The following is a 223,875-nucleotide window of genomic DNA, read 5'->3' as shown; positions in this document are numbered from 1 at the left end:
ACTCGACTGCGAAGACGGGTTCGAAGCGCTCGGACTGGACGAACCCCAGGGTCATGCCCCCGCAGCCAGCAAACAGGTCGATGACCTCGAATCTCCGCACCGTCCGAACTGTAGATCCGGGTCCGGCGGATCCAGGCCAGCGGCGATATGGCGCGGCCGGCTGTGGGGGAAGAGGCGTCTTCGAGTAGACGAGACAGTCAAGTAGCGGGACGTGGTGTACCTCGATGACCACGTCACGCTACTTGACTAACAATGTCTGCGAACTGCGTGGCCCGAACGCCGGCCCTGATGTAGCGCGTCGCGCGCAGTTCCCGACAATGTTGTGGTCGAACGGTCTAGGAGTTTCGGCCGGCCCGGCCGGCCGCTACCGCAGACGAGACTGGCCTCGTGCCCTCGACAAGCGTGAGGAACGCGGAGAGCTCGGCCACCCCTTCCGGCCGCGCCGGCAGGTGGTCGGCCAGCCCCGGCGAGTGGACGAGCCACGACGCCCACGTCGCGCGCGAGATCGCGACGTTCAGGCGGTTGCGCAGGATGAGGAACGACAGCCCGCGCGGGACCTCCGCGGCGGAGGACGCGGCGAGCGTCACGATCGAGACGGCCGCCTCCTGCCCCTGGAACGCATCGACCGTCCCGACGCGGACCCCTTCGATGCCGACGGCAGTTAGCGCCTCGAGGACCGTCACCCGCTGGGCGTTGTACGGGGTGATGACGATGACGTCCTTCGGCGCCAGCGGGCGGATCTCCTCGCCGCACTCCCAGGTCCGGCCCAGCAGGTCACCGACGAGGTCCGTGACCGCGGTCGCTTCCTCAGGGGAGTGCTGCGCATAGCCGTGGTGCTCGACCGGGAGCACGTGCAGGCCCGGGTCGACGCCGTGCAGGCGACGGTGCTGCTGCTGCGGGTGGGCCAGCAGCGCGCCGCCGTAGGAGAGCCGCGAGACCGGTGCGGTGAGCTCCGGCGGCATGCGCCAGGTCCGGTCGAGGAAGTAGCCGAACTCGGCTGGCAGGACGTCGGAGCCGTCGGCGATCCACGCGAGGGCCGAGCGGTCGACGGGCGCCGGGTGCGTCACCTGGCTGACCTGCGGCAGCTGCTGGGGGTCACCGAGCAGCAGCAGGTTCCGCGCCGCGACGGAGGAGGCCATCGTCGCGGCGAGCGAGAACTGGCCGGCCTCGTCGATCACGAGCAGGTCGAGCTCTGCGCGCTCCACGCGCTTGGGGTTCGCGAACGTCCACGCCGTGCCGCCGAGGACGAAACCGGTCGCCCGGTGCCGCTGCGCGAACTCCGGCTGCTTGCCGCTCGCCAGCGCTGTGAAGGCGACCGGTGCCGCCTCCGCGTCCTGCTTGCGTTCCTTCCCGACGAGCGCCGCCGGCAAGCCGGCGTCCGTGACGAGCTTCGTCAAGAGGTTCTCGACCACCGCGTGGGACTGCGCGACGACGCCGACCTTCCAGCCGTGGTCACGGACCAGGCGGGCGATCACGTGCGCGCCGACGTACGTCTTGCCCGACCCGGGCGGGCCCTGGACGGCGACGTAGGACTCGTCGAGGTCGAGCAACGAGCCGGTCAGCGCGTCGATGAAGTCACCGTCGACGACCGCGCGCAGCGATCCGCTGCGCGTCCGGGGCGGCCGGCGCCGCAGGACGTCCGTCGCCGCGTCGTCCGGCCAGCCCGGCACCGCGTCGAGGAAGCGGTTCGCCCACTCGCCGATCGCGCCGGGCAGCTCCCCGGGCTTCGGGGGCCTCGCGGGGGTCAGCGCCACCGGGAGAATCGCGTACGGGTCTCCGGGAGCGATCTCCTCGACGAGCACGGCACCGTCCCCGTCGACCTCGAGGACCTTGACCGCCAGCTCGGCCCGGTCGGTCGGGGCGCTGCTGATCGCGGGCACTGGTGCGGGCTGGTCGTAGAGGACGTACGGGCCGGTCCGGCTCGTCGGGGCCGGGCGGCTCCCCGGCGCCCACGTCCCGCGCAGGCGTACGTGCCGGCGCAGCTTGCGCTGGCGGCCCTCCTTGTGCCAGTCGCGCACGACCTCGCTCGCCGCGGGGTCGACGATCAGGACGTCGCGGGTGTCCGCCCAGTCGTCGATCGGCGCGCTGACGCGCCGGAAGTGCTCCCACCAGAAGGCCTTGGCCTCGCGCCGGTGGAAGTCGAGGGCGGCCGCCCCGAGCGCGGCGACCCGTTGCTGCTCGTCCGCCGGCACCGGCTGCGCGTCAGCGTCGGCGAGGCCGGCAACCTGGCGCAGTTCCGCGACAAGGGGCGCCGGAGCGTCGTCCTTCCCGGGTTCCGGATCGTCCGCGTCGACCACCGGCGCCTCGACCGGCACGCCGCTCCGGCCCGCCTGATCCAGGAGCCAGTCGCGCAGGTGCCGCGTGGAGCGGCAGTCGTAGCGGTTGTAGTCCTCGAGCTCGGCGAGCTTGCGGCGCCAGCCCTCGAGGTCGCCGTCGTCGCGCAGCAGGCGCGCGTTGGCGTACTCCTCGACGGAGTCGGCGGCGGTCGTCACGCCCTCGCCGTCGCGAGCCTCCGTCATGTAGAGCGGCTCGAGCTTCTTGATCGAGTACGACGGCGAACCGACGCGCAGCGCCTTGCGGACGACGCTGTAGAGGTCGACGAGGACGTGCGAGCGCAGCAGGTCGTCGACCTCGTCCTCCCCCACGCCGTGGCGCGCGGCGAGCGACGCCAGGTGCGTCTGCTCGTACGCGGCGTAGTGGTAGATCCGCAGGTCCGGGTGGCGGGCGCGGCACTCGGCGACGAAGTCGAGGAAGGCACGCAGCGCCTGACGCTCCTCACCGAGGTCGTGGGCCCACCAGGCGCGGAACTCGTCTTCGGTGTCGCTGACGCCGAAGAGGTAGTCGATCCCCCACGTCGTCCCGTCGCCGGCCTCGTAGAGCGGATCGCCCTCGAAGTCGAAGAACAGGTCGCCGGGGCTCGGCGCCGGCAGCGCGGCGAGCGCCTGCGGGTCGACGATCTCGAACGGCGGCGGGGCCTCGGCGGAGGCGGCGACCTGGAGTCGGGCCTGTCGGCGCAGGTTCTCCAGCGTCCGCGCACCGATCCCCTCGACTGGACCGGTGGACGCCGCGAGCTGATCGATCGTCTCGATCTCGGCGTCCGCGAGCCGGTCGCGCTGCGTCGTGCGCAGGCCGGCCACGAGGACCACGTCGCGATTGACCGCTGCCTCCGCCGCGCAGCGATCGCACCGTCCGCACGCGCGCAGGTCCTGATCCCGCCACGCCGTCGCGGTCTCCCGCGCGAGGACGAGGTCGCCGATCTCGCGCAGCCGCGCCCAGCGGCGTCGGAAGACCGGTCGGATGTCGTCGATGTGGTGCCGGCTGACCTCGCCGTTGCCGAGCAGCAGCTCGACGGTGTCGGAGACGGGGATCCCGAGCAGGTCGAGCTGGTCCACGTACGCCGCGAGCTGCAGCAGGGCGGAGACCTTCGCGCTGCGCGCGAGCTTCGAGTCCTGCACCACCCAGCGTTCGTCGTCGCCACGGACGAGGAAGTCCGCGAAGCCGAGGAACGGCTCGGCCGGCGGCGCGGGGGCGAACGTCGCCTGGAAGACGACCTGCGTCGCCGGATTCGTCAGTGCGGCGACCGTGCTGCGCACCGCCGCCGCCAGCTCCTCCTCGCCCTGCACGAACGGCGAGGGGATCTCGACCACCCCCGCGCCGAACCGCTCGCGGTAGCGCTCGAGGATCCGGTGCTCGTGAACGTCGCCGAGCTCGCCCGCCCGCCGACCCATCGCGTCCGTCTCGGTGCCGAACGCGTCGATCCGCTCGAGCCGCTCGTCGATGCGGCGCGCGTAGCTCCATTCACAGGCGGAGGCTGCCGCCAGGTCGGTGGGGCTGGTGATCAGGCGCTGCCCGAGAAGGAACATCGGTCAGCGCTGCGACGAGGAGGACATGACCGGGCCTGAGTCGCTTCGCGTGTCCTTGATCTGACACCTCAAGCCACACGGCAGCCCAAGGCGTCTCGGGACCTTGGATATGCGCGACGTGGCGAATAGCACCGCGCCACGCTCCCACATCCCTGGCATCCCTTCCGAACGATCGACCGGATGTCGAGTCCGGCGCAAGCCCTGCTGATCTGCCGCGGCAGCGCCTCGCCGGCGCGCCCCGCGACCCGACGAGCAGCTCGGCCGGGCTCCGAGCAGCGTCGCGATGTCGAGCAACAGCGCCGGCCGCGTCACCGCGGTCGGCCGCAGGTCGGTCTGGGAGAGCGGTCTCACACCACACCTGCTCCTCGCCGGGAGGGGCCGAGCCAGCCGCTCGGGACGAAGCCGCCGAATCCGCACGACCACTGCCGACGATCCGTGCCGGTCCAGAGCCGTGTTCGGACGTGTCGTCCTTGGGGCGGACTCCGCGTCATCAACCGCCTCCTTGCCACGAGAGACCCATCTCGTCAGGATCGTCCCCGATGTCGGTCCGCCTGGCAGCGAACGACCACTCGGGTGCGTGATGCCGCGCTCCCGGCGTGTCGCGCGGGCCGAAGCGCTCGCGAAGCGCACGGCGCTCCGCGCGCACATGGCCGTCGAAAGCGACGGCCCCGAGCCCTCGTCGGGCCCGCGCACGGGGTTGCCGAAAGCCGCCAAGGCGGGGAATGCAAGAGGGGCGCTCCCGAGCCGGAAGAAGGGCGGTGCCCGTGCAAAGAAGGCGCCGACGCATCCTCGAGACGACCCGCGCGCTGCCGGCAGGCGTGCGGCGAGCAGCGCTCGGAAGGCCGTGCTTCGCGGCCCTGCACGGAGTCCCGCTCCCGGTGAAGAAACACCCGAGCCGACGATCGCGACGGACTCCTCCCCCGTCCCCGTTGTTCGGCCCGGCGACGTCGTGACCCACGCGTCGGCAGAAGGTCCGCGACAGGGGATCGTCGTGCGCGTTACGCCCGAGGCGGTGCACGTCGTCTCCATCGAATCGGGGGGCAAGCAGGAGCGCCACCTCGAGCCTGGTGCGATCTCGGACATCGTCCTGCCCGTCGTCGCTTCGCCACGATGCCCCCGGCCGTATCCAGGTGCAGCGGCCGAATCACGGTGTGAACGGGCCGTCGGGCACGTGCACTACCTCGCCGATGGTCTCGTCGCCTTGGAGGATCGCCGCGGCCGCCGAGTTCGAGTCCCACTCGACGGCGTCCGCGCGATCGATGCGCGGCATGCACTGCGGCCGCCCCCGGAACGTCTCTCGGCCCCGAGCCCCGGACGAAAGTCGCGAACGAGAGCAGGTGCCGCCAACCGGGGCCCCGCCGGCTCCACAGCCCCCTCCCGAGCGACACCTGAGGATTCTTCACGCCGGGGTGGAGAGCCGAGCGGCGCCGGCGCGAAACGCGAAGGCGGGGCCGTGTCGAAGACCGGAAAGAGGGCCAAGCGCCGGAAAGCGCGCAAGACCCGGTCGTCGGTCACCGCACCGGCGTCCGCCTACGAACCGCAACCCCGTTCCCCTGCCACATCTCCCGTGCGTCACGTCCCTGCCTCAGCCAACGCTGAGTTCGAGGTCGATGCACGTGTCACCGTCGCACCGAACGGCCAGCGCGGAACCGTTCGACGCGCCGTCACACGCGGGAGTTACAGCGTTGAGGTCGACACGCTGGAGGGACCGGTCGTTCGCATCGTCCCCGCGCACCGGCTGTCGCGCAGCGACGGTCCGTGACGTCGGCCGCAGCCCGCGCGGCTGCGGCCGGTCGGCCGCAGGTCGAGCGCACGGAACTCGCGTCGCCTTCCCGTCACGCTCGGACCGCCGACCCGGCAGGACGACGAGCCCACCCGGGCCCGACGAACCGCCCGACTCGTGCTTCTTCGTCCGCGGCGCTCGCGAGGGACTGAGCAACAGCTCGGGCCCGGCTGCGGAGACGTCAATCTCACGAGTTCCCTCTGCCGCGAGCCGCGCCACCGGCAGCAGCAGGCGCCGCTCGACGACGCGCTCCAGCTCGCGCACCCGCGGTTCGGGTCGTGGCCCGCCCGGGCGATGACCGGCCGGGCCTCGTCGGCGATCCGCACCCGTAGGTCGGCTGAGCCGCGAGCCAGCGCGGGACGATCGAGTCGCGGACGATCCGCTCGGCGTCCTCCCGCCCGAGCCGGCGGGAGGCGCAGACCGCGTCCATCCGGGCCACGAGCTCCGGGGCGAACACGCCCCGCAGCGCCTTTACAACGCGTCGATGAGCTCCGGCTCCGGAACGCGGATCAGGAACGCCCGGAGCACCTGCTCGGGAGCAAGCGGCATGGGGCAGATCGGTCCGGCCAGCGTCTCGAACCGCGCGGGTACCCGCAGCGGCCGCGGCGTGGGGACGTCGATCTCGTGCCTGTTCCTCGGATCCGCCAAGATCTCGTCGCTCCACCAGGATCGCCAACCTGCGTGCGATCCCGAGTCGGTCATCTCGGTCACGATGCCCCCGCGCGCCCATTGCGACGCGGTAGCGGCGATGACGCATGCGCCGCCCGCGACGACGCCGTGGCGTACCGCCAGAGCGAGCTTCATCACGTCGAAGACGGAATGGCGTATGTCCGTCACCTTCGTCTCGATGGCGATCCGCCGGTCGCCGAAACGCCATTCGATGTCGAACCCGCCCGGGGACCGGTCGAAGTCTTGGATCGCCTGGGTTCCCCCTCCGGTGCGCCGTGCCTCCCCCGGCAGCTCCGCGATGAGCGCTGCTTCGAGAACGCTCTCGAGGAACGCGCCGTCCGACTCTCGCTCCTCCACGACCGTCGCGGTCGCCCGGACGGCGGTCCGCAGCGCGGCCATCACCGGCTCCATACGCCGACGCTACTGCGCGGTCAGGACGCGCCGAGGTACGGCCGACGCGCCGGTCCACCTGAGCATCGCCGGCGCCTTCAAGCCGCTTCGCGCGTCCCCAGTTGTTCCCGCAGCAGCCGCAGCTCCGCGAACCGCGAGCGCAGCGCGGAGGACAGGCGACGGTAGAGCGGGTGGTCGTCGAGCTCGGCGGCGATGAGGTCCGCCAGGCGGAGGTAGTGGTCGAGCTTCGGCAGCACCCGGTCGGCGCCGAAGATCGTCGCGAGGTACGCGACGCCGCGTTCCTCGGCGTCGAGGACGAAGTCCGTCCCGTTGACCGGCAGGTCAGCGCCCTTGAGCGCGACCCCGTCGGGGCCGCCCGTCCGCGCGAGCTCGAGGACCTTCGGCGCCTGCTCCTCGAGCGGGGCCGCCGAGATCTCCAGCGTCTTCGTGACCGCCGCGACGAGCTCCGCGACCTGACCACCGAACTTCTCGCGGATCTCGTTGAGCGTCACGTCGGTGTCGTCGACGACGTCGTGCAGGCAGGCGGCGCACACGACGTGCCGGTCGGCGCCGAGGCCGGCGAGGACCTCCGCGACCTGGACCGGGTGCAGGAGGTACGGGAAGTCGGTGCCCTTGCGCCGGACGCCGCGGTGCGCCTCCTCCGCCAGCCGCAGGGCTGAGCGGTTCTTGCCGGAGACGATCCGGATCAGATCGATCTGCTCCGTCATCGGGTCACCGTAGCCCCGGGGCGGGCAGCCGTCGTCCGTCCGCGGCCGTCACGGCTGCTCCGCGATCCACGCCGCCTCGCGTGCCCGGTCGAGCGGGCCGAGCATCGGGTAGAGCTCCGAACCCACGCTCGCCATGCCCCGCAAGGACGAGCGGCCGTCACCGAGGTCGTTGCGCACGCGGTGGCCGTGGCCGATGCCCCACCACTCACCGTCGGCACCGGCGTTGTCGAGGAGGTCGATGACCTCGCCGAGCGTCGGGATCTCGTCGAACCGGGCGATGTGCGGCTCGAGACCGAGGTCGTCGAAGTCGGTGATCGCGACCGCGAAACCGCCCTCGGGCAGAGGGAACGCCCACAGGTGCTGCGCGCCGCTTCCGCCGACGAAGTCCGCCGACCAGTCGACCCAGGCGAGGGCGTACGCCGGCACCTCGAGGTCCTCCAGGTCATCGGGATCGACCCGCGGGATCCAGGACGGCCACGGTCGGTCCCTTCGCACGAACGGGTACGCCTCCACCGCCTCTGGAGGACCGAGGGTCGGCCGCCACCCCAGCTGCCGCTCGGTCGGCGGCCACGTCACATCCTCGAACGGTTCCTGGTCGTCCGTCATCGTCCTGTTCCTCTCGTCCACACGCCAGGAAGGTCGGGTCCCGACGGTCGATCCTGACAGCGCCGTTGGCGCCCGCCGCCGTGCGCTGCGACCGCGCCCTCCGCCAGCGTGGCGGTCGGGCTGGGCCGCGTCTCGCGGAAGGCGTCGATGGCGGTGAAGCAGAACAGTCCGCCAGACTCCGACCGTGGACGTCGCCGCGATCGACTGGTCCGGGCGCCGGCACGGTGCCGCCCCCTACATCTGGACGGCAGAGGCCCGGGGCGGGCGGCTCGCGCGGCTGTGCAACGGACGCGGACGCGAAGCGGCGATCGACACGGTGGTCGACCGCGCCTCCGACGGCCGGGAGCTGCTCGTCGGGCTCGACTTCTCGTTCCCGTTCCCCGCATGGTGGTGTGCCCAGAACGGCTGGAACGACGGCCCTGAGCCGTGCTGGGTTTGACGGACAGCTGAGTGCGTGGCGCGCGGAGCGCGCCAGCAGGAAGGATGTCCAGCAATGGGACGAGGACGGCAGTACCCGCCGGAGTTGAAGGACCGCTCGATCCGGCTCTGCTTGGAGAGCGAGCGGCCGATCGCGCAGATCGCCGACGAGCTCGGGATCAACAAGGAGACCTTGCGGTCGTGGGTCCGCCAGGCTGAGACGGACGCTCGGGGCAGCAGCCCGGGCGGCCCGGTGACGAGCTCCGAGCGCGAGGAGCTGGCCCGCCTGCGACGCGAGAACAAGGATCTCAAGCGCTCGAACGAGATTTGAAGGCCGCGTCGGTGTTTTTCGCCAAGGAGCTCGACCAGCCCCGCAGGAAGTGACCCGGTTCATCGATGAGCGCCGGGACCGCTTCGGGGTCGAGCCGATCTGTCGAGAGCTCTCGGCATCGCGGGCCGCGTACTACCGCCGGGCGACGGGAGAACGCTCCAAGCGCGCGATCGAGGACGAGGCGCTGCTGGAACGGATCGGGGCGGTGCACGCCGAGAACTACGCCGCGTACGGGTCCCGGCGGATCTGGAAGGCGTTGTCGCGCGACGGGGTGATCGTCGGCCGGGACCGGGTGCGCAGGCTGATGCGTCAGGCCGGCCTGCAGGGCGCGAAGCGGCGCGGGAAGCCGTGGCGCACGACGGTGCCCGATCCGGCCGCGGAGCGGGCGCCGGACCGGGTCGATCGACAGTTCGTCGCGGACGCGCCGGATCGGTTGTGGGTCGCGGACTTCACGTATCTGCGGTGCAGGCAAGGGGCCGGTGTTCTTCAGCTTCGTCCTCGACGTCTACAGCCGCCGGATCGTCGGCTGGCAGTTCGCCGGGCACATGCGCACCGACCTCGTGCTCGATGCGCTGCGGATGGCGCTCGCTGGTCGACAGCACGGTGCGGACGTCGATCTCATTCATCACTCGGACGCCGGATCGCAGTACATGTCCTGGTACTTCACGCAGGAGCTGCAGGACCACCGGGTGCTCGCGTCGATCGGGACGGTCGGCGACGCCTACGACAACGCGATGGCGGAGTCATTCGTCGACACGTTCAAGACCGAGCTGATCGCTGATCGGGTCTGGCAGACGCGCTCGCAGCTCGAGCTCGCGATCGTCGAATGGGTCGGCTGGTACAACCACCGCCGCCTCCACGGAGAGCTCGGCGACGTGCCCCCGGCCGAGTACGAAGCCGCGCGTCTTGGGGCGCTGAGCTCGCCCTCCGGGCTCGCTCAGCGCCCCAAGACGACGACCCCGATCAGCGCAGATTAGATTCACCCAAACCAGACCAAACGCTGTCTCCCAAACCCAGCACGGCTCAACCGTGGGCACAACAACTAGCCCGCGTAACGGCCGACGGCCGTCCGGGGGGCGTTGTGCCCGACGGGGAGCGCGTTCCGACGAGCGGACGTCCCCGGCCCGGCCGTTGGATGCGACCATCGAGGTGTGTCGGCGCCGACCGCTCGTCCCTCGTCGCCCCACGCGACGAGCACGATGAAGGCGAACCGCGGCCGGGACACCGGTCCTGAGCTCGCGATTCGCCGACGCCTGCACGCCGCGGGTCTGCGTTACAGGGTCTCGCCCGCGCTGCGTGTCGGTCCGGGGCGCCCGCTCCGACCCGATGTGGTGTTCGGGCCCGCCCGGGTCGCCGTCTTCGTCGACGGATGCTTCTGGCACGGCTGCCCGATCCACGCCAGTTGGCCAGCGCGGAACGGCGAGTTCTGGCGTCGAAAGATCGAGGACAACCGCAGGCGGGACGCCGAGCAGACCGCTCGCCTAACCGACGCCGGGTGGTCGGTCATCCGCGTGTGGGAGCACGAGGACCCCGACGTCGCCGCCGCAAGGATCTCGTCGGCCGTCGAGGCTCGTCGAGCGAACGTGCGTTCGGCATCCGTCCGGACGGAGAAGTAGCCTCGCGCGGGATGACGTTCCGGGTGGTCGATCTGTTCGCGGGCTGTGGCGGGATGACCCTGGGGTTCGAGGCGACGGGGCGCTTCCGGTCGATCTTCGCCGTCGAGTTCGAGCGCCCCGCCGCCGCGACGTACGCCCGGAACTTCGGCGAGCACGTCGCGGCGAAGCCGATCGAGCTCGTGGAGGAGTTCCCGGCGACCGACGTCCTCATCGGCGGGCCTCCGTGCCAGGGGTTCTCGCCCCTCAACATGCGGGGCGTCGGGCTCGAGCGCCGAGACCTGTGGCGCGAGTATCTTCGAGCACTCGACCAGTCCGCGCCGTCGGTGTTCGTCATGGAGAATGTCCCGGAGCTGCTGCGGTCGGCGGAGTACCTGGCCTTCCGAGAAGCAGCCACGGAGCTGGGCTACCAGGTCGACGGCCGGATCCTGAACGCCGCCGACTACGGGGTCCCGCAGCGGCGTCGGCGGGCCATCGTGATCGGTTCGCGCGTCGGCGACGTCGTCTGGCCCGCCCCGACCCATTCACAGTCCGGAGAGGACGGATCGCCGCGGTGGCGCACGTTCCGCGACGCGGTGGCCGGTCTGCCGCTGGAGCCGGACGGCCACAACTGGCATCGGTCGCGCAACCCCCGCCCGATCAGCATCGAGCGGTACAAGACGATTCCCGGAGAGGGAGAAGGCCGGTTCGATCTGGCGCAACGGCGCCCGGACATCACCCCGGCGTGCTGGCTCCGGAAGCCGACCGGATCGACCGACGTGTTCGGTCGGCTGTGGTGGGACCGGCCAGCGTTCACGATCCGCACCGAGTTCTACAAGCCCGAGAAGGGACGCTACCTCCACCCGAGCGAGCACCGGCCGATCACGCTTCGCGAGGCCGCCCGATGCATGACCTTCCCAGACGAGTTCGCATTCCCGGAGGATCAGGGGATGACGGCCGTCGCCAAGCAGATCGGCAACGCCGTCCCCCCACGCCTCGCCGAACACCTGGCGCAGGCGATCGCCGCGATGCTGGACGCCGGTGACGAGGTCGCGCGCCAAGAGGATCGACAGCTCTCACTGGTCGCCGCCTGAGCCTCCCGCCGGCGTGATTGGCTTCGCGACATGTCGCGACTCGCCGATCTTCGCCGAGACTTTCACCGGGCTCTGCTCGGCGGAATCCTCCATCCGAGAGCGGATTCGAGGCACCGCGACAGCCTCCATGTCTGGACGAACGCGGACAGCTCCAGCTCGCTGAGCGTCGCGCTGGCGGGCGGGGCCGGAGATCGGATCGCCCGAGCGGTGGGTGTCTCCCCCGTCCACCTCGCTGGCCGTGGCGGTTCGTCCGTCGGATCCGAGTTCGAACGCGCAACCCGCGCGTTTCTCGCCGACGCACTCGCCGAGCTTCGGCATCTTCAGGGACGCACGCTCCGCGTCCAGTCGGCGAAGCCGATCTCCGCGTTCGCGCAATACGCCCACCTCGAGGCGGTCCGAGCGATCGTCAAGCAGCACGAGGAGCTCCGCGTCTCGATCGGCGGGGAGTACATCGTCAGGCCGGACATCGTCGTCGCCGTCGAGCCGATCGACGACGACCTGATCAACGAGAAGGCGACCTTCGTCTCCGACGACGTCGGATACCTAAGCCTGCAACGCCGTGGATCGCGTCGGCCCCAGCCGGGACTATCGCTCCATGCCTCGATCTCCTGCAAGTGGACCATGCGCAGCGATCGCGCGCAGAACACCCGCACGGAGGCCCTCAACCTGATCCGGTCCCGCAAGTCCCGTCTGCCGCATATCGTCGCCGTGACGATGGAACCGTTGCCATCGCGTTTGGCGTCTATCGCCCACGGGACCGGTGACGTGGACTGCGTGTACCACGGGGCGCTCTACGAGCTCCTGGACACGGCCCGAGAGGTCGGCGGCTTCAGCGAGCTTCTCACCATGGTCGACGGGGGCCGGCTCCGAGACATCTCGGACCTTCCGCTCGATCTACTCGCCTGACTCGCGCGACGGCCCGCCAGATCGTCGAGCGCAGGGGTCCGTGCCCAGCACGCTTCTCGGCGGCGCCCGCCCGCTTGATACGAGCGTCTGCGCGGCGCACTCCCGCCGAGCGACCGGCGGCCCCCTCCGAGGCATTCATCCAGGACTAGGCGGTCCGGCCCACCGCTCTAGAAGACGACCCTTCGCGTCAGAACCTCTTGCGGCTCGTCAGCTAGGGCCGACCAGCGCTCGGCTGAACCTGAACTGGAACCGGCTTTCCGGCGGTCACGGGAATGGGATCCGGCTTGGGAGGCTGGCTGAACCCGATTGCGAGCAGACCATCGAGACCGAGAACAACCTCGCAGAGGCAAAGGGCGGGCCTCCGCAAACCAACCAGACGGTCGCCCGTGAGGGCGGCGCTCGAATGCCGTCCTCTAGACCTTGTCGGGCCGTTGCTTCCCGACTCGGCCGACGCGCGCTCACCGCGCGTGGCGTACTGCCCCATCGTCGCCTCAGCGCTCAAACCACGACCTTCCGCTGCACGACCCGGCACCGCTCCGATCCAGGACGACGATCAGCGTCCGGGGCGGCCGGCCCGCGTCGTCGGGGTGCTTCGGCGCCTCGATCTCCAGCAGGACGGAGACCTCGTCGTCGGACTCCACGGCGACGCAGTCGACGTCGAGCAGCGCGTTGAACTTCATGGCGGACCTCCCGGTCATGAGCGGGGCCGATCCCCGCCGCACGTGAGGGGAGCCGCGCGCCGCGCCGTGGATCTGACACGGCGCGGCCCGCTTCGTGCCTCAGCGGGACGTGACCGCAGCGCGGAGCGCCCGCTGGTCCGCCTCGAACGCGTCGCCGGCCCCGCGCGTCACGGCACGGGTTTGGCCCTTGGCCGGGGCGCAGATCGCCTGGACCCGGATGTTCTCGAGGACGATGCTCCGATCGTTGATGACCGCCCCACCGACGAACGTGCCGTAGCGGTTGACGAACGCGACCCTTCCGATGCTCGCGCTGAAGCCGGTCCCGACCACGGTGTGGCCGGCCGGGCAGTGGGCGCGGAGGTCGGAGGTGATGTCCCCGGGCGCGATCGCCTGCGGCGGGGACTCGACGACCGTCACCCCTTCCAGGGCTCCCGCGGGGCTGGCAGGGCCCGCGGGTCCTGCCGGGCCGGCGGGACCTGACGGACCACGATCGCCGCGCAGACCACGCGCCGACGGCCGGAGGTCCTCCCGGCCGATCGAGCCGTTGCGGATGTCCTGTCCGGTGACCGTGCCGTTCTTGATCTGCTTGCCCGTGATCATCGCCGCCGCGGTCGCCGTGCCGCCGCCGACGGCGACGACGAGCGCCAGCACGCTGAGCACCATCGCCGGGGTGTTCCTGAAGCGCTGCATCCCATCCTCCGTTCGGCACCGGAAGGACCACCCCGCCGGTGCGCGACCCGAGTCGTCGCGAGCGGTTCGAACCTGACGCGGCCCGCTGCCGAATCGCGACGAGAACCGGGACGGCGGGGCGACGCGTCAGACTGCGACGCCGCGTGTTCGCCGTCCTCCAGAACCCCAAGGTCGCCGTCAGCGTCACGTTCGTCGCGGCGATGTTCATGTCGATCCTCGATACGACGATCGTCAACACGGCGCTGCCGACGATCGCGCGCGAGCTCGACGCGTCGCTGTCCACGACCGGCGTCGTGGCGACGGGCTACCTCGTCGCGGTGGCGGTCGTCATCCCGGCGTCGGGGTGGCTCGGGGACCGGTTCGGGGACCGGCGGGTGTTCCTCATCGCGCTCGCGCTGTTCGCGGGGGCCTCGGCGCTCTGCGGGATCGCCTCGACGCTCGGGCAGCTCGTCGTCTTCCGGGTGCTGCAGGGCATCGGGGGCGGGATGCTCGTGCCCGTCGGCATGACCCTGATGTTCCGGACCTTCCCGCAGGCCGAGCGCGTGCGGGTCAGCCGGCTGATCATGATCCCGACGGCGATGGCGCCCGCCCTCGGGCCGGTGCTCGGCGGGCTCATCACCGACCACCTCGCGTGGGAGTGGGTCTTCCTCGTCAACGTGCCGATCGGGCTGGCCGCGCTGCTCTTCGGGCTGCGCTTCCTGCCGCGGGACGCCCCCGTCGACGCGGGACGCTTCGACGCGCCCGGGCTCGTGCTCGCCGGCGTCGGGCTCGGCGCGCTCATGTACGCGGTGAGCGAGGGGCCGTCGCGCGGGTGGGGCTCGCCCGAGATCGTCGGCTTCGGCAGCGCCGGCCTCGTGCTGCTCGCGGCGTTCGTGGCGTGGGAGCTGCGATCCCCGCACCCGATGCTCGACCTGCGGCTGCTGCGCACGCCGATCTTCCGCCGGTCGATCCTCGTCATGGTGCCCGCGACGGCGGGGTTCCTCGGCCTGCTCTACGCGTTCCCGCAGCTCCAGCAGGAGGCCCTCGGCCGCACCCCGACGACGAGCGGCCTGCTGACCTTCCCCGAGGCGATCGGCGTGATGCTCGGCTCGCAGGTCGTCGCGCGGCTCTACCCCATCGTCGGGCCGCGACGCGTGATGCTCGTGGGAGCCAGCGGTGTCGGGGCGATGGCGCTCGCGCTGACCCTCGTCGATGCCGGCACGTCGGACGTCCAGGTCGTCGCGACGATGCTCGTCTTCGGCTTCTCGATGTCGGCGGTCTTCCTGCCGGTCCAGTCGGCGGGGTTCGCCCAGACGAGCGCGGCGGAGACGGGGCAGGCCTCCGCGCTCTTCAACGCGCTGCGCCAGGCGTCGGCCGCCGCGGGCGTGGCGACGCTGGCCACCGTCATCGCCGTCGTCGGACCGGGCGTGCCGACCGGCGCGCCCGGCGGCACCGGCGACCTGGACCCGTACCACGCGGCGTTCGTCGCGACCGCCGTCCTGATGGCCCTCGCGGCGGTCCTCTCGTTCTGGATCCGGGACGAGGACGCCGCGTCGACGATGGTCCGCGACCGGCACTGACGCGGGCCGACGCCGACCCCGGCCGCCGCGGGTGAGCAGCTCGACGGCCGAGCACCTGCTCCTCGACGCCTCCGCCCTCGTCGAGCTCGTGGTGGCCGGCCGCCACCGGGACGCCGCCGAGCGGCTGCTGCGCCGGATCGCGCGCGACCCGCACCTCGTGCTCATCACGGCCGCGCACGGGCTCGTCGAAGCCACCAACGCGCTCCGTGGGCTCGTCCGGGACCGCCACCTGAGCAGCGAGCAGGGACGGGCGGCGGTCGGCTGGCTCCGCGATCTCGACCTCGTGCTCGACCCGTCGGGCCCACGGCTACCGCGCATGTAGGAGCTCCGCGACCGGATGAACGCCTACGCCGCGAGCGCCGAGGCGCTCGGCCCGCCGCTCACCACGACCGACGAGCGGCTGCTCCGTGCCTGTGCGGACGCCGGCATCGAGGCGGTCGCGCTGCCCGCTCGCGCATGACCGCGCAAGGCGTCCCGTCGGCGTCCATGGCGCCCGGACGGACCGCTCCAGGACGCGGCGACCGGTCGCGCGACGCGCAGGCACCTCAGAACGAGGACTTGCTCTCGAGCTCGCCGGTGGTGACGTCGAAGCAGAACTGGTAGGCGGGCAGCAGCTCGCCCTTGCGCCCGTAGTAGACGCAGGTCGAGCCCACCGGCTCGTCGAGGCCGTCGATCTCGGTCGACCACTCGTCGGCGCTCGCCGGCTCGCCGAGGGCGGCCTCGACCTCGGACCGCGTCGCTCCTCGGCGGATCTCGCGGTACTGCTGCTGCGTGATCGCGGTGCGGTCGCTCTCCTCCTGCACGTCGTCGGCGGCGCTGCCGATGAGCGCGGCACAGCCGACGATCAGCACGGTGCACCCGAGCACGATGCTCAGGGCGATCTTCACGACGGTCTTCACGGGATGGTCCTCCGGACCCGGCGCGCCGGCCGGGCGCGAGGCGGGCGGGGGCGCGCTCCGGCTCCCGCACCGGCGAGGTCGTCGGGCGTCGCGCGGTTCTGACGCGGTCCTCCCGCGACGCGCCGGGACGGCGTCTACGCTGAGCGCGATGGGCGGGCCGATCACCGACGTTCCGGACGCGATCGACGCGGCGCTCGAGGTCCGCGCCCGCGCCGGCATCCCGCCCGAGGACCCGCTGCCGTGCGTGCTGCGCCTCGCGGAGGAGGAGCTCGGCGTCCACGTCGTCGTCGCGAAGGACCTGCCGCCCGGGACGTCCGGCTTCTACCTGCCGCGCCCCGACGCCCGGCCGCTCGTCGCGGTGAACGGCGCCCACCACGTCGTGCGGCAGCGGTTCACGGTCGCGCACGAGGTCGGCCACCACGTGCTGCGCCACGGCGCCGCGCCCCGCGTCGTCCGCGCCCCGGTGCCGATCGGACCGGCGACGCTCGACCCCGGAAGCTCCGGCGCGACCTCCTCCGTCCCGACGCCCGTCCCGGGGACACCCGCCGCGACGCGCCCCGCCGACACGGCCGCGGCCGGGGGGACGGCGGAGGTGCTCGTCCCCTACCGCCCCCCGCGCAGCACGGACCCCCGCGAGCGCGCCGCGAACGCCTTCGCCGCCGAGCTGCTCTGCCCCGCCGCCGGGGCCCGCGCGGCCGCCGTCGCCCACGCGGCGCAGCCCGGGGTCGTCGACTTCGACCTCGTGGTGCGGATCTCCGCCGTGTTCGGCCTCTCGGCCGCCTCGGTCCTCGCGCGGCTCGAGACGGCCGAGGTGCTGACCGATCCGCTGCCCCGCGCCGCGTTGCAGGAGCGCGTCGTGCGCAGCGAGCACGTGCCGCGCTACGGCGAGCTGGGACTGGGCGTGCTGGAGGACGAGCTCGAGGCGATCCGTCGCGCCGGGGTCCTGCCGCGCCTGCCCGAGGGCGTCGACGGCGACCTGCTCCTGACGGTCACGGCGCCGTCGAGCCCGACGATCGCCGTCGACCCCACGGTCCGCCGGTTGCGCGAGCTCCTCGGCCTGCCGGCCTGACGCCGGAGCGGGCCGCCGGTCAGCCGCCGAGGAGGAGGTCGTCGAGCTCGTCCCGCTCGCCGGAGCGCTCCGGCGGCGCGGCCGGCGCGGGCGCCCGGGACGCCGCGAAGTCGGCCAGGACGTCGGCGAGCTCGTCCGCCGAACCGGGGTCGGCACGGAACAGCGCGGCGGGCGCGCTCGCCGCGGGGGCCGGAGGTGCCAGGGCGGCCGCGGCGGTGCCGAGCAGCTCGGCCAGTCGCGTGGTCGCGCGGAGCGAGACGCCGGACGCGGGCCGCTCGCCGCGCTCCAGGTCGTCGAGCAGGCGCGCAGCGCGCTCCTCGCGGCCGTGGAGGCCGAACGACGCCGCGAAGCGCGCGCCGAGCTCGGTGATCGAGACCTCCGCGCGCTCGCGCGCCGCGCGCAGGCGAACGCCCCACGCCTCCGGCGACGGCGGGCCGAGCGCGTCGACGAGCGCAGCGGCCCGGGCGAACGCGGGATCGTCGTCGAGCTCCGCCCGGCGCGCGTCGCTCGGCGCCACGGCGGGCGCCGCGAGCGCGAACGTCTCGAGCATGTCGGCGAGCTCGTCGCGCTCGGCCGAGTCCGCACGCGCGAGGAACGCGACGGCGTCGGGCGCCCCGCCGGCGTGCCACGCCTGCACGTACTCCTCGTAGAGCTCGTCGATCCGGGCCGTCATCGCAGCTGGTCCTCCAGCAAGCCTTGCAGCTGGACCAGGCCGCGGCGGTTGCGCTGGTAGACGTTCGCGACGGAGATGCCGAGCCGCTGCGCGATCTCCGCCGCGGGCTCGCCACCGGCCATCGCGAGGAAGACCTCGCGCTTGTCCTCGTCCATCGCGGCGAACGCCTCGTCCAGGACCGCGCGGTCGACCACCCGGTCGAGGGTGTCGACGACGAGCGCCGAGGCCTCCGCGTCGAGCCGGCCGCCGACCCCGGGGGTCTCGTCGTCGCCCCGGTCGTCGAAGGACCCGGCGCGGCGCCGGTCCTCGTCGATGTGCGCCCGCAGGTGGTCGAGGAACGCGTACTTCGTCGCCTGCAGCAGGAACGCGCGCAGCTCGCCGATCGACTCGCCCTCGAAGTGGAGCTTGTCGATGAGCCGGACGACGACGGCCTGGGCGAGCTCGTCGACCTCCTCCGGCGTCAGGTGGCCGTTCGGCAGGGCCGGGCTGCGGCGCGCGGCGGCGAACGCCCGGATGCGGGACCACTCCGACGCCAGCAGGTCGCGCCAGGTGCTGCGCATCAGCGCCTCGTCCCCGCGGCGCCGGGCCCGCACGAACGCGCGGAGCTCCGGGGAGCTCGCGTCGCGCGCGACGGGATCGGTCGATGGTCGAGCCATGCGGGGACGGGATCCGGCGCGCGGGCCGCGCCGGAGAGGCGGAGCCTAGCGCGCCATCCGGGCGGCTCGACGTCGATGCGGGAAGGGTGGTCGACCATGGTCTCCAGCGACAGCGACGGTCGCCGTCGGACTCCGGTCGCTGCGCGCAGCCCCGATCTGACGACCGGATCGGCGCGGCCCGCCTCTCGGCGCGCGACGCGATCGGTCCAACGATTCGGCACCGCGCCGGCACGCTCCGGGGGTGGATCCGTCACCGGCACGGCGGGGACGCTCGCCGGACCGATGGACGGCCCCGAGCACCGGAACTACGATGAACCGCACGATGTCGGCCCCGATCGCGGCGCGCTTCACGCGCGACGAGTACCTGCGCCTGCCGGAGTCGCCGCCGGGCGTCCGGTACGAGCTGCTCGACGGTGAGCTGGTCACGATGAACGACCCGCTGCCGGTGCATCAGCTCGCCGTCCAGCAGCTCCTGCTCGCGCTCGCCTCGTGGTGCCGGAGCCCCCGCGGCCACGGACTGGTCCTGCTGCCGATCGACACCGAGGTCGGCGAGACCTCGATCCTGGGCCCCGACCTGCAGTGGTACGACGGTGCGCGGGAGCTGCCGTCGCGGGCCGAGCGGCCGTGGCCGGTGGGCGATCTCGTCGTCGAGGTCGCCTCGCCGTCGACGGCCCGCTACGACGCTGAGGTGAAGCTCTCGCGCTATCTCGCCGCCGGCGCCCGCGAGGTCTGGCTCGTGCGCACCGACCCACCGGGGGCGCGGCTCGTGCGCGGCGGCGGCGCGTCGTCGGAGGACGTCGGGTCCGACGGGACGCTGCGCTCGCCGCTGCTGCCCGGCTTCGAGCTGCCGCTCGCCGACGTGCTGCGGTGATCCGGGGCCGCGACCGCGGGACCGCCCGCCGATCCCCATGCGGAGCGCCTCGCCCCCGGCGCGCTAGGTTCGGCGGGCGGCGTCCGTCAGACCGGCGGGCCCGCGAACGACCGCTGACCCGTGCTGCTGCTGCACCGCTCCCATCACGCCGCCGCGCTGGCCGAGGCGCTGGCCGGCGTGCTCGCGGTGCCGCAGGCGGATCCGTTCGCGCGGGACGTCGTCGGGGTGCCGACGCGCGGGGTCGAGCGGTGGCTGACGCAGACGCTCGCCGCCCGGCTCGGGGCGCGGCCGGGGCGGGCCGACGGGATCCTCGCCGCGGTCGAGTTCCCGACGCCGCGCCAGCTCGTCGACGCCGCCCTGGTCGCGACCGGCGGCCGGGCGCGCCGGGGCGACCCGTGGAGCGCCGACCGGCTGCGCTGGCCGCTGCTGGAGGTCGTCGACGCGCACCTCGACGCCCCGTGGCTGGCGATCCTCGCCCGGCACCTGCGCGCGACCGGCGAGACCTCCGCGCCCGCGCGCGCGGGAACGCCCGCCGCGGCGGGCGCCGCTCCGCCGCACCGCCGGCTGCTCGCGGTCCAGCACCTCGCGCGGCTCTTCGACCGCTACGCGCTGCACCGGCCGGCGATGCTCCGCGCCTGGGCGGCCGGGAACGACGTCGACGCCGAGGGCGAGCCCCTGCCCGATGCCGTCGCGTGGCAGGCCCCCCTCTGGCGCGCGCTGCGCGAGCGGCTCGGCGTGCCGAGCCCCGCCGAGCGGCTGCCGGAGGTCCTCGCCGCGCTGCGCGACGACCCGACGCTCGTCGACCTGCCGCCCCGCCTGTCGCTCTTCGGCCTGACGCGCCTGCCCGCCGCGCAGGTCGCCGTCCTGCGCGCGCTCGCCGTGCACCGCGACGTCCACCTGCTCCTGCTGCACCCCTCGCCCGCGCTCTGGGACGCCGTCGCGGGGAGGCTCGCCGAGACGGGCGTCGTCACGGACCCGGCATCCGCGCTCGACGCCGGCACCGCGACGGCTCCCATCGGCGACACGGGGCTCCTGCGCCGGGACGACCCGACCGCGCCGCTCCCCGCGCACCCGCTGCTCGCCTCGTGGGGCCGCGACGTGCGCGAGCTCCAGCTCGTCGCGACGCCGGCCGACGGGGACGCCCTGCACGGCAGCGCGCCGCAGGGCGCGTCTCGCACCGACGCGGGCTCCTCGCCCGCGGACGTCCCGACCGCGCCGGGCGGCGCCCCGCACGCGCAGCCCCCCACGGTCCTGCGCCGCCTCCAGGCCGCGATCCACGCCGACGAAGCGCCGCCCGGCGTCCCGATCGGGCGGGCACCGGACGCCCGACCGGTCCTCGACCCCGGCGACCGGTCGATCGAGGTCCACGCCTGCCACGGCCGCGCGCGGCAGGTCGAGGTGCTGCGCGACGCGCTGCTGCACCGGCTCGCCGCCGATCCGACGCTCGAGCCGCGCGACATCGTCGTGCTCTGCCCCGACATCGAGGCGTTCGCGCCGCTCGTGAAGGCGACCTTCGACGCGGGGCCGGCGACCGGGTTCGCGGACGACGGCGCCGAGGCGGACGGGCTGCCGCGGCTGCGGGTGCGGCTCGCCGACCGCGCCGTCCGGCAGACGAACCCGCTGCTCGGGACGATCGAGCGGCTGCTCGAGCTCGGCGACGAGCGGCTCACCGCGTCGCAGGTGCTCGACCTCGCCGACCGCGGCCCGGTCCGGCGGCGGTTCGGGTTCGACGACGACGCGCTCTCGCGGATCGAGGGCTGGATCCGCGAGTCCGAGGTCCGCTGGGGCCTCGACCGGCCGCACCGCGCGCGGTTCGGGCTCGGGTCGATCGACGTCGCCACCTGGCGGCGCGGCCTCGACCGGCTGCTCACGGGCGTGGCGCTGACGGAGGACGCCCGCACGCTCGTCGGCGGTCCCGGTGGGGCGCTGCCCGTCGACGACGTCGGCTCGACCGACATCGACCTCGCCGGCCGGCTCGCCGAGCTGCTGGACCGGCTCGAGGCGATCGTCGAGGACCTCGCCCGTCCGCAGACGATCGCCGGCTGGACCCGCACGATCGCCGACGCCGCCGACGCGCTCTGCGCCACGAGCGACGACGACGCCTGGCAGCGCGCCGAGCTCGACCTGCTGCTCGACGACCGGGTCCAGGAGGCGGCGAGCGACCCGCACCCCGGCGACAGCGCCGGCGTGTCGGACGCGGTCGGGCCGGCGAGCTCCGCCCGACACGCGATGGACGGCTCGTCCGCCCCGGCGGCACGGACCGTCACGAGCGACGCGTCCCCGGGCGGCCACGACGCGCTCCTGACGCTCGCCGAGGTCCGGGCCCTCATCGCCGAGCACCTCCAGGGGCGCCCGACCCGGGCGAGCTTCCGGACCGGGCACCTCACCTTCTGCACGCTGCAGCCGATGCGGTCGGTCCCGCACCGCGTCATCTGCCTGCTCGGCCTGGACGACGCCGCGTTCCCGCGCGAGGCGCCGCGCGACGGCGACGACCTCGTCCGCGCGACCCCGCACGTCGGCGACCACGACGGGCGCTCCGAGGACCGCCAGATGCTGCTCGACGCGCTGATGGCCGCCGACGACGCGCTCATCGTCACGTACACCGGTCGCGACGAGCGCACGAACGTCGTCCGGCCGCCCGCGGTCCCCGTCGGCGAGCTGCTCGACGCGATCGACGCGACCGTCCGGCCCGCCGCCGCCGACGACGACGCCGGCGGTCCGGCCCCGGCCGCGCCGCGGCTCCTCGCGCGCGCCCGCGAGCAGCTCGTCGTCGACCACCCGCTCCAGTCGTTCGACCCGCGGAACTTCCAGCGCGGGGCCGACGGGCGACCGCCGCTGGGCTTCGACCGGATCGCGCTCGAGGGCGCCCAGAGCCTCGCCGGGCTGCGCGCCGGGCGGCACCGCCTCGTCGGGATCGGCGGGTCCGGCGACGACCGTGGGCTCGACGAGCCGCTGCCCGCGGTGCCGGAGCCGGTGATCGCGCTCGACGACCTCGTCCGCTTCTTCGAGCACCCATCGCGCGCGTTCCTGCGCCAGCGGCTCGGCGTCGTCCTCCCGCGCGAGGACGAGGAGGAGAGCGACGAGCTGCCGACCGAGCTCGACGGGCTCGGCGGCTGGGCGGTCGGCGAGCGGCTGCTGCAGGCGGTGCGCTCCGGGACGCCGGGCCACCTGGCGCTCGAGGCCGAGCGCGCCCGCGGCGCCCTCCCCCCGGCCGAGCTCGGCGAGCACGCGCTGACGCGGATCCAGAAGGAGGCCCAGACGCTGTCGGGCTGGGCGAACGAGCTGCTCGGCCCGCCCGGTCCACGCAGCTCGCTCGACGTGCGCGTGGAGCTGCCCGGCGGGCGGCGGATCGGCGGCACGGTCGCCGGGCTCGACGGCGACGTCCTGCAGGCCGTCTCCTACTCGCGGGTGGCGCCGAAGCACCGGCTCGCCGCCTGGGTGCGGCTGCTCGCGCTCACCGCGTCGCACCCCGACCGCGAGCTGCGCGCGATCACGCTCGGCCGCAGCCGCCGTGGCGCCCCGCGACGCGCCACCGCGACGATCGCCCGGATCCCGGTGCTCGGCGTCGACCCCGAGGAGCGGCGGGCGGCGGCGCTCACGGCGCTCGCGGTCCTCGTGGACCTGCGCGACCGCGGCCTGCGCGAGCCGCCGCCGCTCTACTGCCAGACCTCGGCCGCGTACGCCGCGGCGGCCGTCGAGGGGCTGGACCCGGCCGTCGAGGCGAAGCCGGTCTGGGAGAGCGGCTGGGGCCGGTTCGGCCGGATCGAGCGCGAGGACGCCGATCGCGAGCACCAGCGGCTGCTGCGCGGCGCGGTGCCGTTCGGGACCGTCGCGGCCGCGCCCGCACGCGCCGACGAGTCCGGCGACGGCTGGGACGAGCGCCACCCGTCCCGCCTCGGTCGCTGGGCGCTGCGCACCTGGAGCGGCCTGCTCGCCGTCGAGGAGCTGGAGGACGCGTGAGCGAGCCCGAGCAGCCCTCGCTCTTCGACGCGCTCGGCGAGCCCGAGCCGCCGGCCGCGCCCACGAAGGCCGCCCGGAGGACGCCGGCCCGGCCGGCCGCCGACGTCCCGGAGCAGCCGACGCTCGGCGAGGCCCCGCCGTCGTCCGACGACCCGGCGCCGTCCGCCCCCGGCCCCGCCGCGGCCGAGACGGCCGAGGAGGCTCGCGACGCCCCCGGAGGCGGGCAGGTGCCGGTACGGGAGACGATCGAGGCCTCCGGCGCCCCCGACCCCCGAGCATCGGCGGACGACGCCGCCGGCCACCCCCCCGCAACGCCCGCAGGGGTGACCGACGTCGTCGCGGCCCCGCCGGCGACCGATGCTCCGTTCTCCGACGGACCGCCCCCGTTGGACCCGGGCGACATGGGCGAGGCGGTCCTCTCGTTCGACGCGGCGCCCGACGCCGCGTCCGCTTCGGCACCGCCCCCGACACCACCGCGTTCCGCGCGCCCGAAGCCGTCCGCGGCGCCGTCGCGCCAGGAGGAGCTCGGCGCCGCGGTCTTCGGCATCGACCAGCCGCTGCCGCGCGGCGTCGCGGTGCTCGAGGCGAGCGCGGGCACCGGCAAGACGTTCACGATCGCCGGCCTCGCCGCGCGGTACGTCGCCGAGGGGCTGCCGCTGGAGCAGCTGCTCGTCGTGACGTTCACCCGGATGGCGACGAGCGAGCTGCGCGATCGCGTGCGCGACCGGCTCGTGCGCAGCGAGCGGGTGCTCGCCGCGTGGCTCGCGTCCACCGCGGGCGCAGACGACCGCGCCGACGCACCGGTCGCCGACCTGGCGCGCCGGCGCACCGACGACGCGATACCCGACGACGACGACGCTCCCGCCGGCCTCGTCCTCGACGACGTCGAGCGGGTGCTCGTCGACGCGCCACGCGCGACGGTCGAGGACCGTCGCCGACGGCTCGCCCGGGCGGTGGCCGACTTCGACGCGGCGACGCTCACGACGATCCACAGCTTCTGCCAGGAGGCGCTCGACAGCCTCGGCTTCCTCGGCGACGTCGAGCGCGGGTTCACGCTCGTCGAGGACCCGAGCGATCTCGTCGAGCAGGTCGTCGGCGACCTCTACCTGCGCCGCTTTCACGTCCGCCGCGCCGCCGACCCGTCCGGGAGCTGGCCGCCGCTGGACCGCGATGAGGCGCGCCGGATCGTGCGCGCCGCCGTCGAGCACCCCGCCGCGGTCATCGTCCCCGGGCCGGACTCCCCCGACCCGCGGGCGGCGATGCGCGCCCGCCTGGCCCAGGCGGCGCGCGACGAGCTCGACCGGCGCAAGCGCGAGGCGTCGATCCTCACCTACGACGACCTGCTCACGCGCCTGCGCGACGCGCTGCGCGGTCCTGGCGGCGAGGACGTCGCGGGCCGTCTGCGCGCGCGCCATCGCGTCGTGCTCGTCGACGAGTTCCAGGACACCGACCCGATCCAGTGGGAGATCATGCGGCGCGCGTTCGCCGACGAGGACGGGCCGTCGGACGTCGCCGGATCGCCGGCCGCCGCACGGGATCCCTCGCGCACGTCCGTCGAGGTCGAGGCCGCCCGCGAGTCGTCGCACGGCTCGCAGATCGCGCGGGCGCTCGTGCTGATCGGCGATCCGAAGCAGGCGATCTACGCCTTCCGCGGGGCCGACGTCTACGCGTACCTCGACGCGGCCCGGATCGCCGAGCGCCGCACGCTGCGCACGAACCACCGCAGCGACGGGCCGCTCCTGCGCGCGCTCGAGCGGCTGTTCCGCGCCGCGCGGCTCGGGCACGAGGAGATCGTCTTCCGGCCGGTCGACCCGGCGCCGCACCACGACCGCGCCCGGCTGCGGGGCGCCGGCAGCTCGCCGCTGCAGGTGCGCGTGCTGGACCGCGAGACGGTCGAGCGGACCCGGACGGGCTTCGCCGGGGCGCCGGCGTCGCGCGAAGCCGTCGCGAAGGACCTCGCCGCCGACGTCGTCGCGCTGCTGGAGTCCGGCGCGACGCTCGAGGAGCAGGACGGCGCCGAGCGGCCGGTCCGGCCGGGCGACGTCGCGGTCCTCGTGCGGACGAACCTCGACGCCGAGCGGATCCGCGCGGCGCTCCAGGCGGTCGACGTGCCCGCGGTCATCGCGGGCGCCGGCTCGGTCTTCGCGACGCCCGCCGGCCGCGACTGGCTCACGCTCCTCGAGGCGCTGGAGCGCCCGAACGCCCCGACCCGCGCCCGCGCGGTCGCGCTGACCCCGTTCCTCGGCTGGTCGCTGCAGCAGGTCGCGCTCGCGACCGACGCCGAGTGGGAGCGCGTCCACGAGCGGCTGCACCGCTGGGCGGCGACGCTGCGCGACGCCGGGGTCGCCGCGCTCCTGCAGCAGCTGACCGTCGGCGAGCGGCTGCCCGGGCGCGTCCTCGGCCAGGACGACGGCGAGCGGACGCTCACCGACCTGCGCCACATCGGCCAGCAGCTCCACGCCGCGGCGACCGACGACCACCTGGGGATCGCGGCCCTCGTCGTCTGGCTGCGCCGGCGGATCGCCGAGGCCGGTCGCGAGGGCGACGAGGAGCGCACGCGGCGGCTGGAGTCCGACGCCGCCGCCGTCCAGGTCCTGACGATCCACCGCAGCAAGGGCCTCGAGTTCCCCGTCGTCTACTGCCCGACGCTCTGGGAGTCGGGCCGCGTCGACGAGCGTCCCCACCCGATCCTCTTCCACGATCCCGACCAGGGCTGGCGCTACACGCTCGACGTCTCGATGCAGAGCGGCGCCGATCAGACGCCGCCCGGGCGGCGCGAGGCGATCGAGCTCCGCGGCGAGGAGCTGCGCCTGGCCTACGTCGCCCTCACACGCGCGCGGCACCGCGCCGTGACCTGGTGGTGCGGGGCGTTCCCGGCGCGCGACGCGCCGCTCTCGCGGCTGGCGTTCGACCAGGCGCCCGACGGCGACGTGCCGACGACCGGCCGGCGCACCCCGACCGACAGCGACGCCCGCAGCCGGTTCGCCGCCCTCGCGCCGCGCGGCGAGGACGGCGCGCCGCCGCTGATCGAGGTCGTCCCCGTCCGGGCGCCCGACCTGCCGCGCCGCTGGCAGGCCGGCGCGGAGCACCACGACGCGCTCGAGGCGGCCCGCTTCGACCGAACCCTCGACGACGCGTGGGGCCGCAGCTCCTACAGCTCGATCGTGGCCGCCGCCCACGACGCGCCGCAGGTCGGCAGCGAGCCGGAGCTCGGGCTCATGGACGACGAGGGCGTCGTGCCGGCCGAGGACGCCGCCGAGCTGCTCGTCGACGACGGACCGCCCTCCGATGGTGCCGTGCCGCCCGTCGGCGACGCCGCCTCGTCCGGCACGGACCAGCCCGGCCACGACGGCCCGCAGCCCGACGGTGCGGCACCGACCGTGGACCCACGGGAGGTCGTCTCGCCGATGGCCGACCTGCCCGGCGGGCGCCACGTCGGCACGCTCGTCCACGACGTGCTCGAGGCCGCCGACTTCGCGGCGCCGGACCTCGAGGCCGAGCTCGCCGAGCACGTCGGTCGCGCGATCGACCGGCGCCGTGTCGACGTCGGCGACCCGGACGCGCTCGTCGCCTCGCTCGCCGGCGTCCTGCGGACGCCGCTCGGCCCGCTGGTGGACGACCGCTCGCTGTCGACCCTGCGGCGCGGCGACCGGCTCGACGAGCTGACCTTCGAGCTGCCGCTCGTCGGCGGCGAGGATCCGACGGGCGCCCTGCGCCCCGCGGCCATCGCGGCGCTCCTGCGCGAGCACGTCCCGCCGGGCGACCCGCTCGAGGGCTACGCCGACCGGCTCGACGACCCGCTGCTGGCGACGACCCTGCGCGGCCACCTGACCGGCTCGATCGACCTCGCGCTCCGCCTCGCGACCGACCTCTCGGGGCCCGTGGAGGACCATGCCGGCGCCGGACGGCCGCGGTACGCGATCGTCGACTACAAGACGAACCGCCTCGGCGAGCCGGACCGGCCGCCGACGGCGTGGGACCACCGCCCCGCCGTGCTGCGCGCCGAGATGCACCGGACGCACTACGCGCTGCAGGGCCTGCTCTACAGCGCCGCGCTGCACCGCTTCCTGCGCTGGCGCGACCCGGGATACGACCCCGACCGCGACCTCGCGGGCGTGCTCTACCTCTTCGTCCGCGGGATGTCGGGGCCCGACACGCCGCGGGTCGACGGCGTGCCGTGCGGCGTCTGGTCCTGGCGCCCGCCGGCGGGCCTCGTGCCGGCCCTCAGCGACCTGCTCGACGAGGCGGCGGCATGAGCATCACCTCCCGTCCGGCCCCCGACACCGCAGGCGACCCGGTGAACCCCGCCGTCCTCGCCCGCGCGACCACATGAGCGACCTGGACCCCGCTGCCCCGACGGCGGCCCGCGACGCGACGGCGGGTGCTCCCGTCGTCCCGGCCGGCGGACTGGCCGAGGTGCTCGCGCGCGACGACCCGCGCCGCGCCCGCCGCGCGACCGGGCTCCTCGGCACGTTCAACGCCGCCGGAGTGCTCATCGCCGCCGACGTCCACGTCGCGCGACGGCTCGGCGCGCTCGTCGACGAGACGCGCGAGACCGTCCTGCTGGCCTGCGCGCTCGCGGTCCGTGCGCCGCGCGTCGGGCACGTCTTCAGCGACCTGCGGACCGTCGCGGGGACGACGATCGTCGAGAGCGAGCAGACCGTCGACCTCTCGACGCTCCCGTGGCCCGATCCGGACGCGTGGCTGCCCGAGGTCGCCGACAGCCCGCTCTGCGCCCGCGGCGAGGACGCGCCGGAGCGCCGGCCGCTGCGGCTCGTCGGCGACCGGCTCTACCTCGACCGCTACTGGGCCGAGGAGCGTCAGGTCGCCGAGGACCTGCGCGCGCTCGACGTCGACGCCGCTGGCGTGGACCCGGCCGTGCTCGCCGACGGCGTCGCCCGGCTCTTCGCTCCGGCGACGCGGGCCGCAGGCAGCGCCCGGGAGACCCGAGACCCGACCGGGGGCGCGACGCCCCCGGACGACGTCGCGCCCGGCGCCGAGCCGCCGGCCGCGACCGCGATCGAGCGCGACGACCTGCAGGCGCGGGCGGCGGCGACCGCCGTGCGCCGGCGCCTCGCCGTCGTCGCCGGCGGTCCGGGCACGGGCAAGACGACGACCGTCGGGCGGCTCGTGGCCCTGCTGCTCGAGCAGGCCGAGGCCCGCGGCGACCAGCCGCCGCTGATCGCGCTCGCGGCCCCGACCGGCAAGGCCGCCGCGCGCCTGCAGGAGGCGCTGCGCGAGGCCGCGGCGCACCTCGACGTCGACCCGGCGGTGCGGACCCGGATCGCCGAGCTCTCCGCCTCGACGGTCCATCGGCTGCTCGGCTGGCGGCCCGGGTCGCAGAGCCGCTTCCGCCACCACCGGGCCAACCGGCTGCCGCACGACGTCGTGATCGTCGACGAGAGCTCGATGGTGTCGCTGTCGCTCATGGCGCGCCTGGCCGAGGCGGTCCGCCCGGACGCGCGACTCGTGCTCGTGGGCGACCCCGGCCAGCTCACGTCCGTCGAGGCCGGCGCGGTGCTCGGCGACGTCGTCGCCAGCGGGCTGACCGGCACCGTCGAGCTGCAGCGCGTGCACCGCTACGGCGGCCGGATCGGGCGGCTCGCCGACGCGATCCGTCGCGGGGACGGCGACGCGACGATCGCCGCCCTGCGCGAGGACGGCGACGAGGTCCGCTGGCTGCCGGTCGACGTCGAGGTCGCCGCGCCCGCGGCGCTCGCCGAGGTCCGGGACGCCGCGGTCGCCGCCGGCGGGGCGGTGCTCGGCCGGGCCCGCGCGGGCGACGGCGCCGGCGCGCTGCGGGCCCTCGGCGGCTTCCGCCTGCTCTGCGCCCACCGTCGCGGACCGCACGGCCAGCGCGCCTGGCGCGGTCGCGTCGAGCGGTGGCTCCGCGAGGGCCTCGCGTCGTTCGATCCGACCGGCGAGTGGTACGTCGGGCGCCCCCTGCTCGTGACGGAGAACGACGAGGCGCTGCGGCTCTACAACGGCGACACCGGCATCGTCGTCGCCGGGGCCGACGGCGGGGTGGCCGCGGCGTTCGAGCGCGGCGGGGGCGTCGTGACGCTCGGCCCGGGACGCCTCGGCGCCGTCGAGACGGTCCACGCGATGACGATCCACAAGAGCCAGGGCTCCCAGTTCGCGACGGTCGCGGTCGTCGTCCCGCCGGCGAGCTCGCCGATCCTCACCCGCGAGCTGCTCTACACCGCGGTCACGCGCGCGTCCGAGCGGGTGCTCGTCGTCGGTCCCGAGGACGCCGTGCGCGCCGCCGTCGCCCGCCCCGCGGCCCGCGCGTCGGCGCTGCGCGAGCGACTCACGGCCGACGGCTGACGCCCCCCGTCCCGACGACGCGAGTCACCCAGGACCCGAATCCCGGTCCCGAACGACTCGAGTCACCCAGGACCCGAAACCCGGTCCCGAACGACTCGAGTCACCCAGGACGCGAAACCCGGTCCCGAACGACTCGAGTCACCCAGGACGGTGCGGCGGGCGGACCCCGGCGAGCCACGCGATCGCCGGCGCGGACGTGGCAGGATCGACTCGTGGCCTCCCCGTCCGATCCGGTGCGCATCGATCGCTGGCTCTGGGCCGCGCGGTTCTTCAAGACCCGGCCGCTCGCGGTCGACGCGATCAACGCCGGGCACGTGCGACGCGACGGGCAGCCGGTGAAGCCGTCGCGGCTCGTGGCGCCGGGCGACCAGCTGTCGATCGTCGTCGGGCAGCAGCGCTTCCACGTCGAGGTCCGCGCGACGGCGCAGCGTCGTGGACCCGCGTCCGAGGCCCGGACCCTCTACGTCGAGCACGAGGCGAGCCGCGCCGAGCGCGAGCGGCTCGCCGAGCAGCGGCGGCTCTCGGCCCCGATCGGGCACGACCTCGGCCGCCGGCCGACGAAGCGGGACCGTCGCCGGCTCGAGCAGGCCCGACGCGAGCCGCCGTCCTTCGGCGACGAGCCCCGGGACGGCTGACCGCCGCGCGTGACTCAGCCGCTGAACGGCGAGGAGCAGAGCGAGCTCGCGCCGCTCCACCGGTACCAGCGGCCGTAGCGGCCGCCCGGCTTCTGCACCGCCCGGAACTTCAGGCTCCGGTACGCCAGCCGGGTCGACCCGGGGCAGCGCCCGAGGCGGTAGGCCTTGAGCTGCACCCGGCCGAGCGTGCGGTAGTAGCCGCCGGCCGGCCGGTAGATCGGCATCTTGCCGGTGCCCCGCGCGAGGCTCCCGCCCCAGCCGGTCCACCGGATCTGCCGGACGGAGCCCGACGGGGCACCGCCGTTGAAGATCTCGCGCGGCTTGACGGTCCCCCAGCCCTCCCCGCCGTTCGGGGCGAACGCCGCCGAGCCGAGAACGGGCGCGTCGGCGGCGCCGGCGCCGGCCGGAACGAGGAGGCCGGCCGCGACGCACGCGACCGCGAGACGCGGGAAGGCGGGAGGACGCATGCTCCGACCGTACCCACGGCGTCCCGGCTGGACACCGACCTCTCACGGACGGTTCACGGCCCGCGCGGCGACGCGCCAGGACCGCCGCGTCGTCCCCGGGGGCGTGGGGGCCGGCAGCGCCGGGACCCCGCCGGGACGTCGCGTCCCGGCGGACGGGTGCGGACCGGATCGGCGATGCCGTCGGGACGGCTCCGACGACCGACTAGTGTCGCGGCGACGGGCGCGACCCCGCCCCGGTGCTCTCACACGACAAGGAGGAAGGCCATGCCCGCGAAGGGACACGCCGAGTGGAACGGCGACCTGAAGTCCGGATCCGGGACGTTCACGGCCGGCGACTCGATCGACGGCGCGTTCTCGTTCAAGTCGCGGTTCGAGGAGGGTCCGGGAGCGAATCCCGAGCAGCTCATCGGCGCCGCGCACGCCGCGTGCTTCTCGATGGCGTTCTCCAACGCGCTCTCCGAGGCCGGGCACGTGCCGGACTCCGTCGTCACCGACGCCGTCGTGACGCTGCGGCTGCTCGACGACGGCCCCACGATCACGAAGATCGCGCTCACGACGACCGGCAAGGTCCCGGGCATCGAGGACGCGCAGTTCCAGGAGATCGCCGCCGCTGCGAAGGCCGGCTGCCCGGTCTCCAAGGCGCTGGCCGGCGTCGGCGAGATCACGCTCGAGGCGACGCTCGCCTCCTGAGCCACGCCGGGGGCCGGGCGTCCGACCCGGGACGTCCGGCCCGGTCCCGGTCGCCGTCGCGATCGCGTGCTCCGGCACGTGGTCGTCCTCGCCACCGTCGCGGTGGCCGACGCGACGAGCCGGAACGCGGCCGGTCGTGCTCCGCGACGGTCCGGCGGGGGCCCGGTCAGCCGGCGAGCGCCTCGCGCACGAGCGCGGAGACGCGCTTGCCGTCGGCCTGATCGCCGACGGCGGCCATGACGACCTTCATCACCGCGCCCATGTCCTTCGGCGAGGAGGCGCCCGTCTCGGCGATCGCCGCGGTGACGTGCCCCCGCAGCGCGTCGTCGTCGAGCTCCGCCGGGAGGTAGCCGGCGATGAGCTCCGCCTCGGCGCGCTCCGGCGCCTCGAGCTCCGGGCGGCCGGCGTCCGCGTAGGTCTGCGCCGACTCCAGGCGCCGCTTGCGCTCGCGGCGCAGCACCGCGACCTCGTCGCCCTTGCCCTCCTTCGCGTCCTTCTGGAGCTCGGAGAGCAGCAGGCGCAGCGCGGTCACGCGCTCCTTCTCGCCGGCCTTCATCGCGGCCGTCAGGTCCTGCTTCACCTGCTCGCTGATCATGCGTCGAGCCTACGCCAGCGGCCCCCGGGGCCCGGTGCGTGGTCCGTGCCGCCCGGGCGGTTCGTGCCTTCGGCGGCGCGTCGGCGCCCGTCGCCGACGCGCCGATCCGCCGGCTCGGGCACCGCGGCGCCCGCGTGCAACGCGGCGACCTCCCGATGCGGGAACCTTGGGGGAGTGACCCCGCCGCGCCCCCGCTTGTACCTCAGCCACGACGTCGACTTCGACTGGCTCCGCGCCGTCGAGTTCGGTCGCGTGACCGAGGACCAGCCGGACGACTGCTGGGAGCCGCTGTCCGAGCAGTTCGCGTTCCTGCGCGAGGAGCCGGACGGGCGGATGGTCGGCTTCGTCATCAACGACTTCCCGTCGTTCGACGAGGACGCCGACGAGGTCTCCCCGATCTGGGGCGCGCCGCGGTTCGACGTGCCGGTGCTCGGCCTGATCGACGCGACCGCGGGCGAGATCGTCCTCGCCGCCCGCAAGCACTTCGACGGGCACGACTCGCTGAACCGCTCGATCTTCGGCATGGCGACCGAGGTCGAGGGCGAGGAAGCCGTCGAGCGCTGGCGCCACTGCCTGGAGTGCGGCGACTCGATGGCGCACTTCGCGCTCGGCTACACCCTCTTCGAGCTCGGCCGGCACGCCGAGGCCTACCGCCACCTGCGCCACTACACCGAGATCGCCCCGATGGGCGCCTGGAACTGGTGCTGGTACGGACGGGCCGCCGAGGCGATCGGCGAGCTCAGCGAGGCGCGCGGCGCCTACCGTCGCGCGATCGAGCTCGAGGAGGACGGCGGCGACGAGACCGACGCCGCCGACCGCCTCGCCGCGCTCGACCGCCGCTGAGCGCCCGGCCGACGCGCCGCCCGGTCGCTGCGCATCGGTGGTCCGCCCCTCGTCGGCCGCGGGGTCCCGCGTGCCGTCGGACACTCCCGGGCGTCGATGACGGTCCTCGGTCGACGGAAGGCCGATCCGTCGCTCAACGGACGTTGGAACCTGCGCCTGGACGCGGCGCCTCGCGCGCGATCCGGCCGCTCTCCGGGGCATGCGCTCCCCCCGCCCCCCGGTGCGGCGCAGCTCCCCCCGCACCCCCCTGCCCACCAACGACCCCACCCGCGAGCGACCCGCCGGCGTCGCCCGCCGCGACGGCCGGCCGACCCACGGCCGTCGACGCGCTCGTCCCTGGGCGGCGGTCCTGCTCGCCCCCGTGCTCGCGGCGCTCCTGCTCGGCCCGCCCGCGACCGCCGGGGCCGCGACGGCCTGCCCGGGAGCCGACCAGACCGTGACGCAGATCGGCGCCGACGCGGCGCTGCGCGCGCTCCTCTGCCTGACGAACCACGAGCGCACCGCGGTGGGCCTGCCGGCGCTGCGCACCGACGCGCGCCTGGCCCTCGCCGCCCAGCGCCACGCCGCCGACATGACGAACCGCGGGTTCTTCGCGCACGACGCGCCGCTGCCGGCGCCGTTCGGCGTCGAGCCCGCCGCCCGCGCGCTCGCCGCCGGCTACGCCTGGGGCGCGCTGGCCGAGAACCTGGCCGTCGCCCAGCAGACGCCGCGGTGGGCGATCCGGGACTGGCTCGCGAGCGCCGGGCACTGCCGCAACCTCCTCTGGCCGGAGGTGACCGACGTCGGCCTCGGGGTCTCGAACGCCCCGCTGGGCGGGTATCCGGCCCCGACCTGGGTCCAGGAGCTCGGCCGTCCGCTGGTCGCCGCGGCGCCGAAGGCCGTCGCCGCGCCGTCCTGCCCGCGCGCCCCCGCGGTGCCGGCGCCCGCCGACGCCCCGGCGCCGGCGGACGAGATCGTCGCCGCCGACGCCCTGGCGCGACCCGTGACGGCCGTCCCGACGGTGGCCTCCACGCCCGACGCCGACGCGGAGGCGGACACGCCCGCCACGGACGCCGCGACCACCGGCCGTCCGTCGCGCCTCTCCGTGCGCGCGACCCGCCGAGGCCGCCAGCTGACCTTGCAGTTGCGCAACGTCCGGCGGGGAGGCGCGCGGCTGCCCGTCGTCATCCGCCAGGGGCCGCTGCGTCGCCGCCTGCGCGTGCCGGCGACGGCAGGGACGCGCCGCCTCCGCCTGCCCGTCGCGCGCGGCGGGACCGTCGTGGTCGGCAGCGGCAGCGCCCGGCGAGCGATCCGGTTCCGGTGATCGCCGTGCTCCCCGCATCGCACCCCCACCGCCCGGCGCGCCCCCGGGGCCACGCCCCCGTCCCGTCGCCGCGACCGTCGCGGCTCAGGGGGTCCGCTCGAAGCCCCGCATCCGTCGCACCTCCGCGATGGCCTCCTCGCGGGAATGCACGCCGAGCTTGCGATAGGCCCGCTTGAGGTGGTTGCGGACGGTCCCGACCGAGATGTCGAGGCCGTCCGCGATCGCGGTCGTGTCGCGCCCCGCCACGAGCGCGTCGAGCACCTGCCACTCGCGCGAGGTGAGCGCCGAGTCGACCGGCCGGACGCCCGAGCCGTCATCCGGCATCCGGCGGAACTCCGCCAGCAGCTGCTCGATCATCGTCGGCTCGACGATCGACATCCCCTGGGCCAGCTGGTGGACGACCTCCGCCAACCGGGGGAGCGACGTCTTGTTCAGGAACCCGCTGGCGCCGAGCCACAGCGCGCGCTTCACCGCGTCGTTCGGCGCCGCCCCGGTGAGCAGCAGGATCCGGACCTCCGGCGCCCGCGCCGCGACCGCCTCGGTCACGCCGACCCCGTCGATGCCGGGCATCATGAGGTCCACGACGAGGACGTCCGGGCGGTAGTGCACGGCGAGCTCGATGCCCTCGCGCCCGTCGGAGGCCGTGCCCACGACCTGGATCCCGCCGCGCCGCAGCGCGTCGGCGACCGCGCGGCGCAGGAGCTCGTCGTCGTCGACGACCAGCGCGCGCGGAGTCCCTTCCGGACGGACGGTCACGGCGGGAACCCTAGCCCGCGCCGCGGCGCCGCTGCCGGCGACGTCCCCGCTGCCGCCCGCGGCGGCCTTCGGCACGCCTGCGCATCGACCGTTCGTCCAGTCAGACGGCCGTGGGACACGTATCTGTCCCACGGACGGCCGTCCGGTCGCCCACGATGGCCGGGCCATGGACCACGTGACCGCCCACGACGCACGCCCCACCGCCTTCGTCATCGAGAGCGACGACCACGTCCGCGGGCTCCTCGTGGCCGCCGCGCGCGCCGCCGGCTGCGCCGTCGTCGGCCAGTCGGACGTCGGCGAGATCGGGCTGCTCCACGCCCACGCCCGTCGTGCGGACCTCGTCATCACCGGCCTCGACCTGCCCGGCATCGACGGCCTGCGCGTCGTGCGCAGCCTCCGCTCGAGCCTGCCCGACGCCCGCGCGATCGTCGTCGCCGGCGGCGACGCGGGCCGCCGCGTCATCGACGTCCTCGAGGCCGGCGCCAACGGGCTCGTCGCCCGCGACAGCGAGCCCGCGGTCATCGCCGACGCCATCCGCCAGGTCGTCGCGGGCAGCGTCGTGCTGCTGCCGGCCACCCGCGGCCGCACCGCCGACGCCCCGGACGAGGCCTTGGCCGTCGCGGCCTGACCCACCTGCTCCCACCACGGGAGCGGATCGGGCAGCTTCCCGATCCGCTCCGGCCGGCCGCTCCGGGGGGCGCGGTCGGCCGTCGCGCGCCCCGTCGGACCGGCGGGGCGCTCGCCGTCTCGGCGGAGGCCGCGCGCGTGCACGGCCCGGACCACCGGTCGGCGGGATCCCCGGCCGCCAGTAGCGTCGCGGCCATGACTCCGTCCCTGCTCCTCTCCGGACTCCGCGTCGCCGTCGGCGCCGGCGCCTGGGCCTCCCCGACCCTCGCGGGCCGCGCCTTCGGCCTCGACACCGACGCCAACCCGCAGGCGACGTACCTCTCCCGCCTCTTCGGGATCCGGGACGTCGTCCTCGCCGCCGGCACGCTCGGCACCCCGGCGGGTCCGACCCGCGACCTGTGGTGGAAGCTCGGCATCGTCGCCGACGCGGCCGACGTCGGCGCCGCCGTGCTCGGCATCCGGGAGGGGCGCATCCCGGCGAGGACCGGCGTCCTCGCCGGCCTGACCGCGGCCGGCGCCGTCGTCCTCGGCGTCCTGGCGCTCCAGGCCGAGGAGGACTGAGGAGGCGGGCCCCGGCCTGCGCGTCGGCCGTCACCACGATCGATGCGCGCGCCGGTCCGAGCCGTGATCGAATCGGGGAGACTGGGGGCGATGCTCGCCGCGCCGTACCGCGGACCGCTCGGCGCCCCGGGGCGCCCGTCCGGCGTCCCGCTGCCTCCCGACCGCCTGCCGCTGCTGCGCGCCGGGCGCCTGCGCAAGCGGTGGCGCTACGTCGGCGTGTACGGGGCCGACGCGATGCTCTGCGTCGGGCTCGTGCGGATCGGGCCGGCGCTGCAGGCGTTCTGGGCGATCTGGGACCGACGGGCCGGCACGCTCCACGAGCGGACGGTCCTGCGGCCCGGGGTCGTCGCCCTCGCTCCCGGGCAGGCTCGAGTGCGCGACGGCACGACGACGATCGAGCTCGCCTTCGACGAGGAGGGTGGCACCCCCGTCGAGACGGTCACCCCGTACGGCCGCGGCCACGCGTGGACGGTCAAGCGCGGCGCGCTGCCCGTCCGCGGCCGCTGGCGGATCGGGGACGACGAGCGAGCGATCGACGGGCTCGCGATCGTCGACGACTCGGCGGGCTACCCGCCGCGGCGCACGAGCTGGCGCTGGTCGGCCGGCGTCGGCCACGACGCGGCCGGGCGCCCGGTCGCGTGGAACCTCGTCGACGGCATCCACGACGACCCGGACGCGAGCGAGCGCACCCTCTGGGTGGCCGGCGAGGGCCGGCACCTGCCGCCGGCGCGCTTCGCGGACGACCTCTCGTCCGTCTCGGCCGGGGATCTGGACCTGCGCTTCGACGAGGAGGCGGTCCGCCGTCGCCGGGAGAACCTGCTCGTCGTGCGGTCGGACTACGAGCAGCCCTTCGGGACCTTCCACGGTCGCTTGGCGGACGGCGTCGAGCTCGCGGAGGGCTTCGGCGTGATGGAGCGCCACGCCGCGGTGTGGTGACGGGGCGCGCACGCGACCGCTGGTCCCCGGCCCCCGGTCCGCCGGCGTCCGGATCCGCTCGGGCGGCCGCCGGGATGGCGCGCGGGACCAGGCCGTCCCGGGGTGGTCGCACGCGCGCCGACGCCGCCCGCCGGCGGGATAGCGTACGGCGCATGCGCCCATCCTCCGTGCTCACCGGCGGCCTGGTCGCCGCCCTCGCGGTCGCCGTGCCGGCCGCCGACGCGAAGACCGTCCGGTACCACAACGTCGTCTCGCCGAGCGGGAAGATCGCCTGCTACCAGATGAAGTACGGCGGCCCCGCCGTCGAGTGCTCGGTCCCCGGCCTGCCGCGGGTCACCGACTTCGGCGATCCGATCATCCACCTGAGCGCCCGCGGGCACGCGAAGATCGGCGCCCGCAGCGACTTCCCGGGCTACCCGGGCACGCAGCGCAAGCTCGCCTACGGCGACCGCTGGTACACCGGCAAGGGCGGGAAGATCCGCTGCACGATGCGGACGTCCGGCCTGACCTGCGTGAACCGCGACGGCCACGGCTTCCGCGCCGCGGCCAACGCCACGAAGCGCTTCTGAGCGGGACGCGGCCGTCCGGGTGGGAGGCGACCGTCCGGCCGGGCGAGCCCGTCGCCCTGGCCGGGCGCATCCGCTCGCCGACCGCGAGCGGCGTTCAGCGGCCCTGGTAGACGGTCCCGTGCTTCGGCCCGCGCTCCAGGAAGCCCGCGACCGCGGCCCGCAGGTCCTCGGTCTCGAACAGCGCGCCCGAGACCTCCGGGACGATCTCGTCGGCCAGGCCCACGCCGCCGTCGCACCACGCGCGGACGATCTGCTTCGTCGCGTCGTGGGCGCGCGTCGGACCGGCGGCCAGCGACGCCGCGAGCGCGCGGGCCTTCGCATCGACCTCGTCGTCCTCCCAGACCCGGTTGACGACGTTCCAGCGCTCGAGCGTCTCGGCGTCGAAGAGCTCGGCCGTCATCACGAGCTCGCGGGCCCGGCCGGACCCGGCGCGCTCGGCGAGCCGCTGCGGGCCGCCCATCGACGGCGTCAGGCCGACGACCGTCTCGACGAGACCGAACCGCGCGCCCCGGCCGGCGACGATGAGGTCGCAGCCGAGCGCCCACTCGAACGCGGCGGTGAGCGTCAGCGCGTGCGCGGCGAAGACCGTCGGGCAGGACAGGCGCTCGAAGCGGTGGATGATGTCCAGCAGCTCCCGCCAGAGCGCGGCGCCCTGCTCGGCGGAGCGGCCGTGGAAGACCTCGACGTCGACCCCGCCGGAGACGACGCGTCCCTCGGCCCGCACGAGCACCGCCCGCGGCGGCTCGGCCACGAGGGCGTCGACGACGCCGCGCAGCGCGTCGAGCATCGCCTGGTCGAAGAGGTTCAGCGGTGGGCTGTCGATCGTGACGACGGCGACGTCGCCCTCGCGCTCCAGGCGCATCGGCTGCTCGGACATGCGGGCTCTCCCCTGCGACGGCGGACTCGGTGCCCGCGGGCGGCGGGCCGGACCGGGGCCGGCCGTCGCGCCGCGGCCCCGGCCGTCGAGTCTAGGGCGACGACGGGTCGCGGCCGGGCGGCACCCGCCGCGTCAGGCGTCGAAGGCCGGCACGTCGAGCGGCTCGCCGTCCTCGAAGAACCCGGGGTGCTCGGCGCGCAGCGGCTGCAGGCCGGAGAGGACCATCCGCAGGTGGTGGCGCAGCACCGCCTCGGCGCGGTCCGGGTCGTGCGCGGCGACGGCGTCCAGGACGTCCTCGTGCTCGCTGATCATCTCGCCGACGTAGGAGGGGACCGGCAGGCTCAGGCGGCGCACGCGGTTGAGGTGCCCGTCCGCGCGCTGGACGAGGCGCCACGCGATCGCGTGACCCGAGCTCGCGCAGAGCGTCGCGTGGAAGGCGTCGTCGTGCCGGTAGAAGCCGTCGAGATCGCGCGCCGCCTCGGCCGCCTTCTGCCGCTCGATCGTCGCGCGCAGGTCCGCGACCTCGGCGTCGGTGATCCGCTGGGCCGCGAGCCGGATCGCCGCGCACTCCAGCGCCTCGCGCGCGAACTGCGCGTCGGCGACGGCGACGATCGAGATCTTCGTCACGAACGTGCCGAGCTGCGGCACGATCTCCACGAGGCGGTCGTCGCGCAGGCGCTGCAGCGCCTCGCGCACCGGCGTGCGGCTCACGCCGAGCCACTCCGCCAGCTCGTTCTCCGACAGCCGGCGCCCGGGCTCGAGGCGCCCCGCGGTGATCGCGTCGCGCAGGGTGGCGTACGCGCGGCCGCGGGTGCCGCCCCGTGCGCGCTCCGCCCGGTCGATCCTGAGGTCCGACGGCACCGCTTGCATACTACGCCCGGCTCCCGCGGCGGCACGCGCCCCCGGTCGCGCGCGACCTGGGAAGATCGCCGCCGATGACGCGCCCGTGGGAGGACCTCGACCGGCTCGTGTCCACCGTCGAGGCGGCCGCCACGCACCTGCGGTCGTCGATCCACGGCCCGAGCCACTGGCGGGCCGTCGCCGCCACGGCCGCCGAGCTCGCCGACGCGACGGGGCCGGCCGCCGACCGCGAGCTCCTGCTCCTCTTCGCCCTGCTGCACGACGCCAAGCGCGAGGACGACGGCTACGACCCCGACCACGGGCCGCGCGCCGCGATCCTGCTCGACGAGCTGCGCGCCGAGGGCCGCGTGACGCTCGACGACGAGCGCGCCGAGCGGCTCGCCGAGGCGCTGCGCGACCACACGCGCGGGACGACCCACGCGGACGTGACGATCGGCGTCTGCTGGGACGCCGACCGCCTGTTGATCGGGCGCGTCGGGCTCGTGCCGGACGCCCGCTACTGCTCGACGCCGGACGGTCGGCGGCGCGCGACCGCCGGCGACCTGCCGGCCCTCGACGGCCCGCCGTCCTGGCACGACGTGGCGCTGCGCCTCGGCGTCGCCTGATCCTGGATCCGGCGATGCTCGGGTCGCCGCGCCCGATCATCGCGATGGTTCCAGGCGGAGGCCGGCCGCGGACCTCCGACGGTCCGGTCGCCCTCAGGGCGACGGCGTCGACGCCGCCCGCAGGCCGACGAAGAACGCCGTGAGCATCGTGCCGTTGAGCTCCGGGGAGACCGATCCCGGATCGATGAGGTTCTCCAGCGCCACGCCGTTGGCCATCGCGAACGTCAGCCGCGCGGCCTCCTCGGTGGAGATCGGCGGCGTCCAGTCCAGGCCCTCCAGCCGCTCCTCCAGCCGGGTCGCGATCCGGTGGCGCAGGGCGCGCACGCGGGTCGTGAACTCGGCGCGGAACTCCTCGTCGCGCGACGCGTGGACGGCGAACTCGAAGAACAACCGGCCCCACTCCTGCTCGCCCTGGATCGCCCGGACGAAGTCCATGCCCGCGTTCTGGGCCTGGTCCTCGACCGAGGCGTCCGTGTCCATGACGCGGTCCAGCTCGGCCAGCCGCGCGGCGAAGCGCTCGTCGAGCATCGCGAGGAAGAGCTCCTCCTTGCTCTTGAAGTTCGCGTAGAACGCGCCCTTCGTGAACCCGGCGTCCTGGGCGATCTCGTCGATCGACGCGCGGTGCATCCCGCGCCGCGTCAGGACCCGCGTGGCGGAGTGCAGCAGGCAGGACCGGGTATGGGCCTGCTGCTGCTTGCGGGTCAGGCGCCCGGTGCCCGGCGCGTCGCCGGCGGCCTCGCCGGCGCTCACGCCGGCACCGCCACCGGCTCCTGGACCGGCCGCCGATCGTGGCGGGCGGCGACGGTGATCCGCGCGCCGTGCTGCGGCGTCTGCGTGATCGCGCGGCGGCGGACCTGCTCGCCGTCGCGGGCCGCCGGGGCGAGGTCGACCTGCCCGAGGATCCCGGCGAGCACCCGCTTGGCCTCGAAGAGCGCGAAGCTCGCGCCGAGGCAGCGACGCACGCCGCCGCCGAACGGCAGCCAGCTGTAGGTGCCGGGCTGCTGGTCGAGCCAGCGCTCCGGCCGGAACGCGTCCGGGTCGGGGTAGACGTCGGGGCGCCGGTGCGCGAGCTGGATGCACGGCACGACCCGCGTCCCCGCCGGCAGGCGGTAGCCGGCGACCTCGGCGTCCTCCTGGAGCTGGCGCACGACGACCGAGAGCACCGGGCGCAGGCGCAGCGTCTCCTTCACCACGCCGTCGAGGAACGGGCCGTCGGCGCCCTGCTCGCGGACCTCGGCGGTCGCGCGGGCGAGCGCGTCGGGGTGGCGCGTGAGCCGCTCGACCGCCCAGCCGAGCGTCGTCGCCGTCGTCTCGTGTCCGGCGACGAGCAGCGTCATGAGCTCGTCGCGCAGCTCCTCGTCGCTCATCGGCCGGCCGTCCTCGTGGCGCGCCTGCAGGAGCAGCGAGAGGATGTCCTGCCGGTCCTCGAGGTCGGGCGCGGCGCGACGCTCGCGGATCACGGGGTAGATCTCGGCGTCGGCCCGCGCGAGCTCGCGCTTCACGATCGCCAGCTCGCGGAACCGGTGCGGCCCGATCGCGGAGAGGACCGCCATCGTCGTGGGGCGCATGACCTCGTCCAGCAGCCGGTTCAGCGCGGTCCGCACGCGGTCCAGCTGCGGGCCCTGCTCGACCCCGAAGACGGCGCGCATGATGACCTCGAGCGTGATGTGCTGCATGCGCGGCCAGGACGCGAAGTCCTCGCCGACGGGCCACCGCGCGACCTCCTCCGCGGTGATCTCGTCCATGAGCTCGCCGTAGGCGGTCATCCGCTGCCCGTGGAACGGCGGCAGCAGCAGGCGGCGCTGGCGCAGGTGCTCCGGCCCGTCGAGCAGCAGGACGGAGTGGTCGCCCAGCAGCGGCAGCAGGACCTGGTTGCCCTTGCCCGCGTGGAAGACGTCCGGCGAGCCGGTGAAGACCTGCTTGATGTGCGCCGGGTCGGCGAGGATGACCCAGCGGCCCTCGCCGGTGATGCGCATCGTGAAGACGTCGCCGTGCTCCGCCTGGAGCTTCTTCAGGTACGACGGGCCGCGGAGGATGAAGCCCGCGGTCTGCAGCGCGCGCGGCAGCGACGGCCCGGGCGGCAGGCCCTCGATCGGCGTGGCGGTGGTCGTGCTCACGGGACGTTCCTCCTTGGGGGTCAGCCGAGTCGGCCGAGCAGGGACGGGACGGCGGCGCGCAGGCACGCGCGCTCCTGGTCGAGGCGGGCGCGCGCCCGGGCGCCCAGCGCCGGACCGCGGCGCGCCGGCGTGCGGCGGGTGGCGCCGGCGGCGGGCCGGACCCGGCCGGCGCTCGGCCGGCCCGCGACGCGCACCGGCTCCGGGCGCCACGCGGGGGCGCTCGCGGCCACGCCGGCCAGCCCGGTCGACGCCGGGGCGACCACCGCGGCGGTCGCGGCGATCGCCTCGGGGGCGACGGCCACCTCGGGGACGAGCTCGACCTCGTGGGCGGCGACGGGCTCGATGACGTTCTTCAGCCAGTGCAGGCGGGCGTCGCCGAAGACGAGGTCGTCGGCGACGGCGGCCTCGCGCGTCGTCGCGCTCACGAGCACCTCGCCGTCGCCGGCGGCGGCGCACAGGCGCGCCGCGACGTTCACCGCCATCCCGAACCAGTCGCCGTCGCGGGCGATCGCGGGGCCGGTGTGGACGCCCACGCGGACGGGGACCGAGCCGAACCCCTCGAGGCCCTCGTCGAGCCGCGCGACGATCGCGGTCCCGAGCCGGACCGCGCGCTCGGGGTCGTCCGTGCGCAGCATGAGGCCGTCGCCGAGGGTCTTGACCTCCTCGGCGCCGTCGGCCTCCGGGAGCGCGCGGACGGCGGCGAAGAACCGCATCGCGACGTCGGCGGCGCGCTCGTCGCCCTCGAGCGCGGTCAGCGTCGTGAAGCCGACGAGGTCGGCGAACAGGAAGCTGTGGACCGTCCCCTCGTTCACGTACCGGACAGTATCCGGATACCGCCCGGTACGCAAGTGGCGGGCGCGGGTCGCGCCGTTCCCGTCGATCCGCGTGCCCCCGGTGGCGCGTCACCGATCGACGGCGCGCGGAGCGCCGCGATCAGGCCACGGCGGGCACCCGACCGCGGACGAGGTCCGCGGCGCGCTCGGCGACCATGTAGGTCGGCGCGTTCGTGTTGCCGCCCGGGATCACCGGGAAGACCGAGGCGTCGACGACGCGCAGGCCCTCGATGCCCCGGACCCGCAGCTCCGGGTCGACGACCGCCTGGTCGTCGTCCGCCGCACCGATCCGGCACGTGCCGACGGGGTGGTAGATGAGCTCGATCCGCTCGCGGACCGCAGCGTCGATCTCCTCGTCGCTCTGCGCGGAGGGGCCGGGCAGCAGCTCGCGGTCGACGTGCGGTGCGAGCGGACCGCTGGCCGCCACCCGCCGGGCGAGCTTCACCGCCGCGACGAGCGCCGCGGCGTCCTCGTCGTCGACGAGCGCGTTCGTGAGGATCGCCGGCGCCGCCAGCGGGTCGGGGGAGCGCAGGGTCACGCGCCCCTTGCTGCGGGGCGCGACGAGCACCGGCACGATCACCATCGCCGGCCCATCGTGCTCGGCGGCGCCGTGCTGCTCGTAGTACAGGCCACCGCAGTGGAACTGGATGTCCGCGGCCGGCAGACCGGAACGGCTGCGCCAGAACACGACCGACTCGGCGGCCGTCGAGGTCAGCGGGCCGCGCCGGGTGGCGAGCCACTTCAGGAGCTGCGCGGGCTTGTCCGCGCCGTAGAGCGTGCCGGCCGCGCCCTCCCCGCGGATCGCGTAGTTCATGGTGAACATCGGGTGGTCCTGCAGGTTCTCGCCGACGCCCGGGAGGTCCTGGACGACGGGGATGCCCTGCTGCTGCAGCTGCGCCCCCGGGCCGATGCCCGAGAGCATGAGGATCTGCGGGGAGTTGATCGCGCCGGCGCTCAGCAGGACCTCGCGGTCGGCGTGCGCGACGTGCTCGGCGCCCCGCTTGTCGCGGTAGCGGACGCCGACGACCTTCGTGCCCTCGAGCTCCAGCCGCAGGACCTGCGCGTGGGTCACGACCTGGACGTTGGGGCGCTTCATCGCCGGGCGCAGGAACGCGTCGGCGGCGCTCCAACGGCGCCCGCCCTTCTGCGTCACCTGGAACATCGTCGCCCCGTCCTGCTCGGGCGTGTTGTAGTCGTCGATCCGCCGGATGCCCTCGGCCTCGAAGCCCGCGAGGATCGGCTCGTTGATCGCGCGGGCCTCGCGCTGCTCCTCGACGCGCAGCTCGCCGCCGGCGCCGTGGTGCTCGCTCGCGCCGCGGGCGTTGTCCTCCGACCGCAGGAAGTACGGCTGGACGTCCTTCCAGCCCCAGCCGGTCGCGCCCTGCTCCTCCCACAGGTCGTAGTCCAGCGGCCGGCCGCGGACGTAGAGCATGGCGTTCATCGCGCTGCAGCCGCCGAGCTGCTTGCCGCGGGGCATGTAGAGCCGGCGGTTCGCGGCACCGGGCTCGGGCTCGGTCGAGTAGTCCCAGTCGCGCTTGCCGTGGAACTGGTTGGAGAACGCCAGCGGGATCATGACGTTCAGGTCGCGGTCGCTGCCGCCGGCCTCGAGCACGAGCACCCGCGTCGAGGGGTCCTCCGAGAGGCGGTTGGCCAGGACGCAGCCGGCCGAGCCGGCGCCGACGATCACGTAGTGCGCGGAGGGCATGGCGCGAGCCTCGCCGATCCGCCGCGGCCCGCGAGGGGGCTCCGACCACAATCGGCCGGCGTCCGGGCGTGCTGCGGCGCCACGCCGAGCCGGGGTCGCGCCGCGAGCCACCGCGAGGTGCGCGGCGACCTCCGTCACCTGGCGCGACCCCGCTCGGTTACGCTCCTGCAACCTTGGACTCCGGAGCCGCCACGATCCTCCTGCCGGTCGCCCTGGGCATCGTCATGCTCGGGCTCGGCCTGGCGCTGACGGTCGCCGACTTCCGGCGCGTCGCGCAGGAGCCACGGGCGGTCCTCGTCGCGCTCGCCTGCCAGCTGCTCCTGCTGCCCCCGGCCTGCCTCGGCCTCGTCCTCGCGTTCGACCTCTCGGCCGAGCTCGCGGTCGGCATGCTCCTGCTCGCGGCGTCCCCGGGCGGCACGACCGCGAACCTCTTCAGCCACCTCTTCCGCGGCGACGTGGCGCTGAACATCACCCTCACCGCGGTGAACTCCGTGCTGGCGATCGTGTCGCTGCCGCTCGTCGTCGGGCTGGCGATCGGGCACTTCGACCCGGTCGGCACCGACGGCGACATCGGCCTGCAGTTCGGCAAGGTGCTCCAGGTCTTCGCGATCGTCCTCGTCCCGGTGACGATCGGGATGCTCGTGCGCGCGCGGCGGCCCGCGTTCGCGATCGCCGCCGACCGACCCGTCCGGCGGTTCTCCGTCGCCGTGCTCGTGATCGCGATCATCGGCACCGCGATCGCCGAGCACGACCGGGTCCTCGACGAGCTGCCCGCGGTCGGCCCGGTGGCGCTGCTCTTCTGCGCGATCAGCCTCGCCGTCGGCTACGGCGTCCCGCGGCTGGCGGGCGTCGGCGACCGCCAGGCGGTGGCCTGCGCGATGGAGATCGGCATGCACAACGCGACGATCGCGATCGCGGTGGCCACGAGCGTCCTGGGCAGCAGCGAGCTGGCGATCCCGGCGGCGGTGTACGCGATCGCGATGTACCCGTGCGCGGCGATCGCGGGCTGGCTCGTCACCCGGGGTCGCGCCGAGCCGCCCGCGCCCGCCGCGCCCGCGTGAGCGCGGGCGGGCACCGGCCGGGGCGATGCGCTCAGTCGCGCGGGTCGGGGATCGCCACGTAGCGGTACTGCAGGTACTCGTCGAAGCCCTCCGGGCCGCCCTCGCGGCCGAAGCCGGAGTCCTTCACGCCGCCGAACGGGGAGCTCGGGTTCGACACGAGGCCGACGTTCACGCCGACCATCCCGACCTCGAGCTGGCGCGACACGCGCAGCGTCCGGGCGAGATCCTCGGTGTAGAAGTAGGCGACGAGGCCGTACTCCGTGTCGTTGGCGAGGCGCAGCGCCTCCTCCTCGCTGGAGAAGGTGATGATCGGCGCGACCGGCCCGAAGACCTCCTCGTGGAGGATCCGCGCGTCGGCCGGCACGCCGCCGAGGACCGTCGCGGGGAAGTAGCGCCCGTCGGCCTTGTCGCAGCCGCCGGCGAGCACCGTGGCGCCGCGCTCCGTCGCGTCGTCGACGAGCTCGCGGACCTTCTCGACCGCGTCGTCGTCGACGAGCGGGCCGAGGGTCGTGTCCGGGTCGGTGCCCGGGCCGAGCTTCAGGCCGTCGGCGATCTCGGCGAGGCCCTGCGAGAACCGCTCCGCGACGGCCTCGTGGACGAGGAACCGGTTCGCGGCGGTGCAGGCCTGGCCGCCGTTGCGGAACTTCGCGATCTTCGCGCCCTCGAGCGCCGCGTCGACGTCCGCGTCCTCGAAGACCACGAACGGCGCGTTGCCGCCGAGCTCCATCGACATCCGCAGCAGCTGCTTGCCGCCCTGCTCGGCGAGGTTGCGCCCGACCGGCGTCGAGCCGGTGAAGGAGAGCTTCGCCGTCCGGGGGTGCTCGATGAGCTTCGACGTCACGCCCTTGGAGTCGGTCGTCGTGACGACCTGGATCGCCTTCGGGTGCACCCCGGCCTCGAGGAGGATGCCGCCGAGCGCGAGCATCGTCAGCGGCGTGAGCTGCGGGGGCTTGACGACGACGGAGCAGCCGGCGGCGAGCGCCGGGGCGATCTTCCGCGTCCCCATCGCGAGCGGGAAGTTCCACGGGGTGACGAAGACGCACGGCCCGACCGGGTCGCGCTGGGTGAGGATCCGCCCGCCGGTGCCCTCGTGGAAGGCGTTGCGGCCCTCGATCCGCGTGGCGCGCTCGGCGTACTCGCGCAGGAACCCGTTGCCGTAGGCCACCTCGCCGCGGGAATCCGGCAGCGCCTTGCCCATCTCCAGCGACATGAGCGTGGCGAGCTCCTCGCTGCGCTCCTCGACGAGCTCGAAGGCCCGCCGCAGGACCTCGGCGCGCTCGCGCGCGGGCGTGTCGCGCCAGGCGAGGAAGCCCTCCCACGCGGCCTCCATGACGGCGTCGACGTCGTCGGGCGTCGCGTCGGGCAGGTGGGCGATCTCGCGCCCGTCGGCCTTGTCGGTCACGGCGAACGTCTCGCCGCCGAGCGACGTCCAGTCGCCGTCGACGAGCGCCTTGTGGGGAACGCGCAGCGGCAGGTCCGTCGGGGTGCTCGTGTCAGCCATCTCGGTGCCTCGTCTCTCGTCGCTTCGGCGCGGATCGGTCCCGCTCCCGTACGTCTACCCGATCGTCGCGCGCCGCCCGCGCGGACGGACTGTCGCGCCTTCGCGCCCACCGCCGTGCCGCGTGCTCCTCGCGCGTCCTGCCGCGGGGGCGTCCGGCGCTTCTGACGGCCATCACGGATCGCACTTGGACGCCCGCGCCGTGCCACGGGACCCTCGGTCCATGACGACGACCACGCCGCTGACCCACACGACCACCGACCGCTGGACGGCCGACGTGCTCGAGGCCGAGACCCCGGTGCTCGTCGAGCTCGGCGCCGCCTGGTGCCCGCCGTGCCGCGCGATCCAGCCGGTGCTCCAGCGCCTCGACGAGGAGCACTCGGGGCTCCGGGTCCTGACCCTCGACACCGACGCCGAGACGGAGATCGCGTCCCGCTACGGGGTCCTGTCGCTGCCGACGCTGCTCGGGTTCCGCGACGGGGTCGAGGTGCTGCGGCTCGTCGGCGCGCGTCCGTACGGCCGGCTGGCGTCGGAGATCGAGCCGCTGGTCGGCGCCTGATCGCGACCCGGGAGACGGCCGGACGCCGGGACGACCATCGGCGGGGTCGGTCGGTCGGGCCCGTCGTTCGGTCGGGTCGGACGCGGCCGACCGACCGGTCCGCGGACCGGACACGGCGGCCGGGCGAGCCGGCACCCGCGGCCGGGCAAGCGCCGACGGTCGGCCGCGCGACGTCCACGGCGAAGACCGCTACGCCGGCCCGCCGAGCGCGGCGACGAGCCAGTCGGCCAGACGGGCGGCCGCCGGGCTCACCGGGGCGGCGCGCACGAGCCGGACCGCGAACGTCGCCGGTGCCGGGACGACCGTCCGCAGGACGACGCCCGCCGTCGCCGGCGGGACCGCGGGGACGAGCGCGACGGCGAGGCCCGCCGCGACGAGCCGCTCGACCGCCGTCGGATCGCCCGCGACGAACCGCGGGAGCGGGCCGAAGCCGGCGGCCTCGCACGTCGCGAGCGCGGCGGCCCGACGGCCCGATCCCTCCTCGGCGAGCACGAACGGCCGGCCGGCGAGCGCCGCGACCTCCACCCCCGCCGCGTCGGCGGCGAGCGGATCGTTGGAGGCCACGAGCAGCCCCAGGGGTATCTCGCGCAGCGTCGTCGCGTCCGCCGGCGACGGCTCGTCGGCCGAGCCGCCGCGCACCGCCAGGTCGACCGCCCCGCGGCGCAGCGCGTCGTCGAGCTCGACCGTCCGCAGCGCCGACGCGGTCAGCCGGACGCCGGGATGCGCGGTCGCGAACGCCGCGAGCGCGTCCGCCAGCCCGTCGTCGTCGCCCGCCGTCCACGCGACCCGCACGAGGCCGCGCAGCGCGGCGGCGTGGCCGTCCATCGCCCCGCGCAGCTCGCGCTCGCCGGCGAGCAGTCCGCGGGCGTGCGCGACGAGCTCGACGCCCGCCGGCGTCGGCTCGACCCCGGCGGGGGTCCGGCGCAGCAGCACGACGCCGAGCTGCGCCTCCAGCCGGCGGACGTGCTGGGAGAGCGCCGGCTGCGTGAGGTGCTGGGCGAGCGCCGCGCGGGTGATGCTCCCGTGGTCCACGACGGCCACGAAGTGCTCCAGCGCCCGCAGGTCCATCGTGCGATCGTCGCAGTCGCGGGCGCCGGACCCTGCCGCCGCGGGGGTCCGCACCGCTGCGGTAGAAGGACCCATGGCCTCCCCCGCCCTGCGCGCCGACCTCGGCCGGATCGTCGGCGACGAGCACGTCCTCGACCCGGTGCCGCGGGAGCTCCTGCAGGACGCGACGGAGTCCCGCGGGCTCACCGGCCGCGCCCTGGCCGCCGTGCGCCCCGCCGACGCCGAGGAGGTGGCGGCCGTCGTGCGCTGGGCGGCGCGGACCGGCACGGCGCTCGTCCCCCGCGGCGGCGGCACCGGGTTCTCCGGCGGCGCGGTGCCGGGCGCCGCGCCGGACGACCCGGACGCGGTGGTCCTCGCGACCGACCGGCTGACGCGGGGCGCGACGATCCGCCCCGAGGACTGGTCGGCGACCTTCCCGGCGGGCACCGTCACCGCCGACCTCCAGCGGCGCTGCCTCGAAGCGGGCCTGTTCTTCGCCCCGAACCCCGGCTCGGCGGAGTCCTCGCTCCTCGGCGGCAACGTCGCCACGAACGCCGGCGGTCCGCGCTCGTTCAAGCACGGACCGGTGCGGGCGTGGGTCTCCGGCGTCGAGGCGGTGCTCGGGGACGGCGAGCGGGTGCGGCTCGGCGGCGCGGTGCGCAAGAACGTCGAGACGCTCGACCTCCTCGGCCTGCTCTGCGGCTCGGAGGGCACGCTCGGCGTCCTGACCGAGGTGACCCTGAAACTCCAGCCCGCGCCGGAGGTCGCGCTGCCGACGATCGCGCTCTACGCCGATCGCGAGGCCGGCCTCGCGGCGATCGCCGCGGTCCTCGCGTGCGGCGTCGTGCCGACGGCGCTCGAGTTCCTCGACGGCACGACGCTCGCGGCCTCGGCCGGGGCGTTCCCCGGCGGCCTGCCCGAGGGCGCGGGCTTCGCCGTGCTCGTCGAGGCGCTCGGTCCGGCGGCGGTCGCGCCGCTGGAGGCGCGCGAGCTCGCGACCGCCCTGGCCCCCGACGCGCTCGCGGTCCGCGCGCCGACCGAGCGGGCCGCGGTCGACGCGCTGTGGCGCTGGCGCGACGGCGTGTCGATCGCGGTGACGGCCGCCCGCGGCGGGAAGCTCTCGGAGGACCTCGTCGTGCCGGCGAGCCGCCTCGGCGACGCGCTGGCCGCGGTCGAGGAGGTCGGCGCGCGCCACGGCGTGCCGGTCACCTCGTGGGGCCACGCCGGCGACGGCAACCTGCACGCGACGGTCCTCGTCGACCGCGACGACGCGGCGGAACTCGCCCGCGCCGAGCAGGCGGCGCACGCGATGCTCGAGATCGCCCACCGGCTCGGCGGTGCGCTGACCGGCGAGCACGGGATCGGCCTCGTCAAGCGCGAGGCCGCCGCGGCGCTCGACCCGACCCTGCGACGCGCGCAGCGGGCGGTGAAGGACGTCCTCGACCCGGCGGGGATCATGAACCCGGGCCGCAAGCTCTGACGCGTCCGGCGTCGGACGCCGGGCGCCGGCTTCTCGGACGGGTCGCGGCGGATCAGCGCAACTCGCGGGCCATCGCCGGCAGGCGGCGGAGGAACCGCGGCAGGTCGCCGCGGCTGCGCGCGAGCGCCTCGTGGAGCGCCGCACGGGCGGTCGGTCCGTGCAGCGGCGCGCCGTGGCCGCCGAGGACGTGCTCGGGGTCCAGGCCGCGCAGGCCCGCCGGCGGGCGCAGCCGCAGCATCGGGTGGACGCCGAGCGACCGACCGAGCCCGTAGTACGTCGCGGTCGCCACCGCCTCGGGCACGATCAGCGCCCGCTCCGCCGGCCACCAGAGGGCGACCTCCCGCCACCACGGCCGATCGACGAGCCGCCGCAGCTCGAAGGGCGCCTCGGGCAGCGCCCGCGGCAGCGGGCGCAGCGGGACGCCGAAGCGCGACGCGACGGCGGCCCCGTCGCGCGCGTGGCGGTCCAGGAGCTGCAGCACGCCCGCGACCTCGCCGAGCCCGCGGGCGGCCTCGAGCGCCGGCTCCCACGCGACGGGGTCCACGAGCCAGATCCGACCGTCGACGCGCAGCGCGTGGCTGGCCCGCTCCATCGGCTCGTCGACGACCCAGGTGAGGCCGAGCGCGTGCTCGTGGAGCGTGACGTCCATGCCCGGCACGCTACGGGACCGGGCGCGGACGCCGACGCCGCCCAGGCCCGCGCCGGGTCGGCGGGGCCGGCGCTACTTCCGGCGCTTGCGGCGGTTGCCGCTGCTCTTCGGCGTCGGCGCCGGCTCGTCGCCGTCCTGCGCCGGCGAGGTCTGGTTCTTCTTCGCCGCGGCGGCGCGCTCGAGCGCCTCCATCTGCTCGGCGCGGGTCGGCCACGGGTGCGGCCGGCCGTCGTCCCAGGCCACGGGCCGCCCGCCGGGCCAGCGGTTCAGCAGCAGGAAGCCGATCGCGATGAGCCAGAAGGAGCGCAGGAAGCCCTGCTGGTCGACGATCGGGATCACGACGAGGACCGCGAGGATCACGCCGATGATGCCCATCGCGCGGGTGATGAGCCCGACGTTCATCGCGCTGAGGCCCGCGGCGCCGATGGAGACCGCGAAGAGCATCTGGGCCACGCCGCTGATGGCCAGCAGCGGGCCGAGGTCGTCACCGGCCGACTGGAACGCGTCGCTGGCCGCGTGGTTCGTCTGCTCGGCGAGCGGCAGCCCGGCGAAGTCCGACATGTGGATCGCGCGGTACGAGAGCCCGAGCGAGGAGCCGATCGCGAAGATCGTGACCCCGATGAACGGCAGCCAGAGGAACCACTTCGGGAACGACGGCCGACGACGGAAGGCGCCGCGCAGCAGGCCGTGGAGCACCGGCGCGGCGAGCAGCAGCCCGATCGCCGTGGCGATCGAGGAGGCGACGATGAGCCCGGCCTTGTCGCCATAGGCGGCGACCTGCTCGGCCTGGAAGCCGTGGAGCCCGCCGCCCTGGCTGCCGGACGCGTAGCTCGTCAGCGCGTCGGGCACGGAGACGACCGTCTTCGGGTCGCGCGGCAGGTCCCGCGTGGCGAGGATCTGCAGGACGTTCGCGATCACCGGCAGGACGCCGGCGAGGATCGCCATGATCGCGAGCCGCGGTCGCCACGGCCGCTCGATGCGCAGCGTCTCCTCGGGATCCAGCGGATCGGGGATCGGCTTGGGCGATCGCGCTTGGCGCTGGGTGCTCATGCCGGTCCTCCGGGACGGACGCGCGAGCGCGACGCTCGCTGACGAGAGAGGGCCCGTCCGGCGGTCCGGCCGGCGCGGTCGATCCGCTCGGCGGAGCCGACGACGAGGTCGAGCGCGGGCGCGGCGACGCGCAGCACCGTCTCCAACCGGCCGCGCCAGGCGCGCTGTCGGGGACTCAGTCGGGCCACGGCGGGGCATTCTACGGACGGCGGTACCGTTGCCGCGTGCCCGTCTCCGGCTCCGCGACCGATCCCGAGCCCGAGGCGACCCGACCGGCGACCTGCCCGGCCTGCGACGGACCCCTGGCGCGTTGGCGCTCCGTCGCGACGAGCGACCCCTCGCTCCCCGGGACGTTCGCGCTGCGCCGCTGCGCCCGTTGCGGCACCGCGGTGACCGCCGGCCCCGCGCCGACGTTCGAGGAGGCGCACGACGGCGGCAGCTACGCGACGCGACGCCCCCGCGGCTCGGGCCTCGCCGCACCGCTGCTGCGGGCGTTCGACCGCCAGCGCCTGCGTCTCGTGGCGCGGCACGCGCCGCGGTCCCCGGCGTCGACGGCCGCGGATGCGCCCCGCCTGCTGGACGCCGGCGCCGGCCGCGGGCGGTTCGTCGCCGCGGCGCGCGAGGCCGGCTGGGACGCCGCCGGCTTCGAGCCGGCCGCCCGCGGCGTCGAGGCCGCGGCCGCGGCCTACGGCGTCACGCTCGAGCGCGCCGGCATCGACGACGCCGCCGTGGCCGACGGGTCGCAGGACGCCGTGACGCTCTGGCACGTCCTCGAGCACCTCGACGAGCCGCGCGCCGCGGTGCAGCGGCTCGGCGGCTGGCTGCGGCCCGGCGGGGTGCTGCTGATCGGCGTGCCGAACCTCGGGTCCCTGCAGGCCCGGATCGGGGGCGCGCGCTGGTTCCACCTCGACGTGCCGCGGCACCGCACGCACTTCACGCCCGCGGGGCTGCGCCGGATCGCGGAGGGGGCCGGCCTCGAGGTCGTCGCCGTCCACCAGGTCCTGCTGGAGCACAACCCGTTCGGGTTCTGGCAGTCGCTCGTGAACCGCCTGAGCGGGACGACGTCCTACCTCTACTACCTCCTGAAGCGCACGGAGCGGCCGCGGCCGCGGCCGCTCGCGGTGACGCTGCTGGCCCTCCCGCTGATCCCGGCCGCCGCCGCCGTCGAGGCGCTGGCCGGCGCGCTGGGGCGCGGGGGCACGATGGCGCTCGTCGCGCGGCGACCCGTGGGGCCTCGCGACCCGACGGCGCGCTGACCGCGCGCCGGCCGAGGACCGGCAGCGCACGGGCGGCCGACGAGGCCGGGCGTCCCGCGGCGAGGAACGACGCAGCGCCGGGCGTCCCGTGGCGCGGAGCCGCTCAGCGCCGCGCGAGCCCCGTGCTCGTGAGCTTCACCTTCGCGAGGTCCACGCCGTAGATCTCGCGCGTGAAGCGCCGCACGTCCTCGCGCGCGGTGCGCGTGGCCGCCGCGTCGCCGCGCTGCCGGGAGTCCTCGAGGCTCGACGCGAGGAACACCGTGCGCAGCTGCAGCATCTCCGCCGCCTGCTGCTTGTCGGCGTCGGGCAGCCGGCGCACGCCCGCGCTCAGCGCCAGATCGGTGCGCACCTGCGTGCGGAGCGCCGCGACGACCGAGGCCTTCAGGCGGCTCTGGCCGCGGTAGAGGCGGTTGAGCTGGAGGAAGGTGAACGCCGACGCGTCGCCCAGATCCCGGGCCGACCACCTCACCGTCTTCGTGAGGACGCGCTCCCAGTCGGCCTTCACCCCGTCCAGGAGCGGGACGATCTCGGCCGCCGGGCGACCCGTCCGCGCGACGAGCAGCTCGTGGATGCGGGCGGTGACCTCGGGCCGTGGGACGAAGCGCAGGGTCCGCAGCTGCCGCGCGGTGGCGCGCTTGGGCTTCGGCTTCGGCCGCGGCTTGGCGCGGGTCGTGCGCGACCGGGTCCCGCGCGAGGACGAGCCGCTCGCGGCGTACGCGTTGCTCAGCGCGTTCTGGCCGATGAGGCCGCTCACGTAGTCCGGCACCGGGAAGGCGTACGCGGGACCGTCGTAGTACGCGCCCGCCGACGAGACGGGAACGAGCGTCGCGGCGAGGACCGAGGTGGCGAGGAGCGCGCGCCGGGCGGCGCGGAACCGCGGGCGGGGAGCGGAGGTCGCGTGCATCGGGGGAAGCGGCGCGGGATCGGGGCCGGCTCGCCCGAGGCGGGGCGAGCGGGACGCGCCACGGCGAACGTACCAGCGCGTGGACGGGCCCCGTGCCGTTTCGAGCGCGGGCGCCGCACGCTTCTCGCGGGCGACCGCCCAGCGCCCGGCGCCCCCGGGGCCGCGGTGCGACCGGGCTGGCCGCCGCCGCGTCGCGTCGCGTCGCGTCGCGGGATCGTCAGCGCGCCGGGACGCGGAGGACCCGATCGTCGCCGGCGCGGACGTCGCCGCGACCGTCGCGGTTCGACGTGGCGATCCAGAGCGCGCCGTCCGGCGCCGCGGCGACGGCGCGCAGCCGGCCGTAGCGACCGCGGAGCGTCGCGCGGGGCGCCCCGGTCCGCGTCCCGCGCAGCGGGACGGTCCACAGCCGCTCCCCCTTGAGCGCCGCGACGTGCAGCCGCGAGCCGACGATCGCCGCGCCGGACGGGGACGCGTCGTCGGTCCGCCACGTCACGAGCGGGTTCACGTAGCGGCCCCCGGCCGTGTCGCCGCGGCCCTCTCGGCGCGGCCAGCCGTAGTTGCGGCCGGGGCGGATGAGGTTCACCTCGTCGAAGGCGTCCTGCCCGAACTCGCTGGCCCACAGCCGGCCGGCGCGGTCGAAGGCGAGGCCCTGCGGGTTGCGATGCCCCAGCGAGAGCACGCGCGAGCCCCGGAACGGGTTGTCGGCCGGGACCGAGCCGTCGGGGTTCATCCGCAGGATCTTCCCGTTCTGCGACGAGCGGTCCTGGGCGAGGGCGGGGTCGCCCGCGTCGCCGACGCCCGCGTAGAGCTTCCCGTCGGGACCGAACGCGATCCGGCCGCCGTTGTGGACCGCGGCGCTGCGCAGGCCGCGCACGACGACCCGGGGCCGGATCGCGCGCGTGCTCGCGGTGAGCCGGAAGCGGACGATCCGGTTGTCGGCGCGCGTCGTGAGGTACGCGTAGACGAGCCGATCGCGCTCGTAGGTCGGCGAGACCGCGAGCCCGAGCAGGCCGCCCTCGCCGAGCTCCTGGACGCCCGGGACCCGCGCGAGCGCGCGAGCGCCGCGCCCGCCCTTCGCGATCCGCCGGACCGTGCCGCCGCGCTCGCTGACCAGCGCGTCGCCGGACGGCAGGAACGCGATCTCCCACGGCGTGTCGAGCCCGGTGGCGATCGTGGTGGGCGCGGCGTGCGCGGTGCCGCCGTCGGTCGTCGTGGCGCGACCGGACGCCGCGCTCCCCGGAGCGGTCCCGCCGGGGGCCGCCCCGGCCGCGCCCGGGGGCGCCGGGGACGCGACGCCCGGAGCCGCGCGATCGCCCTCCTCGTCGGCCGACGAGGACCCGCAGGCGGCGAGCGCCAGGACGCCCGTCGCGATGGCCAGCATCCGGACGGTCCGCATCCGCGCATCCTGGCGGATCGCCGCCCGTGCGTGCGCAGACTGCGTCCGGCCCGACCACGGAGCAGCGGGCGCTACGATCGACCGATGGAAGGCTTCGGAGGACTGTTCGGCGATCCCGAGGATCTGCAGCGGCGGATGATGGAGTTCGCCGAGCAGATGCAGGGGCAGCAGAAGCTCGCGTGGGCCGACAACGCGATCGGGCTGGCGGTCCAGATGACCGTCGCCGCGATCAGCCGCGTGAACGTCCAGGGCAACGCGGAGGAGCAGGCGCAGCAGATCCGCGCGCTCATGGCGACCGTCTTCCCCGAGGCGGTCACCCTGGTGCGCGAGGCGCGCCAGGGCCTCGGCTGAGCTGCGCGTCCTGTCGCGCCCGCGTGCGCGGTCGCACGGCCGATCGCGCGCCCGGCGCGTAGCCTGGGGCGGGCCGTGTCACGCCCCGACGACCCGAACGCCGCCGACGCCCTGGTGCTCGGCGCGGGCGGCGTGGCGGGCATCGCCTGGCAGCTCGGGCTGCTCGCCGGCCTGGCCGCCGGCGGTCACGACCTGACGCGTGCCGACCTCGTGATCGGGACCTCGGCCGGCGCGACCGTCGCCGCCCAGATCACCGCCGGCGTGCCGCTCGAGGAGCTCGTGGCGCGCCAGGTCGACCCTGCCCTGCGGGGTCCCGAGCTGCCACCGGGGGTGCCCGCCGCCACCCGGCGCGTCACGATCGCGGCGCTCGTCGCCGACGCGACGTCACCGGCCGAGCGGCGCCGTCGCATCGCCGCCGCGGCGCTCCGCGCCGACACGGTCGCCCCCGCGGCCCGCCGCGCGGTCATCGCCGCGCGGCTGCCGCGCCACGCCTGGCCGGACGCCGACCTGCGGATCGTCGTCGTCGACGCCACGACCGGCGCGCGTCGCGTGCTCACCCGCGCCGACGGCCTGCCCCTCGTCGACGCGGTCGCGGCGAGCTGCGCGGTCCCGCTGACCTGGCCGCCCGTCGTGCTCGACGGCCGGCCGCACGTCGACGGCGGGCTCTGGTCGGGCGAGAACGCCGACCTGGCCGCCGGGGCCCGTCGCGTGGTGGTGCTCGCGCCGTCCCTCGGGGCGAGCCTCGCCGCCGGCGGCGGCCTCGCCGAGCAGGTCGCGGCGCTGCGCCACGACGGCACCGCGGTCACCGTGCTGCGCCCGGACGACCCCGCCCGAGCGGCGATCGGCGACGACCCGCTCGACCCGGAGGCACGCGCCCCGGCGGCCCTCGCCGGCCGGGAGCAGGGCCGGGCGCTCGCCGCCGCGCGGTCGTCGGTCGCGGCCTGACCGGCGTCGTGCTCAGCCCACGGGGCCGCCGGCCTGCTCGGCCGCTCGGTGCTCCTTGCCCGCCGCGATGACCTCCTTGAACGAGCGGAACCCGAAGATCCGCACGAGGGCGAGGAAGCCGATGCCCAGGCAGGCGACCGCGATCGCGATCTGCTGGCCGACGGAGTACGCCGCGACGGTCGCGCCGGTCGCCGAGGCGGCGAACACCTTGACCATGAACGCCTGCTGGACGCCGGCGCCGCCCGGCGTGAACGGCATGAGCGCCGCGACGGCGTTGATCCCGTGGACGAGCAGGACGTTGCGGACCGAGCCGCCGACCCGGAAGGCCTCCAGCAGCATCCAGAACGCGGTGAGGCGGAAGAGGTAGCCCCCGAAGCAGACGAGCCAGACCTCGCGGAAGAAGCGCTGGCGGTCGCCGAGGATCACGAGCCCCTGCTTCACGCGCGACCAGAACCGCCGGGCACGCTCGGACAGGACGGCGTAGAGGACGAGCAGGCCGACCGCGAGGAAGGTCAGGACGAAGAGCGTCAGCCGCGGGTTCGCGGCGATGAACGAGAGGTCGAAGGCGCCGAGGTCGGCGAACTCCGGCGGCTTCGGGAAGACGCCCTGCGTGAAGGCGAAGATGAGGATCGGGATGGCGATCGTGAGGTCGAAGACCGCCTCGACCATCATCGCCGCGGTCACCGCCGGGTACGTCGAGCGCGGGACCGACGTCTTGACGAGGAAGACCTTGATGACGTCGCCGCCGCGCGCGGGGATGACGTTGTTGAAGCCGTAGGCGGCGATGTAGGCGCCCCAGATCCGCCGCCACTGGAACGTCTCGGTCGGGTACGCCGCGCGCAGGACGTTGAAGAACGCCCGCGAGCGCAGGGACAGGTAGACGATGAAGCAGACGAGGCCGAGCAGCAGCGGCAGGAGCCGGACCTCGGCGATCGACTCGAAGAAGCTGCCGATGGAGTCGGCGACCTCGCTGATCCCGGCGAGGGGCGTCACCACCGGGGACGTCGCTCCGTCGACCACCGGGCAAGCCTACGAGACCCTCGCCGCGGGGCGCCCCCACGGGCCGTCCGCACGTGGCGGGCGGCCGCGAACCTGGCGCGAATGCGCCACGTCCGCCCGGTGGGCCGCTACTCTCGGTGCAGCAGCACCGCCCATGGCTCGCACCGGCCGCCCGAGGGGCCGCCGCCGGGCCGCACCCGACCCACAGACGCCATGCCGGAGACGTACTCCACCTACTCCCATCCCGCGGGCGCGCAGCGCCTGTCCTTCAGCGCCCTCCTGGCGCAGACGATGTTCCTCGTCGCCGTCGCGATCGGGTTCCTCGTCCTGGGCTCCTACGTCGGCGGTGGTCCCGGGGACGCCGCGCCGCTGAGCCAGGGCGCGGCGATCGCGTGCACCGTCGGCGCGATGGTCCTGCTGATCGCGTCGAACTTCATCGCCTCGCTCCGCTCCGGTGGCGGCGGCATGGCGGTGCTCTTCATCGCCGCGCTGCTCCTCGGCCTCGGCCTCGGCCCGGTCCTCAACGTCTACCTCGAGGTCCAGCCCGACGCCGTGACGAAGGCCGCCGGCACCACGGCGCTCGTCGTCGTCATGGCCGGCGCCGGCGGCGCACTGACGGCGAAGGACCTGCGCAGCTGGATGCGGCCGATCTTCTTCGGCCTGCTCATCGCGGTCGCGATCAGCTGGGGCATGCTCATGTTCGGCGGCGGCGGCGGGATCGCCGGCGACCTCGTGAGCCTCGCCATCGGCGCCTTCTCGGCGGTGGCGATCGTCATCTACTTCAACATCCTGCGCCAGAACGCCACGGAGGACGACGTCGTCTGGCTGGCGACCGGCATCTTCCTCGGCATCTACAACATCTTCGTCTCGCTGCTGAGCCTCTTCGGCGGCGACTGACGCCGGCACCGCGCCACGCGCGCGGACGCCGAGAGGTCCCGACGGGGCGGCCGGTGGCCGCCCCGTCGCCGTTCTCCGGCGCGGGACGCCCGACGTCGGACGGAGCCGGTCCGGCCGGCCGGACCTCAGCCGATCCGCGGATCGCCTCGACGCCGCGGCTCAGCGCCGAGTGGACCGAGGGGTCAGCGGGGCGCCGCCAGCCCGAGCAGCGCCCAGACCGCCGGGTCGGCGAGCGACGGGTGCACGTGGTCGGCGTCGTGCAGCACGATCCCGGGGTGGGTCGCGACGCCGATCACGGTCATGCCGGCGGCGCGGGCGGCCGCGACCCCCGTCGGGCTGTCCTCGACCGCCCAGCACGCCGCCGGCTCGACGCCCAGGTCCTCCGCCGCGGCGAGGTAGAGGTCGGGCGCGGGCTTCGCCGCCCCGACGTCCTCGACCGTCTTGAGGACCGGGAAGATGCCGGCGTTGCCGGAGCGCAGAAGCGCCTTCTCGGCGAACCCGCGCGCGGCGTTCGTGGCCATCGCGACCGGGATCCCGTCCGCCTTCAGCGCGGTGACGAGCTCGACGGCCCCCGGCATCGGCGGCACCTCGCCGTCGAGCTCGGCGTACACGAGCTCGATGAGCTCGGCCATGAGCGCCGCGCCGCCGCCGGGCCGATCGAGGAACTCCTCGAGGTACTGCGCGGCGAGGTCGAAGCTCGACCCCAGGAGCCGGCGCTTGTGCTCCGGCAGGAAGGCGACGTTGCGGCGGGCGAAGAGCGTCTCCTCCGCCCGCGACCAGACCGCCTCCGTCGCGAGGAACGTCCCGTCGTTGTCGAAGATGACGGCCGCCGGCCGGGGAGCCGGGCCCTGTCGGCCCGCCCCTGCTTCGGCCGTCACCCGCGCTCAGCTCCCGCGGACGAGCGCCTCGGCGCCGCCGGTGATGCGCCAGGGCGTCTCCGGCTCGTAGAGGTTGCCGAGGCCGTCGTCGTGCTTCAGCGTGAACGTCAGCTCGCGCCCGTTCGCGTCGACCTTGACGGTCGCCTCGTGGCCCTCGGTCGTCGTCTCGTAGGAGAGGCCGTTGACCTCGCCCGTGTTGACGATCGCCTCGCCGTCGTCGACGAGCTCGGCCTTCTCCATCGCCTCGCGACATGCGGAGCCGACGGGCCCGGTGGCGGCGATCGCCGTCTGCGCGTCCTGCGTGAGGTAGTCGCACGCCCGCTGGCCGTTCTGCTGCACGAGGGCCTCGCCGAGGAAGTCCCGTACGGCGGTCTGTGGCTCGTCCTTGCGGAAGTCTCCGCCGCAGCCGGTCATGCCGAGGGCGAGCAGTGCCGCGGCGAGAGGGAACACGCGGGTCGTACGCATCGGTCGGTGATTCTGACGGCTGCGCCGACTCCCTGCATCCCCGTCGCCCCGATGCGGCGGCCGGGGCGGCCTGGGACGATGCGCCGATGGCCGGTCCGGACTCCCCCGAGGCGCGACTGCCGCCGGTGCCGTCGGCGCCGCGCGTGCCCGAGCGACTGGCCCCGATCGCGCTCGACGGGACCGCGATCGAGGACGACGCGACGTGGTCCGGGGCGCTCGTGTCGGGGGCGGACGGCACCGGCGCACGCGGGCTGACGCTGCGGGAGGCGCGGGCCGAGCAGCTCGACCTGACCGGCGCGGCGCTCCCCCGCGTCCACCTGCTCGACGCCGAGCTCGTCGGCGGGAGCCTCGCCAACGCGCGGCTCGCCGAGGCCACCGCCCGGCGCGCGGTGCTGCGTCGCGTCCGCCTGACCGGGCTGCAGTGGACCGCCGGCACGCTCGACGACGTCCGCTTCGACGGCAGCCGGATCGACCTGGCGACGTTCGCCGGCTGCCGGATGCGCCGCGTGACGTTCGAGGACTGCCTGCTCACCGGCGCGGACCTGCAGGACGTCGTTGCCGACGAGGTCCGCTTCGACGGCTGCGACCTGCGCGAGGTCGACCTCTCCGGCGCGCGGTTCCGGCGCTGCGCCATGACGCGCTGCGACCTCGAGGGGGCGCGCGCGCTGGACCGCCTCTCGGGCGTGGCGATGCCGTGGGCGGACATCGTGGCGTCGGCGGGGACGTTCGCGGCCGCGCTCGGCGTGCGCGTGCTCGGCGACTGACCGGGGACCGGACGCCTGCGGGAGTCGCGCTGGACGCCTGGTGGAGGCTCCTGGCGCCGGTCGCGGGATCTCCGCCCTCCCCCGGTCGCGGCGGGCGCCCGCCGGCTCTTCGACGACCGGGGACGGCGCCGTTGCGCCCGCCACGGACCGGCGCCGATCGCGGGGGCGTGGGCGACCGCCGGGACGCAGCGGAGCTGGAGGCGGGCGAGGCCCGGGACCGCGCGCGGCTCCGCTGCGCCGGGCTCGCCGCGGCGGCGCTCGCGGGTGTCCTCGGGACCGTCGGGCTCGGCGCGTCGATCGCGGGGCTCGACGCGCTCCAGCGGCCGTTCCCGGGCGCGCCGCCGATGGCCGGCCAGACCGGGCTGATCCTCGCCCTCGTCGCGATCGCGCAGCTCGCCGGGCTGTCGGGGTCGCGGGGGCTGCGCCGGCTGGGCGTCGCCGCGGGCGCGACCGGGCTCGTGCTCGCGCTGGTCGCGCTCGCCCGCAGCGCGGCGTCGCTCACGCCCCTGCCGCGCGGCACCCTGACGATCGTCGGCACGGGACGGCCGCTCGAGCAGCCGTCGGCGCACGCGGCGCTCGCGCTGACCTTCGTCGCGATCGCCGTCCTGCTCGCGGGTCGTCGCGGTCGGATCCGCTCGGCCCTCGTCGTCTCGGGCGCCTCGGGGGCCGCCGCCGTCGTCGCCCTCGCGGCGGTCGGCTTCGCCGGCCAGGTCGGGGGACGGGTCGGCCTGTCGGCCTGGATCGCGATGGCGCCCCAGACCGCCCTCGCCGTGGCGCTGCTCGTCTCGAGCACGTTCGCGGCCCGGCCCTGGGCCGCGCCCGGCCTCTGGTTCGCCTCCCGTGGCTCCGCGGAGCTCGCGGCCCGCCAGGCGCAGCGCTACGCGCTCCCGGCGCCGCTGGCGGCAGCGGCGCTCGCGCACCTCGGGGTGCGCTGGCGGTGGTGGGACGACAGCCTGGCGGTGTCGATCACGACCCTCGCCGCGCTCGTCACCGCCCAGGTCCTCATCGCGCGGATGGTGAGGACCGTGCGCGCCCACGACGCCGACCGCCGACGGCTGGAGCGCGAGCGCCGCGCGGCCGAGGAGGTGCTGCGCCTGTCGTTCGAGAACGCGCCGATCGGGAAGGCGCTCGTGTCCCCCACCGGGACGTTCCTGCGGGTGAACCGCGCGCTCGCCGAGATGACCGGCTACGCCCCCGACGAGCTGCTGGGCCGCTCGTTCCAGGACATCACCGACGCGGACGACCTCGAGGCCGACCTCGACCTGCTGGAGGGGATGCTCGCGGGCGAGCGCCACCGCTACGAGATCGAGAAGCGCTACGTCCGGGCGGACGGCCGGCGGATCTGGATCCTCCTCTCGGCGTCGCTCGTGCGCGACGAGGACGGGGCGCCCCGGTACGTCATCGCGCAGATGCAGGACATCACCGAGCGCAAGCAGGCCGAGCGCGAGCTGCGCCACCTCTCCGATCACGACGGGCTCACGGGCCTGGCGAACCGCCGGCGGCTCGAGGCCGAGCTCGGCCGGCGACTCGCGGACCACCAGCGCCACCGGCGCGACTTCAGCGTCGTGCTGCTGGACCTCGACCGCTTCAAGGAGGTCAACGACGGCCTCGGGCACGCCGCCGGCGACCGGGTCCTGCGGGCCGTCGCCGACACCCTGCGCGAGCGCCTGCGCGCGACCGACCTCGTCGCGCGGCTCGGCGGGGACGAGTTCGCGTGCCTCCTCGCCGAGAGCGCCGGGCAGGAGGCGCGCGACGTCGCCGCCGAGCTGCTGGCGCGGATCCGCGACGTGCGCGTCGTCCACGGCGACGTCGTCCTGCGGGTGGGGGCCTCGGCCGGCGTGGCCGACACCACCGAGCTGGCGCATCCGACCGCCGAGGCGCTGCTCGTCGCCGCCGACGCCGCGATGTACGCGGTCAAGCGGCGCGGCCGCGGCGCGGCCGCCGACCCGGCCTCGGAGCCGACGGCGCTCGTCGCGCGGAGCGCGCCCGTCGCGGCGCGGGGCAGGACGCTCCGGCGCGACTGAGCGCGCGGCGCCGAGCGGGCCACGCACCGAGCGGCGCGAGACCCGCCCGCGACATGGGAGCGCGTCGGCGCCGGATCGGGCCTCAGCGCCGGACGCGCAGCGAGCCCGTCGCCTTCGCCTTGCCGGACGTGGCGGTCACGCGGAGCGTCTTGCCCCGCAGGCGGCTCAGGCGGCGCTTGCCGGTCTTCGTCAGCCGCAGCGTCACCGACACGGCGCCGGCCTTCTTCACCTTCGCGGTGCCGCGCGCCACCGTCGTGCTGCCGGACCGCGCGACCACGGTGACGGTCCCCTTCGCCGGCGCGGTGAGCCGGAGGCGCAGGCCACGGCGCAGCGTGCTCGTCGCGACCTTCGCCGTCGGCAGCCGCAGGACGAGCCTCGGCGTCGTCGCGCCCGGCGTCGTGCCGCTGCCGCTCCCGCCGGTGCCGGGGGCCGTCGAGGTGCCGGTGCCGCCGCCCGCGGGGACCGGCGGACGGAGGACGTCGACCACGGCGCCGCCGATCGACGGCATCTGGCCGGTCGCGGAGATGAGGACCGGTGGGCGGCTCAGGGCGCAGACGCCGTCCGGCCCCGGGCCGGTCGGCGCGCCGGCGACCTTCACGCCGCCGTCGTCCTTCCAGGCGATCGAGCCGCCGTCCTGGGACAGCGACGCGTCCTGCGCGATGCCCTGGGCCGGCAGCTCGCAGAGGCTGGCGCCGTCGGGGGTGCGCTCGGCGAGCGGGCCGCTCCCGACCAGCCGCACGACGACGATCCCGCCGTCCTCGCGCGTCCCGCCGTTCCACTTCAGCGTCTCGATCGCGGCGACCGCGCCGTTCGCCGCCACGTCGGTGCGTCGCACCTCGTACCCGGGCTGGAGCCCGGCCGACAGCCACGGCTGGAACGCGGTGCCGAAGGGCGCCGTGGCGGGCGCCTGCACGAAGACCCCGTCGTCGTCGCCGTGCGACCGCGCGACGAGCTGGTTGCCGAAGACGCTCGGGCTCTCGAGGTCGCCGATCGCGATCGGCTCGACGCCCGCGGCGGCGCTCGCCACCGACGTGACGTAGCTGCCGAAGAAGAAGCTGCCGACCGGATAGGCGGGGGTCGTCGCCGAGACGCCGTAGGCGACGAACGCGCCGTCGGCGCTGAGGTCCAGCGTCACGGGGTACGCGTAGGAGAGGTAGCCGTTGCGCTTGGGCAGCGAGCCGTGCGGACCCTCGGCGCCGTTCGGCTCGACCGTCTGGAACCAGTTGAGCTGGCTCACCTTCCCGTCCTGGCGGCGGACCGCGAGGATCCGGCCGCTGTCGGCAGCGGCGACCTCGCGGAACGCTCCGGCGTCGGCCGGCACGCTGTCGGGCCCGGCCAGCTGGACCTTGCGGGACCCGTCGAGCGTCGACGCCCAGAGGGCGCCCCCGTCGAGGTACGCCACCGAGGTGGCCGACGCCGACGGCGCCGTGACGGCGCCGAGGGTGGCCGCGGCGCCGAGCGCCAGCGCGGCCCCCGCCGGGAGTCGTCGGCGGGCGGATGAGCGGGGGAGTCGCACGGGCATCCGCGTGGGAATACCGCCGATCGACGAGGACCGCATCCGTGGAACCACGGGACCTCGCGCCACGTCCCCCGCCGCCCCCGGCGCCTCCTCCGGTGGCGGTCCTGCCGCCGACGCGGCCCGCCGGCCGGACCGATCGCCGGGCGCGGCGCCCGCGACGGACCGCCCTCAGGCGGTCGTGAGGACCGTGGCGCCGCGGCGGCCGACGACGACCGTGCGCTCGACGTGCGCCGAGAGCGAGCCGTCGGCGGTCGCCATCGTCCAGCCGTCGTCGCGCGTCACGAGCTCGGAGCCGCCGAGGCCGACGATCGGCTCGATCGCGAGCACGAGCCCGTCGTGCAGCCGGCCGCGCAGGCGCGGCACGTCGACGTTGGGGACCGACGGCGGCTCGTGCATCGAGCGCCCGACGCCGTGCCCGCCGAGCTCCGGGTACACGGTCACGCCCGCGGCGCGGCCGATCCGCTCCGTCGTCGCGCCGATGTCGCGCAGCGGCCGGCCGGTGCGGGCGGCGCCGATCGCGCCGTGCAGGCACCGTTGCGCCGCGGCGAGCAGGCGCGCCGCGTCCGGCGAGGGCCGGCCGACCGGCACCGTGACGGCCGCGTCGGCGCAGTAGCCGTCGAGGATCGGGGTGACGTCGAGCGTCACGAGGTCGCCCGCGCGCACGACGCGCGCGCCGGGGACCCCGTGGACGACCTCCTCGTTCACGCAGATGCAGACGCTCGCCGGGAAGTCGACGAGCGTCATCGGGGCCGAGACCGCGCCGGCGCGGCGCAGCTCGCGGGCCGCGAGCGCGTCGAGCGCGCCCGTCGTGATGCCCGGCCGCAGCGCGTCGCGCAGCACGCCGATGGTGCGGGACACGAGGCGCCCGACGCGCTGCATCCCCGCGAGCTCCTCCGCGTGCTCGATCGTCATCGGGCTCAGACCTCGCGCAGGCGGTCCAGCGCCTTGAGGACCTTCGCGTCGTGGTCCTTCGGCGAGATCTTCGGGAAGACCTCCGCGACCACGCCCTCCGGGTCGACGATGACCGTCGTCCGCGAGGCGCCCCAGTACGTCCGGCCGTACATCGACTTCTCCACCCAGGTCCCCCACGCCTCGCAGACGGCGTGGTCCTCGTCGGCGAGCAGCGTGAAGTCCAGCGATTCCTTCTCGACGAACCGCGCGACCTTGTCCACCGGGTCCGGCGAGACCCCGACGACCCGCGCGTGCCGCCGCGCGTACTCGGCGCGGTGGTCGCGGATCGAGCAGGCCTGCGTCGTGCAGCCCGGCGTCGAGGCCTTGGGGTAGAAGTAGACGACGACCCAGGTCCCGCGGAGCTCCGACAGGGTGACGGTGCTGCCGTCGGCGGCGGGCAGGGTGAAGTCGGGGGCCGGCTGGCCGACCTCGGGCAGGGGCATGGGGATCCTTCGCGGTGGCGGGACGGCGGGCACGCCGGATCCTCGCAAACGCGCTGCCCTGGGGCCGCACCGCGCGCAGGCGTATCTTCCGCGCGATGTCCCCGCACCTGCGACCGCGCTCGGCGTCCTCCCCGCCGCCCGAGCGCTCGACCTGGGCGCCCTCGCTCGCCGCCCCGGTCCGGTCGTTCCTGCGCGCCGAGACCGGGGGCGCCGTCGCGCTCGCCGTGGCCGCCGTCCTCGCGCTGCTGTGGGCGAACGTCCCGTGGCCCGGGCACTACGAGGAGGTCTGGCACACGGAGCTCTCCCTGAGCCTCGGCGGCCACGAGCTGGGAACGGACCTCCGGCACTGGGTCAACGAGGGGCTGATGACGCTCTTCTTCCTCGTCGTCGGCCTGGAGGCCAAGCGCGAGCTCGACCAGGGCGAGCTGCGCGAGCGCGCGCGGCTCGTCGTCCCCGCCGTCGCGGCGCTCGGCGGCATGACCGCGGCGGTCGGGGCGTACCTGGCGCTGAACGCCGGTGGCCCGGGCGCCGACGGGTGGGCCGCGGCGATGTCGACCGACACGGCGCTCGCCCTCGGCGCGCTGGCGCTCGTGACGCCGGCGGCCGCGGTGCGCGTCCGGGTGTTCCTGCTGACGATGGTCGTCGCGGACGACCTGCTGGCGCTCGCGGTGATCGCGGTGTTCTTCTCCGAGGACGTCTCGTTCGTCGCGCTCGCGGTGGCCGTCGCGCTGTTCGCCGTCCTCGTGCTCCTGCGCTTCCTGCCGTCGGGGCGCGGGCCGGCGGCGGTGATCGTCGGCGTCGGGATGTGGCTGGCGATGTTCGAGTCGGGCGTCGACCCGGTGATCTCCGGCCTGCTGATCGGGCTCGTGGCCACGTCCTACCCGCCCTCGCGCGACGACCTCGAGCGGGCGACGGAGCTCACCCGCCACTTCCGGGAGCAGCCGACGCCGGAGCTCGCGACGGCCGCCCAGCGGAGCCTCGCGGCGGCGATCTCCCCGAACGACCGGCTCCAGCACGGCCTGCACCCCTGGACGACGTACGTCATCGTGCCGCTCTTCGCCCTCGCCAACGCGGGGATCGCGATCGACGGCCAGCTGCTGCGCGACGCGGCGAGCTCGACGGTGACCCTCGGCATCCTGCTGGGCTACGTCGTCGGCAAGCCCGTCGGCATCGTCGCCGGCGCGTTCCTCGCAAGCCGTCCGCGGTTCGGCGGCTACCGGCCGTCGGTCACCTGGCCGATCATCGGCGGGGCCGGTGGGGCGGCCGGCGTCGGCTTCACCGTGTCGCTGCTGATCGCGAACCTCGCGCTCGAGGGCTCCCTCCTGGACGAGGCGAAGGTCGGCATCCTCGCCGCAGCGATCCTCTCGCCGATCGTCGCGTGGACGATGTTCGCCCTCTACCGGCGGATCCCCGAGGAGCGGCTGGCGCCGCAGCTCGGGCGCGTGGCGGAGTCGCTCGTCGACCTGACCGCGGACGTCGACCCCGAGCTCGACCACGTCCGTGGCGACCCGGACGCCGAGGTGACCGTCGTCGAGTACGCCGATTTCGAGTGCCCCTTCTGCGGACGGGCGGAGCCCGCGATCCGCGCGCTGCTGGAGGCCGAGGCGGGCGAGGGCCTGCGCTACGTCTTCCGGCACCTGCCGCTGCCCGACGTCCACCCGCGGGCGCAGCTCGCCGCCGAGGCCGCGGAGGCCGCCGGTGCGCAGGGCGCGTTCTGGGAGATGCACGACCGGCTCTACGAGCACCAGGACGAGCTCGCCCCGAAGGAGCTGCGCCGTCACGCCGAGGCGCTGGGGCTCGACGGCGAGCGGTTCCTCGAGGACCTCCGGTCCGGCCGGTTCCGCGCGCGGGTGCGCCGCGACGTCGACAGCGCCGACGAGTCCGGGGTGTCCGGCACGCCGACGTTCTTCATCAACGGCCGGCGGCACCACGGCGTCTACGACGCGGCGAGCCTCGAGCAGGCGGTCCGCAGCGCCCGGATGCGCGCGCGGTCCCGGCGGCTCGTCGAGGGGGACTGAGCCCGAACGGGTCCGGGCGCCGTCCTGAGACCCCGTCGGCGGCGGCCGTCCTCGCGCCTCGCCGCTCCTCGGCCCGTCGCGACGGAGGACGGGCCCGCTCCGCCGCCGCTCCGCGACGGTGAGCGGCGGAGCGCCCGTACCATCGGTCGCGGTGTCCGACGATCCGCCGCCGTCCCCCGTCGCGACGCGCGCAATCCGCGTGCGGATGACGCCGCTCACGCCGCGCGAGCACCGCGTGCGGGAGGGGCGCCGGCGCGCGCTCGGCGATCCCGAGGCGGCCGCCGAGCGGGTCGTCGTCGGGACGAGCGAGGAGGGCGCGACGGTCGCCGTGCTCGGCACGAGCGAGCGCCGGGCCACGCTCTCGGTGGCCTCCGACGCGGTCGTCCCCCTACCGGACGGCCTCGCACCGGCGGTCGCCGCCGCAACGCTCGATCCGCTGCTCGAGGCGCTCGCCGTCGTCGGCGCCCTCGGGCGACTGCGCCGCTCGACGGTCCTCGTGACCGACGGGGCGACCGCGCTGGGGCGGCTGCTCGTCGCCTGCGCGGCGCGCGGGGGCGCCCGCGTGACCGCCGTGCTGCCCGCGGCCTCCCCCGGTCCCGCGACCGCGGCCGCGCTGCGCGAGGCGGGCGCCGAGGAGATCGTCGACGCCCGGCACACGCCCTACGCCGTGCTCCCGCAGTTCGACGTCGTCCTCACCGAGGTCGACGAGCCCGGGCCGCTGCACGAGCATCACCCGCTGCACCAGGCGCTGGCCGCCACGCGTCGCCGGGGGACGCTCGTGCCGCTCGGGGCGCCGGCCCCGGAGGATGCCGCCGCCAAGCGCGTCCGCGTGCTCCCGACGCCGCCGGCGCCGACGGCCGCCGACCTCCGCCGGGCGGTCGACGCGCTCGCCGCGGGCCTCGTCGACCCGCTGCCGCCGCGGGTGTTCCCCGTCGCGGACCGCACCGCCGCCCACGCGGCGCTCGCGGCCGACGGCGAGCGCCGCGGCGCGGTCGTCCTCGCGTGGGCCTGATCGCCGGCGCACCCGGCGACGACGCTGCGCACGAACGCCACGACGAGCTCCCCCGCGACGACGTCCCACGGGATCGCGCGCGCCCCGGCGCGGTGACCGGCGCCTGACCGGCGGCGGGTGGCGAACCTCCTCCGCGCGTGGCGCGCCGCGAGCGCGGGGGACGTTCCGCTCCGCAGCGGAGGGGAACCTCCTCTGCGTGGCGAGACGAGCGACGTCGAGGCGGTTCGGTGCGCTCGCTCGTGCCGCCGGGACCGGCGCACCGCGCCCGACGTGCGCCGTTCGCGGGCGCGGCGCTGGCCGGCTGGCGGCGTCGACGGGGCGCGGCGAGCCGGCGCCACGGCCCTCGCCCACGGAACCACGGCGCGGGCCCGTCATGATCGACCGCATGCGCACCGCTTCGATGGCCGCCGTCGTCGCCCCCGAGCCGGGGCCGCCCGAGGTGCTCGAGCTGCGCGAGGTGCCACGGCCGGTGCCCGGACCGGGCGAGGTGCTCATCCGAACGACCGCGATCGGGGTCAACCCGGTCGACGCGAAGACGCGGGCCGGCGGGGGCGCGGCGGGCCTGCTCGACGGGGCGCCGCACCCCGGCCACCCGGACGCCGACGGCGCCGACGCGTTCCCGTGGATCCCGGGCTGGGACGTGGCGGGCGTCGTCGAGGAGGCCGGGTGGGGCGTCGTGCGGTTCGCGCCCGGCGACCGGGTCTTCGGGATGGTCGGGTTCCCGCGCCGCGCCGACGGCTACGCGGAGTACGTCGTCGCGCCGCAGAGCCAGCTCAGCCGGTCGCCGCGCTCGCTCTCCGACGAGGAGACCGTCGCGTTGGCGCTGCCCGGCCTGACGGCCTGGCAGGCGCTCGTGGACGCCGGTGGGCTGGAGGTGAACCAGCGGCTGCTCGTGCTCGCCGCCGCCGGTGGCGTCGGGCACCTCGCGGTGCAAATCGGCGTCGACCTCGGTGCCGAGGTCATCGCCGTCGGCTCGCCCGGCAACCTCGAGTTCCTCCGCGACCTCGGCGCGAGCGAGGTGCTCGACCGCACCGCGATCGACGACCTCGCCTCGGCCACCGCCCCGGTCGACCTCGTGCTCGACGGCGTCGGCGGCGACGCCCGCGCGCAGGCCTTCGCGGTCGCGAAGCCCGGCGGCGTCGTGGCGACGCTGCCCTCGAACAGCTGGGCCGGTCCCGCGCCGCGCGACGACGTCCGCGCGCCGCAGGTCTTCGTCGTCCCCGACGGCCTCGAGCTGCAGCTCCTCACCGGCACGGTCGAGCGCGGGATGCTCAAGCCCCACGTCGCCGACGTGCTCCCGCTCGCCGAGGCCGCCGAGGCGCACCGCCGGATCGCGTCCGGGACGGTCCGGGGCAAGCTCGTCCTGCGCCCCTGACGGGGGCCGCCGCTCCCGCCCGCGCCACCGTGGCGGCCCCGCACCGCGGAGTGCGACGCCGCCCTCCGCCGCGGCCCGTCGCGCCGGCGTTCCGACGCGCGAGCCGCCGGGCGGCCCGGCGGCGGACACCCGGCCGGCCCGGGCGGAGGGGCGACTCAGGCGCGGGTCGCCTGCTCCTTGAAGGCCCCGCGCGGCGTCTCCGCGTCGGGCATCGGCTCGGGGTGCGCGGTGGCGGTCTGGCCGGCGATCGGCACCGTGCCGATCGGGACGACCCCGTCGGCCTCGGGCTTCGTCGGGATCTTCGAGATCGCCCGCTCGCTCATCGCGGTGATCGTCAGCGACGGGTTGACGCCGACGTTCGCCGGGATCGCCGCGCCGTCGCAGACGAGGAGGTTCTCGTAGCCGAAGACGCGGTGGTCCTTGTCGATCACGCCGGTCGAGGCGTCGCCGCCGATCGACGCGCCGCCGAGGATGTGCGCGGTCGAGGGCACGTTGAAGAGCGCCTCGTTCGTCGAGGAGCCCGGGACGCCGCCGGTGCGCTTCGCCAGCCAGGCGGTGAACGCGTTGGCCTCGGGGATGAACGTCGGGTTCGGGTTGTCGGGGTCCTGCTGCGTCTGCAGCTTCACCCGCCCGTTGCGCTTGAGCTTCGACGTCAGCCGCATCGAGTTGTCGAGCGTCTGCATGACGAGGACGACGATCAGGCGCTCGGAGCCGTTGCGGGAGAAGAGGATCTCCCACAGCCAGCGCGGGTGCCGCAGCACCTGGCCGAGCCACTTCAGCGGCCGGGTCACGCGGTTGCCGTTGCCGGTCAGGACGGTGAAGAGCCCGCGGATCGCGCCGCCGCCCTTGCCGTACGTGACCGTCTCGATGTGGGTGTGCGGGTCGGGGTAGATCGACGAGGTGATCGCGACCCGCTTGGAGACCGCCTCGGCACGGCCCTTCGGGACCATGACGCCGAGGATCGCCTCGCTGTTCGTGCGGATGAGGTAGCCGAGCCGGTCGGAGAGCTTCGGCAGGTCGCCCTGGAGCTTGCAGCGGGCCAGCAGCTCGTTCGTCCCGAGCGCGCCGCCGGAGATCACGACGCCGCGGGCGCGGATCGTGCGACGGTCCTTGCGCAGGCGGGCGCCCGTCGTCTCGTGGACGATCTCCCAGCCGTCGGCGCCGTCGGTGCCGTTCAGCGGCTTGAGCGACACGACCTCGCGCCGCGCGTCGACCCGCGCGCCGTGCTTGTGCTCGGCGAACCACAGGTAGTTCTTCGTCGTCGAGTTCTTCGACCCCTGCGGGCAGCCGAGCATGCAGCGGCCGATCCGCGAGCAGCCGACGCGCCGGGGGCCCTCGCCGCCGAAGTACGGGTCGTCGACCTCCTCGCCGGGGGTGTCGAGGTACGTGCCCACGCGCGCCTTGCGGTACGTGTGGCCGACGCCGCGCTGCTCGCCGTACTCCTTCAGCCACCCGTCGGCGGGATCGTCCTCGGTGACGTCGGTGACGCCGAGCATCCGCTGCGCGGTCTCGTAGTGCGGGCGCAGCTCGTCGCGCCAGTCGGCCAGCTCGCCCCACTGGCGGTCCTCGAAGAACGCCTTCGGCGGGACGTAGAGCGTCATCGCGTAGACGAGGCTGCCGCCGCCGACGCCGGCGCCGCTCATGATCATCACGTCCTTGAAGGGCGTGAGCTTGAACAGCCCGCGCAGGCCGAGCGCCGGCGCGTAGAAGTAGCGGCGCAGGTCCCAGGAGCTCTTCGGCATCTGCTCGTCGCGGTCGAACCGCTCGCCGCGCTCGAGGACCTGGACGCGGTAGCCCTTCTCGGCGAGCCGGAGCGCGCTGACGCTGCCGCCGAAGCCCGAGCCGATGACGACCCAGTCGGTGTCGAAGTGCTGCCCTGCCGCCATGCCCTGCTCCCTCGTCGTTCCCACTCCCGGCGCCAAACATGACGCAGGCGTCACCTTACTGCACCGTAGGCCCTCCGGGGGAGGTCGACGGCGCCGTCCGGGAGCGACGCGGCGGCGCGGCGTCAGTCCTTCAGCAGGCGCGAGAGGCGGCGGTCCTTGTACGGCTTGCCCCCGGTCTGGCAGGTGGGGCAGTACGTCATCTCGTCGTCCTCGTAGTGCACGGCGAGCAGCGTCGTCCCGTCGCGGGGGCACGGGTCGCCGGTGCGGCGGTGGACCTGCAGCGGCAGCGGCAGCTTGTCGGGCAGCGGCAGGGCGAGCGGCGTGCGCCGCTTGCCGTCAGGCCCCGTCCCGCCGTGCAGGTAGAGGTCCAGCGCGCCGCCGAGCTTCTCGACCATCGCCGTGCGCAGCCGCTCCCGCTCGGCGTGGTCGAGGTCGCCGCAGCGACGCAGCGGCGCGAGCTGCGCCTGCCAGAGGATCTCGTCGGACCACGTGCGGCCGATGCCGGCGAGCACGCGCTGGTCGCGGATCGCCCCGCGCAGCGTCCGCCGCGGGGGCAGGTCGGAGAGGTCGGGCGGGTCGGGCCACGCCTCGGGACCGAGCGTGGAGAGCGTGTCGTCGTCGGCGAGCTCCGCGTCGGGCAGGAGCTTGCCCCAGGCGGCCTGCTTCGTGCCGAACTCGCGCAGGCGGAGCTCGCGCAACGGCGCCTCCGTCCCCGGGACGGCGATGGCCGGCGCGCCGAGAGCATCCGGCGCTTCCGGACCGGCATCGCCCCCCGGTCCCGTCGTCGCCTCGGCCGGGGACGCGGCTCCTCCCCCGCGGATCCGGAGCAGGACGCGCGAGGTGCGGTCGCGCGGTCCGGCGAGCTTCTCGTACAGCTGCAGGCGCCCGGCGCTCATGAGGTGCAGGACGAGCGTCGAGGGCCCCGGCAGCCCGCCGCCCTCCGCGTGGACGAGCAGGAGCTTGCCGCGCCGGTCGATCCCGGTGAGCGTCGCGCCCTTCAGCGCGTCCAGCGGCGGCGAGAACGTCCGCATCGTCGCCAGTCCGGGGGCCATGGCGCTCTCGATCGTCCCACCGCGGACGGCCGCGTCGAGCAGGCGGACGGTGGCCTCGATCTCGGGCAACTCGGGCACGACGCGGAGTCTCGCACGCCCTCGGCACGGGCTCGCACGCGTGGGGCCGGCGGCTGCGGCCGCGCGACGGCCGCCTCCGGCGCGCCGCCGGCGGCGCGCGACGCGCGCGAACGGGTCCCGGGATCCCGGCGTCCCCGCGTCTCGGGGTCCTGGCGTCCCGGGATCCCGGCGTCCCGGGGTCCCGGCGTCTCGGGATCTCGGCGTCCCGGGGTCCCGGCGTCTCGGCATCTCGGGATCTCGGCGTCCTGGCGTCTCGGGGTCTCGGCGTCCCGGCGTCCCAGATTCGTCGATGCGAGCGTCGATCGTGTGCGGGCACCCAGGTCGAGGGCGGGGAGCGGCGCGGTCCTCCTGCACCCGTAGCGGTCGAAGAACGGGCGCCACCGAGATCGACGAACGCCATGCGCCGCGCGCACGCCGTCGAGCTCGCGAGGGCCCTGGCACCGAGACCGACGAACAGCATGCCCGCGTGCATGCCGTCGAGATCGCGGAACGGGCGAAACCGAGACCGACGAACGACACGCCCCGCGTGCACGCCGTCGAGATCGGGGAACGGGCGAAACCGAGACCGACGAACGACACGCCCCGCCTGCATGCCGTCGAGATCGGGGAACGGGCCCCACCGAGACCGACGAACGACATGCTCCGCGCGCACCCGTCGAAGTCGGGGAACCGACGCCACCGAGACCGACGAACGGCACGCCCCGCCTGCACGTCGTTGAGCCCGCCGGCCTCCCCGCACCGCGATCAGCGAACGACACCGCCCGCGTGCACCCCGCCGCCGATCTCGCGAACCCCACCGGATCAAGATCGACGAACGCCGCCCACGCCGTCTCGGTCCTCCTGGCGAGGTCGCCGGAGGGGCGAGCCGCTCGCGTCCCCGACGCGCGGACGGCGGCGATCCGGGAACCGGTCAGGCCGCGGCGGCGATCGCGCGCAGCTCCGCGGGGCGCAGCAGCGCCTGCAGCTCCCCACCGCCGCCGGCGAGCTCGAGCACCGCGAGGCCGCCCTTGCGCATCCGGCAGCGCGCCCCGGTGAGGTCGTGGACGACCTGCGAGAGGTCCGGCTCGTGCCCGACCAGCAGGACGCGGGGGCCGAGGGCGGCGGCGAGCAACGCCTCGTCGCGGTCCAGCGCGAGGAGCGCGTCGTGTCGCACCGGCGCGCGGTCCAGCGCCTCCCCGGCGAGCTCGGCGGTCCGCCAGGCCCGGACCTTCGGCGACGCGAGGACGACGTCCGGCACGAGCCCGAGGATCGCGAGCGCGCGGCCCGCGTCGCGTGCTTGCCCCTCGCCGCGCGCGACGAGGTCGCGCTCGGCGTCGGGCCGGACGCCGTGGTCCTCGGCCGCACCGTGCCGCAGGAGCAGCAGCTCGCTCACCGTGGTCCTCGCACGCCGGCGAAGGTCCGCCCGAGGCGCCGCAGCACGAGCGCGCGAACGCCCACCGCCGCCGTCCCCGCGAGCAGGGCGGCGAGGAGCCGAGGGCGGGGACCGGTGCTCACGCGGTCGATCCTACGCGCCCCGAACGCCGCTGCCGCGGGGTGTGCACGATCCGCGCAGCTCCCGAACCCGGTCCCAGGCGACTCGAGTCACCCACCACCGAATCCCGGTCCCAGACGACTCGAGTCACCCAGCACGCGAATCCCGGTCCCAGACGACTCGAGTCACCCAGCACGCGAATCCCGGTCCCGGACGACGCGAGTCACCCAGCACCGGGTCCGGGGCGGGATGACTCGCGTCCACGCGACACCGGGTCGCGGCGGCCTCAGTCGCGGCGGCCGCGGCCGTAGAGGAACTTGTTCAGCGCGCCGACGAGCTTGTAGCCCGTGCCGGTGTACGGGTACTCGTACGGCTCGCGCTTGAGGTTCATCCGCGACGACACGACGATCGACTGGGTCTTCGTGTACTTCCGAATGCCACCGACCCCGTGGCGCGCGCCGACGCCGGAGGTCTTCCAGCCGCCCATCGGCAGCTCGAGCGACAGGTAGCCCATGAGCACCGCGTTCACGTGGACCATGCCCGCCTCGAGGCGGCGCGCCACGGCCTCGCCCTTCTCGGCGTCCTTCGTGAAGACCGACGCCATCAGGCCGTAGGGCGAGTCGTTGGCCATCTTGATGGCCTCCTCGACGTCGGCGACCTTCATGATCGGCAGCGTCGGACCGAAGGTCTCCTCGGTCATCGCCTCCATCGAGTGGTCGACGTTCGTGAGCACCGTCGGCGGGTAGAACAGGCCGGGCCCCTCGGGCGGGTTGCCGCCGACGGCGATCGTCGCCCCGGCCTCGCGGGCCTGGTCGACGTGCCGGCGCACGGTCTCCAGCTGCGGCGGGAACGTCAGCGCGCCGACGTCGGTGGCGCCCGGACCGCTCGGCTCGACGCCGCTGCGCAGCGTGCGGGCCTTCTCGACGACCTTCGCCACGAACGCGTCGTAGACCGGCGCCTCGACGTACACGCGCTCGACCGAGACGCACGTCTGGCCGGCGTTGAACATCGAGTAGAAGACGGCCTGGTTCGCGGCGCGGTCGAGGTCGGCGTCCGCGAGGACGACCATCGCGTCCTTGCCGCCGAGCTCCAGCGAGCACGGGATCAGCGCCTCGGCCGCGGCCTTCGCGACGAGCTTGCCGGTCCGCGTGGAGCCGGTGAACATGATCATGTCGACGACGTCGATGAGCGCCGCGCCGGTCTGCCCGCGACCGGTGACGACCTGGAAGACGCCCTCCGGCATGCCGCACTCCAGGAGCGCGCGCTCCATGAGCAGCGAGGTGAGCGGCGTCTCCTCCGACGGCTTCAGCAGGACGCTGTTGCCGGCGGCCAGCGCGGGGATCGCGTCGCCGACGGAGTTCGCCAGCGGGTAGTTCCACGGGCCGATCACGCCGACGAGCCCGAGCGGCTCGTAGCGGATGAGGAGCTTCTTGCCCTTCGACATCGGCGAGGCGCTCTTCACGCGCTCCTCGGCGAGGTACTTCTCGGCGTTGTCGGCCCAGAAGCCGAACGCCGCGGCGCCGTAGCCGTAGTCGGCCAGCTGCGCGTCCTCCCAGACCTTGCCCGTCTCGGAGACGACCGTGCGGATGATCTCCTCGCGGTGGTCCACGACCCACTTCTGGGCGCGACGGAGGATCCGCGCGCGGCCCTCGAAGCCGAGCGCGGCCCAGGCGGGCTGCACGGCGCGGCCACGCTCGGCGGCGCGGCGGACGGCCTCGGCGTCGAGGTCCGGGACGTGCTGGATGACCCGCCCGCTCGCGGGATCGACGACCGCGATCTGCGGCGCGTCGGGCGCCTCGGGCGCGGCGCTGGTGGTCGGGGCCTCGGTCTCCTGGGTGCTCATCGCGTCTCCTCCTGACGGCGGTCCGGGGTCGGCTGCGGGCGGTCCCCCAGGACCCTTCGACCGAGCATAGCGGCGAAGGTGACGCGGCCGTCATGGTTTCCCGCCCGCGGCCGAGCCCCGCGGGATGGGACGAGACCACCGCCGGACGGCCCATCCGACGGACGCCGCGCCCGGACCGGAGCGCGGTCGCCCGGTTCCGGCACGCCGCCCGCCCGGCTGGCGCCGACGCGCTGCCCTCCCGCACCGCCGCCGGCTCGACGTCCCCCGACGCGGCCCGGACCGTCGGGGCCGACCGGAGGCCAGGCTCGGACGCGCCGACCGGGCGGCCGCCGCCGCTCAGTCGCGCGCGCCGCGGCCGTACACGAGCTTCGCCACGCGGCCGAGCAGCCGGTAGATCCGGCCGTCGTACGGGTAGACCTGCGGATCCCGCTTGAGGTGCAGGCGGGAGACGACGAGCGTCTGGGTCTGGGCGTACTTGCGGATGCCGGCGGCGCCGTGACGGGTGCCGAGCCCCGAGTCCTTCCACCCGCCCATCGGCGCCTCGAGCGCCGTGTAGCCGACGAGCGCGTCGTTCACGTGCACCGTACCGGCCTGCAGGCGCCGGGCGATCTGCTCGCCCTTCGTCACGTCCTTCGTGAAGACGGACGCCATCAGCCCGTACGGCGAGTCGTTCGCCAGCCGGATCGCCTCCTCGGCGTCGGCGACCTTCATGATCGGCAGCGTCGGGCCGAAGGTCTCCTCCGTCATGCACTCCATCGAGTGGTCGACGTCGACGAGCACCGTCGGCGGGTACCACCAGCCGTCCTCGTGCCGCGTCGTGCCCGCCTCCTCCCCACCGACGGCGATCCGGGCGCCCTTGCGGCGGGCGTCCTCGACGTGCTCGCGCACCGTGTCCACCTGCGAGGCGATGGTCAGCGCGCCGACGTCGGTGGCGCCCGGGCCGGTCGGCTGCTCGTTGCGCAGCGCGCGGGCCTTCTCGACGACCTTCGCGACGAACTCGTCGTGCACCGCCGCCTCGACGTAGACGCGCTCGACCGAGATGCAGGTCTGCCCGCCGTTGAACATCGAGTAGTAGACGGCGTGGCTCGCGGCGCGCTCGAGGTCCGCGTCGGCGCAGACGATGAACGGGTCCTTGCCGCCGAGCTCCAGCGAGCACGGGATGAGCCGCTCGCCGGCGCGGCGGCCGATCTGGCGGCCGACGGCGGTCGAGCCGGTGAACATGATCATGTCGACGACGTCGAGGATCGCCTCGCCCAGCACCGAGCCGCGACCCGTCAGCACCTGCAGGACGCCGTCGGGCATGCCGCACTCCTGCAGCCCGCGCAGGAGCAGCAGCGAGGTCAGCGGCGTCTTCTCCGCGGGCTTCAGCAGGACGCTGTTGCCGGCCATGAGCGCCGGGACGCAGTCGCCGAAGCCGTTCGTGAAGGGGTAGTTCCACGGCGCGATGACGCCGACGAGGCCGAGCGGCGCGTGCCGCACGACGATCCGCTTGCCCTTCAGGAGCGGGTTGGCCGTCTTGACCTTCTCGTCGGCCAGGAGGGCCTCCGCGTGCTCGGCCCAGTGCCCGAAGGCGGCGGCGGCGTAGAGGACCTCCGCGATGAAGGCGTCCTCCCAGGCCTTGCCCGTCTCCGCGACGATCGTGCGGACGATCTCGTCGCTGTTCTCGGTGACCCACTTCTGCATCCGGCGCATGACGCGGGCGCGCCCGCCGAAGCCGAGGGCCTCCCAGGCCGGCTGCACCGCCCGGCCGCGAGCGGCGGCGGGCGCGGCGGCGTCGGCGCCGAGGTCGTCGACCCACGCGATCGTCTCGCCGGTGGCCGGGGCGATGACGGGCTTCTGGCCGGGGTGCTCCCCGCCGGCCGGGGGGGCGTCGGGAACCTGCTCCTGGGTGCTCATGCGGGACCTCGGGTCGGGGACGGCACCCACCACCCTACCGACCCGTAGCCCAAAGCTGACGCGGGCGTCATCTTCGGACCGGGGGCGCGCCGCCGGCGTCGGCCGGCGGCGACCGGACCTACTCGGAGATCGCGACCTTCGTGATCTCGATCGGGGTGACGGGGCGATCCTGCGGGCCGGTCGGCGTCGTGCCGATCCGCTGGACGACGTCCTCGCCCTCGACGACCCGGCCGAAGTTCGTGTGCTTGCCGTCGAGCCACGGCGTCGACTCGGCGGTGACGATGAAGAACTGGGAGCCGTTCGTGTTCGGCCCGGCGTTCGCCATCGCGAGCGAGCCCTTGACGATCTTGTGCTCGTTGATCTCGTCCTCGAACGAGTAGCCCGGGCCACCGGTGCCCGTGCCGTTCGGGCAGCCGCCCTGGATCATGAAGTCCGCGATCACGCGGTGGAAGATGAGCCCGTCGTAGAAGCCGTCGGTGGCGAGCTTCTTGAAGTTCGCCACCGTCTTCGGGGCGTCGGCGTCGAACAGCTCGATGACGATGTCGCCCTCGCTCGTGCTCATGGTCGCGGTGCTCACGGGTGCTCTCCTGATCGGTTGAGACGAAGCGCGCGCCGGAGCACGCGGTCGGCCGACCATAACGGCCGGGCGCGAGCCGTCGCCGCGCGACCGCGGGGGCCCCGCGCGGCGGCGCGCGGGCGGCGGCGTCCCCGCCGCCCTACTCGTACGCGACGAGCTCGTTGATCTGCGCGCCGGCCGGGGTGCCGGGCGCCGTGGTCACGAGCACGAGGACGTGCTTGTAGGCGCGCTTGCGGCCACCGACCTCCTTCAGGGCGATGCCCTTGCCGCCGGCGGCGCCCTTGAGCGTCGTCTCGGTCGACAGCGCGTCCCAGCCGCTGTCCAGCGCGTCGGGCGGCAGGTCGGTCTTCGTGGTGCCGAGGATCTTCACCACGAGGCCGTCCGTCGGGCTGTAGATCCGCAGCCGTCGCACGGCCGTCGCGCGGTCGAAGTCCAGGACGTAGCCGTAGCCCCCGGTCTGCCCCGCGTTGAGGGACACGGTCCAGGCCGTGCGCTTGCTGCCGTCGATCGCCGCGCCCTCGTCGCCGCGGTCGGCGACCACGCCGTCCGGGTCGTAGAGCGAGCCCTGCCCCTTCGCGAACGTCAGCGCCTGGAGCGGGCCGGCGCCCGACGAGGAGGAGCCGCCGCCGGAGGACGAACCGCCCCCCGAGGAGCTGCCGCCCGTCGATCCCGATCCGGAGGAGCCCGACCCGGACGAGCCGGACCCGGACGAGCCCGATCCCGAGGAGGTCGAGCCGGATCCCGACGAGCTCGAGGAGCCCGTGGACGCGTCGCCGGACTCGGGCTTCGCGGGCGGCGGGGCGGGCGTGCTCGTCGCGGGCGGCGGCGTGGCCGGCTGCGCGGCCGACGGCGGAACCGGGTCGGTGACCGTCGCGGGCGCCTGCGCCACGGGCGTGCCGGAGGCGGAGGCGGGCGCGTTGGCGGCGTCGCGGGCGTCGCCGCGCAGCGCCGCGTAGGAGGCGGCCGCGGCCCCGCCGGCGAGCAGCACGCCGACGACGATCGCCATGCCGGCGGTGCGGATGCCGGGGAGCTTCTCGCTCGACGGCGCCAGGCGCACGCCACAGCTCAGGCACCACTCCTGGTCGGCGGCGCACGGCGCGCCGCAGCGCTCGCACGCGCGCTCGGCGCCGGCGGCCTGCGGCGTCGGGGAGGGATCCGTCGGGGCGGACGTCACGCGGCCATGGTACCGCCGTCCCCCGCCGTGGCGCGCCACCCGGGCGCCCCTCGCGCGCCTACGGCAGCAGCAGCTCGGCGCCGAGCTCGACCGGCCCGGCGCGGTGCCCGTCGACGGCCTCCACCGCCGCGGCCGCGTCGGCGGCGGGCACGGTCGCCAGGACGAACCGGTCCAGCACGCGCACCTCCCGGATCGCCTCGCCGTCGAGGCCGGTCGCCTCGGTCAGCGCCTCGACGACGTCCCGGACGCTCAGGCCGTCGACGGCACCGGGGACGAGCAGGATCCGCGTGCCGGCCTCGTCGGCGGCGTGGTGCAGCTGCGGCTTGCGGCCCCGTCGGCCGCGGACGCGGCGCGGCGTCGGGCGCTCCTCGTCCTCGCCGCCCTCGGCCGCGACGTCGGCGGGCTCGGACGGCGGCGTGGGCTCGGCCGCCTTCGCGGCCTTCGTCGTGGCGCCGGGGGCCCACGGCGTCATCGTCATGCCGATGTGCTCCTCGATCGCCTCGCGCTCGCGCTGCTGCTTCGGCTCGACGAAGGTGATCGCGCGGCCGGAGGCGCCGGCGCGGCCGGTGCGGCCGATCCGGTGGACGTACGTGTCGGGCGAGCGCGGCACGTCGTAGTTGACGACGTGCGTGACCGTCGAGATGTCGAGGCCGCGCGCGGCGACGTCCGTGGCGACGAGCAGCGGGACGCGGCCGCCCTTGAAGGCCAGCATCACGCCGTCCCGCTGCCCCTGCGAGAGGTCGCCGTGCAGCGCGCGGACGTTGTTGCCCCGGTCCTTGAGCAGGCGGAAGAGCCGGTCGGTGCCGATCTTCGTGCGGCAGAAGACGATCGCCTGGCGCGGACGCTCGGCCTCGATGACCTCCGCGAGCTTCGCCGGCTTGTCCTTCGCCGAGACCTCGACGCGGAACTGCTCGACGGTGTCGACCGTCAGCGTGTCGGCCTTCACCTTCACGTGGACGGGGTCGTAGAGGAAGTTGTCGGCGAGCTTGCGGATCGGCGGCGCCATCGTCGCCGAGAAGAGCGCGGTCTGGCGGCCGTTGGGCGTGCGCCGGAGGATCTTCTCGACGTCCTCGAGGAACCCGAGGTCGAGCATCTCGTCGGCCTCGTCGAGCACGACGAACCGGCACGAGCCGAGCTGGAGCGCCCCGCGGTCGATGAGGTCGAGCACGCGACCGACGGTGCCGACGACGACGTGGGCGTCCTTGCGCAGCCGCGAGATCTGGTCGCGGATCGGCGCGCCGCCGAACGTCGCGACGACCTCGACGTCCTTCTTCACGCCGAACGAGCGGATCGCCTGCGTGACCTGGATGCAGAGCTCGCGCGTCGGGGTCAGGACGAGCGCCTGCGTGTCGGGGTCCGACGGATCGACGTACTCGCAGATCGGGACGCCGAACGCGCAGGTCTTGCCGGAGCCGGTCTGGGCCTGCCCGATGACGTCGCGCCCCTCGAGCATCGGAGGGATGCCCTGCTCCTGGATCGGCGAGGGCTTCTCGTACCCGATGTCGCGCAGGGCCTCCAGGACGGGAGCGGACAGGCCGAGGTCGGCGAACGCGGTCATCCCGGTCGATCCTATGCGCCCGGACCGTCCCCCGCGCGGCGGCGGGCCGATCCGCGCGATGAGACGCGGATGAGAGCGGCCCCGGGGCGCGCCCGCGCCGTCGTAGGCTCGGACGATGCTCCCCCTGCTGGACCGTTCCCCCCGCGGTCGGCGTCGGCACGCGGCCCTCGTGCCGCTCGCGGCCATCGCCGCGACCGCCGGCGTGGCGACCGCTCCCGCGCCCGCCGGTGCCGCGAAGGCGCCGGCCGGCCAGCGCGCCGCCGCGCCGCACCGCCTGAGCTTCCAGGCCGAGAGCGCCCGCGTGCTGCGCCGGATCGACCGGCGCCTGCCGAAGGTCTCCGTCGGCGGGGTCCTGCGCGACGCGAACCGCGCGACGCGGCCGGGCGTGGGCGCGCTGCGGCCGGTCCCGCGCGGGATCAAGGCCGCGTTCTCGTTCGACGGCGGCGACTCCAGCACCGACAAGTGGTACCCGCAGGGCATCACGGGCACGGGCGACGCGACCGCCTCGGGGCTCGTCGACGGGCGCCGCGCCCTCGCCGTCAGCTGGTACGCGAAGAACCCGAGCGACAGCGGCCCCGGCACGATCCATCCCGGGGTCCGGATCTCGTTCATCACCGCCGAGGACCTCTCCCAGGCCCGGTACCGCCACGTGCTGCTCGTCGTGCCGCGCGCCGGGCGCCGGCTCTACACCCACACGAGCAGCCACGCCGGCGGCATCGCCTGGGTCGGCCCGCTGCTCTACGTCGCGGAGACCGGGACGGGGCTGAGCGTGTACGACACGCGGCGGATCTACCGGGTGCGCACCGGCAGCAAGCGGGCGATGGGCTGCTCCGGCTCGGCCTGCCAGGCGGCGGACTACAAGTACGTCATGCCCCGGGTGGGCGTCTACCAGCAGCGCGGGGCCGAGCGGACGTTCTCCTCGGTGGCCGTCGACCGCTCGACGAGCAGCCTCGTGACCGGCGAGTACCGCGCCGACGCGACCGGCGGGATCGCCTCGCGCTACCCGCTCGGGGGCGACTCGCGCCTGGCCGCCAACGCCGCGGGCGGGGCGACCGCGCCGACCGGCAGCTGGGCGGTGCCCGTGCCGCGGGTCCAGGGGATCGTCACCCGCGGCACCCGCGCGTACCTCTCCACGAGCGGCTCGGACGCGCACCTCTACACGGGCGCCTGGGGCGCGTCCTCGCTGACGGCGACCGATTGGCCGCACGGTCCCGAGGACCTGACCTATGCGCCGGGCAGCAACCGGATCTACTCCGTGACCGAGCACCCGAGCGCCCGCGCGGTGTTCGCCGTCGACGCCGGCTGACGGCCGCGCACCGACGCCGTCGCGCCGCGCCGCGCCCGTCCGGGTCCGCGGTGCGCCGGCCGTCGGGGCCGCCGCCGCGCGACCCGGACGTCAGGCGGTGACGTCGAGCAGGAGCTTGCCGGTCGTGCGCCGGCCGGTGAGCGCGCGGTGCGCCTCGGCGGCCTGCGCCAGCGGCCAGCGGCCGCCGATGTGCACGGCGACCTCGCCCCGCGCGGCGCGGGCGAAGAGGTCCTCCAGCGGCGTGCGGTAGCGCCGCTCGGGGTCCTCGAGGCAGTGGAAGAGCCAGAACCCGACGACCGCCCGCGAGTGACGCAGCAGGTGGCCGGTGCGGAGCTCGTTCTGCTCCTTCGTCGAGATCCCGCAGACGACGATCCGGCCGAACGGCGCGAGCGCCCGCAGCGATGCGTCGAAGCCCGGGCCGCCGGCCATGTCGACCACGACGTCGACGGGGCGTCCGCCGTTGGCCTCGATCAGCCGCTCGGTCAGCCCCTCCGGATCCGGGTCGACGGCGACGTCGGCCCCGAGCGCGAGCGCCGCCTCGCGGCGCTCGGGGCTGCCGGCGGTCGCGATGACGCGCGCGGCGCCCAGCGGCTTGGCGAGCTGCGCGGTGAGCGACCCCGTGCCGCCGGCGGCGCTGTGCACGACGACCGTCTCGCCGCCCTCGAGCCGCGCCGCGGTGCGGTGCAGGTGCCAGGCGGTGAGGCCCTGGACGAGGAGGCCGAGCGCCTGGTCGTCGGCGAGGTCGTCGGGCACCGGCACGCACCGCTCCTGCGGCACGACGACCTCCTCCGCGTAGGCGCCGCCGCCCTGCGTCAGCGCGACGACGCGCTCGCCGGTGTCCTCGCGGACGCCGAGGACCTCCTGTCCCGGCACGAGCGGCAGGTGCGCCTTCTGGACGTAGGCGTTCTCCCGCGCGTGGGTGTCGGCGAAGTTCACGCCGGCCAGCCGGACCCGCAGGCGGACCTCGCCCGGACCGGGCTCCGGCCGGGGCACCGGCTCGTGGCGCAGGACCTCGGGGCCCCCGAACTCGTGCTGGCGGACCGCGTGGATCGTCTCGGGCACGGCGACGAGGCTAGATGATCGATCGACCGGCGTCGGGCCCGGAGCGGCGCCCCGCGGCGGGCGGCACCAGCGCGGACGGCGCGGGGCGCGGGTACCGTCGAGCGCCGATGTCTCCCCGCTCGCTCGCCGTCGTCCTCGCCGCCCTCGCCGCGCTCCTGCCGGCCGTCGCCCCGTCACCGGCCGCGGCGATGCTCAAGGGCCTGCAGGACGACGAGCTGCTCGCCTCGCCCGAGCCGGCCGTCCGCGCGACGTTCTGGCGCGACGCCGAGCGCGCGGGCGTGCGGCGGGTGCGGACGCTCGTGCGCTGGACGCCGCAGTGGCGCGTGCCGGACCCCGCCGACGTCGTGCGGGTCCTCCAGGCCGGCGAGCAGGCGCGGGCGATCGGCGCGCGCCTGCTCGTCGGCGTGTACGCGCCGATCGCCCGGGGGCGGCCGTCATTCCGCGTCACGCCCGCGATGATCGACCGCTACGGCCGCTTCATGGCGGCGCTCGCGGAAGCGCTGCGGGACGCCCCCGTCGCCGCGTACCTGACGTACAACGAGCCGAACTTCCGCTCGATGTGGCCGCAGCGCCAGGCGGCGAGCTGGGTGAAGCTCTCCAACGCGGGCTACGACGCGGTCAAGGAGGTCGACCCGCGGATCGACGTGCTCGTCGGCGAGACCTCCTCGCAGGCGGCCGCCGGCGGCGGCTCGACGAACCCCGGCGCCTTCCTGCGCAAGGCGCTCTGCCTCGACGCGCGCTGGCGGCGGATCCCGCGCGACACCGCCGCGTGCGACCGGATGCTGCTCGCCGACGGCGTCGCGATCCACACCTACGACATCCGGCGCCCGAACCCGCTGGCGCCCGGGTCGCACCCCGACGAGTGGACCGCGGGCAACCTCGCCTCCGTCCGGCGGCAGCTGCGGGCCCTCGCCCGGGCCGGCAAGCTGCCCGCCCGCGCCGCCCGCAACATCCACGTCACGGAGTACGCCCTGCGCACGACGGGGCCGCGCGCGGTCCCCCGCCGGACGGCCGCGACCTACCTGCGCCGCGCGTGGACGCTGGCCCGGCGCCACGGCGTCCGGTCGTTCACGTGGTACGGCCTGCGCGACCCGCGCGACACCGCCCACGCCTGGCAGTCCGGCCTGCGCGGCCGCGGCGGCACCCCGCGGCCGGTGTTCAGCACCTTCCGACGCCTGCGCTGAGGGCGCGGCGAGGCGCCTGGTCGAGGTCCCGGTCGGGGTCTCGGCGACCGGCCCACGCGCACGGCCGGGACGCGGGGCCTCGGCACCCGCGGCTCCCGCAGGCGCGGAAGCGCGGGCCCTCCGGCCCCACGGGGGCCCGCCGCGCCCGCGACCCCCAGTAGGGTCGCCGGCCATGACCGTCACCGTCGTCGGGTCGATCGCCTTCGATGCCGTCTCGACCCCCTTCGACAGCCGCGACCGGATCCACGGTGGCGCGGCGTTCCACTTCGCGCAGGCCGCGTCGTTCTTCACCGACGTCCGCGTCGTCGGCCCGGTCGGCGACGACTACACCGACGAGGACGTCGCGCTGCTGGCGACCCGCGGGACGAACGTCGACGACGTCGAGCGCGTGGCCGGGGGCAAGACCTTCTTCTGGAAGGGCCACTACCACGAGGACCTGAACACCCGCGACACGATCACGACCGAGCTCGGCGTGTTCGAGACGTTCGAGCCGAAGCTGTCCGCCGCGAGCGCCGAGGCCGACGTGCTCTTCCTCGCGAACATCGTGCCGGCGATCCAGCGCGCCGTCCGCGCGCAGGCGCCCGCGGCGAAGTGGGTGGCGCTGGACTCGATGAACCTCTGGATCGACATCGCTCGCGACGACCTCGTCGCCGCGATCAGCGAGGTCGACTGCCTCATCCTCAACGACGAGGAGCTCGCGCAGCTCACCGGCGCACGCACCTCGTACGCCGCCGCGCAGGCGATCTTCGGCTGGCCGATCCCGGAGGGCTCGCGCGGGCTGTCCTCGATCATCTGCAAGCAGGGCAGCTACGGCGCCCAGCTGTTCACGAAGGACGGCGGCGGGTTCACCGCGCCGGTCTTCCCGCTCGAGTCGGTCGTCGACCCGACGGGCGCGGGCGACACGTTCGCCGGCGGCGTCGTCGGCTACGTCGCCGCGCGCCTCGCCGCCGACCCGTCGCTGCCGGTCGACCGCGACGTGCTCGCCACCGCGCTGGTCTACGGCACGGCCACGGCGTCGCACAACGTCGAGGGCTTCGGCGGCGAGCGGCTCTTCGAGCTCTCCGGTGACGCCCTGCGCGAGCGCGTCGGCCGCCTGGAGTCGCTGATCAACTTCCGCGACGTCCCGGTCGAGCTCCGGGCGTAGGGCCCCGCGGTCCCGGGCGTCGCCCGGGGCCCGCTCCCGCCGCCGGGCCCCGTTCCGGGCTCAGCGCTGCGGGTTCGTCGTGCCGACGTTCGAGAGGTCCGGCGAGACCGGCAGCACGTGCGGGAACTGCTGCGTCGTGCCGTTCGCCTGGGTCAGCGGACCCTGCTGCCGGCACGGCACGTTCCCGGCGCTGCCGAGCAGCGCGCTCAGGAGGCCACCGGGGTTGCCGGTGTTCTCGCAGGAGAACGAGTCCGAGCGTCCGGTCCCGTACTGGTCCAGCGTGCCCGGCAGCGGGTACGCGTTGGCGCGGTTCGTCGGCAGGCGCTTCTTCGCGCCCATGAGCAGCTCGTCGTTCAGGACGATCGGCTGACGCAGGACCTTGCGCTCCGTGCCGGTGGCGTCCGGCACGCCGAACTGCGTGGCGGCGGCGGCGTTCGCGAACGTCACCGGGATCTCGCGGCGGTACTGGTAGAGGTACTGCAGCGCCGGCAGCAGGTCTCGCGTGACGGGCGCGAGGCTGTCCATGAACGGCCCCGAGCTGTCGAGGATCCGCCGCAGGGCCGGCAGCCCCGACTCGACCTTCGGCAGCACCGGGCCGAGCTGGACGAGGGTGCGCTCGAGCTGCGGCGCGAGGACGGCGAGGTCCTGCAGGGCCGGGCGGATGAGCGGCGCGACCGGGCGCAGCGCCGCGAGCGTCGGTGCCGCGTCGGCGGAGGCCGCGCGGGCGACGCGCAGCGTGCTGCGGGTCTCGTCGAGGAAGGTCGGCAGGATCCGCGTCGTCTGGCGCAGCGCCGGGGTGATCGCCGACGTCGTGTCCACGACCTGGCGGCCGGAGCGGATGAGCTCCTGCAGCGCTCCGGCGCGCGAGCCCACCGCGGCGAAGGTCGTCCCGAGGTCGCGGGTGCCCGAGCGGACGGCCGCCGACTGGCGATCGAGCACGCGCAGCAGCCCATCGGCCGCCCGGACCGTGGGACCGAAGTCCCCGACGGAGGAGTTCAGGTCCTCCCCGCGACCGTCGAGCGAGCCGGCGACGGAGGTGAAGAACCGGCGCAGGTCCTGGCGGGTCCGGTCGTCGAAGGCGTCGAGGATCTGGTCGAGCTCGGCCGTCGGGCGAACCTGCTTGGACGCGATCGCGCCGCCGTCCTGGATGAACGAGCCGGGCACGCGCTGCGCGGCCGCCCGCCGGGAGCCGAACGACAGCTCGACGAACGTCTCGCCGAGCAGCGTCTTCGTGCGCAGCGTCGCCCGCGTGTCGGTCGGCAGCGGCGCGTACTTCGGCTCGATGTTCATCGTGACCTTGGCGGTCCGCTGCAGCTTCTCGATCTTCACGACCTTGCCGACCGTCACGCCGCTGACGCGGACGTCGGCGTAGGAGGCCAGCTGCGAACCGGCGCGGAACTGCGTCGTCACCTCGTAGGGCTTCGCGCGCAGCGGCACCGGGCCGCCGAAGGCGGACCAGAGGAAGAGCAGCAGGCCGAAGCACGACAGCGCGAAGGCGACCATCATGACCAGCTGACCGATGCTCGGTCCCTGCTTGTTCACGAGCCGCACGCCCCCAGTCCGTTGAGCAGCTGGATGAGCGGCAGCAGCGGCGTGCCGCCGGCCGAGTCGCAGCTGAAGATGAGCTGGCCGCGCCAGCCCACGCCGTGGGCGTCCTGGGTCGAGAAGACCGAGTTGCCGTTGTGGGCGAACCACGCCAGGTAGTACGAGTAGCCCTTCGCGTCGCCGGGCGGGTCGTAGCCGAGGACGTTCACGACGTACTGGAGGACCTTCGCCGACGACGTGAGGTCACCGAGCAGCGGGCTCAGGGTGTCGACGCTCTTGCGCAGGTTGCGCACCGCGGGCAGGCCCTGGCGGGCGAGCGTTCCGAGGGGGCGCAGATCGGCGGGCAGCTCGCGCAGCAGCGGATCGATGCCCGGCAGCGCCTTCGTCGTGTCGCGCAGCGCCGGGCGCAGTGCGCGGGACGCCGGGCCGAGCTCGCCGGCGAACCGTCCCGCGTCGTCGAGCGTGTCGCCCGCGAGCCGCAGCGTGCTCGGCAGCAGCGCGAGGGAGCGGCGCAGGTCCTGATCGCGCCCGGCGAACGTCGCGAGCGTCGTCGCCGCCCGGTCGAGCGTGTCGCCGACGGCCTGGTCGTGGTCCACCAGCGCCGTGGAGAGGCGACGCAGACGGGTGATGACGCCCTGCAGCGCGTCGCGCCGCTGGGCGATGACCTCGAGCACCTCGTGCGTCTGGCGCGCCGTCGGCGTGCCGGCCCGGAGGATCTGGCGGATCGCCGCGTCGTTGTTCTCGAACCCGCGGGCGGAGGCCGCCAGCAGCTGCTGGAAGTACGCGCGGGAGTCGGCGTCCAGCGCCGCGAGGACCTCGTCGAGCTGGACCTGCGACGTGGCCTTCGAGGCGTCGAGCCGCTGGCCGGCGCGGAGCGTCGGCGCCGAGCGCGATCCCGGATCGAGCTCGATCGTCATGTCCTGCAGGCCGGTGCGCGGGCGCAGCATGACCGTCGCGTCGCGATGCACCGCGTCGAGCTTCGGGCGGTCGATCCGCATCGTGACGATCGCCCGGCCGTTCTCGATCGCGACCTTCGAGATCTCGCCGACGGTCACGCCGGCCACCGCCACGGCCTGGCCCTGGCCCGGCGTGACCGCCTGGCCGGAGGCGAAGCTCGCCTGGACCTCGTACGTGTCGTCCCACGGCCACGGCAGGCGCTGCTTGTCCAGCAGGTAGACCGTGACGACGAGCGAGACCGCCATCGCGGCGAGGATCACGAGGACCGCCCACCAGTACTGGCGGAGCGCCATCTTGATGGTCTTCATCGACCCACCCCCGCGCTCGCGGCGGCGGCCGCGGCGTCGCGGTCGCCCGCGGCCGGCGTCGTGCTCGTGCCCGGCGCCCCGTCCGTCGCCGCGTCACCGGACAGTAGCTGCTCGAGCCGGTCCTGCAGCTGCGTCAGCCCGCGCTGGTCGAGGCCCTGGATCGCCTTCAGGCCCTTCTCGGCGGTGCGGCGGAACGCCTGCTTGTCGATCGGGTCGGTGCGCTGCTCGCCGACGTAGGCGTGCGGCTTGGAGCGCAGCTCGGGCACCGCCTGCGTCTCGCACGGGACGTCCGGGCGGAACGGCGGCTCGGTCGTCGGCTGCGGGCTGGACCCGATCACCGGCTGGTCGGCGCGCGCGGCCATCGTCCGCTGGCCGCCGCCGAACGACAGCGCCTGGTTGCCGAAGCCGACGAGGTAGCGGATCCAGGGGCCGTTGGCGTCGAAGTTCTGCGACGCGGAGTTCAGGCCGACGAACGCCGAGAGCAGCTCCTGGTAGACCGGGATGTTCGTCGAGAGCGCACCGTCCTGGACCTTGCCGGTGAGGACCGGCAGCGCGTTCTTCCAGAGGCAGGTCGCCACCGGGCGCAGCGCGCCGGTGCTCTCGCCCAGCGGGCCGGCGGCGGCGTCGAGCGACGCGAGCGTCGGTCGCAGCTCGCCGAGGAGCTTCTGCAGGCTGCCGGAGCGCGCGAGCCGCAGCGCTGACCCGAGCGCCGGGTTGGCGAGGTCGAGCGTCGTGGGCAGGCGCCGCACGAGCGGGCGGGCGTCGCGGACGAGCGCCCGGGCCTCGGGCACCACGGCGTTCAGGCGGGCGAGCGCCGGCATCGCGCGCTGCGTCGTGCGGTCGAGCTCGGAGAAGGTCGAGCGCAGGTCGGCCTGGCTGTCGGCGAAGGCCTGGAACGTCCGGCGGCCGTCGACGAGGATGCCGCGCAGGCTGTCCTCGTGGCGGTCCAGCAGCGTCACGAGATCGCTCGTGGAGCGCACGAGCCGCCGCAGGTCGCCCGGTCGGGCGCCCTGCGCGGCGTGGCTGACGACGGCGAGCGAGCCGAGCGCCGGCGGGGTCGCCCGGATCAGCGTGTTGAACGCCTGCGCGCCGCCGTCCTCGAGTCCCTCGCCGAAGCCCTTCAGCGTCCGCTGGAAGTCGCGGCGCGAGTTCGAGTCCAACGCGGTGAAGATCTCGTCGAAGGCGACGTGGATCGTCGTGGCCGACGGCGGGATCGCGTGGTCGCCGAGCGGCTCGGCGTTCGGCGATCCCGGGTTGACGTCGAGGAAGAAGTTGCCCTCGAGGAACAGGCGCGGGCGGATCTTCACCGTCGCGTCGCGCCGCAGCGTCGGTGCGTCGCCCTTGAGCTTCACCGTGATCTTCGAGAGCCCCCCACCGACCGGTTCGATGCCGGTGACGTTGCCGATGTCGACGCCCGCGACGCGGACCTTCGTCGCGGCTCCGACGCGCAGCATCCCCCCGTCGTTCGTGATGACGGTCAGCTCGCGGCTGCTCTTGAACGGGATCGGGCCGCCGAAGATGAGGTAGACGACGACGAGCGTGAAGAGGACGACCCCGAAGCCCCAACGGACGTTCGAGCGCACGACGTCCCGGACGGACCGGTTCAGGCTCCTGCTGCCGCGGCTCATCGCGGACCCTCCGGCGTCCCGGCCGGGGCCGTGGTCTTGAGGTTCGTCGTCGGGCCGCCGCCGACCGGGCCGAGCCGGCGACCGGGCAGATAGCGCTCGTTGCCGATCTCGCAGGTGCCCTTGTCGGCGTCCGGGTAGACGTTGTAGTGCAGGTTCGGATCCGGCTGCGACTGCTTGCCGAGCGTCTGGTTCGTCGACAGCAGGAGGATCAGGCGGAACCAGTTGCCGTTGCGGTCGCCCGTGCTCGTCACCGAGCTCGCGTTGCGCGCGAAGAGGCTCACGTAGTTGCAGCGGATCTGCGCCGGGGCGACGACCTTCAGCGTCGGCAGCAGCACGTCGGAGATCGGCTTCAGCAGCGTCAGCGTCGTCGTGGTCGAGTCGCGCTGGAGGTTGCGGTCGGTCGCGCGCAGCGTCGCCTCGAGCTGGCGGCCGAGGACCGGCGCGCGCTTCAGGACCGGGATCCCGCGGACCGCGACGCGGTGCAGCGCCGCGACGGTCTCCGGCAGCTGGTCGGTGCCCGGGCGCAGCTCGCGGGCGAGGGCGGCCGCGTCGCGCAGGACGGGCGTCAGCGCCGCGGACGCCGCGCGGGCCTCAGCGAGCGTGGCGGGGCTGCGCTGCAGGACCTGCGCGAGCGCCGGCGACTCGTCGGCCAGCGCACCGAACGTCACGCGCACGCCGCGCAGCAGCGGGCCGAGGTCGCCGAGGGTCGGCAGCAGCGCCTGGGTCGCCGCGTCGGCGCCCCGGATGAGGCCCGCGAGGTTCGTCCGCGGGTCGGAGACGTTCTGCAGCACCGTCGCGGTCCGGTCCAGGACGTCCGGCAGGACGGCGAGCGCCGCGTTGAGGTCCGCGCCGCGCCCGGCGAAGCCGTCGGAGGCCTCGGCCACGACCGTGCGGACCGACCGGCGGAGGTTCGCGTCGAAGAGCCCGGTCACCTGGTCGAGATCGACCGACGCGCTCGTGGCGGACTCGCGGATCGTCCCGCCCGCGGGGATCGTCTCGCGGCTCGTCCCGGGGCTCAGCTCGATGTACTTCGCGCCGATGACGGACTTCGGGCGGATCCGCAGGGTCGTGTCCCGAGGCAGCTCGGCGACCGTCTGGTCGAGCTTCAGCGTCAGGCGCGAGTAGTAGCGCCCGTCACGGCCCTTCTCGGGCGCGATGCCGTTGACCTGGCCGACGCGCTTGCCGCCGATCCGGACGTCGACGCCGGTGGTGAGCTTCTTCGCGTCGGCGACGTTCGCGCTGATGTCGTACGTCTGGATGAACGGCAGGCCCGAGTTCGCGTTGTAGCTCAGGATGACCGCGACGAGGATGATGAGGATCGTCGCGGCGCCGACGAGGACCGGGCTGCCGGCCAGGGACGAGCGGCGCCTCATCGTCCGCCTCCGAGGGCCGCGGCGCTGCGCGCGGCCGCACCGGCGTCGCCGGTGGCCGGGGCCGGCGTGGTCGCGGTCGGGCGGGACGGCGGGGTCGTCGCGGAGCGGGCGGCCGACCGGGCGGCGGGCGCGTCGTCCTGCGCGTCGCGGCCGACGCCCGGTCGCTGCGCGAGGCGGGCGGTGCTCGTCGGCGCGCTCGTCCGGCCGCCGCGCTCGTCGAGGAACTTCGCCGAGCAGTGCGAGTCGTACGTCTCGGTGACGAAGAGGCAGGAGGAGAAGTTCACGTGCGCCGGCAGGATGTGCGACACGCCGTCGAAGCGCGCGGTCGACATCGCGACCGTGAAGAGGAACCGGGACAGGAACTCCGGCGCGCCGGTGTCGCGCAGGCTCTGGTTCAGCTCGGTGAGGATCGGGACGTTCGGGGCCAGCGCCTGCAGGGCCGTCGAGAGCCGCTGCAGCTGCGGGGCGGCGCGGCGCAGGATCGGAGCGCCGACGCGCGAGGCGCGGGCGAGCCGGGTCAGCGCCGGGCGCGCGGCGTCGGAGAGCGGCTTCAGGTCGCCCGCCAGCTGGCGCAGCGACGGCGACGCCCGGCGCAGGGACGCGAGCGTCGGCGTCGCGTCGCGCGTCAGGTCGCGCAGCGCCTGGAGGGCCGGGCGCAGGCTCTGGAGCGTCGGCGGCAGCTCCCGGATCGTGCGGTCCAGCTGCGCGCGGTAGTCAGCGGAGATCTTCAGGAACCGCGCGCTCTCGTCGAACGTGCCGGTGAGCTGGTCCTGCTGCCGGTCGAGCTCGCCGAGGATCTCGTCGGTGGCGGTGAGGACGCGCTGCAGCGCCGCCTTGTCGCTGCCGACGACGTCGAGCGTCCGGCGGATGTACGTCAGCGCCGGGTTCGCGCGGCGGATGGCCTCCGACAGCTGCGGCCCGCGGCTGGCGAGCCCGGCGCCGAACTCGTTCGTCAGCAGCTGGAAGCGGACGTTCGTCGGCTGGCCGAGCATCGCCACGACGAGGTCGAGGTCCACCGGGCTGGAGGTGTTCCGCAGCGAGAGCGTCGGGGCGGGCTGGCCGCCCGTGCGCCGCAGGGCCGGGGCGCTGGGCGTGCCCGGATCGCATTCGACGAACTTCTCGCCGATGAGCGACTGCGGCAGGATCGTGCAGCTCGCGTCGGCCCGGAACGGCGTGAAGCGCTCCTGGACCTCGAGCGTGAGGCGGGCCTTGCGGTCGCGCGTCAGCTGCACGTCGGAGACGGTCCCGACCTTCGCGCCGGCCACGCGGACGTCCTGCCCGTTGCTGACGAAGGACGCGTTGTCGAAGATCGCGTCGATCCGGGTGGTGGCGCCGGAGCCGCCCTCGCCGCTGCCGCTGCCGCAGCCCGCGAGCGCGAGGCCGGCCGTGGCGGCCACGCCGGCCAGCAGGCCGAGCCGGCGGCGGCTCACTTCGCGCTCCGCGTGACGGTGGTGGAGCCCCCGGGCGGGACCTGGTTCACGGCGCAGCCGCCGAGGTGGCCGCCGGTGAACGGGTTGGAGCGGTCGCTGGCCGACTGCGTCGCGCTGCCGGGGCAGCGGTTCGTGACGTGCTGCTGCGGCGCCGCGAGGCCGGAGCCCAGCAGCGGCGAGATGACGTCGACGAGGTTGCCGACCACCGGGCGCAGGAGCTCCGGCAGCGAGTCGCCGCTGAGCTCGACCCCGATGCGGGCGTAGTGGCCGTTGGCGTCGTAGTAGGCGCCGGCCTTGCCGCCGAACGCCGTCGAGACGCCGTGGAGGATGTCGGGCACGTAGGCCCGGACGTCGGAGATGATGTCCTTCGCCCCGGCGAAGACCTTCGTCGTCTCGGTCAGCGACGGCACGACCTGCTCGGCGAGGCCCGGCGTCTTGTCCAGCACGGAGGAGAGCGCCGGCAGCGTCGCTCGCACGTCCCGCAGCAGCGGCACGGTGGCCGCGTTCAGCGGGGCGACGATCCGGAGGGTCCGGGCGAGCCGCGGGGCGACGGGACGCGTCTCGCGCAGCAGCGGCCGCGCGTCCTCCAGGAGTCGGCGCGAGCTGACGAGCGTGGAGTTCGCGCGGCGCAGGAACGCGGGGCCGCGCTCGATCGTCCGGCGCAGCGCCTCGCGCTCGTCGGCGGTGGCGCGCAGCGTCGTGGCCGTCGCCTGGATGCCCTGCTGGAGGTCGTCCGAGCGCTCGGCGAACGTCGAGGAGACCGCGGCGGAGTTCGCGATCAGTCGCTGGAAGGCGGGCTCGTCGCTCACGAGCTCCTCGAGCGTCTGCCGCGTCTGGCCGAGGGCCGGCGAGAGGCGCTCGAGCAGGCGCTGATTGGACTCCTCGGCGCCGGAGAACGCGACCGCGCCGCCGCGCACGAGGGTCTGGAGGTACTGGCGGCCCTTGACGTCGATCGCGTTGAGGACCTGATCGATGTCGGTCGCCGAGCGCGTGTCGGCGGCGGTGATCGTCCCGCCGTCGTCGATCTTCGGCGCGCTGTTCGGCCCCGGCTCGAGCACGAGCACGCGGTTGGCGACGCTCGAGAGCGAGGAGTTGCGCAGGACCACGCGGGTGCCCTCGTGGAGCGGCTTGAGGTCGTCGTCGGTGATCTTGATCCCGATCTCGGCCTCGCCGTCGTCGGCGAGCTCGATCGAGTCGACGGTGCCGACGTTCGCGCCGCCGACCTTCACGAGGTTGCCCTTCACGAGCTGCCCGGCGTCCTGGAAGCGGGCCGTGACGGCGTAGCTCGACCCGCCGCCGACGAGCACGACGACGACCACGACCACCACGACGGTGACCGCGGCGGCGGCGAGAGCGCGAATGGCGGTGGTTCCCACGAACCGTCCGACGGACCCCCAGGGCAGGGGCCTCCTCCTCGGCGCGGCATCCTACGGTCGGTAGGACGCGGGTGGCAAGGCACCGACGGGCGCGACGGGCCCCCTCCGGACCGCGGAAGCGCCCGAACGCGCCGAAACCCCCCGTCCTCACGGGCGCTTTGGGCTTCGTTGAGGTTTCGTTATGTGTTGGCCGTCACGCAACGAACGGTCCAGCGACGACGCCGCGCGCGGCGGACGTGCGTCCAGGCGCCCGGTCGCGCCGCCCGCCATCTAGGCTTGCGCGTCATGCCCGTGCTGTCCGACGCCTCGATCCGTCAGGCCATCGCCGACGGCCGCCTGCGGGTCGACCCGTGGAACGACGGGATGGTCCAGCCGGCGTCCGTCGACCTGACGCTCGGACGGTCCTTCCGCGTCTTCCACAACCATCGGGTCACCTCGATCGATCTCGCCGACCCGCCGTCGAACCTCACCGAGCAGGTCGTCGTCGAGGGCGACGAGCCGTTCGTCATCCATCCCGGCGAGTTCTGCCTCGGCCGGACGGAGGAGTGGGTCGAGCTCGCCGACGACCTCGTCGCCCGGATCGAGGGCAAGAGCTCGCTCGGGCGCCTCGGGCTCATCGTGCACGCGACGGCCGGCTTCTGCGACCCGGGCTGGAAGGGCACGCTGACGCTCGAGCTGGCGAACCTCACGCGCGTGCCGATCCTCCTGCGCCCCGGCCTGCCGATCGCGCAGCTCTCGGTGATGACGCTCGACCGTCCGGCCGAGCGGCCCTACGGGCACCCGGACCTCGGCTCGCACTACCACGGGCAGGTCGAGGCGACGGAGAGCCGCTACGAGGGCGGCCCGGCGCGCACCGACGGCGCCGGCACCCGTCAGGGCTGAACGCGGGTCCACGCGCCGGATCGGGGTGCGCCCCGTCGCGACGGCGGGCGCGCGACGCCCGGGTCTCCCCTCCGCGGGCGTCGCGTCGCTGCGCCACGCGCCGCACCGGCGGCGCGCTCGCGGCCGACCGCAGGGGCCGGCCGCAGGTCTGGGTCCGGATCAGGCCAGCGCGGTCGCGCCGGCGGGCAGCCGCTCGGCGATGTCCGCGATCCGCCAGGGGCCCTCGGTCTCGATCGTCCGCGCGACGTCCCAGCCGGACAGCTCCTGGATCGCGCCGCCCTGGACCGCGAGCACCTTGCCGGTGAGCGGGCAGTCGGCCGCCGCGAGGTACGCGACGAGCGGGGAGATGTTCGACGGGTCGAACAGGTCGTGCCCGGTCGCGTCCTCCACCCCCGCCGCGAAGACCGCGCCCATCCCCGGCGTGGCGAGCGTCAGGCGGGTGCGGGCGATCGGCGCGATGGCGTTGACCCGCACGCCGTAGCGCTCGAGCTCCGCGGCGGCGACGAGCGTCATCGCCGCGATCCCGGCCTTCGCCGCACCGTAGTTCGCCTGGCCGGCGTTCGGCACGGTCACGCCCGACGCCGACGCGGTGTTGATCACCGCGGCGCTCGGCCGCCGGCCGGCCTTCGCCTCCGCCTTCCAGTGCTCCGCCGCGTGGCGCAGGACCGCGAAGTGGCCCTTCAGGTGGACGTGGATCACCGCGTCCCACGACGCCTCGTCGAGCGACGCGACGAAGCCGTCGCGCAGGATCCCGGCGTTGTTCACCACGACGTCGAGCCGCCCGAGCTCGTCGACGGCCTGGGCGACGAGCCGCCGTGCGCCGTCCCAGCTGGCGACGTCGTCGGCGTTGGCCACCGCCGTCCCGCCCGCCGCGCGGATCTCGTCGACGACCTCCTGCGCGGGACCGGCGTCCGCGCCGCTGCCGTCGTTCGCGCCGCCGAGGTCGTTGACGACCACGGCCGCGCCCTCGCGCGCGAAGAGCAGCGCGTGCTCGCGGCCGATGCCGCGCCCCGCGCCGGTGATGACCGCGACGCGGCCCTCGAGGGTTCCCATGTCCTGCTCCTCGTCAGTCGCTGATCTCGGCGAGGCCGTCGCGGATGACCGCGACCTCGCCGACCGTCGTCTCGTACGCGTAGGTCGTCGTCGCCGGCCCGTCGGACGCGGGCGCGTGGCGCGCGCGCCACGCGCGCGTGCGGACGTCCTGCCCCGGCAGGACGGGCTTGGAGAACCGCACCGCGAGCCGGCGCAGGCGCGCCACGTCGCCACCGGCGAGCCCCTGGACGATCGCCCAGGCGGTGAACGCCTGGGTGCAGAGGCCGTGGGCGATGATCCCGGGCAGCCCGGCGTCCCGCGCAACCTCCTCGTCGAGGTGGATCGGCATCGGGTCGCCCGCGGCCGGCCCGTAGCGGAACGTCTGGTCCTCGTCGACGTGGGCGGTGCGATCGAGCACCGGCTCGTGGGCGCGCAGGGCCTCGTCGAAGCGGTGCTCGGGCCCGAGCGTGCCGACCGCCTCCCCCGTGTCGAAGCCCCGGACGAAGAGCGTCACGTGCTGCTCGTTGACGAGCTCGCCGCTGCCGGCGTCGCGGCACTCGAGGTAGACCGTCCCGCGGGTCCCGTTGGGCAGCCCCTCGAACCCGGTCATCTTCGCCCGCGACTCCAGGACGTCCCCGGGCCGGATCGGTCGGTGGAACCGGAAGTCCTGCTCGCCGTGGACGACCCGGCCGAAGAGCCCGAGCGGCACGACGTCGAGCGCCGGGGCCATCAGGGCCTCGAAGACGGGCACGATCGCGAACACCGGGTTGGCGACGTCGCCGGCCCGGTGCGCCGGGATCGGGTCGTTCGTCGCCTCGGCGTAGGCGATGAGCCGCTCGCGCTGCACCTCGAACCGCGTGGTCTCGGTCCAGCGGTCGAGGCCGGAGGCGTCGAACCGCTCGGTCTGCTGCGTGGACATCGTGCGCTCCGGCGCCTAGCCGACGAGCGCCGAGAGCTTCGCCAGCGAGTCGTCGAGCTGCTTCTTCGCGTCGCGCTCGACGGCCGCGCCGAGCGCGCCGGTGATCATCTGCCCCGAGAACTCGGCGTCGATCGTCGCCGTCGAGCCGCCGTTCCCGTCCCCGCTGACGCCGAGGGCGAAGGTCGTTCGCACGCCGGCCATCCCCGTGCCGGAGATCCGCAGGCGGCTCGGCGCGTCGACCTCCTCGACCGTCCAGGTGATCGTGTTCGGCATGCCGAGCATCGTCACGACCTCGGCCGCGGTCGCGCCCTGGGTGAACGTCGCCGGCGGCTCGTCCTTCCACTTCGTGTGGATGGTGAGCCACTGCTCGAAGGAGCGCGGGTCGGAGAACTTCGCCCACACGTCCTCGGGGGCGGCGGGGATCTGCACGGTGGCGTTGAGGCTTCCCATGGTGGTGCTCCTGTGGTGGGTGGTCAGCGCTCGGCGCGCTGGTAGGCGGTGACGACGGCCGAGCCGCCGAGGCCGATGTTGTGCTGCAGGCAGGCGTCGACCCCGTCGACCTGGCGCGCGTCGGCGTCGCCGCGCAGCTGCCAGGTGAGCTCGGCGCACTGCGCGAGGCCGGTCGCCCCGAGCGGATGGCCCTTCGAGATCAGGCCGCCGGAGGGGTTGACGACCCAGCGGCCGCCGTAGGTCGTCTGCCCGTCGTCGACGAGCTGCGGGCCCTCGCCCTCCGCCGCGAGCCCGAGCGCCTCGTACAGCAGCAGCTCGTTGGCGGAGAAGCAGTCGTGCAGCTCGATGACCTGGAAGTCCTCCGGACCCAGGCCCGACTGCTCGTAGACCTGGCGCGCGGCCTGGACGTTCATGTCGTAGCCGATGACGTCGCGAGCGCGACGGGTCGAGAACGAGCTGTCGAAGTCGGTGGTCAGCGCCTGGCCCACGATCTCGACCGCCCGCCCGGCGAGGCCGTGGCGGTCGACGAAGTCCTCGCTCGCGAGGACCGCCGCGCCCGAGCCGTCGGAGGTCGGCGAGCACTGGAGCTTCGTCAGCGGCGCGTAGATCTCCGGCGCCGCCAGGATGTCGTCGAGCGAGTACTCGTCCTGGAACTGCGCGTAGGGGTTGTTCACCGAGTGCCGGTGGTTCTTCTCGCCGATCTTCGCGAAGTGGACCGGCTCGGAGCCGTGCTTTTGCATGTGCTCGCGGCCCGCCGCGCCGAACATCCACGGGGCCGGCGGGAAGCGGACCTCGGAGATCTGCGCGAGCAGCTCCATGTGGCGCTGCATCGGCTGCTCGCGATCGTCGAAGGTCGACCCGAGCGAGCCCGGCTGCATCTTCTCGAAGCCCAGCGCGAGCGTGCAGTCGGCCAGGCCGCCGCGGATCGCCTGCGCGGCGAGGAAGAGCGCGCTGGACCCGGTCGAGCAGTTCGAGTTGACGTTGAAGACCGGGATGCCGGTGAGGCCGAGCTCGTAGACGGCGCGGTGGCCGGCGGTCGACTCGCCGTAGACGTAGCCCACGTAGGCCTGCTCGATCGCCTCGTAGGCGACGCCGGCGTCCTCCAGCGCCTTCGTGCCGGACTCCCGTGCCATCTGGGGGTAGTCCCACCCCTCGCGACGCCCGGGCTTCTCGAACTTCGTCATGCCGACGCCGACGACGTAGACCCGCTTGCCCGTCACTGACCGCTCCCTCGCTCGCTCGTCCCGTCTCCCGCCGGCGAGCCCGAGGGCGCGTTCCGGCGACGGCAAGAAAGATACAGACCCGTCGGTCTTTTTCAACGTCGCGCGACGACGCCGGTCGTCCCCGGGCGCCCATGGGTCGGCCCGGTCGCCCCGCGAGCGGCGCGGGGGCGGTCAGGGACGGATCGGCCCGATGAGGTCCTCGAGCAGCGGCCGGTACACGGCCCAGCGCTCGATCCGGGAGGGCGCCTCCCGCGGCTCGAAGGCCTCGGCGAGGGCGAGCCCGCGCAGCGTGCTGATGCAGAGGTCGATCTTCGCCATCAGGCGCGCGTCGTCGGCGTGCTCGCCGGCGATGTCGGCGATCGCCGTGCGGACCACGCGGCGCACCCGGCCCTCGACCGGCAGCAGCCGCTCGCGCAGCTCGGCGTCGTCGGCGGCGGCGATCCAGATCTTCGTGCCGGCCTCGAAGAGGTCGCTCGAGAAGTCGGCCCAGACGACGTCGAGCAGCGATCCGATGCCCCGGCCCTCCTCGCGCATCGCGGCCACGACGCTGCCCATCGCTCGCACCCGCTCGTTGGCGAGGTGCTCGTAGGCCTCGGCGATGAGGTCGAGGCGATGGGGGAAGTGGTGCGTCTGCGCGCCGCGCGACACACCCGCGAGCTCGGCCACGCGGCGGCTCGTCGTGGCGGCGTAGCCGACCTCGACGAGGCTGCGGATCGTCGCGTCCAGGAGCTTGCCGCGCGTCTCGGCGCGCCGCTCCTCCTGCGTGCGACGGCCGCCCGCGGGCGGCCCGCCGCCGACGACCTGGCGCACGACGCGCTGCGCGGCGCGGCCCGACGTCGTGGCGGCCTTGCCGGCCTGGCTGGAGAGCGAGCGCGTCATGGGTCGACGCCCGGCGGGGCGTCCGGCCACCCTAGCCGCCCCGACGACCGCGCGGGATCGCGGCCAGACGGTCGTGGGAGCAGCCGGCGCCGGCCCGCCCCGCCGTAGAAAGAAACCAGCAGGTTGGTATCTTCCCCGGCATGAGCTCGACCCTCGCGCCCGGTAGCGGTCCGACGATCCCCCACGACAGCAGCGCCTGGAAGCTCGTCGGCGGGGAGATGGCGCGCCCGGTCTTCGACGACGACCACCAGGCGTTCCGCGAGTCGGTCCGCCGCTTCCTCGAGCGGGAGATCGCCCCGCACGAGCCGCAGTGGGAGCGCGACCGCGACGTGCCGCGCGAGGCGCTGCTGAAGGCCGGTGCGGCGGGCTTCCTCGGGATGGCGGTGCCGGAGGAGCACGGCGGCGCCGGGATCGACGACTTCCGCTTCAACGCCGTCATCGGCGAGGAGGTCGTGCGGGCCGACTGCCGCGGCCTCGGCGCCGCGCTCATGCTGCACAACGACGTCGCGCTGCCCTACCTCCTGTCCTTCGCGAACGCCGAGCAGCAGGCGCGCTGGCTGCCGGGCTGCGCCAGCGGGGAGATCCTCCTGGCGATCGCGATGACCGAGCCCGGGACGGGCTCGGACCTGCAGTCGATCGCGACGACGGCCGTCCGCGACGGCGACCACTACGTCGTCAACGGCGCGAAGACATTCATCACGAACGGCATCAACAGCGACCTCGTCATCACCGCGGTGAAGACCGACGCCGGACTGAGCCTCCTGGGCATCGAGCGCGGCACGCCCGGGTTCGAGCGCGGGCGCAAGCTCGAGAAGCTCGGCATGCACAGCAACGACACCGCGGAGCTCTTCTTCCACGACGCGCGCGTGCCGGTGGAGAACCTCATCGGCGAGGAGGGGATGGGCTTCATGTACCTCATCCAGAAGCTCGCCCAGGAGCGCCTGACCCTCACGCTGAACGCCACGGCCGGCGCGGAGGCGGCGCTCGGCATGACGATCGACTACGTCCGCGAGCGCAAGGCCTTCGGGCGCTCGATCGGCCAGTTCCAGAACACGCGCTTCACGCTCGCCGAGCTGAAGACGGAGTGCGTGAAGGCCCGGCTCTTCGCCGACTGGCAGCTCGCCCAGCACGTCGAGGGCCAGCTCTCGATCGAGCACGCCGCGATGGGCAAGTACTCCTCGACCGACCTGCTGTGCCGCGTCGTCGACGAGGGCGTCCAGCTCCACGGCGGCTACGGCTACATGACGGAGTACCCGATCGCCCGCGCGTACGTCGACGCCCGCATCACGAAGATCTTCGCCGGGACGAACGAGATCATGAAGGAGATCATCGGCCGCGGGATGGACCTCGGCTGACGCGCCGGGCGGTGCCCCGCGGCCGCGCTACCGCTCGTCGCGGGGACGACCGAGGCCCGGCCGCACGTGGCGGTCGGCGAGCCGCGCCGCCGGCGCCGGACGGCCCGACCGGGCACGGCGCAGCGCGGCGCCGACGGCGCGCCGCAGCGGCCGGGCACCGTCCCCCGCTCGGCGCCGCAGGCGCTCCTCCCCCCGGCGCAGCCGCCGCTCGACGGCCGTCGGCGGGAAGCGCGCGTCGACGAGCTCGCGCAGCTCGGCGTGCAGCGTCTCGCCGATGAGCAGCTGCTCGTGCGCGGGCAGCTCGCCGGACCAGAAGAGGCCCTGGAGGTACTCGTCGACCGCGAGCTCCGCGCGGCGCGACGGGGAGACGCGCAGCGCCGGGTCGGCGTGGATCGAGTGCTGCTTGTGGACGAAGGTCATCGCCGGGCGCTCGACGTCCGGCGGACGCTCGCCGTCCCGGAGGTCCAGCACGCCGCCCCGCTCCCCGAGCCCGCCGCGCCCGGACGGCGGCGGCAGGTGGCCGGCGGCCGCCGCGCCGCTGCCCGCACCGTCCTCGGGCACGCGCGCGAGCGTCCGCGCCGGGTCGACGCCGGCTGCGGTGATCCGGCAGAGCCAGTGGTGGTGGCGGTTGCCGAGGTAGGCCCCCTCCCCCGGCAGCTCCCAGACGAGCTCGCCGAGCATCGTCGGGACCTCGAGGTAGCCCGCCTTGGCGACGCGGGACATCTCCTGCAGGACCCAGATCGGGTCGCGCAGGTCCTCGAGCGTCGTGACGCACATCGCGAGGTCGAACTGCCCGTCGTCGAACGGCCACGGCTCCCGGGCGCACACGTCGCGCACGACCCACGTGTCGGCCGCGAACCGCTCGCGCTCGCCCCCGTAGGAGAAGCCCATGGCCCCGCGCGTGGCGAAGGGCATGGCGTCGATCACCCAGTCGGCCCGGTTGAACGGCGCGGCCCAGCCGCCCACGTCGAGCACGAGGGCCTCGTCGGGCAGCGCCAGGATCCGGTCGGTCGCCGCGGGCAGCACGGCGGGGACTATCGCGCACCACCCTCCCCGAGGGCGGTCAGCAGACGGCGGTCGTTCGCGCAAGCCGCCCGATCGGCGGGCTCGCCAACGGCCGAACGCCCGGTCGTGCGGCATCGCGGGCGCGGTTCCATAGACTGGCCACGCACGCGGAAGGAACGAACGAGGAGCCCCATGAGCGAGACCCAGGAGACCGGTGGCGCAGGAGCGGTCGCGACCGCGCAGGAGTCGCTGACCGTCGTCGACAACCGCACGGGGAAGACCTACGAGATCCCGATCACGGACGGCACCGTCCGCGCGATGGATCTGCGCCAGATCAAGGTCGAGGACGACGACTTCGGCCTCATGACCTACGACCCGGCGTACACGAACACCGCCTCGTGTCGTTCCGCCATCACGTACATCGACGGCGACAAGGGCATCCTCGAGTACCGGGGCTACCCGATCGAGCAGCTCGCCGAGCAGGCGACGTTCCTCGAGGTCGCCTACCTGCTGATCTTCGGCGAGCTGCCCACGAAGGACGAGCTCGACGAGTGGACGCACGCGATCACGACGCACACGTTCGTGCACGAGAACGTGAAGAGCTTCGTGGAGGGCTTCCGCTACGACGCCCACCCGATGGGCATGCTGCAGGCGTCCGTCGCGGCGCTCTCGACCTTCTACCCGGAGGCGAAGAAGATCGACGACGAGCAGGTCCGCTACGAGCAGATCGTCCGCCTGATCGCGAAGGTCCCGACGCTCGCCGCGTTCGCGTACCGCCACGCGAAGGGCATGCCGTACGTCTATCCGGACAACGACCTGAACTACGCCGAGAACTTCCTCGGCATGCTGTTCAAGATCGCCGAGCTGAAGTACGACGCCGACCCGCGGATCGCGAAGGCGCTCGACGTCCTGCTCATCCTCCACGCCGACCACGAGCAGAACTGCTCGACGTCGGCCGTGCGCTCGGTCGGCTCCTCGCAGGTCGACCCGTACTCCGCCGTCGCCGCCGGCGTCGGCGCGCTCTACGGCCCGCTCCACGGCGGCGCGAACCAGAGCGTGCTGGAGATGCTCCAGCGGATCGAGTCGGTCGAGAACGTCCCCGGCTTCATCGACGGCGTCAAGAACGGCAACGAGCGCCTGATGGGCTTCGGCCATCGGGTCTACAAGAACTTCGACCCGCGGGCGAAGATCATCAAGAAGGCCGTCGACGACGTGTTCGAGGCGACGGGCACGACGAACCCGCTGCTCGACGTCGCGCAGGAGCTCGAGCGGATCGCGCTCGAGGACGACTACTTCGTCAAGCGCAAGCTCTACCCGAACGTCGACTTCTACTCGGGCCTCATCTACGAGGCGCTCGGCCTGCCGGTCGAGATGTTCACCGTGCTCTTCGCCATCGGCCGGACGCCGGGCTGGGTCGCCCAGTGGCTGGAGATGGTGGACGACAAGGAGCAGAAGATCGCCCGTCCGCGGCAGATCTACACCGGTGCCCGCGGCCGCGACTACGTGCCGCTGGACCAGCGCGGCTGAGCCGCACCGCGGGGGCTCCACCCCGCGCCTCCGACGTGCCGAGCGCCCGTCGCGGTCCACCGCGGCGGGCGCTCGTCGTCTCGGGGCGGTGGACGGGCGACCCCTGCGCCCGCTCCGGTCCGAGGCCCGATCAGCCGGCGGCGAGCCAGAGCCGCAGGCCGGGCCCGTGCTCGCGCAGCCACGCCGACGGGGCGCGCCAGTCCGGCCGGTGCTCCTCGAGCAGGGCCCAGAACGCCGGGCCGTGGTGGGCGTGGACGAGGTGGCAGGCCTCGTGCCAGGCCACGTAGTCCAGGCAGTCGGGCGGAGCGAGCAGGAGCCGCCACGACAGGCTGATCGTCCCGGTCGAGGAGCAGGAGCCCCAGCGGCTGCGGGTGTCGGTGATCCGCAGCCGCCCGCGACGGACGCCGAGCGTCGCCACCGCGTCGTCGAGGATCGGCGTGGCGGCCTCGCGCGCGCGAGCGCGCAGCCACGCCTCGATCGCGCGCGCCCGCTCGCCGGCGTCGCCCGCCGGCACGAGCAGCTCCCCGCCGCGCCGATGCGCGCGCCGCCGGCCGGCCTCCCCCACGATGCGCAGCTCCTCCCCGAGCATCGGCAGCCGGTCGCCGGCCTGCGCGGCGAACGCCGCCCGCCGCGCCTGCTGCTGGGCCAAGCGCGGCCGGATCCACGCCGCGAGCTCGTCGACGACGCGATCCGCCTCGCGCGTCGCGGCCCGCTGGGGCAGCGTCACGACGAGGCCGCGATCGGGCTCGATCCGCACCGACGCCCGCCGGGCGCGACGCGAGCGGCGCAGGAGGTAGGTCGGGCGGTCGTCGGGCATCGGGGTCGGCGTCGCTCGGGCGCGACGGCTCGGGGACGGTAGCGGGAGCGGGGGACGACGGCCGGCGCTCGCCCCCGCCGGTCGCCGACCGGGACGACGTGATCAACGATCTTATTGACAACAATCTGGTTGATCAATACAGTCGTTGACGACAACGTCCCCCGCCGCCCCGATGACCGACGACGACCAGCTCGACCGCGCCTTCCTCGCCCTCGCCGACCCGGTGCGGCGGGCGATCGTGGCGCGGCTCAGCCGCGGGCCGGCGACGGTCAACGAGCTCGCCGAGCGGTTCCCGATCACGAAGCAGGCGGTCTCCCGCCACGTGGGGGTGCTCGAGGCCGCCGGCCTCGTGTCCCGCACGCGGGAGGCGCAGCGGCGCCCGGCCCATCTGGAGCCCGCGGCGCTCGAGGCCATGACCGCCTGGATCGACCGCTATCGGCTCCGCCACGAGGAGCGCTTCCGCGCCCTCGACGAGGTGCTCGACGAGCTGCGCGAGGACGTCCCGTCGTCCCGTCCCACCCCATCCCAGGAGCAGTCCCCATGATGACCACGAACCCCCTCACCATCACCGCCCCCGAGGGCCAGCCGCTGATCGAGATCGTCCGCGAGTTCGACGCCCCGCCGGCGCTCGTCTACCGGGCGCACGAGGACCCGGCGCTCGTCGCGCGCTGGCTCGGGCCGCACGGCTACGAGATGCGCACCGAGGCGTGGGATCTGCGCCCCGGTGGGCGCTACCGCTACGAGCACCTCGACGGCCAGGGCAACGCCTACGCCTTCAACGGCGTCTTCCACGACGCCGTCCCGGGCGAGCGGATCACGCAGACGTTCGAGTTCGAGGGCGCGCCCGGCGTCGTCTCGCTCGAGACGATGACGTTCGAGGCGCTCGACGGCGACCGCTGCCGGCTCGTCGGCCGCAGCGTCTGGCCGAGCGTCGAGAGCCGCGACGCGATGATCGCCAACGGCATGGAGCGGGGCGTGCGCGAGGGCTTCGAGCGGCTCGACGCGCTCGTGCGCGACGCCGGCTGAGTCGTCGCTCCCGGCCGTCCGCCGTCCCGGGCGGACGGCCGGAGGGTCTCGGCGCCGCTCGCTCGGCGCGAGGGCTCCGGTCCGTGCGGGATCAGGCGGGCGTCGCGGCGCGATCCCACGGGCGCTGCAGGCGCAGCGTCGAGAGGATCGCCCGCGTCGCCGGGCTGCGGTTCATCGTGATGAAGTGGATGCCCGGGGCGCCGGCGGCGAGCAGCTCGGCGGCCTGGAGCGTCGCGTACGAGATGCCGAGGCTGCGCAGCGCGTCCGGGTCGTCCTCGCGCGCGTCGAGCTCGCGGCGGTACGCGTCGGGGATCTTCGCCCCGATCTTCGCGAGGAAGCCGCGGGACTGGCCGATCGCCGTGATCGGCATGAGGCCCGGGATCACCGGCACGTCGATCCCCTCGTCGCGCAGGCGCTGCACGAACGAGAAGTAGTCGGCGTTGTCGTAGAAGATCTGGGTGATGAGGAACCGGGCGCCGGCCTGCACCTTCGCCTTGGCCGTCTGCACGTCGTCGTCCTCGTGCCGGCTGTCGGGGTGCGGCTCGGGGTAGGCCGCGCCGCCCACGCAGAACGGGAACTCCTCCGCCAGCAGGGCGGTGAGCTCGGGCGAGGACGCGAAGCCGCCGGGCGTCGGGGAGAACTTCTCCTCGCCCCCGGGCGGGTCGCCGCGCAGCGCCAGGACGTTGTCGATCCCGGCCTCGCGCATCTGGCCCAGGACCGCCCGGATCTCGTCCTTCGTCGCGCCGACGCAGGTCAGGTGGGCCATCGCCTCGAGGCCGTGCTCGACCCGCAGGTTGCGCACGACGTTGATCGTGCGGTCCCGCGAGCTGCCGCCCGCCCCGTAGGTCACCGAGACGAACGCCGGCGTCATCGCCGTCAGGTCGTCGAGGGCCGCGTGGAGGTGCGCCTCGGCCTCGTCGGTCTTCGGCGGGAAGAACTCGAACGAGAACGTCGGCTCGGGGGACGCGGCGATGATCTCGTCGATGCGCATCGCGCGGAATGGTACGGCCCGCGCGCCGACGGGGCCCTGACTGGGGCGCGACGGGCCCGCGGCTCAGGCGAGCCGGAAGCGGTCGGGCTCGCGGTCGACCTTCTCGATCCGCCCGACGCGGCGGGCGTGGATCAGCAGCGCGAGCGTCTCGCTGAGCAGCCAGCTGCCGTTCTGCTGGGTCAGCGGCGTCTCGAACACGTCGGGGGCGAGCTCGAAGGCGGTGCGCGGCTCCGTCGTGCCCTCGAGCGCCTGCTCGAGCCGGTCCAGGCGCCGCCGGATCTCCTGACGGGTCGCGCGCACGTGGCCCTCGACGTCGGTGAACGTCCGGCCGTGGCCGGCGAGCACGAGGCGCGCGTCGAGCGCCTCCACGCGATCCAGGGACGCGAGGAACTCGCCGACGGGGTCGGGGCTGAAGCCGACCTCGAAGTACGGGGAGACGCGGCCGAGCAGGTGGTCGCCGGAGACGAGCATCCGGTGCTCGGCGTTGTAGAGGCAGACGTGCGAGGGGGCGTGCCCCGGGGTCTCGATGACGGTGAAGTCGCCGAGGTCGGTCGGCACCGTCACGCCCTCCGTGAGCTCGCGGTCGACGTGGATCGCCCCCGCGATGCCCGTGTCGGCCTTCCGGCGCCGCGCGGAGGCCTCGAGCGCGGCCTCCTCCGGCACGCCGGACTGCAGCGCGACCTCGAGGCGCCGGTTCCACATCGCCTCGGCGTCCTCGAGGAACGCCGTGAGGTGGCGGTGGTCGGGGTGCATCCAGACCTCGGCGCCCGAGCGCGAGACGATCGGCGCCGCCTGGCCGCAGTGATCGACGTGCGCGTGGGTCAGCACGACGTGGCGCACGAGCTCGGGGCGCAGGTGGACCATCCCCATCGCGCGCTCGAGGTGGGCCATCGAGCCCGGCTGGTGCATCCCGGTGTCGACGAGGACGATCCCGTCGCCGGCGGCGATCGCCCAGGCGTTGCAGTGCGGCACGCCCGGCCACGGCAGGGGCAGGCGCAGCCGCCAGACCCCGGGCACGACGCGCTCTCCGCGACCGAGCTCGCGCGCGGCGCGACCGCTGGTCACCGGGCCTCCGGCGGGGTCGGGCGACGGTCCATGCCCCGAACCGTATTCGACGCGCGCGGCGCGTCCGTGCGCTGCGGCACCCGGGCCCCGTGCCCGGGGGGACCGCCGCTCCTCGCGCCGGGCGAGCGGACGGGCGTCGACCGCCCGCGCCGTAGACTGGTCCGCGCGCCGTCCCGCGCCGCGACGATGCCCCGCAACCGCAAGGACCAGCCGCCGAAGCTCCCGACCGTCACGCGCACGAGCGACGACGGCCGGTTCGCGCTCGAGCTGCGCTGCGCGATGACCGCCAAGACGCGCACGGTCTACGCCCAGACGTTCAAGGGCGAGCTGAGCCAGGCCGCGCGCACCCGCGAGGACACCTGGCAGCGCGCCGTCGAGTTCCTCTTCGAGCGGCTCGTCGTCGGCTGGACGATCGACGACGTCCCCACCACCGGTCAGAAGCAGCTGCTGCTGCGGTTCCGGATGGCGTCGGCCGACGAGCGCGCCTGGATCCGGACCGCGCTGCGCGAGCACCTGGCGGAGTGGTTCCCCGAGATGCAGGCCCCGTGAGATGGCGTCCCCCGAACCGCCCGAGGACCCGATGACCGACGCCGATCCCGTGCCCTCCGCGGACGCCGACCTCCCCGCCGACGCCGAGCAGCCGCTCGCGGCGGCCGCCGCCGAGGAGGCCGCCGCCACCGAGGACGTCCCGGACGACGAGCTGACCGACGAGGAGCTCGTCGTCGCCGAGCTCGACCCGGCGCGGTTCGCCGACCTCATCGTCGGCTACTGCCTGGAGAGCGACCCGGGCGACCAGGTGCTCGTCCGCTCGACGGGCCTCGCCGCGCCGCTGCTGCTCGAGCTGCAGCGCGCGCTGCTGGAGGCCAACGCCTGGCCGCTGCTGCGCGTCGAGCTGCCCGGCCAGAGCGAGGGCTTCTACCGCCACGCCCGGGACCGCCACCTCGACGGCGTCTCCCCGCTGCAGCTCGAGGAGGCCCGCCAGGCCGACGCGAGCCTCTCGATCCAGGCGCCCGACGACACCCGGGCGCTGACGGCGATCGACCCGGAGCGCCTGGCCCGCGCGGCCCGCGGCCGCCACGACGCGCGCGAGCTGACGCTCCAGCGCCGCTGGTCGACGACCCTCTGGCCGACCCAGGCGCTCGCCGACCAGGCGGGGATGTCGCTGCGCGACCTCGCGGCGTTCGTGCGCCGCGCGACGTTCCTGGACCAGCGCGACCCGGTCCGCGCGTGGACGGCGCTGCGCGACTTCCAGCAGCGGCTGATCGAGCGGCTCGAGGGCGTCCGCGAGCTGCGGATCGAGGCGCCGGACACCGACCTGACGCTCGAGGTCGCCGGTCGCACCTGGGCCAACAGCGACGGCCGGCGCAACATGCCCTCGGGCGAGGTCTTCACGGGACCGCTCGAGTCGAGCGCCAGCGGCACGATCCGCTACTCCGTGCCCTCCTCGCCCGCCGGCGTCGAGGTCCGCGACGTGCGCCTGACCTTCCAGGACGGCGAGGTCGTCGACTTCCGCGCCGCCGTCGGCGAGGACTACCTCGGCCGCGCGCTGCGCACCGACGAGGGCGCGCGCCGGCTCGGCGAGGTCGGCATCGGCACGAACTTCGGCATCGACCGCGCGATCGGCGTGATCCTCTTCGACGAGAAGATCGGCGGCACGGTCCACACGGCACTCGGGCGCTCCTACCCCGAGACCGGCGGCGTCAACGTCTCGGCGCTGCACTGGGACCTCATCTGCGACCTGCGGCAGGGCGGCCGGCTCTGGGCCGACGGCGAGCTGCTGCAGGAGAGCGGCCGCTTCGTCGGCTTCTGAGCCCGGCCCCCGGCGGGCGGCGCGGGCCCGGCGGCGGGCGGCCGTCAGCGCCCCGCGTCGGCGAAGGCCGCGATCGCGGCGGCGAACCGCGCGGGATCCTCGACCTGCGGGTAGTGCCCGAGGTCCTCGAGCGTCGTGACCTCGGCGCCGGGCCGCAGCTCCCGCAGCGCGTCGAGCACCGCCGTCGTGGCGACCGGGTCGCGGAGGCCCCAGACGAGCGCGAGCCGTCCGGGCCACGCCTTCAGCGCGCCGTGCCAGCGGGCGGCGTGCGCGACCCGCTGCTCGTTGTAGCTCGCGAGCCGGTGCATCGTGCGCTGCCCCGCGTCGTGGGCGACGAGCGACCACATCGCGTCGGCCTCCTCGCGCCGCAGCGGATGCCCCGACGCGAACAGCGCCCCCAGCTGCCGCCGGAACGTCCGCCGGTTCGAGAGCCGCGCGACGAGCGGCCCGAGCGGCGAGCGGAGGAGCTGCTGGATCGGTCGCAGGCTCGCGCGCTCGACGACCATCGAGCCGTTGCTCAGCACGACCCCGGCGAGCGGGAAGGACAGCCGCCCCTCCAGATCGCGCGCCAGCAGCTCGTTGGCGACGGTCGTGCCCATGTCGTGGGCGACGACGATCGGCGCCTCGAGGCCCTCGGCGGCGACGACCGCCTCGACGAGATCGGCCTGGCGGAAGAGGTCGTTGTCCTCGCCGCGCGGCTTCTCCGAGAGCCCGAAGCCGAGGAGGTCGAGGGCCAGGACGTCGCGTCCCGGGAGCTGCTCGATCGTCGCGCGCCAGTCGTAGGACGACGTCGGGAAGCCGTGCAGGAGCAGCAGCGGCGGGGCGCCGGGCCGCGAGCCGTCCGCCGGGCGCCGCACGACGAAGAGGCGGCGGCCCCCGACGGCGACGACCCGTCCCGCGCCGCGCCAGGCGGCCGCCTCCGGGGTCAGCGCGGTCGGCATGAGCGGCAGCCTCGCAGGTCGCCGCGATGCCCCGGACCGGTCAGTGGCCGAGGTCGCGGCGGGGATCGACGTCGCCGGTCCGGCCCTCGGACTCGCGTCCGGCCTCCTCGAGCCGGTCGGAGAGCTCGTCGACGAGCAGGAGGTCCCCGCGCACGCGGTTCGTCCGGTAGGCGGCGCGCCCGACCATGTGGGCGGCGGTCGGTGCGGTGATGAGCTGGAAGATCGCCACGAGCACGAGCGTCGTGACGTCGATCCCGGTCCGCAGCCGCAGCCCGACGCCGACGAGGATGAGCAGCAGCCCGAGCACCTGCGGCTTCGACGCCGCGTGCATCCGGCTGAGGACGTCGGGGAAGCCCAGCACGCCGATGCCCGCCGCGAGCGACAGCGCGGCCCCCGAGAGGAGGCAGACGGCCGAGAGGACGTCCGCGATCTCGCCCCAGCTCACCGCGGCCTCCCGTCCACGCCGCCGTCGCTGTCGTGCTCGCCGGCGGCGAACCGGGCCACCGCGACGCTCCCGACGAAGCCCAGCAGCGCGAGCACCGCGAGGACGGGCAGCGTCGAGCCGTGCTCGTTGGCGGCCGCCTCCAGGCCGAGGCCGCCGATGAGGCACGAGAGCAGGACGTCGAGCCCGACCATCCGGTCCAGCGGCCCCGGTCCGCGCACGATCCGCACCAGCGCCAGAGCGGCGGCCACCGCGAGCATCGCCGCGACGACCCAGACGACGACGGTCATGCGCGGCCCTCCCGGACGGCGACGTGGGTCGGATCCTCGGCGGCGAGCGCCGCGCGGTCCTCGTCGGAGCCGAACGCGCGGATGACGCGGGCCTCGAGCGCGCGCGCCCGCTCGCGCTCCCGCTCGACCGCGGCGTGGTCATCGACGCCGATCAGGTGGACGTAGAGGATCCCCGACGTCCGGTCGATCTCCACCACGATGCTCCCCGGGACGAGCCCGAGGATCTCGGCCACGGCCGTCAGCAGCAGCTCCGAGCGCGTCCGCAGCGGCACCGCGATCACCGCCATCCCCGGCGGATCGCCGCCCCCGGCGGCCCGCACGGCCAGCCACGCCACCTGGACGCTCGCGACCACGACGTCCCAGGCGAAGCGGGCCCAGAGGCGCAACGCGGCCAGCGGCCGGATCCGGCCCTCCACGGGGATCGGCTGCAGCGGGAACAGCCGGACGACCACGAGCGCCACGACGATGCCCGAGAGCGCCAGCCCCGTCGAGAACCGCCCCCAGAGGAGCAGCCAGAGGACCACGAGCCAGACGGCGGTGACGGGCTGCAGGAGCCAGGCGCCGGCGACCCGGCGGCGGAGGCGGCGGATCGGCGTGGGCATCAGGGGTTCCCTGCCCCCGCGCGCTCGACGGGACGGACCATCTCCGGATCGACCGCCTGGACGTAGGCCTGGCGATCGCGGAGCTCCCCCGCCGCGCGGTCGGAGTAGCGCATGAGCGGTCCGGCGGCCGCCGTGTAGGCCAGCCCGAGGACGACCATCGCCACCGTGGCGCCCGTCATCGTCACGGGCATCGCCGTCGAGGTCGTGATCGTCCGGCCGCCGATCGTCGCGCCCACGACCTCGTCCTGCCCCTCGCGCCCGCGCGGGCCGTCGGCGGTCGGCAGCGCGACGCGCGGCGCGCGCCAGAACACCCGGCTCCAGACCTTGCCGACCGCGTAGAGCGTCAGGAGGCTCGTCACCACGCTGCCCGCGACGAGCACCCAGGCGAGCGCCGTCCCGTCGACGACGCCGGCCTGGATCAGCGCGACCTTGCCGAGGAAGCCCGAGAACGGCGGGATCCCGGCGAGGTTCATCGCGGGCAGGAAGAACAGCACCGCCACGAGGGGCGCCGTGCGGGCCAGGCCGCCGACCCGCTCGCTCGAGGTGCTGCCCGCGCGTCGCTCGATCATCCCCGCGGTGAGGAAGAGCGTCGTCTGGACCGTGATGTGGTGCACGACGTAGAAGACGGCGCCGGCGAGGCCGAGGCGGTTGCCGAGCGCGACCCCGAAGACCATGTAGCCGATGTGGCTCACGAGCGTGAACGACAGCATCCGCTTGACGTCGGTCTGGGCGACCGCGCCGAGGATGCCGACGACCATCGTCAGCAGCGAGAGGACGAGCAGGACGTCCTCGACGCTCGTGTCCGGGAAGAGCAGCGTCTCGGTGCGGATCATCGCGTAGACGCCGACCTTCGTCAGCAGGCCGGCGAAGACGGCCGTCACCGGCGCCGGCGCGGTCGGGTAGCTGTCGGGGAGCCACGCCGAGAGCGGGAAGACCGCCGCCTTGATCGCGAACGCGCTGAGCAGCGCGACCTCGAGGACCAGCGCGATGCCGCCGTCGAGGCGGTCGATCCGTCCCGCGAGGTCGGCGAGGTTCAGCGATCCGGCGGCGCCGTAGACGAGCCCGATCGCGCCGAGGAAGAGCAGCGAGGAGAGGATCGACACGACGACGTACGTCGTCCCCGAGCGGATCCGCGACGACGTGCCCCCGAGCGTCAGCAGCACGTAGCTCGAGACGAGGAGGATCTCGAAGCCGACGTAGAGGTTGAACAGGTCGCCCGCGAGGAAGGCGTTCGACACCCCGGCGCAGAGCACGAGGAAGGTCGGGTGGAAGACCGCGAGCGGCAGCGACTCCTCCCCGTCGGCGGCGCCCTGGCCGTAGGAGTAGACGAGGACGCAGAGCGTCACCGCCGAGGAGACGACGATCATGAGCGCCGACAGGCGGTCGGCGACGAGCGCGATCCCGAGCGGCGGCTGCCAGCCCCCGATCGCCGCCACCTGCGGGCCGTCCTGGTCGGCGAGCACGAGCAGCGCGATGCCGACGCCGAGCACGAGCGCGAGCGTCCCGACGGAGATCACGCGGTGCACGTAGGGCAGCCGCGGGCCGATCGTGAGCTTGATGCCGGCCGCGAGCAGCGGCAGGACGACCGGCAGCGGGACGAGGAGGCTCGTGGACCAGCTCACGAGCGACCTCGCTCCGGGCCGGGCTCGCCGTCGACGAGCCGCAGCTCGCCGCTCTCGCCGGCCGCCGCGGCGGCCTCGGCCTCGGCCTCCGCCTCGGCGTCCGCGCCGGTGTCCTGCGGCTCGGCCGACGCGCGACGGGCGGCGACGAGGCGATCGTCGACGTCGTCCTGCACCTCGTCGTGGCCGTGCAGCTGCCAGCTGCGGTAGGCCATCGCGAGCAGGAAGGCCGTGAGGGCGAAGGTGATGACGATCGCCGTGAGGATCATCACCTGGGGCAGCGGGTCGCTCATCGCGCGCTCGTCGCGTCCGTCGCCGCCGAGCAGCGGCGCCCGGCCGCTCTTGCCCGCCATCGCGATGATCAGGACGTTCAGGCCGTTGCCGAGCAGCGCCGCGCCGATCATCACCCGCGTGAGGCTCCGCTCGAGCAGCAGGACCACCCCGCTGGCGCAGAGGACGCCGACGACGACCGCGAGGACGACGGACGCGCTCGAGCTCACGTGGCCTCCTCCTCCCCCTCGACCGGGCGCGGCGCGACGGTCGGGACGGGGCGGTGCTGCTCCTCGTCGATCTGGCGGTCGATCTCCGAGCCGAAGCTCCGCAGGACGTCGAGCACGACGCCGACGACCACGAGCCACACGCCGACGTCGAAGAGCGTCGAGGAGTAGAGCTTCAGCGGCGCGACGCCCGGCAGGTCGAGGGTGACCTTCCCGCTCTGCAGCACGGCGTCGCCGAGGACGCCGCCGCCGATCGCGGTCCCGGTCGCGATGACGAGGCCCGCGCCGATCAGCACGCCGGCCGAGACCGGGGCGGTCTCGCCCAGCTCGTAGCGCCCGCCGGCGAGGTAGCGGACGGTGAGCGCGAGGCCCGCGACGATGCCGGCCGCGAAGCCCCCGCCCGGGTAGTCGTGGCCCGCCCAGAGCAGGTAGATGCTCAGGACCATCACCGTGTGGAAGATGAGCCGGACGATGACCTCGAGCACCACGGAGCGGCGCTCGGGGGCGAGCGTGCCCTCGGCCAGGAGCCACGCGCGGGCGCGCCGGGCGGTGCCCTCGCCGCCGGCCTGGTGGACGCTGACGCGCAGCGGGCTCGCCGGCGCCGGTCCGGCGCCGGGGACGCTCCAGACGGCGACGTCGTCGTCGGCGTCGTCCAGCCGCGGGAGCGCGCGCGAGCGGCGGCGCAGGAAGGTGAGGCTCGTGACGCCGGTCGCCGCGACGACGACGACGGCGAGCTCGCCCATCGTGTCCCAGGCGCGGAGGTCCACCAGCGTGACGTTCACGATGTTCTTGCCGCCCGCGAGCTCGCTGGCCGCGGCCATGAGCTCGGACGCCGGGGCGTCGACGCGCGCGCCGAGCGCCAGGAGCGTGAGGAGCGCCATGAGGACGCCGAACGCGATCCCGATGAGCAGGTGCGCGCTGCGGCGCCCGCGCCGCGTGACCGTGCCCGTGAAGTGCGTCGGCAGGCGGCGCAGCACGAGCACGATGACCACGAGCGTCACCGTCTCGACGAGGAACTGCGTCAGCGCGAGGTCCGGCGCGCCCTGCAGCGCGAAGAGCGTGGCGACGCCGTAGCCGACGACGCCCGAGAGCATCACCGCCTTCATCCGCCGGCGGGCCCGCAGCGTGAGGATCGCGCCGGCGACGATGAGGACCCCGACGACGAGCTGCGCCGGCGAGTCCCAGGCCCGGGCGTCGATCGTCCACGGCGCGCCGGTCGCGAGCACGGCGACCTGGGCGGCGATCACGACGACGAGGATCGTCATGAGGTACACGGGCAGCGAGCCGGACTGCGTCCCGCGCGCCGCGGCGATCGCCGCGGTCTCCGTCGCCCGGACGAGGCCCTGGTAGCAGGCGCGCGCGTCGCGGGGATGGCCGTGCAGCAGCTCGCGCAGCCGCTGCGCGCGCGCCCGACCGGCCGTCCAGATCGGCGCGCGGGCCGACACCGCCGGGAGCAGGCCGCCGGCGACGAGCGCGATCGCGGTGAGCACGAGCGGGAGCCCGACGCCGTGCCAGGCGGCGAGGTGCTGGGCGCCCGAGGCGGCCTCCGGGAAGTCGTGGGCGTAGCGCCCGAGCAGCTCGTCGAGCCGGGAGATGCCGAGCCCGAGGACGAGGCCCGCCGCGGCGAGCACCGCGGGCGCCGCGGCGAACGGCCGCCCGAGCGCGGCGCAGCGGCGATCCGGGACTCCCGGCTTGGTGGCGAAGGCGCCCCACGCGAAGCGCGCGGCGTAGCCGGCGGTGAGGATCGCGCCCGCGACGAGCACGGCGAGGATCAGCGAGTCCCAGACGTCGCCCTCCACGTACGCGTAGAAGATCGACTCCTTCGCCGCGAACCCGGCGAGCAGCGGGACGCCGGCCATCGAGGCGGCGGCCAGCACCCCGGTGGCGGCGAGCCAGGGGTGGCGCCAGCCGAGGCCCGACAGCACGCGCACGTCGCGCGTGCCGGTGAGCTTGTCGACGATCCCGACGACGAGGAAGAGCGACGCCTTGTAGAGCGCGTGGGCCACGAGCATCGCCATGCCGGCGATCGCCGCGGCCTGGGTGCCGGTGCCGAGCACCGCGATGAGCAGCCCGAGCTGGCTCACCGTGCCGAAGGCGAGGAGGAGCTTCAGGTCGTGCTGACGCAGGGCGCGGACGCCGCCGACGATCATCGTGGTCAGGCCGAGCCCGAGGACGAGGATCTGCCAGCTGAGCAGGTGGTGGAACGCCGGCGCGAGGCGGGCGACGAGGTAGACGCCCGCCTTCACCATCGCCGCGGCGTGGAGGTACGCGCTGACCGGCGTCGGGGCGGCCATCGCCGCGGGCAACCAGAAGTGGAACGGCACGAGGGCGGACTTCGAGACCGCGCCGACGAGCAGCAGCGCGACGCCGATCTCGACCTCGACGCCACCCGGCGGGCTGGCGACGATCTCGGAGATCCGGTACGTCCCGGCCGCCTCGCCGACCATCACCGCGCCGACGAGCATCGCGAGGCCGCCGACCGTCGTGACGATCAGCGCGTCGAGCGCGGCGCGGCGGGCGCCGTCCTTGTCGCTCGCGTGCCCGATGAGCAGGAACGACAGGACGGTCGTGAGCTCCCAGAAGACGTAGAGCAGCAGCAGGTCGTCGGCGAGGACGAGGCCGAGCATCGCGCCGGCGAACCCCGTGAGGACGGCCGCGAAGCGCCCGAGGCCCTGCTCGCCGGCGTCGAAGTAGCTGCGGCAGTAGACCAGGACGAGCGCGCCGATCGCCGTGGCCACGAGGGCGAGCACGAGCGAGAGCGGGTCGAGCCGGAACGCGAGCTCGAGGTGGAGCGTCGAGACCCACGGATGGACCTCCTCGTGGACCGTCCCGCCGGCGACGCCCGAGGCGCGGGCCGCGAGCCAGACGGCGGCCGCGGCGGGCGCGAGCGCGAGCACCCAGAACGCCCGCGGCCCGAGCCGGGAGACGAGCGGTGGCGCCGCGAGCGCCGCAGCGCCGAGCACGATGAGCAGGAGCATCACCGGGGCGGACCATCGTACGGTCCCGGTCGCCGGCCCGCGAAGGGCGCGCGAGTCCGCCAGAATACGTCGGCGGACCACCTGGTCGGGACGTGTCACCCCGGACGGCGCGCCGTCCGGGCCCGAGACCCGGTATCCCGCGTCCCGCGACCCGTACGCTGGTGGCATGAGGGCGGTCGGCACGGTCGCGGAGCTCTGGCGCTATCCGGTGAAGTCGATGGGCGGCGAGCCGCTGCGCCGCGCCTGGGTGGGGCCCGCGGGCGTGGCCGGCGACCGAGCCTGGGCCCTGCTGGACGGCGAGGACCGCTGGGCGTCGGCGAAGACGAACCGCGGACGGTGGCGGCTCTTCGACGGCCTGCTCGACCTGCCGGTCCGCACGGTCGCGGAGCCCGGCGAGAGCATCCCCGTGCGCGGGGCCTCCGTCCCGCTGGAGCCGGGTGCGCGCGAGGTCGTCGCCATCGCCCTACCCGAGGGCGACGAGGTGACCGCGGGGACCCCGGAGGCCGACGAGCGGCTCTCGGCGCTGCTCGGCGAGGCGCTGCGGCTCGACCACGGCGACGGGGGACGGCGGTGGGGCCGCCACCACGACTCCGTCCAGCTGCACGTCGTCACGAGCGCGACGCTCGCGGCGCTGGCCGGGGCCGACGGCGCGCCGCTGGACGCCCGTCGCCTGCGGCCGAACGTCGTCCTGGCGCTCGACGGCGACGGCTTCCCCGAGAACGACTGGCCGGGCCGCCGACTGCGGGTCGGCGACGCGCTGCTGGAGGTCCAGGAGCGCACGGTCCGCTGCGTCATGACGACCCGCGAGCAGGCGGAGCTGCCGCGCGAGACCGACGTCCTGCCGCGGATCGGGCGCCGCAACCACGCGTCCGCCGGGGTCGGCCTCCGGGTGCTGGAGCCGGGCGCGATCGCCCTGGGCGACGCCGCCGAGCTGGTCGACTGAGCCGGGCTCAGGCCCGTCCGCGGGCGGCGAGCCACGCGGATTCCTGCCGCCCGAGCTCGCCCTGCGGCTCGTCGCCGAAGAGCCACTCCCGCACGATCCGGTGGTAGTTCAGCGAGGCGTCGAGCTGGCTGCAGACCGCGATCGCCATCCCCGCCAGGCGGATGCTCATGAGGTACTCCGGCGGGATCGTCGCCCGCCGGGTCTTGCTCCAGTACTCCGAGCGCGGATCGGTCGCCTCGAAGACCATCCGCGCGACGTGATCCTGGCTCAGCTGCTCCTCGCGATCCTCGATCGCGAACCACACCAGCTGCTCGGCGAGGCCCTGAGCGTCCTCCGGCGTGAAGCCGGCGGACTCCGGGACCCAGCGGATCGCCTTGAGGTGCTCGAGCAGGCCCTCACCGTCGCGCTGCAGCGCCAAGCGGACCGACTGCGCCTGGTTGTCGACGAGCTCGCGGCTGATCTGGTGGAAGAGGCCGAAGTCGAAGAACGCGACGCGGCCGTCGGCCAGGAGGATCGAGTTGCCGGGGTGGGGGTCGGCGGAGAACTGCCCGTCGCGCCAGACGCCGCCGTAGTAGAAGCGGAAGACGATCTCGGCGAGGCGGTCGCGCGTCGCCTGGCCCTTCGTCTTCCAGTCCTCGAAGCCCTCGCCGGAGACGAACTCCGTGACGATCACGTGCTTGCCGCAGAGCTCGGTCGCCACGCCCGGGACGACGACGAACGGGTGCCCGCGGTGCAGGCGCGCCATCCGGCGGTGGTTCGCCGCCTCGAGCTCGTAGTCGAGCTCCTCCTCGGTCCGCTCCCGGATCTCGTCGCCGACGGCCTGGACGTCGAGGCCCGGGGCGAGCGTCTTGGCGAGGCGCAGGATGATCCCGAGGTTCTGCAGGTCGGCCCGGACGGCGGCGTCGATGCCCGGGTACTGGACCTTCACGGCGCACTCGTCCGTCTCCCAGCCCGCCGGCTTCTCGTGCAGGCGGGCGCGGTAGACCTGCCCGATCGAGGCGGCCCCGATCGGCGTCTCGTCGAAGTCGGCGAACGTCTCGGAGAGCTTCGCCCCCGTGTCGCGCTCGATGACCCTGCGCATGTCCTTGAACGCGACGTTCGGCGCCATGTCGCGGAGCTTCGCGAGCTTGGACTGGAACTCCTCGCGGTGCTCCGGCGGGACGAGGCCGACGTCCATGAAGCTCAGGACCTGGCCGACCTTCATCGCCGCGCCCTTCATCGTCCCGAGCACGTCGACCATCTGCTCGGCCGTCTTGAGCTGCTGCTTGGAGAGGTACGCGTTGCGCTCCTCGTCGCTGCGCCCGACGGTCGCCACGCGGGCGCGCCCCTCGCGGGCGGCGGCGCTCGCGGCGAGCTTGCCGATCGAGGCCGCGCGCCGCACGCGCGACGTGGGGATCGCCTCGTCGTCGCGCTTCTTCCGGCGGGGCGTCGGCATACGACGGATCCTACTTCGCGCGCGTCGCGGTCCCCTGCGCCGCGGGACACCTGGCGCTTCGGCGTCCCACGCGGCCGGCGACCGCGGCGGCTCAGGCCCCCCAGGCGAGGATCGCCGGGTTGCGGCGGCGCTCGCGGCCGATCGTCGAGGGCTCTCCGTGCCCCGGCCGCAGCTGCGTCTCGTCGGGCAGCTCGAGCAGGACGTCGAGGACCGACACGCGCAGGTCGTCCTCGTCCGTCGCGCCCGGCCCCTCGAGCCCGCCCACGGCGTCGCGGTAGAGCGTGTCCCCGCTGAACACCTGGCCGTGGCCGTGGAAGCTCAGCGAGCCGGCGGTGTGCCCGGGCGTGCCGAGCGCGCGCAGCTCCAGGTCGCCGACCCGCACGAGGTCGCCGGGGTCGACGACGTCCGTGATCCCCGCCACGAGCGCCGCGGCCGGCTCGCGCTCGGCCGGGTGCAGCAGCACGTCGATCCGCCCGACGCGGTCCAGCAGGTCCTCCAGGCCAGCGACGTGGTCCCAGTGGTGGTGCGTGATGAGGACCGCCGCGGGCTCCATCCCGTGGCGGGCGGCGGCGGCCGTCGTCTCGCGCGCGTCCGCGCCCGGGTCGATCACGACGCACGGCCCGCCCGGCTCCCCGAGGAGGTACGCGTTGCTCTGCTCCCAGCGCCCGACGATCCGCTCGACGACGACGTCCATGGCCGGATCGTCGCATTCCGGGCACGGACGCAACGGCGCACGACGCCGTTCAGCAGCGCGGAGTCGCGCCGCGACGCAGGTCGACGCTCCGCACGCCGACGTCGACCGTCAGGTACGGCTCACCTGCGAAGTCCCCCGCCTTGACGGAGAAGCTGTCCGGCGCTCGTCGGGGCCAGACCGCAACGTCACCGGTCCAGCCGATCGGCGGGAACGCCCGGCCGGCCCGGGAGAGGCGGCGTCCGCGGCCGCTCCTGCGATCCATGAGCCAGAGGCCGCTGCAGCCCCGTTCGCGCAGATCGGTGAGCGCGACGAGCCCGCGACCCCGTCGAGACGCGCCGCCGGCCGCGTACGCGTGGCGGGTCGGCACCCCCAGGCGGAGGATGCGTCCGCGAGGGTCGACGGCGATCGGCCGGACGCCGCCGCCCGGGGCCGCCCCGCGCCGGTTCGGCCTCCGTGCGGCAACGACGGCGAGCGACCCGTCGTCGAACAACCGGGGGAGGGCCACCTGAGCGTCCCGCAGTCCCGGGGCAGCGACGCTGACCAGCCGACGAGCCGTCACGGCGTACCGGAAGCGTCCCGTGGCGAGGTCGAGGACCTTCGCGACCCGCCACGAGGAGGCATCGGCGTGGAGGCCGTCCTCGTTCCACAGCCGTTCGGCGGTGGCAGAACGCTCCGAGCGACCCCCGAGCTGCAGCAGGAATCGGCCCGCGACCTGGTCAGGCCGGACGAGCCCTCCGGGGAGCCGAGAGCCGGCCAACGCCCGAAACTCCCGTGGCCGCCACGCCCCGGTCGCCGGCGTCAGGGCGACCATCGTGGAGCCCGGCACGAGCCGGGCCGCTCGGTCGGTCTCCTGAGCGACGTCCAAGCGCGTCCCGGTACGGGTGTCGAAGGCCGCGACGAACGACGGCTCGACCAGTCGGTCGCCGAACCCGGGATCTTGCACGCCGACGAATCGCGCCTGCACGAGCGCCACGCCACGCACGACACTGAGGCCGTACCCCAAGGGCTCCGCGCCGAACGTCGTCCACGCCTCCGGCGCGCCGGCCAACGGCGTCGGGACGTCGAGTGCCACGGCGCGGAGACCGCCACCGTCGGAGCCACGGGAGCGCAACTGGAGCGAACCCGCTTCGGCGCTCACCCACCACACGCGTCCTTCGGCGAGCACCGGCTGCCCCGCAGAGGGATCGGACCCGTACGCCACCCGCCACGTCGAGCTCTCGGCGCCCGCCGGTGCCGGACCGGCGGCCACGACGATCGCCACGACGCCGAGGGACAGGACGCCGAGGGCGCCGAGCCCGATGCGGCGGTCGGCGTCCGACGATCGCCGGAAGACCTCAAGGAGCAGCACGCGCAGAGCCTCCCAAAGGGCGGCACCCGATTCCACCCGGGAGCCGGTCCCAGCCGCGGCGTGGACTAGCGTGGTCGACGATGGCCAGCCTGCTGCACACCTGCTACCGGATCGGGGACATCGATCGCTCCGTCGCCTTCTACGAGGCGCTCGGCTTCGAGGAGCTCCGGCGGATGCCGATCCGCGACGAGGCGATCAACGTCTTCATGGGCCTGCCCGGCGACGGGCCGCGCCTGGAGCTCACGTACAACCACGGCGTCACGGAGTACGAGCTCGGCACCGGCTACGGGCACATCGCCGTGTCCGTCCCCGACATGGAGGCCGCGCTGCGCGAGCTCGCCACGCAGGGCATCGAGCCCGAGAAGCCGCCCTACCGCGTGCGCGAGGGCGGGTCGCTGCTGTGCTTCGTGCGCGACCCCGACGGCTACCGGATCGAGCTGATCGAGAAGGCGGGGCGGTGAGGCCCCGCCGGGCCGTCGTCGACCTCGGCTCGAACACCTTCCGCATGGTCGTCTTCGCCGTCGACGAGACGGTGGCGACGGCGCGGCTGCCCGGCGGCACCTGGCGGCAGACGGCCGAGCTCTACGAGCCGGTCCGGATCGGCGCCGAGCTCGGCCCGGAGGGCGAGCTGCAGCCACGGGCACTGCGGCGCGCGCTGATCGCGCTGCAGCTCTTCGACCACTTCTGCCGCTCGCACGACCTGCCGACCGCGCGGATCGACGCCGTGGCCACGAGCGCGATCCGCGAGGCGCCCAACCAGGACGCGCTGCTGGACCGCACCCGCGAGAGCACCGTCCTGCGCCCGCGGGTCCTGAGCCGCGAGCAGGAGGCCGGCTACGGCTACCTCGCGGCGGTGAACTCGACGACCCTCGCCGACGGCGGCGTCCTCGATATCGGCGGCGGCTCGCTGCAGCTCGTGCGCACCCGCGACCGCCTCCCGCGCGACGCGCGCTCGTGGAAGCTCGGCGCCGTGCGCACGACGGAGCGGTTCCTCGACGAGGACGGGCCCGCGTCGCGCGGGGCGCTGCGCGCGCTGCGTCGCCACGTCGAGTCCGAGCTCGCCGACGCGCCTTGGGTCGCCGACCTCGGCGATCGGCTCGTCGGCGTCGGCGGGGCGGTGCGCAACCTCGCGGCCGCCGTCCAGCACCGCGACGGCACGACGGACCTCGGCGTCCAGGGGGTGCGCGTGACGCGCGAGGCGCTCGGCGAGCTCGTCGAGGAGCTCGCCGCGCTCCCCCCGGCCGAGCGCCGGCAGGTCGGGGGCATCAAGCCCTCGCGCGCCGACGTCATCCTCGCGGCCGCCGTCACGATCGAGACGGTCCTGCGCGTCACCGGCGTCGACGCGGTCGAGGCGACGGAGTTCGGCCTGCGCGAGGGCGTCTTCCTTGCGCGCCACCTCACGGAGGCCGCGACCGGCGCCGACGCGACGACCCCCGGCGACGGTCACGATCCGCTCGAGCTCGGCACGACCGCCCTCTACCCCGACGTCCGCGACGCGGCGGTGCGCAACCTCGCGGGCCGCTACGACGACGATCGCGCCCACAGCGCCCACGTCGAGCGGCTCGCGCTCGAGCTCTTCGACGGGCTCACCGCGCTCGGGATCCACGAGGGCGACCCGGTGGAGCGGTCGCTCGTCTCGGCCTCCGCCGCGCTGCACGACATCGGGATGGCCGTCGGCTACGACGACCACCACAAACACGGTCGCTACCTCGTCGTGACGAACGGCCTGCCCGGCTTCTCGCCCGCCGAGACCGCGCTCGTCGGCCAGGCGATCCGCTACCACCGCAAGGGCGGCCCGACGATGAAGCCGTTCCGGGCACTCGCCCGCGAGGACGACGACCAGCGCCTCGTCCGGATCGCGGCGCTCCTGCGGCTCGCCGAGGGCATGGAGCGCGGCCACGACCAGGCCGTGCGCCGGGTCGAGCTGCGCCGCGACGGCGAGGTCCTGCGCCTGCACATGCGCTGCGGCGCGGGCGGCGCCCCCGTCGCCCGCTGGGCCGCCGAGGGCCAGGCCGGGCTCGTCAAGCGGGCCTTCGGCGTGGAGCTCGAGGTCACCGAGGGCGCAGCCTGAGCGCAAGCCGCGGGCCGGATCCCCTCCGGGTGTCCTGCGCCGCGGCTGCCCGGACGCCGTCGCCCCGGCCGCGACGAGAAGCAGGGCGGGACCCGGTCCCCTCACCCCAGCCGGAGCGCCTTCGTCGTGACGGTCCGCGCCCGGGTGCCGCTGCGGGTCACGCGCAGCCGCACCCGGTAGCGCCCCGCGGGCAGGGCGCGGCGCAGCCGCACCGTCGCCCGCCCGGCGCGGCGGACCGTCACCGTCGCGGTGCGCACGGTCTTCCAGCGCCGCCCCACGCGACGCTCGACGGTCGTGCGGACGCGCGCGGCCCCCGCGAGGCGCGCGCTGACGCGACGGCGGGTCAGGCGCACCGCGGTCGCGCGCGGGGCGCGCGGGCGCGTGGCCGGAGCCGGCGCCCCGGCCGGCACGGCGGCGCGGACGATCGGTCCCTGCGCGGCCGCCGGGACGACCGGCAGGCGCAGGGTGGAGGGCGACCGCGGGTCGATCCGGATCGACAGCGGGGTCGGCAGGACCGAGCCGCGGTAGTTCACGTCGCCGCCGGCGACGACGAGCCGCAGCCGGTGCCCGGCGCGGAAGCGGTGCACGATGCCCGGCAGGCTCACGCGCACGGAGCGCCCGTCGACGGGGACCTTCACCGCCGAGACCTGGTTGCCGGGCAGCGTCGATCCGCCGCCGGGCGCGACGTCGTCGAGTCGGACGTAGACCGTCGACTGACCGGGATCGCCGACGAGCGGCCCGGTCAGGGCGCCGAGCCCGGGGTCGATCCGCAGGTCGACCGTCGGGACGCCGACGACGTCGCGATCGGCCGGCAGCGGGTCGCCGGTGAACGACACGAAGGTCCCGGGGATGTTCGAGTTCGAGCTCTCCTCCTGGACGAGGTCGACCGACGTCGTGCCGGTCGGCAGGCCCAGGAGCGTCGTCATGAGCGTCGGGGCGCCGGCGGTCACGCGGGCCGGATCGGCGGTCAGCCGGCCGTCGCCGGAGAGCTGGACGTCCTCCGTCGCGGGGGCCGCGGGGTAGGCCTCCGAGCGGGCGTAGGCCGGCGACGCGTCGCCGCCGTAGGGGACCCAGTCGCGGAAGTACGTGAAGTCCAGCGACGGCGCCTTGGGGTCGTCCTTGAGGTAGTGGTCGAACCACTCGAGGAACGCCGTGCCCTCGTAGGTCGGGCTGCGGTACGCCTCGTCCCACTCGCCCGGACGCGCGCGCCCGTGGTTGTGTCCCCAGCTGTGCCAGATGAGCTTCACCGGGGTGCCCTGGCGGCGCAGCGCCCGGTACGTCGCGAGCGACTCGTTGAGGTTGAAGAGGTTGTCGGCCTGCCCCTGCCCGAGCAGCACCGGAACGCGGATCCGGTCGATGTAGCTCGACACGGAGGAGCGCTGGAGCGTCTCGGCCAGGCCGCTCGTCACCGAGCCCTGGGCGACGGTCAGCACGGCGCCGGCGCAGATCGCCTCGACGAAGCCCGGGCAGACGAGCGTGCGGCCGAGCAGGTCGACGGGGATCCCCTGCGCGCCGTTGACGAGGCCGAGGGCGAAGAACCCGACCGACCAGAGCGTCTTGAGCGAGCCGGCGCTGCGCGGCGTGACGCCGTCGCCGAGGTCGCCGTTGTCCGGCGAGAGCGAGTAGCGCAGGTCGTTCCAGGTGATGAGCGGGACGAGCGTGTCGATCCGCGGATCGTCCTTCGCCGCCGCGAACTGGAAGCCGCCGCCGTAGGAGCCGCCGAACGTCCCGACGCGCGGATCGTGCGCGTACGCGACGCCGTCGTGGCCCTTCGCGTCGCGCCGGACCCAGTCGATCGGGGTCGCCTGCCCGGGCGTGCGCGCGCCGCCGAGGTAGCTCACGAGCTGCCGCGCGGCGAGGCCGTCGCGGTCCGGGTCGTCGAGGGCGATCTTGCAGCCCGACCGGCCCCAGCCGAGGCCGCTGTAGTTCAGCACCGCGTACCCGCGGTCGGCGAACGAGCGGGCGAACTTCCGCTGCCCGGCGACGTTGCCGCCGAAGCCGTTCGTCGTGATGATCGCGGGCACGGGCGCGGCCGCGGTCGCGCCGGCCGGGCGGTAGAGCTCCGCCTCGACCGGGCAGGTCAGGCCGTTGGGCCCGCCGCGGACGGTGAACGTCAGTGGCTGCACCGAGTGGCGCCCCGCCGGGCTCGCCTTCCCGGCGACGACCCGCAGCGGCGCCGGTGGCTCCGCAGCCCGGGCGGCGCTCGCGCCGGCCGAGCCGGCGACGGCGATGGTGACGAGCGCCGCGGTGCGGCGCACGACGGAACGTGCCTGCATCGATCTCCTCCCCGGTCCGCTCCCCGGTACCGAACCGTGACCCCCGTCACGGTTACAAGGTCGTAACCTACCACGGGTCGCGAGTGGCGGGGCGCCCGCTCCGACGGCGCTTCGGTGCCGCACCGGCCGGCGCTCGCCGCGGCCGCCGTCGCCCGCCACGAGCGCGCCGTGCGGCGGACGGGACGTAGACTCGGAACGACGATGCGCCCGGCACCGACCTTCCTCGCGCGCGGGCCGTGGGCCCCGGAGGACGTCAGCTTCGACTGGCGCGCGGAGCCCTACGCCCCCGGCGCCGAGCAGACCGCGGCCGCCGACGCCGCGATCACCGCCCTGCGCGAGCGGTCCAGCCCGAGCCACGACGGGCTCGCCACGCGCCTCGTCGAGCACCGCGTCGACGCGGACGGCCGGCTGCACCTCGAGCTCCAGGCGATCCGCTGGGCGCTGCGCCTGCTGCCGGGCGGGGCCGCCCGGTCGATGACGGGTCAGTGCGTCGTGCGCAGCGCCGACGGCCGGTGGCTCGCCGGCCGTCGCGCGGCATGGGTCGCGACGTGGGCGAACCGCTGGACGCTCGGCGCCGGCGGTGCCGTCGATCCGGGCGAGTCGCCGATGACGACGCTCGAGCGCGAGCTGCAGGAGGAGTGGGGCGTCACCGCCGAGCGCCTGCGCGGCGACGCGCTCCTGCTCCTGCCCAACGACGTGGTGATGTTCGTCGGCACCGCCTGGCTGCCGGAGGGCGCCGAGGTCGTGCGCGACCACGAGCACGACGAGCACGACTGGTGGCCCGCCGACATCGAGCGCTGGCCGGCCGACGCCGACCCGGCGCTGCGCGCGCTGGCCGAGATGGTCTCGACCCCGCGGTGAGCACCCTCGGCCGGATCCCCGAGCGCCGCGCCGCTCCCCGCTGGGCGCCGCCGTTCGGGCTCATGAAGTGGCTCTCGTTCGCGCACTCCGCGGTCTACCTCGGGCTGCTCGCGTGCTGGATCGGCGGGGTCGACGGCGGCCTGAAGACCGCCCTGGGCTGGGGACACGGCTGGGGCTGGATCATCATGTGCGTGCTCACCGTCCTCGCGCTCCGGGGACGGGTGCTGCCGCTGTGGCTCGCGGTCTGCGTCGCGGTCGTCGGCGCCGTCGGGCCGTTCGTCGGCTCGGCGGGGTTCGTCGTCGAGCAGCGCCGGCGCGAGCGCGCGACGTCCTGAGCGACCGCCGCGCGCCGGTCACCCGGGTGAGCGCGCGCCGCCCGCGGGCGGCCCCTGCACACCGCGCTGCAGGAGCCGTCCCAGCGTGTCGCCGATCACGCTGTCGGATCCCGGCCGGAACGCCCGTCCGAGCGGCGTTCTCCGCCGCTCGTGGGTGCCTCCGGACCGGTCACCGGCTCCGAGCGCCGCCGCGCGAACGGAGTGCTAGGTTCGAACTCTCATGGCAACAGGCACGACGGTCCCGGTCACCCTCCCGCAGATGGGCGAGTCGGTCGCCGAGGGCACGGTCCTCGAGTGGCTGAAGCAGCCGGGCGACTCCGTGGAGGAGGGCGAGGACCTCGTCGTCATCTCCACGGACAAGGTCGACGCCGAGATCCCGGCGCCCGCGTCCGGCATCCTGTCGGCCGTTCACGCCCAAGAGGGCGACACGGTCCAGTCCGGGTCCGTGGTCGGCGAGATCGACCCGAGCGGCGACGCCTCCTCCGGCGGCGACGACGCGCCCGCCGCCTCCTCGGACGACGGCGCCGCCGACGCGGGCGCGGGCGAGCTCGTCGACGTCATCGCGCCGTCCGGCGGCGAGTCCGTGACCGAGGCGACGCTCCTGGAGTGGCTCGTGCAGCCCGGCGATGCCGTCGAGGAGGGCCAGGACCTCGTCGTCATCTCGACCGACAAGGTCGACATGGAGCTCCCGGCGCCGACGGCGGGCGTGCTCGAGGAGCAGCTCTTCGCCGACGGCGACACGATCCACCCGCTCGACGTCATCGGCCGCGTGCGTGCCGGTGCCCCGTCCGGCGGCGCGTCGAACGGCTCCGCCGCCCCGCCGGCCGCGGAGGAGGCGCCCGCCGCGTCCGCGAACGGCAACGGCAACGGCGCCGTCCCCGCGGGCGTGTCGGCGTCCCCCGTCGCGGCGCGCGTCGCGTCCGCCGAGGGCGTCGACCTCGCGAACGTCACCGGCTCGGGCCCGCGCGGCCGGATCCTCAAGGACGACGTCCTCGGCGCGAAGGCCAACGGCGGCCGCTCGGCTCGCCAGGCCAGCCGCACGACGCTGCGCGGCGGCGCCAACGCGCTGGCCAGCGGGATGGAGGAGTCGCTCTCCACGCCGACGGCGACGTCGTTCCGCACGATCACGATCACGACGCTCGACGGCCGCCGCAAGCAGCTGAAGGGCGCCGGCAAGAAGGTCTCCTTCACGCACCTCATCGGCTACGCGATCGCCCGCGCGGCGACCGAGGTCATGCCGGTCATGGCCCACACCTTCGAGCGCGACGACGAGGGCAACGCCGTCCTCGTCGACCACGGCCAGGTGAACCTCGGCATCGCCGTCGACGTCGAGCGCCGCGGCAAGCGCACGCTCATGGTCCCGGTGATCAAGGACGCCGGCCGGCTCGGGTTCGACGGCTTCCTCGACGCGTTCAACGACCTGATCGCCCGCGCGCGCGACAACAAGCTCACGCCCGAGGACCTGCAGGGCGCGAACGTCCAGCTGACGAACCCGGGCGGCATCGGGACCGTCGCATCCGTGCCGCGGCTTATGACCGGCAACGGCACGATCGTGGCCACCGGCTCGATCGCCTACCCGGTCGGCCTCGGCGAGGTCGGCGAGCTCATCGGGGCCGAGAAGGTCATGACGATGACCTCGACGTACGACCACCGGATCATCCAGGGCGCCCAGTCCGGCGAGTTCCTGAAGGTCGTCGAGGAGTTCCTCCAGGGCGAGCACGAGTTCTACGAGCAGGCCTTCGCGGACCTCGGCGCGGACCTCGGCCCGGCGATCGAGAAGCCGCAGCCGAAGCTCTCGGCCTTCGGCGCCGGCGCGGGCGCCGCGGCGACCACCGCGGGACTCGATCCCACCCGCTCCGCCCCGTCGCTCGAGCTGCTGCAGGCGGTCCAGGCCGCGACGTCGCTCGTCCGCGCGATCCGCAGCCACGGGCACCTCGTCGCGAAGCTCGACCCGCTGAACCCGGAGGACGACGGCGACCCGATCGAGGTCGCCCGGCGGATCGGCATCGACACCGAGAAGCTCGGCCTCACGAAGGAGCTGCTGGGCCAGGTCCCGGCGAAGATCCTGCGCACGTTCGTCGAGGGCGAGACGCTCGCCGACGTCCTCCCCGCGCTGCGCGACACGTACTCGGGCACGGTGGCCTACGAGGTCGAGCACATCACCGACAACGAGCAGCGCGTCTGGCTGCGCGAGGCGATCGAGTCCGGCGAGTACCGCAAGCCGCTCTCCCCGGAGAGCAAGAAGCAGCTCCTGAACCGGCTGATCCAGGTCGACCAGTTCGAGCGCTTCATGCAGAAGGCCTACCTCGGCCAGAAGCGCTTCTCGATCGAGGGCCTCGACGTCACCGTCCCGGTCATCGACGAGCTGATCCAGCTCGCCGGCAGCCGCGCCGGCGCGCAGGAGGTCGTCATCGGCATGGCTCACCGCGGCCGGCTGAACGTCCTGGCCCACAACCTCGGGCGGCCGTACGACGCGCTCTTCACCGAGTTCGAGGGCGGCTCGGTGATCGCCGCCGCGAAGACCGTCACGCAGGAGCTGCAGGGCGGCACCGGCGACGTGAAGTACCACCACGGCGCCTCGGGCCGCTACGACCTGCCCGACGGCAAGTCGGTCGGCGTCGTGCTCGAGAGCAACCCGTCGCACCTCGAGTTCGTCAACCCGGTCGTCGCCGGCGCCGCGCGCGCCGCGCAGACCGACCGCGGCCAGCCGTCGGGCCCGCGCGACGAGGACGTCGCGCTGCCGATCATCCTCCACGGCGACGCGGCCTTCCCGGGCCAGGGCGTCGTGGCCGAGACGCTGAACCTCCAGGCGCTCGAGGGCTACAAGGTCGGCGGCACCGTCCACCTGATCCTCAACAACCAGGTCGGCTTCACCACCGAGCCGTCCGACAGCCGCTCGACGCAGTGGTCCTCGGACCTCGCGAAGGGCTTCGACGTCCCGATCATCCACGTCAACGCCGACGACGTCGAGGCGTGCATCACCGCCGCCCGGCTCGCGTTCGCCTTCCGCCAGAAGTTCGGCCACGACGTCCTGATCGACCTCATCGGCTACCGCCGCTACGGGCACAACGAGTCCGACGAGCCGGCGTACACGCAGCCGCTGATGGCCGAGACGATCAAGGGCCACCCGCGCGTCTCCGAGCTCTACGCCAAGCGGCTGGACGAGGAGGGCGTGCTCCCGCAGGCCGAGGCCGACGCGGCGCGCAAGGCGTTCAACGACCACCTCGTGGAGCTCCACGGCGAGGTCAAGCGCAAGGTCAAGGAGTGGCAGGAGGCCGGCGGGTCGATCGACACCTCCGCCACCGGGACGTACCTCATGGACCGCTCCCGGTCCGAGGAGCCGGTGACGAAGGTCGCCGCCGACGACCTGCGGGAGCTCAACGAGCAGCTGCTGCGCACGCCGGAGACGTTCACCGTCAACGCGAAGCTCGCCCGCCAGCTCGAGAAGCGCCGCGACGCGCTCGGCGAGGCCGGCGGCATCGAGTGGGCGCACGCCGAGGCGCTCGCCTACGCGTCGCTGGTCACGGAAGGCATCCCCGTCCGCCTGACGGGCCAGGACGCCGAGCGCGGCACGTTCTCGCAGCGCCACCTCGTCCTGCACGACAGCAAGGACGGGTCGACGTTCACGCCGATCCAGCACCTCGACGCCGCACAGGCGCCGATGGAGCTCTACAACTCGCCGCTCTCCGAGGTCGCGTGCCTCGGCTTCGAGTACGGCTACTCGCAGGAGGCGCCGGAGGCGCTCGTCCTCTGGGAGGCGCAGTTCGGCGACTTCGTCAACGGCGCGCAGGTCATCGTCGACCAGTTCATCGTCTCCGGCCTGGCGAAGTGGGGCCAGACCTCGCGGCTGACGATGCTCCTGCCGCACGGCTACGAGGGCGCCGGCCCGGAGCACTCCTCCGGCCGCGTCGAGCGGTTCCTGCAGCTCGCCGCCGAGGGCAACATCCGCGTCGCGAACCTCACGACGCCGGCGCAGTACTTCCACCTGCTTCGCCGCCAGGCGCTGATCGAGAAGGCGCGCCCGCTGATCGTCATGACGCCGAAGTCGCTCCTGCGCCTGCCGCAGGCGCGCAACCGGATCGAGCACCTGTCGGAGACGAAGTTCTTCCCGGTGCTCGGCGAGCCCGGCGTCGACCCCGCCGCGGTCACCCGCCTGATCCTCTGCACCGGCAAGGTCTTCTACGACCTGAAGGGGCACGAGCTGCGCGAGGACAATCCGCAGGTCGCGATCGGCCGCGTCGAGCTGCTGTACCCGTTCCCGGAGGAGCACCTCCGCGACCTCATCAACGCGTACCCGAACCTCCGCGAGGTCGTCTGGGTCCAGGAGGAGCCCCGCAACATGGGCGCCCGCGCCTACATGTCGCCGCGCCTGCAGCAGATCCTCCCCGACCACCTGGCGCTCGGCTACGTCGGCCGCCCGGAGCGCGCGAGCCCGGGCGAGGGCTACCCGGCCGCGCACACGATCGAGCAGAACCGGATCGTGAAGACGGCGCTCGACGTCTCCGTGCCGGTCTCGCAGTTCCCGAAGCGCTCGCCCGGCAACCGCTGAGGCCGAGCCGGCGCGTCCGGCTCCCGCTGCTCCCGACGCCCGGCCCCGTGCCGGGCGTCGGTCGTTCCGGCACCGATCGTCGGCGTGGGCGACGGGGCGGTCGGGCGGGTCGAGGGGTCGGCAGGCCGCCGGTCGGCCGGTCGACGGGTCGGCGGACAACGGGTCGGCGCATCGGCGGGTCGGCGGGTCGAGGGGTCGGCAGGTCGCCGGTCGGCCGGTCGACGGGTCGGCGCATCGGCGGGTCGGCGGGTCGGCGGCCCATGATCGACGGACCGGCGCCCGGCGACGGCCGCGCGACAGGGCGGCGGCTGCTCAGGCGGGCGGCGGCGCCAGCGTCAGCGCCATCCGGACGTTCTCCAGCACCTCGTCCCCGCGCGTCACCCGCTGCCGGCGGACCGCGACGAACCCCTGCCGGGCGAAGACGGGCTCCGCGACGAGGCTCGCGTCGGTGGTCACGCGGGCGTGGCCGTCGTCGCGGGCGCGCGCGACCGCAACGTCGAGCAGCGCGCGGGCGACGCCGCGGCGACCGTGATCGGGGTCGACGAAGAGGAGGTCGACGTGCCCCTCCGCGTCGAGTCCCACGAATCCCGCGAGGGCGGCGCCGTCCTCGGCCACCCAGGCGGCGAGCGCGGCGAGGCGGGACGACCACCCCGCGTCCGCGCCTCCGGTCCCGACCCACGCGCGCACCTGAGCGGGCGTGTACCGCGCCGTCCCGGTGATGGCGATCGCCCGCTCGAGCACGATGCGCATCGCGGCGTGGTCCGCCTCGGTCGCGGGACGGACCACGACGTCCGTCGGGGAGGCGGAGGGCTCGTCGGCGGGCGGCACGTCCGGGGACCCTAGGCGCAACGCGGCGGCACGGCCTCGTCGGGCCTGGTGGCCGGGCGGCCTGTTCGGGCCGGGGGGCCTCGTCGGGCTTGGCGGCTTGGCGGCGGGGCGGTCGCGTCCGGCCGGGCACCGAGATGCGATCCGACGAACCGACCGGGATGGCGTTCCGGCGGGTTCGACGTTCGGGCTGCATGGGTGACCGGACGCGGCCGACGGTGGCGCGTGCGAGCATCGGACGATGGCGTGGATCCAGCGCGAGATCGCCCTGCGGCCGCGGCCCCGGGGCTTCCACCTCGTCACGGAGGAGGTGCTCGACGCGCTGCCGGAGCTCCGTGGCCTCGAGGTCGGGCTCCTGCACGTGTTCTGCCGCCACACCTCCGCGGCGCTGACCCTGAACGAGAACGCGAGCCCCGACGTCCGCGTCGATCTCCGGCGCTGGTTCGACGATCACGTCCCCGAGGACGGGCCCTGGACCCACACCCTCGAGGGGCCGGACGACATGCCCGCCCACGTGAAGTCCTCGCTGCTCGGCCCCGAGCTCACCATCCCGGTGCGCGACGGCGCCCTCGCGCTCGGCACCTGGCAGGGCATCACGCTCTGCGAGCACCGCGACCACGGGGGTTCCCGCCACCTCGTGCTCACGCTCCACGGCGAGTAGCCGCGCGGCCCCGGACGTCGGGCCGGGTCCGGTGCTCTCGGACCGCGGAGGACGTCCGTCCCGCGCGTCGTGCCGACCCCTCCTCGCCGAGGAGCCGCGCGGCCCGGACGTCGGGCCGGGTCCGGTGCTCTAGGACCGCGGACGTCCCGCCCGTCGTCGCGCGAACGTCCTCCCCGTCGCCCGGGAGGGCGACGCCGAGGACGAACCTCATGCGCCGCGACCCGAACCTCCCCCGCCTCGACCGGGGTCCCACGCCGAGGACCTTCCCGGCCCGCCACCCCGGAATCGACCTGCGGAGCATGCGCCCTCGCCCCCGCGGGAATCCGCTGCGCGGCCGCGGGCGCGTGGAGGTCGACCGCGTCCTCCCGCGAGCGCCGCGGGAAGACGCTGCACGGTCGGACCGGGTCGGCACGGGGCCGCGCGTCCCCGCGGCGGGCACCCGCAGTCCGCCGTCCGGGGGCGCCGCCGGCGTCGGACCCGCCCCGCGGGCGGGCGCCGAGCGCTGAGATCGGGCGCCAGCACGGGGTTCCGACCCCGGGTCGCGAACGCGCGCGCCGTGGGTACCGCGTAGCATCCCGGTCGCCATGGCTCCTTCTGCATCGACGACGACCGCCACCGTGGTCCGCGTGACCGCCGCCCAGGTGCGCCTGCGGCTGGAGGACGGCCGCGAGGTCGCCAAGCGCGTCGCGGTCCCCGAGAACCAGCGCGCCTCCCTCGAGGGCGCCTCCGTGCCGGTGACCGTCGGCGGCACCGCCGCCAAGCCGACCGTCACCCTCGCCGACGGCTGGCTCGAGGCCGCCGCGCCCGGCGCGCCCGCCGCTGCCGCCGCGCCGGCGAAGACCCCGGCCAAGAAGCCGGCGGCGAAGAAGCCGGCCGCCGCCGCGAAGACCGCCGCCGCGAAGAAGCCGGCGGCGAAGAAGCCCGCCGCGAAGAAGCCGGCTGCCGCGAAGTCCACCGCCGCCGCGTCGACGGCGACGAAGGCCACCGCGTCGAAGGCGGCCGCCGCGAAGAAGCCGGCGGCGAAGAAGCCCGCCGCGAAGAAGCCGGCCGCCGCGAAGGCCGCCCCCGCTCCGAAGGCCGCCGCAACCGAGGCCGCGAAGGTCGAGGCCCCGACCACCGCGGCGCCGAAGACCGACGCTCCGAAGGCCGAGGCTCCGAAGGCTGCCGCGCCGAAGGCCGAGGCGCCCAAGACGCAGGCCCCCAAGAGCGGGGGCCGCAAGTCGCGGGGCCCGGCCCTGCCGAAGGTCGACGCGGACCTCGTCCGCAACCAGATCGCCAACGCGGTCGATCTCGTCCGCAAGGCGCGCAAGCGCATCGGCAAGTAGCCCGGCGCGCCGCACGACCGCCCGATGTCCTGACCACGGGGCCCCGACCGGGGCCCCGTGCTCGTGCTCCGCGCCGCACCCGCGGCAGCTCGCCCGACCGATGACCGCGGGTGCCCATCGGGTGAGGGGACGCACGATCAGGGCCGCCACCGCGCCGGGCGCGTCCCGGCGACCGTCCCCCGCGCAGCCCGTGTCGCGGGCGTGCCCCGGCGACCGTCCCCCGCGCAGCCCACCCCGCGGGCGCGTCCCGGCGACCGTCTCTGCGCAGCCACGCCGCTGGCGCGTCCCGCGGCCAGCCCGCGTCGCCGGTGTGTCCCGGCGGCCGTCCCCGCGCGCAGCCCATCCCGCGGGCGCGTCCCGCGTCGCGGGCGCGTCCCCCGCGCTCAGCCCACGCCGCGGGTGCGCATCCGGCGGCGGGTCGCGCGGTCGCGCATCCGCCGCACCGCGCGGAGCTCGTCGCGGACGTCGGTCGGCGCCAGCGCCTCGCCCGTGCGGCGCTCCGCGACGTCCTCGACGAGGTCGATCGTGACCGGCTCGAGCCGCCGCACCGGCAGCTCCGTCTCGCGAACCGTGCCGTCGGCCAGGCGCTCGACCCGTCGCGCGCCGGCGTCGGGGCGCGAGGCGACGGCCTCCTCGAGCCGTCCGTCGACGAACAGCAGCCCGCAGTAGTCGTCGGCGTTCCAGCCGTCGGGCAGGCGCCCGGCGGCGATCGCTGCGCGCTGGACCTCGCCCCGCTCGGGGACCTGCCGGGCGTGGACGCTGAACGAGCCCTCGAGCAGGCCGAGGCCGTCGATCGGCTCCGGCGAGCCGGTCGACGACGACACGCCGCCCTGGAACCAGCACATCGCGCCGGCCGAGAGCCCCGCGAGGACGGTCCCGCGGCGATGCGCCTCGAGCAGGAGATCGGCCACGCCGTGCGCGCGCCAGAGCGCGAGGAGGTTGCGCATCGAGCCGCCGCCGACGTACACGACGTCCTGCCCGAGGATCAGCGCCTCGAGCGTCTCCTCGAGCTCGTCGAGGTGGAAGAGCGACAGCACGCGCGGGCGACAGGGCAGCGTCCCGAAGAGCCGCGAGAACCGCTCGACCTGCTCCTTCGGATCCCCGCTGGCCGTCGGCAGGAACAGCACCCGGGGGCGGTGCACGGGCGCGAGCGCCAGGATGTACGCGTCCAGCGCGGTGCGGCCCGGCTCCATCGTGAAGCCGCCGCCGCCCATGCAGAAGACGGGAGCGCCGCTCACGCGGCCACTGCCGATTCGACCCCGGCGTCCCCGGCCAGCGGGTGGCCGACCGTCCCGCGCACGCCGGCGTCGCCGCCGTCGGCGTCCTCCGCGAGCGCGAGCGCCGGAGCGGCGGCGGCCGCCGATCCGGCGACCGCGAGCCCCTCCGCCGGCGGCGCGGCCGTCGCGGGATCGTCGGCTCCGAGGTACCGCGCGGTCAGCCGGTGCTCGTGCGCCGCGCCGTCCTCGCCGACCCGGACCGCGTAGGCGGTGGCGTCGCGCCGGGACGTGACGACCTCCTGCAGCTCGGTGCCCTCGAACACGAGGGCCGCGCCGTCCTCGACGCCGTACCCCGGGCGCAGCCCCCCGGCGACCAGCTCGCGGAACGCCGCGCGCCGCTCGGGCTCGCCGTCGTAGTGCACGCAGTTGCTGTGCGGCAGCAGGCCGAGCCCGCGGACGCGCTCGCTCGGGCCGTGGAACGCGGTCACCGCGTCGGCGAACCAGCAGAGCGAGCCGGCGGAGAGGCCGCAGAGCAGCACCCCGCGCTCCCAGGCCCGGCGCAGCGTCCGGTCCAGCCCGTGGGCGCGCCACGTGCCCAGGAGGCTCAGCAGCGAGCCGCCGCCGACGTAGATGACGTCCTGGGACAGGAGGTGTTCCTCGAGGTTGCCCTCGACCGCGCCGGCGCTGCGGTCGCGCCGGAAGAGCGAGACGTGGGACGGGTCGGCGCGCCCGGCGCCGAAGCGGCGGTAGAAGCGCACGACGTAGTGGTCGGCGTCGCCGGAGGCGGTCGGCAGGAAGCAGATCCTCGGCTGCTCCGCGCCGCTGAGCTCCAGCACGAAGTCATCCATCAGGGGGTTCCGGGGCTCCATGGAGAACCCGCCCCCGCCGAGGGCGACGATGCGTGGGGGTCGATCGGTCACACGCCGAGCATGGCGGCCGCTCGAGGGGCGCGTGGCCTCCGGTTGGAGCAAGATCGCGTCGCTGTCGTTCGCCCCCAGGGCGATCGTTGCGCGCTCCTTGATCCGGCGATCGGCCACCCGACGCCCCTGCACCTGGCGGGATTCCTCCGCGCCGACGCGCGCGTGCGCCGCGGGACGCCACCCCCGTCCTGGGCCGCCGCGACCACGAGGACCCGCGGGCCCGGCGCCCGCGGGTCGACCGTCGACGCCGACGGGGCTCAGGCGCTGCCGCGGTCCCGCTTGGCCAGGCGCCGCTGGAGCAGGACGTTCACGAGCATGAGCAGCAGGACGGTGAGCAGCAGGATCGTCGAGAGGACGTTCACCGTCGGCGGCACGCCCTGGCGCGCGGCGCCGAAGATGTAGAGCGGCAGCGTCGTCGTCTGGCCGTTGTTGAAGCTCGTCACCGCGTAGTCGTCGATCGACAGCGCGAAGGCGAGCACCGCGGCCGACAGGACGCCCGGCAGGATCATCGGCAGCGTCACGCGCAGGAACGTCGTGACCTCCCCCGCGCCGAGATCGCGCGAGGCCTCCTCGATGTGCGGGTCCATCCCCTGTAGCCGCGACCGCACGGTCACGACGACGTACGAGATCGAGAACATGATGTGCGCGATGAGGATCGTGCCGTAGCCGGTGTTGATCCCGATCACGAGGAACATCGCCAGCAGCGACGCGCCCATCACGACCTCGGGGGTCGCCATCGGCAGGAAGACGAACAGCTCGGTGGCCGTCTTGCCCCGGAACCGGTACCGCCCGAGGGCGAGCGCGAGGAACGTCCCGAGCGTCGTGGCGCCGATCGTCGAGAGGACGGCGATCGTCAGCGAGTTCTTCAGCGCGTTCGTGAGGTCGCCGTTGTCGAAGGCGTCGCCCCAGTGCTTCAGCGTGAAGCCCTGCCAGTCGACGTTGAAGCGCCCCTGGTTGTCGTTGAAGCCGAAGACGACCATGAACGCGATCGGCGCCAGCAGGAAGAGGACCGCGAGGGTCGACCAGAGGCCGAGCGCCCACGCGCGCGCCGCCCCGGGCTCGCGCGGGCCCTTCGCCGGCGGTCCGGGGTCGGCGGCCGAGGTCACGGTGCTCGTCGCGGTCGCCACGTCAGCTCGCCGCCTCGGTCAGGGTCCTCGTCCCGAGCACGCGCCCGAAGATCGCGATGAGGATGAGGATCGCGCCCATGAGCAGGAACGAGAGCGCGGCCGCGGTCGGATAGTCGAGCACCGTGAGGAACTTCGATTGCACGACGTTGCCGATCATGAGGTTGTTCGGGCTGCCGAGGATCGCGGCGTTGATGAAGTCGCCCGTCGCGGGGATGAAGACGAGCAGCGAGCCGGCGAACACGCCCGGCAGCGCGAGCGGCAGCGTCACCTTGCGGAACGCCGTCAGCCGGCTGGCGTGGAGGTCGGTCGCCGCCTCGATCAGGCGCCGGTCGATGCGCTCGAGGGCCGCGTAGAGCGGCAGCACCATGAACGGCAGGAAGTTGTAGGAGATGCCGAGGATCACCGCGCCCGCGGTGGCGTCGAGCCGGCCGTCGGCGCCGAGGACCCCGATGCCGCGCAGCGCGTCCACGAGCGGGCCCGAGTCGTTGATCATGAGCTTCCAGGACGCCGTGCGCATGACCTGCGACACGAAGAACGGCATGACGACCATGAGCAGCCAGAACGGCCGCCAGCGGCCGGCCTTGTAGGCGATGAAGTACGCCAGCGGGAAGGCGATGACGAGGTCGATGATCGTCGCGGCGCCGGCGTAGAGCACCGAGCGCACGAACTGGTCGCCGTAGGTGGAGATCGCGTCGCCGTAGACCGAGAACGACCACGTCAGGTCGTAGCCGACCTCCGAGTTGCCGGTCATGAGCGAGACCGACAGCTGGTTGATCAGCGGGATCGCGAAGAACAGCAGCAGCCAGGCCAGCGCGGGACCGGCGAGCCACCAGGGCAGGAGTCGCTGGCGCCAGGTCATCTCAGGCCCCCGTGACCTCGGCCATGCGCTCGTACATCGCCTGCTCCTCGGCGACGGTCAGCGACGGGTACGAGTAGAGCTTCTCGCGGACGTCGTCCGGCGGGAAGATCAGCTCGTTCTCGGCGATCTCGGGATCGCTCTTCTCGAGGATCGAGCGGATCCCGTCGACGGGGCTGAGGTAGTTGATGTACGCGCAGAGCCGCGCCGCGACCTCGGGCTCGTAGAGGAAGTTCATCATCGTCTCGGCCGCGTACGGATGCTCGACCTTCGCCGGCTCCATGAGGTTGTCGGTGAAGAGCATCGACCCCTCCTCCGCGTAGACGAAGCGCACGTCCGGGTTGTCGCTCTGCAGCTGGACCATGTCGCCGGAGTAGACGAGCGAGATCGCGACGTTCCCCTTCGCGAGGTCGGTCGTGTAGTCGTTGCCGGTGAACTTGCGGAACTGGCCCTTGTCGCGCTGCTCGCCGATCGCGTCGATCGCGTCGAGCAGGTCGTCGAGCTTCGCCTGCGTCGGGTTCTTGCCCTGCATGAGCAGGACGGCGCCGGCCGAGTCGTAGGCCTCGGTCAGCATCGTCACCCGGCCCTTCCACTCCGGGTTGAAGAACTCCCTGAGGCTGCGCAGCTCCCGGCCGGTCTCCTTGATGTTGTAGCCGAGCCCGACGGCCCCGGACTGGTACGGCAGGGTGTAGGAGCGGTCCTCGTCGTAGGGGATCGATCGCAGGTTCGCGACGAGGTGCTTCTCGTTCGGGACGTTCTTCTTGTCGATCGGCGACGCGTACCCGGCGCGGACCCACTTCGCCGCCATGTAGTCGGTCAGCACCACGATGTCGCGCCCGATCGGGCGACCCGCCTCGAGCTGCCGGCGGACCTTGCCGAAGAACTCGTTGTTGTCGTTGATCTCCTCGACGTAGCGGCAGCTGCCGCCGTAGCGCCGATCGAAGTCCTTGATCACCGACGCGTCCATGTAGAGCGGCCAGTTGGCGAAGGTCCAGCGACCGATCCGCTCCTTCGGATGGTCGACCGCCGCCGCCTCGCGCGCCAGCTCCTCCGGCGAGATCGTCGCCGTTCCGGAGATGCCGCAGGCCGAGAGCGCGCCGGCCATGCCGGACGCGAGGAACGCCGCCGCCGCACCGCGGCCGAGGAAGCGCCGCCGGGAGTGGCGCTCCTCGAGGAACGAGCGCTCGAGCGCCCGCTCCAGCCGGGCGCGGTCCTCACGCACCGGGCTCGCCCTCCACGACGAAGGTCTGGTCCTCGTCCCAGAGCAGGACGACGGGCTCGCCGGCGCCGAAGGAGCCCTGGGCGCGGCCCTCGACGTTCGGCACCAGGACCGTCAGGTCCTGCCCTCCGTCGGTGGTGACGGTGTAGTGCAGCGACACGCCGAGGAACTGGCTGACCGCGACGGTGCCCGACAGCGCGTTCTCGCCCGGCTCGGGCGTCGTCCCCGCCGGTCGCAGCCGGACCTTCTCGGGTCGGACGCCCACGCGGACCGGTCCGGACGCGAGGTCGCCGATCCGGTGCGTCAGCGCCCGCAGCCCGCTGCCGCCGCGCGTCGTGACGCGCGTGTGCTGGCCGTCCCGCTCCCCGAGGGTGACGTCGAGGAGGTTCGACGTGCCGAGGAAGTTCGCCACGAAGGACGTCTCGGGACGCTCGTAGAGATCCTCGGCCGACCCCTGCTGCTCGATCCGCCCCTTGTTCATCACCGCGATCGTGTCGGCCATGCTCATGGCCTCCTCCTGATCGTGGGTGACGTGGACGAACGTGATCCCCACCTCCTGCTGGATCCGCTTGAGCTCGACCTGCAGCTGGCGGCGCAGGCGCAGGTCCAGCGCGCCGAGCGGCTCGTCGAGGAGGAGCGCGCGCGGGCGGTTGACGAGGGCGCGCGCGAGCGCCGCCCGCTGCTGCTGGCCTCCGGAGAGCTGGCTCGGCTTGCGGGCGGCGAGGTGCGAGAGCTGCACCTGCTCGAGGACCTCACCGACGCGGCGCTGGACCTCGCGCTTGTCGACCTTCTTGCGCTCGAGCCCGAAGGCGACGTTCTTCGCGATCGTCAGGTGCGGGAAGAGCGCATAGGACTGGAAGACGGTGTTCACCGGCCGCTTGTTCGGCGGCAGGCCCGTCACGTCGTTGCCGCCGAAGAACACCCGACCGACGGTCGGCGTCTCGAACCCGCCGATCATCCGCAGGGTCGTGGTCTTGCCGCAGCCGGACGGTCCGAGCAGCGCGTAGAACGTCCCCGACTCGAGCTCGAGCGACAGGTCGTCGATGACCACCTGGTCGCCGTAGCGCTTCGTGATGCGCTCCAGCCGGATCGACCCGGCGTCGTCGCTGACGGGCGGCGCGGCGGTCGCCGCGGGAGCCGTTCCGGTCATGGGGTCCTCTCGACGCTGGGGACTGAGCGAGCGCTGCGCAAGGTCGCCCGAGGATGCCCCGCGGCGCCGCCGGCGCATGCGGCCCGTCGGACAACATCCGGACCGCGCCGGTCGCCGGGGCGGCCGGTCGACGGCGTCCACCGCGGCGAGCGGCCGGGGGCGCGTGCGTCGTGGCGCAGGAGCACGCTCCGACCGTATCCCCCGGCTCGGCGCCCGCGGGCCCGGACACGCCGTCGACCGCTGGGCGACCGCGGACGACAGGACGTCGTCCGGACCCGGCGGCGGTCGGAGCCGCTCGCGGCCCGCGCCTCAGCGGCGCTCCCAGACCGGGGCGCGCTTCTCCTTGAAGGCCACCGCGCCCTCGCGCGCGTCGCGCGACAGGAGCACGGGCCCGGCGATCCGCCCCTGCTCGGCCCAGAACTGCTCCTCGGTCCAGTCGACGCCGGCCCGGAGGATCTCGTGGCTCGCCGCCACGGCGAGCGGCCCGTTGGCCGCGATCCGCGCCGCGAGCGCCAGCGCGTCGGCGAGGGCCGCGCCCGGCGCGGAGACGTGGTTCACGAGGCCGAGCTGCTGCGCCCGGTCGACGTCGAGGGGGTCGCCGGTGAGCGCGAGCTCGGTGGCGACGCCCAGCGGCAGGCGCTCCGGCAGGCGACGCAGGGCGCCGCCCGCCGCGACGAGGCCGCGCTTGACCTCGGGGATCCCCAGGCGGGCGTCGCGCGCGGCGACGATGAGGTCGCAGGCGAGGGCGAGCTCCAGGCCGCCGGCCAGCGCGAAGCCCTCGATCGCGGCGATCACGGGCTTGCCCGGGCGGCCGATCGTCATGCCCGCGAACCCGCGCTCGGTCAGCGGCAGCTCGCCCCGTGCGAAGGCGCCGAGGTCCATCCCGGCGCAGAAGCCGCCGCCGGTGCCGGTCAGGACGCCGACCACGAGCGCGTCGTCCTGCTCGAGCTCGATGATCGCCGCGCCCAGCGCCTCCGCCGTGGCCTTGTCGATCGCGTTGCGCTGCTCGGGCCGGTCGATCGCGATCTCGAGGATCGCGTCGTGGCGCGTGGTGCGGACGGTGGTGTCGGACCCCATGCGCGCAGCCTCGCACGTCGCGGGCGCACGCGGGACGGCGGGACGCGGGCCGTCCCGCCGACGTGGTCAGTCCTGCGGCAGGCGCGCCGCGAGCGCCGCCAGCGGCGCGGCCGCGTCGCGGACGATCGGGCCGTGGCCGGCCAGCACGAGACGCGGCTCGAGGGCCGCGAGCTCGCGGACCGACCCGCGGTTGCGCGCGACGTCGGGCGTGAAGATCGCCGGCGGCTCCTGGAGCCCCGGCCGGGTCGTGACGAGCGACATCGTGTTCACGACGTCGCCGCAGATGAGGACGCCGTCGCGCTCGCGCCAGAGGCTCACGTGGCCCGGGCTGTGCCCGGGCGTGTCGAGGACGACGAAGCCGGGACCGACCTCGCTGCCGATCGCCAGCGGCTCGGTCTGCGGCACGCCCGGGAACCGGCCGTAGCGCGAGACGACCTTCTCGAGCGGCCCCGGCAGGTCGACCACCATCTCGCCCGTGCGCATCGCGGCGACGTCGCGCTCGCCCGCGAGCACCGGGACCTGTAGCGCCTCGGCGACCTTCCGGCTGCCGCCGCCGTGGTCGACGTGGGCGTGCGTGACGACGTGCCGGGCCACCGCGCGCCCGCGCACGGCCTTCAGCACGCGCTTGGCGAGCGCGGCGTACCCGGCGTCGACGAGCACGTCCCCGACGAGGTAGGCGTTGACGGCGTCGCGCGGCAGCAGCGACAGGTGGAAGACGTCCTCGGCGACCTCGCGCATCGGCCGCAGCCTACTGCCGCGCGGACGGCCCACCGAGCGGCGTCCCGCGCGGGGCGCCGTTGGTAGCGTGCGGACCGGCCCGGACCCCCTCGGGCCCCTGAGCGGGAGCGCACACCATGGGACGACGACAGCGGGACGCGCGACGCGCGGCGACGACGATCGGCGGGCTGGTCCTGCTCGGGGCGCTCGTCCCGGCGGCCGCCCAGGCGGCGGGTGCGATCGACGTGCGACTCGACGAGGCGCGGCTCTCGGTCGGCAGCGCGCGCGACATCGCCGGGATGCCGCCGACGACCCCGCAGACCCCGGACGCGCAGGCGACCGGCGTGCTCGCAGGGGGCCTCATCGCCGACGACGGCAAGAGCTTCCTCGTCCCGCAGGCCGGCGTCCGCCTGCCGGCGGTCGGCTGGCGCTGGGGCACCGCCGACGTGCGCTTCTCGTTCGCCGCGCTCGGTCCGCTGTCGGGGGAGATCGACGCCGCGAAGGGCACGATGACGATGCGCGGCCGCTTCGACGGCACCGCCCGGATCACCGGCCTGGCCGCCGGGGAGAAGGCCGCACCGGTCACCTGCTCCTGGTCGGGGCTGGACTTCGACTTCGGTCCGGGACCGGTGAGCGTCCCGACGTTCGGGGTCGCCGAGCCGATCGTCTACCCGGGCACGCTGGACAACCGCAGCGGTGCCGTGGTGCTCGCGGCGGGGCGGGCGACGGAGCTGCCCCCGTTCGTCGCCACGAGCGCCAGCGGCGGCAGCCGCAGCGACGTCGAGGTCTGCTCGACGCTGTCGAGCGACCTGAAGCTGCCGGCGCTGCTCGGGATGCAGCTGCGCGGCGTCGTCTCCGCGCCGGGCACGATCCCCTACCGGCCGAAGGGCACGCCGCGGCTGCGGCTGCGCTTCTCGGCCGTGAAGGCCGTCCCGCGGGGACGCACCGCGCGCGTGACGGTGCGCGTGACGAACACCGGGTCGGCCGAGGCGCGCAACGTGAAGCTCGCCGCCACGGCGCCCGGCACCGTCGCGGTGACGAACCCGCGCAAGACGATCAAGCGCCTGCGCGCGAAGCGCAGCGCCACGGTGACGTTCCGGGTCCGCACCACCGACGAGGGCTCGCGCCGGCCGCTCGTCCGGGTCACCAGCCGCGCGGAGGGCGTGGACCCGCGGACCCGCGGCGTGCGCCTGCGCCTGACCCGGTAGCTCCGGCCGCCGGCGCGGCGAGTGGACGGCTGGCCGAGTCGGCCGCCGATCCCTCGCCGTCGCGTGCCCGGCCGCCGAACGGGAGGTGAAGGGACCACCCGGGTTCCCGCCCCTCCCGCCCGGCAGCCATGCGACGCACCTCCACCCTCGGCCTCACCACCCTTCTCGCGCTCGGCGTCGCCGCGCCCGCGCACGCCGCGACGCCCCTGCGGATCGACCTCTCCTCGGCGACCGTCACGCTCGGCAGCGTGCGCGACCAGGGCGGCCCGGCGACCGGCCGCCTCACGGGGACCGTCGAGGACGACGGGCGGACCGTGACGATCCCGGCGTCGGGCATCGCGCTGCCGACCTTCGAGCAGCGGTCCTCGAGCGGCCGCGCGACGATCACGCTGCGCGCCGGCGGCCCGCTGACGGGGACGCTGGACCGCGCGGGTCGCGCGATCGCGCTGCGGGGGACCTTCGACCTCGAGGTGCGCCTCGACGGACTGCCCGCCGCGCAGCACCAGGGCGCGGTCGTGTGTCGCGCCCCGGCCGTCGTCCTGCGGCTCGGCACCGCCGCGGTCTCCGTGCCGTCGCGGACGTCGAGCGGCGGCGCGGGCGCGCCCGTCGGCTACGCCGGCGCGCTGGACCTCGACAGCGGTGCGGTGACGCTCGCGGCCCGCAGCGAGCAGCCGGTCCCGGCGACCGTCGCGGTGACCTCCGGATCCGGCTCGTTCAGCGACGGCCAGTTCTGCACGCAGCTCAACCGGGTCCTGGCCCTGCCCGCCGCCCTCGGCCTGCGCGTCGCCGGCACGCTGACGGCCCCCGGCGTCGCGTCGACGCCGTCGATCGGCGGCGACGCCGACTACGGGATGCTCGACGTCACGCCGGCCAAGCGCCGCAAGCCGCTGCTGCGGGTCCGGATGACGCAGCCGCCGACGGTCCGTCCCGGGCGCGTCGTGCGCGTCGCGGTGAAGGTCATGAACATCGGGCGCGGGGCGGCGACGAACGTCCGCCTGGCGGTGCGCGCGGGCGGCGGCGTCCGGGTCGTCCGGAGGACGGTGAAGCTCGGGAAGCTCGCCGCGAAGCGCACCCGCACGATCCGGATCCCGGTCCGCACGTCGTCGCGCACGCGGACGGGCGTGCGCGTGCGGGTGCGCCTCACGGCCGACGACGCGGCGACGCGCAACCGCTCGACGGTCCTGAGCGTCGCGACCCGCCGGCGCTGAGCGCGCGGCGGGGCGGTCCTCCTCGCCCGGGCGGGCAGCGCCTGCCGGGACGACGCCGGGCTAACGGGCAGCCGGAGGAGACCTTCACGCGCCACCAGCCGGTGAACCGGCCGACGACGCCGAGCACCGGCGCCACCTTGTAGACGTGGCAGCCCGGCTCGCCGAGGTCGCGGCTCGTGAGCTTGCGGCCCTTGAACGCGCGCGGGTTCTCCCGCATCGCGTCGAGCAGCAGCCGACGCGCCTCGATCTCCGCGCTCGCGTCGCCGATCTCCGACCGGGCGTCGACGAGCGCGTCGCGGATCTCCTCGAGCTGCCCGAGCGACAGCAGGCGCGCGCCGTGCGAGCGCGTCCGCGTCCGCACGAGCGGCGAGATGTCGTGGCGCGAGCGCTCGGCCTGCGCGTCGGACAGCTCGCGCTCGAGCCGCGCGATCTGCTCGCGCAGCTGCCGGCGGGCGTCCGCGGCCGAGACCGGCTCGAGGGACGGCAGGGGGGTGGGTGGGTGCGTCAGCGGCACGTCGACCTCTCCTTCCTCCGCGGACCGGCGCCGCCGATCCGCGCCTCGACCGTACCACCGCCGTCCCGCCGGTACCACCGCATCCGCACCGCGATCACCGGTCGACCGCCGCATCCGCCGCGACCGGCGGACCCAGGAGCTCCGACGCGGTCCAGAAGGCCTCGTGGACGTGCATCGACGGGATGCCGGTGAACTGCAGGCCGTAGACGATCGCCCGGGTCGAGCCCTTCGCCACGGCGAGCTCCGCGGGCGGCTCGCCGCCCAGCGGCGCGAGCGCGCGGTGCTCGTCGGCGATCACGAGCCGTCCGGCCGGCGCCTCCGTCTCGCCGGCCCCGAGCAGCTCCCCGGGCTTGGACAGCCGCACGCCCAGCTCGCCCGCCGTGCGGTCGGCGTCGACGGCCCACAGGGCCACGCCGGTCTCCACGAGCGCGGTGGTGAGGACGTCGCGCGGCATCCCCCGGCTGCGGAACCCGCCCCAGCGCAGGCGCGCGTGGTACGCGGCCTCGATCGGCGTCTGGTCCTCGTCGGGGTCGATGCCGACGTGGCGGTAGAAGACGCGCCAGGCCGCGGGGATGTCCTGCCGGCGCAGCTCGAGCGCCGCCGCGCCGTCGACGCGGCCCGACAGCGTGGCCAGCCGGTCGCGCATCCAGCGCGGGCTGCGCCGCATCCAGCGCACCGGCAGCTCGAGCCAGAGCAGCGCCAGCGACGGGTGCTCGTCGGCCACGAGCGGATCGATCCACCCCAGCCGCGGACGTGGGTCCTCCTCCACCATCTGCTCAGGGTACGACGCAGGCGGCCGGCCGGTTGCGGCTCCTCGCCCCCGGATCGCGTCCGGAGGAGGGCGCGCCTCAGTCGAAGAGCGTCAGGGCGGGCAGCCGCTCGCCCCGCAGGACGGCGAGGTCGACCTCGACCCAGCCGAGGCCGCGCGCCTCGGCGAGCGTCCGCGCCTGCGGCTTCACCGACTGCGCGGCGAGGACGCCGCGGACCTGCGCCATGCCCGGCTCCTCGCGCAGGCGCTCGAGGTAGCGGGTGAGCTGCTCGACGGCGTCGATCGTGCCGACGCGCTTGATCTCGACGGCGATCCACCCGTCGGCCGCGTCGCGGCACATGAGGTCGACCGGGCCGATGTCGGTCGGCCACTCGCGCCGCACGAGCCGGAAGCCCTCGCCGCAGTGCTCGGGCGCGTCGGCGAGGAGCTCCTGGAGCTCGCGCTCGACCCCGGACTTCTCCAGCGCGGCCGCCTCCCCCATGTCGTGGAAGACGTCCGAGACGACCTCGGAGATGACGATGTCCAGCCGGTCCTCGGTCGCGCCGGCCCGCTTGCGCACGACGATCTTCGTCAGCGGCGCGCCGGCGTCCCCCGTCCCCACGGTCGCGGCCGCCGCGGGTGGGCCGTCCCCGTCCTCGGCGAGCGCCGCGGCGTCGCGGCCCGCGAGCGAGCCGACGAAGCCGGTCGGCGCCTCGTCGACCGGCGTCCCGCCGCGCTCGAGCTCGATGACCGTCGGCGGGGTCATCCAGTTCTGCGGCTTGAAGCCCCCGGTGTCCGCGTGGACCATCACGGAGCCGTCGGACTTGATCATGAGCAGCCGCAGCGCCTCGGGCAGGAGGGCCTCGAGACGACCGGAGTAGCGGACCTCGCAGCGGGCGACGATCAGGCGCATGGACGGGGCACCGTAGCGCCGCGCGAGGATGGAGCCGCGGCCGGCGGGAGCCCGCCGCGGGAGTCGCGCGGCACGGCGCTCGGGGCCGACGCCGAGGATCCGCGCCGGGCGACCTGCATGGGTCGCCTCAGCGCAGCTCCTCGACGAGGAGGTCCATGAGCAGGGTGTCGACCCACGCGCCGGTCCGCGGGTCATGCGCGTGGCGGCGCATGATCCCGACGGGGCGGAAGCCGACCTTCTCGTAGGCGCGGACGGCCGCGGCGTTCGCCGCCTGCGGGTCGATCGTGATCCGGTGGTGCCCCTCGGAGGCGCAGTGGCGCACGAGCGCGCGGATCGCGTCGGGCCCGAGGCCGCGTCCGCGGACCCGGGCGCTGAGGAAGAGGTCGATCCCGGCGTGTCGGACGTCGGCGTCCTGCTCGGCCCAGTCCTGGATCAGGCCGACGATCGTGCCCTCGTGCTCGATCGCCCAGCGACGTGTCGTCTCGTCGTCGGCCAGGGGCCACCGGTCGTCGGTGACGGGGCCCCACCAGCGCGCCACGCCGGGCTCCTCGCGGATCGCGCGCAGCGGCCCGCCGTCGGCGGGCCGCACGGGACGCAGGAGGACGTGCTCCCCGGTGAGGACGGTCACGGGGCGAGCCTACGGGCCGGCGGACCGCCGGCCCCCGATCGCCGGTCAGCGCGTGCCCCGGCCGGGCCGCTCGTCCCCCGTCCCGCGTCCCGGCCGACCGTCGGCGGGACCACGGCCGCGATGCTCCTCCTCGAACGCGCGCACCGCGGCGCGGCCGACGTCCGGGTTGTCGGTGAAGAGCGCGTCGACGCCGAGGTCGAGGACCTGCCGCAGGTATCCGGCGAGGTCACCGGGGGTCGCCGGGTCGGTGCCGGCGCGACGCTCGAGCGGCAGGAACGCGTTCTCGCGACGGAAGGTCCAGACGACGACCGGCAGGCCGGCGCGGTGCGCGTCACGGACGAACGAGGTCGGCGCCTGCGACCGACCCGCCGCGTCGCGCGGGATCACGAGGCCCGTGTTCGGCGAGACCGCGTCGGCGTAGCGGGCGATCTCGCGCAGGCCGGCGGGCGTGGCCAGCTGCGCGTACGTCCGCTCCGGCGCGTCGAACGGGCCGCCGGCCGCGTCGAGCAGCTGGACCGTCCGCACGCGGCTGTGGCGGTGCAGCCAGCGGAGGTTGCCGACCTCGAAGCTCTGGACGATCACCGGCGCCCGACGGTGGTCCAGCCCGTTGCGACGCAGCAGCCGGACGAGGGCCCGCTCGGGGTCCTGTCCGATGCCGTGGAAGTACGTCGAGTGCTTGATCTCGGGCGCCAGCGCGATCGTGCGCCCCGTGCGGGCGCTGGCGCGGCGCGCGAGGTCGACGACCTCCTGGAGCGTCGGCACCCGCCAGCGACCGTCGAAGGCGACGTTCGCCGGCCGCAGCTCGGGCAGGCGCTCCTTCGCGCGCAGCGTCCGCAGCTCCGCGAGCGTGAAGTCCTCGGTGAACCAGCCCGTGACCGGGACGCCGTCGATCGCCTTCGTCGTGCGGCGGGCGGCGAACTGCGGGCGGCTCGCGACGTCCGTCGTGCCGGAGATCTCGTTCTCGTGGCGGTCGACGAGCACGCCGTCCTTCGTCAGGACGAGGTCCGGCTCGATGACGTCGGCGCCCTGGGCGATCGCCAGCTCGTAGGCACCTTCGGTGTGCTCCGGGCGGTAGCCGGAGGCGCCCCGGTGGGCGTAGACCGCACGCTCGTGGGCGCTGCCGAGGACACCACCGCTACGGGCCCAGGGCGCAGCGGGCCGGGCCCTGTCCCGGGCGTCGCCTCGCGCGCTGCCGGGGTGGCCCGCAGGGGCGCGGCCCGTCGCGCTCGGATGGCCGCGGGAGGCATCGGCGGAGGGCGGCGGGACGGCGGAGGACACGAGCAGGCCGGTGGCGATCGCGAGCAGGGCGACCGCCGACCGGCGCCCGCGGGGGGACGGGACGCGGAGGGGGTGCACGCTCGGCAGTCGATCGCGATCCTCGCGCTTGCGTGTGATCCCGTCGTGAACCTCGGCGGCCGGCGGAGCGGAGTCCGGGCCGCGCCTCCTTCCTGGCCGCGCGCGGACGCGCGGCCTGGTCCTGGACCCCTGGTCCTCGGGGTCGCCTCGCAGCCGATGGTCAGCGGATCCTGGATCAGGGCGCCGCGGGCTCGTCCTCGATCGCGTGGTCCTCGGGTCTCCTCGCGGCCGATCTCCAGGGGAGCCTGATCAGGGCGTCGCCGGCTCGAAGGCCAGGTAGTGCACGTCGGTCAGCCGGTCCGCGCCGCGCGCGAAGAGCCGCTGGCCGAGGCTCCAGCTGGACCGGACCACGCGCTCGGCGCGCTCGCGCTCCTGCGGCGTGTCGAGGACCCGGCCGCGGGCGGAGATCGGGTCACCGAGCGGCACGCCGCGCACGTCGCAGCGCGCCAGCAGGGCCGACGGATCGCGGCGCAGCCGCTTGACCTTCACCGCGCCGATCTCCGTCCAGACGTAGAGCGTCCGGTCGCCGTCGAGCGCGAACCAGACCGGGGTCGGGATCGCGCGACCGTCCCGCGTGTACGTCACGAGGAGGACGTGGTCGCCGCCCGCGAGGCTCGCGAACGTCTCCTCGCGGCGCACGGGCCGTGCGAGCACCTCCTCGGCGCGCGGGGAGCGCGCCGCCTGGAGCGGGCCCTTCGCCACCGTGACGAGGCGGCGGCGCAGCCCCGTCATCCGCGGAGGTCCATGACGAGGCAGGAGCCGGTCGCCGTCGCGATCAGCCGGTCCTCGTCGTCGCGCAGCTCGGCGGCGCCGAAGGCCACGCGCCGGCCCGGCTTCGTGACCGTCCCGACGGCCTCGAGCACCGCGCCCGGCTTCGGCGAGCGGAGGTAGGAGACGTTCAGGTCGATCGACGTGTACGTGACGCCCGCGGGCAGGGTCGTGTGGACCGCGCAGCCGATCGCGGAGTCCAGCACGGTGCAGATGACGCCGCCGTGGACCGTCCCGAGCGGGTTGAGCATCGACTCGTCGGGGTCGCAGCGGAACGTCACCGTGCCCTCGTCGGCGTTCGTGCCCTGCATCCGGAGGAGCGCGCTGATCGGGGGCGGCGGCACCTCGCCGGCCCAGACGGCCCGCATGAACTCCAAGCCGGTCATCCCGGGCGCGGCGGCCAGGGCGGGTGCGGGGTCCTGCCACTCGACGGTGCGGGTGCGGGCGGCGGTCGTCGGCACGGTCTCGGACATCGGGGCTCCGTTCGCGGTTCGGGACGTTCTATGCATCGGCGCATAGAACCCTGCGCCGGATCGTACTATGCGAGACTGCATAGAACGATGCCCCGCCGGTCCGACGCCCGCCAGCGCATGCTCGAGAGCGGCGCGACGCTCTTCCGCGAGCGCGGCGTCTCGGCGACCGCGCTCGCCGACGTCCTAGCGCACAGCGGCGCGCCGCGCGGCTCCGTCTACCACCACTTCCCCGGGGGTCGAGAGCAGTTCAGCGCCGAGGTCGTCGCCTACGCCGGCCGGGCGCTCTCGCGCCGGATCTCCGAGGCCGCGCCGCTCGGCGGGCACCGCCTCGTCGACCTCCTCGTCGACCACTGGCAGGACGTCCTGGCCGGGACCGATCTGCGGGGCGGCTGCCCGGTCGCCGCCGCGGCGTCGGAGGCCGCCGCCGACCCCGGCGCCCGCGAGGCGGCCGGGGCCGCGTTCGCGCACTGGACCGATCGCCTGGAGCGGGCGCTGACCGCCGACGGCGTCGACGCGACCCGGGCGCGGTCCCTGGCCACGCTGCTGCTCGCGGCGTTCGAGGGCGCGGTCCTGCTGGCCCGCGCGCAGGGCAGCGCGGAACCGGTCGAGGCGGTGCGCGAGGAGCTGCACGCGGTGCTCGACGGCGTCAGCGTCCCGCGACGCTGACACCGCGCCGGCCCGCCGAGGCGACGGTCCGCGCCATGCGCGGGGCCACGCCCGCCCCCCGAAGGTTCGCGGGAGGGGCGACGATCCGCGCCGTACGCGGATCGTCGCCCACGGCGAACCACGCACGCAGCAACGCGGGCAACGATCCGCCACATCCGCGGGTATCTGCCCGCGGCGGACGGCGCTCCCTCTCGCAGGAGCCGCCCGGGGCCCCGATCCACCGGAGGCGGACTCAGCCCGCGGCGGCGAGCTCGCGCGGCACGCGACCACGGACGCGGTCGCGCAGCTCGCGGACCTCGCGGTCGTCCGGGGCGAGCGCGACGGCGCGGTCGCACGCCTCGAGCGCCTCGCTCGTGCGGTCGGTGCGCGCCAGCGCGTGGGCGTAGCGCGACCACGCACGGGCGCGGAGCGCCGGGTCCACCCGCGCGTCGTCGGCGAGCGGATCGCCGTCCTCGTCGCGCCCGTGCCCCCGTCCCTCGTCCGCGAGCTCGGTCGCCTGGCGACACGCGTCGACCTGGCGGCCGAGGTCGCCGACGAGGTGCGCGGCCAGCGCGAGGTCCAGCAGCCCCTCGACGGTCGGGTCCAGGACCCGAGCGCGCTCGAGCGCGTCGAGGGCGCCGCCGCGGTCGTGCAGCCGCAGCCGCAGCCGCCCCAGGCGCTCCCAGGCCGCGCCGTCGGCCGGCGCGAGCGTCACGACGCGCGCGGCGGCCTCCTCGGCCTGGATCGTCGCGCCCTGGGCCTCGTAGATCCGCGCGGCGAAGCGGTGCGGCGCCGGGCGCGTGCCCTCGGCCCGCAGCCAGTCGCGCACCGCCCGGCCGGCCGCGGGCAGGTCCTCGGCCTGGAGCAGCGCGATCGTCAGCAGCCGCAGGACGACGGTGTTGCCGGGATCGGCGTCGCGCGCGTAGAGCAGCCGCTTGGCGGCGACCGCGAACTCCCCCTCGGCCAGCGCGTGCTGCGCGGCGGTGAGGAACCGCTGCACGCGCTCGGCGCCCGGGTCGGGCTTCGAGAAGTCGACGAACTGCAGCGTCCCCGCCGGCACCGTGCGGATCCCGATCTGGAACTGGACCCGGGCGAACTGCTGGACGTCGTCGCCCTCGCCGGTGAAGTACACGCCGGTGACGCTGCCGACGCCCCACTCCGGGTACGACACGCAGCGCGCGTAGCGGTGCACGACGGAGTGGTCCGGCATCCGGCTGCCGAACGGGTCGTGCTGCTCGCGGTCCGCCGCGGCCTGGGACGCCTCGTAGGCGCGGCGGCCGGCCTCCTCGCGCGCGGCGCGCGCCGCGGCGGCGTTGACCTTCACCGCGTTGACGGACACCTTGCCGCCGTGCGAGCCCTCGGCGAGCCGCTCGAGCCGGTCGGCGGCCTCGTTGATCGCCTTCAGGTGCCGCTCGTGCTCCATCTGGCGCCCGGGCGGGGCCAGGTCGGGATGCCAGCGCTTGGCGAGCGTGCGGCGGGCCTGCTGGACGTCCCGCTTCTCGAACGGCGGCTGGAGCTCGAGGAGCCCGAGCGCGTGCTCGATGTCGAAGACGGGAGCGACCATCCCTCCGAGGGTAGCGAGGGGCGCAAGGCCGCTCGCCGCCGGCCCGGGACCGCGCGGGGCACGCGGTCCGCGGGCGGCCGGTCATCCCCCGGCGCGCGTCGCCGGGCCGACGTTCTGGATCACCGAGCCGCGGGCGACGAGCCGGCCGTCGGGCTCGGTCACGGCGACCTCGCTGAAGACGAGCGCGCGGGTCCGGCGGATCGTCGTGGCGACCGCTCGCAGGTCCTGGCCACGGGCCGCCGCGACGTACTCGACGCTCATCGAGATCGTCGAGCCCTCGAGCGACTCGGGCACCGCGTCGTCGGACCACGTCACGGCCATGCCGGCGGTGTCGATGAGCGCGGCGATCGCGCCGCCGTGCACGACGTCGGCGAGGGTGACGTTCTCCGGATCGAACGGCATCGAGAGCTCGGCGCGCTCCGGCTCGAGGGCGTCGAGCCGGATCCCGAGCTTCGTCGGCAGCGGCGAGGCGGGCAGGAACCGGCGCATGGTCTCGCTGCGGGTCTGGGTGGAGGTCTCGCTCATGCCGGGAGCGTCGCGCTCCGGCGTCGCGGCGTCCACGACCTGCGAGGTCGTGGTCCCCGGCCCCTCAGCGCCCCGCGTCGAGGGCCGCCAGCGCGGCCGCGGTGTCCGCGTCGGCGGGGAAGAACGCCTCGATCGCCAGCTCGTCGACGGTGACGTCCTGCGGGGTGCCGAAGACCGTCGTCGTCGACATGAGCCGCAGGACGAGGTCGCCGTGGCGCAGGACGAGCGGCACGACGACCTGGCCGGGCCAGCGGGGTGCCCCGCCGTCCGCCCCGGCCGGCCCGGGCAGCGCGACGAGCTCGTCGAGCAGCGCCGCGAGGTCCGGGTCGCCCGACGCGTCGACCTCGCGCGCGAGACGCCCGAGGAGGTGCGCCCGCCACTCCGCGAGGTTCTCCGTCCGTCCCGCGAGGCCGTCGGGGTGCAGCGCCAGGCGCAGGACGTTCACCGGAGGCTCGAGCAGGGCGGGCGGCAGGCCGTCGAGGAGCGGCGCCAGGCCCGCGTTCGCCGCGACGAGGTCCCAGCGCCGGTCGACCACGAGCGCGGGCGTCGGCCGCAGGCCGTCGAGGACGAGCTCGATCGCCTCGTGGACGGCGCGCATGCCCGGGGCGTCGAGCGCCGACTCGGGGTACGCCGGCGCGTAGCCGGCGGCGAGCAGCAGGCGGTTGCGCTCGCGCAGCGGCACGTCGAGGTGCTCGCTGAGGTGGAGGATCATCCGCGAGGTCGGTCGCGAGCGGCCGGTCTCGAGCGCGCTGAGGTGGCGGGCCGAGACGACGCCGGACGCGTCGAGGTCCAGCTGGCTCAGCCGACGGCGCTCCCGCCAGGCGCGCAGGAGCTCGCCGACCGGCTGCTCGGGCGGGGCGATCGTGCTCATGGGGCGATCGTAGGCGGCGCGGGTCGCGAGGACCACGACCTCCGGGGTCGTCGCGCGGCGCGTCGACGGGACGCGGGGACGGCGGGGCGGGCGCCGGCCGCGTGATCGGCGAACGATCCCGTTCACCGATCGGGGGAACGCGCTAGCGTTCGCGCCATGACGACGTTCGCGGGGCGCACGAGCCTCATCACGGGGGCGGCGAGCGGGATCGGTCGGGCCGCGGCCCTGACGGTCGCCCGGCGGGGCGGGGCGCTCGTGCTCACCGACCGCTCCGCCGACGCACTCGAGGAGACGGTCGCGCAGGTCACCCAGGCGGGCGGCCACGTCGTGGCCCACGAGGCGTTCGACATCACCGACCACGACGCCGTGATGGCGTTCGCCGAGCGGGTGCACGCGACGCACGGCGCCGTCCACGTGGTGATGAACATCGCCGGGATCTCGACGTGGGGCACCGTGGAGACGCTGGAGCACGAGCACTGGAAGGCGATGCTCGACGTCAACCTGCTCGGCCCGATCAGCGTCATCGAGGCGTTCGTGCCGGCGATGATCCGCGCCGGACGCGGCGGCCACCTCGTGAACGTCTCCTCCGCCGCCGGCCTCTTCGGCCTCCCGTGGCACGCGGCCTACAGCGCGAGCAAGTTCGGCCTGCGGGGCGTGTCCGAGGTCCTGCGGTTCGACCTGCGCCAGCACGGCATCCACGTGAGCCTCGTCTGCCCCGGCGCGGTGGCGACCGGGCTCGTCGAGACGGTGAACATCGTCGGCGTCGACCGCGACGACCCCCGGGTGCGCCGCGAGGTCGGCCGGTTCGTGCACCACGCCGTGAGCCCCGAGAAGGCCGCGGCCGCGATCGTCCGCGGGGTCGAGCGCAACCGGTTCATGGTCTACACCTCCCGCGACATCCAGCTCGGCTTCCTCGGCCAGCGGCTCTTCCCGTGGGGCTACGCGCTCGTCATGCGCCTGGCGAGCCGGCGCTTCAACGCGGTCTTCGGCCGCGCCCGGGTCTAGCCGGACTGCGAGCTGAGCGCGAGGCCCACGATGCCGCAGGCCACGAGCGCGAGGCTCACCACGCGCAGCGGGGCGGCGCTCTCGTCGAGCCAGGCGATCCCGACGATCGCCGCGCCGACCGCGCCGATGCCGGTCCAGACCGCGTAGCCGGTGCCGACCGGCAGGTCGCGCAGCGCGCGCGAGAGCAGGACGACGCTCGCCACCGCGGCGACGACGAAGACGACCGTCTCCGGCAGCCGGCTGAAGCCGTCGCTGCGCTTCATCGCGATCGCCCAGACGACCTCGAGCAGACCGGCGGCGAAGAGCATGACCCAGGACATCGGTGCCTCCCTCGCGCCGTCGTCGTTCCGGGTACGGCGCGCCCTCTCGTCCGGAGGCGTCCCGTCGGGCGCCCGTCCTCGACGGTAGCACCGCCCCGCCGGGCTCGACCCGCGGCGCGATCGCCCGCCCCGCCGGACGATCGCGCCGAGCGCCGGGCGTCGTTGTCGATACCTTGGAGAGGTGACCTTCACCGGGCAGTACGTCTTCACCATGCACCAGGTCACGAAGGTGCACCCGCCGGACAAGACGGTCTTCAAGGAGCTGTCGCTGTCGTTCCTGCCCGGCGCCAAGATCGGCGTCCTCGGCTACAACGGCGCCGGCAAGTCGAGCCTCCTGCGGATCATGTCCGGCCAGGACAAGGACTTCGACGGCGAGGCGACGCTCGGAACCGGCGCGACGGTCGGCATCCTCCAGCAGGAGCCGCAGCTCGACGAGACGAAGACCGTCCACGAGAACGTCCTCGAGGGGCTCTCGGAGCTCAAGGCGCTCGTCGACCGCTTCAACGAGCTGGCGGTGAACTACAGCGACGAGACCGCCGAGGAGTTCGCGCGGCTGCAGACGGAGATCGACGCCGCCGACGCGTGGGACCTCGACAACAAGGTCGAGTACGCGATGGACGCGCTGCGCTGCCCGCCCGGCGACTGGAACGTCACCGACCTCTCCGGCGGCGAGAAGCGCCGCGTCGCGCTCGCGCGTCTGCTGCTCTCGGCCCCCGACCTGCTGCTGCTCGACGAGCCGACGAACCACCTCGACGCCGAGTCGGTCCACTGGCTGGAGCGCCATCTGGAGTCCTACCCGGGCTGCGTCGTGGCGGTGACCCACGATCGGTACTTCCTCGACAACGTCGCCGGCTGGATCCTCGAGCTCGACCGCGGCCGGGGCTACCCGTTCGAGGGCAACTACTCCGCGTGGCTCGAGGCGAAGGCCAAGCGGATGGCGCAGGAGAAGCGCACCGACGTGGCCCGCCAGCGGCGGATCAACGAGGAGCTCGAGTGGGCCCGGAAGAACCCGAAGGGCCGGCAGACGAAGCAGAAGGCGCGCCTGAACAACCTCGAGGCGCTGATGGAGCAGCAGGCCGCCCAGCGCCTCGACGAGACCCGGATCACGATCCCGCCCGGGCCGCGCCTCGGCGACACGGTGATCGAGGCGAAGGGCCTGACGAAGGCGTTCGGCGACAAGCTCCTCTTCGAGGACCTCTCCTTCACGCTGCCGCCCGGCGGCATGGTCGGCGTGATCGGCCCGAACGGCGCGGGCAAGACGACGCTCTTCAAGCTCCTCACCGGGATCGAGCAGCCCGACGCCGGCGAGATCAAGCTCGGCGAGACGGTCGACCTCTCGTACGTCGACCAGTCGCGCGACTCGCTGGACCCCGAGAAGAACGTCTGGCAGGAGATCTCGGAGGGCCTCGACTACGTGAAGGTCGGGGACCGCGAGATGAACTCGCGCCAGTACGTCGCGTCGTTCAACTTCAAGAAGGGCGACCAGCAGAAGAAGGTCGGCTCGCTCTCCGGCGGCGAGCGCAACCGCGTCCACCTCGCGAAGCTCCTGCGTCGCGGCGGCAACGTCCTGCTGCTGGACGAGCCGACGAACGACCTCGACACCGACACGCTCCAGGCGCTGGAGGAGGGCCTGCTCGGCTTCCCGGGCTGCGCGGTGGTCATCTCCCACGATCGCTGGTTCCTGGACCGGATCGCCACCCACATCCTCGCCTTCGAGGGCAACTCGACGGCCACCTGGTTCGAGGGCAACCTGCAGGCCTACGAGGCCTACCGCCGCGAGCTGCTCGGCGACGAGGCCGACCGCCCGCACCGGCTGAGCTACAAGAAGCTCACGCGCTGAGGCCGGAGGGGCCGGGCGTCGGATGGTCACCGGCGGCGAAGCGCCCGACGACGCGATCCGCGCCTCCGACGCGGAGCGCGACGCGGCGATCGAGCGGCTGCGCGAGGGCGCGGCCGGCGGCCGCCTGACCTTCGAGGAGCTCGCGGACCGGATCGAGGGCGCCGCCGGCGCGCGCACGCGCGGCGACCTGCGCGCGCTGCTCGGCGACCTGCCGGCCGATCCGCCGACGACGCCCCGCGCCGCGGAGCCCGCCGGGCCGGTCGAGGAGCACCGCTCGTCGTTCGGCGACCTGCGTCGCGACGGACGCTGGACGGTCCCGTCCCGCAGCCGGTGGCGGACGATCCTCGGCGACGTCGTGCTCGACCTGCGGGAGGCGGCCGTGGCCCACGAGCGGATCGAGATCGAGGCGAGGACCGTGTTCGGCGACGTCCGGCTGCTCGTGCCGGAGGGCATCGAGGTCCACCTGCGGGGCGCGAGCTTCTTCGGCGACCTCCGCCAGGACGCCGGCCGGCACGCCCCCGCCGGCGCGCCCGTGATCGCGCTGCAGGCGCGCACGACCTTCGGCGACGTCCGCGTCCAGTCCGCGCGCTTGCGCGACCGGCTCGCCCGGCTGCGACGCGGCTGAGCGGCGTCGCGACACGGCCCGCGGGGGAGGGTGAATCCACGTGTCCGAGCCGGCCACGCGGGTACCGGTCGAGCATCATGGACCATCACGACGAGTTCACGGTGCCCGCGGCGTGCGCGCCGGAGCAGGCGTTCGCGTACGTGGCCGACCTCCGTCACGCCCCGGAGTGGTTCCCCCACCCCCTCGCCGTCCACCTCGTGACCGGCGAGGACCCGCTGCGGATCGGCACCGCCTACGCGCTGCGCGGTTCCCTCCCCGGCCTGCGGCGCGGCCTGCACTACGAGGTCATCGAGGTCGAGCCGCCGCACCGGATCACGTGGGCGACGACCGCGCCCCGCGCGCTGCACGGCTGCGACGCGTTCACGATCGAGCCCGAGCCGCGCGGGTGCCTCGTGCGCTTCACCAGCGACTTCCTGCTCCACGGCGCGTCCGAGCTGCGCTGGCGGCTCGGCGGCGGCGCGCTGCTGCGGCGGGCGTTCCTGCGCAGCGCGCGCAACCTCGCCGCGCGGCTCCCCGCACCGGCACCCGCGCTGGCGCTCGCCTGAGCGCGGGTCGCGACCCGCGTGGCGATAGCGTCGGGGCGTGCGCCAGATCGACCTCGTCGAGTTCACCGACCCCGCGTGCCCGTTCGCCTACAGCGCGGAGCCGATCAAGTGGCGGCTCCTCTGGCGCTACGGCGACGGGCTGACGTGGACGATCCGCGTCGTCGGGCTGGCGCGGGACGCCGGCGCCCAGCGGGCGAAGGGCTTCGACGACGAGCGCAACGCGGCGGTCCTGCGCCACTTCGACGCGTACGGGATGCCGCTGACGACCGTCGACCGCCGGCCGCCGGCCGGCACCTGGGACGCCTGCCGCACGATCGTCGCCGCCCGCGAGTTCGCGACCGGCAGCGAGCCGGCCGTGCTGCGGGCGCTGCGCGTGCTCGGGCTCGCGGAGGGCCGGGCGATCGACGACCCCGAGGTCCTCGACGAGGCGGCGCGCCGCGCCGGGCTGGAGCCCGCCGAGGTCCGCGAGTGGGCCGCCGACGACGCGACGGCACGCGCGTTCCAGGCCGACCTCGCCGCCGCCCGCGACCCCGGGCCCGCGGCGCTCGCGCTCGACCACAAGCTCGCCGACGCCGAGCCCGACGTCCTGGCGGAGCTGCCCCCGGCGCTCCACGTCGGGTCCGCCGGCCGCCGCTACACCTGCCCGAGCTACGTCCTGCGCAACGGCAACCGCAGCGCCGAGGTCCCGGGGTTCCAGCCGTGGGCCGCCGTCGAGGCGGCGGTCGCGAACCTCGTGCCGGCGCTCGCGCCGCGTCCGTGGGCCGGCGACGTCGCGGAGGTCCTGACCTGGGCGGCCGGCGAACCGCTCGCGACGGTCGAGGTCGCGGCGCTGCTGGACCGGCAGGACGAGCGCGACGCGGTGCGGGACGAGCTGCGGCAGGCCGGCGCGCGCGAGCAGGCGGTGGGCACCGACGCCTTCTGGACCGCCGGCTGAGCGGCCGGACCGGGACCGGCGCACGGACCGGGCCGCGGTCCGGATCGCCCGTCCGCACGGGGCGGCGCCGGGCGCGCGCTAGCGTCGTGCCCGTGCCGAGCGTCGACGTCACGACCTACACCGATCCGGCGTGCCCGTACGCCTTCAGCGCCGAGCCGATCCGCTGGCGGCTGCGCTGGCGCTACGGCGACGAGCTGCGCTGCCACCTGCGCCTCGTCGGCCTGTCGAAGGACGGCGCGTCGTACGAGCGGATGGGCTTCACGCCCGAGCGCGCGGCCGCGGCCCTGCGGCACTTCGACGCCTACGGGCAGCCGCTGACGACCGCCGAGAGCCGTCCGGTCGGCGGCACGTGGCCGGCCTGCGAGGCGATCGTCGCGGTCCGCGAGCGCCGCGGCATCGACGCCGCCGTGACCCTCCTGCGCGCCCTCCACGTCGAGACGCTCGCCGGCGGGGCCGCGCTGAGCGACGACGCGACCCTGGCCGCCGCGCTCGAGGCGGGCGGCCTCGACGCGACGGCGGACGACGTCGCCGGCTGGCGCGCCGAGGAGGACGTCCAGGCGGCCTTCCGCGCCGACCTCTCCGCGGCCCGCCGCCCCTCCCCCGCGGCCGTGGCGCTCGACCAGAAGCTCGCGCCCTCCGGCGAGGACTGGACCGCCGAGCAGGCGGGCGAGCCGCTCGGGCCGCGTCGCTACACCTGCCCGAGCTACGTCCTGGAGCGCGACGGGCGGGTCCTCGAGGCGCCGGGCTTCCACACCGCGCTCACGATCGAGACGCTCGTGGCGAACCTCGCGCCGGAGCTCGAGCAGCGTCCCTGGGCCACCGACCCGCTCGAGGTCGTGCGCTGGGCCGGCGAGCCGCTGACGACCCAGGAGGTCGCCGCGGTCCTCGACCGCGAGGGCGAGCGCGACGCGGTCGGCGAGGAGCTCGCCGCCGCCGGCGCGACGCGTCGGCCGATCGGCACCGACGCGCTCTGGACCGCCTGATCGGGGCGAGGGCGCGGGCTCAGCCGGCGGTGCCGAGCGACCGCAGCAGCGCGAGCTCGGCGGCCGCGGCGCGCCCGAGGTCCCCCAGGTCGACCGACTCGTCCGCCGCGTGGATCCGCGAGCGGTCGTCGCCGGCGCCCCAGAGCACGAACTCGGCGTCGGGGTAGATCGCGGCGAGGTCCGCGCAGAGCGGGATCGCCCCGCCGGTGCCGATCCGGCTGACCGGTGCCGCGTAGCCGGCCTCGAGCGCCGCGGCGGCCGCGGTCGCCACGGGCCCCTCGCCGCCGAGCAGCGCGCCGGGGGCCAGCGCGCTGATCTCGAACGCCAGCTGCACCCCCCAGGGCGCGACGGCGCGGACGTGGGCGACGAGCGCGTCGGCCGCCGCCCGCGGGTCCTGCGTCGGGGCCAGGCGCATCGAGAGCTTCGCCCGCGCGCTGGGGATCAGCGCGTTGCCGGCGCCCCGCACCGTCGGCGCGTCGATGCCCACCGCGGTCACCGACGGCCGCGTCAGGAGGCGCTCCGCCAGCGGTCCCGACCCGACGAGGGCCACGCCGTCCAGCACGCCGGCCTCACGGCGGAACTGCTCCTCGTCGAGCGCGTCGCCGTCCCACGGCAGCCGGTCGAGGCCCGCCACGGCGACGTCGCCGTCCTCGTCGTGGAGCGTCGCGATGATCCGCGACAGCGCCACGAGCGCGTCGGGCGCCGCGCCGCCGGCGACCCCCGAGTGGACGAAGTCCCGCAGGGTCGAGACGGTGACCTCGACGACGGCGAAGCCGCGCAGCGACGTCGTGAGGGTCGGCGTGCCCGTGGCGACGTTCGAGCCGTCGGCGATGACGAACGCGTCGGCGCGGAAGCGGTCGGGATCGGCGGCCACGAGCGTCGAGAGCGTGCCCTCGCCCGTCTCCTCCTCGCCCTCGACGAGGACCTTGATCCCGAGGCCCGCGGCCCGCAGGTCGCCGAGCGCCCGCAGCGCCGCGACGTGCAACGCGATGCCGCACTTGTCGTCGGCGGTGCCGCGACCGTAGAGCCGCCCGTCGCGCTCGGTGGCGGTGAAGGCCGGGGTCGTCCACGCGTCCTCGGGACCGGCCGGCTGGACGTCGTAGTGGGCGTAGAGCAGGACGGTCGGCGCGTCGCTGCCGGCGGGCGGCGCGACCTGGCCGAAGACGGCCGGCGCGGCGCCGGGCACGTCGATCTGGACGACGTCCTCGAGGCCCGCCTCGCGCAGCAGCTCCTCGGTGAGGTCGGCGGCGGCGCGGACCGGCTCGGTCGGGAAGCCCGGGAAGGCGACCGACGGCAGCGCGACGAGCGCCTCGAGGTCGGCGCGCAGGCGGCCCTGGTCGATGTCGGTGTCGGTGGTCATGCGGTGCTCGGGCTCCCGGTCGGGGGACGGTCGGCCGGCGCGTCGAGGCGGGCGAGCAGGACGTCGCGCAGCGTCGCGACGTCCTCGGCCACGGCGTCGGCGTCCGCGAGCTCGTCGACCGCGTGCGGGCCGGTGGCGACGGCGATCACGCCGACGCCGTCGTGGCGCGCGCACGCGATGTCGCGCGGGGTGTCGCCGATGACGATCGTGCGCTCGGCCGGCCAGGGCGCGCCGTCGTCGCGCAGCGCCGCGCCGACGCGGGTGCGGGCGATCGCCGGCAGGTGGTCGCGGACCTCGTGGTCGGAGCCGAACCCGCCACCGAGCGTCGCGTCGAACCAGCGCCCGATGCCGGCCGCCTCGAGCTTGCGGCGCGCCACCGGCTCGAAGTTGCCGGTCACGAGGGTCTGCACGACGTCCTCGCGCTCGTGCAGCTCGGCGAGGAGCGCGTCGACGCCCGGGTTCAGGTGCGCCGTGAGGTCGTCGGGCGCGTAGAGCTCGCAGGTGCGGGCGCGCACGCGCGACGCGTGCGCGTCGATCTCGGCCGCGTCGACGCCCGCGGCCTCCAGCAGCAGCCGGGCGATCTGGCCGTCGGTCATGCCGGCGCCCTTCGGGCCCGCGCCGGTGCGGGTCTCCAGCGCGTCGCGGTCGAGGCCGTGGACCTCCAGCAGCGCCGCCCAGACCGCCTCGGCGTGCGCGCGCGACGCGCGCAGGAGCAGCGTCCCGTCGATGTCCCAGAGCAGGAGCCAGCCGCCGGCGGCGCGGGCGGCGCGCGCGTCGGCCAGGACCGTCATCGCCGCAGGTCGACGGACGGGTCGAGCCGCTGGGCGAAGGCGGCGATGAGCTTCGCGGCGTTGAGGATGTCGTCGACCTGGGCGGTCTCCACCACGGAGTGCATGTAGCGCAGCGGCACGCCGATGACCGCCGTCGGGATCCCGTCCGCGGCGATGTTGATCGCGTCGGCGTCGGTGCCCGTGCCGCGCCCGGTGGCGCTCACGGTGAAGGGGATGTCCTCCTGCTCGGCGATCTCGATCAGGCGGTCGCCGATCCACGGGTGCAGCGGCGTGCCGAGCTCGACGACCGGACCGGAGCCGAGCGGATGCTCGCCGATCTCGTTGACGTCGACGCCGGGGTGATCGCTGGCGAAGGTCACGTCGACGACGATCGCCAGGCCGGGACGGACCCGGTGGGCGGTCGTCTTGGCGCCGTGCAGGCCCGTCTCCTCGCGGGCGACGGCCCACGCCTGGACCTCGCCCGGCGCGCCGCCGGCCTCGGCGACGAGGCGCGCGGCCTCGTAGGCGACGAACGAGCCGATCCGGTTGTCCATCGAGCGGGAGGCGACGCGGCCGCCGCGCAGCTCGAGCGGCTCGGCGTCGATCACCGCGACGTCGCCGATCCGCACGACCGCGCGCGCGTCCTCCTTGTCGGCGGCGCCGATGTCGATCGTCAGGTCCTTGATCTTCGCCGCGCGGGAGCGCTCGTCGGCCTCGATCAGGTGGATCGGCTTCTTCCCGATCACGCCCGGGACGAGGTCGCCGCCCTTCGTGATGACGCGGACGCGCTGCCCGACGAGCTGCTGCGGATCCTGGCCGCCGACGGGCGCGATCCGCAGGAAGCCCTTCTCGTCGATGTGGGTGACGATGAGCCCGATCTCGTCGATGTGGCCGACGACGGCCAGCGACGGCACGCCCTCCTGGGTGCCCGAGACGCGGCCGACGGTCGAGCCGAACGTGTCCCACTCGAGCGTCGCGAACGCGGAGGCGTGCTTGCGGAAGACCGCGCTGGCGATCTCCTCGCGCCCCGACGGCCCCGGGGCGGTGAGGAGGTCGCGCAGGACGGGCGGCAGGCTCATGCCCCGGACGCTATCGCGCCCGCGCCGCGGCCTCGCTCGAACGGTCCCTAGTCGCGCGGCGGCGCGCCGCGCCGCACCTGGTTGGAGAGGTTGCCGGTCTGCAGGCCCCAGAGGATCCAGCCCGCGCGGCCGGCGCCGGCGCCGCGGACGCCGCCCGGCGGCAGGTCGCGAGCCCGACGCAGGTCCCCGGCGGTGAGGATCTCGACGACGGTCGCGGGCCCCGCGTCGCCCCCGCCGGCCAGCCGGCGGCCGGCGCGGTCGGCGATCACGCCGCCCACCTGCTCCGCGCTGGCCATCCACGGCGCCGACTCGCTGCGCGAGCGGGTGGCGACGGGACCGAGCACGTAGGCCTCGACCTGCACCCCGTAGCCGGACTCCTCGGCCGCGAGGACCTGGGCGGCCATGAGCTCGCCCGCGGCGACGGTCGAGACCGCGCCCGAGCCGGGCACCGGGTAGCGCGCGGCCGCGCCGTTGATCATCGCGTAGCCCGCCCCGGGCCGATCGCGCAAGAGCGGCACGAAGGCGCGGACGGCGAGGTGGTGGGCGCGCAGGCCGTCGTGGATCGCCGACTCCCACTCGTCGAGCCCGAGCTCGGCGAGCGGCGGGCCGGCGGCCCAGCCGCCGAGCGCGGCGACGACGAGGTCCGGTGGACCCGCGAGGCGCAGGACGTCGGCGGCGAGCGCCTGCGCGGCGTCCTCGCCCGCCGAGAGGTCGCCGATGACCGGCACGAGCCGCTCGACGGGACGGCCGGCGTCGCGCAGCCGGTGCTCGAGCGCCTGCAGCCGCTCGTGGCCGCGCGAGGGCACGGCGACCCGCGCTCCGGCGTCCAGCAGTCCGGCGACGATCCCCTCGCCGACCTCGCCGGCCCCGCCGCAGACGACGGTCGTCCGGCCGTCGAGGCGGGGCGGCGGGTCCGGGACCCCGCGGCCGGGCAGTCGGTCGAGCAGCGCCATCGCGGCGACACTACCGCCCGCGCGACGGCACCCGGCCGGTCCGGGTCGGCGGCGCGTGGACGGCGAGGCGGCGGTGCGACCCCGGAGGGCGGGCGGTGGTCGCCGCCCGCCCACCGGTGCCGCGGAGCGACCGCGAACGAGGGAGAGGGGGGCGGCCAGGTGGGCCGGCCGCCCCACGGGCATCGTCCCGCGCCAGGGAGCGCGGAGGGCTCGACGGCGGGCCCGAACGGCGCCCGGCCCTTTGGCCCGGCGGACAGGGCCCCCGCCCGCCGCGCCCGCCGCGCCCGCCGTGCGGCGCCGGCGGCGCTGCGGCCCGCGCCGGCGCCGGGCGGTCGCGGCCTCCGCACGGCGTGCCTCCGTCGGCCCCGTCGCCCGTCCGTCGCGCGCGGGCGCACCGCCGCGTCGCCCGGTCGCCGGTACCGTCTCGGTGCAGAGAGACATGATCGATCCTGTTGTCCTGTCCCGCGTTCCGGGCGTCCACGAGAGCGACCTGACCGACGAGGCGCTCGACCAGCTCCCGGCCGGCGACCCGCCCCCGGCGCCGTGGACCTGCCGGGCCTCGGCGGTGCTGTGGCTCGCGCGGGCCCCGCGGGCCGCGCGCGCCGCGCTGCCCCCGGCCCTGCGCGACCGGCGACCGGTGGGCGTGGTCGGGGGGATGGTCCGCTACCGCGACACGCCGGTCGGCGCGTACGACGAGGTCTTCGGCCAGGTCGGGTACCTGCGTGGCGGTCGGCCGCGGTCGACGGTGGCGCTCATGGCCGTGGACTCCCCAGCGAGCCTCGTGGGCGGGCGCGCGAACTGGGCGATGCCCAAGGCGCTCGTGCGGTTCGACGGCGACCCGACGACGTCGATGACGGCCTCCACGGCGGGCTGGCGGGTCACGAGCCACGTCCGACCGCTCGGCCCGGCACTGCCGATCCGCACGACGGCGATCGTCGAGCAGCAGGGCCCCGACGGCGTCCTGCGAACCTGCCGGATGGTCGCCCACGGGCGCCTCCGCCCGGCGCTCGTGCGCACCGAGATCCGCTCGACGGGTCCCCTCGCGCGCTGGCTGCGCCCCGGTCCGCACCTCGGCCTCGTCGGCGACGAGATCGAGTTCACCCTCTCCCCCACCCGCCCGCTCGGCGGGTGAGCCCCGATCCCGCGGCCCGGCCCGACGACGACCGCGGGCGGGCGCGCCGTCCCGGCCGAGCGCCCGGCCCGTAGGCTCCCCGGGGTGGTGCGCACCGACACGGGGCCCGGCCCCGCCGACGACGCCGCGGTCGAGCGCGTCGTCGGCGACGCCCTGGAGCTCGCCGCCATCGGGGCCCCGACCGGCGACGAGGGAGCGCGTGGCGCGGCCGTCGCCGAGCGGCTCGCCCGCCTCGGGCTCGACCCGCAGCAGGACGCCGTCGGCAACGTCGTCGTGCGCCTCGGCGACGCCGGGCCGGCGCTCGTCGTCACCGCGCACCTCGACACGGTCTTCGGTCCCGAGATCCCGCTGGAGCCGCGGCGCGACGGCGACCGGCTGCTCGGTCCCGGCATCGGCGACGACACCGTCGCCGTCGCCGCGCTGCTCGAGCTCGCGCGCGCCCTGCGCGAGGCACCGCCGGTCCGGCCGGTCGTGCTGGCCGCGACCGTCGGGGAGGAGGGCCTCGGCGACCTGCGCGGCGCCAAGCACCTGCTGGCGAGCGTCCCGGCACGGGCGCTCGTCGCGCTCGAGGGCCACCTGCTCGACGACCTCGTCGTCGGCGGGATCGGGGCCCTGCGACTCCGCGCCCGCTACCGCGGCCCGGGCGGGCACTCGTGGGGCGACCGCGGCACGGGCAGCGCCGCCCACGCCCTGCTGCGGGCCGGCGCCGCCGCGCTCGACGCCGTGCCCCGCGGCGCGCACATCAACGTCGGGGTCGTCCGCTCGGGCAGCACCGTGAACGCGATCGCGGAGGAGGGGGAGCTGCTCGTCGACCTGCGCGACGACGACGACGGCCGGCTGCGGCGCACCGCCCAGCGCGTCCGCGACGCCCTCGAGCGCGCGCCGCGCGGCGTCCACGCCACCGTGGAGCAGGTCGGGCATCGGCCGGCGGGCCGCACGCCCGGCGACCACCCGCTCGTCACGACCGCCCGCACCGCCCGCGCCGCCGTCGGCCTGCCGCCGGCGCGCGAGGACGCCGGCTCGACGGAGTGCAACGCGGCGTACCCGCTCGGCGTCCCGGCGATCTGCGTCGGCATCACGCGCGGCGGCGACATGCACCGGACCTCGGAGTGGGTGGCGATCCCGCCGATCGCGGCCGGGCTCGGCGCGCTGCTCGAGCTCGTCCGGCGCCTCGACGCGGCGGAGCTCGGTGGCTGACGCCCCCGACGTCGTCGTCGGCGACGACGGGCTCGCCCGCTGCCGCTGGGGCGCCGCGCCGGAGCTCTACCGCGCCTACCACGACGACGACTGGGGCCGGCCGCTGCACGGCGAGCGCGCGCTGTTCGAGCTCCTCACCCTCGAGGCGTTCCAGAGCGGCCTCGCGTGGATCACGATCCTCCGCAAGCGCGAGGCGTTCCGGGCCGCCTTCGACGGCTTCGACCCCGAGCGCGTCGCCGCGTACGGGGACGCGGACGTCGCCCGGCTGCTGGCCGACGCCGGCATCGTCCGCAACCGGGCGAAGGTCGCCGCGGCGATCCGGAACGCCCGGGCGACGCTCGCGCTGCGCGAGGACGGCGGGCTCGACGCGCTGCTCTGGTCGTTCGCCGACGCCGCCGCGGCGGAGCGCGCGGGCCGCCCGGCGACCTTCGCCGACGTCCCGGCGTCGACCGCGACCTCGCGCGCGATGGCCCGGGAGCTGCGCCGCCGCGGGTTCGCGTTCGTCGGCCCGACCGTCGCCTACGCGCTCATGCAGTCCGCGGGCATCGTCGACGACCACGTCGCCGGCTGCCACCGCGCGGCCTGAGGCGGACGCGCCGGTCCGCGCGTCGCCGCGCCGCCGACGACCGGCGAGGGCCCCCGCGTCGGCGGCCGGTGCGCGTCGGCGCGCCGGGACCGCGGCGGCCGGACGACGGAGCGGCACCTCCTCCCCCGATGGTCCAGGTCGTCTCGTCCCTGGCGCTCGGACGTCCGATGACCCGAGGGTGCGCCTGCGTCGTCTGCTCCTCGCCCTGCTGCTCGTGCCCGCCCTCGCCACCCCGGCGACCGCCGCGGCCCAGCGCCCGTGGTCGGGCTGGGACGGCGGCCGACAGGTCGCCCCGGGGACCGAGGACGAGGCGACCGATCCCGGCGTCGACGACGGCTGGAGCGTCGAGGACGACGGGCCCGCCGACGACGGCACGTGGACCGACGACGACGGCGTGGTCGAGGACGACCTGCCGGCCGACGACGACGTGGCCGACGACGAGCAGCCGACCGCCGGCTGGAACGGCGGCGACGTGCTCGTCCCGGTGCCGAGCTCGCGCCGGACGATCAAGGGCAAGGTCGCCCGGATCCGGACGGACGGCAAGGCCGCGATCCCGCGGTCGGCGCCCACGTCGGTGAAGCGGGTGATCGCGGCCGCGAACCTCATCGTCGGCAAGCCGTACAAGTGGGGCGGCGGCCACGCCCGGCTGAAGGACTCCGGCTACGACTGCTCCGGCGCGGTGGGCTACGCGATGATCCGCGCCGGCCTCATGACGACCACCGCCACGAGCGGCCAGATGGCGCGGTGGGGTCGGGCGGGCGGCGGCCGCTGGATCACCGTGCACGCGAGCCAGGGCCACGTGTACCTCGAGGTCGCGGGCCTGCGGCTGGACACGAGTCGGGTCGGCGATCCCCGTGGGCGGTCGGGCGTCCGCTGGCGTCCCGTGATCGGTCGCCGCAAGGGCTTCCACAGCCGGCACGTCGCCGGGCTCTGACGCACCGCTCCGACCGGCCGAGCCGCTCGGCCGCGGGCTCCCGGGCGACGCGAAGTACGATCGCCCGGTGCCTGGCCTCACGCTGCTCCACAACCCGCACTGCTCGACCTCGGTCGTCGCCCTCGAGGCGCTCCAGGAGGCCGGGCACGAGGTCGCCGTGCGCAAGTACCTGCTCGTCGCCGAGCGCCTCGACGAGGCCGAGCTGCGCGACCTCGCCGAGCGCCTGGAGGGCGATCCCGTCGACGCCCTGATCCGGCGCGACAAGCGCTACCGCGACCTCGGCCTCGACGCCGACGGGCTCGGCATCGACGAGGTGGTCGCCCTCCTCGTCGAGCACCCCGCGCTGCTGCAGCGCCCGATCCTCGACGACGGCGAGACGGTCGTCATCGGCCGTCCGCGCGACCGGCACGCGGCGTGGGCCGCGACGGGACGCGCCGTCACCGGCTGACCGGATCGGCTCCGCGCGAGTCAGCAGGGCACGAGCACGAGCGAGCCGCCGGTCTCGCCCGAGATGTCGGGCATCCAGCGGTTGCAGGTGCGCGGGGGCGTCGAGCCGCCTCCGCCGCCGCCACCGCCCGAGGAGAGACGGAGCAGGCGGATGCGGCCCTCGGTGCGCACGCGCTGGTCGCCCGCCGTCGCGGTGACCCGCAGCCGCGTGGAGGCGCGCGCCCGCGTCGACAGGCGCACGCGGAGCGTCGCGGTGCGCGTGCGCCCGGCCGCCAGCGGCGCCAGCGTGCGCGTGGACGGGGAGACCCGCAGCCCGCGCGCGCCGGCCACCCGCAGGCGAATGCGTCCCGTGGGCGCGTCGCCGGCGTTCGTGACGAGGACCCGGACCCGGGCGGTGCGGCCGGGACGCAGGCGGCTGGGCACGCCGCGCAGCGCGGCGCCGAGGACCGGCACGGGCCGCAGCGCGATCGGCCCGGTCGTGTCGAGGACGACGGAGGCGTCGCCGGGCTGGGTGAGGGTGGCGATCGCGCAGTCCGGGGTGCCGCCCGCGAGCCGCCGGTCGGTCGCCTCCATCCGCTGCACGGTGGTGCGCTCGCCGGACTTCTCCGCCCGGTCCACCCCGCCGCCGACGTGCTGGCCCGGCGCCGGGAGGACGTGCCAGCTGGCCCGGAAGGAGGCCGTGGACGTCGACAGCCCCTGGGCGGGATAGCCGTCGCAGCCGGTCGCGGTCCGCCGGCCCGCGAAGAGCGTCAGGACGCCCTGGGTCGCGGCGGTCGCGACCCCGCGCAGCCGGACGCTCCCGACGAGCGCGCCGCGCCGCCGGTCGTAGGCCAGCGCCGCCCCGGTGATGTCGTGCGCGGGGTGCGGGCTCGCCGCGTCGCCGGCCGGATCCTCGCCGACGCCGACGAGGTTCGCGCCCGCCGGCGTCGCCGCGACGCCGAGCAGCAGGGCCGCGACGACGGTCGGTGCCGCGGCCCGGAGAGCGGGAGTGACGAAGGCGAACGGACGACGGCGCATGAGGCTCCCGGGGGTCGGAGCGGGCGCCGGCCGCTGCACGCGCGCCCACGCGCCAACCCTACCCCGGAGAGGGCCCGTCCGGCGCCGCCGAGCCGGCCGCGACCCGCGACCGCCGGCGGCACGTGGATCGGCGTCGAGGGTCACCCCGACCACCGCGGCGCCGATCGGGCTCCGCCGCCGTCGACCGACCCTCGGCGCCGCGGCCGAGGATCGGTGGAGCCGGGGCTCAGGCCGCCAGGAGCTGCCGGAGCACGTAGAGCAGCACGCCGCCGTGGCGGTAGTAGTCCGCCTCCTTCGGCGTGTCGATCCGGACGACGGCGTCGAAGGAGACGTCGCCGGCCTGGACCTTCACGGTCTTCGGCAGGTCGCCCGCGTTCAGCGCGTCGGCCTGACCGGTGATCGTGAACTCCTCGGTCCCGTCGAGCCCGAGCGAGTCGGCGCTCTCGCCCTCCGGGAACTGCAGCGGCAGGACGCCCATGCCCACGAGGTTCGAGCGGTGGATCCGCTCGAAGCTCTCGGCGATGACGGCCTTCACCCCGAGGAGGTTCGTCCCCTTCGCCGCCCAGTCGCGCGAGGAGCCCGAGCCGTACTCCTTGCCGCCGAGCACGACGAGCGGGACGCCGGCCTCCGCGTAGGCCTGGCAGGCGTCGTAGATCCACGCCTTCTCGCCCTGGGGCAGCTTCCCGTCGTCGAGCAGGTAGCGGGTGTAGCCGCCCTCGGGCAGCGGGTCGCCCCCGCCCATGACGTTCTTCAGGCGGATGTTCGCGAACGTGCCGCGGATCATCGTCTCGTGGTTGCCGCGCCGCGAGCCGTACGAGTTGAAGTCCGCCGGCTTCACGCCGTGGGCCTCGAGGTACTGGCCCGCCGGCGCCTCGCGCTTGATCGAGCCGGCCGGCGAGATGTGGTCGGTCGTGACCGAGTCGCCGAGCTTCGCCATCACGCGCGCGCCCTGGATGTCCTCGACCGGGGCGGGCTCCGCCGGCATGCCGTCGAAGTACGGCGCCTTGCGGATGTAGGTGGAGTCGTCGCTCCACTCGTAGCGGTCGCCGGTCGGGATCTGCAGCCCCTGCCAGTTCGCGTCGCCGTCGAAGACCTGCGCGTAGCTCTTGCGGAACATGTCCGCCTGGAGGCAGTCCTCGACCGTCTGGGCGACCTCCTTCGTGGAGGGCCAGATGTCCTTCAGGAAGATCTCGCGGCCGCCGTCGCCGACGCCGATCGGGTCGGCCTCGAAGTCGAAGTCCATCGTGCCGGCGATCGCGTACGCCACGACGAGCGGCGGCGACGCGAGGTAGTTCATCTTCACGTCGGGGCTGATGCGGCCCTCGAAGTTCCGGTTGCCCGAGAGCACCGACGTGACTGCGAGGTCGGCGTCGTTGACGGCCTTCGAGATCGGCTCCGGCAGCGGGCCCGAGTTGCCGATGCAGGTCGTGCAGCCGTAGCCGACGAGGTTGAACCCGAGGGCGTCGAGGTCCTCGCTGAGGCCGGCGCGGTCGAGGTAGTCGGTGACGACGAGCGAGCCCGGCGCCAGCGACGTCTTGACCCACGGCTGGCGGTTGAGGCCGAGCTCGCGCGCCTTCCGGGCCACGAGGCCGGCGGCGACCATGACGGCCGGGTTCGAGGTGTTCGTGCAGGAGGTGATCGCGGCGATGACGACGTGCCCGTGATCGAGCTCGAACGTCTCGCCGTCCAGCTCGACCTCGACGCGCGTCGACGGGCGGGTCGCGACGTTCGAGTGGTCGTGCTCGCGCTGCGGCTCGCCGCCGTCGCTGCCGTGGCCGTTGCCGGGCACCTGGGCACCCGGCGGGTCGGACGCCGGGAAGCTCAGCGACGAGCCCTCGTCGACGTAGCTCTCGCCGGTCGGGCCGTGCGGCGCGACGCCGGGCTCGCGGTCGTCGCCGGCGCCACCCTCGTCCTCGGCGGTGACGTAGTTGCCGAGGGCCTCGCGGAACTCGACCTTCGCCTCCGAGAGGGAGATGCGGTCCTGCGGGCGCTTCGGGCCCGAGATCGACGGGACGACCGTCGAGAGGTCGAGCTCGACGATCTGGCTGAACGTCGGCTCCTCTTCCGGATCGTGCCAGAGGCCCTGGGCCTTCGCGTACGCCTCGACGAGCTCGAGCTGCTCCTTCGGGCGACCGGTGAAGCCGAGGTAGCGGATCGTCTCGGCGTCGATCGGGAAGATCGCCGCGGTCGACCCGAACTCCGGGCTCATGTTGCCGATCGTCGCGCGGTCGGCCAGCGGCAGCCGGGTGACGCCCTCGCCGAAGAACTCGACGAACTTGCCGACGACGCCGGTCTGGCGCAGGAGCTCGGTGACGGTGAGGACGAGGTCGGTCGCCGTGGCGCCCTCCGGCAGCTCGCCGACGAGCTTGAAGCCGATGACGTTCGGGATGAGCATCGGGATCGGCTGACCGAGCATCGCGGCCTCGGCCTCGATGCCGCCGACGCCCCAGCCGAGCACGCCGAGGCCGTTGACCATCGTCGTGTGGGAGTCGGTGCCGACGAGCGTGTCGGGGTAGGCCTGCGGGAGGCCGTCCGCCCCGGCGCCGTCGTTGACGAAGACCGCGCGCGACAGGTACTCGAGGTTGACCTGGTGGACGATGCCGGTGTCCGGCGGGACGACCTTGAACGCGTCGAAGGCGTTCTGGCCCCAGCGCAGGAACTGGTAGCGCTCCTCGTTGCGCTCGAACTCCTTCTCCGCGTTGACGCGGAACGCCTCCGGGTTGCCGAACGCGTCGACCTGGACGGAGTGGTCGATCACGAGCTCCGCCGGGACGAGCGGCTCGATCTTCGACGGGTCGCCGCCGAGCTCGGCCATCGCGTCGCGCATCGCGGCGAGGTCGACGACGGCCGGGACGCCGGTGAAGTCCTGCAGGACCACGCGCGCCGGCGTGTAGGCGATCTCGTCGGAGGGGGCAGCCTTCGCGTCCCACGTCGCCAGCGCCTCGATCGACTCCTTCGTGACCGCGCCGTTGCCCTCGGTCCGCAGGAGGTTCTCGAGCAGGATCTTCAGCGAGTACGGCAGCCTAGCGACGTCGTACTTCGCCTGCAGCGCGTCGAGGCGGAAGATCTCGTAGGTGCGGTCGCCGACGGACAGCGTGTCCTTGGCGCCGAAGCTGTTGGTGGTCATGCGCGGGTCCTTCGGGTATCGGGGTGAGGGGTCGGTCCCGCCCACGCCCGCCGCCGGGCGGTCCTGCGCCCGTCGTCGAGGGTGGTCGTGGGAAGTCGGCGGTGCCGCTGCGCTGCGGAGCAGGGCATCACGCGTCGGCGGGCAGGAGGGTGAACGGCTTGCCATCGCGGTCGGTGACCGGCCGGAACCGCTCGACGTCGAGCGTCGCGATCCGCCGGGTCCGCAGGCGCTCGGCCAGGGCGACGAGCGAGGCGTCGGTGAGCCCCAGCTCGGGCCGATCGCGCACGACGGCGAGCATGTCGGCGACGCCGTCGGCCCACCAGCGGACGTTGTAGGCGCCGGAGTCGAGGTCGCCGCGGAGCGCCTCGCGGGCGGCGGGACCGCCGTGCGTGGCGAGCAGGCGGTCGATCTCGGCCACCGCGAGCGGGCTCGTGAAGAGGTCCTCGTCGACGGCCGCGGCCCAGTCGCGCACGGCGACGTGATCGCGGTCGCCCCGGTCCAGCAGCGCCAGCACGACCGACGTGTCGACGACGATCGTCACCGCGTCGGCGCCTCGCCGAGGTAGCGGTCGGCGTTGCGCGCGAGGTCGCCCGGGCCGTCGAACACGGCGACGGTCGGACGGGGGCGCGTGGGGCGGCCCACGGCACCGGTGAGCGTCCGGCGGATGAACTCCGCCTTCGTGATGCCCTCCTCGGCCGCACGGAGGGCGAGCGCCTCGTCGAGCTGATCCTCGAGGTAGATGCTCGTCTTCTTCATGCCCTACGTAGGGTACCACCCTACGTACCCGACCTTCACGGTCGGAATGCGGGCGCGCCGACGCCGCCGGCCCCCGCCCACCGCGCGCCACCGGGCAGGACCGCCGGCACGGTGCGCGGGATCCTCGGCCCCGAGGTCGGGACCGCGTCGTCGCCGGTCCCCGCCGCGCGGCGCGGCGGGCCCCGCTCAGCCGCCGGTCGCGTCGCGGACGGCGGACTCGATCGCGCCCGCCGACCCGCCGAGGCGGTTCACGTCGATCTCGCGCTCGTCGCTCGATCCCCGGGCGCGCACGAACCACGCAGGGGTGCCGTCGACGTCGAGCCGGTCGCGCAGCGCGTCGGTCTCGTCGGCGATCCGCCGTCCGTCGACGGTCGGCGCCATCCGCAGCGGCACGCCGCGCAGGCCCGGGCCGACCTCGGCGATCCGCCGCAGCAGGCCGTCGCCGATCCAGGGGCCGCCGGGCGCGCCCTGGTTGAACCAGAGCATGAGCGCGGTCGTCCAGGCGCGGTCGCGGGGCGCGAGACCCGTCACCGCGACGCGCCCCTGGGCGCTGTTCTCCCCGAACCCGGGCAGCGCGATCAGCGCGAGGCGGAGGTTCGCCTTGCCCGGCCGGACGACGCGGTCGACGACCTCGCGGAAGTCCCCGCCGGTGAACGCGTCCCGGCAGTGCGGGCAGTGGAGGTCCGCGAAGACCGTGATCGTGGCCGGCGCGTCCGGACGGCCGAGCACGAGCCCGTCCTGCGGCACGCCGCGCAGCAACGCGGAGACCTCCTTCGCGCCGCGGACGCCGTTGGCGGACGCCGTGCCCTTCTTGCCGTCGCCGCCGAACGCGCCGAGCGCGAGCGCCAGGCCGCCCGCCACGACGAGCAGCATGAGCGTCGTGGCGAAGAGGCGCCAGCGGCGGGCGCGGATGGCGTCGAGCTCGGCGTCGTCCACGGTGCTCAGGCGGTCGTGACGGCCGGCTCGTCGTCGTCCTCGCCGGCCGGCACGAGCGCCGGCAGGTCGGGGCCGCGGACGAAGCGGGCGGTGCTCAGGAGGAACAGGAGCGTCTGGCAGACGGCGCTCGTCGTGCAGAACGGGCAGAACGCCTCGAGCGTGATGTAGGCGCGGTACATGAGGTACAGCGAGAACAGGAACCCGATGCCCGTCATGACGACGAGGCCCAGGCGCACGAGCTCGAGGCGCTGCGGCGCCAGCAGCGCCGCGAGGATCGCGACGTAGCCGACGACCCCGATCACGGAGACCGGGATCCCGACGAGCTCCGACCAGGTCGACGTCTGCACGACGGTGCAGCCGCCGCTCACGCCGCAGATGCCGTCGTGGGCGTACTTCGTGTAGGTCAGGTAGCCGGCCGCGCCGAGCCCGATGAGGGCGACGACGAAGCTGACCCAGCGCAGCCGGCGATCGACCATCGGGTTACTTCGCCTGCTTCGCGGCGGTCTCGACCGCCGACGTCAGGGACCCGATGTCGCTGTTCACCGGGGTGTAGGCGTTCGTGCCGCGCGGCTTGACGTAGCTCGACGGCGTGCCCTGCGCCTGCAGGCCCTCGAAGAGGCGCTGCGCGTCGGCCTCGGACTTGCGCGTGGCCGGCGTCTCGCGCTCGTTGATCGGGCCGGCGCCGACGCTCGTGGCGAGCTTCTGGAGCTCCTCCGTCGTGGCCCACTCCTCGCGCTCGTCGCCCTGGTTGTAGTAGTTGACGTTCACGAACGGCCAGTACTTGTTCGAGGCGATGAGGTTGTCCGCCACGCGACGGGCGCGCTCGCCGTCGGTCGTGCCCATGCCCGGGTCGATGATGTTCACGAGCCGCAGGTCGAGGTTCGCCTTGCCGGTCCGCACGAGCTGCTTGACGACCTCGATCTGGTCCCCGAGCTGGTGGGCCTTGCAGGCCGGGCACTTCAGGTCGGCGAGCTCGAGGATCGTGACCGGCGCGTTCGGGTTGCCGATGACGGTGCCCTTGACCGGGACCCCGGCGAGCAGCTCGCGGGTCTCGTTGACGCCGCTGACGCCGTTCGTCTTCGACGCGTTCTCGGCCGGGTCGCTCTTGAAGACGCCCGCGGCGAGGACGATGCCGACGATCACCACGACGACGACGAGCGCCCCGCCGAGGATCCCGAGGCGCTTCTTGCGCTCGGCGGCTGCTCGCTCGGCGGCCTCCCGCTCGAGCCGCGCCTGGCGCGCAGCCTCCTGCTTGCTCTTCGATCCCGAGGGCATGCGGCGCATTCTGGCGCATCGGCGGGCTCCGACGATGAAGTCCCGATAAGAAGTTGCTGCAGAAACGATCTCGCCGGCGGGCGGTCGCCGCGGCGGCCCGGGCGACGACGCCCCGGCCGCCGGCGGAGCGCCGCGCTCGCGAGCGTCGGCGACGGCCGGTCGACGGAACGTCCCTGCCCGCGGCGACCCGTCGACCGCGGGGCCGCGACGCGCCCGCAGCAGCCGTCAGCGGACGCGGAACGCGAGCTCGCGGGCGATCGGGCCCGCCGCGGTCCGCGGCGCCCGCAGCTCCAGCCGCCAGCGCCCGCGGGAGTCCAGGCGCACGGCGGGCGCGCGCAGGAGCCCGTCCCCGCTCGCCGTCAGCGGGACCCCGATCGCCGCGCCGCGGTTCGGCGGCAGGGCCCGGACCCGCACGGCGGCGGCCAGCGGTCGCCCGGCCCGGTCGGTGATGCGCAGCGCGATCGCGTTCGCGCCGCGACGGGCCGGATCGATCCGGACGCGCACCCGCCACCCGGGCCCGCCCGGCGGTCCGCCCTCCGCGGCCAGGCGGACCGGCTCGGGTGCGGCCGCCCGGGGCGGCGTCGAGGTCGCGAGCGCGCCCGTGACGACGAGCACGGCGAGCAGCAGGCCGACCTCGCCGCGGAGCGCCCGCCGGACGTCGCGCGAGGCCGACGGCGCCGCGTCGCCGTCCGCCTCGCGCAGGCGCGGCAGGAGCAGCTCGCGCTGCAGGACGACGATCCCGACGATCCCGAGCAGCAGGAACGCCTTGATCGCGATCGCCCGGCCGTAGCCGGTGTCCGTGAGGTCGTAGAGCGTCGTGAGCTGGAGGACCGCCAGGAGCGTCCCCGCCGCCGTGAGCGCGACGACGCACCAGAGCGCCAGGGGCGAGAAGCGCGAGAGCGCCGCCGCGAGCCGCCGGTCGTCGGCGCCGGCCGCGCGCCGCAGCAGCAGCAGGCCGGCCAGGCCGCCCGCCCACGCGCCCATCGCGACGACGTGGACGATCTCGACGACGACGAGGACGAGCGCCGGGGAGCCGTCCGCGGCGTGCCCTCCGAGCGGCAGCGCGACGACCGCGGCGGCGAGCGCGCCGAGCACCGCCGGCGCGGGCCGTCCGCCCTGCCACCAGCGGTGGCGCGGCAGGAGCGCGAGCAGGGCGAAGGCCGCCGCGGCCACGATCGCCCATGCGCCCCGGGCGCTGCCGACGACGTCACCGAGCGACGCCCGCGGATCGCTGCCGTGCGCGCTGAGCAGCGGCACGACGCCCAGCGACGCCGCGGCACCGAGGACCGCGGCCGCCCGCAGCCAGCGCGAGGCGTCCGGGCGATCGGCAGCCGCCTCGGCGACCGCCCGGTGCAGCAGCGCGGCGAGCAGCAGCCCGATCACCAGGGCGGTGGCGACGTAGCGCCCGGCGCGGGCGAGGGTCAGCGCGACGTCGAGCCCGCCGGACGCGGCAGCCATGACGGGGAGCGGACCGGGCGGGACCACGGGCAGAGGGTGACGGGCCGCGCGGCGCCGTGCGTGATGCCCCGCGCGCGCCGTCGCGCGGGTATCGTCCGCTCGATGGCGCCGGAGGGGACGACAAGCCAGCCGCGGACGTGGTGGCGTCGCCCTGCGACGTGGGGAGCCGGGGCGGTGGCCGCGGCGGTCCTCGTCGGCGGCGTCGCGGCGGCGTCCGGCAGCGGCTCGGACGCCACGCTGCTGCGCGCGTGGTCGATCGACGCCCCGTCGCTGCCCGTGCCCGCCGGCGACCCCGGGGCCCCGACCGCCACGACGACCGCCGACGCGGAGTCCGAGCTCGACGACGGCCGCGAGGTCGCGTCGGCGGAGCCCGAGCGGACGCCCGACGCGGAGGCGCCGCCCGCCGGGGACCGCCTGCCGTCCGGGGCGCCGTCGGACGCCGCGGTGGCCGAGGACCTCAAGCGCGCCCTCGGGCGCAAGGAGGGGTCGGCGCGGACGCTCATCTCCGCCGCGACGGTCGACGGCCGCGGGCTGGCGTCGATCCCGCCCGACGCGCCCTCGAAGGTCGTGCAGATCATCCAGGCGGCGAACGAGGTCGCCCGCAAGCCGTACGTCTACGGCGGCGGCCACGGGCGGTTCGCCGGATCGATCTGGACCGACTCCGCCTACGACTGCTCCGGCTCGATCAGCTACGCGCTCGCCGCCGCCGGCCTGATCGACGCGCCGATGGTGTCCGGCGCGATGGCCAGCGACTTCAAGCCCGGCCCCGGCAAGTGGGTGACGATCTACGCCAACGGCGGCCACGCGTTCATGTTCGTGGCGGGCCTGCGGTTCGACACCTCCGGCCTCCGGCAGACCGGGTCCCGCTGGCAGTCGGCCACGCGCAGCGTGTCGGGCTTCCGCGAGGTCCACATCCCCGGGCTCTGATCGGGGGACGCGCTCCTCGCTGCGCGCTTCCCGGGCTGCCCGGCGTCCGGCGGGCCGGCGCCGCGCCTGCGGAACGCGCTCGGACGATCGTCCTGCCGGCGCGGGTGCCGCGCGACGTCACGCGCCAGGGCCCGAGGGCGGGCGTGGTCGCGCGCGCCACGCGGCGACGTCAGCGGCCGGCGAGCCGGTCCACCGCGTCGGCGAACCGCCGCCCGCGGTCCTCGAAGTCGCGGAAGACGTTGTGGCTCGGCGCGGCGGGCGAGAGGAGGATCGTCGCCCCGGGCGGCGCCAGCGCCGCCGCGGCGGCGACCGCCTCGTCCATCACCGCCTGCGGCTCCCCCGGCGCGACCTCGCGCAGCGCGACGCTCGCCTCGCCGTCGGCGTCGCGCACCGCCTGCACGAGCGCCGGGCCGGTGCCGGGCAGCGCGACGAGGCCGGCGACGGTGATCGGCAGGTCGGCGGCGCCCGGCGTGCCCGCCGGGACCCGGCCGCCGGCGAGGGCCGACGCCAGCGCCCCGTGGTGCTGCTCGCGATCGTCGCCGCCGGCGAGCAGCACGACCGGTCCCGGCGCGAACGCCGCGAGGGCGAAGAGCGCCGCCTCCGGCGTCGTGGAGATCGAGTCGTCGACCCACCGCCGGCCCCCGGCGTCGTGCGCGACCACCTGCTGGCGGTGCGGCAGCGGGCGGAAGTCGCGCAGCGCCGCGGCGACGTCGGCGACCTCGTGACCGAGGTCGCGCACGACCTGCAGCGCCATCGCGACGTTGCGCGCCCCGAGGGCGCCGCGCAACGGGAGCGCCTCGATCGGCGCGAGCGAGCGCGGTCCGTCCCGCAGCGCCCCGTCGGCGACGTGCAACCCGTGGGGATCGTCGGTCCAGGTCACCGGGAGCAGGCGGTCGGCGGCGATCCGCTCGGCGGCGGCGACGAGCGCCGCGTCCGTCCGCGGCAGCACGGCCATCCGCGGGCCGGTGCCGGCCGTGAGGATCCGGAGCTTGTCGTGGTGGTAGGTGGCCTCGTCGCCGTGCCAGGGCAGGTGGTCGCGCAGGAGGTTCGTCACCACCGCGATCGTCGGGGCCTGCGGCAGGTCGGCGAGCTGGTAGCTCGAGAGCTCGACGACCCACGCCTCGGGCGGATCGGCCGGGTCCAGCTCGTCGAGCAGGGGCCGGCCGATGTTCCCCGCGAGGGCCGCGCGCACCCCGGCGGCGGCGAGCAGGTGATGCGCGAGCGACGCGGTCGTCGACTTGCCCTTCGTCCCGGTGATCCCGACGACGGTCTCGCGCGACCCGCGCTCCGCGAGCCAGAGCGCCGTGCCCGAGGTGATCGTCGCCCCGCCGTCGCGGACGCGCGCGGCCTCGGCGCCGCGGATCGGCACGCCGGGCGAGCGGATCACGACGTCGCACGAACCGAGGGCGTCGATCGCGGGGCCCCCGACGAGCGCGGGCGGCGCGTCGGCCACGACGACCGGCGCCCCGTCGGCGGGCGGCGTGGAGAGGCCGACGACGACCTCCGCGCCGGGCGCGTGGCGCCGCAGCGCCCGCACCGCGGCCGCGCCCTCGCGTCCCGCGCCCCAGACGCCGACGCGGCGGCCATCGAGGTCGGCGACCCGCAGGTCGGCGGGCGGGAGCGGGACGTCGGCCGGCGTCACCTCGGGGAGCCTGCCAGAGACGGCTCGGCCACCCCGGCCCGGCTCGCCCCGAGGACGTCCTCCCCGACTCGAGTCGCCGAGGACGAGATCCCGGTCCTCCTCGACTCGAGTCACGCAGGACGAGATCCCGGTCCTCCCCGACTCGAGTCGCCCAGGACGAGATCCCGGTCCTCCCGACTCGCGTCGCCCAGGACGGGACGACCGCTATCGGGTCGCGACGGCGGGGGCGGGTGCGTCGAGCGCGCGGCGCAGGGGCGGGACGAGGTCGCCCCGATCGCCGACCGCGACGCCCTCGAGGCCGAGCCAGCCGGCCATGAGGCGCAGCTCCGCCGCGAGAGCCGCCGCGACCCGCTCCTCGTCCCAGCCGTCCTGCTCCCGCTCGCCGAAGGCTCCCGGGACGCGCAGCACCCCGGCCGCGCGGTCGGCCTTCAGGTCCACCCGCGCCACGAGCCGCTCGCCGAGGAGGAACGGCAGGACGTAGTAGCCGTGGACGCGCTTCTCGCGCGGGACGTAGATCTCGATCCGGTAGCGGAAGCCGAACAGCGCCTCGGTGCGCGTGCGCTCGAAGACGAGGGGGTCGAACGGCACGAGCAGCGCGCGGGCATCGACGCGGCGGGGCCGGCGGGCGTCGCGGTGCAGGTACGCCGGACGCGACCAGCCCGCGATCCGGGCGGGCAGCAGCTCGCCAGCGGCCACGAGCTCGGCGATCGCCGGACGCGCCTGCGCAGGGCTCAACCGGAAGTAGTCGCGCAGGCACTGCTCGGTCGCGACCCCGTGGGCGCGGGCGGCGATCGCGACCAGGCCGCGGAACGCCTCCTCCGGCGTGGGGTCCGGCGCGTCGGCGACCGCCGGCGGCAGCACGCGCGCGGTCAGGTCGTAGCGGCGCTCGAACTGCGCGGTCCGGCCGGCCGAGGTCACCTCGCCGACGAAGAAGAGGTACTCCAGCGCGCGCTTGGCATCCGACCAGTTCCAGGCGTAGCCGTTGCCCTGGCGCTCGCCGGTGAACCCGTCCTCGGCGAGCCGGCGCTCGAGCTCGACCGCGGTGAGCGGGCCGTGCGCGTCGACCTCCGCGCGGACCGCGTCGAGCATCGCCCGGTTCTCGGCGGCGCGCCGGATCATGCCCCAGCCCTCCTCGTGCACCCGCTGCATCCGCCAGCGCAGCAGGCGGTGGATCGCGGGCGGCACGAAGGACGCCTCGTGGGCCCAGTACTCCACGAGGCGACGCGGCCGGCGGGCCGTCGCACGGGTCAGGAGGTCGTCGTCATAGGGCCCGACGCGACTGAAGAGCGGCAACCGGTGCGCGCGAGTGAGGACGTTGACGGAGTCGATCTGCAGCAGCCCGATCCGGTCGAGCACCCGGCCGAGGTGCCCGAGCGTGATCCGCCGCTGGAGCCCCGCCCCCGCGTTGCGCGCGCGATGCGCCGGATCCGCGAAGCCCTGCGCGGCCAGCGCGATCCGCCGCGCCTGCGCGCGGATGAGCTGCACCTCGGCGGGACGGGCGACCACCACGACCCGATCGTCCCACGCGGCGCGGCGGGCGCCAGCCCCGACGTTCGACCGACGGCCCGAAAACCTCCTCCATGCCGACCCGCCGGGGCCCGCGGAGGCGGAAGTCCGCGTCCTCCGGACGGTTCCTCCTCCCGTCGATCCCCGCCGCGGCCCCGAGGAGGTTCCCGCGGCTCGCCCCCCGCGGGCTCCCCGCGGGCGGGCCGACCCCGGGGCGTGCGGCCCGGGGCGTGCGGCCCGGGGCGTGCGGCCGGGGGCGTGCGGCCCGGGGCGGTCAGGCCCCGAGGACGGCCTCGACGGCCGGACGCAGGTCGTCCGGCAGCGCCGCCATCGCGGGCGCGTGCAGGAGGAACGGCGCCAGCAGCGCCGCCGACTGCGCCGGGTCGGCGTCCAGCGGGGCCAGGTGCTCCTCGCGCAGGCGCGCGACGACCGCATGGCCGGCCCAGGGGCTCGGTCCGGAGCGGGCGCCGGAGACGGCCTCCTGCCCCGGGACGGGCGCACCGTCGGGGCCGGTCCCGGCGATGAGGCGCATCGCCGCCAGGGACTCGGCCTCCTCGCCGACGCACTCGAAGGGCTTGTGCTGCCGCAGCCCCGCGAGGTCGGCGAACCCGTCGTCCTGCGCCGGACCGCCCTCGCCGTCGAGGAGGTCGGCGCCGAAGATCGCGCGCAGGGCCGGCGGGTCGAGCCACGGCGCGAGCGCGAGGAAGACGAAGCGGCACTTCGGGCAGTCGCCGCACCAGTTCGACCGGCGCCGGGCCGGGTCGAGCCGGAAGACGGCGTTGCAGCTCGTGAAGACCGGGTGGTAGCGCTCCAGCCGGCTGAAGGCGCGCGCGATCGCCAGCTCGCTCGCCGGCCGCAGGACGGACCGGTAGTCGAGCCCCGCGACGAGCTCCTCGCCGAGGACCTCGCGGTAGGCCGCCTCGAACGCGGCCCCCTTGCTCCACTGGTGGTTGACCTCGAGCCCCTGCCAGACGAGGTTGCCCTCCGACGCCGAGCGCTCGTTGGCCATCGCGACCGCGTCGGCGCCGTGGAGGACCGCGGCCATCAGGGCGATCGTCGAGACGATCGCGGTCACCGGCACGTGGCCGTTCAGCGCGCCGTTCGCGTTCACCTCGCCGATGGTCGGCGAGAGCGTCCGGCGGGCCAGGGCGTGCGGACGTCCCGACGCCGCGATGCTCGCGACGATCGGGCCGGCCGTGCCCACGGAGAAGCAGACGGCATCGCGACCGGCGCGCTGCACCACCTCGAGCGCCACGACGGAGTCCTTGCCGCCACCGATCGGGACGAGCGTGCGCCCGGTCGGCGCGAGACGCGGCACGTCGCCCGGACCGCCGTCGTCGGCCGCAGGCCACGCGCCGCGCTCGCGGACGTCGAGCCGGTTGACGTACGCGAACTCGCCGAGCCCGAGGGTGTAGACGTCGCGCAGCAGGGCGCGCAGCCGCGGGGTCAGGCGACCGCCGAAGGGCCCGGCGCCCGGCTCGAGCACGATCGTCGGCGGCGCGGCGGTCTTGAAGTACGAGACGCCCGCGAGCAGGTGCAGCAGCCCCGCGAGGCGCCGGAGCGCGGCGCGACGCTCCGCGTCCTGCGGCCACGCGACGTCCGGGAACGACACGGTCTCCTCGAACGTCACCGCGTCGTCGAGGGCGTAGCGCAGGGCGACGGTGGCGGACGCCTCGTCGATCGCGACGTCGACGAAGCGGAAGGTCGCGAACGCGGCGGGATCGAACGACGCAGCGGCCGCTGGGCGGGTCTCCGGCACCGATCGAGGGTAGCGAGGGGCGGCCGGCCGGCTCGGTGAGCGCGGCCGCCGGCCCGCGTGGGCGCCGGCGAGGCCGCCGGGAATACGCTGGGCGCATGCGCTTCGCCCTCTCCGCCGACTCGCTCGACGGCGTCGCGCCGGCGCTCGCGGCCGCGCTGCGCGAGCGGGGGCACGAGATCGTCGCCCGCCACGGCGCCCTGGACCCCGCGGCCCGCGACGACTGGGCCTGGGCGTCGGAGGCGGCGGCCCGCGACGTCGCCGACGGGCGCGCCGACCAGGCGGTCGTCGCCTGCTGGACGGGCACCGGCGCCTCGATCGCGGCGAACAAGGTGGCCGGGATCCGGGCGGCGCTCTGCGCCGACGCCGCGACCGCGGAGGGCGCGCGGCGCTGGAACGACGCGAACGTCCTGGCGCTCAGCCTGCGGACGCTCTCGGCTCCCCTCCTGGGCGAGATCCTCGACGCGTGGCTCGCCGCGGCGCCGAGCGCCGATGCCGAGGACCGGGCGAACGTCGCGCACCTCGCCGAGATCGAGCGCACCTGACGCGGGCGCCGCGAGCCGGGGCTCGACAGCGACGGCCCTCGCGGCGAGGATCGGCGCATGACGAGCGCCGGCCCCCACGACGCCCCCTTCCACGTCGACGACGTCCCGCCCGCGACCTGGGAGTTCGGCGAGCTGCGCGCCATCCGGCGCCGGCTCGGTGCGCACGCCGGCGCGCACCGGCTCGGGATCGCGCTGATCGAGGTCGCACCCGGCGCGCGGGCGACGCCGCCCCACGCCCACGCCGACGAGGACGAGCTGTTCCTCGTGCTCGAGGGCGACGGGCTGAGCTGGCAGTCGCGCGGCAGCCGGCACGTGGCGACCCACGAGATCCGCGCCGGCGACGTGCTGTTCCACGAGTCCAGCGGGCCGGCCCACACGGTCATCGCCGGCGAGCGCGGGCTGACCGTCCTCGTCCTCGCCGAGGGCTCGCGCACCGGCATCACCTACGTGCCGCGGACGAAGCAGTTCTGGCTCGGGCCGCGCTGGGTGCCGGCCGACGGGCCGTCGCCGTTCCAGGCGGACGCCGCCGCCGGGCCGCTCGAGGTGCCGGCGCCCTCGCCGCGCCCCGCGACGATCGTCGCGCTGGACGACTGCGAGGTCCAGGAGCTGCGCGTCGGGCGCTTCGCCGCGGCGACCCGCGACGGGGGCCGCGCCGCCGGGGCGCGACGGATCGTCCTCGCCGTCGACGACCTGCCGCCGGGCACGATCGCCACCCCGCTGCACTGGCACACGCGCAGCGAGGAGGCGTTCCTCGTGCGCCGTGGCACCGGGATCGCCCGGATCGGCGACGCCGAGCACGCGATCGGTCCCGGGTCGTTCTTCCTGCGACCCCCGGCCAGCGGCGTCGGCCACCGGATCGAGGCCGGGCCGGAGGGCCTGGAGTACGTGACGCTCGGCGACCGGCCGGCCGGCGACGTCGCCGTCTACCCCGACAGCCGCAAGATCGCCGTCCGCCCCGGCGTCTTCCTGCCGATCTCCGACCTGTCGTACTGGGACGGCGAGCCCGACGCGCAGGGCTGACGGCCGGCCCGTCAGCCGGTCGCGACGAGCGCGAGCGGCGGACGCGCGCCGAGCTCGACGTCGACCTCATCCTCCCGCCCGAGCACGAACAGCCGCCCGAGGTCGTCGAGCCAGCCGACGTCCCCGGTGCGCACGAGGTCGTCGATCCGCGGCACCGGCGAGCCGTCGGTGTAGCGGTCCGGGAGCGTCGCGCCGCCGACGAGGATCAGCCCGACGCGGTGCGTGGGCAGCGGCGCGCCGTGCGGGTCGTAGATCCGGACCGTCGCGCCGATCGTGCTGCGTCCCGCGGTGGCCGGCGCGGCGCGGAGGTCCGCCGGGTCGGCCACGGTCGCCCACCCGGCCTCGACCGATCCGTAGACGCTGAAGAGCTCCGGGCCGTAGGTCGCCATCCACGCCGTCGCGACCGCGGCCGGGAGGGACGCGCCCGACACGGCGGTCGTGCGCAGCGACGAGCGGTCGTAGCGGTCGCGCTCGTCCTCCGGCACCGCGAGCAGCTCCTCGAGCATCGCCGGCGTCGCGACGAGCGCGTCGACCCGGTGCCGGGCGATCGTCCGCAGCGCCTCGACCGGCTCGAACGACCGGTCCAGGACGACGGTGCCGCCGAGCAGGAGGGTCACCACGAGGTTCGCGAAGCCCCAGGCGTGCGCGAGCGGGGGCAGCACGAGGACCGTGTCGCCGTCGCGGAACGGCAGCCGGTCCAGCAGCGCGATCGGCGCATCGGCCGGGATCCGGTTGCGCCGCATGCCCTTCGGCGCGCCGGTCGCGCCGGCGGTGAGCAGCTCGACCCGTCCGGGACCGGCGGGCAGCGGCAGCGGCCGCTCGGCGCCCTCGACGACGAGCTCGTCGAGGGCCCGGACGCCGTGGCGGGCCTCGTGCTCGTCGTCCCAGGCCGAGGCGACCCGGACCACGCGGTCGGGGATCGCCGCGTCGAGCGCGTCCAGCAGGTCGGCGTCCGCCACGACGAGCGTCGGGCGCTCCCGCTCCAGCAGGGTCGCGAGCCGCTCGCGCTCGAGCCCCGGGTCCAGCAGCACGGCGTCCGCGCCGGTCTTGCTGATGGCGACGAGCGCCTCGACGAAGCCCCGGTGGTTGCGGGCGAGCACCGCCACGCGGTGCCCCTCCGCCACGCCGCGGTCGCGCAGGGCGACCGCCAGCGCCGTCGAGCGCACGTCGAGCTCGGCGTACGTCAACGCGCGGTCGCCGTCGACGATGGCCAGCCGCTGCGGATCGCGGGCCGCGGCGGCGGCGTACGCCCCGGCCGGCGTCGCGCCCCAGCGAGCCAGCCGCCGGGCGACGACGGCGTACTTGTCGGGTCGCATCGGCCGCAGCACGCCGGCGCGGCGCAGGATGCCGCCGCCCCGGACGGCCAGGGTCGCGACCCGCAGCGGCGAGGGCAGCGGCGCGGGCTCCGGCTCGCCGAGGAGGACGCGGCCGACGCGCCGCAGCATCACCCGCATGCGGCGGTGCATCTCGGGGCCCGCGAGCCGGGCCGCGAGCGCACCGGTGACGCCGCCGGGCGGGTTGTAGCCGAAGCGCACGACGATCCGCGTGCCCTCGTCGTGGGGCCGCACGCGCAGCCCGAGGTGCAGGTCGATGCCGGTCACGCCGCTGATGACGAAGTCGCGGCCCTCCACGAGCTCGGTGACCTCGAGCTCGCTGCCGAGCTGCGCGGCGCCGATCCGCAGCACCGCGCGGATCCGCGTGCCGCGCCGCAGCGGCCCGCCGCCGACGACCTCCAGCGACTCGAGGCCCGGGAGCGCGCGCCGCACGACGCGCGGGTCGACGATCGCCCGCCACGCGCGCTCGGGGGCGACCGGCAGGTCGATGCGCTCCGTGATCCGCACGGCTCAGCCCACCACCGGCAGCCGGCGGCGCCGGGCCAGCTCCTCGAGCATCTCGCGCATCGCCGTGGTGACGTGCGCGGCGACCGCGGCGGGATCGGGGTCCGGTCCGAACCGCTCGCGAACGTCGATCGCCGGCAGGACCTGGACGGTGACCTTCGCCGGCAGCGGCAGCTGCGCGAGGCGCCCGCCGACGTTCACGCCCCACGGCAGGCCCAGCGCGACCGGCGCCGACGGCATCCGGACGCGGCGCAGCAGCGGGAGCCGCCCGACGCCGGAGCGCTCGGCCAGGCGGTCCAGCGGCCCGAGGAAGAGCGCGGTCTCCTGCCCGCCGAGCGCGACGACCGGCACGATCGGCGCGTCGGCCTCGAGCGCGAGGCGCACCCACGAGCGGTCCTCGCCGAGGTCCAGCGTCGCCGACTCCCAGCTCGGCCGGTGCAGCTCGCGCTCGCCGCCGGGGTACACGAGGACGCAGGCGCCCTGCGCCAGCGCGGCCCGCGCCGTCTCCGTGCACGAGGGCAGGACGCCGAGCCGCCGCAGGACGCGGCGTCCCGGCCACGCGCGCGCCGCGCCGTGGACGAGCAGGTAGAGGGCGCGCTCCGGCCCGAAGCGGCTGGCGAACGCCGTCGTCAGCACGACGCTGTCGGGGCTCGACGCGCCGCCGGAGTGGTTGCCGACGAGCAGCACCGGTCCGGACTCCGGCACGTGGTGCAGGCCGTCGACCTGGGCGCGGAACCAGAGGCTCGTCGCGACCCAGCTGGCCGGCATGAGGTCGCGCAGCAGGTAGCTGTCGCGCTCGTCGAGGTCGTCGGCGGGCCGCCGGCCGCGGCCGAGGGACCGCGGCGGGGCCGGGGTCAGGGCCTGCCGTCCGACCTCGGCGGCCTGCCGCGCGAGCTCGCGCAGGCGCCCCCGGACGGGATCCTCGGCCGAGGTCGCGGCGGGCGGCGTCGCCGTGGTCGTGGTCGTCGGGGGCGCGGGCATGGCGGGACGGCCCGAGGGTAGCCGTCCGGCCCCGCTTCGTCGATCGGCGCGGCCGCGGCGGCGCGGTCCGCCCGCGGCGCCCGACGAAAATCCCAACGTTCGACGGTCGGCGACGTATGCTCGGCCCGCCGGGGCGTTCGCCCGGGGTCGAGCAGCGACGCCGCGGCCCGCGAACGGCGATCACCACCACCGATCTGGGAGCCCGCTGCATGAGCCACGCCGCTGCCCTCGCGCCCGCCTCGTCGGCGCGCGACCGGGTCGACATCCGCCCGACGGCGGCGCTGCTCGCCGAGCACGCGCACCGCCACGGCGTCGACGCGACCTGCCAGCGGTTCCGGCTCTGTCGCCGCCGGCTCGGGGCGATCGTGTCGCTGCGCACGACCCGCGGGCAGCACGCGCACTTCCTCGACCGCGGCTGCGTGGAGGACATCGTCACGCACGCCGCCGACACCTTCAGCGCCCTCCACGTGCCGCTGGCCGGCGCGCTGCAGGAGCGGCTGCTGGAGCTCCTGGACGACGAGGGCCCGGACCGGCTGGCCGAGCGCCTCGGCGTCCAGCTGCCGCGGGCGGCGACGTTCGTCGAGCAGATCGCGCTCGCCCGCGCCGGCAACGGCGCGCAGGTGACCCACGTCTGCGCGTCCGTCGCGGCCGGGGCCGGCATCGACGCCGACGAGCTGGAGCGGCTCGCGGTCGAGCGCGCGTGGTGCCCGAGCTGCGACGAGCACGTGCTCGTGGCCGGCGACGGCTGCTGCCCCTGGTGCGACGGCGCGGTCGACGCGGCGCCGCGCGGCGGCAGCGGGCTCCTGCTCGCGCGCGCGGCCTGAGGCCGTCCGCCCCAGCCGCTGGAAACCCCGCGGTGGAGGACCTCGACGCCCAGCTGGCCGCCTACGAGCGGCGCTTCCGCCGGGCCGGGCTGCCCCTGCTGACCGAGGACTACTCGGCCGCCCAAGACGTGTTCAACCGCGCCTTCCCGCTGCTGGCGCTCGTCTTCGTCGCCGAGCTGCTCGGCGCGCTGAACCTCGACTGGTCGCCGTGGGCGAACGTCGCGACGATCCTCGGCGCCGTCGCCTTCGCGGTCGCCGGCGTCGCGGTGGTCAACCGGATCCGGGGCCGGCGGGCGCTCGCGGTGCCCGAGGACCTCGGCCGGGCCGAGCTCGGCGGATTCGTGCTGATCCCGGCGCTCCTGCCGGCGATCTTCAACGGCCAGGTCACGAGCGCCCTCGTGACCGCCGGGGCGAACCTCGCGCTGCTCGCGCTCGTCGCCCTGACCTTCGGCTTCGGCCTCGGCTCGATCGTCCTCTGGGCGGTGCGGCGGCTCGCGGGGCAGCTCGCGCTGTCGCTGAACCTCCTCGCGCGGGCGATCCCCCTGCTGCTGCTCTTCGCGATCGTCCTCTTCATCAACACCGAGATGTGGCAGGTGTTCGCCGGGATGCGCGACGCGTCGCTGATCGCGGTCGCGCTGCTCATCGCCGTCGTGGCGACGACGTTCCTCGGCGCCCGGATCCCGCGCGAGGTCGAGCTGCTGGAGCGCGAGGTGCTGGGCGAGGACGACGAGACGCCGCCCCTGCGCCGGGCGCAGCGGATCAACGTCGGCCTCGTCCTGCTCGTGAGCCACGGGCTGCAGGCGATCGTCGTGACGCTCGCCGTCGCCGGGTTCTTCGTCGCGTTCGGGATGCTCGTCATCGAGCGCGAGGTCCAGGAGTCGTGGACGGGCACCGGCGGCGACCAGCTCTTCGCCACGACGGTCCTCGGCGTCCCGCTGCGGCTGACGCTCGAGCTCGTGCACGTCGCGGTCGCGATCGGCCTCGTCTCCGGGCTCTACTACGCGATCAGCGTCCTCATGGACGGCGGGTACCGCGAGGAGTTCCTCGGCGAGCTGACGGGGGACCTCCGGCGGACGTTCGCCGCCCGTGCCGAGTACCTCGCGCTGCGCGAGCGCGCCATCGGCGTCTGAGAGAACGGTGAGAGCGGCGCAGCCGCGCGCCGCGCGCGTGGCAGATTGGTGGCGGCACCCGCTGCCGGGTGCCGGTCCCCTCCGGACCGTTCCACCGCGGCCGCCCGGTCCTGCGCGATCGGCTGCGCCGCCGTCCCCCCCAGGAGCCCCATGTCCCCCCGACGTCTTCGCGCGGCGCTCGTCGCGCTGCTCTCCCTGCTGCTCGTCGCCGTGACGATCCCGGCCGCCGCCCAGGCGGCGAAGGTCCGCGCGCCCGGCGCCTGGAAGGCGAGCAACACGTACCTCGTCCGCACCGACCTCGACGGCCGCCGGCAGCCGAAGCTCCGGCCCGTCGCGAAGGTCGACCACGTGAAGGCCGGCCAGTGGGTCCGGATCACCTGCCAGGTCCGCGGCCAGAGCGCCTACGGCTCGACCCTCTGGGCGAAGGTCGGCGGCCTCTACGTGCCGGACCACTACCTGAAGACCTACACCGACGGCTTCATCCCCGGCGTCCCGCGCTGCCGGACGGCGAAGGCCTCCAGCGGCCCGTCGCTGGCCACCCTGCGCAGCGTCGCGCGGCAGGTCGCGATGGAGCAGGTCCGCGGCTCGCTCTACCGCCAGTACAAGGAGCGCTACGGCTCGGCGAAGGCCGGCGGCCGGAAGCTCACCTGGGGCAAGGACGGCTGCAGCATCCCGTCCCTGCCGGGCTGGACGAAGCTCCTCGCGCCGGGCCTCGGCGTCGGCACCGACGGCGTGCGCGCCGGGCTCCGCCGCTTCTTCGAGGCCTCGTGCGACCGGCACGACTTCGGGTACCGCAACTACGGCCCGAAGAGGGGCGGCCTGCAGGTCCAGCCGACGCGCGCCGGGAAGGACGCGATCGACACGCGCTTCCGCTCGAACATGTACCGGCAGTGCGACACGGAGATGATCTTCGGCCTCCGCGGGCGCTGCAAGGCGGTCGCCGAGGTCATCTACCAGGCGGTCCACCGCAAGGGCGACTCGGCCTTCTTCAAGAAGTGAGCCACGGTGGGTCCCGCGCCGCCGGGACCCACCGAGCCGCTGCCCGGGTCCTCGGGGCCCCGCGGCTCAGCCGTCCCCGCTCGATGCGGGCTCAGCCGGCCGGCGCCGCGTCGCCGGCCGGGGAGGCCGACGGGGAGACCGGGGTCCCGCCGCGGGGCGTCGGCTTCGCCCCGGCGACGCGCGCGATCCCGGCCTCCAGCAGGCTCGGGACGAGCGTCCCGGCCGCCAGCAGCCCGTAGCCGCTGCGCGAGGTGACCGCGTAGGGCCGCGCGGCGATCGCCTCGCCGATCAGCCCGGCCGCCTCGCGCGGGCGCAGCGCCGGCACGCCCCGGTAGGCCCGCGTCGGGGCGATCATCGGGGTGCGGACGAGCGGCATGTGGACGCCGGTGACCCGGACGCCGTCGCGACGGACCTCGTTGGCGAGGCAGCGCGAGAACTCGTCCAGGGCGGCCTTCGACGCGAGGTAGGCCGCGAACCGCGGCGTGTGCAGGAGCAGGCCCTCGGAGAGGACGTTCACGATCTGGCCGTCCCCCCGGCGGCGCATGCCGGGCAGCAGCGCGAGCGTGAGCTTCACCGCCGCGTAGTAGTTGATCTGCATCGTGCGCTCGAAGTCGTGCATCCGCTCGTACGAGCGGTCGATCGGGCGGCGGATCGAGCGGCCGGCGTTGTTGACGAGCACGTCGACGTGCCCGTGCTGCGCCTCGATCGCGGCGACGAGGCCGTCGATCGCCTCGTAGTCGGTGAGGTCGCAGGGATGGACGCTCGCCCGCCCGCCGGCGGCGACGATCCGCTCGGCGACCGCCTCGAGCTCGGCGCGGCGCCGGGCGACGAGCGCCACCGTGGCGCCGGCCTCGGCGAGCAGCTCGGCCGTCGCCTCGCCGATCCCCGACGAGGCGCCCGTGACGACGACGACCTTGCCGGCGACCGCGCCGTGCAGGCTGCCGCCGGTGACCCGGCGGGCGGCGCGCAGCGTCGCCGGCGTCCGCGAGTACGCGGTGAGCACCTGGTGGCGCGCGTCGCCCAGCGCGGCCGACGCGAGCCCACCGGCGGTCGTGGCCGCGCGTCCCGCGACCGAGCCGAGCAGGGTGAGGGCGCCTCCGCGAGCCATGCCGCGCAGCGTACTACCGGCGGTAGGAATCGTCGAGCGCCGCCGTGCGCTCCATGAGCCTTCGATGAGACGGGGCGCGGCTCGGGCGACGGTCGCGGTAGAACCGACGGGTCGCCGCGGCTCGCCCTCCGGCGACCGCGCCCGGTCCCCCGCGGGCGCGCCCCCCATCGCGCCCGGCCGCAGCGCCGTCGGGCGCACGACCGAGGAGGTCCCATGCCCGCCCCCACCCCCACGCGCCGCGCCCTCGCGCGTGCCACCGCCACCGGCCTCGCCGGCGTCACCGCCGCGGGCCTCCTGGCCGCGGTGCCCACGGCGGCCTCCGCCGCGGACCCCGCCGACCTGCGCCCGTACTACTCCGTCTTCTCGCGCGGCGGGGCGAAGATCCCGGGTCACGACACGCCGTGGACGCCGCAGGGCCTGGCCTACTGGGCCGAGCAGGACGCCCTCGTCGTCTCGTACTATGACGCGAGCGGCAAGCGGAACAGCCGGCTGGCGATCGTCGACCGCAACACCGGCAAGCGCAAGAAGCTCCTCGTCCTGAACACGAAGGGCCACGTCGGCGGCCTGGCGGCGTCCAAGCGCCACCTGTGGGTCGCCAACAACGGCAAGGTCGTCCGGTACCCGAAGTCGCGCCTCGCGGCGACCGGGAACCTCAAGACGGTGAAGGCGACGGGCAGCTACCGCGTCGCCGCGTCCTCGTACCTCACCTACAGCGGCGGCTCGCTCTGGGTCGGCTCGTTCCACGAGAAGCAGGGCGGCACCGCGTACCGGTACGACCTGAGCACGAAGGACGTGCCGAGCTCCGGCGCCCGCGCGGTGATGGCCACCCCCTCCCAGGTCCAGGGCATGGCGATCGTGGGCTCGAAGGTCGTCTGGAGCCGCTCGTTCGGGCGCAACAACCGCAGCAGGCTCGACGTGCGCCCGCGCAGCGCACCCACCACCGGCGCCGGCCGCCGGATCGTCGCCCCGAACATGTCCGAGGGCATCGTCGTCGCGAAGGGCGAGCTGCGTGTCCTCTACGAGTCGAGCTCGTCGAAGTACGCCAACGCGAGCTACCGGGTGCGCACGATCCACCGCGCGCCGGTCGGCCGGGTCACGGGCTGAGGACCCGTCCCGCGCGGCTCAGGGCACGACGACCTGCCGCACCCCGCCGCCCTCGGCCATCCGGTCCAGGGCGGCGTTCAGGTCGTCCAGCCCGACCCGGTGGGTGAGCATCCGCTCGACCGGCAGCCGTCCCGCGCGGTGCAGGCCGACGAGCCGGGGCACGTCCCGCCCGGGGATCGCCGATCCCATGTAGGACCCCTGCAGCCGGCGCTCCTCGGCGACGAGGCTCACGGCCGGGATCCGCAGCTCCTGCGAGGGATGCGGCAGGCCGACGGTCGTCGTCGTCCCGCCGCGGGCGGTCATCGCGTAGGCGTCCGCGAGCGCCGCCGCGCTGCCGACGGTCTCGAGCACGTGGTCGCCACCGCGCCCGCCGAGCGCGACGCGCACCTGCTCGACGACGTGCTCGCCGGCGGCGACGACGGCGTCGGCGCCGAGCGCCCGGGCGAGGTCGAGCTTCGCCGGCTCGCGGTCGACGCCGACGACCGGCTGCGCCCCGGCGGCGAGCGCCCCGAGCAGCGCGGCCAGCCCGACCCCGCCGAGGCCGACGACGACCACCGCCTCGCCCGCCTGGACGCGCGCGGTGTTGATCACCGCGCCGGCGCCCGTCATCACCGCGCAGCCGAAGAGCGCGGCGATCTCGGGGGCGAGCTGCGGGTCGACGCGCACGAGCGACCGAGCCGAGACGACCGCCGCCTCGGCGAAGGCCGACACGCCGAGGTGATGGTGCAGCGGCTCGCCCGACGCGGCGAGCGTCAGGTGGCGGTCGCCCTCCAGCAGCGTCCCGGCGACGTTCGCCGCGGCACCGGGCTCGCAGAGCGCCGGACGGCCCTCGGCGCACGGCACGCAGTGGCCGCAGGTCGGGACGAACGAGCAGACGACGCGGTCGCCGACCGCCAGGCCCTCGACGCCCTCGCCGAGCTCGAGCACCTCGCCCGCGGCCTCGTGGCCGAGGGCCATCGGCATCACCCGGGGACGCGAGCCGTCGACGACGGAGAGGTCGGAGTGGCAGAGCCCGGCCGCCAGGATCCGGATCAGCACCTGCCCACGGGCGGGGGGCGCCAGCTCGACCTCCTCGATCCGCAGCGGCCGGGAGTCCGCGTACGGCCGCGGCAGGCCCATCTCGCGCAGCACGGCGGCCCGGATCCTCATGGCGCCATCCTGGCGCACGGCGGGGACGCGCCGCCGCGGCGGGGCACGTAGGGCGTCCGTCGATCGACGGAGGCGGAGCCCGCCGGGCGCGGGACCCGGGGCCCTCGGACGTCCGGCCGCCCGCCTGGCGGTTCCCCGCGCCGCGCGGGACGGTCGGCTCGGGAGCGGCTCTCGTGCCTGCCGCAAGGCGCGGGAGCCGCGCTCCTCGTGCCGGCCGTCGGCGGCGGTGCGTCCGCGCCCCGCGCCGTGGGTAGCAGGGGAGGCACGGATGGACAGCGACAGCACCGTGTTCCAGGGCGGCCCGGCCGACGGGCTCCACGTCCAGATCTCCGACGACGAGACCGAGACGATCTACATCGAGTCGATCGCCCCGCCGCTCGTCCACCTCTACGTGCGCGACGGCGACGCCCTGCGGTTCGAGCGCCAGCTCGACGCGGAGGAGGCCGCGGCGACGGTCGGCGGCGTCCCGGTCGAGGCGGACGCCGACGGCGACGCCCGCGTGTGACCGACCCGCCCGCGGGGTACAGAGGTCCCACCACGACCGAAGGGACCCCCATGAGCACCCTCCCGTCAGACCCCAGCGCCACCTCCGTCGAGGAGCTCCTCGGCACCCCCAACGTCAGCGCCGTCGCGCGACCCGAGCTGCCCACCGAGCAGACCGAGCTGGAGCGCGTGACCGGTGCGCCGCCGGCCGTCGAGCTGATCGCGCCGCCGGGCGCCGCGGGCGACCCGCTCGCCGACCCCGCGTAGCGGTCAGGACGCGACGACGAGCGCGGCGAGCGCCGACCGCAGCCGGTCCGGGATCGGCGTCGGGCGGCGCTCGTCGCGGTCGACGAAGACGTGCACGAACGACCCCTCGGCGACGAGGCGGTCCTCCTCGTCGAACAGCCCGAGGCCGTAGGTGACGCTCGAGCGCCCGAGCCGGTCGACCCGGACCCCGCAGCGCACCGTGCCGGGGAACGAGACCGACGCGTGGTAGCGGCAGCGGGACTCGGCGCAGACCCCGATGACGGCGCCGCGCTCGATGTCGAGGCCGCCGTCGCGGATGAGCGTCGTGTTGATCGCGCTGTCGAAGAACGAGTAGTACTCGACGTTGTTCACGTGCCCGTAGACGTCGTTGTCCTTCCACCGCGTCGTGATCGGGTGCAGGACGGGGAAGTCCGCGGGGACGGGCGCCGCCGCGCCGGCGTCGCTCACCGCGGCGCGTCCTGCGGCGTGGCGAACGCGCCGTCGATGAGCTCGATCCGGTAGCCGTCGGGGTCCTGCACGAACGCGATCAGCGGCAGGTCGTCGCGGCCGCCCGGACGGTAGGGCGGCTTCTCCGGCTCGACGCCGGTCGCGTCCCGCAGCGCCGCGAGCGTCGCCGCGAGGTCGTCGACCTCGAGCGCGACGTGGTTGTAGCCCTCGCCGAGGTCGTAGGGCTGCTCGCGGTCGCGGTTGACCGTGAGCTCGAGCGTGTCCCCGTCCCCCGGCAGGCCGAGGTACACGTTGTAGGCGGTCTCGAACTCGAGCCGGCCGCGACGCTCGAAGCCGAGCGCCTCGTAGAACCGGACGGCGGCATCGATGTCGCGCACGCGGACGCAGGTGTGGATGAGCTTCGCGGGCATGGCCGCAACGCTAGCGTCGTAGCCCGGGGGACCGATGAGTCCCGCGCGCCCCGCGCGTCCTCCCTCCCGATGGCGACCCGCGAGGAGCACCCATGCCTTCCGTGATCTACGAGATGAGCGTCTCGGCCGACGGCTACGTCGTCGGCCCGGACGGGACGTTCGACTGGGCGATGCCCGACGAGGAGCTGCACCGCTTCCACAACGACCAGGCCCGGGCGCTCGCCGGCCACCTGCTGGGCCGCCGGCTCTACGAGGTGATGCGCTACTGGGACGACGCCGACGACCCGTCGCCGGTCTCCCGCGACTTCGCGGCGATCTGGCAGGCGCTGCCGAAGGTCGTCCTGTCGCGGACCCTCGAGGCCGTCGAGGGATCGAACGTCCGCCTCGCGCGCACCGACCTGCCGACCGCGCTCGCCGACCTGCGGGCGCAGGTCGACGGCGACGTCGCGATCGGCGGCGCGGACCTCGCGGGCGAGGCGCTGCGGCTCGGCCTCGTCGACGAGGTCCGGCTCTTCGCCTACCCGGTCGCCGTCGGGGGCGGGACGCCGTTCTTCCCCCGCGACCTGCGCGTCGACCTCGAGCTCGCCGAGACCCGGACGTTCGGCTCGCGCGTGGCCTTCTCGCGCTACCGCGTGGCCGGTCGCTGACGCCACCCCGGCCGGCCGCCGGGCGCCCCTCAGGCGGCGTCCGGCGCGCGGCGCGCGCCGAGCAGCAGCGACGAGGTCACGGCGACGCCCGCGATGAGGACCGCCGCGAAGATCGTCAGCGACAGGTCGGCGGCGAGCTCCTGGGTCAGCAGGCCGAGGCCGACGACCGGGACGGCCAGGCCGATGTAGCCGGCGAGGAAGATCCCGGCCAGGGCCTCCGCCCGCTGCTCGGGGGCGGCGAGCAGCGCCGCGGTGCCGAGCGAGCCCTTCACGATCAGGCCGGCGCCGACGCCGGAGACCATGCCGCCGGCGAGGAAGACCGGCAGGCTCGGGATCCAGACGGCGGCGACGAGCAGGAGCGGCCCGACGACCATGAGGCTCAGGCCGGTCCGCAGCACGCGGCCGGGGGCGACGTCGGCCGCGGCGATCTGCGCTGCCGCGGCGGCGGCGAAGACGAGGAACGACGCCAGGCCGGCGAGCGCCCGGGAGTGGTGGTCCAGCGTGCCGCCGAGGAAGGCGGGCGCCAGCGAGTTGAAGAGGCCCATGAGCCCGAAGGCGACGAACGCCGCGGTCGCGGCGGCCGCGAACGCCGAGCGGCCCTCCGGCGGCACGGCCACGCGCTGGGGCCGGTAGCGCGGCGCGGGACGCAGCCGCTCGCGGGTCTCGGGCGTGGCGAGCACGGCGACGAGGGCGATCCCGAGCGCGACGAGGAACACGACGTAGGGCGTCGTCAGCGGGCCCGACACCCACTGGGCGAGGATCCCGCCCACGAGCGGGCCGAAGCCGATCCCGCCGAGGTTCGCCGCGGTCGCGATCGCCTGCGCCCGCCGGGGCGAGCCGCCCGGCCGACCGCGCCCGTCGAGCTCGGCGATCCACGCGGTCGCCGTCGCCGTCAGCGCGCCCACGCCGAGGCCGCCGAGGAAGCGCGCCACGAGCAGCGCCGGCAGCGCGGCCGAGGCGAGGAAGATCGCCGCCGCCGCGAGGTTCACGCCGACGGCGAAGAGCGTCCACGCCCGGCGCCCGTGGCGGTCGGAGAGGTGCCCGACGAGGAAGAGGCTCAGCGCGACGCCGACGGCGTAGACGGCGAAGATGAGCGTCACCGTCAGGGACGAGAAGCCGTCGCGCGCTTGGTACAGGACGTAGAGCGGCGTCGGGACGGCCGAGAAGGCCATCACGACGAGGAACGCGTAGGCGATCGCCCAGGTGCCGAGGGCGTGGCGCCCCGAGCGACCCAGAGACCCCTCGGCCACCGGGCGCTGGGCGCCGGCCGCCGAGGGGGACGTCGGGAGCACGGTCGTGGACATGACCAGATGGTGCGCCGCAGAGCTATCGCGATCAACGCCGAGCGCTGCTCGTTGCCATCGCGAACAGCGATGGCTCGGCTACGCTGTCCCGGTGAACCTGCGGCAGCTGGAGACCTTCGTCGCCGTCGCGGAGGAGTCCGGGTTCTCCCGCGCGGCCGACCGGCTGCACGTCGTGCAGTCCGCGGTGTCGGCCACCGTCCGGGGCCTGGAGCAGGAGCTCGACGCCGAGCTCTTCCGCCGGCTCGCCCGCGGCGCCGAGCTCACCGACGCGGGACGGGCCCTGCTGCCAGAGGCCCGCGCGACGCTCGCCGCCGCGGCGGCCGCCCGCGACGCGGTCGACGCGGTCCGCGGCGGACTGCGGGGCACGGTCGCCCTCGGGATCATGCAGGCGATGCGCACGCCGGCGCCGAACCCGCCGGCGATCCTCGCCGCGTTCCGCCGGGACCATCCCGGGGTCACCGTCCGCGTCCGGCACGGCGGTGGCTCGCGGGACATGGCCGCCCAGGTCGCCGACGGCCGGCTCGACCTCGCGCTCGTCTCGCTGCGCGAGCCGGTCGCCGGGATCGCGCTCGAGACGCTCACCCGTCAGCCGGTCGGGCTCATCTGCCCCCTCGGTCACCCCCTGGCCCGGCGCAGCTCCCTGCGCCTGGCCGACATCGCCGAGGAGCCGTTCGTCGAGCTGCCGCCCGCCTGGGGCACGCGGATCAACAACGACCACGCCTTCGCCGCCGCCGGGCTCGCCCGCGAGGTCGCCTACGAGATCAACGACACCGCGAGCCTCGTCGAGTTCGTGCGCCACGGCCTCGGGGTGGCGCTGTTCCCCCGGTCGCTCGTGGGACCGGTGACCGACCTCGCGTGGATCGCGATGGACGAGGAGGCCGGGGGCTTCGAGGTCTCGCTCGCCCGCCCGACGACGCGTCGCCCGAGCGCCAGCGCGGTGGCGCTGCGGGCCGCGATCGTCGCCCACGCCTCCGCGCGTCGCGCCCGCGCGACGGAGGCCCGCCCGTCGACGATCGGGTGAGCCCGCTGGCGCGCGCGGGCCGCGCACGCCACCATCGTCGCGTGCGTCGCGTGCCGTTCCCGGTCCTCCTGCTCCTCGCCGCGACGGCGTTCGCCGGGCTGCTGGGGCGCTCGCCCGCACCGGCGCTCGCGGCCGAGCGACCGGTCGCCTGCGACGGCTGCTGGACCCCGCGCACGACGACCCGCCCGTGGCAGATCCAGCTCGCTGGCCGCACGGTGACGCGCGTCGCGGCGCCGATCGTCGAGCTCGACTGCGACGAGGCGTCCGCGACCACCGTGCGGACGCTGCGGCGCCGTGGGCACCGGGTGCTCGGCTACTTCTCGGCCGGCTCGACGGAGTCCTATCGCGCCGACGCCGACCGCTTCCCGGCGGCCGTCGTCGGGAAGGTCTACGACGGCTGGCCGCAGGAGCGGTGGCTCGACGTCCGCCGGCTCGACGTCCTGCTGCCGATCATGCGCGACCGGATCGCGACCTGCGCCCGCAAGGGCTTCGACGGCGTCGACCCCGACAACGTCAACGGGCACGAGAACCCGACGGGCTTCCCGATCTCCGCCGACGACCAGGTGCGGTTCGACCGGGCGATCGCCGACGAGGCGCACCGCCAGGGCCTCGCCGTCGTCCTGAAGAACACCGGCTCCCTCGTCCCCCGGCTCGTGGACTGGTTCGACGGCGCGGTCGTCGAGAGCTGCTTCCGGTACCGCGAGTGCGGGGCCTACGCGCCGTTCGTGCGCCGCGGCCGGCCGGTGCTGGCCATCGAGTACCGACGGGCGGGCCTGCGCTCGTGCGCCGACGCGCGCCGACGAGGGATCAGCCTCATCGTGAAGCGCCGCTCGCTCAGCGCCGTGCGCTGGACCTGCCCGCGCTGACCGGTCGCCGCCGCCCGAGGCGCGAGAGGACGAGCACGGCCAGCCCCGCGCCGGCCACCGCCGCCGCGACCGGACACAGGCCGCCGACGAGCTCGTCCCACACGACGCGCGCGACCTCCTGGTCGCCGGTCCCCTCCGCGGCGCCTTCGACCGCGGCGCGTCCGAGGCGCTCCGCGACGAGCACGACGCCGCCCGCCACGAGCGCGCCGAGGCCGGCGAGCGCGAGCGACCGAGCCCCCGGAGCGAGGACGACCGCGAGCCCCAGCAGCCCCAGGCCGGCGAGGAGCATCGGCCACCCGAGCGCGGCGACGTCGGCCGCGCGCCCGCTCCAGCGGGCCGCGCTCGCGCTGCGCTCGTACGTCACGACGGTCAGCCGATCGGCGTCGGCGCGGTAGGGCTCCAGCACCGGCGGCAGGCGACCGCCGTCCTCCTCGATCGCGGTCACGACGTCGCCGACCGTGAACCGGATCGTCCGGTCGTCGGCGTCGAGGGTCCGCCGGACCGCGCGGACGGCCGCGCCGCGCCACGCGCGCTCGAAGGCCGAGGAGCGCAGGACCCGGGTGGCCAGCGGCGCGATCGCCTGCCGCACCTGCTCGGCCGGCAGGCCGCTCGCCCGGGCGATCTGGCGCGTCGCGCTGCTGAGCGCCTCGCGCTCCAGGGCGTCGCGCACCGCCGGCTCGTCGAGCAGCGCCGTCGCGTGCGCGCGGACGCGGTCCTCCTGCGTCGTGCGATGGAGGTGCTGCAGGGGCAGGGCGAGCAGGACGAGCAGCGTCCCGAGGACGAGCAGGAGCCGGCGGGGGGAGCGGCGCGCCACCCGCCGGAGGATGCCGGACGCCGCCCGCCGTCCGTGCCGGACGTCCGCCGGACGCCGGTCGCGCCACGGCGCTCGGGGACCGGGCCCGCGGCCGGAGGCGCGCGAAGGACGGCGCGGGGCTCGGGGGCGCGCTCGCGGCCGGACGCGATCAGGCCAGCGTGGACGCGCCGGTGCCCGCGCGCAGGACCGGCAGCAGGTCGCGGACGGCCCGCTCGCCGGCGCTCGTCGCGGTGCAGATGTTCGACGAGGACCAGAAGATGCCGCCGAGTTCGATCCGCGTCCCGCGCGGCCGGCGGCGGACGAAGTCGCCGAGCGCGCGGTACAGGCCGGGACGCGAGTAGACGATGACCTCGTCCCAGCGCGCGATCCGCGTGTAGTCGACGGTGTCGGACACGCCGGGGAGGATCCGCTCGGCGCCGCGCAGGAACCACTCCCGAACGGTGTCGTCGTCCTCGGCGACGAGCCGCTCGGCGTCCTCGGTCATCGAGAGGAAGCAGAGCAGCCCCTTGCCCGCCGGCGCGCGCCCCGGCGCCTTGTTGTGCTCGCAGGTGAAGCCCATGACGCCCGGCTCGATCGACTCCGGGACGTTCGTCACCGAGGCCCGCACCCCGGCCGGGGGCGTCGTGACGCCCGTGTTCATCACGACGCATTTCGTGTACCGCAGGCCGCGCAGGAACGCTGCGCACGACGGATCGTCGAAGTAGCCCGGCAGGAGGTCGGGGATCCGGTCGCCGCGGATCGTCACGAGGGCCGCCGCGCCCTCCTCCACGTGCTCGCCGTCGGCGTCGGCGTACGTCATCCGCACGCCGTCCGCGATCTCGACGAGCTCGTGGACGGTCGCGCCGAGCCGCACCTCGTGGCCGGCCGCGAGCGCCGCGACGTAGGCGGAGTACCCGTCGCGGAACGCGAAGAGGGTCGTGCCGAGGATGTTGTTGATCATGAAGAACAGCTCGACGACGGAGATCGTGTCGCTGCGGACGCCGAGGACGCCGCGGACGGTGGCGTCGATCACGTAGTCGTAGGCGTCGCCGGACATCCCGAGGTGCCGGGCGCAGAACTCGCGCGGCGTCTCGCGGTCCCACGCCGCGGCGCTCGAGAGGTCCTCGTAGTTCAGGTGCTTCGCGATCCGCGCGTTGACGAGGCCGAGCGGGGCGAGGGCGAGCTTCGCGGCCGGCCCGATCAGCGGGCTGCGCGCGGCGTCGCGGAAGAGCGCCTCGGAGCGCAACTCGTGGATCGCGCCGTCGCGGGCGAAGCCGACGCGCGAGCCGGCCGGGATCAGCGCGTCCTGCAGCCCGAGCTCCTCGACGATCCGCAGCACCGGCCGGTACGCGGAGGGCAGCAGCGTCGCGCCCTCCTCCATGAGGTAGCCGGCCTCGCGATGCGTGTGGATCTGGCCGCCGACGCGGTCGCGGCGGTCCAGCAGGACGGGGTGATACCCGGCTGCGCGGAGGCGGTGCGCCGCCGTCAGACCGGAGGGTCCGGCCCCGACGACGAAGACGCGGGGACGATCGGGCGCAGCGCTCATCCTGCGTTTTGTACAACATGTCGTATTCATTTGACAGCGGACGACACCGGCGGCGTGGCCGAGGCGGCGCGGCGAGCGCCACCGGCGCGGCGCGAGGCGCTCCCGGCGACCGTCGGTCTCGTTCCGCCCCGCCGCTCGAGACCGACGAACCGCACGAAGGACGGGAAGATCGTCGAGGTCGCGCCGCGCGGACGGCCGACCCCGACGAACAGCACGCGCCCGCGCCCGGCCGCGGGGCCGCCGAGCGCTCCGCCGGACGCGGGACGGTCAGTCGACGCCGACGACCCGGCAGACGATCTCGGTCAGTGCGTCGACCACCTGCTCGGGCTCGGTGCGTCCCGAGAGCATCTGGTGGCACGAGCGCTCGATCATCCACGTCAGCGCCTCGGAGACGACGAGCGCGTCGTCCGGCGCCTCGCCCCCGCCGGACCGCCAGTGGCCGACGAAGACCTGGCAGGCGACCTCGGCGACCTCGTGGATCCCCCCGACCCAGAGCCGGCGGATCGCGGCGTCGTGCTCGGCGACCTCGATGATCGAGGAGAGCACCGGGCGCCGCTCCTGCCAGCCCGCGACGAGGGTCGCGACCGATCCGCGCACCGCCTCGCGCGAGAGCGGGCGCGCCGCCTCGGGGTCGGCCAGCGGCGGCGCCGGCCGACCGGCGACCGTCAGCCAGGCGATCTGGTCCTCCGCGAGCGCGACGATGAGCTCGGTGCGGTCGCGGAAGTGGCCGTAGAACGTGGCGCGCGAGACCGCCGCTTCGCGCGAGATGTCGGCGATCGAGAGGGTCGCGTGGGACGCCCCCGCGTCGAGCAGCCGGACCGTCGCGTCGAGCAGGTCGCGCCGGGTCCCGGCGCGGCGCCGCGCTCCTGCTCGCGCCTGGCTGCTGTCGGGCACCGGCGGAGCGTACCCCGCGCCCAGCCGGCCGAGGCGCTCGCCGAAGCCTGTTGAGGCTCCCGCCTGCCCTCGCGCTGAGGCGCCGGCGTCAGGCGCCGAGCACGCGCGCGAGCCGCAGGGCGACCTGCAGCTCGGTGCGGCGCTGCGCCAGGACGTCGGGCAGGAGCGCCTCGGCCTGGCGGATCCGGTGCCGGACGGTGTTCTCGTGCAGGCCGAGGGTCGCGGCCGCGGCCGCCTGGCTGCCGCTGCCCAGCCACGCCAGGAGCGTGTCGCGGATCCGCTCGCAGCGCTCGTCGTCGGCGGCCAGCGGACCGAGCTCCTCGGCGACGTAGCGCCGCGCGGCGGTCTCGTCGGCGAGCAGCAGCGACTCGAGCCGGACGTCGGCGTACCAGCTGATCGGGGTGCCGTCCTCGAGGCCGCCCACCGCGCGCTGCACGCGCGCGGCTTGCAGCGCCTGCTCGCGGCTGCGGCGGAAGCCCGTCAGGCGCGTGCCCGGCTCGCCGACCGCCACCCGCACGACGAGCTGCTCGAGGCGGCGGCGCAGCGCCGCGAGGCGGTCCTCCTCGAACCCCTCCGGGTGGCCGAGCCAGATCGTCCAGCTGCGCGCGCCCTCCTGGCGGCAGACGCTCGCCGTCGCGCGCGAGGCGGTGCGCAGCTCGCCGACGAGGGCAGGCAGCGACCGGTCGGCGTCGAGGTCGACGACGAGCGCCAGGTGCGCGCCGCGCAGGCGGTAGCCGAGCGTGCGCTCCCAGGCCTCCAGCGCGTCGGGATCCGCCTCGCCGTGGCCGTCGACGATCGTCTCGAGCGTCTCGCGGCGCAGGTGGTCGCTGCGCCGGGCCAGCTCGTCGCGACGCCGGTGGTAGCGCGGGATGACCGCCGAGAGGACGCGGTCGACGTAGGCGAAGACGACGGCCGTGGGACCGCCGAGCAGGCCCTGGAGCGCGTCGGGCTCGGGCCGGTCGGCGACGACGACGTCGAGCCACGCCTGCCAGAGCCGCGCGACGCCGACCCAGTAGGTCCGCTCGAGGACGCTGACGGGGATGTGCAGCTCGGCCGCGAGGTCGGCGAAGCGCAGCGCCCGGTGGGGCTCCATCGCCCCGAGCGTCGTCTGCCCGCGGAGCAGGTCGAGGATCGCCGCGACGTTCTCGCCCACGCACGAGCCGAGCGCGTCGCGGAAGGCGAGGTCGTCGCGCCGGTCGGGGAAGACCTCGTCGAGGATCGTGCCGACGACCGCAGTGGCCAGGGCGGTGCCGTCGACGGTCGACGCGAGCGCCCGCGTCCGCGGCGACGGCCCCTCGGCCGGGGGCGGTCCGTCGGGGACCGGCCGCAGCCACGCCACCGACGCGCGCGAGGAGGTCGGCGGCCGCAGGCCGGCGGGCAGACTCGTGGCCATGGCGCACTCTAGGCCGCCCGATCCGGCGTCGTCGGGGGCATTCGCCCACCAGCGGCGCGACGTTCGGAACCCGACACCCCCCGACGACCCGACGCCCGGAATCGCACAAGACGCCGCGCCGCGGCCGCGGAGAGCATCGCCGCCATGAGCAAGCACCCCGTCGTCGTCTACGGCGTGAGCGGCTACACCGGCCGCCTCATCGCCGAGTACCTCCGCGAGTACCACATCCCGTTCATCGCGGCGGGTCGCAACGCCGACCGGGTGCGCCAGGTCGTCGAGGCGATCCCGGGCATGGAGAACGCCGAGTACGAGGTCGCCGCCGTCGACCACACCGTCGAGGCGCTGACCGAGCTCTTCGACGGCGCGAAGGTCGTCTGCAACACCGTCGGCCCGTTCGCCGAGCTCGGCCCCGAGGTCGTCGAGGCCTGCCTGAAGACCGGCGCGCACTACCTCGACACGACGGGCGAGCAGAACTGGGTGCTCGACGCCCGCGACCGCTGGGGCGCGCAGTTCGCCGAGGCGAACCTCCTCCTCTCCCCCGGCATCGCGCAGATGTACACGACGGGCGAGATCGCCGCCCAGATCGCGCTCGAGGAGCCGGGCCTGGACTCGCTCGACATCCTCGTGCTCTGGAAGGGCTTCCCGACGTACGCGTCGACTCAGACGATCTTCACGAACCTCCTCGAGCCGGCCCACTACCTCGAGGCCAACCAGCTCGTGCCGTGGGAGGTCGCCGGCGGCACCGAGCTGCAGGTCCCGGGCCAGCACGAGCTCGCGCTCTCGCTGCCGTGGGGCGGCACGTCGCACCCCGTCTGGTTCCAGCAGGACCACCGCGTCGCGAACTGCCGCGTGCTCGGCGGCCTCTTCGACCGCAACCTCATGAACGGCATCATCCAGATGGCCGGCGCGGTGGCGACGGAGATCAGCAAGCTGCCGCCGGAGCAACAGGGCCCGGCGCTGAAGGCCGAGGCCGACAAGATGCAGTCGGGCATGCCGCCGCGCGAGAACCAGCGCGTGAACCGCTCGCTGGACTCCGTCCACGCCACGGGCCCGCTCGGGCGCGCCCACGTCCTCATCCGGGGCGCCTGCAACTACAAGCAGACCGGCCTCATGCAGGCCTATGGCGCCTACCGGCTGCTGCAGGGCGCGCCGCTGCAGGCGGGCTTCGCGTCCGGCTGCCAGGCGTTCGGCCACCGCGAGCTCCTCGCCGAGCTGCGGACCTTCGGCCTCGCCGCGGCGCCGGAGATCACGCGCGCCTGACGCGCCCCGGGGCGGGCGCGGCGTCACGCCGCGCCGGCCCCGGGCGACGCGCCCTCACGATCCTCCGGGCCGCACCCGTGCGGCCCGCGCGGGCTGCTCGCGTCGCCGGCCGAGGCGGGATCCTCGACAGGGCCGGCGGCGCGAACGTGCCGCGGCCGCCGGCGCCCGGATCCGGGCCCGATCAGACGTCGCCGTTGAAGGCGCGGTGCACGAGCAGGGCGGCCTCGAGCTCGACCCGCCGCTCGCTGACCTTGCGGCCCAGCAGCTGCTCGGCCTGCCGCACGCGGTAGCTCACCGTCTTCTGGTGCACGAAGAGCTCCTGCGCCGCGGCGACGTGGGACTCGCCGTGGGCGAGGTACGCCGTGAGCGTCTCGCGCAGCCGCTCGGTGACCTCGTCGTCGACCGCGAGCGGTCCGAGCTCGGCCCGCGCCAGCGCCCGCGCCCGCGCGCTGTCGGCGCAGAGCACCGCCAGCAACGCGACGTCGCGGTGACGCGTGAGGCCGCTCCCGCCGCGCAGGACGCCGACCCGACGGGCGTCGAGCGCCTCGCGGTGCACGAGGCGGAAGCCGGCGATGCCGGGCGAGACCTCGCTGCGGCCGACCGCCTCCTCCTGGTCCATGAGCCGCTCGACCTCCTCGATCGCCGCGGACTCCGGCGCGCCGTCGCTGCCGAGCCAGACGACCCAGCCGCCGTCGTGGCGCATCGTCACGCTGCGCGCGCGCAGATGCAGGCGCGCGCGGCTCACGAGGCGGGCGACCTCGGCCTCGTCGAGCGTCGGCGGCAGCGCGAGGGCCAGGTGGTGCAGGTCGGGGTCGTACTCCAGCCGCCGCAGCGTGTCGCCGTCGTCGGCGCCGAAGAGCGCCTTGCGCACGAGGTCGTCGGCGGAGACGTCGAGCCCCTGGCGCCGGCGGCGGCGGGTCTCGGCCCAGCGCGTCGCGCTGACCACCGGGCCCATCGTCGTGGCCGCGTCGAGGGCAGGGCCGACGACGAGCCGCCCGGTCTCGTCGGCGGCGATCTCCTCCGCCTCCGCCAGCCGGTCGCGGGGCACGAGGATCCGCGTCGCCGCGTTGCACGCCTGGCCGGAGTTCAGGAACCCGCGGCCGATGCCGTGGCGCACCGCCCGCTCGAGGTCGGCGTCCTCCAGCACGACGCTCGCGGACTTGCCGCCGAGCTCGAGCGCGACGCGCTTGAGGGCGTCGCCGGCGATCGCGCCCACGCGCCGGCCCGCGCCGACCGAGCCGGTGAGCGACACGACGTCGACGAGCGGGTGCCCGACGAGCGCCTCGCCGGCCTCCGGCCCCGTGCCGGTGACGACGTTCAGGACGCCGGGCGGCAGGCCGGCCCGTGCGGCGATCCCGGCGAGCGCCAGCGCGTTGAACGGCGCGACCTCGCTCGGCTTCAGCACGACGGCGCACCCGGCCGCCAGGGCGAAGCCGACCTTCGCGGCGATCTGGTGCAGCGGGAAGTTCCAGGGCGTGATCGCCGCGACGACCCCGGCCGGCTCGTAGGACACCCGCGCCGCGCCGGCCGGCTCGTCCTGGACGAGCGCGCGCGCCTCTCCGGCGGCGCGCCGCAGCACCGCGACCGGGAGGGCGACCTGGACGGCGGCGGCGATCGCCACCGGGGTCCCGACCTCCCGGGCGACGAGCAGGGCGAGCGCCTCGGCGTCGGCCTCCAGCCCGTCCGCGATCCGCTCGAGCACCCCGGCCCGTGCGTCGGCCGGCCACGCCGCCCACCCCGGAGCCGCCGCGTGCGCGGCGCGCACGGCCCGGTCCACGCCCTCGGCCGTGACCGCGGGGACGCTGCCGATCGGCCGCTCGAGGCTCGGGTCCTCGACGAGGATCGCGCCGGCGGAGGGCAGGGCGACCCAGTCGCCGCCGACCGGCAGCGTCGTGACGTCGCCGGGCAGGTCCGGCGTCCCGGCGGCCGGTCCCGACAGGGTCTCCGGCGCGCTCATGCGTGGAACCGGACGGGGAGGCGCTTGATGCCGCGCACGAAGTTCGAGCGCAGGCGGTCCGGCTCGCCGGTGACCTCGATCCGGATCCCGCGCGCGGCGATCCGCCGCAGCAGGACCTCGGTCTCCATCCGGGCGAGGTGGGAGCCGAGGCAGAAATGGCTGCCCCAGCCGAACGCGAGGTGCTTGTTCGGCGTGCGGCGCCCGTCGAAGCGCTCGGGGTCGTCGAACACGCGCGGATCGCGGTTGGCGGAGGCGAACCAGAGGACGACCTTCTCGCCCGCGCGGATCGTCCGGCCGTAGCGTTCCACGTCCTCGGTCGCGGTACGGCGCATGCAGTAGATCGGCGAGGCGAGCCGCAGCATCTCCTCGATGAGCAGCCCGAGCTCGGCGTCGCTCGCGCCGTCCAGGGCCGCGCGCTCGTGGGGGTGCTCGTGCAGGTCGATGGCCCCCCAGGTGACGAGGTTCCGGGTCGTGTCGTTGCCCGCGAACATGAGCAGCACGTAGTACGGCAGCAGCTCGTCGACCCGCAGCGCCTCGCCGCCCGGACGGGCGTGGACGAGGGCGGAGACGAGGTCGTCCTGCGGCCGCGCGCGGCGCTCCTCCGTCAGCTCGCTGAAGTAGCCGAAGAGCTCCTGCCGCGAGCGCTCGACCTCGTCGGCGTCGGCCACGTACTCCGGGTCCTCCTGTCCACCGAGGACGTTCACCCACCGCACGACGTGGTGCAGGTCCTGCGCCGGGACGCCGAGCCACGTGCCGAAGACCTGCAGCGGCAGCTGCTCGGAGACGAGCTCGACGAGGTCGCCCTCGCCGTGCTCCAGCGCGCGGTCCAGCAGCCGGTCGACGACGTCGTGCGCCCGCGCCAGCGCGTGGGCCTCGACCCCCTTGCGGGTGAAGCGGTCCACGACGATCCGGCGCAGCTCCTTGTGCCGGGGCGCGTCCATGTTGTGCATCGACGGCGTGCCCGAGCCCTCGGCGCGCCGGTCCTGGATCTGGGTCCCGCCGGCGCTGGAGAACCGCTGCGGGTCGCCGGCGGCCCACTTCACGTCCTCGTAGCGCGTGAACGACCAGAACCCCCGACCGCCGGGCTCCTCGTTGAAGTGCAGCGGCGCGTCGTCGCGCAGGCGCGCGAACAGCTCGTGCTCGCGCCCCGCGACGAACGCGTCGAGGTCCATGAGGTCGACGTCGTGCGTGGTGGTCGCCATCGTGCTCCCACGCTCGCCGCTGGGACTCCGCGCGCCAACCGCGTCGCACCGACAAGCGCGCGCCCGGTGCTCCCGAGGGGATAGAGCGCGGGCGGCGCTCCCCGCGGGACAACGGCGGCCTCGGCGTCTGTCGACGCAGGCCGTAGGCGGGCCGCGCCCCGGCGCCGACGATCGACGTGCCCGGCCACGACCCGAAGGCGCCCGTGTACCCCGCCGTTCACGCCCAGACGCGACCCGACCACCCCGCGCTCGTCATGTCGGACGGGCCCCGCACGACGTACCGCGAGCTCGAGCGGTCCTCGCGCCGGCTCGCCCGCCTGCTGCGCGAGCTCGGCGCCGCGCGCGGCGACACGCTCGCGATCGTGCTGGAGAACCGGCTCGAGTGGGCCACCGCCATGTGGGCCGGCATGCGGACCGGGCTCTACGTCGCACCGCTGAACCGGCACCTCACCGCGACCGAGCTCGGCTACGTCCTCGGGGACTGCGCGCCGGCGGCGATCGTCACCTCGCGCCGCTGCGCGCCGGCGGTCGAGGAGGCCGTCGCGATCGCCGGGCTGCGCACGTCGATCCTCGTGGCGGAGGAGCTCGACGCGCGGCTGCGCGCCGTCGACGGGGCGCCGCTGGCCGACGAGCGCCTCGGCGCGCGGATGCTCTACAGCTCCGGCACGACCGGCCGGCCGAAGGGCATCCGCCAGCCGCTGCGCGACCTGCACCCCGCCGACGCGCCGCCGCGGCTCGGGCCGCTCGTGGAGCGGATGGGGATCGACGAGCAGGCCGTCTTCCTCTCCCCCGCGCCGAACTACCACGCGGCGCCGTTCACGTTCCTCCTCATCGTCCAGATGCTCGGCGGGACCGTCGTGTCGCTGCCGCGCTTCGACGCCGAGGACCTGCTGCGGGTCGTCGAGGAGCAGCGGGTCACGCACCTGCAGGTCGTGCCGACGATGCTGCGCCGGCTCCTGCGGCTGCCGGAGGAGGTCCGGGCGCGCCACGACCTCTCGAGCCTGCGGGTCGTCGTGACCTCGGGCGCGCCCTGCGCCCGCGAGCTGGAGGCGGAGGCCCTCGCGTGGCTCGGGCCGATCGTCCACGAGTACTACGGCGCCAGCGAGGGCTACGGCCAGACGCACGTCTCGCCGCAGGAGGCGCTCGAGCGCCCCGGCACGGTCGGGCGCGCGCTGAAGGGCGAGATCCACGTCACCGACGCCGACGGCGTCGAGCTGCCTCCCGGCGAGGTGGGGCGGATCTGGTTCGCGGGGACCGACCCCGTCCGCTACCACGGCGACGAGGAGAAGTCCCGCCGCGCGCGCAACGACCGCGGCTGGACGACGATCGGCGACCTCGGTCACGTCGACGAGGACGGGTTCCTCTTCCTCGCCGGACGGGAGAGCCACACGATCATCTCCGGCGGGGTGAACGTGTACCCCGCGGAGGTCGAGGAGGTCCTCGAGGCGCACCCCGCGGTCGCCGACGTGGCGGTGATCGGCGTCCCCGACGACGACCTCGGCGAGGCGGTCCGCGCGGTCGTGCAGCTCTGCGACGGCGCGGTCGAGTCGCCCGAGCTCGCCGACGAGCTCGTCGCGTGGTGCCGCGAGCGCCTGGCCGGCTTCAAGCGCCCGCGCGGCGTCGACGTCGTGGCGTCCCTGCCGCGCACGCCGACCGGCAAGCTCCTGAAGGACGAGGTCCGCCGGCCGTACTGGGAGCGCGCCGGCGTCTGAGCCGCGCCGCAGGGTCGGGTCGACCGGCCGGCCGACCCCCGACCGGGGGTGACGACACCCCGTCCCAGTACCACGGAGATCGCTGGGGTATCGTCGCGCCATGAGCGCGCTGGCGATGGTCGGGACGCCGAGCTACGGCGAGGTGCACGAGGCGTTCCGGGAGAGCTTCCGGACGTTCCTCGCGCGGCACGTGCAGCCGCACGTCGAGGAGTGGGAGCGGGAGGGGATCGTCCCGCGCGAGCTCTACCGGCTGGCGGGCGAGGGCGGGTTCCTCGGCCTCCAGGTCCCCGAGGAATACGGCGGCGCGGGCGTCGACGACTTCCGCTTCAACGCGATCATCGCCGAGGAGGCGCTGCGGATCGGCGCCAGCGGCGTGAGCGTCGGCTTCACGCTGCACAACGACGTCTGCCTGCCGTACCTCCTGGAGTACTGCGACGAGGCGCAGCGCGAGCGCTGGCTGCCGGGCGTCGTCAGCGGCGACATCGTGCTCGCGGTCGCCATGACCGAGCCGGGCACCGGCTCCGACCTGGCCGGCATCGCCACGAGCGCGATCCGCGACGGCGACCACTACGTCGTCAACGGCGCGAAGACGTTCATCACGAACGGCATCCACGCCGACCTCGTGATCACGGCGGTGAAGACCGACCCGTCCGAGCGCCACCGCGGGCTGAGCCTCGTGATGATCGAGGAGGGCACGCCGGGGTTCTCGCGCGGGCGCAAGCTCGAGAAGATCGGCCTGCACAGCCAGGACACCGCCGAGCTCTTCTTCCAGGATGCGCGCGTGCCGGTCGAGAACCTGCTCGGCGAGGAGGGGCGGGGCTTCGCCCAGCTCACCGCGAACCTCCCGCAGGAGCGCCTGTCGATCGCCGTCGCCGGCGTCGCGAACGCGCGCGCCGCGATCGCGTGGACGATCGACTACGTCCGCGAGCGGGAGGCGTTCGGCGCCCCGATCGGCGCCCTGCAGAACACGCGCTTCGTGCTCGCCGACTGCGCGACGGAGCTCGCCGTGGGCCAGGCGTTCCTCGAGCGCTGCATGGACGAGCTGGAGCGCGGCGAGCTGAGCGTCGAGGCGGCGGCCGCGGCGAAGCTCTGGTGCACCGAGCTGCAGGGTCGGGTGACCGACCGCTGCCTGCAGCTCTTCGGCGGCTACGGGTACATGAGCGAGTACCCGATCGCCCGCGCGTACGCCGACGCCCGCGTCAGCCGGATCTACGGCGGCGCGAACGAGATCATGCGGGAGATCCTCGGTCGCTCGCTGCGGCTCGCCTGACCCGGTTCCCGGCGGCGCCGCGACCGGCGGCGCGCGCCAGCGAATGGTGGTGCGCCTCGGGGCGACGGTCGTCAGCGGGCGGTGGCGTTCCAGGCGCGGCGAGCGGCCCGGATGACGGCGTCGTCGGTGCACGCGGCGCCCTGCTCGGCCTTCCGCGCGCGCCCGTCGCTCGTGCTCGTGATCCGGACGACCGCCTGGGCGTTCGGCGTGTTCGAGCACGACCCGGGGCCGAGGAGAACCTCGAAGGTCGCCGTCCCCGGCCAGCCGATCGCGCGGATCGCGCGCGCGGTCCGGCGCAGCTGCGCGGGTCGGTCCGCCAGCTTCGTCGTCGCCGCGACGCCGCGTCGACGCGCGAGGGTCAGCCGCGGGAACCCCGTGGCGGTCTGGCTCTGCCAGCGGATGCTCGGGATCCCGGCCGCCTGGGCGCGGGCGACCCCCGCCACGAGCGCCGCGACCGTCGCGGGGTCGTCGTCGAGCTCGACGTCCTGCCGGTCGTCCGACGACGTCCCCGGCGCGTCGTCGGGCGCCGGCCAGGCGATGTCGAGGCGCCGCGCCCCGAGCCGGTCGAGCGCCGCGATCGCGCGCCGCGCCTCGGCGGCGTCCGGCAGGCGCCCGGAGACGTACCCGAGGTCGGGCTGCGCGAACGGCCGCTCGGCGTCGGGGCCGAGCGCCCGCAGCGCCGCCAGGGCGCGGTCCGGGTCGGCACCGATCGTCCCGCTGAGCGCCGGGAACCGCTTCCCGGACCGATCCCCGAGGCCGGTGCCGTCGCCGCGGTCGGGCAGCTCCACGTAGAGCATGATCGACCGGCGATCGCGCGGGACGGCGGAGGCGACCCCGCGCCAGGCGCGCCCGACATCGGCGATCCCGGAGGCGCCGACGCGCAGCTCGACGCCGGCGGCGTACGCGCGCACGACCGGCTCGCGCCGGGCCAGCGTCGCGCTGCTCGCCGCGGCGAGCGCCGCGCGGACGGGACCGGGGCGCTGGGTCCCGACGTCGCCGATGACGACGGCCTCATCGCCCTGCAGGGTGCCCTGGAGGGCGACCTCGAGCACGTCGACGCTGCCCAGCGCGGGCGCGCCGGCGGGCGCGAGCCGGTCGAGCAGCTCGCGGGCGACCGCGGCGGCGCGGGACCGGCGGGCCACCGAGGCCTCCACCCGGGTGCGCCCGGAGCCGCCCCGCAGCTCGATCGCCTGGGCGCGGCCGCGCAGCCGCGCGGCGGCGACGAGCGCCGGCGCCACCTCCTCGACGGTCGTACCGCGACCGTCGAAGCGCAGGGTCGCGCGGCCGAGGCGCAGCGCCCCGCCGCGGACGTCGTCGGGCAGGGCGTCGAGCGCCGCCACGACGTCCCGCTCGCGGGCACCGGGCCGCAGCACGACGTCGACCGCGCTCCCGTCCTCGGCGACCCGCTCGACGGCCGGAAGGTCGCGCAAGGCCTCGAGCCGGTCGGTGTCGCGCCCGAAGACGAGCCATGCCGCGAGGACGAGGAGGATCACGAGGGTGGCGGCGACGAGCAGCCGCCGGCGGGGGACCGGACGTGCGGGGGACACGCCGTGGACCCTCGCACAGCCGCTCGACTCCGGGTCGCGGAGACCCCGCGCGGCGACGACGCGGGCCGACGGGGCTCGGGCGGGCGGGCCGGGTCGAAGGAGGTCGCGGGTGGCCCGGGAACGACGAAACCCCGCTCGTGGCGGGGTTTCGAGAAGTCCCTTGGAGCGGGAGCGACGGGGCTCGGGCGGGCGGGCCGGGTCGAAGGAGGTCGCGGGTGATCCCGGGAACGACGAAACCCCGCTCGTGGCGGGGTTTCGAGAAGTCCCTTGGAGCGGGAGCGACGGGGCTCGGGCGGGCGGGCCGAGTCGAAGGAGGTCGCGGGCGGCCCGGGAACGACGAAACCCCGCTCGTGGCGGGGTTTCGAGAAGTCCCTTGGAGCGGGAGCGACGGGGCTCGAACCCGCGACCTCCGGCGTGACAGGCCGGCGCTCTAACCAACTGAGCTACGCCCCCTGGGGAACGAGAAGTATGCACGAATCGCCGCGGGCGTGTGGCCCGGCCGGACGACCTCGCGGGCCGGGGCGCTCAGCGACCGGGGTACGGCGCGCGGCGGCCGATGCAGCCGCGCAGCGCGGGGAGGCGCAGGAGCACGGTCTTCACCCGCTCGACCGGTGTCGGCGGCAGCTGGTCGGCGGCCCGCTCCATCGCCTCCAGCGCGCCGCCGTAGTCGCCCGCGCGGGCGAGCGCGGTCGCGAGCGCGCGCAGGTGCCCGGCGCCCGCGCGACGCACGACGCGGTCCGGGACGTGGTCGGCGTGGGCGACGTGCACCCGGTGCAGCGCCTCCGCCAGCGTCCCGACGTCGTGGGTGAGCCCCGCCGCGTGGCGGCGGTAGCGGACCGTCGCGCCGAGGACGCTCACGAGGTCGCTGCCCGACTCCAGCAGCCGCAGCCAGAGGTCGAGGTCCTCCGCCTGCGGGAGCGACTCGTCGAAGCCGCCGACGGCCTCGAGCTCCGCCCGCCGCACGACGGTCGCCGAGGTGCAGAGCGGGTGCAGCTCGTAGATCAGCGGCAGCACGAGGTCGGAGCGGTGCAGCCCGTGGTGCAGCGACCGCCACGCCTCGCCGGTCGGCCGGTCGTCGGCGCCGATGATCTCGGTGTCGCCGCTGAGGATCGCGGCGCTCGGGTGCCGCGCCCCCGCGCGGGCGTGCGCAGCGAGGTGGCCGGGCCCCCACACGTCGTCGTGATCGCAGAACGCGACGTGGTCGACCTCGTCGCGCAGCGCGGCGATCCCGGCGTTGCGCGCGGCGCCCGGGCCGGTCGGCCGGTCGAGGCGCAGCACGCGCACCCGGGCGGCGTGCTCCGGTCGCAGGACGACCGGCAGGCGCGAGCCGTCGTCCACGAGCACGACGTCGGTCGCGGGCAGCGTCTGCCCGAGCACCGCGTCGAGCGTCTGCACGAGGTAGGGACTGAAGCCGCGAACCGCGACGACGACGCCGATCTGCACGGGCTCCGACCCTACCCGCCGCGACGCGCCGGAGCGGGCGGGGCCGGGGCCCGATCGCGGGCGGCAGGCGCGCACGACGACGCGCCGGACCGGTAGCGTTGGGCTCCCGTGGACGCGCCCGCAGACATCCATCCGGAGGGGTCGACCCCGGAGCCCGAGGCTCCGGTCACGGGCGGCGGCGCCGACGCCGTCCCCGCCGACCCACCGGCCAGCGCCGAGCCCACCCCGACGGAGGCCGGTGCGGCCCCGGTCGCCGAGAGCGCCGACGCTCCGGCGCCGGACGCCGGCGCGGCCGCCGCGACCCCGGCCGCCACGGGCGCGCCGTCGGAGGCCGGCGGTCAGGACCCCGTCTCCGCCCCGGTCCCCGAGGGCGCTCCGTCGGGCGACGCCGCCCCGGCCGCGGAGCCCGCGCCGACCGAGCCCGGCGCGAGCACCACCCCGGCCGCGGAAGCCGCCCCGTCGGGCGAGACCGATGCCGCCGCGAGCGGCGCGCCGACCGACGCCGGCGACGCGGCAGCGGACGGCCGCGGCGGCGATCAGCCCGCCGACGCCGCCTCGGCCGCCGACGACCAGACGGCCTCCGGGACGGGCTCCGCCGGCGGCGACGCCCCGCAGGGCGACGGTGCCGGCGAGGGCGCCGACCAGCCGCAGGGCGACGCTCCGGCCGACGGCGCGCAGGCCGGCGGCGAGGGCCAGGGCGACGGCCAGCCGAAGAAGCGGCGCCGCTCGCGCCGTCGCCGTGGCGGCGGTCCCGGCGGTGGACAGGGCCCGCGGCGCTTCCAGTGGGACGAGGTCTTCCTGCGCCAGCGGCTCGACCTGCTGCGCGCGATGGATCCCGACCCCGTCGCGATCGAGTGGGCCGTCGAGAACGCCGGCCGCTTCGACGTCGCCGACATCCTCGCCGGCGAGGGGTCGTCCGGCCGCGAGTTCGGCCGCCGCGCGTACCGCGCCGAGCCGGAGACCGACGACCAGGCCGCCTGGATCATCCTCGCCGCCGTCCGCGCGCGGGACATCCTGCCGGTCGCGCGGCGGGCCGTGTCGGGCATCACCGATCAGCGCGAGCAGGTCCGCACCGCCGTCTCCCAGCTCGGCATCCCGCGCGTCTCGACGGCCCTGCAGGGCGAGCGTCCCGCGCAGCAGGTCTTCGCCGAGCGCGCCCGCCGCGTCGATACGACGAGCAGCGGCGGCGAGGAGCAGAAGGCCGCCTGGGCCCTGCTCTCCCTCGCCCGTCCGCAGGACGTCCAGTACGCGACGCAGCCGCCGCGCAAGCAGCAGGAGCGCCGCGGCGGCCCGGGCGGCCGCGACGGGCGCGACGGCGGCTTCGGCGGCGATCGCCGCGGCCGGCGCCGCGAGCCGGGCATCCCCGGCGGCGTCTACTCCGTCGGCGAGTCCGGCATCGGGGGCGAGCTCGGCGCGAAGCTCCGCGCGGCGCTCGCCCAGGCCAACGGCGAGACCGAGGCCCCGGAGCCGACCGAGCCCGAGACCGCCGCGCCGGCGCAGGACGCGCCCGCGGCCGAGGACCCCACCGCTGCGGCGCCGGCGGAGGCGACCTCCGCCCCGGTCGAGGCCGACCAGGGCGACGCCGCCTCCGCGCCTGCGGAGGACGCGCAGCCGGACGCGCCGTCCGCGCGCACCGAGGCCCCCCAGCTCGACGCGCCGTCCGCCCCCGCCGAGGACGCCCAGCCCGACGCGCCGTCGGCGCCCGCCGAGGACGCGCAGCCCGACGCGACGTCCGCCGCCGCCGAGGACGCGCAGCCCGACGCGACGTCCGCCCCCGGCGAGGACGCGCCGTCGGCGCCCGCCGAGGACGCGCCGGCGACCGGCGACGCCGCGTCGGCCACCACCGACTCGGACGACGCGTCGGCCGCGACCGACGCCCCTGCCGACAGCTGATTCCCGCCTCGGGCGCCGCGCGCGGCGCGCGGCGCCGCGCTGAGCGGGTCCGGGGACGGCCGGGCGAGGCACGCCGATGTCCGTCCACGGTGGGGCGGGACCGCGACGGGGCCTCGGTGTCCCGAGACGGGCGGCCGAGGGCACCGACGCCGGGGGACCAGGCCACCCGGGACGTCCCGCTCCCGCACGCGGGCGACGGCCACGAGCTCTGCGGGGAGGTCGTCGACCGCGGACCGCGCACGAAGGGCGGGCCGGCGGACGGGGACCTCGTCGTCGCCCTGCCGCGGACCCCGCGCCGGTGGGCGGAACCACCCGGCCTCCCGACGGGCGCCGCCGGTCGCGTCGTCGGGCGGACCCGACCGTGACGCCGGCGGGGCGGCCACCGGATCGCCTCGTGCGGTTCGTCGGGCTCGCCGCGCGTTCTCGCCCGAGAACGGCGTTCCGCGCCTCATGCGTGCAGAACGTCGGTCTCGATCCTCGGCCGCCGGCGAGATCGACGTCTCGCACGTCGATCGCGATGGCCTGGGACGCCGTGCGCTCGCCCGCGCACGCGGACGACCGGCACCCCACCTCCCGCTGATGCGCCGCCACTCGCGGGCGAGACGCCGCTCGACGAACCCCCGCGTCGGCGATCCGGAATCCGGCCCCGGGTGGTGCGCGTCGACCGGAGACGACCCGGCGAGCGACCCGCGACCGCGGCGCCCGGACGGACGAGCCGGCGCCCGAGCAGGCGCCAGGCGGGCGAGCCTGGGCCCAAGCAGGCGCCAGGCGGGCGAGCCTGGGCCCAAGCAGGCGCCAGGCGGGCGAGCCTGGGCCCGAGCAGGCGCCGGGCGGGCCAGCCTGGGCCCGAGCAGGCGCCGGGCGGGCCCGCGTCAGCGGGCTACCACTCGTCCGGCGGCGGGACCTCGCGGGACCCGACGCCGCGATCGGCGGTGCCGGCGCGGACGGCGACGGCGTCGACGACCTCCTCCTCGGCCTCCTCGAGCTCCTCGTCGTGCTCGCCGTTGCAGAGGACGCGGAAGTTGCCCGACGTCCCGCCGTCGCAGTGGATCGTGATGCCCGGGAGGATCGTCTCCCCCTCGTCGAGGCCGAGGCGGTCCATGTCGAACGCCGACAGGCCGATCCCGTACGCGTCGTGCGTCGGGTTCTCCCGATCGTGGGCGTTGATCGCCATCTGGAACGCCTGGAGGTTCTTCGCGATCTTCGACAGGTCGGACATGGGTCTCGGACCGAGGCTAGCCCATCCCCGGCGGGACACCAACCGCCGTCCCACGGCGGACGACGTGCCCGCGCGGGCGGTACCCTCGTCGCCCCGGGCGCGTAGCTCAGTTGGCCAGAGCATCCGGTTTACACCCGGAAGGTCGCCCGTTCGAGCCGGGCCGCGCCCACTACTCGGATCAGCCGTCTGGCACTGGTGATTTGTGGTGTCCATCGTTCGTCTCCTTCGTGGGGTTGTCGGGGGCTTGTGGCGATCTCGTGGCGGCGCGTGCAACGGCGCGGGCTCGTGCGGCGGTGATCTCGTCGTCGGCGACGATGGCGGGCCGGTCTTCGTATTCGGCGATGACGTGCCCGTACTTGTTGGCGGTCATCTGGACGCCGTGGCCGAGCTGGGCGGCGACGGCGTGCAGGGTGCGGCCTTCGGCGAGCAGCAGCGACGCGAAGCTGTGCCGCAGGTCGTAGGGGCGTGGGACGCGTTGCGGGTCGATGCCGGCGCGGGTCGCGGCGTCGCGGCCGTCGTCGGTGCGCGGACCGGGCGGGAGCCACCGTCGCTGACGCCCGGGACCGGGCGGCCGTTGCGGTTCGAGCGGGGCGTCGGGTTCGGCCCCGGTCTCGCGGGCGACGCGGGCCGCGGCGGCGAGCCACCCGGTCCGCCATCGGCGGCGGCGCCAGTTGTTCCAGTCGGTCGCGGTCCAGGTCTTCCCGTCGCCGCGGGGGATCAGGAGCTCGAGCGGGCTCGGGTCGCCGATCGCCTGGCGCTGCTCGTCGAGGTCGGTGCGCAGTGCGGCGAGGAGCCGCACGGGCCGGCGGGACGCTCGCGACTTGACCTTGCCGGCGCCGCCTTCGCGGTCGGCCTGCGTCTCGACGAGGATGGTGGTCTCGCGGACGTGCTCCCACCGCAGCGCGCACGCCTCGGCGGGCCGGACGCCGGAGTAGGCGAGCAGCGCGACGATGAAGCGGTCGAACGGGTCGAGTTCGTCGCGGACGCGTTCGATGATCTCCGGGGCGAGCGGCCGGACCTCGGGTGGGTCGGCGACGTCGGGGTATGGGACGGCGCGGACGGGGTTCGCGATGACGATCTCGTTCTCCATCGCGTGCTGGAGGATCTGGCCGATGAGGATCTGGGCGCGCTTGAGCGGCCCGGGCTTGTGGCCGTCGGCGAGGCGTTCGGACTGCCACCGCTTGATCCGGCCGACGGTGAACTCGTCGAGGCGGAGGTCCCCGAGCCACGGGACGATGTGCAGCCGGAGCAGGGTCTCGTACTCCTCGTAGGTCTTCGGGGCTCGGTGGATCGCGTGCTGGGTGAGCCAGGTGTCGCGGACGTACTCGGCGAGCGTCGGGGTGCGGCGGTAGAGCCGGTCGACCGCGGCGGGTCCGAGCTTCACGGCGTCGGCGGCGAGCTCGAGGAACTCTTCGGCGGCGCGGCGGCGGTAGAAGCTCTGGGCCGGGAGCCGGCCGCCCTTTCCGTCGGGCGGCCGGACCTGGTGCACCTTCTTGCCGTCGGCGCGCGTTCGGGTGACGATGCTCATCGGGTCTCGTGCTCGGCGACGAGCTGCGCGGCGGGGTCGGGCGTGCTGGGGTCGCCGAACGGGCTGGTGCCGATGCGGGCGAGCTCTGCGAGGAGTCCGCCCAGGTCGGCGATCTCGTCGGCGAGCTCGAGGCCGTCGGAGAGGTAGAAGCCGAGCCAGCCGCGTGCGTCGCACGCGAGCGCGCCGAGGGCGATCGCGGCGTCGCGTGCGGGAGTCGCGCTGGCGTCCTCGATCCCGACGGCGTCGAAGTGGTTGTGGAACCAGTCGCGCGAGTCTCCGCCGTGGCCGAAGGTGCTGTGGCTGTAGAGGCCGGCGGCGGAGTGCGCGAGCGCACGCCAGGTCGTCGGAGAGAGTCGGATCTCGATCGCGCCGTCCTCGCGAGCGAAGAAGGGGCGCGGATGGCCCGGCCCGGTGCGGTCGCCCGGGCTCGGCGTGTCGATCCGCGCCAGCTCCTCGCGGAGGGTGGGCGGGTCGTTGCGCGAGGGGGTCGGGGCGGTCGTCTGGGGGTGGTGGTCGGTACCGTGCTGGGTGTCCATGAGGGGGTTCTCCTTGTGGGCCACGACCCCGGGCGATGCCAGTCGCGCCGGGGTCACCTTGTTGATGAGGGTGGTGGTCATCGCCGGCCCTTCTGGCGGCGGGCGAGGAAGACGGCGAAGCGGTCGCGCATCGCGGCGATCTCGCTGGCGGTCGCGCCGTGCTCGGGGCTCGGCTCGAGCCCCTTGTCGGCGCACCACGTGAAGTACCGCCGCTCGATGTCGGCGCGTTCCGCAACGGTGAGGCGCGGCGCCCCATCGACAGCGGGCGAGCGCGGCGGCGCTCGGTGCGGCGGGTGCTGAGGGAGCAGGCGGCCGGGGGTTGCCAGCGGACGCGTGTCGCGGCGCTGCGCGGGCGGCGAGAGGATCCGGCCGGTCACCGAGAGGCTCCCGTCGCGGTGTGCTGCTCTACCCCGCCAAGACCGCCAAGGCCGCCCAGTCCGCCAAGGGGGTCAGGGGTGGTCGGGTAGCTAGACCGCCCTTCCTCGCGATGGGTTTTCTTGGCGGTGTTGGCGGTGTTGGCGGTCTTGTGGGCGAGCTCGTCGGAGGCGGGGAGGGTCCACTCCCAGCCCTCGATTCGGCCGCCGGTGCGGCGCTGCTGCGCCACGACTCCGAGGTCCTTCTTCGCGCGCTCGATCGAGCGCCACGACACACTCGCGTCGTCCGCGGCGTCCTTAAGGTCCTTCACGAGCCGTGGCTCGTCGGAGAGCTCGCCGAGCAGGAACTCGCGGGCCTCTCCGCGGGCGCCGCGCTCTTCGGGGTCGCCGCCGGTGAGGTCGAGGGAGTTGACGTGGCTCTCGCCGGTGATCACGAGCCGTGACGTCGTGATCTCTGGGACGTCGCGGTCCGGCTGCGCCGGCAGGGTCGTGCTTTCGTGGCGCAGTGCGAGCGCGTGCTCGCCGGGCGGTGCGAGGTTGCCCTTCGGGAGCGTGAGCACCTTGCGGCTCCCGCGGTCGCCGTCGGGGTCCTCTGGGTCTGCGCCGAACAGGAGGACCGAGCGTGCGAGCTGGGAGAACGCGCCGGACCCGGCGATCTTCTCCAGTGGGACGCGGGTGGCGCTCTTGTTCGGGTGCATGACGCAAAGGACCGCGGCGTCGAGGTCGGCGGCCATCTGACGGACGGGCTCGAGAGCGCGGCGGACGTCCTGCTCGGCGATCGACTTGTGGTCGCGGTCGAGGAGTCCCACGACGGGGTCCAGGACGATGAGGCGGGCGCCGAGGTGCTCGACCACGGCGCGGATGTGTCGGGCGTCGCCGGGCAACTCGACGCCCGTCCGGATCGTCCCGTCCGGGATCTCGCCGTCGGTCTGCTGCTCGGCGAGCATCGGGACTTCCGCGATGTCGAGCAGGTGGACTCGGGAGAGGTCCGCGTCGGCGGCGATGAGCCGGGGCACGATGGTGTCGGCGGGGTCGTCCTCGACGGAGACCATGACGACATCGGCCGGGGCGCCCTCGAGCCCCCCGGGGAGCTCGCCACGGCTGACCTCGGCGGCGAGGAGCGCGGTGAGCGTGCTCTTCCCCTGCCCCTGCATGCCGGCGAGCACGGTGAGCTTGCCGAGCGGGATCCGGTGCTCCCAGAGCCAGCGGACGGCCTGGGGCCGCACGTCGGCGGCCCGGGTCATGAGCGGCTGACGCCGGTAGGCGTCGCTCGGGACGGTCATCGCCGGCCGCCGGGCGGCCGGGCGTCGTCGGTGCCCTGGTGGGCGCCGGTGCTGCTCTGCACGAGGGGGTTCTCCTCGGGTTGGGCCGTCGTCGTCTGCCAGGACGTCTCGGGCGGGTTGTGGCCGGGCACCGTAGCACCCGGAGAGTCGTCGCGCGAGGGGTCGGGGAGCCGGTAGCGCGCGCAGCGTGCCCCTCCGGGCGTCCGGATCGTCTCGACGACGATGCGCTCTCCGGCGCGGCGGAGGTCCCCGATGCGCTGCGAGAGCGCCATGATCGGCGGGCCGCCGTCGAGCGGACGCATCATGTCGAGCTGGGTGATCCCCGACGGGCCGGCGACCTCGAGCATCCGGACGATCCGGGCGGTCTGCGTCGGCCGGGTCATCGCTCACTGCTCCGGCTCGGGCGGTTCGCGGAGAGCGCGGCCGCGAGGTCGTCGCCGACGGCGGCGCGGCGAGCGGCGGGGCGCGGCCGCGGCGCCGGCTCGGGCGCAGTGGGACGCTGGAGCGGCTCGACCGTGCAGTCCGGCTCGAAGCGCCAGCGGCCACCGACGCGGATCGCGCCGAGGACGCGGCCCTCGCGGGCCATCTTGCGGAGAGTGACGGGGTGGAGGCGCAGCTTCGCCGCGGCCTCGGTCGCCGTGAGGAGCTGCTCGATCATCGGGCGCTCCCCTCGATCGCGCGGTTCGGCGCGGTCGGGCGCGGGACGGTCAGAACTGCCGGCCGGCGTGTCCCGTGGACACCGGACGGCGCTGGGTCTGGGTCGCCTGGTGTTCGTCCTGAGCTCGAGGATCCGCCGTTGCCATTGCCGCACGAGGCGCGACGGCCCGCCGTGCGGGGCGCGGGGCGGGTCGTGCCGCTACGTCCGGGGCGGACGGCGTGCCGCTGGGCCGGGGCAGTCGTGACGGCGCGGGAGCGGCTCCAGCGACGGTAGCGAGGCGTGTGGATCGCGTCGATCAGGTCGCGGCGGCGCGGCTGCCGCTCGCTGCGGCGCGCAGCCCGCAGCAGCATCGCAAGGACGGCGCGGGCGATTGTGGTCTGCTCGGTGGTGAGCCGACGATCAGCGCCGCTCTCGTGGTGGAGGCGGTCGAAGCTAGCGAGCGTGGCGCGGAAGTCCGATGCGGTGGGCCGTCGCGCGGCGGTGAGCTGCGCGACGGCGTCCGCGGACCAACGCAGATCGGTGGACATGCCGAGCTGATCGCGCGTGCTCGTCACGAGCCACGCTTCGCGGCCCGCGGCGAATGCCAGGGCGCGGAGCGTGGACGTGCGCGAGGTCCGGACCGGCGCGCAGGTGGTCGAACGGCTGAGGCCGCTGCGGAGCGTGGTCCGCGGGTCGGTGGTGCGGTGGCCCGGGGGTGCGGGCCGTGAGGTCGTCGGCATCGACGTGCTCCTCGGTGCTTTGGGGATGTCGCCGCCTGGTGAGGGGTGGCGGGCGTCCCGGGTGCGGGGCGCCAGGAGAACGACTACCGGACCGTCTGGTCGGAACCGGCGTCTGGGCCTGAAACGCAGTCCGCCCCGGCGGCCGTATCGGCTGCCGGGGCGGACGGTCACCAGGCGGGGAGCACCCATGAGCTACATCCCACGGGGAAAGCTACCACCATCTGAGGCGGATCGGATGGTGTGAAACCATCCGAAACCTCGGTCATCCGAACGTGTTGCCGCGCGTGCGCTGGTTGGGGTCCCGGCGGGCGCGACGAACGTCGTCGCGGAGCTCGCGCGCGGCGTCGTGATCGTCATCTTCGGCGGCGCCGAAGACGCTCGGCGCGGCGACCATCCGGCGGCCGACGAGCTCGTCCCCGGTGCCGTCGCGGCGGGACTGCCAGACGTTCACGACGTCGCGTCGCCCGTCCTTCTCGGCCCGACCGTAGATCTCGTCGTACGCCTGCTTGGCGAGCGCGGAGAGCTCGTCCGCGTAGGCGCTTCCGGGCCCTGCGACGGCCAGGGCGTTGCGCTCGGCCTCGCGGCTCTCCTCGGTCGTGCCGAGGCCGCTGACCAGCGGTCGGCCGGGGACGTGGTGGCGCGTCATGCGGCCTCGCGCGCGTCGATCCGTCGTTCGGCCTCGGCGATCGCCGCGGCGCGTGCAGCCGCGCGCCACTCCTTCTCGACGGCGTCCGCGGTCGCCTCGACCTGGATGCGACGCAACTGCCGCTGCTCGTCGTCGGCGAGGCGCCGCCGAGCCTGCTCGGCGATCTCGTTGATCTCGGCGATCTCGTGCTCGTGCCCCTTGAACAGCCAGGCGAGCTCGTCCATGCCGGCCGGGCTGGCG

At 75.4% G+C, this 223,875-nt stretch carries 211 protein-coding genes, 2 tRNA genes, 1 pseudogene and 1 other annotated feature (1 of these 215 cut by a window edge); of the genes and pseudogenes, 85 read left to right on the top strand and 129 right to left on the bottom strand.

Translation table 11 applies throughout. The features are described 5' to 3' along the window. From SK069_RS10800 to SK069_RS10780, 5 genes are all read right to left on the bottom strand, one after another. Positions 1 to 100, bottom strand: the beginning of a protein-coding gene (locus SK069_RS10800; protein WP_319954237.1) for a DNA cytosine methyltransferase. It extends 998 nt beyond the left edge of the window; only the first 100 of its 1,098 coding nucleotides appear in the window; it begins with the start codon at positions 98 to 100; its stop codon lies beyond the left edge, outside the window. A gap of 235 nt (positions 101 to 335) precedes the next feature. Next, positions 336 to 3,863, bottom strand: coding sequence for a TM0106 family RecB-like putative nuclease (locus tag SK069_RS10795; RefSeq protein WP_319954236.1), 3,528 nt, complete (start codon positions 3,861 to 3,863; stop codon positions 336 to 338). 2,254 nt (positions 3,864 to 6,117) lie between these two features. Next, positions 6,118 to 6,714 carry a hypothetical protein gene (locus SK069_RS10790; protein WP_319954235.1) on the bottom strand — a complete coding sequence of 199 codons (597 nt, stop codon included), beginning with the start codon at positions 6,712 to 6,714 and terminating at the stop codon, positions 6,118 to 6,120. A gap of 89 nt (positions 6,715 to 6,803) precedes the next feature. Continuing rightward, a complete protein-coding gene (locus SK069_RS10785) occupies positions 6,804 to 7,433 on the bottom strand; it encodes an HD domain-containing protein (protein WP_319954234.1) in 630 nt (209 codons plus the stop codon). 48 nt (positions 7,434 to 7,481) lie between these two features. After that, complete coding sequence (locus tag SK069_RS10780) at positions 7,482 to 8,039, bottom strand: hypothetical protein (protein WP_319954233.1); 558 nt, start codon at positions 8,037 to 8,039, stop codon at positions 7,482 to 7,484. Between the two features lie 184 nt (positions 8,040 to 8,223). On the opposite strand from SK069_RS10780, the gene SK069_RS10775 reads away from it, so the two are divergent. The 7 genes and pseudogenes from SK069_RS10775 to SK069_RS10750 all read left to right on the top strand — a co-directional run bounded on the left by SK069_RS10775 (position 8,224) and on the right by SK069_RS10750 (position 12,379). Then, positions 8,224 to 8,478, top strand: coding sequence for a hypothetical protein (locus SK069_RS10775; RefSeq protein ID WP_319954232.1), 255 nt, complete (start codon positions 8,224 to 8,226; stop codon positions 8,476 to 8,478). 54 nt (positions 8,479 to 8,532) lie between these two features. Beyond that, positions 8,533 to 8,787, top strand: coding sequence for a transposase (locus SK069_RS10770; protein WP_319954231.1), 255 nt, complete (start codon positions 8,533 to 8,535; stop codon positions 8,785 to 8,787). Between the two features lie 10 nt (positions 8,788 to 8,797). Beyond that, positions 8,798 to 8,915, top strand: a sequence feature (AL1L pseudoknot). After that, positions 8,837 to 9,115 (top strand): annotated as a pseudogene (locus tag SK069_RS20275) (IS3 family transposase); the annotation flags it as partial. Its footprint overlaps the feature before it by 79 nt. 151 nt (positions 9,116 to 9,266) lie before the next feature. After that, entirely contained in the window at positions 9,267 to 9,764 is a 498-nt protein-coding gene (locus SK069_RS10765; RefSeq protein WP_319954230.1) for an integrase core domain-containing protein, read from the top strand. A gap of 222 nt (positions 9,765 to 9,986) precedes the next feature. Next, the gene (locus SK069_RS10760) at positions 9,987 to 10,403 is read left to right on the top strand and encodes a very short patch repair endonuclease (RefSeq protein WP_319954229.1); all 417 of its coding nucleotides are present in this window, start codon (positions 9,987 to 9,989) and stop codon (positions 10,401 to 10,403) included. 11 nt (positions 10,404 to 10,414) lie between these two features. Further along, the gene (locus SK069_RS10755; protein ID WP_319954228.1) at positions 10,415 to 11,473 is read left to right on the top strand and encodes a DNA cytosine methyltransferase; all 1,059 of its coding nucleotides are present in this window, start codon (positions 10,415 to 10,417) and stop codon (positions 11,471 to 11,473) included. A 30-nt stretch (positions 11,474 to 11,503) separates the two neighbouring features. Beyond that, positions 11,504 to 12,379, top strand: a complete 876-nt coding sequence (locus SK069_RS10750; protein WP_319954227.1) for an NgoMIV family type II restriction endonuclease — start codon at positions 11,504 to 11,506, stop codon at positions 12,377 to 12,379. A 491-nt stretch (positions 12,380 to 12,870) separates the two neighbouring features. Here the strand turns inward: SK069_RS10750 and SK069_RS10745 are convergent, their stop codons facing one another. Next, positions 12,871 to 13,059 (bottom strand): hypothetical protein, encoded by a 189-nt coding sequence (locus SK069_RS10745; protein ID WP_319954226.1) that lies wholly within the window; start codon positions 13,057 to 13,059, stop codon positions 12,871 to 12,873. Between the two features lie 99 nt (positions 13,060 to 13,158). Beyond that, complete coding sequence (locus SK069_RS10740) at positions 13,159 to 13,749, bottom strand: hypothetical protein (RefSeq protein ID WP_319954225.1); 591 nt, start codon at positions 13,747 to 13,749, stop codon at positions 13,159 to 13,161. A 143-nt stretch (positions 13,750 to 13,892) separates the two neighbouring features. Here SK069_RS10740 and SK069_RS10735 point away from each other — a divergent pair, with 143 nt between their 5' ends. Genes SK069_RS10735 through SK069_RS10725 form a run of 3 tightly spaced genes read left to right on the top strand, consistent with a single transcriptional unit; the run spans position 13,893 to position 15,768 of the window. Beyond that, positions 13,893 to 15,308, top strand: coding sequence for a DHA2 family efflux MFS transporter permease subunit (locus tag SK069_RS10735; protein WP_406628280.1), 1,416 nt, complete (start codon positions 13,893 to 13,895; stop codon positions 15,306 to 15,308). 31 nt (positions 15,309 to 15,339) lie between these two features. Next, positions 15,340 to 15,630, top strand: a complete 291-nt coding sequence (locus tag SK069_RS10730; protein WP_319954223.1) for a type II toxin-antitoxin system VapC family toxin — start codon at positions 15,340 to 15,342, stop codon at positions 15,628 to 15,630. A 15-nt stretch (positions 15,631 to 15,645) separates the two neighbouring features. Then, positions 15,646 to 15,768, top strand: a complete 123-nt coding sequence (locus tag SK069_RS10725; RefSeq protein WP_319954222.1) for a hypothetical protein — start codon at positions 15,646 to 15,648, stop codon at positions 15,766 to 15,768. Between the two features lie 85 nt (positions 15,769 to 15,853). Here the strand turns inward: SK069_RS10725 and SK069_RS10720 are convergent, their stop codons facing one another. Continuing rightward, on the bottom strand, positions 15,854 to 16,207 hold the full coding sequence (locus tag SK069_RS10720) for a hypothetical protein (protein WP_319954221.1): 354 nt from the start codon (positions 16,205 to 16,207) through the stop codon (positions 15,854 to 15,856). A gap of 148 nt (positions 16,208 to 16,355) precedes the next feature. Here SK069_RS10720 and SK069_RS10715 point away from each other — a divergent pair, with 148 nt between their 5' ends. Next, complete coding sequence (locus SK069_RS10715) at positions 16,356 to 17,276, top strand: ImmA/IrrE family metallo-endopeptidase (protein WP_319954220.1); 921 nt, start codon at positions 16,356 to 16,358, stop codon at positions 17,274 to 17,276. 19 nt (positions 17,277 to 17,295) lie between these two features. Here the strand turns inward: SK069_RS10715 and SK069_RS10710 are convergent, their stop codons facing one another. Both SK069_RS10710 and SK069_RS10705 read right to left on the bottom strand, forming a co-directional pair. Further along, complete coding sequence (locus SK069_RS10710; RefSeq protein ID WP_319954219.1) at positions 17,296 to 17,949, bottom strand: hypothetical protein; 654 nt, start codon at positions 17,947 to 17,949, stop codon at positions 17,296 to 17,298. Next, the gene (locus SK069_RS10705) at positions 17,946 to 18,605 is read right to left on the bottom strand and encodes an RNA polymerase sigma factor (protein WP_319954218.1); all 660 of its coding nucleotides are present in this window, start codon (positions 18,603 to 18,605) and stop codon (positions 17,946 to 17,948) included. The genes SK069_RS10710 and SK069_RS10705 overlap by 4 nt, the downstream gene beginning before the upstream one ends. A 322-nt stretch (positions 18,606 to 18,927) precedes the next feature. Between SK069_RS10705 and SK069_RS10700 the strand changes: the two genes are divergently transcribed. The 5 genes from SK069_RS10700 (at position 18,928) to SK069_RS10680 (ending at position 30,398) form a co-directional block, all read left to right on the top strand. After that, positions 18,928 to 19,476, top strand: coding sequence for a Uma2 family endonuclease (locus tag SK069_RS10700; RefSeq protein ID WP_319954217.1), 549 nt, complete (start codon positions 18,928 to 18,930; stop codon positions 19,474 to 19,476). Positions 19,477 to 19,596: 120 nt separating this feature from the next. Then, positions 19,597 to 23,436 carry an exodeoxyribonuclease V subunit gamma gene (locus tag SK069_RS10695; protein WP_319954216.1) on the top strand — a complete coding sequence of 1,280 codons (3,840 nt, stop codon included), beginning with the start codon at positions 19,597 to 19,599 and terminating at the stop codon, positions 23,434 to 23,436. After that, positions 23,433 to 27,692, top strand: coding sequence for a UvrD-helicase domain-containing protein (locus SK069_RS10690; RefSeq protein WP_319954215.1), 4,260 nt, complete (start codon positions 23,433 to 23,435; stop codon positions 27,690 to 27,692). The genes SK069_RS10695 and SK069_RS10690 overlap by 4 nt, the downstream gene beginning before the upstream one ends. Positions 27,693 to 27,765: 73 nt before the next feature. Further along, positions 27,766 to 29,763 carry an exodeoxyribonuclease V subunit alpha gene (gene recD / locus SK069_RS10685; RefSeq protein WP_319954214.1) on the top strand — a complete coding sequence of 666 codons (1,998 nt, stop codon included), beginning with the start codon at positions 27,766 to 27,768 and terminating at the stop codon, positions 29,761 to 29,763. A gap of 212 nt (positions 29,764 to 29,975) precedes the next feature. Continuing rightward, positions 29,976 to 30,398: an RNA-binding S4 domain-containing protein gene (locus SK069_RS10680; protein ID WP_319954213.1), complete on the top strand. Its 423-nt coding sequence runs from the start codon at positions 29,976 to 29,978 to the stop codon at positions 30,396 to 30,398. 14 nt (positions 30,399 to 30,412) lie between these two features. Here SK069_RS10680 and SK069_RS10675 read toward each other — a convergent pair whose 3' ends face one another. Continuing rightward, the gene (locus tag SK069_RS10675; protein ID WP_319954212.1) at positions 30,413 to 30,865 is read right to left on the bottom strand and encodes a hypothetical protein; all 453 of its coding nucleotides are present in this window, start codon (positions 30,863 to 30,865) and stop codon (positions 30,413 to 30,415) included. A 264-nt stretch (positions 30,866 to 31,129) separates the two neighbouring features. Between SK069_RS10675 and SK069_RS10670 the strand changes: the two genes are divergently transcribed. Beyond that, a complete protein-coding gene (locus SK069_RS10670; protein WP_319954211.1) occupies positions 31,130 to 31,555 on the top strand; it encodes an OsmC family protein in 426 nt (141 codons plus the stop codon). Positions 31,556 to 31,721: 166 nt separating this feature from the next. On the opposite strand, the gene SK069_RS10665 is transcribed toward SK069_RS10670, so the two are convergent. Further along, positions 31,722 to 32,150 carry a GatB/YqeY domain-containing protein gene (locus SK069_RS10665; RefSeq protein WP_319954210.1) on the bottom strand — a complete coding sequence of 143 codons (429 nt, stop codon included), beginning with the start codon at positions 32,148 to 32,150 and terminating at the stop codon, positions 31,722 to 31,724. 174 nt (positions 32,151 to 32,324) lie between these two features. Between SK069_RS10665 and SK069_RS10660 the strand changes: the two genes are divergently transcribed. Together SK069_RS10660 and SK069_RS10655 are read left to right on the top strand one after the other, a co-directional pair. Next, the gene (locus SK069_RS10660) at positions 32,325 to 32,993 is read left to right on the top strand and encodes a tetratricopeptide repeat protein (RefSeq protein ID WP_319954209.1); all 669 of its coding nucleotides are present in this window, start codon (positions 32,325 to 32,327) and stop codon (positions 32,991 to 32,993) included. A gap of 199 nt (positions 32,994 to 33,192) precedes the next feature. After that, complete coding sequence (locus tag SK069_RS10655; protein WP_319954208.1) at positions 33,193 to 34,296, top strand: CAP domain-containing protein; 1,104 nt, start codon at positions 33,193 to 33,195, stop codon at positions 34,294 to 34,296. A gap of 84 nt (positions 34,297 to 34,380) precedes the next feature. On the opposite strand, the gene SK069_RS10650 is transcribed toward SK069_RS10655, so the two are convergent. Next, positions 34,381 to 35,052, bottom strand: a complete 672-nt coding sequence (locus SK069_RS10650) for a response regulator transcription factor (protein WP_319954207.1) — start codon at positions 35,050 to 35,052, stop codon at positions 34,381 to 34,383. 166 nt (positions 35,053 to 35,218) lie between these two features. Here SK069_RS10650 and SK069_RS10645 point away from each other — a divergent pair, with 166 nt between their 5' ends. The 4 genes from SK069_RS10645 (at position 35,219) to SK069_RS10630 (ending at position 37,745) form a co-directional block, all read left to right on the top strand. After that, positions 35,219 to 35,680, top strand: a complete 462-nt coding sequence (locus tag SK069_RS10645) for a response regulator (RefSeq protein ID WP_319954206.1) — start codon at positions 35,219 to 35,221, stop codon at positions 35,678 to 35,680. Between the two features lie 194 nt (positions 35,681 to 35,874). Next, positions 35,875 to 36,240: a hypothetical protein gene (locus SK069_RS10640; protein WP_319954205.1), complete on the top strand. Its 366-nt coding sequence runs from the start codon at positions 35,875 to 35,877 to the stop codon at positions 36,238 to 36,240. Between the two features lie 90 nt (positions 36,241 to 36,330). After that, a complete protein-coding gene (locus SK069_RS10635) occupies positions 36,331 to 37,176 on the top strand; it encodes a DUF2804 family protein (protein WP_319954204.1) in 846 nt (281 codons plus the stop codon). Between the two features lie 152 nt (positions 37,177 to 37,328). Further along, positions 37,329 to 37,745 (top strand): hypothetical protein, encoded by a 417-nt coding sequence (locus SK069_RS10630; protein WP_319954203.1) that lies wholly within the window; start codon positions 37,329 to 37,331, stop codon positions 37,743 to 37,745. Between the two features lie 94 nt (positions 37,746 to 37,839). On the opposite strand, the gene SK069_RS10625 is transcribed toward SK069_RS10630, so the two are convergent. Beyond that, complete coding sequence (locus SK069_RS10625; protein WP_319954202.1) at positions 37,840 to 38,622, bottom strand: enoyl-CoA hydratase/isomerase family protein; 783 nt, start codon at positions 38,620 to 38,622, stop codon at positions 37,840 to 37,842. A 132-nt stretch (positions 38,623 to 38,754) separates the two neighbouring features. Continuing rightward, the gene (locus tag SK069_RS10620; RefSeq protein WP_319954201.1) at positions 38,755 to 39,483 is read right to left on the bottom strand and encodes a GntR family transcriptional regulator; all 729 of its coding nucleotides are present in this window, start codon (positions 39,481 to 39,483) and stop codon (positions 38,755 to 38,757) included. Between the two features lie 74 nt (positions 39,484 to 39,557). Here SK069_RS10620 and SK069_RS10615 point away from each other — a divergent pair, with 74 nt between their 5' ends. After that, the gene (locus tag SK069_RS10615; protein WP_319954200.1) at positions 39,558 to 40,088 is read left to right on the top strand and encodes an HD domain-containing protein; all 531 of its coding nucleotides are present in this window, start codon (positions 39,558 to 39,560) and stop codon (positions 40,086 to 40,088) included. Positions 40,089 to 40,181: 93 nt separating this feature from the next. On the opposite strand, the gene SK069_RS10610 is transcribed toward SK069_RS10615, so the two are convergent. The 4 genes from SK069_RS10610 to SK069_RS10595 all read right to left on the bottom strand — a co-directional run bounded on the left by SK069_RS10610 (position 40,182) and on the right by SK069_RS10595 (position 44,743). Then, entirely contained in the window at positions 40,182 to 40,838 is a 657-nt protein-coding gene (locus SK069_RS10610) for a TetR/AcrR family transcriptional regulator (protein WP_319954199.1), read from the bottom strand. Beyond that, the gene (locus tag SK069_RS10605) at positions 40,835 to 42,205 is read right to left on the bottom strand and encodes a cytochrome P450 (protein ID WP_319954198.1); all 1,371 of its coding nucleotides are present in this window, start codon (positions 42,203 to 42,205) and stop codon (positions 40,835 to 40,837) included. Before SK069_RS10605 ends, SK069_RS10610 begins: the two co-directional genes overlap by 4 nt. Before the next feature lie 20 nt (positions 42,206 to 42,225). Continuing rightward, positions 42,226 to 43,017, bottom strand: a complete 792-nt coding sequence (locus SK069_RS10600; protein WP_319954197.1) for an adenylate/guanylate cyclase domain-containing protein — start codon at positions 43,015 to 43,017, stop codon at positions 42,226 to 42,228. A gap of 121 nt (positions 43,018 to 43,138) precedes the next feature. Then, entirely contained in the window at positions 43,139 to 44,743 is a 1,605-nt protein-coding gene (locus SK069_RS10595) for a GMC family oxidoreductase (protein WP_319954196.1), read from the bottom strand. Between the two features lie 173 nt (positions 44,744 to 44,916). Between SK069_RS10595 and SK069_RS10590 the strand changes: the two genes are divergently transcribed. Continuing rightward, entirely contained in the window at positions 44,917 to 45,804 is an 888-nt protein-coding gene (locus SK069_RS10590; RefSeq protein ID WP_319954195.1) for a bile acid:sodium symporter family protein, read from the top strand. A 31-nt stretch (positions 45,805 to 45,835) separates the two neighbouring features. Here SK069_RS10590 and SK069_RS10585 read toward each other — a convergent pair whose 3' ends face one another. Continuing rightward, positions 45,836 to 47,305, bottom strand: a complete 1,470-nt coding sequence (locus SK069_RS10585; protein ID WP_319954194.1) for an NAD-dependent succinate-semialdehyde dehydrogenase — start codon at positions 47,303 to 47,305, stop codon at positions 45,836 to 45,838. Positions 47,306 to 47,525: 220 nt separating this feature from the next. Between SK069_RS10585 and SK069_RS10580 the strand changes: the two genes are divergently transcribed. Beyond that, the gene (locus SK069_RS10580) at positions 47,526 to 47,861 is read left to right on the top strand and encodes a thioredoxin family protein (protein WP_319954193.1); all 336 of its coding nucleotides are present in this window, start codon (positions 47,526 to 47,528) and stop codon (positions 47,859 to 47,861) included. A gap of 189 nt (positions 47,862 to 48,050) precedes the next feature. On the opposite strand, the gene SK069_RS10575 is transcribed toward SK069_RS10580, so the two are convergent. Beyond that, positions 48,051 to 48,929 (bottom strand): LysR family transcriptional regulator, encoded by an 879-nt coding sequence (locus SK069_RS10575; protein WP_319954192.1) that lies wholly within the window; start codon positions 48,927 to 48,929, stop codon positions 48,051 to 48,053. Positions 48,930 to 49,002: 73 nt separating this feature from the next. Between SK069_RS10575 and SK069_RS10570 the strand changes: the two genes are divergently transcribed. Next, positions 49,003 to 50,388, top strand: coding sequence for an FAD-binding oxidoreductase (locus tag SK069_RS10570; protein WP_319954191.1), 1,386 nt, complete (start codon positions 49,003 to 49,005; stop codon positions 50,386 to 50,388). A gap of 52 nt (positions 50,389 to 50,440) precedes the next feature. On the opposite strand, the gene SK069_RS10565 is transcribed toward SK069_RS10570, so the two are convergent. From SK069_RS10565 to SK069_RS10555, 3 genes are all read right to left on the bottom strand, one after another. Then, positions 50,441 to 51,037, bottom strand: a complete 597-nt coding sequence (locus tag SK069_RS10565; RefSeq protein ID WP_319954190.1) for a hypothetical protein — start codon at positions 51,035 to 51,037, stop codon at positions 50,441 to 50,443. Positions 51,038 to 51,109: 72 nt separating this feature from the next. Next, positions 51,110 to 52,087, bottom strand: a complete 978-nt coding sequence (locus tag SK069_RS10560; protein WP_319954189.1) for a hypothetical protein — start codon at positions 52,085 to 52,087, stop codon at positions 51,110 to 51,112. Then, a complete protein-coding gene (locus SK069_RS10555; protein WP_319954188.1) occupies positions 52,084 to 52,275 on the bottom strand; it encodes a hypothetical protein in 192 nt (63 codons plus the stop codon). Before SK069_RS10555 ends, SK069_RS10560 begins: the two co-directional genes overlap by 4 nt. Positions 52,276 to 52,311: 36 nt before the next feature. Here SK069_RS10555 and SK069_RS10550 point away from each other — a divergent pair, with 36 nt between their 5' ends. After that, positions 52,312 to 53,343, top strand: coding sequence for a class I SAM-dependent methyltransferase (locus tag SK069_RS10550; protein ID WP_319954187.1), 1,032 nt, complete (start codon positions 52,312 to 52,314; stop codon positions 53,341 to 53,343). Positions 53,344 to 53,446: 103 nt separating this feature from the next. Here the strand turns inward: SK069_RS10550 and SK069_RS10545 are convergent, their stop codons facing one another. Both SK069_RS10545 and SK069_RS10540 read right to left on the bottom strand, forming a co-directional pair. Then, entirely contained in the window at positions 53,447 to 54,247 is an 801-nt protein-coding gene (locus SK069_RS10545) for a DUF6683 family protein (RefSeq protein WP_319954186.1), read from the bottom strand. A gap of 217 nt (positions 54,248 to 54,464) precedes the next feature. Further along, positions 54,465 to 55,643: a PQQ-dependent sugar dehydrogenase gene (locus SK069_RS10540; RefSeq protein WP_319954185.1), complete on the bottom strand. Its 1,179-nt coding sequence runs from the start codon at positions 55,641 to 55,643 to the stop codon at positions 54,465 to 54,467. 84 nt (positions 55,644 to 55,727) lie between these two features. Between SK069_RS10540 and SK069_RS10535 the strand changes: the two genes are divergently transcribed. Together SK069_RS10535 and SK069_RS10530 are read left to right on the top strand one after the other, a co-directional pair. Further along, complete coding sequence (locus tag SK069_RS10535; protein ID WP_319954184.1) at positions 55,728 to 55,994, top strand: hypothetical protein; 267 nt, start codon at positions 55,728 to 55,730, stop codon at positions 55,992 to 55,994. Positions 55,995 to 56,069: 75 nt separating this feature from the next. Then, positions 56,070 to 56,939, top strand: a complete 870-nt coding sequence (locus SK069_RS10530; protein WP_319954183.1) for a patatin-like phospholipase family protein — start codon at positions 56,070 to 56,072, stop codon at positions 56,937 to 56,939. Between the two features lie 12 nt (positions 56,940 to 56,951). Here SK069_RS10530 and SK069_RS10525 read toward each other — a convergent pair whose 3' ends face one another. Next, the gene (locus SK069_RS10525; RefSeq protein ID WP_319954182.1) at positions 56,952 to 57,959 is read right to left on the bottom strand and encodes a lysylphosphatidylglycerol synthase domain-containing protein; all 1,008 of its coding nucleotides are present in this window, start codon (positions 57,957 to 57,959) and stop codon (positions 56,952 to 56,954) included. 192 nt (positions 57,960 to 58,151) lie between these two features. On the opposite strand from SK069_RS10525, the gene SK069_RS10520 reads away from it, so the two are divergent. Next, the gene (locus SK069_RS10520) at positions 58,152 to 58,835 is read left to right on the top strand and encodes a Bax inhibitor-1 family protein (protein WP_319954181.1); all 684 of its coding nucleotides are present in this window, start codon (positions 58,152 to 58,154) and stop codon (positions 58,833 to 58,835) included. A gap of 182 nt (positions 58,836 to 59,017) precedes the next feature. On the opposite strand, the gene SK069_RS10515 is transcribed toward SK069_RS10520, so the two are convergent. Further along, a complete protein-coding gene (locus SK069_RS10515; protein WP_319954180.1) occupies positions 59,018 to 59,713 on the bottom strand; it encodes an HAD family hydrolase in 696 nt (231 codons plus the stop codon). A gap of 6 nt (positions 59,714 to 59,719) precedes the next feature. Beyond that, complete coding sequence (locus tag SK069_RS10510) at positions 59,720 to 60,178, bottom strand: hypothetical protein (protein ID WP_319954179.1); 459 nt, start codon at positions 60,176 to 60,178, stop codon at positions 59,720 to 59,722. An 86-nt stretch (positions 60,179 to 60,264) separates the two neighbouring features. On the opposite strand from SK069_RS10510, the gene SK069_RS10505 reads away from it, so the two are divergent. Together SK069_RS10505 and SK069_RS10500 are read left to right on the top strand one after the other, a co-directional pair. Beyond that, positions 60,265 to 60,942 carry a pentapeptide repeat-containing protein gene (locus SK069_RS10505; protein ID WP_319954178.1) on the top strand — a complete coding sequence of 226 codons (678 nt, stop codon included), beginning with the start codon at positions 60,265 to 60,267 and terminating at the stop codon, positions 60,940 to 60,942. 167 nt (positions 60,943 to 61,109) lie between these two features. Then, positions 61,110 to 62,966 carry a diguanylate cyclase gene (locus SK069_RS10500; protein ID WP_319954177.1) on the top strand — a complete coding sequence of 619 codons (1,857 nt, stop codon included), beginning with the start codon at positions 61,110 to 61,112 and terminating at the stop codon, positions 62,964 to 62,966. An 82-nt stretch (positions 62,967 to 63,048) separates the two neighbouring features. Here SK069_RS10500 and SK069_RS10495 read toward each other — a convergent pair whose 3' ends face one another. The 3 genes from SK069_RS10495 to bcp form a co-directional block, all read right to left on the bottom strand. Further along, the gene (locus SK069_RS10495; protein WP_319954176.1) at positions 63,049 to 64,488 is read right to left on the bottom strand and encodes a hypothetical protein; all 1,440 of its coding nucleotides are present in this window, start codon (positions 64,486 to 64,488) and stop codon (positions 63,049 to 63,051) included. A 165-nt stretch (positions 64,489 to 64,653) separates the two neighbouring features. Continuing rightward, the gene (map, locus tag SK069_RS10490; protein WP_319954175.1) at positions 64,654 to 65,397 is read right to left on the bottom strand and encodes a type I methionyl aminopeptidase; all 744 of its coding nucleotides are present in this window, start codon (positions 65,395 to 65,397) and stop codon (positions 64,654 to 64,656) included. 5 nt (positions 65,398 to 65,402) lie between these two features. Further along, positions 65,403 to 65,879, bottom strand: coding sequence for a thioredoxin-dependent thiol peroxidase (gene bcp / locus SK069_RS10485; RefSeq protein ID WP_319954174.1), 477 nt, complete (start codon positions 65,877 to 65,879; stop codon positions 65,403 to 65,405). Positions 65,880 to 65,974: 95 nt separating this feature from the next. Between bcp and nhaA the strand changes: the two genes are divergently transcribed. The 3 genes from nhaA to SK069_RS10470 all read left to right on the top strand — a co-directional run bounded on the left by nhaA (position 65,975) and on the right by SK069_RS10470 (position 70,284). Continuing rightward, positions 65,975 to 67,897 (top strand): Na+/H+ antiporter NhaA, encoded by a 1,923-nt coding sequence (gene nhaA, locus SK069_RS10480; RefSeq protein ID WP_319954173.1) that lies wholly within the window; start codon positions 65,975 to 65,977, stop codon positions 67,895 to 67,897. Between the two features lie 151 nt (positions 67,898 to 68,048). Beyond that, positions 68,049 to 68,909 (top strand): zinc-binding dehydrogenase, encoded by an 861-nt coding sequence (locus SK069_RS10475; RefSeq protein ID WP_319954172.1) that lies wholly within the window; start codon positions 68,049 to 68,051, stop codon positions 68,907 to 68,909. Positions 68,910 to 69,294: 385 nt separating this feature from the next. After that, entirely contained in the window at positions 69,295 to 70,284 is a 990-nt protein-coding gene (locus SK069_RS10470) for an NADP-dependent oxidoreductase (RefSeq protein WP_319954171.1), read from the top strand. A 155-nt stretch (positions 70,285 to 70,439) separates the two neighbouring features. Here the strand turns inward: SK069_RS10470 and SK069_RS10465 are convergent, their stop codons facing one another. From SK069_RS10465 to SK069_RS10425, 9 genes are all read right to left on the bottom strand, one after another. Beyond that, a complete protein-coding gene (locus SK069_RS10465) occupies positions 70,440 to 72,170 on the bottom strand; it encodes a GMC family oxidoreductase (protein ID WP_319954170.1) in 1,731 nt (576 codons plus the stop codon). 122 nt (positions 72,171 to 72,292) lie between these two features. Further along, positions 72,293 to 73,300, bottom strand: a complete 1,008-nt coding sequence (locus SK069_RS10460) for a DNA-formamidopyrimidine glycosylase family protein (protein ID WP_319954169.1) — start codon at positions 73,298 to 73,300, stop codon at positions 72,293 to 72,295. 910 nt (positions 73,301 to 74,210) lie between these two features. Beyond that, positions 74,211 to 74,672, bottom strand: a complete 462-nt coding sequence (locus SK069_RS10455) for a SixA phosphatase family protein (RefSeq protein WP_319954168.1) — start codon at positions 74,670 to 74,672, stop codon at positions 74,211 to 74,213. Beyond that, complete coding sequence (locus tag SK069_RS10450) at positions 74,669 to 74,794, bottom strand: hypothetical protein (protein ID WP_319954167.1); 126 nt, start codon at positions 74,792 to 74,794, stop codon at positions 74,669 to 74,671. The genes SK069_RS10455 and SK069_RS10450 overlap by 4 nt, the downstream gene beginning before the upstream one ends. Before the next feature lie 263 nt (positions 74,795 to 75,057). Next, the gene (locus SK069_RS10445; protein ID WP_319954166.1) at positions 75,058 to 76,614 is read right to left on the bottom strand and encodes an aldehyde dehydrogenase family protein; all 1,557 of its coding nucleotides are present in this window, start codon (positions 76,612 to 76,614) and stop codon (positions 75,058 to 75,060) included. Between the two features lie 336 nt (positions 76,615 to 76,950). Continuing rightward, positions 76,951 to 78,510, bottom strand: a complete 1,560-nt coding sequence (locus SK069_RS10440) for an aldehyde dehydrogenase family protein (RefSeq protein ID WP_319954165.1) — start codon at positions 78,508 to 78,510, stop codon at positions 76,951 to 76,953. Positions 78,511 to 78,628: 118 nt separating this feature from the next. Beyond that, positions 78,629 to 79,072 (bottom strand): peptidylprolyl isomerase, encoded by a 444-nt coding sequence (locus SK069_RS10435; RefSeq protein WP_406628282.1) that lies wholly within the window; start codon positions 79,070 to 79,072, stop codon positions 78,629 to 78,631. A gap of 154 nt (positions 79,073 to 79,226) precedes the next feature. Next, positions 79,227 to 80,261, bottom strand: coding sequence for a hypothetical protein (locus SK069_RS10430; RefSeq protein ID WP_319954163.1), 1,035 nt, complete (start codon positions 80,259 to 80,261; stop codon positions 79,227 to 79,229). Between the two features lie 58 nt (positions 80,262 to 80,319). Next, a complete protein-coding gene (locus SK069_RS10425; RefSeq protein WP_319954162.1) occupies positions 80,320 to 81,819 on the bottom strand; it encodes a DEAD/DEAH box helicase in 1,500 nt (499 codons plus the stop codon). A 115-nt stretch (positions 81,820 to 81,934) separates the two neighbouring features. Between SK069_RS10425 and SK069_RS10420 the strand changes: the two genes are divergently transcribed. Continuing rightward, a complete protein-coding gene (locus tag SK069_RS10420; RefSeq protein WP_319954161.1) occupies positions 81,935 to 83,125 on the top strand; it encodes a hypothetical protein in 1,191 nt (396 codons plus the stop codon). A 90-nt stretch (positions 83,126 to 83,215) separates the two neighbouring features. On the opposite strand, the gene SK069_RS10415 is transcribed toward SK069_RS10420, so the two are convergent. Continuing rightward, the gene (locus SK069_RS10415) at positions 83,216 to 84,187 is read right to left on the bottom strand and encodes a quinone oxidoreductase family protein (protein ID WP_319954160.1); all 972 of its coding nucleotides are present in this window, start codon (positions 84,185 to 84,187) and stop codon (positions 83,216 to 83,218) included. A 107-nt stretch (positions 84,188 to 84,294) separates the two neighbouring features. On the opposite strand from SK069_RS10415, the gene SK069_RS10410 reads away from it, so the two are divergent. Both SK069_RS10410 and SK069_RS10405 read left to right on the top strand, forming a co-directional pair. Beyond that, complete coding sequence (locus tag SK069_RS10410) at positions 84,295 to 85,371, top strand: hypothetical protein (RefSeq protein ID WP_319954159.1); 1,077 nt, start codon at positions 84,295 to 84,297, stop codon at positions 85,369 to 85,371. Positions 85,372 to 85,543: 172 nt separating this feature from the next. Beyond that, complete coding sequence (locus SK069_RS10405) at positions 85,544 to 86,515, top strand: PfkB family carbohydrate kinase (RefSeq protein WP_319954158.1); 972 nt, start codon at positions 85,544 to 85,546, stop codon at positions 86,513 to 86,515. 60 nt (positions 86,516 to 86,575) lie between these two features. Here the strand turns inward: SK069_RS10405 and SK069_RS10400 are convergent, their stop codons facing one another. Genes SK069_RS10400 through SK069_RS10375 form a run of 6 tightly spaced genes read right to left on the bottom strand, consistent with a single transcriptional unit; the run spans position 86,576 to position 95,132 of the window. Continuing rightward, complete coding sequence (locus SK069_RS10400; RefSeq protein ID WP_319954157.1) at positions 86,576 to 88,066, bottom strand: MCE family protein; 1,491 nt, start codon at positions 88,064 to 88,066, stop codon at positions 86,576 to 86,578. Further along, positions 88,054 to 89,325, bottom strand: coding sequence for an MlaD family protein (locus SK069_RS10395; RefSeq protein ID WP_319954156.1), 1,272 nt, complete (start codon positions 89,323 to 89,325; stop codon positions 88,054 to 88,056). Before SK069_RS10395 ends, SK069_RS10400 begins: the two co-directional genes overlap by 13 nt. Next, the gene (locus SK069_RS10390) at positions 89,322 to 90,953 is read right to left on the bottom strand and encodes an MlaD family protein (RefSeq protein WP_319954155.1); all 1,632 of its coding nucleotides are present in this window, start codon (positions 90,951 to 90,953) and stop codon (positions 89,322 to 89,324) included. The genes SK069_RS10395 and SK069_RS10390 overlap by 4 nt, the downstream gene beginning before the upstream one ends. Then, positions 90,950 to 92,326, bottom strand: coding sequence for an MlaD family protein (locus tag SK069_RS10385; protein WP_319954154.1), 1,377 nt, complete (start codon positions 92,324 to 92,326; stop codon positions 90,950 to 90,952). Before SK069_RS10385 ends, SK069_RS10390 begins: the two co-directional genes overlap by 4 nt. After that, entirely contained in the window at positions 92,323 to 93,756 is a 1,434-nt protein-coding gene (locus SK069_RS10380) for an MlaD family protein (protein WP_319954153.1), read from the bottom strand. The genes SK069_RS10385 and SK069_RS10380 overlap by 4 nt, the downstream gene beginning before the upstream one ends. Next, positions 93,753 to 95,132 (bottom strand): MlaD family protein, encoded by a 1,380-nt coding sequence (locus SK069_RS10375; RefSeq protein WP_319954152.1) that lies wholly within the window; start codon positions 95,130 to 95,132, stop codon positions 93,753 to 93,755. Before SK069_RS10375 ends, SK069_RS10380 begins: the two co-directional genes overlap by 4 nt. A 285-nt stretch (positions 95,133 to 95,417) precedes the next feature. On the opposite strand from SK069_RS10375, the gene dcd reads away from it, so the two are divergent. Further along, positions 95,418 to 96,014 carry a dCTP deaminase gene (gene dcd, locus SK069_RS10370; protein WP_319954151.1) on the top strand — a complete coding sequence of 199 codons (597 nt, stop codon included), beginning with the start codon at positions 95,418 to 95,420 and terminating at the stop codon, positions 96,012 to 96,014. 159 nt (positions 96,015 to 96,173) lie between these two features. Here dcd and SK069_RS10365 read toward each other — a convergent pair whose 3' ends face one another. The 5 genes from SK069_RS10365 to SK069_RS10345 form a co-directional block, all read right to left on the bottom strand. Further along, the gene (locus SK069_RS10365) at positions 96,174 to 97,067 is read right to left on the bottom strand and encodes an SDR family oxidoreductase (RefSeq protein WP_319954150.1); all 894 of its coding nucleotides are present in this window, start codon (positions 97,065 to 97,067) and stop codon (positions 96,174 to 96,176) included. 13 nt (positions 97,068 to 97,080) lie between these two features. Then, the gene (locus tag SK069_RS10360) at positions 97,081 to 97,965 is read right to left on the bottom strand and encodes a MaoC/PaaZ C-terminal domain-containing protein (protein ID WP_319954149.1); all 885 of its coding nucleotides are present in this window, start codon (positions 97,963 to 97,965) and stop codon (positions 97,081 to 97,083) included. Positions 97,966 to 97,980: 15 nt separating this feature from the next. Continuing rightward, complete coding sequence (locus SK069_RS10355; protein WP_319954148.1) at positions 97,981 to 98,415, bottom strand: type II toxin-antitoxin system Rv0910 family toxin; 435 nt, start codon at positions 98,413 to 98,415, stop codon at positions 97,981 to 97,983. Between the two features lie 23 nt (positions 98,416 to 98,438). Further along, complete coding sequence (locus SK069_RS10350) at positions 98,439 to 99,635, bottom strand: lipid-transfer protein (protein WP_319954147.1); 1,197 nt, start codon at positions 99,633 to 99,635, stop codon at positions 98,439 to 98,441. A 174-nt stretch (positions 99,636 to 99,809) separates the two neighbouring features. Continuing rightward, positions 99,810 to 100,517, bottom strand: coding sequence for a TetR/AcrR family transcriptional regulator (locus SK069_RS10345; RefSeq protein WP_319954146.1), 708 nt, complete (start codon positions 100,515 to 100,517; stop codon positions 99,810 to 99,812). A 218-nt stretch (positions 100,518 to 100,735) separates the two neighbouring features. Between SK069_RS10345 and SK069_RS10340 the strand changes: the two genes are divergently transcribed. Continuing rightward, a complete protein-coding gene (locus tag SK069_RS10340) occupies positions 100,736 to 101,872 on the top strand; it encodes an acyl-CoA dehydrogenase family protein (RefSeq protein WP_406628281.1) in 1,137 nt (378 codons plus the stop codon). A 27-nt stretch (positions 101,873 to 101,899) separates the two neighbouring features. On the opposite strand, the gene SK069_RS10335 is transcribed toward SK069_RS10340, so the two are convergent. After that, complete coding sequence (locus SK069_RS10335) at positions 101,900 to 102,898, bottom strand: class I SAM-dependent methyltransferase (RefSeq protein WP_319954144.1); 999 nt, start codon at positions 102,896 to 102,898, stop codon at positions 101,900 to 101,902. Between the two features lie 171 nt (positions 102,899 to 103,069). Here SK069_RS10335 and SK069_RS10330 point away from each other — a divergent pair, with 171 nt between their 5' ends. Further along, positions 103,070 to 104,404, top strand: coding sequence for a citrate synthase (locus SK069_RS10330; RefSeq protein WP_319954143.1), 1,335 nt, complete (start codon positions 103,070 to 103,072; stop codon positions 104,402 to 104,404). Positions 104,405 to 104,534: 130 nt separating this feature from the next. On the opposite strand, the gene SK069_RS10325 is transcribed toward SK069_RS10330, so the two are convergent. Continuing rightward, positions 104,535 to 105,221: a M48 family metallopeptidase gene (locus SK069_RS10325; protein ID WP_319954142.1), complete on the bottom strand. Its 687-nt coding sequence runs from the start codon at positions 105,219 to 105,221 to the stop codon at positions 104,535 to 104,537. A 172-nt stretch (positions 105,222 to 105,393) separates the two neighbouring features. Here SK069_RS10325 and SK069_RS10320 point away from each other — a divergent pair, with 172 nt between their 5' ends. Together SK069_RS10320 and SK069_RS10315 are read left to right on the top strand one after the other, a co-directional pair. Further along, the gene (locus SK069_RS10320) at positions 105,394 to 105,765 is read left to right on the top strand and encodes an ArsR/SmtB family transcription factor (RefSeq protein ID WP_319954141.1); all 372 of its coding nucleotides are present in this window, start codon (positions 105,394 to 105,396) and stop codon (positions 105,763 to 105,765) included. Then, positions 105,762 to 106,247: an SRPBCC family protein gene (locus tag SK069_RS10315; RefSeq protein WP_319954140.1), complete on the top strand. Its 486-nt coding sequence runs from the start codon at positions 105,762 to 105,764 to the stop codon at positions 106,245 to 106,247. Before SK069_RS10320 ends, SK069_RS10315 begins: the two co-directional genes overlap by 4 nt. Positions 106,248 to 106,338: 91 nt before the next feature. On the opposite strand, the gene metF is transcribed toward SK069_RS10315, so the two are convergent. Both metF and SK069_RS10305 read right to left on the bottom strand, forming a co-directional pair. After that, positions 106,339 to 107,238, bottom strand: a complete 900-nt coding sequence (metF, locus tag SK069_RS10310; RefSeq protein WP_319954139.1) for a methylenetetrahydrofolate reductase [NAD(P)H] — start codon at positions 107,236 to 107,238, stop codon at positions 106,339 to 106,341. A gap of 63 nt (positions 107,239 to 107,301) precedes the next feature. Continuing rightward, positions 107,302 to 108,303 (bottom strand): MBL fold metallo-hydrolase, encoded by a 1,002-nt coding sequence (locus SK069_RS10305; protein WP_319954138.1) that lies wholly within the window; start codon positions 108,301 to 108,303, stop codon positions 107,302 to 107,304. 186 nt (positions 108,304 to 108,489) lie between these two features. On the opposite strand from SK069_RS10305, the gene SK069_RS10300 reads away from it, so the two are divergent. Together SK069_RS10300 and SK069_RS10295 are read left to right on the top strand one after the other, a co-directional pair. Continuing rightward, a complete protein-coding gene (locus SK069_RS10300) occupies positions 108,490 to 108,852 on the top strand; it encodes a hypothetical protein (RefSeq protein WP_319954137.1) in 363 nt (120 codons plus the stop codon). Position 108,853: 1 nt separating this feature from the next. Beyond that, entirely contained in the window at positions 108,854 to 110,113 is a 1,260-nt protein-coding gene (locus SK069_RS10295) for an aminopeptidase (protein WP_319954136.1), read from the top strand. A 44-nt stretch (positions 110,114 to 110,157) separates the two neighbouring features. On the opposite strand, the gene SK069_RS10290 is transcribed toward SK069_RS10295, so the two are convergent. From SK069_RS10290 to SK069_RS10260, 7 genes are read right to left on the bottom strand one after another with little or no spacing between them, the layout of a single operon-like run. Further along, positions 110,158 to 111,054: an alpha/beta fold hydrolase gene (locus SK069_RS10290; protein WP_319954135.1), complete on the bottom strand. Its 897-nt coding sequence runs from the start codon at positions 111,052 to 111,054 to the stop codon at positions 110,158 to 110,160. 40 nt (positions 111,055 to 111,094) lie between these two features. Then, positions 111,095 to 111,499 (bottom strand): monovalent cation/H(+) antiporter subunit G, encoded by a 405-nt coding sequence (gene mnhG / locus SK069_RS10285; RefSeq protein ID WP_319954134.1) that lies wholly within the window; start codon positions 111,497 to 111,499, stop codon positions 111,095 to 111,097. After that, entirely contained in the window at positions 111,496 to 111,786 is a 291-nt protein-coding gene (locus SK069_RS10280) for a monovalent cation/H+ antiporter complex subunit F (protein ID WP_319954133.1), read from the bottom strand. Before SK069_RS10280 ends, mnhG begins: the two co-directional genes overlap by 4 nt. After that, positions 111,783 to 112,388 carry a Na+/H+ antiporter subunit E gene (locus SK069_RS10275; protein WP_319954132.1) on the bottom strand — a complete coding sequence of 202 codons (606 nt, stop codon included), beginning with the start codon at positions 112,386 to 112,388 and terminating at the stop codon, positions 111,783 to 111,785. The genes SK069_RS10280 and SK069_RS10275 overlap by 4 nt, the downstream gene beginning before the upstream one ends. After that, entirely contained in the window at positions 112,388 to 114,010 is a 1,623-nt protein-coding gene (locus SK069_RS10270) for a Na+/H+ antiporter subunit D (RefSeq protein ID WP_319954131.1), read from the bottom strand. The genes SK069_RS10275 and SK069_RS10270 overlap by 1 nt, the downstream gene beginning before the upstream one ends. Beyond that, positions 114,007 to 114,507, bottom strand: coding sequence for a Na(+)/H(+) antiporter subunit C (locus tag SK069_RS10265; RefSeq protein ID WP_319954130.1), 501 nt, complete (start codon positions 114,505 to 114,507; stop codon positions 114,007 to 114,009). The genes SK069_RS10270 and SK069_RS10265 overlap by 4 nt, the downstream gene beginning before the upstream one ends. Beyond that, positions 114,504 to 117,482, bottom strand: a complete 2,979-nt coding sequence (locus tag SK069_RS10260) for a Na+/H+ antiporter subunit A (protein WP_319954129.1) — start codon at positions 117,480 to 117,482, stop codon at positions 114,504 to 114,506. The genes SK069_RS10265 and SK069_RS10260 overlap by 4 nt, the downstream gene beginning before the upstream one ends. Positions 117,483 to 117,648: 166 nt before the next feature. Between SK069_RS10260 and SK069_RS10255 the strand changes: the two genes are divergently transcribed. Next, positions 117,649 to 118,425, top strand: a complete 777-nt coding sequence (locus SK069_RS10255) for an MOSC domain-containing protein (protein ID WP_319954128.1) — start codon at positions 117,649 to 117,651, stop codon at positions 118,423 to 118,425. Positions 118,426 to 118,432: 7 nt separating this feature from the next. On the opposite strand, the gene SK069_RS10250 is transcribed toward SK069_RS10255, so the two are convergent. The 3 genes from SK069_RS10250 to SK069_RS10240 form a co-directional block, all read right to left on the bottom strand. Continuing rightward, on the bottom strand, positions 118,433 to 119,860 hold the full coding sequence (locus SK069_RS10250; RefSeq protein ID WP_319954127.1) for an ABC1 kinase family protein: 1,428 nt from the start codon (positions 119,858 to 119,860) through the stop codon (positions 118,433 to 118,435). A gap of 91 nt (positions 119,861 to 119,951) precedes the next feature. After that, positions 119,952 to 120,554, bottom strand: coding sequence for an MBL fold metallo-hydrolase (locus SK069_RS10245; protein ID WP_319954126.1), 603 nt, complete (start codon positions 120,552 to 120,554; stop codon positions 119,952 to 119,954). Between the two features lie 49 nt (positions 120,555 to 120,603). Then, a complete protein-coding gene (locus SK069_RS10240) occupies positions 120,604 to 121,902 on the bottom strand; it encodes a hypothetical protein (protein ID WP_319954125.1) in 1,299 nt (432 codons plus the stop codon). An 80-nt stretch (positions 121,903 to 121,982) separates the two neighbouring features. On the opposite strand from SK069_RS10240, the gene SK069_RS10235 reads away from it, so the two are divergent. Beyond that, positions 121,983 to 122,363, top strand: coding sequence for a VOC family protein (locus tag SK069_RS10235; protein ID WP_319954124.1), 381 nt, complete (start codon positions 121,983 to 121,985; stop codon positions 122,361 to 122,363). Further along, entirely contained in the window at positions 122,360 to 123,973 is a 1,614-nt protein-coding gene (locus SK069_RS10230; protein WP_319954123.1) for a Ppx/GppA phosphatase family protein, read from the top strand. The genes SK069_RS10235 and SK069_RS10230 overlap by 4 nt, the downstream gene beginning before the upstream one ends. A gap of 101 nt (positions 123,974 to 124,074) precedes the next feature. Here SK069_RS10230 and SK069_RS10225 read toward each other — a convergent pair whose 3' ends face one another. Further along, positions 124,075 to 126,249 (bottom strand): CocE/NonD family hydrolase, encoded by a 2,175-nt coding sequence (locus SK069_RS10225; RefSeq protein ID WP_319954122.1) that lies wholly within the window; start codon positions 126,247 to 126,249, stop codon positions 124,075 to 124,077. Between the two features lie 201 nt (positions 126,250 to 126,450). Between SK069_RS10225 and SK069_RS10220 the strand changes: the two genes are divergently transcribed. From SK069_RS10220 to SK069_RS10210, 3 genes are all read left to right on the top strand, one after another. Continuing rightward, on the top strand, positions 126,451 to 127,110 hold the full coding sequence (locus SK069_RS10220; protein WP_319954121.1) for an NUDIX hydrolase: 660 nt from the start codon (positions 126,451 to 126,453) through the stop codon (positions 127,108 to 127,110). Continuing rightward, entirely contained in the window at positions 127,107 to 127,445 is a 339-nt protein-coding gene (locus SK069_RS10215) for a hypothetical protein (protein ID WP_319954120.1), read from the top strand. Before SK069_RS10220 ends, SK069_RS10215 begins: the two co-directional genes overlap by 4 nt. Before the next feature lie 220 nt (positions 127,446 to 127,665). Then, the gene (locus SK069_RS10210; RefSeq protein WP_319954119.1) at positions 127,666 to 131,994 is read left to right on the top strand and encodes a multifunctional oxoglutarate decarboxylase/oxoglutarate dehydrogenase thiamine pyrophosphate-binding subunit/dihydrolipoyllysine-residue succinyltransferase subunit; all 4,329 of its coding nucleotides are present in this window, start codon (positions 127,666 to 127,668) and stop codon (positions 131,992 to 131,994) included. A gap of 312 nt (positions 131,995 to 132,306) precedes the next feature. Here SK069_RS10210 and SK069_RS10205 read toward each other — a convergent pair whose 3' ends face one another. After that, entirely contained in the window at positions 132,307 to 132,822 is a 516-nt protein-coding gene (locus SK069_RS10205; RefSeq protein ID WP_319954118.1) for a GNAT family N-acetyltransferase, read from the bottom strand. Positions 132,823 to 133,060: 238 nt separating this feature from the next. Here SK069_RS10205 and SK069_RS10200 point away from each other — a divergent pair, with 238 nt between their 5' ends. Together SK069_RS10200 and SK069_RS10195 are read left to right on the top strand one after the other, a co-directional pair. Beyond that, on the top strand, positions 133,061 to 133,480 hold the full coding sequence (locus tag SK069_RS10200) for a secondary thiamine-phosphate synthase enzyme YjbQ (protein WP_319954117.1): 420 nt from the start codon (positions 133,061 to 133,063) through the stop codon (positions 133,478 to 133,480). Between the two features lie 584 nt (positions 133,481 to 134,064). After that, a complete protein-coding gene (locus tag SK069_RS10195) occupies positions 134,065 to 134,805 on the top strand; it encodes a hypothetical protein (protein ID WP_319954116.1) in 741 nt (246 codons plus the stop codon). A gap of 383 nt (positions 134,806 to 135,188) precedes the next feature. On the opposite strand, the gene SK069_RS10190 is transcribed toward SK069_RS10195, so the two are convergent. From SK069_RS10190 to SK069_RS10155, 8 genes are all read right to left on the bottom strand, one after another. After that, positions 135,189 to 136,043, bottom strand: coding sequence for a Type 1 glutamine amidotransferase-like domain-containing protein (locus SK069_RS10190; protein WP_319954115.1), 855 nt, complete (start codon positions 136,041 to 136,043; stop codon positions 135,189 to 135,191). Continuing rightward, positions 136,040 to 136,942, bottom strand: a complete 903-nt coding sequence (locus SK069_RS10185; RefSeq protein ID WP_319954114.1) for a Type 1 glutamine amidotransferase-like domain-containing protein — start codon at positions 136,940 to 136,942, stop codon at positions 136,040 to 136,042. The genes SK069_RS10190 and SK069_RS10185 overlap by 4 nt, the downstream gene beginning before the upstream one ends. Before the next feature lie 257 nt (positions 136,943 to 137,199). Then, positions 137,200 to 138,069 (bottom strand): ABC transporter permease, encoded by an 870-nt coding sequence (locus SK069_RS10180; protein ID WP_319954113.1) that lies wholly within the window; start codon positions 138,067 to 138,069, stop codon positions 137,200 to 137,202. Position 138,070: 1 nt separating this feature from the next. Then, entirely contained in the window at positions 138,071 to 138,928 is an 858-nt protein-coding gene (locus SK069_RS10175; RefSeq protein WP_319954112.1) for an ABC transporter permease, read from the bottom strand. A 1-nt stretch (position 138,929) separates the two neighbouring features. Continuing rightward, entirely contained in the window at positions 138,930 to 140,147 is a 1,218-nt protein-coding gene (locus SK069_RS10170) for a polyamine ABC transporter substrate-binding protein (protein ID WP_319954111.1), read from the bottom strand. Next, the gene (locus tag SK069_RS10165; RefSeq protein ID WP_319954110.1) at positions 140,140 to 141,294 is read right to left on the bottom strand and encodes an ABC transporter ATP-binding protein; all 1,155 of its coding nucleotides are present in this window, start codon (positions 141,292 to 141,294) and stop codon (positions 140,140 to 140,142) included. Before SK069_RS10165 ends, SK069_RS10170 begins: the two co-directional genes overlap by 8 nt. Positions 141,295 to 141,603: 309 nt before the next feature. Continuing rightward, positions 141,604 to 142,371 (bottom strand): crotonase/enoyl-CoA hydratase family protein, encoded by a 768-nt coding sequence (locus SK069_RS10160; protein ID WP_319954109.1) that lies wholly within the window; start codon positions 142,369 to 142,371, stop codon positions 141,604 to 141,606. Positions 142,372 to 142,437: 66 nt separating this feature from the next. Beyond that, positions 142,438 to 143,109 carry an MBL fold metallo-hydrolase gene (locus tag SK069_RS10155; protein ID WP_319954108.1) on the bottom strand — a complete coding sequence of 224 codons (672 nt, stop codon included), beginning with the start codon at positions 143,107 to 143,109 and terminating at the stop codon, positions 142,438 to 142,440. Positions 143,110 to 143,225: 116 nt separating this feature from the next. On the opposite strand from SK069_RS10155, the gene SK069_RS10150 reads away from it, so the two are divergent. Both SK069_RS10150 and SK069_RS10145 read left to right on the top strand, forming a co-directional pair. Then, on the top strand, positions 143,226 to 144,296 hold the full coding sequence (locus SK069_RS10150; RefSeq protein WP_319954107.1) for a CARDB domain-containing protein: 1,071 nt from the start codon (positions 143,226 to 143,228) through the stop codon (positions 144,294 to 144,296). A gap of 128 nt (positions 144,297 to 144,424) precedes the next feature. Next, on the top strand, positions 144,425 to 145,504 hold the full coding sequence (locus SK069_RS10145; protein WP_319954106.1) for a CARDB domain-containing protein: 1,080 nt from the start codon (positions 144,425 to 144,427) through the stop codon (positions 145,502 to 145,504). Here SK069_RS10145 and SK069_RS10140 read toward each other — a convergent pair. The 7 genes from SK069_RS10140 to SK069_RS10110 all read right to left on the bottom strand — a co-directional run bounded on the left by SK069_RS10140 (position 145,437) and on the right by SK069_RS10110 (position 150,904). Next, the gene (locus SK069_RS10140; RefSeq protein WP_319954105.1) at positions 145,437 to 146,018 is read right to left on the bottom strand and encodes a hypothetical protein; all 582 of its coding nucleotides are present in this window, start codon (positions 146,016 to 146,018) and stop codon (positions 145,437 to 145,439) included. The genes SK069_RS10145 and SK069_RS10140 overlap by 68 nt on opposite strands. Before the next feature lie 94 nt (positions 146,019 to 146,112). Continuing rightward, positions 146,113 to 146,790, bottom strand: coding sequence for a hypothetical protein (locus SK069_RS10135; protein ID WP_319954104.1), 678 nt, complete (start codon positions 146,788 to 146,790; stop codon positions 146,113 to 146,115). Between the two features lie 76 nt (positions 146,791 to 146,866). Beyond that, complete coding sequence (nucS, locus tag SK069_RS10130) at positions 146,867 to 147,679, bottom strand: endonuclease NucS (protein ID WP_319954103.1); 813 nt, start codon at positions 147,677 to 147,679, stop codon at positions 146,867 to 146,869. Between the two features lie 127 nt (positions 147,680 to 147,806). Continuing rightward, positions 147,807 to 148,307, bottom strand: coding sequence for a GNAT family N-acetyltransferase (locus tag SK069_RS10125; protein WP_319954102.1), 501 nt, complete (start codon positions 148,305 to 148,307; stop codon positions 147,807 to 147,809). A gap of 45 nt (positions 148,308 to 148,352) precedes the next feature. After that, positions 148,353 to 149,663 carry a glycerophosphodiester phosphodiesterase gene (locus SK069_RS10120; RefSeq protein ID WP_319954101.1) on the bottom strand — a complete coding sequence of 437 codons (1,311 nt, stop codon included), beginning with the start codon at positions 149,661 to 149,663 and terminating at the stop codon, positions 148,353 to 148,355. A gap of 249 nt (positions 149,664 to 149,912) precedes the next feature. Next, positions 149,913 to 150,395, bottom strand: coding sequence for a PPOX class F420-dependent oxidoreductase (locus SK069_RS10115; RefSeq protein WP_319954100.1), 483 nt, complete (start codon positions 150,393 to 150,395; stop codon positions 149,913 to 149,915). Beyond that, entirely contained in the window at positions 150,392 to 150,904 is a 513-nt protein-coding gene (locus tag SK069_RS10110) for a PaaI family thioesterase (RefSeq protein WP_319954099.1), read from the bottom strand. Before SK069_RS10110 ends, SK069_RS10115 begins: the two co-directional genes overlap by 4 nt. Before the next feature lie 87 nt (positions 150,905 to 150,991). Here SK069_RS10110 and SK069_RS10105 point away from each other — a divergent pair, with 87 nt between their 5' ends. Further along, a complete protein-coding gene (locus tag SK069_RS10105) occupies positions 150,992 to 151,570 on the top strand; it encodes a TetR/AcrR family transcriptional regulator (protein WP_319954098.1) in 579 nt (192 codons plus the stop codon). A 232-nt stretch (positions 151,571 to 151,802) separates the two neighbouring features. Here SK069_RS10105 and SK069_RS10100 read toward each other — a convergent pair whose 3' ends face one another. From SK069_RS10100 to SK069_RS10090, 3 genes are all read right to left on the bottom strand, one after another. Further along, complete coding sequence (locus tag SK069_RS10100) at positions 151,803 to 153,113, bottom strand: tetratricopeptide repeat protein (protein WP_319954097.1); 1,311 nt, start codon at positions 153,111 to 153,113, stop codon at positions 151,803 to 151,805. 81 nt (positions 153,114 to 153,194) lie between these two features. Beyond that, the gene (locus SK069_RS10095; RefSeq protein WP_319954096.1) at positions 153,195 to 153,638 is read right to left on the bottom strand and encodes a PaaI family thioesterase; all 444 of its coding nucleotides are present in this window, start codon (positions 153,636 to 153,638) and stop codon (positions 153,195 to 153,197) included. A 64-nt stretch (positions 153,639 to 153,702) separates the two neighbouring features. After that, positions 153,703 to 154,509, bottom strand: coding sequence for a helix-turn-helix domain-containing protein (locus SK069_RS10090; protein ID WP_319954095.1), 807 nt, complete (start codon positions 154,507 to 154,509; stop codon positions 153,703 to 153,705). Positions 154,510 to 154,665: 156 nt separating this feature from the next. On the opposite strand from SK069_RS10090, the gene SK069_RS10085 reads away from it, so the two are divergent. Then, positions 154,666 to 155,514, top strand: a complete 849-nt coding sequence (locus SK069_RS10085; protein ID WP_319954094.1) for an SDR family oxidoreductase — start codon at positions 154,666 to 154,668, stop codon at positions 155,512 to 155,514. Here the strand turns inward: SK069_RS10085 and SK069_RS10080 are convergent. Further along, entirely contained in the window at positions 155,511 to 155,834 is a 324-nt protein-coding gene (locus SK069_RS10080; protein WP_319954093.1) for a DMT family transporter, read from the bottom strand. The two genes, SK069_RS10085 and SK069_RS10080, sit on opposite strands and share 4 nt — an antisense overlap. A 181-nt stretch (positions 155,835 to 156,015) precedes the next feature. On the opposite strand from SK069_RS10080, the gene ettA reads away from it, so the two are divergent. The 5 genes from ettA to SK069_RS10055 all read left to right on the top strand — a co-directional run bounded on the left by ettA (position 156,016) and on the right by SK069_RS10055 (position 160,761). Further along, positions 156,016 to 157,674 carry an energy-dependent translational throttle protein EttA gene (ettA, locus tag SK069_RS10075; RefSeq protein WP_319954092.1) on the top strand — a complete coding sequence of 553 codons (1,659 nt, stop codon included), beginning with the start codon at positions 156,016 to 156,018 and terminating at the stop codon, positions 157,672 to 157,674. 22 nt (positions 157,675 to 157,696) lie between these two features. Next, entirely contained in the window at positions 157,697 to 158,299 is a 603-nt protein-coding gene (locus tag SK069_RS10070; protein WP_319954091.1) for a DUF1707 domain-containing protein, read from the top strand. Between the two features lie 77 nt (positions 158,300 to 158,376). Beyond that, positions 158,377 to 158,844 (top strand): SRPBCC family protein, encoded by a 468-nt coding sequence (locus SK069_RS10065; protein WP_319954090.1) that lies wholly within the window; start codon positions 158,377 to 158,379, stop codon positions 158,842 to 158,844. A 37-nt stretch (positions 158,845 to 158,881) separates the two neighbouring features. Beyond that, positions 158,882 to 159,778 (top strand): DsbA family oxidoreductase, encoded by an 897-nt coding sequence (locus tag SK069_RS10060; protein WP_319954089.1) that lies wholly within the window; start codon positions 158,882 to 158,884, stop codon positions 159,776 to 159,778. Between the two features lie 92 nt (positions 159,779 to 159,870). Continuing rightward, positions 159,871 to 160,761 (top strand): DsbA family oxidoreductase, encoded by an 891-nt coding sequence (locus tag SK069_RS10055; protein ID WP_319954088.1) that lies wholly within the window; start codon positions 159,871 to 159,873, stop codon positions 160,759 to 160,761. A 19-nt stretch (positions 160,762 to 160,780) separates the two neighbouring features. On the opposite strand, the gene SK069_RS10050 is transcribed toward SK069_RS10055, so the two are convergent. The 4 genes from SK069_RS10050 to SK069_RS10035 are packed head-to-tail and all read right to left on the bottom strand — an operon-like array spanning position 160,781 to position 164,923. Beyond that, positions 160,781 to 162,121, bottom strand: coding sequence for a M20/M25/M40 family metallo-hydrolase (locus tag SK069_RS10050; protein ID WP_319954087.1), 1,341 nt, complete (start codon positions 162,119 to 162,121; stop codon positions 160,781 to 160,783). After that, positions 162,118 to 162,912, bottom strand: a complete 795-nt coding sequence (locus tag SK069_RS10045; protein WP_319954086.1) for an HAD family hydrolase — start codon at positions 162,910 to 162,912, stop codon at positions 162,118 to 162,120. Before SK069_RS10045 ends, SK069_RS10050 begins: the two co-directional genes overlap by 4 nt. After that, a complete protein-coding gene (locus SK069_RS10040) occupies positions 162,909 to 163,970 on the bottom strand; it encodes a zinc-binding metallopeptidase family protein (RefSeq protein WP_319954085.1) in 1,062 nt (353 codons plus the stop codon). Before SK069_RS10040 ends, SK069_RS10045 begins: the two co-directional genes overlap by 4 nt. Before the next feature lie 47 nt (positions 163,971 to 164,017). Beyond that, complete coding sequence (locus tag SK069_RS10035) at positions 164,018 to 164,923, bottom strand: SDR family NAD(P)-dependent oxidoreductase (protein WP_319954084.1); 906 nt, start codon at positions 164,921 to 164,923, stop codon at positions 164,018 to 164,020. Positions 164,924 to 165,362: 439 nt separating this feature from the next. On the opposite strand from SK069_RS10035, the gene SK069_RS10030 reads away from it, so the two are divergent. From SK069_RS10030 to SK069_RS10010, 5 genes are all read left to right on the top strand, one after another. Beyond that, the gene (locus tag SK069_RS10030) at positions 165,363 to 166,055 is read left to right on the top strand and encodes an acetoacetate decarboxylase family protein (protein ID WP_319954083.1); all 693 of its coding nucleotides are present in this window, start codon (positions 165,363 to 165,365) and stop codon (positions 166,053 to 166,055) included. Positions 166,056 to 166,142: 87 nt separating this feature from the next. Then, a complete protein-coding gene (locus SK069_RS10025; protein WP_319954082.1) occupies positions 166,143 to 167,252 on the top strand; it encodes a M20/M25/M40 family metallo-hydrolase in 1,110 nt (369 codons plus the stop codon). Further along, positions 167,245 to 167,838 (top strand): DNA-3-methyladenine glycosylase I, encoded by a 594-nt coding sequence (locus SK069_RS10020; protein ID WP_319954081.1) that lies wholly within the window; start codon positions 167,245 to 167,247, stop codon positions 167,836 to 167,838. The genes SK069_RS10025 and SK069_RS10020 overlap by 8 nt, the downstream gene beginning before the upstream one ends. 178 nt (positions 167,839 to 168,016) lie before the next feature. Next, entirely contained in the window at positions 168,017 to 168,772 is a 756-nt protein-coding gene (locus tag SK069_RS10015) for an NlpC/P60 family protein (protein ID WP_319954080.1), read from the top strand. A 67-nt stretch (positions 168,773 to 168,839) separates the two neighbouring features. After that, positions 168,840 to 169,220 (top strand): arsenate reductase family protein, encoded by a 381-nt coding sequence (locus tag SK069_RS10010; protein ID WP_319954079.1) that lies wholly within the window; start codon positions 168,840 to 168,842, stop codon positions 169,218 to 169,220. Positions 169,221 to 169,240: 20 nt separating this feature from the next. Here SK069_RS10010 and SK069_RS10005 read toward each other — a convergent pair whose 3' ends face one another. The 8 genes from SK069_RS10005 to SK069_RS09970 all read right to left on the bottom strand — a co-directional run bounded on the left by SK069_RS10005 (position 169,241) and on the right by SK069_RS09970 (position 177,788). Beyond that, positions 169,241 to 170,236 (bottom strand): NEW3 domain-containing protein, encoded by a 996-nt coding sequence (locus SK069_RS10005; protein WP_319954078.1) that lies wholly within the window; start codon positions 170,234 to 170,236, stop codon positions 169,241 to 169,243. A gap of 226 nt (positions 170,237 to 170,462) precedes the next feature. Beyond that, positions 170,463 to 173,363 carry an aconitate hydratase gene (locus SK069_RS10000; RefSeq protein WP_319954077.1) on the bottom strand — a complete coding sequence of 967 codons (2,901 nt, stop codon included), beginning with the start codon at positions 173,361 to 173,363 and terminating at the stop codon, positions 170,463 to 170,465. A 127-nt stretch (positions 173,364 to 173,490) separates the two neighbouring features. After that, positions 173,491 to 173,904 carry a type II toxin-antitoxin system VapC family toxin gene (locus tag SK069_RS09995; protein WP_319954076.1) on the bottom strand — a complete coding sequence of 138 codons (414 nt, stop codon included), beginning with the start codon at positions 173,902 to 173,904 and terminating at the stop codon, positions 173,491 to 173,493. Next, positions 173,901 to 174,119 carry a ribbon-helix-helix domain-containing protein gene (locus tag SK069_RS09990; RefSeq protein ID WP_319954075.1) on the bottom strand — a complete coding sequence of 73 codons (219 nt, stop codon included), beginning with the start codon at positions 174,117 to 174,119 and terminating at the stop codon, positions 173,901 to 173,903. The genes SK069_RS09995 and SK069_RS09990 overlap by 4 nt, the downstream gene beginning before the upstream one ends. A gap of 186 nt (positions 174,120 to 174,305) precedes the next feature. Continuing rightward, positions 174,306 to 175,055: a DsbA family protein gene (locus SK069_RS09985; protein WP_319954074.1), complete on the bottom strand. Its 750-nt coding sequence runs from the start codon at positions 175,053 to 175,055 to the stop codon at positions 174,306 to 174,308. Positions 175,056 to 175,060: 5 nt separating this feature from the next. Beyond that, positions 175,061 to 175,531 carry a vitamin K epoxide reductase family protein gene (locus tag SK069_RS09980; protein WP_319954073.1) on the bottom strand — a complete coding sequence of 157 codons (471 nt, stop codon included), beginning with the start codon at positions 175,529 to 175,531 and terminating at the stop codon, positions 175,061 to 175,063. A 4-nt stretch (positions 175,532 to 175,535) separates the two neighbouring features. Continuing rightward, complete coding sequence (locus SK069_RS09975; RefSeq protein ID WP_319954072.1) at positions 175,536 to 176,330, bottom strand: thioredoxin domain-containing protein; 795 nt, start codon at positions 176,328 to 176,330, stop codon at positions 175,536 to 175,538. 225 nt (positions 176,331 to 176,555) lie between these two features. Next, on the bottom strand, positions 176,556 to 177,788 hold the full coding sequence (locus tag SK069_RS09970) for a copper resistance D family protein (protein ID WP_319954071.1): 1,233 nt from the start codon (positions 177,786 to 177,788) through the stop codon (positions 176,556 to 176,558). Positions 177,789 to 177,962: 174 nt separating this feature from the next. Here SK069_RS09970 and SK069_RS09965 point away from each other — a divergent pair, with 174 nt between their 5' ends. Next, on the top strand, positions 177,963 to 178,715 hold the full coding sequence (locus SK069_RS09965) for an NlpC/P60 family protein (protein WP_319954070.1): 753 nt from the start codon (positions 177,963 to 177,965) through the stop codon (positions 178,713 to 178,715). Positions 178,716 to 178,884: 169 nt separating this feature from the next. On the opposite strand, the gene murD is transcribed toward SK069_RS09965, so the two are convergent. The 3 genes from murD to SK069_RS09950 form a co-directional block, all read right to left on the bottom strand. Beyond that, positions 178,885 to 180,357, bottom strand: coding sequence for a UDP-N-acetylmuramoyl-L-alanine--D-glutamate ligase (murD, locus tag SK069_RS09960; protein WP_319954069.1), 1,473 nt, complete (start codon positions 180,355 to 180,357; stop codon positions 178,885 to 178,887). Between the two features lie 204 nt (positions 180,358 to 180,561). Beyond that, positions 180,562 to 181,866, bottom strand: a complete 1,305-nt coding sequence (locus SK069_RS09955; protein ID WP_319954068.1) for a winged helix-turn-helix domain-containing protein — start codon at positions 181,864 to 181,866, stop codon at positions 180,562 to 180,564. A 271-nt stretch (positions 181,867 to 182,137) separates the two neighbouring features. After that, positions 182,138 to 183,622 (bottom strand): hypothetical protein, encoded by a 1,485-nt coding sequence (locus SK069_RS09950; protein WP_319954067.1) that lies wholly within the window; start codon positions 183,620 to 183,622, stop codon positions 182,138 to 182,140. Positions 183,623 to 183,717: 95 nt separating this feature from the next. Between SK069_RS09950 and SK069_RS09945 the strand changes: the two genes are divergently transcribed. Together SK069_RS09945 and SK069_RS09940 are read left to right on the top strand one after the other, a co-directional pair. Then, positions 183,718 to 184,164 (top strand): RpiB/LacA/LacB family sugar-phosphate isomerase, encoded by a 447-nt coding sequence (locus SK069_RS09945; protein ID WP_319954066.1) that lies wholly within the window; start codon positions 183,718 to 183,720, stop codon positions 184,162 to 184,164. A 57-nt stretch (positions 184,165 to 184,221) separates the two neighbouring features. Further along, positions 184,222 to 185,184 (top strand): cupin domain-containing protein, encoded by a 963-nt coding sequence (locus SK069_RS09940; RefSeq protein ID WP_319954065.1) that lies wholly within the window; start codon positions 184,222 to 184,224, stop codon positions 185,182 to 185,184. An 11-nt stretch (positions 185,185 to 185,195) separates the two neighbouring features. On the opposite strand, the gene SK069_RS09935 is transcribed toward SK069_RS09940, so the two are convergent. Together SK069_RS09935 and SK069_RS09930 are read right to left on the bottom strand one after the other, a co-directional pair. After that, positions 185,196 to 187,025: an AMP-binding protein gene (locus SK069_RS09935; protein ID WP_319954064.1), complete on the bottom strand. Its 1,830-nt coding sequence runs from the start codon at positions 187,023 to 187,025 to the stop codon at positions 185,196 to 185,198. 3 nt (positions 187,026 to 187,028) lie between these two features. Further along, positions 187,029 to 188,003 carry a lysophospholipid acyltransferase family protein gene (locus tag SK069_RS09930; protein ID WP_319954063.1) on the bottom strand — a complete coding sequence of 325 codons (975 nt, stop codon included), beginning with the start codon at positions 188,001 to 188,003 and terminating at the stop codon, positions 187,029 to 187,031. Between the two features lie 209 nt (positions 188,004 to 188,212). On the opposite strand from SK069_RS09930, the gene SK069_RS09925 reads away from it, so the two are divergent. The 3 genes from SK069_RS09925 to SK069_RS09915 all read left to right on the top strand — a co-directional run bounded on the left by SK069_RS09925 (position 188,213) and on the right by SK069_RS09915 (position 190,956). Next, positions 188,213 to 188,827, top strand: a complete 615-nt coding sequence (locus tag SK069_RS09925) for a hypothetical protein (RefSeq protein ID WP_319954062.1) — start codon at positions 188,213 to 188,215, stop codon at positions 188,825 to 188,827. Between the two features lie 32 nt (positions 188,828 to 188,859). Beyond that, the gene (locus SK069_RS09920; protein ID WP_319954061.1) at positions 188,860 to 189,957 is read left to right on the top strand and encodes a hypothetical protein; all 1,098 of its coding nucleotides are present in this window, start codon (positions 188,860 to 188,862) and stop codon (positions 189,955 to 189,957) included. Positions 189,958 to 190,107: 150 nt separating this feature from the next. Further along, positions 190,108 to 190,956, top strand: a complete 849-nt coding sequence (locus SK069_RS09915) for a phospholipase A2 (RefSeq protein WP_319954060.1) — start codon at positions 190,108 to 190,110, stop codon at positions 190,954 to 190,956. Positions 190,957 to 191,047: 91 nt separating this feature from the next. Here the strand turns inward: SK069_RS09915 and SK069_RS09910 are convergent, their stop codons facing one another. Next, positions 191,048 to 192,064 carry an SDR family NAD(P)-dependent oxidoreductase gene (locus SK069_RS09910; RefSeq protein ID WP_319954059.1) on the bottom strand — a complete coding sequence of 339 codons (1,017 nt, stop codon included), beginning with the start codon at positions 192,062 to 192,064 and terminating at the stop codon, positions 191,048 to 191,050. A gap of 213 nt (positions 192,065 to 192,277) precedes the next feature. Here SK069_RS09910 and SK069_RS09905 point away from each other — a divergent pair, with 213 nt between their 5' ends. Then, positions 192,278 to 193,168: a hypothetical protein gene (locus SK069_RS09905; RefSeq protein ID WP_319954058.1), complete on the top strand. Its 891-nt coding sequence runs from the start codon at positions 192,278 to 192,280 to the stop codon at positions 193,166 to 193,168. Between the two features lie 18 nt (positions 193,169 to 193,186). On the opposite strand, the gene SK069_RS09900 is transcribed toward SK069_RS09905, so the two are convergent. Then, the gene (locus tag SK069_RS09900) at positions 193,187 to 194,317 is read right to left on the bottom strand and encodes a zinc-binding dehydrogenase (protein ID WP_319954057.1); all 1,131 of its coding nucleotides are present in this window, start codon (positions 194,315 to 194,317) and stop codon (positions 193,187 to 193,189) included. A gap of 268 nt (positions 194,318 to 194,585) precedes the next feature. Between SK069_RS09900 and SK069_RS09895 the strand changes: the two genes are divergently transcribed. Both SK069_RS09895 and SK069_RS09890 read left to right on the top strand, forming a co-directional pair. Continuing rightward, positions 194,586 to 194,822, top strand: a complete 237-nt coding sequence (locus SK069_RS09895; protein WP_319954056.1) for a hypothetical protein — start codon at positions 194,586 to 194,588, stop codon at positions 194,820 to 194,822. A 50-nt stretch (positions 194,823 to 194,872) separates the two neighbouring features. Then, positions 194,873 to 195,067, top strand: coding sequence for a hypothetical protein (locus SK069_RS09890; protein WP_319954055.1), 195 nt, complete (start codon positions 194,873 to 194,875; stop codon positions 195,065 to 195,067). Between the two features lie 3 nt (positions 195,068 to 195,070). Here SK069_RS09890 and SK069_RS09885 read toward each other — a convergent pair whose 3' ends face one another. Next, positions 195,071 to 195,514, bottom strand: coding sequence for an acyl-CoA thioesterase (locus tag SK069_RS09885; RefSeq protein WP_319954054.1), 444 nt, complete (start codon positions 195,512 to 195,514; stop codon positions 195,071 to 195,073). Then, positions 195,511 to 195,924 carry a VOC family protein gene (locus SK069_RS09880; protein ID WP_319954053.1) on the bottom strand — a complete coding sequence of 138 codons (414 nt, stop codon included), beginning with the start codon at positions 195,922 to 195,924 and terminating at the stop codon, positions 195,511 to 195,513. Before SK069_RS09880 ends, SK069_RS09885 begins: the two co-directional genes overlap by 4 nt. A gap of 92 nt (positions 195,925 to 196,016) precedes the next feature. On the opposite strand from SK069_RS09880, the gene SK069_RS09875 reads away from it, so the two are divergent. Next, positions 196,017 to 196,571, top strand: coding sequence for a dihydrofolate reductase family protein (locus SK069_RS09875; protein ID WP_319954052.1), 555 nt, complete (start codon positions 196,017 to 196,019; stop codon positions 196,569 to 196,571). A gap of 29 nt (positions 196,572 to 196,600) precedes the next feature. Here SK069_RS09875 and SK069_RS09870 read toward each other — a convergent pair whose 3' ends face one another. Next, positions 196,601 to 197,875, bottom strand: a complete 1,275-nt coding sequence (locus tag SK069_RS09870; RefSeq protein ID WP_319954051.1) for an MFS transporter — start codon at positions 197,873 to 197,875, stop codon at positions 196,601 to 196,603. 91 nt (positions 197,876 to 197,966) lie between these two features. On the opposite strand from SK069_RS09870, the gene SK069_RS09865 reads away from it, so the two are divergent. Both SK069_RS09865 and SK069_RS09860 read left to right on the top strand, forming a co-directional pair. Beyond that, complete coding sequence (locus tag SK069_RS09865; protein WP_319954050.1) at positions 197,967 to 198,896, top strand: LysR family transcriptional regulator; 930 nt, start codon at positions 197,967 to 197,969, stop codon at positions 198,894 to 198,896. Between the two features lie 41 nt (positions 198,897 to 198,937). Next, entirely contained in the window at positions 198,938 to 199,762 is an 825-nt protein-coding gene (locus SK069_RS09860) for an endo alpha-1,4 polygalactosaminidase (protein ID WP_319954049.1), read from the top strand. On the opposite strand, the gene SK069_RS09855 is transcribed toward SK069_RS09860, so the two are convergent. The 4 genes from SK069_RS09855 to SK069_RS09840 all read right to left on the bottom strand — a co-directional run bounded on the left by SK069_RS09855 (position 199,731) and on the right by SK069_RS09840 (position 204,388). Further along, positions 199,731 to 200,576 (bottom strand): hypothetical protein, encoded by an 846-nt coding sequence (locus tag SK069_RS09855; RefSeq protein ID WP_319954048.1) that lies wholly within the window; start codon positions 200,574 to 200,576, stop codon positions 199,731 to 199,733. The genes SK069_RS09860 and SK069_RS09855 overlap by 32 nt on opposite strands. Positions 200,577 to 200,724: 148 nt before the next feature. After that, on the bottom strand, positions 200,725 to 202,101 hold the full coding sequence (locus tag SK069_RS09850; protein ID WP_319954047.1) for a protoporphyrinogen/coproporphyrinogen oxidase: 1,377 nt from the start codon (positions 202,099 to 202,101) through the stop codon (positions 200,725 to 200,727). A gap of 267 nt (positions 202,102 to 202,368) precedes the next feature. Beyond that, a complete protein-coding gene (locus tag SK069_RS09845) occupies positions 202,369 to 202,995 on the bottom strand; it encodes a TetR/AcrR family transcriptional regulator (protein ID WP_319954046.1) in 627 nt (208 codons plus the stop codon). 88 nt (positions 202,996 to 203,083) lie between these two features. After that, on the bottom strand, positions 203,084 to 204,388 hold the full coding sequence (locus tag SK069_RS09840; protein ID WP_319954045.1) for a PucR family transcriptional regulator: 1,305 nt from the start codon (positions 204,386 to 204,388) through the stop codon (positions 203,084 to 203,086). 144 nt (positions 204,389 to 204,532) lie between these two features. Here SK069_RS09840 and SK069_RS09835 point away from each other — a divergent pair, with 144 nt between their 5' ends. Then, a complete protein-coding gene (locus tag SK069_RS09835) occupies positions 204,533 to 205,648 on the top strand; it encodes a DUF5938 domain-containing protein (RefSeq protein ID WP_319954044.1) in 1,116 nt (371 codons plus the stop codon). 181 nt (positions 205,649 to 205,829) lie between these two features. On the opposite strand, the gene SK069_RS09830 is transcribed toward SK069_RS09835, so the two are convergent. After that, a complete protein-coding gene (locus tag SK069_RS09830) occupies positions 205,830 to 207,605 on the bottom strand; it encodes an aldehyde dehydrogenase family protein (RefSeq protein ID WP_319954043.1) in 1,776 nt (591 codons plus the stop codon). Beyond that, complete coding sequence (locus SK069_RS09825; protein WP_319954042.1) at positions 207,602 to 208,807, bottom strand: cytochrome P450; 1,206 nt, start codon at positions 208,805 to 208,807, stop codon at positions 207,602 to 207,604. Before SK069_RS09825 ends, SK069_RS09830 begins: the two co-directional genes overlap by 4 nt. 176 nt (positions 208,808 to 208,983) lie before the next feature. Between SK069_RS09825 and SK069_RS09820 the strand changes: the two genes are divergently transcribed. Continuing rightward, the gene (locus tag SK069_RS09820) at positions 208,984 to 210,519 is read left to right on the top strand and encodes an AMP-binding protein (protein ID WP_319954041.1); all 1,536 of its coding nucleotides are present in this window, start codon (positions 208,984 to 208,986) and stop codon (positions 210,517 to 210,519) included. Between the two features lie 100 nt (positions 210,520 to 210,619). Beyond that, positions 210,620 to 211,789: an acyl-CoA dehydrogenase family protein gene (locus SK069_RS09815; protein ID WP_319954040.1), complete on the top strand. Its 1,170-nt coding sequence runs from the start codon at positions 210,620 to 210,622 to the stop codon at positions 211,787 to 211,789. A 71-nt stretch (positions 211,790 to 211,860) separates the two neighbouring features. On the opposite strand, the gene SK069_RS09810 is transcribed toward SK069_RS09815, so the two are convergent. The 3 genes from SK069_RS09810 to SK069_RS09800 all read right to left on the bottom strand — a co-directional run bounded on the left by SK069_RS09810 (position 211,861) and on the right by SK069_RS09800 (position 214,779). After that, positions 211,861 to 213,336, bottom strand: a complete 1,476-nt coding sequence (locus tag SK069_RS09810) for a hypothetical protein (protein WP_319954039.1) — start codon at positions 213,334 to 213,336, stop codon at positions 211,861 to 211,863. A 379-nt stretch (positions 213,337 to 213,715) separates the two neighbouring features. After that, a tRNA-Asp gene (locus SK069_RS09805) sits at positions 213,716 to 213,789 on the bottom strand. A gap of 72 nt (positions 213,790 to 213,861) precedes the next feature. Further along, entirely contained in the window at positions 213,862 to 214,779 is a 918-nt protein-coding gene (locus tag SK069_RS09800; RefSeq protein ID WP_319954038.1) for a glycosyltransferase family 2 protein, read from the bottom strand. A gap of 108 nt (positions 214,780 to 214,887) precedes the next feature. Here SK069_RS09800 and SK069_RS09795 point away from each other — a divergent pair, with 108 nt between their 5' ends. After that, positions 214,888 to 216,672 (top strand): hypothetical protein, encoded by a 1,785-nt coding sequence (locus SK069_RS09795; protein ID WP_319954037.1) that lies wholly within the window; start codon positions 214,888 to 214,890, stop codon positions 216,670 to 216,672. An 880-nt stretch (positions 216,673 to 217,552) separates the two neighbouring features. On the opposite strand, the gene SK069_RS09790 is transcribed toward SK069_RS09795, so the two are convergent. After that, positions 217,553 to 217,891, bottom strand: a complete 339-nt coding sequence (locus SK069_RS09790; RefSeq protein ID WP_319954036.1) for a hypothetical protein — start codon at positions 217,889 to 217,891, stop codon at positions 217,553 to 217,555. Positions 217,892 to 217,986: 95 nt separating this feature from the next. Here SK069_RS09790 and SK069_RS09785 point away from each other — a divergent pair. Next, a tRNA-Val gene (locus SK069_RS09785) sits at positions 217,987 to 218,060 on the top strand. A gap of 9 nt (positions 218,061 to 218,069) precedes the next feature. Here the strand turns inward: SK069_RS09785 and SK069_RS09780 are convergent. The 9 genes from SK069_RS09780 to SK069_RS09740 all read right to left on the bottom strand — a co-directional run bounded on the left by SK069_RS09780 (position 218,070) and on the right by SK069_RS09740 (position 223,859). Further along, the gene (locus tag SK069_RS09780) at positions 218,070 to 219,419 is read right to left on the bottom strand and encodes a tyrosine-type recombinase/integrase (RefSeq protein ID WP_319954035.1); all 1,350 of its coding nucleotides are present in this window, start codon (positions 219,417 to 219,419) and stop codon (positions 218,070 to 218,072) included. Further along, complete coding sequence (locus tag SK069_RS09775) at positions 219,416 to 220,036, bottom strand: hypothetical protein (RefSeq protein WP_319954034.1); 621 nt, start codon at positions 220,034 to 220,036, stop codon at positions 219,416 to 219,418. Before SK069_RS09775 ends, SK069_RS09780 begins: the two co-directional genes overlap by 4 nt. Then, complete coding sequence (locus SK069_RS09770) at positions 220,033 to 220,332, bottom strand: hypothetical protein (RefSeq protein ID WP_319954033.1); 300 nt, start codon at positions 220,330 to 220,332, stop codon at positions 220,033 to 220,035. Before SK069_RS09770 ends, SK069_RS09775 begins: the two co-directional genes overlap by 4 nt. Continuing rightward, entirely contained in the window at positions 220,329 to 221,612 is a 1,284-nt protein-coding gene (locus SK069_RS09765; protein ID WP_319954032.1) for an AAA family ATPase, read from the bottom strand. The genes SK069_RS09770 and SK069_RS09765 overlap by 4 nt, the downstream gene beginning before the upstream one ends. Beyond that, positions 221,609 to 221,995, bottom strand: a complete 387-nt coding sequence (locus SK069_RS09760) for a helix-turn-helix domain-containing protein (protein WP_319954031.1) — start codon at positions 221,993 to 221,995, stop codon at positions 221,609 to 221,611. Before SK069_RS09760 ends, SK069_RS09765 begins: the two co-directional genes overlap by 4 nt. After that, on the bottom strand, positions 221,992 to 222,270 hold the full coding sequence (locus tag SK069_RS09755; RefSeq protein WP_319954030.1) for a helix-turn-helix domain-containing protein: 279 nt from the start codon (positions 222,268 to 222,270) through the stop codon (positions 221,992 to 221,994). The genes SK069_RS09760 and SK069_RS09755 overlap by 4 nt, the downstream gene beginning before the upstream one ends. Continuing rightward, the gene (locus SK069_RS09750; RefSeq protein WP_319954029.1) at positions 222,267 to 222,797 is read right to left on the bottom strand and encodes a hypothetical protein; all 531 of its coding nucleotides are present in this window, start codon (positions 222,795 to 222,797) and stop codon (positions 222,267 to 222,269) included. The genes SK069_RS09755 and SK069_RS09750 overlap by 4 nt, the downstream gene beginning before the upstream one ends. Before the next feature lie 454 nt (positions 222,798 to 223,251). Then, positions 223,252 to 223,635, bottom strand: coding sequence for a hypothetical protein (locus SK069_RS09745; protein WP_319954028.1), 384 nt, complete (start codon positions 223,633 to 223,635; stop codon positions 223,252 to 223,254). After that, on the bottom strand, positions 223,632 to 223,859 hold the full coding sequence (locus SK069_RS09740; protein ID WP_319954027.1) for a hypothetical protein: 228 nt from the start codon (positions 223,857 to 223,859) through the stop codon (positions 223,632 to 223,634). The genes SK069_RS09745 and SK069_RS09740 overlap by 4 nt, the downstream gene beginning before the upstream one ends. Between the last annotated feature and the right edge of the window lie 16 nt (positions 223,860 to 223,875).

Source organism: Patulibacter brassicae (assembly GCF_033949425.1).
Taxonomy (GTDB): Bacteria; Actinomycetota; Thermoleophilia; order Solirubrobacterales; family Solirubrobacteraceae; genus Patulibacter; species Patulibacter brassicae.
This window is presented reverse-complemented; position numbering and strand designations above follow the sequence as displayed.

Excerpts from the sequence above, each read along its gene's own strand:
- SK069_RS09850 (WP_319954047.1), bottom strand. The coding sequence starts at position 202,101 with ATGAGCGCTGCGCCCGATCGTCCCCGCGTCTTCGTCGTCGGGGCCGGA.
- SK069_RS10165 (WP_319954110.1), bottom strand. The coding sequence starts at position 141,294 with ATGACCGGAACGGCTCCCGCGGCGACCGCCGCGCCGCCCGTCAGCGAC.
- SK069_RS10005 (WP_319954078.1), bottom strand. The coding sequence starts at position 170,236 with ATGCGCCGTCGTCCGTTCGCCTTCGTCACTCCCGCTCTCCGGGCCGCG.
- SK069_RS10705 (WP_319954218.1), bottom strand. The coding sequence starts at position 18,605 with ATGGCTCGACCATCGACCGATCCCGTCGCGCGCGACGCGAGCTCCCCG.
- SK069_RS10425 (WP_319954162.1), bottom strand. The coding sequence starts at position 81,819 with ATGACCGCGTTCGCCGACCTCGGCCTGTCCGCTCCCGTCCTGGAGGCC.
- SK069_RS10160 (WP_319954109.1), bottom strand. The coding sequence starts at position 142,371 with ATGGGGTCCGACACCACCGTCCGCACCACGCGCCACGACGCGATCCTC.
- SK069_RS10290 (WP_319954135.1), bottom strand. The coding sequence starts at position 111,054 with ATGCCGACCGCGCTGACCCCGGAGGCGGCCGCCTGGCGCGGCGCGGGA.
- SK069_RS10085 (WP_319954094.1), top strand. The coding sequence starts at position 154,666 with ATGACGACGTTCGCGGGGCGCACGAGCCTCATCACGGGGGCGGCGAGC.
- SK069_RS10435 (WP_406628282.1), bottom strand. The coding sequence starts at position 79,072 with ATGAGCACGAGCGAGGGCGACATCGTCATCGAGCTGTTCGACGCCGAC.
- SK069_RS10635 (WP_319954204.1), top strand. The coding sequence starts at position 36,331 with ATGCTCGCCGCGCCGTACCGCGGACCGCTCGGCGCCCCGGGGCGCCCG.
- SK069_RS10595 (WP_319954196.1), bottom strand. The coding sequence starts at position 44,743 with ATGCCCTCCGCGCACTACGTGATCGTCGGCGCCGGCTCGGCCGGCTGC.
- SK069_RS09990 (WP_319954075.1), bottom strand. The coding sequence starts at position 174,119 with ATGAAGAAGACGAGCATCTACCTCGAGGATCAGCTCGACGAGGCGCTC.
- SK069_RS10340 (WP_406628281.1), top strand. The coding sequence starts at position 100,736 with ATGGCGCGCCCGGTCTTCGACGACGACCACCAGGCGTTCCGCGAGTCG.
- SK069_RS10780 (WP_319954233.1), bottom strand. The coding sequence starts at position 8,039 with ATGACGGACGACCAGGAACCGTTCGAGGATGTGACGTGGCCGCCGACC.
- SK069_RS10300 (WP_319954137.1), top strand. The coding sequence starts at position 108,490 with ATGCCCCGCAACCGCAAGGACCAGCCGCCGAAGCTCCCGACCGTCACG.
- SK069_RS10655 (WP_319954208.1), top strand. The coding sequence starts at position 33,193 with ATGCGCTCCCCCCGCCCCCCGGTGCGGCGCAGCTCCCCCCGCACCCCC.
- SK069_RS10050 (WP_319954087.1), bottom strand. The coding sequence starts at position 162,121 with ATGACCACCGACACCGACATCGACCAGGGCCGCCTGCGCGCCGACCTC.
- SK069_RS10220 (WP_319954121.1), top strand. The coding sequence starts at position 126,451 with ATGCGCCCGGCACCGACCTTCCTCGCGCGCGGGCCGTGGGCCCCGGAG.
- SK069_RS10030 (WP_319954083.1), top strand. The coding sequence starts at position 165,363 with ATGATCGATCCTGTTGTCCTGTCCCGCGTTCCGGGCGTCCACGAGAGC.
- SK069_RS10445 (WP_319954166.1), bottom strand. The coding sequence starts at position 76,614 with ATGAGCACCCAGGAGACCGAGGCCCCGACCACCAGCGCCGCGCCCGAG.
- SK069_RS10790 (WP_319954235.1), bottom strand. The coding sequence starts at position 6,714 with ATGGCCGCGCTGCGGACCGCCGTCCGGGCGACCGCGACGGTCGTGGAG.
- SK069_RS10645 (WP_319954206.1), top strand. The coding sequence starts at position 35,219 with ATGGACCACGTGACCGCCCACGACGCACGCCCCACCGCCTTCGTCATC.
- SK069_RS10385 (WP_319954154.1), bottom strand. The coding sequence starts at position 92,326 with ATGAGGCGCCGCTCGTCCCTGGCCGGCAGCCCGGTCCTCGTCGGCGCC.
- map (WP_319954175.1), bottom strand. The coding sequence starts at position 65,397 with ATGACGATCGAGCACGCGGAGGAGCTCGCGGGGATGCAGCGCGTCGGG.
- SK069_RS10255 (WP_319954128.1), top strand. The coding sequence starts at position 117,649 with ATGAGGGCGGTCGGCACGGTCGCGGAGCTCTGGCGCTATCCGGTGAAG.
- SK069_RS10700 (WP_319954217.1), top strand. The coding sequence starts at position 18,928 with ATGTCGGCCCCGATCGCGGCGCGCTTCACGCGCGACGAGTACCTGCGC.
- SK069_RS10320 (WP_319954141.1), top strand. The coding sequence starts at position 105,394 with ATGACCGACGACGACCAGCTCGACCGCGCCTTCCTCGCCCTCGCCGAC.
- SK069_RS10210 (WP_319954119.1), top strand. The coding sequence starts at position 127,666 with ATGGCAACAGGCACGACGGTCCCGGTCACCCTCCCGCAGATGGGCGAG.
- SK069_RS10405 (WP_319954158.1), top strand. The coding sequence starts at position 85,544 with ATGACCGTCACCGTCGTCGGGTCGATCGCCTTCGATGCCGTCTCGACC.
- SK069_RS09745 (WP_319954028.1), bottom strand. The coding sequence starts at position 223,635 with ATGACGCGCCACCACGTCCCCGGCCGACCGCTGGTCAGCGGCCTCGGC.
- recD (WP_319954214.1), top strand. The coding sequence starts at position 27,766 with ATGAGCGACCTGGACCCCGCTGCCCCGACGGCGGCCCGCGACGCGACG.
- SK069_RS09895 (WP_319954056.1), top strand. The coding sequence starts at position 194,586 with ATGGACAGCGACAGCACCGTGTTCCAGGGCGGCCCGGCCGACGGGCTC.
- SK069_RS10235 (WP_319954124.1), top strand. The coding sequence starts at position 121,983 with ATGGCCAGCCTGCTGCACACCTGCTACCGGATCGGGGACATCGATCGC.
- SK069_RS10410 (WP_319954159.1), top strand. The coding sequence starts at position 84,295 with ATGTCTCCCCGCTCGCTCGCCGTCGTCCTCGCCGCCCTCGCCGCGCTC.
- SK069_RS10175 (WP_319954112.1), bottom strand. The coding sequence starts at position 138,928 with ATGACCTGGCGCCAGCGACTCCTGCCCTGGTGGCTCGCCGGTCCCGCG.
- SK069_RS09815 (WP_319954040.1), top strand. The coding sequence starts at position 210,620 with ATGAGCGCGCTGGCGATGGTCGGGACGCCGAGCTACGGCGAGGTGCAC.
- SK069_RS10250 (WP_319954127.1), bottom strand. The coding sequence starts at position 119,860 with ATGCCGACGCCCCGCCGGAAGAAGCGCGACGACGAGGCGATCCCCACG.
- SK069_RS10420 (WP_319954161.1), top strand. The coding sequence starts at position 81,935 with ATGCTCCCCCTGCTGGACCGTTCCCCCCGCGGTCGGCGTCGGCACGCG.
- SK069_RS09915 (WP_319954060.1), top strand. The coding sequence starts at position 190,108 with ATGTCCCCCCGACGTCTTCGCGCGGCGCTCGTCGCGCTGCTCTCCCTG.
- SK069_RS10035 (WP_319954084.1), bottom strand. The coding sequence starts at position 164,923 with ATGGCGCTGCTCGACCGACTGCCCGGCCGCGGGGTCCCGGACCCGCCG.
- SK069_RS10625 (WP_319954202.1), bottom strand. The coding sequence starts at position 38,622 with ATGTCCGAGCAGCCGATGCGCCTGGAGCGCGAGGGCGACGTCGCCGTC.
- nucS (WP_319954103.1), bottom strand. The coding sequence starts at position 147,679 with ATGCGCCTGATCGTCGCCCGCTGCGAGGTCCGCTACTCCGGTCGTCTC.
- SK069_RS10195 (WP_319954116.1), top strand. The coding sequence starts at position 134,065 with ATGGCTCCTTCTGCATCGACGACGACCGCCACCGTGGTCCGCGTGACC.
- SK069_RS10545 (WP_319954186.1), bottom strand. The coding sequence starts at position 54,247 with ATGCACGCGACCTCCGCTCCCCGCCCGCGGTTCCGCGCCGCCCGGCGC.
- SK069_RS09755 (WP_319954030.1), bottom strand. The coding sequence starts at position 222,270 with ATGATCGAGCAGCTCCTCACGGCGACCGAGGCCGCGGCGAAGCTGCGC.
- SK069_RS10150 (WP_319954107.1), top strand. The coding sequence starts at position 143,226 with ATGGGACGACGACAGCGGGACGCGCGACGCGCGGCGACGACGATCGGC.
- SK069_RS10520 (WP_319954181.1), top strand. The coding sequence starts at position 58,152 with ATGCCGGAGACGTACTCCACCTACTCCCATCCCGCGGGCGCGCAGCGC.
- SK069_RS09940 (WP_319954065.1), top strand. The coding sequence starts at position 184,222 with ATGACGAGCGCCGGCCCCCACGACGCCCCCTTCCACGTCGACGACGTC.
- SK069_RS09875 (WP_319954052.1), top strand. The coding sequence starts at position 196,017 with ATGCCTTCCGTGATCTACGAGATGAGCGTCTCGGCCGACGGCTACGTC.
- SK069_RS10740 (WP_319954225.1), bottom strand. The coding sequence starts at position 13,749 with ATGCAGCGCTTCAGGAACACCCCGGCGATGGTGCTCAGCGTGCTGGCG.
- SK069_RS10345 (WP_319954146.1), bottom strand. The coding sequence starts at position 100,517 with ATGACGCGCTCGCTCTCCAGCCAGGCCGGCAAGGCCGCCACGACGTCG.
- SK069_RS09760 (WP_319954031.1), bottom strand. The coding sequence starts at position 221,995 with ATGACCCGGCCGACGCAGACCGCCCGGATCGTCCGGATGCTCGAGGTC.
- SK069_RS09930 (WP_319954063.1), bottom strand. The coding sequence starts at position 188,003 with ATGCCCGCGCCCCCGACGACCACGACCACGGCGACGCCGCCCGCCGCG.
- SK069_RS10200 (WP_319954117.1), top strand. The coding sequence starts at position 133,061 with ATGGCGTGGATCCAGCGCGAGATCGCCCTGCGGCCGCGGCCCCGGGGC.
- SK069_RS09910 (WP_319954059.1), bottom strand. The coding sequence starts at position 192,064 with ATGGCTCGCGGAGGCGCCCTCACCCTGCTCGGCTCGGTCGCGGGACGC.
- SK069_RS10330 (WP_319954143.1), top strand. The coding sequence starts at position 103,070 with ATGAGCGAGACCCAGGAGACCGGTGGCGCAGGAGCGGTCGCGACCGCG.
- SK069_RS10640 (WP_319954205.1), top strand. The coding sequence starts at position 35,875 with ATGACTCCGTCCCTGCTCCTCTCCGGACTCCGCGTCGCCGTCGGCGCC.
- SK069_RS10225 (WP_319954122.1), bottom strand. The coding sequence starts at position 126,249 with ATGCAGGCACGTTCCGTCGTGCGCCGCACCGCGGCGCTCGTCACCATC.
- dcd (WP_319954151.1), top strand. The coding sequence starts at position 95,418 with ATGCCCGTGCTGTCCGACGCCTCGATCCGTCAGGCCATCGCCGACGGC.
- SK069_RS10465 (WP_319954170.1), bottom strand. The coding sequence starts at position 72,170 with ATGGCGGCAGGGCAGCACTTCGACACCGACTGGGTCGTCATCGGCTCG.
- SK069_RS09925 (WP_319954062.1), top strand. The coding sequence starts at position 188,213 with ATGAGCCACGCCGCTGCCCTCGCGCCCGCCTCGTCGGCGCGCGACCGG.
- SK069_RS10795 (WP_319954236.1), bottom strand. The coding sequence starts at position 3,863 with ATGTTCCTTCTCGGGCAGCGCCTGATCACCAGCCCCACCGACCTGGCG.
- SK069_RS09830 (WP_319954043.1), bottom strand. The coding sequence starts at position 207,605 with ATGAGCGCGCCGGAGACCCTGTCGGGACCGGCCGCCGGGACGCCGGAC.
- SK069_RS10565 (WP_319954190.1), bottom strand. The coding sequence starts at position 51,037 with ATGGACGTCACGCTCCACGAGCACGCGCTCGGCCTCACCTGGGTCGTC.
- SK069_RS10100 (WP_319954097.1), bottom strand. The coding sequence starts at position 153,113 with ATGGTCGCTCCCGTCTTCGACATCGAGCACGCGCTCGGGCTCCTCGAG.
- SK069_RS09900 (WP_319954057.1), bottom strand. The coding sequence starts at position 194,317 with ATGAGGATCCGGGCCGCCGTGCTGCGCGAGATGGGCCTGCCGCGGCCG.
- SK069_RS09945 (WP_319954066.1), top strand. The coding sequence starts at position 183,718 with ATGCGCTTCGCCCTCTCCGCCGACTCGCTCGACGGCGTCGCGCCGGCG.
- SK069_RS10080 (WP_319954093.1), bottom strand. The coding sequence starts at position 155,834 with ATGTCCTGGGTCATGCTCTTCGCCGCCGGTCTGCTCGAGGTCGTCTGG.
- SK069_RS10570 (WP_319954191.1), top strand. The coding sequence starts at position 49,003 with ATGGCCTCCCCCGCCCTGCGCGCCGACCTCGGCCGGATCGTCGGCGAC.
- SK069_RS09750 (WP_319954029.1), bottom strand. The coding sequence starts at position 222,797 with ATGTCCACCGATCTGCGTTGGTCCGCGGACGCCGTCGCGCAGCTCACC.
- SK069_RS10495 (WP_319954176.1), bottom strand. The coding sequence starts at position 64,488 with ATGCCCGTGCGACTCCCCCGCTCATCCGCCCGCCGACGACTCCCGGCG.
- SK069_RS09835 (WP_319954044.1), top strand. The coding sequence starts at position 204,533 with ATGAGCAAGCACCCCGTCGTCGTCTACGGCGTGAGCGGCTACACCGGC.
- SK069_RS10630 (WP_319954203.1), top strand. The coding sequence starts at position 37,329 with ATGCGCCCATCCTCCGTGCTCACCGGCGGCCTGGTCGCCGCCCTCGCG.
- SK069_RS10355 (WP_319954148.1), bottom strand. The coding sequence starts at position 98,415 with ATGGGAAGCCTCAACGCCACCGTGCAGATCCCCGCCGCCCCCGAGGAC.
- SK069_RS10065 (WP_319954090.1), top strand. The coding sequence starts at position 158,377 with ATGGACCATCACGACGAGTTCACGGTGCCCGCGGCGTGCGCGCCGGAG.
- SK069_RS10390 (WP_319954155.1), bottom strand. The coding sequence starts at position 90,953 with ATGAGCCGCGGCAGCAGGAGCCTGAACCGGTCCGTCCGGGACGTCGTG.
- SK069_RS09905 (WP_319954058.1), top strand. The coding sequence starts at position 192,278 with ATGCCCGCCCCCACCCCCACGCGCCGCGCCCTCGCGCGTGCCACCGCC.
- SK069_RS10155 (WP_319954108.1), bottom strand. The coding sequence starts at position 143,109 with ATGCGCGAGGTCGCCGAGGACGTCTTCCACCTGTCGCTGCTGCCGCGC.
- SK069_RS10470 (WP_319954171.1), top strand. The coding sequence starts at position 69,295 with ATGCGCACCGCTTCGATGGCCGCCGTCGTCGCCCCCGAGCCGGGGCCG.
- SK069_RS10540 (WP_319954185.1), bottom strand. The coding sequence starts at position 55,643 with ATGCGGACCGTCCGGATGCTGGCCATCGCGACGGGCGTCCTGGCGCTC.
- SK069_RS10580 (WP_319954193.1), top strand. The coding sequence starts at position 47,526 with ATGACGACGACCACGCCGCTGACCCACACGACCACCGACCGCTGGACG.
- SK069_RS10510 (WP_319954179.1), bottom strand. The coding sequence starts at position 60,178 with ATGCGTACGACCCGCGTGTTCCCTCTCGCCGCGGCACTGCTCGCCCTC.
- SK069_RS10360 (WP_319954149.1), bottom strand. The coding sequence starts at position 97,965 with ATGTCCACGCAGCAGACCGAGCGGTTCGACGCCTCCGGCCTCGACCGC.
- SK069_RS09765 (WP_319954032.1), bottom strand. The coding sequence starts at position 221,612 with ATGACCGTCCCGAGCGACGCCTACCGGCGTCAGCCGCTCATGACCCGG.
- SK069_RS09780 (WP_319954035.1), bottom strand. The coding sequence starts at position 219,419 with ATGAGCATCGTCACCCGAACGCGCGCCGACGGCAAGAAGGTGCACCAG.
- SK069_RS10040 (WP_319954085.1), bottom strand. The coding sequence starts at position 163,970 with ATGAGCCTGCCGCCCGTCCTGCGCGACCTCCTCACCGCCCCGGGGCCG.
- SK069_RS10000 (WP_319954077.1), bottom strand. The coding sequence starts at position 173,363 with ATGACCACCAACAGCTTCGGCGCCAAGGACACGCTGTCCGTCGGCGAC.
- nhaA (WP_319954173.1), top strand. The coding sequence starts at position 65,975 with ATGTCCCCGCACCTGCGACCGCGCTCGGCGTCCTCCCCGCCGCCCGAG.
- SK069_RS10665 (WP_319954210.1), bottom strand. The coding sequence starts at position 32,150 with ATGATCAGCGAGCAGGTGAAGCAGGACCTGACGGCCGCGATGAAGGCC.
- SK069_RS09775 (WP_319954034.1), bottom strand. The coding sequence starts at position 220,036 with ATGACCACCACCCTCATCAACAAGGTGACCCCGGCGCGACTGGCATCG.
- SK069_RS10095 (WP_319954096.1), bottom strand. The coding sequence starts at position 153,638 with ATGAGCGAGACCTCCACCCAGACCCGCAGCGAGACCATGCGCCGGTTC.
- SK069_RS10745 (WP_319954226.1), bottom strand. The coding sequence starts at position 13,059 with ATGAAGTTCAACGCGCTGCTCGACGTCGACTGCGTCGCCGTGGAGTCC.
- SK069_RS09880 (WP_319954053.1), bottom strand. The coding sequence starts at position 195,924 with ATGCCCGCGAAGCTCATCCACACCTGCGTCCGCGTGCGCGACATCGAT.
- SK069_RS10395 (WP_319954156.1), bottom strand. The coding sequence starts at position 89,325 with ATGAAGACCATCAAGATGGCGCTCCGCCAGTACTGGTGGGCGGTCCTC.
- SK069_RS10105 (WP_319954098.1), top strand. The coding sequence starts at position 150,992 with ATGCCCCGCCGGTCCGACGCCCGCCAGCGCATGCTCGAGAGCGGCGCG.
- SK069_RS10135 (WP_319954104.1), bottom strand. The coding sequence starts at position 146,790 with ATGGTGGAGGAGGACCCACGTCCGCGGCTGGGGTGGATCGATCCGCTC.
- SK069_RS10750 (WP_319954227.1), top strand. The coding sequence starts at position 11,504 with ATGTCGCGACTCGCCGATCTTCGCCGAGACTTTCACCGGGCTCTGCTC.
- SK069_RS09970 (WP_319954071.1), bottom strand. The coding sequence starts at position 177,788 with ATGGCTGCCGCGTCCGGCGGGCTCGACGTCGCGCTGACCCTCGCCCGC.
- SK069_RS10785 (WP_319954234.1), bottom strand. The coding sequence starts at position 7,433 with ATGACGGAGCAGATCGATCTGATCCGGATCGTCTCCGGCAAGAACCGC.
- SK069_RS10045 (WP_319954086.1), bottom strand. The coding sequence starts at position 162,912 with ATGACGGTCCTGGCCGACGCGCGCGCCGCCCGCGCCGCCGGCGGCTGG.
- SK069_RS10725 (WP_319954222.1), top strand. The coding sequence starts at position 15,646 with ATGAACGCCTACGCCGCGAGCGCCGAGGCGCTCGGCCCGCCGCTCACC.
- SK069_RS10245 (WP_319954126.1), bottom strand. The coding sequence starts at position 120,554 with ATGGACGTCGTCGTCGAGCGGATCGTCGGGCGCTGGGAGCAGAGCAAC.
- SK069_RS10325 (WP_319954142.1), bottom strand. The coding sequence starts at position 105,221 with ATGCCCGACGACCGCCCGACCTACCTCCTGCGCCGCTCGCGTCGCGCC.
- SK069_RS10440 (WP_319954165.1), bottom strand. The coding sequence starts at position 78,510 with ATGAGCACCCAGGAGCAGGTTCCCGACGCCCCCCCGGCCGGCGGGGAG.
- SK069_RS10070 (WP_319954091.1), top strand. The coding sequence starts at position 157,697 with ATGGTCACCGGCGGCGAAGCGCCCGACGACGCGATCCGCGCCTCCGAC.
- SK069_RS09740 (WP_319954027.1), bottom strand. The coding sequence starts at position 223,859 with ATGGACGAGCTCGCCTGGCTGTTCAAGGGGCACGAGCACGAGATCGCC.
- SK069_RS10295 (WP_319954136.1), top strand. The coding sequence starts at position 108,854 with ATGGCGTCCCCCGAACCGCCCGAGGACCCGATGACCGACGCCGATCCC.
- SK069_RS09890 (WP_319954055.1), top strand. The coding sequence starts at position 194,873 with ATGAGCACCCTCCCGTCAGACCCCAGCGCCACCTCCGTCGAGGAGCTC.
- metF (WP_319954139.1), bottom strand. The coding sequence starts at position 107,238 with ATGCGCATCGACGAGATCATCGCCGCGTCCCCCGAGCCGACGTTCTCG.
- SK069_RS10770 (WP_319954231.1), top strand. The coding sequence starts at position 8,533 with ATGGGACGAGGACGGCAGTACCCGCCGGAGTTGAAGGACCGCTCGATC.
- SK069_RS10145 (WP_319954106.1), top strand. The coding sequence starts at position 144,425 with ATGCGACGCACCTCCACCCTCGGCCTCACCACCCTTCTCGCGCTCGGC.
- SK069_RS10090 (WP_319954095.1), bottom strand. The coding sequence starts at position 154,509 with ATGAGCACGATCGCCCCGCCCGAGCAGCCGGTCGGCGAGCTCCTGCGC.
- SK069_RS09825 (WP_319954042.1), bottom strand. The coding sequence starts at position 208,807 with ATGGCGACCACCACGCACGACGTCGACCTCATGGACCTCGACGCGTTC.
- SK069_RS09975 (WP_319954072.1), bottom strand. The coding sequence starts at position 176,330 with ATGCCCTCGGGATCGAAGAGCAAGCAGGAGGCTGCGCGCCAGGCGCGG.
- SK069_RS10760 (WP_319954229.1), top strand. The coding sequence starts at position 9,987 with ATGAAGGCGAACCGCGGCCGGGACACCGGTCCTGAGCTCGCGATTCGC.
- SK069_RS09790 (WP_319954036.1), bottom strand. The coding sequence starts at position 217,891 with ATGTCCGACCTGTCGAAGATCGCGAAGAACCTCCAGGCGTTCCAGATG.
- SK069_RS10575 (WP_319954192.1), bottom strand. The coding sequence starts at position 48,929 with ATGGACCTGCGGGCGCTGGAGCACTTCGTGGCCGTCGTGGACCACGGG.
- SK069_RS10110 (WP_319954099.1), bottom strand. The coding sequence starts at position 150,904 with ATGTCCGAGACCGTGCCGACGACCGCCGCCCGCACCCGCACCGTCGAG.
- SK069_RS10615 (WP_319954200.1), top strand. The coding sequence starts at position 39,558 with ATGACGCGCCCGTGGGAGGACCTCGACCGGCTCGTGTCCACCGTCGAG.
- SK069_RS10755 (WP_319954228.1), top strand. The coding sequence starts at position 10,415 with ATGACGTTCCGGGTGGTCGATCTGTTCGCGGGCTGTGGCGGGATGACC.
- SK069_RS10560 (WP_319954189.1), bottom strand. The coding sequence starts at position 52,087 with ATGAGCACCCAGCGCCAAGCGCGATCGCCCAAGCCGATCCCCGATCCG.
- SK069_RS10585 (WP_319954194.1), bottom strand. The coding sequence starts at position 47,305 with ATGGCTGACACGAGCACCCCGACGGACCTGCCGCTGCGCGTTCCCCAC.
- SK069_RS09980 (WP_319954073.1), bottom strand. The coding sequence starts at position 175,531 with ATGGTCGATCGCCGGCTGCGCTGGGTCAGCTTCGTCGTCGCCCTCATC.
- SK069_RS10280 (WP_319954133.1), bottom strand. The coding sequence starts at position 111,786 with ATGACCGTCGTCGTCTGGGTCGTCGCGGCGATGCTCGCGGTGGCCGCC.
- bcp (WP_319954174.1), bottom strand. The coding sequence starts at position 65,879 with ATGCCCCTGCCCGAGGTCGGCCAGCCGGCCCCCGACTTCACCCTGCCC.
- SK069_RS10115 (WP_319954100.1), bottom strand. The coding sequence starts at position 150,395 with ATGACGGGGCTGCGCCGCCGCCTCGTCACGGTGGCGAAGGGCCCGCTC.
- SK069_RS09840 (WP_319954045.1), bottom strand. The coding sequence starts at position 204,388 with ATGGCCACGAGTCTGCCCGCCGGCCTGCGGCCGCCGACCTCCTCGCGC.
- SK069_RS10675 (WP_319954212.1), bottom strand. The coding sequence starts at position 30,865 with ATGCGTCCTCCCGCCTTCCCGCGTCTCGCGGTCGCGTGCGTCGCGGCC.
- SK069_RS10365 (WP_319954150.1), bottom strand. The coding sequence starts at position 97,067 with ATGGGAACCCTCGAGGGCCGCGTCGCGGTCATCACCGGCGCGGGGCGC.
- SK069_RS09870 (WP_319954051.1), bottom strand. The coding sequence starts at position 197,875 with ATGTCCACGACCGTGCTCCCGACGTCCCCCTCGGCGGCCGGCGCCCAG.
- SK069_RS10260 (WP_319954129.1), bottom strand. The coding sequence starts at position 117,482 with ATGCTCCTGCTCATCGTGCTCGGCGCTGCGGCGCTCGCGGCGCCACCG.
- SK069_RS10670 (WP_319954211.1), top strand. The coding sequence starts at position 31,130 with ATGCCCGCGAAGGGACACGCCGAGTGGAACGGCGACCTGAAGTCCGGA.
- SK069_RS10505 (WP_319954178.1), top strand. The coding sequence starts at position 60,265 with ATGGCCGGTCCGGACTCCCCCGAGGCGCGACTGCCGCCGGTGCCGTCG.
- SK069_RS10535 (WP_319954184.1), top strand. The coding sequence starts at position 55,728 with ATGGAAGGCTTCGGAGGACTGTTCGGCGATCCCGAGGATCTGCAGCGG.
- SK069_RS10275 (WP_319954132.1), bottom strand. The coding sequence starts at position 112,388 with ATGCCCACGCCGATCCGCCGCCTCCGCCGCCGGGTCGCCGGCGCCTGG.
- SK069_RS10715 (WP_319954220.1), top strand. The coding sequence starts at position 16,356 with ATGGGCGGGCCGATCACCGACGTTCCGGACGCGATCGACGCGGCGCTC.
- SK069_RS10710 (WP_319954219.1), bottom strand. The coding sequence starts at position 17,949 with ATGACGGCCCGGATCGACGAGCTCTACGAGGAGTACGTGCAGGCGTGG.
- SK069_RS10315 (WP_319954140.1), top strand. The coding sequence starts at position 105,762 with ATGATGACCACGAACCCCCTCACCATCACCGCCCCCGAGGGCCAGCCG.